The 230,686-nt window shown below is 58.6% G+C and carries 195 protein-coding genes, 3 tRNA genes, 3 rRNA genes and 2 pseudogenes (2 of these 203 running past the window's edge); 113 read left to right on the top strand and 90 right to left on the bottom strand.

Translation table 11 applies throughout. The annotated features are described in order from the left end of the window. Positions 1-546, bottom strand: the 5' portion of a protein-coding gene (gene orn, locus KT71_RS03985) for an oligoribonuclease (protein ID WP_023659934.1). Its footprint begins 9 nt before the window's first position; 546 of the gene's 555 nt are visible here — the first part of the coding sequence; it begins with the start codon at positions 544-546; its stop codon lies off the left edge, out of view. Between the two features lie 77 nt (positions 547-623). On the opposite strand from orn, the gene rsgA reads away from it, so the two are divergent. Then, positions 624-1,640, top strand: a complete 1,017-nt coding sequence (rsgA, locus tag KT71_RS03980) for a small ribosomal subunit biogenesis GTPase RsgA (RefSeq protein WP_008292744.1) — start codon at positions 624-626, stop codon at positions 1,638-1,640. A gap of 18 nt (positions 1,641-1,658) precedes the next feature. Here rsgA and asd read toward each other — a convergent pair whose 3' ends face one another. After that, entirely contained in the window at positions 1,659-2,501 is an 843-nt protein-coding gene (asd, locus tag KT71_RS03975; RefSeq protein WP_023659933.1) for an archaetidylserine decarboxylase, read from the bottom strand. A 47-nt stretch (positions 2,502-2,548) separates the two neighbouring features. Next, positions 2,549-3,982: a PhoH family protein gene (locus KT71_RS03970; RefSeq protein WP_008292746.1), complete on the bottom strand. Its 1,434-nt coding sequence runs from the start codon at positions 3,980-3,982 to the stop codon at positions 2,549-2,551. Between the two features lie 669 nt (positions 3,983-4,651). Between KT71_RS03970 and KT71_RS03965 the strand changes: the two genes are divergently transcribed. Beyond that, on the top strand, positions 4,652-6,655 hold the full coding sequence (locus tag KT71_RS03965) for a VacB/RNase II family 3'-5' exoribonuclease (RefSeq protein WP_008292747.1): 2,004 nt from the start codon (positions 4,652-4,654) through the stop codon (positions 6,653-6,655). Positions 6,656-6,724: 69 nt separating this feature from the next. Here the strand turns inward: KT71_RS03965 and asnS are convergent, their stop codons facing one another. The 4 genes from asnS to KT71_RS03945 all read right to left on the bottom strand — a co-directional run bounded on the left by asnS (position 6,725) and on the right by KT71_RS03945 (position 10,802). After that, positions 6,725-8,122, bottom strand: coding sequence for an asparagine--tRNA ligase (asnS, locus tag KT71_RS03960; RefSeq protein ID WP_008292749.1), 1,398 nt, complete (start codon positions 8,120-8,122; stop codon positions 6,725-6,727). Between the two features lie 69 nt (positions 8,123-8,191). Continuing rightward, on the bottom strand, positions 8,192-9,331 hold the full coding sequence (locus tag KT71_RS03955) for a transglutaminase family protein (protein ID WP_202962388.1): 1,140 nt from the start codon (positions 9,329-9,331) through the stop codon (positions 8,192-8,194). Positions 9,332-9,422: 91 nt separating this feature from the next. Next, positions 9,423-9,926: a GAF domain-containing protein gene (locus tag KT71_RS03950; RefSeq protein WP_008292751.1), complete on the bottom strand. Its 504-nt coding sequence runs from the start codon at positions 9,924-9,926 to the stop codon at positions 9,423-9,425. Between the two features lie 93 nt (positions 9,927-10,019). Continuing rightward, entirely contained in the window at positions 10,020-10,802 is a 783-nt protein-coding gene (locus tag KT71_RS03945) for a ParA family protein (RefSeq protein ID WP_040362762.1), read from the bottom strand. A 161-nt stretch (positions 10,803-10,963) separates the two neighbouring features. Here KT71_RS03945 and KT71_RS03940 point away from each other — a divergent pair, with 161 nt between their 5' ends. Beyond that, positions 10,964-12,247, top strand: a complete 1,284-nt coding sequence (locus KT71_RS03940) for a CinA family nicotinamide mononucleotide deamidase-related protein (RefSeq protein WP_008292753.1) — start codon at positions 10,964-10,966, stop codon at positions 12,245-12,247. A gap of 50 nt (positions 12,248-12,297) precedes the next feature. Here KT71_RS03940 and pdxH read toward each other — a convergent pair whose 3' ends face one another. Genes pdxH through KT71_RS03925 form a run of 3 tightly spaced genes read right to left on the bottom strand, consistent with a single transcriptional unit; the run spans position 12,298 to position 13,913 of the window. Continuing rightward, the gene (gene pdxH / locus KT71_RS03935; protein ID WP_008292754.1) at positions 12,298-12,942 is read right to left on the bottom strand and encodes a pyridoxamine 5'-phosphate oxidase; all 645 of its coding nucleotides are present in this window, start codon (positions 12,940-12,942) and stop codon (positions 12,298-12,300) included. After that, positions 12,932-13,507, bottom strand: a complete 576-nt coding sequence (locus tag KT71_RS03930; RefSeq protein ID WP_008292755.1) for a DUF4136 domain-containing protein — start codon at positions 13,505-13,507, stop codon at positions 12,932-12,934. The genes pdxH and KT71_RS03930 overlap by 11 nt, the downstream gene beginning before the upstream one ends. 49 nt (positions 13,508-13,556) lie before the next feature. Beyond that, on the bottom strand, positions 13,557-13,913 hold the full coding sequence (locus tag KT71_RS03925) for a hypothetical protein (RefSeq protein WP_008292756.1): 357 nt from the start codon (positions 13,911-13,913) through the stop codon (positions 13,557-13,559). A 136-nt stretch (positions 13,914-14,049) separates the two neighbouring features. Here KT71_RS03925 and KT71_RS03920 point away from each other — a divergent pair, with 136 nt between their 5' ends. The 14 genes from KT71_RS03920 to KT71_RS03855 all read left to right on the top strand — a co-directional run bounded on the left by KT71_RS03920 (position 14,050) and on the right by KT71_RS03855 (position 30,851). Beyond that, positions 14,050-15,342, top strand: a complete 1,293-nt coding sequence (locus KT71_RS03920; RefSeq protein ID WP_152025165.1) for a tetratricopeptide repeat protein — start codon at positions 14,050-14,052, stop codon at positions 15,340-15,342. Next, positions 15,323-16,831, top strand: coding sequence for a hypothetical protein (locus tag KT71_RS20405; RefSeq protein ID WP_152025164.1), 1,509 nt, complete (start codon positions 15,323-15,325; stop codon positions 16,829-16,831). Before KT71_RS03920 ends, KT71_RS20405 begins: the two co-directional genes overlap by 20 nt. Continuing rightward, positions 16,828-18,063 (top strand): hypothetical protein, encoded by a 1,236-nt coding sequence (locus KT71_RS03910; protein ID WP_008292759.1) that lies wholly within the window; start codon positions 16,828-16,830, stop codon positions 18,061-18,063. The genes KT71_RS20405 and KT71_RS03910 overlap by 4 nt, the downstream gene beginning before the upstream one ends. 15 nt (positions 18,064-18,078) lie before the next feature. Continuing rightward, the gene (locus KT71_RS03905) at positions 18,079-19,617 is read left to right on the top strand and encodes a tetratricopeptide repeat protein (RefSeq protein ID WP_008292760.1); all 1,539 of its coding nucleotides are present in this window, start codon (positions 18,079-18,081) and stop codon (positions 19,615-19,617) included. Then, positions 19,617-21,677, top strand: coding sequence for a PEGA domain-containing protein (locus KT71_RS03900; RefSeq protein ID WP_008292761.1), 2,061 nt, complete (start codon positions 19,617-19,619; stop codon positions 21,675-21,677). Before KT71_RS03905 ends, KT71_RS03900 begins: the two co-directional genes overlap by 1 nt. A 13-nt stretch (positions 21,678-21,690) precedes the next feature. After that, the gene (locus KT71_RS03895) at positions 21,691-21,948 is read left to right on the top strand and encodes a hypothetical protein (RefSeq protein ID WP_008292762.1); all 258 of its coding nucleotides are present in this window, start codon (positions 21,691-21,693) and stop codon (positions 21,946-21,948) included. An 8-nt stretch (positions 21,949-21,956) separates the two neighbouring features. Beyond that, positions 21,957-22,757: a MotA/TolQ/ExbB proton channel family protein gene (locus KT71_RS03890; RefSeq protein ID WP_008292763.1), complete on the top strand. Its 801-nt coding sequence runs from the start codon at positions 21,957-21,959 to the stop codon at positions 22,755-22,757. Beyond that, positions 22,757-24,064: a hypothetical protein gene (locus KT71_RS03885; RefSeq protein ID WP_008292764.1), complete on the top strand. Its 1,308-nt coding sequence runs from the start codon at positions 22,757-22,759 to the stop codon at positions 24,062-24,064. Before KT71_RS03890 ends, KT71_RS03885 begins: the two co-directional genes overlap by 1 nt. 9 nt (positions 24,065-24,073) lie before the next feature. Further along, positions 24,074-25,168, top strand: coding sequence for a vWA domain-containing protein (locus KT71_RS03880; protein ID WP_008292765.1), 1,095 nt, complete (start codon positions 24,074-24,076; stop codon positions 25,166-25,168). 11 nt (positions 25,169-25,179) lie between these two features. Next, a complete protein-coding gene (locus tag KT71_RS03875; protein WP_008292766.1) occupies positions 25,180-26,175 on the top strand; it encodes a VWA domain-containing protein in 996 nt (331 codons plus the stop codon). A gap of 25 nt (positions 26,176-26,200) precedes the next feature. Beyond that, positions 26,201-26,878 carry a hypothetical protein gene (locus KT71_RS03870; RefSeq protein WP_008292768.1) on the top strand — a complete coding sequence of 226 codons (678 nt, stop codon included), beginning with the start codon at positions 26,201-26,203 and terminating at the stop codon, positions 26,876-26,878. Positions 26,879-26,940: 62 nt separating this feature from the next. Beyond that, complete coding sequence (locus KT71_RS03865) at positions 26,941-27,555, top strand: hypothetical protein (protein ID WP_008292769.1); 615 nt, start codon at positions 26,941-26,943, stop codon at positions 27,553-27,555. Beyond that, positions 27,545-28,990 carry a M48 family metalloprotease gene (locus KT71_RS03860; RefSeq protein ID WP_008292770.1) on the top strand — a complete coding sequence of 482 codons (1,446 nt, stop codon included), beginning with the start codon at positions 27,545-27,547 and terminating at the stop codon, positions 28,988-28,990. Before KT71_RS03865 ends, KT71_RS03860 begins: the two co-directional genes overlap by 11 nt. Before the next feature lie 97 nt (positions 28,991-29,087). Then, positions 29,088-30,851, top strand: a complete 1,764-nt coding sequence (locus KT71_RS03855) for an amidohydrolase (RefSeq protein ID WP_023659925.1) — start codon at positions 29,088-29,090, stop codon at positions 30,849-30,851. A gap of 6 nt (positions 30,852-30,857) precedes the next feature. On the opposite strand, the gene KT71_RS03850 is transcribed toward KT71_RS03855, so the two are convergent. The 5 genes from KT71_RS03850 to KT71_RS03830 all read right to left on the bottom strand — a co-directional run bounded on the left by KT71_RS03850 (position 30,858) and on the right by KT71_RS03830 (position 34,361). Further along, positions 30,858-31,193, bottom strand: coding sequence for a DUF2288 domain-containing protein (locus KT71_RS03850; protein WP_008292772.1), 336 nt, complete (start codon positions 31,191-31,193; stop codon positions 30,858-30,860). Then, positions 31,186-31,836: an MBL fold metallo-hydrolase gene (locus tag KT71_RS03845; RefSeq protein ID WP_008292773.1), complete on the bottom strand. Its 651-nt coding sequence runs from the start codon at positions 31,834-31,836 to the stop codon at positions 31,186-31,188. Before KT71_RS03845 ends, KT71_RS03850 begins: the two co-directional genes overlap by 8 nt. Positions 31,837-31,842: 6 nt before the next feature. Then, complete coding sequence (locus KT71_RS03840; RefSeq protein WP_008292775.1) at positions 31,843-33,162, bottom strand: dicarboxylate/amino acid:cation symporter; 1,320 nt, start codon at positions 33,160-33,162, stop codon at positions 31,843-31,845. Continuing rightward, entirely contained in the window at positions 33,159-33,428 is a 270-nt protein-coding gene (locus tag KT71_RS03835) for a hypothetical protein (RefSeq protein WP_008292776.1), read from the bottom strand. Before KT71_RS03835 ends, KT71_RS03840 begins: the two co-directional genes overlap by 4 nt. A gap of 90 nt (positions 33,429-33,518) precedes the next feature. Beyond that, a complete protein-coding gene (locus tag KT71_RS03830; RefSeq protein ID WP_008292777.1) occupies positions 33,519-34,361 on the bottom strand; it encodes a pirin family protein in 843 nt (280 codons plus the stop codon). 102 nt (positions 34,362-34,463) lie between these two features. Here KT71_RS03830 and KT71_RS03825 point away from each other — a divergent pair, with 102 nt between their 5' ends. After that, positions 34,464-35,357, top strand: a complete 894-nt coding sequence (locus KT71_RS03825) for a LysR family transcriptional regulator (protein WP_008292778.1) — start codon at positions 34,464-34,466, stop codon at positions 35,355-35,357. Positions 35,358-35,462: 105 nt separating this feature from the next. After that, on the top strand, positions 35,463-36,437 hold the full coding sequence (locus tag KT71_RS03820) for a glutathione S-transferase family protein (protein WP_008292779.1): 975 nt from the start codon (positions 35,463-35,465) through the stop codon (positions 36,435-36,437). A 31-nt stretch (positions 36,438-36,468) separates the two neighbouring features. On the opposite strand, the gene KT71_RS03815 is transcribed toward KT71_RS03820, so the two are convergent. Next, positions 36,469-36,966, bottom strand: coding sequence for a SixA phosphatase family protein (locus KT71_RS03815; protein WP_008292780.1), 498 nt, complete (start codon positions 36,964-36,966; stop codon positions 36,469-36,471). Positions 36,967-37,023: 57 nt separating this feature from the next. Further along, positions 37,024-37,686 carry an LOG family protein gene (locus KT71_RS03810; protein ID WP_008292781.1) on the bottom strand — a complete coding sequence of 221 codons (663 nt, stop codon included), beginning with the start codon at positions 37,684-37,686 and terminating at the stop codon, positions 37,024-37,026. A gap of 143 nt (positions 37,687-37,829) precedes the next feature. Between KT71_RS03810 and msrB (KT71_RS03805) the strand changes: the two genes are divergently transcribed. Further along, on the top strand, positions 37,830-38,405 hold the full coding sequence (msrB, locus tag KT71_RS03805) for a peptide-methionine (R)-S-oxide reductase MsrB (protein WP_023659924.1): 576 nt from the start codon (positions 37,830-37,832) through the stop codon (positions 38,403-38,405). Between the two features lie 50 nt (positions 38,406-38,455). Here msrB (KT71_RS03805) and KT71_RS03800 read toward each other — a convergent pair whose 3' ends face one another. After that, a complete protein-coding gene (locus KT71_RS03800) occupies positions 38,456-38,911 on the bottom strand; it encodes a hypothetical protein (RefSeq protein ID WP_023659923.1) in 456 nt (151 codons plus the stop codon). A 133-nt stretch (positions 38,912-39,044) separates the two neighbouring features. Continuing rightward, on the bottom strand, positions 39,045-39,938 hold the full coding sequence (locus KT71_RS03795; RefSeq protein ID WP_023659922.1) for a tetratricopeptide repeat protein: 894 nt from the start codon (positions 39,936-39,938) through the stop codon (positions 39,045-39,047). 155 nt (positions 39,939-40,093) lie between these two features. Between KT71_RS03795 and KT71_RS03790 the strand changes: the two genes are divergently transcribed. After that, entirely contained in the window at positions 40,094-40,678 is a 585-nt protein-coding gene (locus tag KT71_RS03790; protein ID WP_023659921.1) for a thymidine kinase, read from the top strand. Positions 40,679-40,802: 124 nt separating this feature from the next. Here the strand turns inward: KT71_RS03790 and KT71_RS19630 are convergent, their stop codons facing one another. From KT71_RS19630 to KT71_RS21305, 6 genes are all read right to left on the bottom strand, one after another. Beyond that, positions 40,803-41,804: a secreted protein gene (locus KT71_RS19630; protein WP_008292787.1), complete on the bottom strand. Its 1,002-nt coding sequence runs from the start codon at positions 41,802-41,804 to the stop codon at positions 40,803-40,805. Between the two features lie 205 nt (positions 41,805-42,009). Continuing rightward, positions 42,010-42,591 (bottom strand): pilin, encoded by a 582-nt coding sequence (locus tag KT71_RS21205; RefSeq protein ID WP_274518433.1) that lies wholly within the window; start codon positions 42,589-42,591, stop codon positions 42,010-42,012. Between the two features lie 22 nt (positions 42,592-42,613). Beyond that, positions 42,614-43,171: a hypothetical protein gene (locus tag KT71_RS20400; protein ID WP_023659919.1), complete on the bottom strand. Its 558-nt coding sequence runs from the start codon at positions 43,169-43,171 to the stop codon at positions 42,614-42,616. A 197-nt stretch (positions 43,172-43,368) separates the two neighbouring features. Then, positions 43,369-44,991 carry an IS66 family transposase gene (gene tnpC, locus KT71_RS03765; RefSeq protein ID WP_023659918.1) on the bottom strand — a complete coding sequence of 541 codons (1,623 nt, stop codon included), beginning with the start codon at positions 44,989-44,991 and terminating at the stop codon, positions 43,369-43,371. Between the two features lie 79 nt (positions 44,992-45,070). Continuing rightward, positions 45,071-45,454: an IS66 family insertion sequence element accessory protein TnpB gene (gene tnpB / locus KT71_RS03760; protein WP_084566948.1), complete on the bottom strand. Its 384-nt coding sequence runs from the start codon at positions 45,452-45,454 to the stop codon at positions 45,071-45,073. After that, the gene (locus KT71_RS21305) at positions 45,430-45,789 is read right to left on the bottom strand and encodes a transposase (RefSeq protein ID WP_008292793.1); all 360 of its coding nucleotides are present in this window, start codon (positions 45,787-45,789) and stop codon (positions 45,430-45,432) included. Before KT71_RS21305 ends, tnpB begins: the two co-directional genes overlap by 25 nt. A gap of 194 nt (positions 45,790-45,983) precedes the next feature. Here KT71_RS21305 and KT71_RS03755 point away from each other — a divergent pair, with 194 nt between their 5' ends. After that, positions 45,984-47,195, top strand: a complete 1,212-nt coding sequence (locus KT71_RS03755; RefSeq protein ID WP_008294130.1) for an IS256 family transposase — start codon at positions 45,984-45,986, stop codon at positions 47,193-47,195. Positions 47,196-47,453: 258 nt separating this feature from the next. On the opposite strand, the gene rrf is transcribed toward KT71_RS03755, so the two are convergent. The 6 genes from rrf to tyrS all read right to left on the bottom strand — a co-directional run bounded on the left by rrf (position 47,454) and on the right by tyrS (position 54,702). Continuing rightward, positions 47,454-47,569 (bottom strand): 5S ribosomal RNA (gene rrf, locus KT71_RS03750). 224 nt (positions 47,570-47,793) lie between these two features. Further along, a 23S ribosomal RNA gene (locus KT71_RS03745) occupies positions 47,794-50,698 on the bottom strand. Positions 50,699-51,247: 549 nt separating this feature from the next. Next, positions 51,248-51,323 (bottom strand) — tRNA-Ala (locus KT71_RS03740). A 26-nt stretch (positions 51,324-51,349) separates the two neighbouring features. Then, a tRNA-Ile gene (locus KT71_RS03735) sits at positions 51,350-51,426 on the bottom strand. 72 nt (positions 51,427-51,498) lie between these two features. Then, positions 51,499-53,032: ribosomal RNA gene (locus KT71_RS03730) — 16S ribosomal RNA — on the bottom strand. The 16S, 23S and 5S rRNA genes sit together here with 2 tRNA genes alongside, the layout of an rRNA operon. A gap of 365 nt (positions 53,033-53,397) precedes the next feature. Next, entirely contained in the window at positions 53,398-54,702 is a 1,305-nt protein-coding gene (tyrS, locus tag KT71_RS03725) for a tyrosine--tRNA ligase (RefSeq protein WP_152025163.1), read from the bottom strand. A 162-nt stretch (positions 54,703-54,864) separates the two neighbouring features. Here tyrS and KT71_RS03720 point away from each other — a divergent pair, with 162 nt between their 5' ends. Further along, on the top strand, positions 54,865-56,277 hold the full coding sequence (locus tag KT71_RS03720; protein ID WP_008292798.1) for a peptidoglycan DD-metalloendopeptidase family protein: 1,413 nt from the start codon (positions 54,865-54,867) through the stop codon (positions 56,275-56,277). 5 nt (positions 56,278-56,282) lie between these two features. Further along, the gene (locus KT71_RS03715) at positions 56,283-57,398 is read left to right on the top strand and encodes an anhydro-N-acetylmuramic acid kinase (protein WP_008292799.1); all 1,116 of its coding nucleotides are present in this window, start codon (positions 56,283-56,285) and stop codon (positions 57,396-57,398) included. Positions 57,399-57,465: 67 nt separating this feature from the next. Here KT71_RS03715 and erpA read toward each other — a convergent pair whose 3' ends face one another. Both erpA and argC read right to left on the bottom strand, forming a co-directional pair. Then, entirely contained in the window at positions 57,466-57,819 is a 354-nt protein-coding gene (gene erpA, locus KT71_RS03710; protein WP_008292800.1) for an iron-sulfur cluster insertion protein ErpA, read from the bottom strand. 147 nt (positions 57,820-57,966) lie between these two features. Further along, the gene (gene argC / locus KT71_RS03705; protein ID WP_008292801.1) at positions 57,967-59,004 is read right to left on the bottom strand and encodes an N-acetyl-gamma-glutamyl-phosphate reductase; all 1,038 of its coding nucleotides are present in this window, start codon (positions 59,002-59,004) and stop codon (positions 57,967-57,969) included. An 89-nt stretch (positions 59,005-59,093) separates the two neighbouring features. On the opposite strand from argC, the gene KT71_RS03700 reads away from it, so the two are divergent. The 5 genes from KT71_RS03700 to KT71_RS03680 all read left to right on the top strand — a co-directional run bounded on the left by KT71_RS03700 (position 59,094) and on the right by KT71_RS03680 (position 64,350). Beyond that, entirely contained in the window at positions 59,094-60,836 is a 1,743-nt protein-coding gene (locus tag KT71_RS03700; RefSeq protein ID WP_008292802.1) for a chloride channel protein, read from the top strand. A gap of 24 nt (positions 60,837-60,860) precedes the next feature. Beyond that, a complete protein-coding gene (locus KT71_RS03695) occupies positions 60,861-61,280 on the top strand; it encodes a CopD family protein (RefSeq protein ID WP_008292803.1) in 420 nt (139 codons plus the stop codon). A gap of 123 nt (positions 61,281-61,403) precedes the next feature. Then, positions 61,404-62,684, top strand: coding sequence for a glutamate-1-semialdehyde 2,1-aminomutase (gene hemL / locus KT71_RS03690; RefSeq protein WP_023659917.1), 1,281 nt, complete (start codon positions 61,404-61,406; stop codon positions 62,682-62,684). Positions 62,685-62,702: 18 nt separating this feature from the next. Then, entirely contained in the window at positions 62,703-63,710 is a 1,008-nt protein-coding gene (gene hemB / locus KT71_RS03685) for a porphobilinogen synthase (protein ID WP_008292805.1), read from the top strand. Positions 63,711-63,723: 13 nt separating this feature from the next. Continuing rightward, a complete protein-coding gene (locus KT71_RS03680) occupies positions 63,724-64,350 on the top strand; it encodes a hypothetical protein (protein ID WP_023659916.1) in 627 nt (208 codons plus the stop codon). 21 nt (positions 64,351-64,371) lie between these two features. On the opposite strand, the gene KT71_RS03675 is transcribed toward KT71_RS03680, so the two are convergent. Next, positions 64,372-64,989, bottom strand: a complete 618-nt coding sequence (locus KT71_RS03675) for an NUDIX hydrolase (protein ID WP_023659915.1) — start codon at positions 64,987-64,989, stop codon at positions 64,372-64,374. 182 nt (positions 64,990-65,171) lie between these two features. Between KT71_RS03675 and KT71_RS03670 the strand changes: the two genes are divergently transcribed. Beyond that, complete coding sequence (locus tag KT71_RS03670; RefSeq protein WP_008292808.1) at positions 65,172-66,662, top strand: ATP-binding cassette domain-containing protein; 1,491 nt, start codon at positions 65,172-65,174, stop codon at positions 66,660-66,662. 60 nt (positions 66,663-66,722) lie between these two features. Here KT71_RS03670 and KT71_RS19620 read toward each other — a convergent pair whose 3' ends face one another. Next, complete coding sequence (locus tag KT71_RS19620; RefSeq protein WP_023659914.1) at positions 66,723-67,166, bottom strand: tetratricopeptide repeat protein; 444 nt, start codon at positions 67,164-67,166, stop codon at positions 66,723-66,725. Next, the gene (mrcB, locus tag KT71_RS03660) at positions 67,163-69,418 is read right to left on the bottom strand and encodes a penicillin-binding protein 1B (RefSeq protein WP_008292809.1); all 2,256 of its coding nucleotides are present in this window, start codon (positions 69,416-69,418) and stop codon (positions 67,163-67,165) included. Before mrcB ends, KT71_RS19620 begins: the two co-directional genes overlap by 4 nt. 123 nt (positions 69,419-69,541) lie before the next feature. On the opposite strand from mrcB, the gene KT71_RS03655 reads away from it, so the two are divergent. After that, complete coding sequence (locus KT71_RS03655; protein ID WP_008292810.1) at positions 69,542-70,543, top strand: adenosine kinase; 1,002 nt, start codon at positions 69,542-69,544, stop codon at positions 70,541-70,543. A gap of 72 nt (positions 70,544-70,615) precedes the next feature. Continuing rightward, positions 70,616-70,960 (top strand): pentapeptide repeat-containing protein, encoded by a 345-nt coding sequence (locus KT71_RS03650; protein WP_008292811.1) that lies wholly within the window; start codon positions 70,616-70,618, stop codon positions 70,958-70,960. Positions 70,961-70,986: 26 nt separating this feature from the next. Here KT71_RS03650 and KT71_RS03645 read toward each other — a convergent pair whose 3' ends face one another. Further along, positions 70,987-72,102 (bottom strand): DUF2333 family protein, encoded by a 1,116-nt coding sequence (locus KT71_RS03645; RefSeq protein ID WP_008292812.1) that lies wholly within the window; start codon positions 72,100-72,102, stop codon positions 70,987-70,989. An 18-nt stretch (positions 72,103-72,120) separates the two neighbouring features. Beyond that, a complete protein-coding gene (locus tag KT71_RS03640) occupies positions 72,121-72,591 on the bottom strand; it encodes a copper chaperone PCu(A)C (protein WP_023659913.1) in 471 nt (156 codons plus the stop codon). Positions 72,592-72,893: 302 nt separating this feature from the next. On the opposite strand from KT71_RS03640, the gene KT71_RS03635 reads away from it, so the two are divergent. The 10 genes from KT71_RS03635 (at position 72,894) to coq7 (ending at position 83,130) form a co-directional block, all read left to right on the top strand. Continuing rightward, positions 72,894-74,672: a protein-disulfide reductase DsbD family protein gene (locus tag KT71_RS03635; RefSeq protein ID WP_040362137.1), complete on the top strand. Its 1,779-nt coding sequence runs from the start codon at positions 72,894-72,896 to the stop codon at positions 74,670-74,672. A gap of 121 nt (positions 74,673-74,793) precedes the next feature. Next, positions 74,794-75,258, top strand: a complete 465-nt coding sequence (aroQ, locus tag KT71_RS03630; protein ID WP_023659911.1) for a type II 3-dehydroquinate dehydratase — start codon at positions 74,794-74,796, stop codon at positions 75,256-75,258. Positions 75,259-75,261: 3 nt separating this feature from the next. Beyond that, positions 75,262-75,738, top strand: a complete 477-nt coding sequence (accB, locus tag KT71_RS03625; protein ID WP_008292816.1) for an acetyl-CoA carboxylase biotin carboxyl carrier protein — start codon at positions 75,262-75,264, stop codon at positions 75,736-75,738. 19 nt (positions 75,739-75,757) lie between these two features. Further along, positions 75,758-77,101 (top strand): acetyl-CoA carboxylase biotin carboxylase subunit, encoded by a 1,344-nt coding sequence (accC, locus tag KT71_RS03620; RefSeq protein WP_008292817.1) that lies wholly within the window; start codon positions 75,758-75,760, stop codon positions 77,099-77,101. Positions 77,102-77,105: 4 nt separating this feature from the next. After that, positions 77,106-77,990 (top strand): 50S ribosomal protein L11 methyltransferase, encoded by an 885-nt coding sequence (gene prmA / locus KT71_RS03615; RefSeq protein WP_008292818.1) that lies wholly within the window; start codon positions 77,106-77,108, stop codon positions 77,988-77,990. Positions 77,991-78,150: 160 nt separating this feature from the next. Next, positions 78,151-79,134 carry a tRNA dihydrouridine synthase DusB gene (dusB, locus tag KT71_RS03610; protein WP_008292819.1) on the top strand — a complete coding sequence of 328 codons (984 nt, stop codon included), beginning with the start codon at positions 78,151-78,153 and terminating at the stop codon, positions 79,132-79,134. Beyond that, the gene (gene fis / locus KT71_RS03605; RefSeq protein ID WP_008292820.1) at positions 79,131-79,490 is read left to right on the top strand and encodes a DNA-binding transcriptional regulator Fis; all 360 of its coding nucleotides are present in this window, start codon (positions 79,131-79,133) and stop codon (positions 79,488-79,490) included. Before dusB ends, fis begins: the two co-directional genes overlap by 4 nt. After that, positions 79,487-81,079 (top strand): bifunctional phosphoribosylaminoimidazolecarboxamide formyltransferase/IMP cyclohydrolase, encoded by a 1,593-nt coding sequence (gene purH / locus KT71_RS03600; RefSeq protein ID WP_023659910.1) that lies wholly within the window; start codon positions 79,487-79,489, stop codon positions 81,077-81,079. Before fis ends, purH begins: the two co-directional genes overlap by 4 nt. A gap of 92 nt (positions 81,080-81,171) precedes the next feature. After that, positions 81,172-82,473: a phosphoribosylamine--glycine ligase gene (gene purD, locus KT71_RS03595; protein WP_008292822.1), complete on the top strand. Its 1,302-nt coding sequence runs from the start codon at positions 81,172-81,174 to the stop codon at positions 82,471-82,473. A 15-nt stretch (positions 82,474-82,488) separates the two neighbouring features. Continuing rightward, complete coding sequence (gene coq7 / locus KT71_RS03590; protein ID WP_008292823.1) at positions 82,489-83,130, top strand: 2-polyprenyl-3-methyl-6-methoxy-1,4-benzoquinone monooxygenase; 642 nt, start codon at positions 82,489-82,491, stop codon at positions 83,128-83,130. Between the two features lie 49 nt (positions 83,131-83,179). On the opposite strand, the gene KT71_RS03585 is transcribed toward coq7, so the two are convergent. After that, on the bottom strand, positions 83,180-83,608 hold the full coding sequence (locus KT71_RS03585; protein ID WP_008292824.1) for an OsmC family protein: 429 nt from the start codon (positions 83,606-83,608) through the stop codon (positions 83,180-83,182). A 132-nt stretch (positions 83,609-83,740) separates the two neighbouring features. Between KT71_RS03585 and crp the strand changes: the two genes are divergently transcribed. Next, positions 83,741-84,385, top strand: coding sequence for a cAMP-activated global transcriptional regulator CRP (crp, locus tag KT71_RS03580; RefSeq protein WP_023659909.1), 645 nt, complete (start codon positions 83,741-83,743; stop codon positions 84,383-84,385). Between the two features lie 85 nt (positions 84,386-84,470). Here the strand turns inward: crp and trpC are convergent, their stop codons facing one another. From trpC to KT71_RS03545, 7 genes are all read right to left on the bottom strand, one after another. Then, a complete protein-coding gene (gene trpC, locus KT71_RS03575) occupies positions 84,471-85,274 on the bottom strand; it encodes an indole-3-glycerol phosphate synthase TrpC (protein ID WP_008292826.1) in 804 nt (267 codons plus the stop codon). Continuing rightward, positions 85,271-86,329, bottom strand: a complete 1,059-nt coding sequence (gene trpD, locus KT71_RS03570) for an anthranilate phosphoribosyltransferase (RefSeq protein WP_008292827.1) — start codon at positions 86,327-86,329, stop codon at positions 85,271-85,273. The genes trpC and trpD overlap by 4 nt, the downstream gene beginning before the upstream one ends. A gap of 14 nt (positions 86,330-86,343) precedes the next feature. Beyond that, on the bottom strand, positions 86,344-86,955 hold the full coding sequence (locus KT71_RS03565) for an anthranilate synthase component II (protein WP_008292829.1): 612 nt from the start codon (positions 86,953-86,955) through the stop codon (positions 86,344-86,346). Continuing rightward, positions 86,949-88,442 (bottom strand): anthranilate synthase component I, encoded by a 1,494-nt coding sequence (trpE, locus tag KT71_RS03560; protein ID WP_008292830.1) that lies wholly within the window; start codon positions 88,440-88,442, stop codon positions 86,949-86,951. The genes KT71_RS03565 and trpE overlap by 7 nt, the downstream gene beginning before the upstream one ends. Positions 88,443-88,713: 271 nt before the next feature. After that, the gene (gene rpe, locus KT71_RS03555; protein ID WP_008292831.1) at positions 88,714-89,388 is read right to left on the bottom strand and encodes a ribulose-phosphate 3-epimerase; all 675 of its coding nucleotides are present in this window, start codon (positions 89,386-89,388) and stop codon (positions 88,714-88,716) included. Positions 89,389-89,433: 45 nt separating this feature from the next. Further along, a complete protein-coding gene (murU, locus tag KT71_RS03550; RefSeq protein WP_193786133.1) occupies positions 89,434-90,177 on the bottom strand; it encodes an N-acetylmuramate alpha-1-phosphate uridylyltransferase MurU in 744 nt (247 codons plus the stop codon). Further along, a complete protein-coding gene (locus KT71_RS03545) occupies positions 90,164-91,186 on the bottom strand; it encodes an aminoglycoside phosphotransferase family protein (RefSeq protein WP_008292834.1) in 1,023 nt (340 codons plus the stop codon). Before KT71_RS03545 ends, murU begins: the two co-directional genes overlap by 14 nt. Positions 91,187-91,347: 161 nt before the next feature. Between KT71_RS03545 and KT71_RS03540 the strand changes: the two genes are divergently transcribed. Genes KT71_RS03540 through pdxA form a run of 3 tightly spaced genes read left to right on the top strand, consistent with a single transcriptional unit; the run spans position 91,348 to position 96,128 of the window. Further along, positions 91,348-93,834, top strand: a complete 2,487-nt coding sequence (locus KT71_RS03540) for an LPS-assembly protein LptD (protein ID WP_238549454.1) — start codon at positions 91,348-91,350, stop codon at positions 93,832-93,834. After that, complete coding sequence (locus KT71_RS03535; RefSeq protein ID WP_023659908.1) at positions 93,818-95,140, top strand: peptidylprolyl isomerase; 1,323 nt, start codon at positions 93,818-93,820, stop codon at positions 95,138-95,140. Before KT71_RS03540 ends, KT71_RS03535 begins: the two co-directional genes overlap by 17 nt. Further along, a complete protein-coding gene (gene pdxA / locus KT71_RS03530) occupies positions 95,124-96,128 on the top strand; it encodes a 4-hydroxythreonine-4-phosphate dehydrogenase PdxA (protein WP_008292837.1) in 1,005 nt (334 codons plus the stop codon). The genes KT71_RS03535 and pdxA overlap by 17 nt, the downstream gene beginning before the upstream one ends. A 21-nt stretch (positions 96,129-96,149) precedes the next feature. On the opposite strand, the gene KT71_RS03525 is transcribed toward pdxA, so the two are convergent. Then, positions 96,150-96,893: an ABC transporter ATP-binding protein gene (locus KT71_RS03525; RefSeq protein WP_008292838.1), complete on the bottom strand. Its 744-nt coding sequence runs from the start codon at positions 96,891-96,893 to the stop codon at positions 96,150-96,152. Next, complete coding sequence (locus KT71_RS03520) at positions 96,890-97,666, bottom strand: ABC transporter permease (protein WP_008292839.1); 777 nt, start codon at positions 97,664-97,666, stop codon at positions 96,890-96,892. Before KT71_RS03520 ends, KT71_RS03525 begins: the two co-directional genes overlap by 4 nt. 76 nt (positions 97,667-97,742) lie before the next feature. Here KT71_RS03520 and rsmA point away from each other — a divergent pair, with 76 nt between their 5' ends. The 3 genes from rsmA to KT71_RS03505 all read left to right on the top strand — a co-directional run bounded on the left by rsmA (position 97,743) and on the right by KT71_RS03505 (position 99,953). After that, positions 97,743-98,549, top strand: coding sequence for a 16S rRNA (adenine(1518)-N(6)/adenine(1519)-N(6))-dimethyltransferase RsmA (gene rsmA / locus KT71_RS03515; RefSeq protein ID WP_008292840.1), 807 nt, complete (start codon positions 97,743-97,745; stop codon positions 98,547-98,549). Between the two features lie 129 nt (positions 98,550-98,678). Beyond that, positions 98,679-99,098, top strand: a complete 420-nt coding sequence (apaG, locus tag KT71_RS03510; protein ID WP_008292841.1) for a Co2+/Mg2+ efflux protein ApaG — start codon at positions 98,679-98,681, stop codon at positions 99,096-99,098. A 15-nt stretch (positions 99,099-99,113) separates the two neighbouring features. Continuing rightward, complete coding sequence (locus tag KT71_RS03505) at positions 99,114-99,953, top strand: symmetrical bis(5'-nucleosyl)-tetraphosphatase (RefSeq protein WP_008292842.1); 840 nt, start codon at positions 99,114-99,116, stop codon at positions 99,951-99,953. Between the two features lie 79 nt (positions 99,954-100,032). Here KT71_RS03505 and KT71_RS03500 read toward each other — a convergent pair whose 3' ends face one another. Then, complete coding sequence (locus KT71_RS03500) at positions 100,033-100,344, bottom strand: hypothetical protein (protein ID WP_023659906.1); 312 nt, start codon at positions 100,342-100,344, stop codon at positions 100,033-100,035. 222 nt (positions 100,345-100,566) lie between these two features. On the opposite strand from KT71_RS03500, the gene KT71_RS03495 reads away from it, so the two are divergent. Then, positions 100,567-101,898 carry a multifunctional CCA addition/repair protein gene (locus tag KT71_RS03495; RefSeq protein WP_008292844.1) on the top strand — a complete coding sequence of 444 codons (1,332 nt, stop codon included), beginning with the start codon at positions 100,567-100,569 and terminating at the stop codon, positions 101,896-101,898. Here KT71_RS03495 and folK read toward each other — a convergent pair. Genes folK through tsaD form a run of 3 tightly spaced genes read right to left on the bottom strand, consistent with a single transcriptional unit; the run spans position 101,865 to position 103,764 of the window. Continuing rightward, complete coding sequence (gene folK, locus KT71_RS03490; protein WP_008292845.1) at positions 101,865-102,353, bottom strand: 2-amino-4-hydroxy-6-hydroxymethyldihydropteridine diphosphokinase; 489 nt, start codon at positions 102,351-102,353, stop codon at positions 101,865-101,867. The two genes, KT71_RS03495 and folK, sit on opposite strands and share 34 nt — an antisense overlap. Continuing rightward, entirely contained in the window at positions 102,350-102,712 is a 363-nt protein-coding gene (folB, locus tag KT71_RS03485) for a dihydroneopterin aldolase (protein ID WP_008292847.1), read from the bottom strand. Before folB ends, folK begins: the two co-directional genes overlap by 4 nt. Next, positions 102,709-103,764, bottom strand: a complete 1,056-nt coding sequence (gene tsaD, locus KT71_RS03480; RefSeq protein ID WP_008292848.1) for a tRNA (adenosine(37)-N6)-threonylcarbamoyltransferase complex transferase subunit TsaD — start codon at positions 103,762-103,764, stop codon at positions 102,709-102,711. The genes folB and tsaD overlap by 4 nt, the downstream gene beginning before the upstream one ends. Positions 103,765-103,995: 231 nt before the next feature. Between tsaD and rpsU the strand changes: the two genes are divergently transcribed. From rpsU to KT71_RS03455, 5 genes are all read left to right on the top strand, one after another. Next, on the top strand, positions 103,996-104,211 hold the full coding sequence (rpsU, locus tag KT71_RS03475; protein WP_008292850.1) for a 30S ribosomal protein S21: 216 nt from the start codon (positions 103,996-103,998) through the stop codon (positions 104,209-104,211). 44 nt (positions 104,212-104,255) lie between these two features. After that, positions 104,256-104,726 carry a GatB/YqeY domain-containing protein gene (locus KT71_RS03470; RefSeq protein WP_008292851.1) on the top strand — a complete coding sequence of 157 codons (471 nt, stop codon included), beginning with the start codon at positions 104,256-104,258 and terminating at the stop codon, positions 104,724-104,726. 190 nt (positions 104,727-104,916) lie between these two features. Next, a complete protein-coding gene (gene dnaG / locus KT71_RS03465; protein ID WP_008292853.1) occupies positions 104,917-106,926 on the top strand; it encodes a DNA primase in 2,010 nt (669 codons plus the stop codon). Positions 106,927-107,069: 143 nt separating this feature from the next. Beyond that, positions 107,070-108,893: an RNA polymerase sigma factor RpoD gene (gene rpoD / locus KT71_RS03460; RefSeq protein ID WP_008292854.1), complete on the top strand. Its 1,824-nt coding sequence runs from the start codon at positions 107,070-107,072 to the stop codon at positions 108,891-108,893. Positions 108,894-109,042: 149 nt separating this feature from the next. Then, the gene (locus KT71_RS03455; protein ID WP_023659904.1) at positions 109,043-110,608 is read left to right on the top strand and encodes a WS/DGAT/MGAT family O-acyltransferase; all 1,566 of its coding nucleotides are present in this window, start codon (positions 109,043-109,045) and stop codon (positions 110,606-110,608) included. A 40-nt stretch (positions 110,609-110,648) separates the two neighbouring features. Here the strand turns inward: KT71_RS03455 and KT71_RS03450 are convergent, their stop codons facing one another. Then, the gene (locus KT71_RS03450) at positions 110,649-111,398 is read right to left on the bottom strand and encodes a class I SAM-dependent methyltransferase (protein ID WP_023659903.1); all 750 of its coding nucleotides are present in this window, start codon (positions 111,396-111,398) and stop codon (positions 110,649-110,651) included. A gap of 97 nt (positions 111,399-111,495) precedes the next feature. Between KT71_RS03450 and KT71_RS03445 the strand changes: the two genes are divergently transcribed. Beyond that, the gene (locus KT71_RS03445; protein ID WP_008292857.1) at positions 111,496-112,026 is read left to right on the top strand and encodes an MOSC domain-containing protein; all 531 of its coding nucleotides are present in this window, start codon (positions 111,496-111,498) and stop codon (positions 112,024-112,026) included. Between the two features lie 39 nt (positions 112,027-112,065). On the opposite strand, the gene KT71_RS03440 is transcribed toward KT71_RS03445, so the two are convergent. Beyond that, on the bottom strand, positions 112,066-113,565 hold the full coding sequence (locus tag KT71_RS03440) for a M20/M25/M40 family metallo-hydrolase (protein WP_008292858.1): 1,500 nt from the start codon (positions 113,563-113,565) through the stop codon (positions 112,066-112,068). A 155-nt stretch (positions 113,566-113,720) separates the two neighbouring features. Between KT71_RS03440 and KT71_RS03435 the strand changes: the two genes are divergently transcribed. Continuing rightward, positions 113,721-113,797, top strand: a tRNA-Ile gene (locus tag KT71_RS03435). Positions 113,798-113,890: 93 nt separating this feature from the next. Here the strand turns inward: KT71_RS03435 and KT71_RS20395 are convergent. Together KT71_RS20395 and KT71_RS03425 are read right to left on the bottom strand one after the other, a co-directional pair. Beyond that, a pseudogene (locus KT71_RS20395) lies at positions 113,891-114,148 on the bottom strand (transposase); the annotation flags it as partial. 38 nt (positions 114,149-114,186) lie between these two features. Beyond that, positions 114,187-115,377 (bottom strand): ISL3 family transposase, encoded by a 1,191-nt coding sequence (locus tag KT71_RS03425; protein WP_023659513.1) that lies wholly within the window; start codon positions 115,375-115,377, stop codon positions 114,187-114,189. Positions 115,378-115,814: 437 nt separating this feature from the next. On the opposite strand from KT71_RS03425, the gene KT71_RS03420 reads away from it, so the two are divergent. Continuing rightward, a complete protein-coding gene (locus tag KT71_RS03420; protein WP_008292860.1) occupies positions 115,815-118,514 on the top strand; it encodes a TonB-dependent receptor plug domain-containing protein in 2,700 nt (899 codons plus the stop codon). Positions 118,515-118,619: 105 nt separating this feature from the next. Here the strand turns inward: KT71_RS03420 and KT71_RS21015 are convergent. Continuing rightward, positions 118,620-119,576, bottom strand: a pseudogene (locus tag KT71_RS21015) (IS3 family transposase); the annotation flags it as partial. A gap of 338 nt (positions 119,577-119,914) precedes the next feature. Between KT71_RS21015 and KT71_RS03405 the strand changes: the two are divergent. Then, entirely contained in the window at positions 119,915-120,721 is an 807-nt protein-coding gene (locus KT71_RS03405; RefSeq protein ID WP_008292864.1) for a formyl transferase, read from the top strand. 455 nt (positions 120,722-121,176) lie between these two features. Here KT71_RS03405 and KT71_RS03400 read toward each other — a convergent pair whose 3' ends face one another. The 3 genes from KT71_RS03400 to KT71_RS03390 form a co-directional block, all read right to left on the bottom strand. Continuing rightward, positions 121,177-121,464 carry a CopG family antitoxin gene (locus KT71_RS03400; RefSeq protein WP_008292865.1) on the bottom strand — a complete coding sequence of 96 codons (288 nt, stop codon included), beginning with the start codon at positions 121,462-121,464 and terminating at the stop codon, positions 121,177-121,179. Continuing rightward, positions 121,461-121,781 carry a toxin gene (locus KT71_RS03395; protein ID WP_238549453.1) on the bottom strand — a complete coding sequence of 107 codons (321 nt, stop codon included), beginning with the start codon at positions 121,779-121,781 and terminating at the stop codon, positions 121,461-121,463. Before KT71_RS03395 ends, KT71_RS03400 begins: the two co-directional genes overlap by 4 nt. A gap of 236 nt (positions 121,782-122,017) precedes the next feature. Beyond that, positions 122,018-122,956 (bottom strand): LysR substrate-binding domain-containing protein, encoded by a 939-nt coding sequence (locus KT71_RS03390; RefSeq protein ID WP_008292867.1) that lies wholly within the window; start codon positions 122,954-122,956, stop codon positions 122,018-122,020. A gap of 144 nt (positions 122,957-123,100) precedes the next feature. Here KT71_RS03390 and KT71_RS03385 point away from each other — a divergent pair, with 144 nt between their 5' ends. From KT71_RS03385 to KT71_RS20750, 11 genes are all read left to right on the top strand, one after another. Continuing rightward, entirely contained in the window at positions 123,101-124,012 is a 912-nt protein-coding gene (locus KT71_RS03385; protein ID WP_023659898.1) for a pirin family protein, read from the top strand. A gap of 39 nt (positions 124,013-124,051) precedes the next feature. Beyond that, on the top strand, positions 124,052-124,675 hold the full coding sequence (locus tag KT71_RS03380; protein ID WP_023659897.1) for an isochorismatase family protein: 624 nt from the start codon (positions 124,052-124,054) through the stop codon (positions 124,673-124,675). A gap of 35 nt (positions 124,676-124,710) precedes the next feature. Beyond that, entirely contained in the window at positions 124,711-124,938 is a 228-nt protein-coding gene (locus KT71_RS03375) for a putative antibiotic biosynthesis monooxygenase (RefSeq protein ID WP_023659896.1), read from the top strand. Positions 124,939-125,136: 198 nt separating this feature from the next. Next, the gene (locus KT71_RS03370) at positions 125,137-125,643 is read left to right on the top strand and encodes a DoxX family protein (protein ID WP_008292871.1); all 507 of its coding nucleotides are present in this window, start codon (positions 125,137-125,139) and stop codon (positions 125,641-125,643) included. 79 nt (positions 125,644-125,722) lie between these two features. Next, entirely contained in the window at positions 125,723-126,688 is a 966-nt protein-coding gene (locus KT71_RS03365; protein ID WP_008292872.1) for a glutathione S-transferase family protein, read from the top strand. A 125-nt stretch (positions 126,689-126,813) separates the two neighbouring features. Then, positions 126,814-127,827, top strand: a complete 1,014-nt coding sequence (locus KT71_RS03360; RefSeq protein ID WP_008292873.1) for an AraC family transcriptional regulator — start codon at positions 126,814-126,816, stop codon at positions 127,825-127,827. 100 nt (positions 127,828-127,927) lie between these two features. After that, positions 127,928-128,773 carry an NAD(P)H-binding protein gene (locus KT71_RS03355; RefSeq protein ID WP_008292875.1) on the top strand — a complete coding sequence of 282 codons (846 nt, stop codon included), beginning with the start codon at positions 127,928-127,930 and terminating at the stop codon, positions 128,771-128,773. Positions 128,774-128,843: 70 nt separating this feature from the next. Beyond that, a complete protein-coding gene (locus KT71_RS03350; RefSeq protein ID WP_008292876.1) occupies positions 128,844-129,353 on the top strand; it encodes an anthrone oxygenase family protein in 510 nt (169 codons plus the stop codon). Positions 129,354-129,425: 72 nt separating this feature from the next. Continuing rightward, positions 129,426-129,851 (top strand): nuclear transport factor 2 family protein, encoded by a 426-nt coding sequence (locus tag KT71_RS03345; protein ID WP_008292877.1) that lies wholly within the window; start codon positions 129,426-129,428, stop codon positions 129,849-129,851. A gap of 54 nt (positions 129,852-129,905) precedes the next feature. After that, positions 129,906-131,180, top strand: coding sequence for a serine hydrolase domain-containing protein (locus tag KT71_RS03340; protein WP_008292879.1), 1,275 nt, complete (start codon positions 129,906-129,908; stop codon positions 131,178-131,180). Between the two features lie 219 nt (positions 131,181-131,399). Then, entirely contained in the window at positions 131,400-131,537 is a 138-nt protein-coding gene (locus KT71_RS20750; protein ID WP_008292880.1) for a glycine zipper domain-containing protein, read from the top strand. A gap of 141 nt (positions 131,538-131,678) precedes the next feature. Here KT71_RS20750 and KT71_RS03330 read toward each other — a convergent pair whose 3' ends face one another. The 3 genes from KT71_RS03330 to KT71_RS03320 all read right to left on the bottom strand — a co-directional run bounded on the left by KT71_RS03330 (position 131,679) and on the right by KT71_RS03320 (position 136,813). After that, complete coding sequence (locus KT71_RS03330) at positions 131,679-133,343, bottom strand: alkaline phosphatase D family protein (RefSeq protein ID WP_008292881.1); 1,665 nt, start codon at positions 133,341-133,343, stop codon at positions 131,679-131,681. A gap of 73 nt (positions 133,344-133,416) precedes the next feature. Continuing rightward, positions 133,417-135,792 (bottom strand): TonB-dependent receptor domain-containing protein, encoded by a 2,376-nt coding sequence (locus KT71_RS03325; RefSeq protein WP_008292882.1) that lies wholly within the window; start codon positions 135,790-135,792, stop codon positions 133,417-133,419. Positions 135,793-136,111: 319 nt separating this feature from the next. Continuing rightward, entirely contained in the window at positions 136,112-136,813 is a 702-nt protein-coding gene (locus KT71_RS03320) for a class I SAM-dependent methyltransferase (protein WP_238549475.1), read from the bottom strand. A gap of 143 nt (positions 136,814-136,956) precedes the next feature. Here KT71_RS03320 and KT71_RS03315 point away from each other — a divergent pair, with 143 nt between their 5' ends. From KT71_RS03315 to KT71_RS20745, 8 genes are all read left to right on the top strand, one after another. Then, positions 136,957-137,745: a thioesterase family protein gene (locus KT71_RS03315; protein WP_008292884.1), complete on the top strand. Its 789-nt coding sequence runs from the start codon at positions 136,957-136,959 to the stop codon at positions 137,743-137,745. A 181-nt stretch (positions 137,746-137,926) separates the two neighbouring features. Further along, the gene (gene budC / locus KT71_RS03310) at positions 137,927-138,709 is read left to right on the top strand and encodes a meso-2,3-butanediol dehydrogenase (protein WP_008292885.1); all 783 of its coding nucleotides are present in this window, start codon (positions 137,927-137,929) and stop codon (positions 138,707-138,709) included. A gap of 115 nt (positions 138,710-138,824) precedes the next feature. Further along, the gene (gene truC, locus KT71_RS03305; protein WP_008292886.1) at positions 138,825-139,592 is read left to right on the top strand and encodes a tRNA pseudouridine(65) synthase TruC; all 768 of its coding nucleotides are present in this window, start codon (positions 138,825-138,827) and stop codon (positions 139,590-139,592) included. Positions 139,593-139,628: 36 nt separating this feature from the next. After that, positions 139,629-140,501, top strand: coding sequence for a spermidine synthase (locus tag KT71_RS19615; RefSeq protein ID WP_008292887.1), 873 nt, complete (start codon positions 139,629-139,631; stop codon positions 140,499-140,501). A gap of 238 nt (positions 140,502-140,739) precedes the next feature. Beyond that, complete coding sequence (locus tag KT71_RS03295; protein WP_008292888.1) at positions 140,740-144,879, top strand: midcut-by-XrtH protein; 4,140 nt, start codon at positions 140,740-140,742, stop codon at positions 144,877-144,879. 150 nt (positions 144,880-145,029) lie between these two features. After that, positions 145,030-146,049 (top strand): tRNA pseudouridine(13) synthase TruD, encoded by a 1,020-nt coding sequence (truD, locus tag KT71_RS03290; RefSeq protein ID WP_008292889.1) that lies wholly within the window; start codon positions 145,030-145,032, stop codon positions 146,047-146,049. An 85-nt stretch (positions 146,050-146,134) separates the two neighbouring features. Next, complete coding sequence (locus KT71_RS03285) at positions 146,135-147,436, top strand: serine hydrolase domain-containing protein (protein ID WP_008292890.1); 1,302 nt, start codon at positions 146,135-146,137, stop codon at positions 147,434-147,436. A 94-nt stretch (positions 147,437-147,530) separates the two neighbouring features. Further along, entirely contained in the window at positions 147,531-147,674 is a 144-nt protein-coding gene (locus KT71_RS20745; RefSeq protein WP_238549452.1) for a hypothetical protein, read from the top strand. Here the strand turns inward: KT71_RS20745 and KT71_RS03275 are convergent. Both KT71_RS03275 and KT71_RS03270 read right to left on the bottom strand, forming a co-directional pair. Next, complete coding sequence (locus KT71_RS03275; protein WP_008292892.1) at positions 147,665-149,260, bottom strand: cation:proton antiporter family protein; 1,596 nt, start codon at positions 149,258-149,260, stop codon at positions 147,665-147,667. The genes KT71_RS20745 and KT71_RS03275 overlap by 10 nt on opposite strands. A 9-nt stretch (positions 149,261-149,269) precedes the next feature. Continuing rightward, positions 149,270-149,794 carry a hypothetical protein gene (locus tag KT71_RS03270; protein WP_023659894.1) on the bottom strand — a complete coding sequence of 175 codons (525 nt, stop codon included), beginning with the start codon at positions 149,792-149,794 and terminating at the stop codon, positions 149,270-149,272. Positions 149,795-150,016: 222 nt separating this feature from the next. Between KT71_RS03270 and KT71_RS19610 the strand changes: the two genes are divergently transcribed. Beyond that, entirely contained in the window at positions 150,017-152,512 is a 2,496-nt protein-coding gene (locus KT71_RS19610; RefSeq protein ID WP_023659893.1) for an EAL domain-containing protein, read from the top strand. Positions 152,513-152,827: 315 nt separating this feature from the next. Here the strand turns inward: KT71_RS19610 and KT71_RS03260 are convergent, their stop codons facing one another. Together KT71_RS03260 and KT71_RS03255 are read right to left on the bottom strand one after the other, a co-directional pair. Next, positions 152,828-153,796: an alpha/beta fold hydrolase gene (locus KT71_RS03260; protein WP_008292895.1), complete on the bottom strand. Its 969-nt coding sequence runs from the start codon at positions 153,794-153,796 to the stop codon at positions 152,828-152,830. Positions 153,797-153,846: 50 nt separating this feature from the next. Then, positions 153,847-155,070: an alginate export family protein gene (locus tag KT71_RS03255; protein WP_238549474.1), complete on the bottom strand. Its 1,224-nt coding sequence runs from the start codon at positions 155,068-155,070 to the stop codon at positions 153,847-153,849. Positions 155,071-155,352: 282 nt separating this feature from the next. Here KT71_RS03255 and msrB (KT71_RS03250) point away from each other — a divergent pair, with 282 nt between their 5' ends. Then, positions 155,353-155,799 (top strand): peptide-methionine (R)-S-oxide reductase MsrB, encoded by a 447-nt coding sequence (gene msrB, locus KT71_RS03250; protein WP_023659891.1) that lies wholly within the window; start codon positions 155,353-155,355, stop codon positions 155,797-155,799. Between the two features lie 21 nt (positions 155,800-155,820). On the opposite strand, the gene KT71_RS03245 is transcribed toward msrB (KT71_RS03250), so the two are convergent. From KT71_RS03245 to KT71_RS03235, 3 genes are all read right to left on the bottom strand, one after another. Next, positions 155,821-156,426 (bottom strand): 2-hydroxychromene-2-carboxylate isomerase, encoded by a 606-nt coding sequence (locus tag KT71_RS03245; RefSeq protein ID WP_008292898.1) that lies wholly within the window; start codon positions 156,424-156,426, stop codon positions 155,821-155,823. Between the two features lie 9 nt (positions 156,427-156,435). Next, entirely contained in the window at positions 156,436-157,203 is a 768-nt protein-coding gene (locus KT71_RS03240; protein WP_008292899.1) for an SDR family NAD(P)-dependent oxidoreductase, read from the bottom strand. An 80-nt stretch (positions 157,204-157,283) separates the two neighbouring features. Beyond that, positions 157,284-158,027, bottom strand: coding sequence for a class I SAM-dependent methyltransferase (locus KT71_RS03235; RefSeq protein ID WP_008292900.1), 744 nt, complete (start codon positions 158,025-158,027; stop codon positions 157,284-157,286). A 348-nt stretch (positions 158,028-158,375) separates the two neighbouring features. Here KT71_RS03235 and KT71_RS03230 point away from each other — a divergent pair, with 348 nt between their 5' ends. The 5 genes from KT71_RS03230 to KT71_RS03210 all read left to right on the top strand — a co-directional run bounded on the left by KT71_RS03230 (position 158,376) and on the right by KT71_RS03210 (position 165,484). Beyond that, positions 158,376-159,005, top strand: a complete 630-nt coding sequence (locus KT71_RS03230) for a LysE family translocator (protein ID WP_008292901.1) — start codon at positions 158,376-158,378, stop codon at positions 159,003-159,005. Positions 159,006-159,096: 91 nt separating this feature from the next. Continuing rightward, positions 159,097-160,662 carry a PQQ-dependent sugar dehydrogenase gene (locus KT71_RS03225; protein WP_023659890.1) on the top strand — a complete coding sequence of 522 codons (1,566 nt, stop codon included), beginning with the start codon at positions 159,097-159,099 and terminating at the stop codon, positions 160,660-160,662. A gap of 204 nt (positions 160,663-160,866) precedes the next feature. Further along, a complete protein-coding gene (locus tag KT71_RS03220) occupies positions 160,867-163,335 on the top strand; it encodes a zinc-dependent metalloprotease (RefSeq protein WP_023659889.1) in 2,469 nt (822 codons plus the stop codon). A 108-nt stretch (positions 163,336-163,443) separates the two neighbouring features. After that, positions 163,444-164,433 carry a nuclear transport factor 2 family protein gene (locus KT71_RS03215; protein ID WP_008292905.1) on the top strand — a complete coding sequence of 330 codons (990 nt, stop codon included), beginning with the start codon at positions 163,444-163,446 and terminating at the stop codon, positions 164,431-164,433. Between the two features lie 124 nt (positions 164,434-164,557). Next, positions 164,558-165,484, top strand: coding sequence for a glutathione S-transferase family protein (locus tag KT71_RS03210; RefSeq protein ID WP_008292906.1), 927 nt, complete (start codon positions 164,558-164,560; stop codon positions 165,482-165,484). Between the two features lie 15 nt (positions 165,485-165,499). Here the strand turns inward: KT71_RS03210 and KT71_RS03205 are convergent, their stop codons facing one another. After that, a complete protein-coding gene (locus KT71_RS03205; protein ID WP_008292907.1) occupies positions 165,500-166,021 on the bottom strand; it encodes a TlpA family protein disulfide reductase in 522 nt (173 codons plus the stop codon). A 207-nt stretch (positions 166,022-166,228) separates the two neighbouring features. Here KT71_RS03205 and KT71_RS03200 point away from each other — a divergent pair, with 207 nt between their 5' ends. Together KT71_RS03200 and KT71_RS03195 are read left to right on the top strand one after the other, a co-directional pair. Then, positions 166,229-168,823: a flavin-containing monooxygenase gene (locus KT71_RS03200; protein WP_008292908.1), complete on the top strand. Its 2,595-nt coding sequence runs from the start codon at positions 166,229-166,231 to the stop codon at positions 168,821-168,823. A gap of 37 nt (positions 168,824-168,860) precedes the next feature. After that, positions 168,861-171,191, top strand: coding sequence for an SPOR domain-containing protein (locus KT71_RS03195; protein ID WP_023659888.1), 2,331 nt, complete (start codon positions 168,861-168,863; stop codon positions 171,189-171,191). 57 nt (positions 171,192-171,248) lie between these two features. Here the strand turns inward: KT71_RS03195 and KT71_RS03190 are convergent, their stop codons facing one another. Then, a complete protein-coding gene (locus KT71_RS03190) occupies positions 171,249-172,805 on the bottom strand; it encodes an acyl-CoA synthetase (RefSeq protein WP_008292910.1) in 1,557 nt (518 codons plus the stop codon). Positions 172,806-172,954: 149 nt separating this feature from the next. Here KT71_RS03190 and KT71_RS03185 point away from each other — a divergent pair, with 149 nt between their 5' ends. Together KT71_RS03185 and KT71_RS03180 are read left to right on the top strand one after the other, a co-directional pair. After that, positions 172,955-173,575 carry an HAD family hydrolase gene (locus KT71_RS03185; RefSeq protein WP_202962387.1) on the top strand — a complete coding sequence of 207 codons (621 nt, stop codon included), beginning with the start codon at positions 172,955-172,957 and terminating at the stop codon, positions 173,573-173,575. A 55-nt stretch (positions 173,576-173,630) separates the two neighbouring features. Further along, positions 173,631-174,557 carry an ATP-grasp domain-containing protein gene (locus KT71_RS03180; RefSeq protein WP_008292912.1) on the top strand — a complete coding sequence of 309 codons (927 nt, stop codon included), beginning with the start codon at positions 173,631-173,633 and terminating at the stop codon, positions 174,555-174,557. A gap of 55 nt (positions 174,558-174,612) precedes the next feature. Here the strand turns inward: KT71_RS03180 and KT71_RS03175 are convergent, their stop codons facing one another. Continuing rightward, positions 174,613-175,752 (bottom strand): aromatic ring-hydroxylating oxygenase subunit alpha, encoded by a 1,140-nt coding sequence (locus KT71_RS03175; protein ID WP_008292913.1) that lies wholly within the window; start codon positions 175,750-175,752, stop codon positions 174,613-174,615. Between the two features lie 144 nt (positions 175,753-175,896). Between KT71_RS03175 and KT71_RS19600 the strand changes: the two genes are divergently transcribed. After that, positions 175,897-176,502, top strand: a complete 606-nt coding sequence (locus KT71_RS19600) for a TetR/AcrR family transcriptional regulator (protein WP_023659886.1) — start codon at positions 175,897-175,899, stop codon at positions 176,500-176,502. Between the two features lie 116 nt (positions 176,503-176,618). Here the strand turns inward: KT71_RS19600 and KT71_RS03165 are convergent, their stop codons facing one another. Then, on the bottom strand, positions 176,619-177,440 hold the full coding sequence (locus KT71_RS03165; RefSeq protein WP_008292915.1) for a hypothetical protein: 822 nt from the start codon (positions 177,438-177,440) through the stop codon (positions 176,619-176,621). 311 nt (positions 177,441-177,751) lie between these two features. Continuing rightward, the gene (locus tag KT71_RS03160; protein ID WP_008292916.1) at positions 177,752-178,405 is read right to left on the bottom strand and encodes a glutathione S-transferase family protein; all 654 of its coding nucleotides are present in this window, start codon (positions 178,403-178,405) and stop codon (positions 177,752-177,754) included. A gap of 71 nt (positions 178,406-178,476) precedes the next feature. Here KT71_RS03160 and KT71_RS03155 point away from each other — a divergent pair, with 71 nt between their 5' ends. After that, entirely contained in the window at positions 178,477-178,746 is a 270-nt protein-coding gene (locus KT71_RS03155) for a hypothetical protein (RefSeq protein WP_008292917.1), read from the top strand. A gap of 52 nt (positions 178,747-178,798) precedes the next feature. Here KT71_RS03155 and KT71_RS03150 read toward each other — a convergent pair whose 3' ends face one another. Beyond that, complete coding sequence (locus tag KT71_RS03150) at positions 178,799-179,398, bottom strand: DUF998 domain-containing protein (protein ID WP_008292918.1); 600 nt, start codon at positions 179,396-179,398, stop codon at positions 178,799-178,801. Next, on the bottom strand, positions 179,395-179,823 hold the full coding sequence (locus KT71_RS03145) for a nuclear transport factor 2 family protein (protein WP_008292919.1): 429 nt from the start codon (positions 179,821-179,823) through the stop codon (positions 179,395-179,397). The genes KT71_RS03150 and KT71_RS03145 overlap by 4 nt, the downstream gene beginning before the upstream one ends. Positions 179,824-180,064: 241 nt before the next feature. On the opposite strand from KT71_RS03145, the gene KT71_RS19595 reads away from it, so the two are divergent. Further along, positions 180,065-181,099 carry a metallophosphoesterase family protein gene (locus KT71_RS19595; protein WP_008292920.1) on the top strand — a complete coding sequence of 345 codons (1,035 nt, stop codon included), beginning with the start codon at positions 180,065-180,067 and terminating at the stop codon, positions 181,097-181,099. Between the two features lie 20 nt (positions 181,100-181,119). Here the strand turns inward: KT71_RS19595 and KT71_RS03135 are convergent, their stop codons facing one another. Next, the gene (locus tag KT71_RS03135; protein WP_023659884.1) at positions 181,120-181,482 is read right to left on the bottom strand and encodes a rhodanese-like domain-containing protein; all 363 of its coding nucleotides are present in this window, start codon (positions 181,480-181,482) and stop codon (positions 181,120-181,122) included. A gap of 228 nt (positions 181,483-181,710) precedes the next feature. Here KT71_RS03135 and KT71_RS03130 point away from each other — a divergent pair, with 228 nt between their 5' ends. Further along, positions 181,711-182,616, top strand: coding sequence for a hypothetical protein (locus KT71_RS03130; protein WP_008292922.1), 906 nt, complete (start codon positions 181,711-181,713; stop codon positions 182,614-182,616). A gap of 78 nt (positions 182,617-182,694) precedes the next feature. Here the strand turns inward: KT71_RS03130 and KT71_RS03125 are convergent, their stop codons facing one another. From KT71_RS03125 to KT71_RS19590, 3 genes are all read right to left on the bottom strand, one after another. Beyond that, positions 182,695-183,129 (bottom strand): hypothetical protein, encoded by a 435-nt coding sequence (locus tag KT71_RS03125; RefSeq protein WP_008292923.1) that lies wholly within the window; start codon positions 183,127-183,129, stop codon positions 182,695-182,697. A gap of 48 nt (positions 183,130-183,177) precedes the next feature. After that, the gene (locus KT71_RS03120; protein WP_008292925.1) at positions 183,178-183,396 is read right to left on the bottom strand and encodes a hypothetical protein; all 219 of its coding nucleotides are present in this window, start codon (positions 183,394-183,396) and stop codon (positions 183,178-183,180) included. Between the two features lie 84 nt (positions 183,397-183,480). Further along, positions 183,481-185,757, bottom strand: a complete 2,277-nt coding sequence (locus KT71_RS19590) for a membrane protein (protein ID WP_008292926.1) — start codon at positions 185,755-185,757, stop codon at positions 183,481-183,483. A 150-nt stretch (positions 185,758-185,907) separates the two neighbouring features. Between KT71_RS19590 and KT71_RS03110 the strand changes: the two genes are divergently transcribed. The 3 genes from KT71_RS03110 (at position 185,908) to KT71_RS03100 (ending at position 187,665) form a co-directional block, all read left to right on the top strand. Then, positions 185,908-186,120 carry an RNA-binding S4 domain-containing protein gene (locus KT71_RS03110; RefSeq protein ID WP_008292928.1) on the top strand — a complete coding sequence of 71 codons (213 nt, stop codon included), beginning with the start codon at positions 185,908-185,910 and terminating at the stop codon, positions 186,118-186,120. Positions 186,121-186,138: 18 nt separating this feature from the next. Further along, entirely contained in the window at positions 186,139-186,528 is a 390-nt protein-coding gene (locus tag KT71_RS03105; protein WP_008292929.1) for a DoxX family protein, read from the top strand. An 84-nt stretch (positions 186,529-186,612) separates the two neighbouring features. After that, on the top strand, positions 186,613-187,665 hold the full coding sequence (locus KT71_RS03100) for a BtrH N-terminal domain-containing protein (protein WP_008292930.1): 1,053 nt from the start codon (positions 186,613-186,615) through the stop codon (positions 187,663-187,665). A gap of 8 nt (positions 187,666-187,673) precedes the next feature. Here the strand turns inward: KT71_RS03100 and KT71_RS03095 are convergent, their stop codons facing one another. From KT71_RS03095 to KT71_RS03085, 3 genes are all read right to left on the bottom strand, one after another. Next, complete coding sequence (locus tag KT71_RS03095; RefSeq protein ID WP_008292931.1) at positions 187,674-188,123, bottom strand: DUF3237 domain-containing protein; 450 nt, start codon at positions 188,121-188,123, stop codon at positions 187,674-187,676. A 53-nt stretch (positions 188,124-188,176) separates the two neighbouring features. Beyond that, a complete protein-coding gene (locus KT71_RS03090; protein WP_008292932.1) occupies positions 188,177-188,539 on the bottom strand; it encodes a DUF3192 domain-containing protein in 363 nt (120 codons plus the stop codon). A gap of 245 nt (positions 188,540-188,784) precedes the next feature. Next, complete coding sequence (locus tag KT71_RS03085) at positions 188,785-190,980, bottom strand: PQQ-dependent dehydrogenase, methanol/ethanol family (RefSeq protein ID WP_008292933.1); 2,196 nt, start codon at positions 190,978-190,980, stop codon at positions 188,785-188,787. A gap of 141 nt (positions 190,981-191,121) precedes the next feature. Between KT71_RS03085 and KT71_RS03080 the strand changes: the two genes are divergently transcribed. The 3 genes from KT71_RS03080 to KT71_RS03070 all read left to right on the top strand — a co-directional run bounded on the left by KT71_RS03080 (position 191,122) and on the right by KT71_RS03070 (position 195,516). Continuing rightward, complete coding sequence (locus KT71_RS03080; protein WP_023659882.1) at positions 191,122-192,366, top strand: acetamidase/formamidase family protein; 1,245 nt, start codon at positions 191,122-191,124, stop codon at positions 192,364-192,366. Next, positions 192,363-192,998, top strand: coding sequence for a Rossmann-fold NAD(P)-binding domain-containing protein (locus tag KT71_RS03075; protein WP_008292935.1), 636 nt, complete (start codon positions 192,363-192,365; stop codon positions 192,996-192,998). Before KT71_RS03080 ends, KT71_RS03075 begins: the two co-directional genes overlap by 4 nt. 211 nt (positions 192,999-193,209) lie before the next feature. After that, positions 193,210-195,516, top strand: coding sequence for a S9 family peptidase (locus KT71_RS03070; RefSeq protein ID WP_238549451.1), 2,307 nt, complete (start codon positions 193,210-193,212; stop codon positions 195,514-195,516). A gap of 93 nt (positions 195,517-195,609) precedes the next feature. Here the strand turns inward: KT71_RS03070 and KT71_RS03065 are convergent, their stop codons facing one another. Next, entirely contained in the window at positions 195,610-197,355 is a 1,746-nt protein-coding gene (locus KT71_RS03065; protein ID WP_023659881.1) for an amidohydrolase, read from the bottom strand. Positions 197,356-197,479: 124 nt separating this feature from the next. Here KT71_RS03065 and KT71_RS03060 point away from each other — a divergent pair, with 124 nt between their 5' ends. The 3 genes from KT71_RS03060 to KT71_RS03050 are packed head-to-tail and all read left to right on the top strand — an operon-like array spanning position 197,480 to position 200,899. Next, the gene (locus tag KT71_RS03060) at positions 197,480-198,811 is read left to right on the top strand and encodes a spinster family MFS transporter (protein ID WP_008292938.1); all 1,332 of its coding nucleotides are present in this window, start codon (positions 197,480-197,482) and stop codon (positions 198,809-198,811) included. 39 nt (positions 198,812-198,850) lie between these two features. After that, a complete protein-coding gene (locus KT71_RS03055) occupies positions 198,851-199,564 on the top strand; it encodes a DUF4386 domain-containing protein (protein WP_202962386.1) in 714 nt (237 codons plus the stop codon). A gap of 27 nt (positions 199,565-199,591) precedes the next feature. Continuing rightward, positions 199,592-200,899, top strand: a complete 1,308-nt coding sequence (locus tag KT71_RS03050; protein WP_023659879.1) for an MFS transporter — start codon at positions 199,592-199,594, stop codon at positions 200,897-200,899. A gap of 57 nt (positions 200,900-200,956) precedes the next feature. Here the strand turns inward: KT71_RS03050 and proB are convergent, their stop codons facing one another. Continuing rightward, entirely contained in the window at positions 200,957-202,159 is a 1,203-nt protein-coding gene (gene proB / locus KT71_RS03045; protein WP_008292941.1) for a glutamate 5-kinase, read from the bottom strand. Between the two features lie 496 nt (positions 202,160-202,655). On the opposite strand from proB, the gene KT71_RS03040 reads away from it, so the two are divergent. The 3 genes from KT71_RS03040 to putA are packed head-to-tail and all read left to right on the top strand — an operon-like array spanning position 202,656 to position 209,072. Beyond that, positions 202,656-203,981, top strand: a complete 1,326-nt coding sequence (locus tag KT71_RS03040) for a glutamate-5-semialdehyde dehydrogenase (protein ID WP_008292942.1) — start codon at positions 202,656-202,658, stop codon at positions 203,979-203,981. A 4-nt stretch (positions 203,982-203,985) separates the two neighbouring features. Beyond that, the gene (gene putP / locus KT71_RS03035; protein ID WP_023659878.1) at positions 203,986-205,503 is read left to right on the top strand and encodes a sodium/proline symporter PutP; all 1,518 of its coding nucleotides are present in this window, start codon (positions 203,986-203,988) and stop codon (positions 205,501-205,503) included. Between the two features lie 23 nt (positions 205,504-205,526). Further along, positions 205,527-209,072: a bifunctional proline dehydrogenase/L-glutamate gamma-semialdehyde dehydrogenase PutA gene (putA, locus tag KT71_RS03030; protein ID WP_023659877.1), complete on the top strand. Its 3,546-nt coding sequence runs from the start codon at positions 205,527-205,529 to the stop codon at positions 209,070-209,072. Positions 209,073-209,110: 38 nt separating this feature from the next. Here putA and KT71_RS03025 read toward each other — a convergent pair whose 3' ends face one another. Then, on the bottom strand, positions 209,111-209,506 hold the full coding sequence (locus tag KT71_RS03025; protein WP_008292945.1) for a VOC family protein: 396 nt from the start codon (positions 209,504-209,506) through the stop codon (positions 209,111-209,113). A 169-nt stretch (positions 209,507-209,675) separates the two neighbouring features. On the opposite strand from KT71_RS03025, the gene KT71_RS03020 reads away from it, so the two are divergent. Continuing rightward, positions 209,676-213,032 (top strand): VPS10 domain-containing protein, encoded by a 3,357-nt coding sequence (locus KT71_RS03020; protein WP_008292946.1) that lies wholly within the window; start codon positions 209,676-209,678, stop codon positions 213,030-213,032. A gap of 19 nt (positions 213,033-213,051) precedes the next feature. Here the strand turns inward: KT71_RS03020 and KT71_RS03015 are convergent, their stop codons facing one another. Continuing rightward, positions 213,052-216,171, bottom strand: a complete 3,120-nt coding sequence (locus tag KT71_RS03015) for a WD40/YVTN/BNR-like repeat-containing protein (RefSeq protein WP_008292947.1) — start codon at positions 216,169-216,171, stop codon at positions 213,052-213,054. 106 nt (positions 216,172-216,277) lie between these two features. Between KT71_RS03015 and KT71_RS03010 the strand changes: the two genes are divergently transcribed. From KT71_RS03010 to KT71_RS03000, 3 genes are all read left to right on the top strand, one after another. After that, positions 216,278-218,593, top strand: a complete 2,316-nt coding sequence (locus tag KT71_RS03010) for a S9 family peptidase (RefSeq protein ID WP_008292948.1) — start codon at positions 216,278-216,280, stop codon at positions 218,591-218,593. A 144-nt stretch (positions 218,594-218,737) separates the two neighbouring features. Continuing rightward, entirely contained in the window at positions 218,738-220,579 is a 1,842-nt protein-coding gene (locus KT71_RS03005) for a M1 family metallopeptidase (RefSeq protein ID WP_008292949.1), read from the top strand. A gap of 3 nt (positions 220,580-220,582) precedes the next feature. Next, on the top strand, positions 220,583-222,013 hold the full coding sequence (locus KT71_RS03000; RefSeq protein ID WP_008292950.1) for a M24 family metallopeptidase: 1,431 nt from the start codon (positions 220,583-220,585) through the stop codon (positions 222,011-222,013). Between the two features lie 26 nt (positions 222,014-222,039). On the opposite strand, the gene KT71_RS02995 is transcribed toward KT71_RS03000, so the two are convergent. After that, positions 222,040-222,558: a DUF6702 family protein gene (locus KT71_RS02995; RefSeq protein WP_023659876.1), complete on the bottom strand. Its 519-nt coding sequence runs from the start codon at positions 222,556-222,558 to the stop codon at positions 222,040-222,042. Then, on the bottom strand, positions 222,551-224,947 hold the full coding sequence (locus KT71_RS02990; protein ID WP_008292952.1) for a M1 family metallopeptidase: 2,397 nt from the start codon (positions 224,945-224,947) through the stop codon (positions 222,551-222,553). The genes KT71_RS02995 and KT71_RS02990 overlap by 8 nt, the downstream gene beginning before the upstream one ends. Before the next feature lie 94 nt (positions 224,948-225,041). On the opposite strand from KT71_RS02990, the gene KT71_RS02985 reads away from it, so the two are divergent. The 4 genes from KT71_RS02985 to KT71_RS02970 all read left to right on the top strand — a co-directional run. Beyond that, positions 225,042-226,247, top strand: a complete 1,206-nt coding sequence (locus tag KT71_RS02985; RefSeq protein WP_023659875.1) for an ISL3 family transposase — start codon at positions 225,042-225,044, stop codon at positions 226,245-226,247. Between the two features lie 246 nt (positions 226,248-226,493). Next, positions 226,494-229,142 carry a M1 family metallopeptidase gene (locus KT71_RS02980; RefSeq protein ID WP_008292955.1) on the top strand — a complete coding sequence of 883 codons (2,649 nt, stop codon included), beginning with the start codon at positions 226,494-226,496 and terminating at the stop codon, positions 229,140-229,142. Further along, positions 229,139-230,641, top strand: a complete 1,503-nt coding sequence (locus tag KT71_RS02975; RefSeq protein WP_008292956.1) for an APC family permease — start codon at positions 229,139-229,141, stop codon at positions 230,639-230,641. Before KT71_RS02980 ends, KT71_RS02975 begins: the two co-directional genes overlap by 4 nt. A gap of 2 nt (positions 230,642-230,643) precedes the next feature. Further along, positions 230,644-230,686, top strand: partial view of an aldo/keto reductase gene (locus KT71_RS02970; protein WP_008292957.1) — the 5' portion only. Its footprint extends 1,436 nt past the window's final position; the window shows 43 of its 1,479 coding nt (coding positions 1-43); the start codon lies at positions 230,644-230,646; the stop codon falls past the right edge of the window.

Raw genomic sequence — 230,686 nt, 5'->3', positions numbered from 1 at the left:
CGATTCGCAGTTCAAAAAATGCTGCTGATAGTGACGGAGCTCTTCAATGGAGTCCCGAATGTCTTCCAGGGCCAGGTGCACGGCGCGCTTTTGCAGGCCCGCGGCCACATCGGGGCGCCAGCGCTGGGCGAGAATCTTCAGGGTGCTGACATCCAGATTCCGATAGTGAAAATAGCTTTCCAGTTCCGGTAAATGACGGGCCATGAAACGCCGGTCCTGACAGATACTGTTGCCGCACATGGGAGAGGCCCCCGCAGGCACCCAGTTCTCCAGAAACGCGATGGTCAGACGAGTCGCCTCAGCCTCATCAATGACGCTGGCACGTACGCGATCGCAAAGCCCCGAGGCACCGTGATGGCTCGTGTTCCATTCATCCATGGCTTCCAGAACGGCATCTGACTGATGGATAGCAATCACCGGCCCCTCTGCAAGGGGATGCAAATCGCTGTCCGTGACGATGGTGGCAATCTCAATGACACGGTCGCCGTCGGGATCAAGCCCCGTCATTTCCATGTCTACCCAGATCAAATTGCGTTCGTCGACCATCGCTTTTTCCACGGCTAAAGGACGGGACAGTTTAGCATGCGCTCGACAGTCTCCCGGCGCCGCTCAATAATGCAGGGGTGAGCAAACGAAAACTTAACCGTCGCCAGAACTGGCGCATAGAGCGCAAGCAGCAGGAGCGTGCTGACCGTGCGGAGCGATCGGCGACCCTCGGCGACGAAGCGCTGGCGGGAGGACAGCTGGGCGCCGAGCAGCGCGGCCGCGTCATCGCACGCTATGGCACCCAGGCGGACATAGAGGGAGATGACCAGCAAATACACCGCTGCCATCTGCGTATGAACCTGGGCTCCATTGTTGCCGGGGATCAGGTGATTTTTTGTGCCGGGGAAGAGACCGGTGTGATTGTCGCGCGTGAGGATCGCAGTACGGAGCTTCGCCGACCGGATAAATTCGGCAAGCTGCGCAGCGTCGCAGCGAACATCGACCGGGTGATTATTGTAATCGCGCCCTATCCGGAACCCCACGGCGGCCTTATCGATCGCTACCTGGTGGCTACGGAAAACCTCGGGGCAGAAGCCGTCATTCTGCTCAACAAGGCGGATATGCTCGAGGACTCAGCCCTCGCGGAGGCCATGGAAATACTGCTGGAACCCTATGGCCCCCTTGGCTATCAGACCATCCGCGCTCAAGGAAAATTTGGTGCCATCGAAGAACTCACCAGGCTCCTCGCGGGCCACACGAGCATCCTTGTGGGGCAGTCCGGCGTCGGCAAAACCACCCTGATCAACGCCCTGCTCCCCGACGCGCAGCAGCGGGTATCGGAGCTGTCTCCCGACAAACAGAAGGGCCGCCACACCACCACGACGGCACGTCTCTTTGACGTACCGGGCGGCGCCCTCATTGATTCTCCCGGAATTCGGGAGTTTGGCTTGTGGCATATGGATCGGGAAGACATTGAGCAGGGGTTTCGGGAGTTTCGCGAGCGCATCGGTCAATGCCGCTTTCGCGATTGCCAGCATCAGAGTGAGCCCGGCTGCGCCCTGACGGCAGCGATTGGCTCCGGCGCCATTCACCCCGCACGCCTCGATAGCTACCGCCGTATTATTGCGTCGCTGGATCAGCCCCTGCAGGGCTAGCCAGGGCTGGAGTCAGAGCTACGCCGAGAGCTGCTGCCCCATGCGCACCGCTGCTCCCGCGACACAGTCTTCGTTCCAGGCGGCCACGCCCTTTGGAAACAACAAAATCACCGTTGAACCGAGTAAAAAACGCCCCATCTCGCTGCCGCGATCCAGCAACACGGGCATCGGCGTGCCAGCGTGATCCCAACGCTCTACCTGACGCAGTCGCGGCGCCACCTGGCCGTTCCACACCGTCTCGATACCGGCAACGATCATGGCGCCCACCAAGACCATACCCATGGGTCCCCGAGGCGTATCGAAGTAGCTGATATGCCGCTCGTTTCTCGCAAACAGGCCATCGATGGCCGCCGCCGTTGTCCCGTTCACGGAAAACAAATCGCCGGGAACATAGGCACTGGCCTGCAACTGCCCATCCAGAGGCATGTGCACCCGGTGATAGTCCTTCGGGGAGAGGTAGATCGTCGCGAAACTACCCCCGGTAAACTGCCGCACCCGGGCTTCATCGCCAGCCAGGAGGGCCTCCAGGGAATAGCTGCGCCCTTTGGCCTGCAAGATGCGCCGGCCATCGATATCGCCAATTTCGCTGATAGCGCCGTCTGCGGGGCAGGCGATACCGCTGGTGCAGAGGGGGCGCGCCCCGGGCTTCAAAGCGCGGGTAAAAAAGGCGTTAAAACTTTCGTAGGCCTCGGGAAACGGTCGCTCCGCCTCCCCCAGATCTACATCGTAATGGCGAACAAAGGCGCGAATAACGCGATTTTTCAGCCAGCGGGGGCCCGAGGCCGCGGCAAGGCGACCCACAAGTCGGGACAGCGCGTGCTGGGGTAGCAGGCGCTGGAGCAAAATAAAAAGACTATCCACGGTGCCTTACAAATCATTGGGGCCGATCGGAGACCGGCCTCTGCGGTTTAGAGGTTCTCTTCAGCAAAAGCGGCGAGTCGTGAGCGCACTATGCCGTTAACGTGCATGATACCCGCATGATCATACCCTTTGCTGCGCTCCACGAGGTAGGTGAGGCCTGAGGTCAAAGGAGAAATGTACTTATTGTCGATCTGCGCGAGATTGCCAAGAACCACAATTTTAGAGTCCTCACCCACGCGGCTGATGACGGACTTCAGCTGAAACTGCGTCAAACCCTGAGCTTCGTCGATGATGATGTAGGCGTTATTAAATGACCGTCCGCGCATGAAATTCAGAGATTTGAACTGAATGTTCGCACGCTCCTTCACGTAATCGATACTGCCGGTACAGGACTCGTCGGAGCCGTGAAGAATCTCCAGGTTGTCGTCGAAGGCCGCCAGCCAGGGCGCCATCTTTTCTTCTTCGGTGCCCGGCAAAAAGCCAATGTCCTCGGCGATGGGCGGAGTGGATCGCGCCACAATGAGCTTGCTGTAACGCCCCTCTTCCAGGATGGCATGGAGGCCATAGGCAAGGGCGATGAGTGTCTTTCCGGAGCCCGCAGGCCCCGTCATCACCGTCATGTCCACATCGCTGTTGCCGATGAGGGACATCGCCATAGCCTGCTCAAGATTCCTGGGCGAGAGCCCCCAGAAGCGACGATTCATCAGATTGTCGCGGCTGTCACAGCGTAGATAGAGATAATCACCGTCGATGCGATGCACAAAAGCCAGAAAATCGTGATCGTCGTGAAGAAACATATTGGGGTAGGCATCCGCCACGGAGTCCCGGGGAACACGGTGGAGCGTTATGTCATCCTCCCGGATCGTGTCCACTTCACTGATGCCCGCCCAGAAGTCGCCCTCAATGTGTGCATAGCCCTTGCACAGCAGATCAATGTCATCGAGCACCCGGTCCCGGCGGTAATCCTCCACATGGAGGAGACCGGAACCTTTGGCCTTGATACGCATATTGATGTCTTTGGTCACGAGGCAGACAAAGGCACCCTCGTTCTCCGCCTGTAGTTTCAGGGCGACGTTGATAATTCGATTGTCGTTGGCCTGATCCGGCGTGCCGTCAAGATAGGGCACATCGCTGTCGTCATTGATCAACTGGTCGGGGAAAATCGCGAGGGTACCGCGGCTACCCTGGGTGTCCGCGGAGGGAATTCCCACACCCTCCTGTATCGCCTGGGGAGAGGCGGCATCCACGATCTTGTCGATCATATTGATGGCAATCCGGGCCTCCCGGCTCACGGTTTTGTCGCGGCGATCTTTAATGTGATCAAGCTCCTCCAGCACCGTCATGGGTATAACAATGTGGTGCTCGTTGAACGCTGTGACTGCCGTCGGGTCATGTAAAAGTACATTGGTGTCCAGCACGTAGACTTTCTTGGCTGGTTCGACGAGCGGGGTCAGATCGTGCACAACGGAGCTAGATTCCATAAGCGATTCCTCGGGGCGAAGAGCATAAAAACGCCGTATCGATCAACACGACGGGTACAAACAAACGCTGGGCAAACGGGAAAGAGACCGCGACCAGGCGTGTGGCGAAAGAGAGCTGTGCAGAAAAAGAGCGCGGCAAAGTTGCTGCCCTAGGGCGCAGTGCCTGGAAAAAAAGCTCGCGGAAAAATATTTGGAACCGGACGTAAGAGACGTGAGGAGCGTAAGGAAAATAAAGAGAGTGAGGCGAGTAAGGAAAGTAAGAGGCGTATTAACAGCGCTTCTGCTCCCCTGGGTACCTATAGTCTTGCCGGTACCGCCGACACTCAGACCGACGACCCTCGGGGCGCTGTGCCCGGTGCGTCTGGTGCCCTGCTGATCACCCTCGAAGGCTGGAAAGATCGCCGCGTCCACCTGAAGCTGAAAACACCTCGATTATTAGCCCCTGCCGCAAACCCTGTCAACGAACTTTTTACGGGACAGGCTGGCTTCCCACGGTTATCGATGCAACAAGTCACTGGAACACGCTTCTGAGTCTGTAAAGAGGTGATCATCGACCGTTCCGGGCAGTTTCGCCGCCTCATCACTTAAACCGCTCACAAACTGACACCTGCAGGCATTTCCGATAGCATAGCGCCCCTAAAATAGACGTAGGTTATTCACAGCTTTCCGATGTTAGATCGAGATGCCCTTGCCCAGCTAAAAGGGCTGAAAACCCAGATTGAATCCGAGAAAGAGCGCACCGAGGCGGTCCTTCGCGGTACGCCTGCGCGCTACGGATTTGCCCGCACGGACGACGGACGTGAAGTTTTTGTACCCCCGGATGAAATGCTCAAGGCCTTTCCCGGCGATCGCATACGCGTCTGCTTGCGCCCGGGGAAAGACAAGCGACCCATCGCAGAGATTGAAGGCCTCGTGGACTGCCCCATAGGCGAATTCACGGGCCGCTGCGTGAGCAAAGGCAAGGCGATGTTCGTAGAGCCGGACATCCCCGGGGTAAACCGCTGGCTGTTTTTGCCTCCCCAGGCACGCAACGGCGCCAAAGCAGGTGATTTTCTTCGCTGCGCCCTCCAGCGACACCCCATTCGCGACGGCAAACCCCAGGCCAAGGTCCTTGCCACCATTGGCGCGGCCGACGACCCCGGCATCGAGAACAGTTACACCATGGCCAAGTACGGTCTGGAACGGGACTGGCCCGAGGATAAGCAGCAGGAATTGGAAGCGCTGCTCGGATCCCTGGCACCGGAAAACGATGACCACCGGGAGGATTTCTCTGACCTGGCTTTCGTGACCATCGACGCGGCCCGAACCCAGGATATCGACGACGCACTGTATGCCGAGGTGACCAATGACGGTTGGCTGCTGTATGTCGCCATTGCGGACCCAACGGCCTACGTCACGGCGGATTCCCCCTTGCGGGCCACCGTCGCAGCGCGGGCGAGCAGCGCCTATTTCCACGGCGCGGTAGTCCCCATGTTGCCCGAGAGTATTGCCCAGCAGCGCTGCGCACTCACGGAAAATGAGCTTCGCCCCGCGTTGGTCTGCCGCGTTGCGATTGCAGAGGATGGCAGCGTCGGAGAATTCAAGTTTTTTGAGGCAAAAATTCGCTCCCGGGCGAAGCTGTCTTACTTCGCCGTAGACCGCTACCTCAGCGGACAAGACGAAGCCCTCATTTGCCATGCCACCCCCCTGGAGGCGCTCTATCAGGTATCCCGTGCCCTACGCACGCGCCGGGAAGCCGAAGAACTGGTGATGGAAGATCGTCAGGAATTTCGCTGGCTCCTGGATGACCGGGGACATATCGACAGCATCGAGCCCTGCGAAAAACTCAGCTCTCAACGACTTGTCGAGGAATGCATGGTCGCCACGAACCGCTGTGCGGCGATGTTCCTGGCGGATGCCAACGCCAGTGGCCCCTTTGTTGTCCACGATGGATTTCGCCGGGATCGCCTGAAAGACCGGGCAAAATTCCTCGAACTCTATGTGGAGGACGCCGACAAGCTGGATCCTGACTCCCTGGAGGGCTATCGAGACCTGCTACGTCGCCTTGCGGCCAGCGAGCACGAGTTGCCCCTGCGCAGCATGGTCAATCGCCTGCTCACGAGGGCCCGTCTGTCGAAGAACCCGGGCGCTCACATGGGCATGTCGCTGGCGCTTTACACCAATTGCACCTCGCCCCTGCGCAAATACCTGGATTTTCTCGTGCATCTGCAGATCAAGGCGGCGCTACGGGGCGAAAAAGCCACGCTTTGCGAGCAACCGGAGCTCGACGCCCTGACTCAGAAGCTGCAAAAACTTCGCAACATCAGTAACGAGGCCGAGCGCTGGCTGACCCTGGAATACCTCCAGCGCCAGGCCGAAAGCACGCCCGGCCCCTGGCAGGGCGAGGTTTCCCATATGGGTAATCACGGCTTTTATGTTCGTCTGGCTGCAAACGGCCTTGAGGGTTACGTGGACCTCCGCAAGGCTGGAGAAAAGTTTCACTTTGACAAGTGGACGGCGACGCTGAAAAGCAAAACCCGGGAGTTCCGGGTGGGCACGCCGGTCAACGTCACGCTCATCGGTAGCGATGATGAAACCGCCCATCTACCCCTGTTCAAACTCGACGCAAACTCGGGACGCAAACTGGAAGTGATTACCAGGCCCGGCGAGCCCCCAGCCTCCGAATCCGCCTAAAGCCTGTCGCAGCTGCCGCCTGCCCCCCCTTCGGAAGGCAGCTGCAGCGGCTAGTGTGGTTGCGAGTTCCTAGAAGTGTGCGTTACCCGGCGTGCGGGGGAAGGGAATAGCGTCACGAATGTTTTCCATACCCGTGACATAGTTGATAAGGCGCTCGAAGCCCAGACCAAAGCCCGAGTGGGGCACGGTACCGTAACGCCGTAAGTCGCGGTACCACCACAGTTCTTCGCGAAGCTGTGAATCCATCCGTGCATCCAGTACATCCAGTCGCTCCTCGCGCTGGCTGCCACCGATGATTTCCCCGATACCCGGCGCCAACACGTCCATCGCCGCCACGGTTTTTTCATCATCGTTGAGACGCATGTAAAACGCTTTGATTTCCCGGGGATAGTTCATGAGCACGACGGGGCGCCCTACGTGCTCCTCACAAAGAAAGCGCTCATGCTCACTGGCTAAATCAACGCCCCACTCCACGGGAAACTCGAACTGCTTGCCGCTATTTTTGAGGATGGTGATCGCATCGCTGTAGTCCATGCGCTCAAAGTTCTGGTCGACCATGGCGGTGAGACGGTCAATCACCGTGTTGTCGATGCGCTGGTTGAAGAAAGCAAGATCGTCCTCGCACTCATTCAATACGCGGCGGAATACATATTTGAGCAGTGACTCTGCCAGATCTGCATTGTCTGCGAGGTCCGCAAAGGCGACCTCGGGTTCGATCATCCAGAACTCCGCCAGGTGGCGGCTGGTGTTGCTGTTTTCCGCGCGGAAGGTGGGCCCGAAGGTGTACACCTTACTCATGGACAGGCAGTAAGATTCCACGGCCAACTGACCGCTCACGGTGAGAAAGGCATCACCGCCAAAAAAGTCCTGGGTATAGTCCACGGCCCCGTCGGGGGTGCGGGGGATATTGCTCATGTCCAAAGTACTGACGCGAAACAGCTCCCCGGCGCCCTCACAGTCACTGCCGGTAATGATGGGCGTGTTCACCCAATAGAAGCCGTTGTCATGGAAGTAGCTGTGCACGGCGTTGGCCAGGGTGTGTCGCACGCGGGTGATAGCACCAAAGGTATTTGTCCGGGGACGCAGATGAGCCTGGGTTCGGAGGTATTCAAAAGTGTGGCGTTTTTTGGCCACGGGGTAGGTCTCGGGGTCGTCTACCCAACCCAGCACCCGAACCTCACTCGCCTGAATTTCTACGCTCTGGCCCTTGCCCTGAGACGGCACCAGGTTGCCCTTCACTTCAACGGAGCAGCCGGTGTTCAGCGCCAGGATCTCGCTCTCGTAATTCTCGAGCTCCGCAGGCACCACCGCCTGAATCGCATCAAAAGACGACCCATCGTGGATGGCCAGAAAAGAGATACCCGCCTTGGAGTCACGCTTGCTTCTCAGCCAGCCTCGCACCGCCACCTCGCCCCCCTCGTCAGGGGACCTGCGCAATAAATCTAAAACTCGTGAAAACGCTGTCATGCCGGGCCTCCGCAACAAAGGCGCGGAGCATAACCAAAGAATCCCTTAATCGCCATGGCGACGAGGCATTCAGAGTGCTGCAGCCTGCTCCTCGCGGATGATTTTCAACTGCACGCGGTAGCGCTGTTTCTCCACCTGGAACGCGGCTTTCTCGATGGCGCGGGAGATGAGGTGCTCCGCCTCGTCGATCTTACCCAGCTGGTGCGCCGCCAAACCCTTGCTGTAGATCAGGAGCCCGTCGTCGGGCTGCATTTTGGCGGCCTCGGCGTAATGATCGTAAGCGGTTTCCCAGTCCTCCTCCTCCATGGCGACATCGCCAAGACTGGCGTGGTAGTAGGGATTGAGATTGCGGTAGCGCTCGAGACGATCTTCCCAGTAGTGCTGTTCATTGCTGCGACCCTGAAGCTCATAGAGCACCACCAGATTGTTCATTGCCGAACGATCGCTATCATCGATCTCCAGGGCATGAAAATAGGCCTGCTCCGCCTCAGGGTACTGACCTGCGTAGCGATAAATCGCACCCAGATTCACCCAAAGCTGGGAAAGGCCCGGGGCTTGGTGGAGCCCCCGGACAAGCTGCTTCCAGGCAAAGACCGGCCTGTCATCCGCCAGGGCATTCATGGCGAGATTGTTGTAGTAGAGAGCAAAACCCTCCCGATCACTCATGAGTCGCGCGCCGGCCACCTCATTCCGGTTCAGGGGATCGATGTCGACCATGTACTCCGTCGAATCGCGCATTTTCACCTGCACGTTGACGTGCAGTCGCACGGCGACCCGCTCCCCCATGCGATGCCACTCGGGGCGGACCTCAATCCATTGGTACCGGGCATTGAGGCCGGCCTCCCGCGCCAGAGCCGTGAACATGTGGGCATAGCTCAGGCAGTTGGCCGAACCGCGGGCAAAGGCCTGCGCGGCGGTCCCATCGGCGAAGGGGTCGTAGTGCATGGCCAGGGCGCCCTGCCCTTTGATGGCGCGATGGAGGGACATCAATTTGTTATGGGAGTTGTTGGAGTCCCCGGTGTAGGCCTCGACGAATTCCCGCATTTCCGGGGTAACTTGCAGGATACCCGGGTCTTTCAGGTCGGGGCTATCCGGATCATAGCTGTAGAGTTGACCGTCCAGCTTCAGGGGCGGCACGTCCCGCAGATCAAAGGCCCACTGGGGCGCGGTGGTGCAGCCGGCCAGCAGCATCAGCAGGAGCGATGTCACGCAAAGCCGGAAGCTATTCCTGCCCGATGGGAAGGCAACAACCGTAGCAGAAATGAGGGCTCTCCAAGGAGCCCCCGAGACACCCCTGTGCTTAGCCCTGACCAAACTGATGACGGGTAAACACATCGGCAAGAGCCTCGACAAAATCCTGATCTTCCTGGCGGAAGCGGGCAACGGAAGGACTGTCAATATCAAGAACGCCAACGATCCTGCCCTGAGCCTGAATGGGCACCACAAGCTCGGAGCGCGAGCGGATGTCGCAGGCGATATGGCCGGGGAATGCGTGCACATCATCGACGCGCTGGATAACACCCGTGGCCACACAGGTACCGCAAACGCCACGACCGACGGGAATACGGACACAGGCGGGGTTCCCCTGAAAGGGGCCCAGCACCAGTACATCGTCCTTGAGGAAGTAGAACCCCAGCCAGTTGATGTCCGACAGGAGCGTGTTCAAAAACGCCGCCGTGTTGGCGGCATTGGCGATGAGATCGTCTTCCCCCGCCAGGAGTCCCAGCAGTTGCTGACGGGCCTCGGACAAAGACAGTAGCGGCTCTGGGGATTCGGCCGCGCCAAGTGTAGCGACATCGTTCATTTACTGAGTATGGTACAAGCTGCTCGCAATCGCCAAGTGCTTGGCGCTTTTTGTCGCCGCGCCGCGCCGCCACCCGCCGACGCTCACCCAGCCCTACCCCTTATCGAGGGCCGCGTGCAGCTCGAGATATTGCTGGGTCAGTTTGTGCGAGGGCGCAAGATCGATGAGGGGCCGGTGCTGGTAATGGGACTCTTTCATCTTCACGGAACTGTTGAGAAAGGTCGGGATCACCGGGTAACCCTCGTCCTCAAGCTCAGCGACCAGTTCCCCGGGCAATCGCGCCTGGCTATTGAACTGGTTGATCACGATGCCCTCCACTACCAGATCTTCATTGTGATCCTCCTGGAGTTCGGCAATGTTATCCATGAGCGCGTAAAGACTCTGGCGAGCAAAACTATCGCAATCGAAGGGTATTAAGACGCTATTTGCTGCGATCAACGCTGATTTCGAATAGAAATTGAAGTTTGGCGGCGTGTCGATGTACACCCGGTCATATTCGTCCTCAAGCTTGATGAGGGCGTCCCGGAGCTTGTAAATTTTGTAACGGGCCTCAAGCTCGCGCTCAAGCTCCGATAACAGAGGACTGGAGGGCATGAGAAACAGGTTCTCGTAGGGTGTTTCCCAGACAAAGGCGTCGGGATTACGGCTCATGCGCCGGGACCCCACCGTTTGCTTGAAGAGCCCCGACACACCCTGCGCTTCCGCCGGAAAAGCCTCCGCGTCGATTTCGCCAACCAGATAGTGCGTCGTGTTGCCCTGAACATCCAGATCAATCACCAGGGTCTTTCGGCCAAGACTTGCATCGATGGCAGCGAGGTTACAGGTGATGCTGGTTTTACCCACCCCGCCCTTCTGATTGAAAACCACACGCTTCATGATCATTCCCCGTCCGGATAGGCACCGGATAAAAGGCAGGGAGTGTAGCCAAGGCCGGGCAGACTGTCAGCCGTTGAGGCGGCCATATACCGGGAGATTGGCCTGTCAAACCCGAGCCTGTGCTATTTTCCCCATCCACACTATTCCCTCGGGAGAACACCATGGCCCAAACGCCCCGTGTGCAGCTATTGCTCACCGGTGACGAACTCATGAGCGGCGATACCGTGGACTCGAATTCGGCGCTTATTGCCCGCGAACTTTCGGGACTGGGGCTCACCCCCTGCCGTCGGGTAACCCTGGGTGACGACCGCGACGCCCTGGCTCGGGAAATGGCTGCGTTAGCGGATGATGCAGACGTACTGATCGTCAACGGCGGCCTGGGGCCCACCATCGATGACCTCACCGCGGCGGTGCTTGGGGAAGTCGCAGGCCATGGACTGGAGGAACACCCCGACGCTCTCGATCATCTGGAGATATGGTGTAAAAAACGCAACCTGCTGCTCAACGACGCCAACCGCAAGCAGGCGATGCTGCCGGCAGGGTGCACGATCATACCCAACCCCGTGGGCAGCGCCGTGGGCTTTTCCCTGGTCGTCAACAACTGCCTGATTATGTGCACCCCCGGCGTGCCGGGAGAGCTGCGGGCCATGTTGCCCGTCATGGTCCAGCGTCTGCGGGAGGAGTTCGGTATCACCCTGCAAAAGGATGTCCTGCGCCTGCAAACCTTCGGTCTGGGGGAGTCCACGGCGCAGCAGCTCCTTGTGGATAATCATCCGGACTGGCCGCCGGAGGTTGTGCTCAGTTTTCGGGCGGGCGCACCTCAGCTGGAAATAAAGCTCAGCATTACCCGTGCCGAGGATCGCCCCCGGCGTGATCAGTGTTATGAGTGGCTGAAGGCCCTGTTTGGCGATCACATTATTGGCGAGGGCGATACGCGCATTGCCGAGGCCGTGATTGATCAGGCAAGAGACGCCGGCCTCACAATCACCTGCGCGGAGTCCTGCACCGGCGGCATGATCGCCTCAATGCTCACGCAAATCGCCGGCGCCTCGGATGTTTTTCCCGGCGGCTTTGTCACCTATTCCAACGCCTTAAAAGAGTCCATTCTTGGCGTTCCCGCTGAGACCCTCAAATCTGAGGGCGCCGTGAGCGAAGCCACGGTAAAGGCCATGGTTCGCGGTGCGTTGGATGCCTCGGGGGCTGATCTTGCCGTCGCCGTCTCAGGGATTGCGGGGCCCGGCGGGGGCAGTAACGACAAGCCCGTAGGAACCGTATGGCTAGCCTGGGGGGACCGGGATGCGGTGGAAACCGTGTGCCTTTGCTGGCCCGTCGAGCGCGTCTTGTTTCAGACCATGGTCGCAGCGGCGGGTCTCGATGTGCTGCGGCGAAAGCTGGCGGGCATCCAAAATCAATCCCGCTATTTTGACCAGCGACGTCTGCGTTAGCGCTGTCTACGAGCTCAAGGCTGTCTACGAGCTCAAGGCTGTCTACCGGCTCAGGGCTGTAACTGCGTCACCTGCCAGCCACCATCGCCGCCGCGCTCGTAGCGAAAGCGATCGTGGAGGCGATGCTCGCCCCCCTGCCAGAATTCAATGCGTTCGGGCTGGATACGATAGCCACCCCAGAAATCCGGCACAGGCACCTCACCCTCGGCAAACCTGCCTCGCAGCTTGCGCACCTCCGCTTCTAGAAGCGCTCTCTTAGCGATGGGTCGGCTCTGGCGGGAGGCCCAGGCCGCGATCTGGCTCTCCCGGGGCCGGGATAGAAAATAGGTGGCCGATTCAGCCAGGCTCATGCGTTTTGCTGTCCCGCCCACGATCACCTGGCGATCCAGCTCGTTCCAGGGAAACAGCAGAGACACCTTGTCGTTGGCGTCCATAGCCTTCGCTTTGTCACTGCCGAAGTTGGTATAGAACACAAAACCATCATCGGACAGCCCCTTGAGCAGCACGATACGCTGCCAGGGCTGCCCCGCACCGTCGATGGTGGACAGTGCCATGGCGGTGGGATCGGACAGTCCCGCATTCACGGACTGCTCCAGCCAGCGTTCAAACTGGGCGATGGGTGACTCACACAAGTCCTCGGCCGTCAGTCCGCCGGCGGTGTACTCCCGCCGATAACTTTCGAAATTACCGCTCACCCGGAGGGCTCCACTCCGGCGGAAACGGCGCCAGAACGGCCTTTGCCGCAACGGCACGCTTCCGAGCCGCATCATCGGGGTCCGGCTTGCTCTTCAGCGTCGACTGTATCGTTGACCGCCAAACGGAGCGGTTTCGCGCGGGATCGATAAGATCGACAATAAACGTACCCTCGACGTATTGACGGACACTCACATCCGATACCGGGGGACCACAGCGCCAGCAGTTGTAGGCGCTGGCCGCGTTGTAGGCGCGAATATCCGTTTTCTCACGGGTCACCAGGTGCCAGGCCAGGTAAACATCCGCGTCTGCCCGGTTTTCAACCACCTCGTAGCCTCGCGACCGCAGCTCCTCGGTGAGCGCATCGTTGATGCGATCCACCTGCAGATCGCTGATGAGTTTTTCCGCCGCCGATGTCCGATCAATGGGGAGAATCGCAAGGCGCTGCACCTTGTCAAAGGCAAAGCTCGTATCGTAGTCGCTCACCGCCTCCAGATCCGTGCTGGCACAGCCGTTCAGTAAATAGGCCGTGAGCACCATAACGGCCACGCGAAGGGATGCACGCATCTGAATTACTCCTGAATCATAGAATCGTCTGACTGGCCGCGCAGTATAGTCAATCGCTGGTTGAGGGAGATACCGGCGCGCGCTCCATGTACATGGGAATCTGGGGAAAGGGATGCCAGCGCTGCCAGCCCTCACCGAGCCGGGCGTCGAGGGACTCCCCCACAATGTCCTTGTGGAGCGCTGCAATCAGTTCCAGGAGGTCATTCTCCTCGCAGTCTCCGATAAGCACCGCTGCCTCCATGAGCCCCTCAAGACGAAAGCGCGGCCCCGGCGCCACGTCATAACCGTCGGCAATGCGCTGGAACTGCGCCGACAATCGCTGTCTAATCTCTTCACCTAGCGTGCTCATAAGCCCCCCAAACACCGCCGACTTTCGGCCCGATACTGCCATCCTGCCGGTGGTCATCCAAGGGCCCTGAGTTCTGATCGCGGGGAGGCGCTCCCGTGAGCCATAAACGGCTATAGTACGTAAGGTGAGAAGACCTAAGGTGAAAACGCGACCCAGACAGAACGAGCACTGATTAAAACCAGCGAACCGCCCCATGATGAAGTTCACCCATCGACAACCTACATTGTTGAAAGAGAAGCCTCTAAACAAGGCGTTGAAGACGGCGCCTGTCATCGGCGTGGTGCTCCTCATGTTGAACGGCCTTCCCGCAGCGGTGGGCGCTACGGACACGGCGGCAGCAGAGGCGGAGGCCCTTGCCAGTGAGGAAGCGGCCCGGGACGCACTCATGGGCGATGTGCGCGCCTACCTCAAACGCATCGAAGCCCAGGAAAGCAGCGATGGCGCCTTTGCGCCGGGGCTCACGGAAGATCTGCTGGGTCTGGGGTTGGCGCTCCAGCGCAACGGCGACCACGAGCAGGCCGTGAGGATCTTCAAACGGGGAATACATCTTTCGCGTATCAACGAAGGCCTGTACAGCCGTCGCCAGCTGGCCTTGCTTGAGGGAGAAATCGCCAGCCACATTGCCCTTGGCGCGCTTTCCGAAGCCGACGAACGGCAACGCTATCTTTACCGTGTTCAGGCCAAAACACTCTCGGATGTGACCCGGGGCCAGGCGTTGATGGAACACGCGTTGTGGCAGCGCCAGGCCTACGAGGCGGGCATTGGTGAGGATCCCTTCGCGCGCCTCGTCAACATGTGGAGCCTCTACCGCTTTGCACTCAGTGAGTTCGCCAAGGTGGAGGGCGAGACCTCACCCATGTTGCTGCCGCCGCTCTACGGCATGCTCCGGGCCCAGTACATGCTCAGCGGCTTTGTGGGCGAGACCACCAGCGGCCGGTATCGCACAGGCGGGGTTTATGGCGATGAGGAGTCCCGGCAGATTGGCTATCGCAGCCAAAGTTACAAGCATGGCAACGCGGTGATTCGGGCCATCTACGACATCCAGGTCGCCCAAAGTGATGTAACGCTGAAGGATACGGCGGAGGTCCTGTTGCTTCTGGGTGACTGGCAATACTGGCACGGCAAACGCGCCGAAGCCCTGGACACCTACGCCCAACTTTATGGGGAACTTGAAGAGACGGAGGCTGCCCAAGCCTTAAGAGAGCAGCTCTTCGCAAGCCCTCAGCCTCTGCCCGGGCTCGCGGGTGTCCGAGCCCTGCCTCAGCACTCAGGGGAGCAGGAGGGGCGTTTGCTGCTAGAATTCGGGGTTTCCGAGCGCGGACGGGTCATGGATGTCGTTCGTCTCGATGACCACATGCACAACGACGAAAAGGCGGGCGACATTATCAATCGCTTGAGACGAACGCCGTTCCGGCCACGTATAGACGATGGCTTGCCGGTAGAAACAGAGGGACTGCGCTGGGCTTATGATACTTCCGCATGGTGAACAGCAAGGACCGCAGGGACCAAAGGAACTGTGGAAACAGGGGCCGAAAACGGCCTGCTTAACCCTGGTTCGCGCGGGCAGGCTGCCGTTGGCGTCTCTGCTGGCCTGCCTGATGCTCAGCGGCTGTCCCACCGCCAGTAACCCCACTACGCCGCAGACACCTTCCATGCCGACGCCGAGCACGCCGGCACCGCCGCCCAGCAGCTCTTCCTCCAGTTCTTCATCGAGCTCCTCATCCAGCTCGTCGTCATCCAGCAGTTCCTCGTCCAGTTCATCCAGCACTTCTCAGAGCAGTCCGTCTAGTAGTGCTCAGAGTAGCCCCTCGTCCCCGGGCAGTCAGAGCCCCTCAAGCAGCGCGTCATCGCCCGGTAGCCAAAGTAGTAGCCGGGGCGCCCAGGGCAGTGAGGCAGCAGGGGATTCGTCGGCGGAAAGCACGGCGTCCTCGGAGCAAGCCGGCGAGACGGGATCCCCGGAGGGGGACCTCCAGGGCGGCGGTGATGTCTCTCGGGACATGGGGGAATTCCCCGAAGGTCAGGCCCCGGGGGCCGAGGTGGCCGGTAGCGGCGAGACCGGAGAGCAAGCGGGCAGCGCAGGCGACAGCAGCGAAGCGGGCTCCGCCAGAGAGGCCGGCAATGGCGATATGGGAGGCGGTTCCGGCACTGAAAGCACCGCGGGAGCCGGTGACGGCGAGCCCGGATTTGAAGACAGTGCCGGTGGCAGCGACGCGCTGCCCAGCATGGAAGATGAAGAGTCCGTGGCATCCGGTGGTGGCGGCAGGGGCGAGCCCGCGGGATCCCCCGGCAGTAGCGGCGCCAGCGGCAGTAGTGGCGGCGGGATGCAAGGTTCTGTAAATATTCCCGGCATTCCGGGTATTCCCGGGATCCCCGGTATTCCCGGCTCATCCGGCGACACGGGCACGGACGGAAGCGGTGCCCAGGGCGACGGCGAGGTTGCCGGCGGGCCCGCTGGCGGTCGTCAGGGCACAGGCACCTCCGGCGCGGGCGACAGCAGCAGCGGAGAAGGGAGCTACGGACGCTATCCCTCGGGAGGACAGGGGCCCTTAACGCCGGCAGAGCAGGTGGCCATTCTGGACGCTGAACTCGAAAGGGGCATGGGAGAGTTCGATGCCATGATCCTGGAAGAACAGGCCGCGCAGCGCGAGGCAAGCCGCAACCAGCCTGCGGAACCCACGCAAACGGCCTCCGCCGGGGGCGGCAGCGGCAACAGTGAAGCAGAGGGCGGCTACGGCCGTGAGATGGGCGGTGGTGGCTACAGCGTCGGCGGCGGCATGGGTGGCGTGGGTTCCGGCGGCGGAAGCATCCCCCAGAACACCGCGAAGTACCCTCCCCCGGCGGACATTCCCAACGGCAACGATGACGACGTGGTCGCAAGGCAGCTGCGCGAGGCCGCCATGCGCGAGCCCGATCCCCAAGTGCGTGAAAAGCTGTGGGTCGAATATCGTAAGTACAAGGGTATCAAGCAGCCGTGATTTGGAATGCTACTAATGCTACTTTTGGCGCATCCGCGAGCCTGCGCTTTCTGGCGCTGTTCTTTCTTAGCGCAAGCCTCGCAGGCTGCGTCAGCCAAACTGTTAAAAGCACGTCGATCCCGGCACTGCAGGCGCCCGCCGCCATGGTGCCCGAGGACGAACTCCTTGACGTAGCCGTTGCCATCTTTGATCCGGGTATCGATTTTGCCGACGAGGACGAGCGTCTCTACCCGGAGGTGCGTCGGGCCGAGGCACGCTATATTCCCAAGCTCCTGGCAGAGGTGCTGCAAAATTCCGGCGCCTGGGGCGCGGTGAGGGTGGTTCCCAACGAGGAGCGAATCACGGACCTGATGATCAGCGGCACCATACTCCATTCCGATGGTGAGACCCTGGAAATACAGGTGGTTGCCCGGGACTCCAGGGACTATGTTTGGCTTGATCGGGTCTACGAGGGCAATGCCAGCCGCTATGCCTACGACAGTAAAACCCGTTCCAGCTACGATCCCTTTCAGGCGGTCTATCACCAGGTCGCCAACGATCTGGTGCAACGCTTTGACGAGCTTCCCACGGCGCAGCGCAAAGAAATCCGTATGGTGTCGGAACTCCTGTTTGCCCAGAGCTTTTCCACCGAGGCCTTCGCGGGCTATCTCGATAAAACCCGCAAGGGGAAGCAGCTGGTCGTTCGACTCCCAGCGGAAGACGACCCCATGCTTGAGCGAGTGCGTATGCTTCGGGAACGCGACCATGTTTTCGTGGACACGCTGCAGACCTACTACAACGGCTTCTCGGACGATATGTTCGGCCCCTACCAGGAGTGGCGAAAACTCAGCTATCAGGAAGTCGTTGCCTATCAGGAACTCAAGCGGGAGAGCACCCGGCAGCTCATCGCCGGCGGCGCGGCCATTATAGCCGGTATCGCTGCAGCGAGTAGCGGCGACGGCAGTGCCCGCGCTGCCGGCAACGTCGCGATTATCGGCGGCGGGTATCTTCTGAAAAGCGGGCTCGAGAGTCGTGCCGAGGCACAGATTCACGTCGAAGCCCTGGAGGAAATCGGTCAATCCCTGGAAGCAGAAATCACGCCGCAGGTCATCGAGTTGGAAGACCGCACGGTGATGATCAGTGGCAGCGTTGATGATCAGTACGCGCAGTGGCGAGAAGTACTGGCCGAGATCTATCGCAATGAGATCGGAGACCTCGCTCCCCCAGCGTCCGACGATCCCGTCCAGAATTAGTCGGAAACCACCCCAGTGACAGAGCAGTACCAGCGGGTTCAGCCCACACCCTTTGATGCACCGGAATCCACACCGGCAGCCGCCTCCACAGCGCCGGAGGCTCGCCCGCCGTGGCTCCTTCCCGCTTTCGGGGGCCTTGCTGTGCTGGCGCTGGTCGTGATTTTTGTATTGCCCGCCTGGGTGGAGTCCCGGGGCACCAACGTCGATCCGGCGGCCAGGGAAGCAGCCTCGGGATCGACACCCGCCGCGGCCTCGGACAGGGCGCCCTCGCCTCAAGAGGCAGCCCTCGCAGACGGCAACGCAGCCTCTCCCTTTGCCGATGCCCGGGCAGCAAAAGCCCGCGCCGAGGCCCAGGATCTGCTGGCGGAGTTACTGGACGTGCAGGAGAATCTCAAGGAGCGCGGCGCCGAAGAGTGGGCAGCCGATGCAATGACGGGCATCGCCGAGGAGGCCCTTGCCGGTGATGAACTCTACCGCGAGCGGGCCTTTGACGAGGCCATCACCCGCTATCAGGACGCCCTGACGGCGGCCCTGGCCCTCGAGCAGTCTCTGCCGCAACGCTTCGAGGCGCAGATCACCAGCGCCCGGGAAGCCATCGAGACCTTCGACAAAGATGCTGCAGCAACGGCACTGGACCTCGCCGAGAAACTGAAGCCCGGGGCACCGGAGACCGCCTCGCTCCGCAAGAGGTTTGAGGTACTCCCCTCGGTAACGGAAGACTACACTGCGGCCTCGGACGCGGAAGCAACCGGTGACCTCGACAGTGCCGTCACGCGCATGGAAAGCGCTGCGACGAACGACAGCGCCCATGAGCGCGTCGCCAGCGAACTGAACAGACTGAGGGCTGCACTGACGGAGCAACGCTTTAACACCGCCATGTCAGAAGGCTATGCGGCACTGGACGAGGCGGACTTTGAAACGGCACAGGGGCGCTTTGAACGGGCCGGCAAGCTGTACCCGGGCTCCTCCGAAGCCGCAGCGGCATTGCAGGAGCTATCGTCGGCACGCACCGCCGCCACGCTCCAACGACTACAAAACCGCAGCAACAGTCTCCTTGCAGACGAGGACTGGAACGCGGCCATCAAAGTGTTTGAAGAGGCCCTGGCTATTGATCAAAGCTTGCGGTTTGCCCGCGAGGGATTGCTGGTTGCCAGGCCCCGGGCGCAGGCAGAAAAAGAGCTTACGGCAATAGTCGAAAAACCCGAGCGCCTCGTGGATGACGCGATTTTACGGGAAGCCCAAAACGCCGTTACCCGCGCCCGCTCCCTTGACGATCGGGGGCCCCGCCTCAGCGCACAGATCGAAGCCGCTCAGGATGTGCTGGCGGTGGCCAGCACTCCCCTGCCCGTCACCCTGCGCTCCGATGGCCTCACGGAAGTCACGGTGTACAAGGTGGCGCGTCTCGGATTGTTTAACCAGGAGCAACTGAAGCTGCGTCCCGGGCAGTACACCGCCGTAGGCTCACGCCGGGGGTATCGGGATGCGCGCGTGGTGTTTACCGTTGCCCCGGGAAACCTCTCTGAGGTGTATGTTGCCTGTACTGAGGCCATCTGATGAGTGAGGAAAAACCCAGAAGTATTCAGGCTGCGGCTTTTGAACCCCTGGACCCCACTGCCGTCGAGAAAAAAGCCCGAATCCCTGCCTCGCGCTGGCTATTGATCGCGGCTGTGCTGTTGTTCCTGATGGCTCTGTGGTTTTTGCTCACCGCACGCTCCCTGGAAATTTCCGTGGTAGCCGAAGAAGACGCAGACCTCGAACTTGCAGGGCTGGTGCTGCCCTTCGGCGACCGCTTCCTGCTGCGTTCGGGCACCTATGCGCTGACAGTCACGGCACCCGGCTATCATCCCTACGAAAGCGATATCCAGGTCTCAAAAGACGCGACCCAGCGCCAGGAAGTCATACTTCAACCCCTCCCCGGTCGCCTGACCATCGCCACCACGCCGGCGGGCGCAGCGCTTTCTGTGGATGATGAAGCCCTCGGTGTGACACCGCTGACCGATCTCCCCCTGGAAGCCGGAAGCCGTACCTTACGCCTCGAGCTCCCCCGCTATCTCCCCCTGAGCCAGGTTATCGATGTCACGGGCCGCAACGTCCAGCAGCGTCTTGATCTGTCTCTGGATCCCGCCTGGGCCGAGGTCAGCATCGCCAGCGACCCACCCGGGGCTGAACTTCTGGTGGACGGTACCCCCGTGGGCAAGACCCCGGGTACCTTCGAAATCCTCCAGGGAGAGCACGAACTCGCATTGACGCGGCCGGGCTTTGCGCGAGAGGACTTCACCCTCACATCGGAAGCGGGGGTGGCGCAGGATCTCGGCACGGTGGAGCTCACACCGGCTACGGGTGTCCTGACGCTGACTAGCACACCGAATGGGGCCAACGTCAGTGTCGACGGGGAATTCGCCGGGCAGACGCCTCTGGAAATCGAACTCTCACCGAACACAGACCACCGTATCAGTCTCTCCCGGGCGGGTTACCGGCGCGCCAGCGATACGGTGCGCATGGAAGCGGGGGCCCGACGAGCTCGCAGCGTCAGCCTCAAGCCCCTCCTGGGCGATGTTTTAGTCAAGGTCAGCCCCGCGGAGGCCGAGTTACTGGTGAACGGTAAGCCTGTGGGCCGCGGCACTCAGACCCTGTCCCTGCCCGCGGTTGTCCAGCGCATCGAAGCGCGGCTGGATGGCTACGAGAGCAGCAAGCGCAGCGTCACACCCAGACCCGGTCTGGAGCAACTCATTGAGCTCACGCTCCTCACCCCCGAAGCCGCACGCAAGGCGCGCCTGACCCCCACCATCACCACCGCCCTGGGCCAGACCCTGGTGCTCATGAATCCTCTGGACTCTCCGCGCAATGAGTTTTCCATGGGCGCGTCCCGCAGAGATCCGGGACGCAGGGCCAACGAGGTGCTGCATCCTGTGCGCCTGGAGCGACCTTTCTATTTTCAGAACCAGGAAGTCACCAACGCACAGTTCCGACAGTTTCAGGCCTCGCACAACTCTGGTCAGATTGAGGGCAACAGCCTGAACCGTGAACACCAGCCCGTGGCCCAGGTGAGTTGGCAACAGGCGGCGTCATTTTGTAACTGGCTCAGCCGTCGGGAGGGCCTCACGCCCTTTTATCAGGAACAGCAGGGCATCATCATCGGATTCAATCCCGACGCCCTGGGCTACCGCCTGCCCACGGAGGCGGAATGGGCCTGGGTGGCACGCCTCAAGGGCGAGGAACTCCAGCGCTTCACCTGGGGCGAGGAATTCCCGCCCAAGAAAGCTGTCGAAAATGTTGCGGACAATAGCTCCGCCTATGTGACGGGCCGGGTGCTTAACGGTTATGACGACGGCTATGTGGTCGCTGCCCCCGTGGGAAGCTTTGCGGCAAACGAACGCGGTATCTTTGATCTCGGGGGCAATGTCTCGGAGTGGATTCATGACGTGTACACCATCCCCGCATCCAGTGGCGTCGTGACGACGGACCCCCTGGGCGGCCAACGGGGAGACAATTACGTAATCCGCGGTGCAAGCTGGGCCCTGGGAAGACTTCCCGAGCTGCGCCTGTCCTACCGCGATTATGGGCAGGCGGGGCGGGATGACGTAGGATTTCGCATCGCCCGTTACGCGGAGTAAGACAATGCGGCAAATGAGCACAGTAAAGAAACTGTTGGGGGGCGTCGTGCTACTGCTGGCCAGTTCCGCCCTGTTTAATGTCATGGCGGTGGCCCAACCTCCGGCACAGTCCTCCGCCTCGACGCCTGAGGCCGTGGATCCGGTGGACAAAGACGCTGACGCCGAGTCCGAGCCCGTAACCAACCCACCGGTCAACCAACCCTTCGAAGATTACGAGGCATCGGAGCAGATCTCAGAGGATCTCTCCGTCGCCTTTCCCGTCGACATCTAGGAAGCCCCATGAAGAACAGCCTCTCCTCCGAGTTCATGTTCCAGCTCTTCGCCCTGCTCACGGCGATCATTCTGGTGCACGCCATGTACGTCGCCGTGATCCGCCCCAGTGCCGACGATCAGTTAGCCGCCGAAATGGCCGCTCAGGCGGCGGGGGAAGAGGTCGTCCCCAAGCGCAGCCTGGCGGTAGTGATTCGTGACTTCGAGCAGGAGGCCTGTTTCATCCTGTTGATCTGGGCGCTGTCCATTATGGGTTACAAGGGCCGCCAAAATATGAAGGAGCAGCAACTCCTGGAGGAAGAACTGCTATCGATCCCCGAGGGCACGAGCGTGCTCCCGGAAGATGCGCGGCAATACAGCCGCTCCATCGAGGCGCTTCCGGTCACGCAACAGGGATATTTGCTGCCCCGCACCCTGCTCTCGGCCCTGCAGCGCTTCGCCACCACCGGGAGCATTCCCGCGGTATCCGACGCCATCCGGGAACAGTGTGACATCGAATCCGACCGCCTCGATTCCGAGCTCTCCATGGTTCGCTACATCGCCTGGGCCATTCCCTCCATCGGGTTTATCGGTACGGTTCGCGGTATTGGTGACGCCCTGGGACAGGCCTACAAAGCGGTGGAGGGGGACATTTCCGGGGTTACCGTGAGTCTGGGCGTCGCCTTCAACTCAACCTTTGTGGCGCTGGTGCTCTCCATCATCATCATGTTCTGCCTGCATCAGCTTCAGCTGGCTCAGGAACGCCTGGTGCTCAACGGCCAACGCTACGCAGACAGCCGCCTCCTTCGCTTTCTGGTTGCCAGCGACTGATGGCTATTCTGGATTGTCGCGATACGCAGATCAGCCTCTGGCAGGAGGGGTCTGCCCTGCACAGCCCCGGCGTCGTGGTACTGGAGGGCGGTGACTATCACTTCGGACAGGCAGCCCTGGAGCAATCGCGCCTGCGACCCCGGGACAGTAACAGCCGCTTCTGGTGGCAGCTGAGCACGCAGCCCCTGAAGCCTACCCTGGGCGCAGCGCGGCATACGGCCGATCTGGTGCACTCCCACCTCCGTCATATTCACGCGACGGCGGGTGCCCCCGATGCCCTGGTGCTGGCGGTGCCCGACAGCATGCCTCCGGAGCAGCTTTCTTTACTACTGGGTGTGGCGCAGGCCAGTGACTTTACCGTCTCGGGAATAGTAAGCCGCAGCGTGCTCCTGGCGAGCAACCATCCGATGGTGTTGCAGGCGGGTAAAGCCATTCATCTGGAGAGCCAGCTCAACCAGACCATTATCAACGAACTGCTCGTGGAAAACGGCACGATCCGCGTGACACGCAGTACTCCTCTCCCCGCCTGTGGCCTCCTGGCGCTGCAGGAACGCTGCGTCTCCGCCATCGCCAGCGCCTTTATTCAGCAGACCCGCTTTGATCCCACGCGGAGCGCCAGAAGCGAGCAGGATCTTTACAACAAGCTTCCGGACATTCTGGCGACGCTGCGCCAGCGTGGTGAGGCCAGCGTTGATATCGACGGTCATCGCAGCCGTGTTACGGCCAGCGCCCTTGCCGGTGCCAGCGAGCGCCTGATCAAGGGGCTGGAGCAGTCCAAACCAGAGACGGGAGTGCCCATTCTCCTGGACCCGGAGCTACATCTTCTCCCGGGCATAGAGGCCATGGAGGGGCAAACGAGCACCCTTTCTGCGGACACGCTGTGGACTGCTTTTATCGCCAAACGGGTTCACATCGAGCTGCCGGGGGAAGATGTCCATCTGGTAGATCAGCTGCCGCCGGCAGACCCACAGCCCTCGGACAACGACGGGACCGCGTCCCCGGCAGCGCCAGAATCAGCCAAAGCCGAGGCGGAGCCCACCCCCACAAAAATCCCGGAAAACGAGCAGGCCGCGTCGGGTAAGGCCACCCATGTGCTTCTTGGGACCCTGGCGCTGCCTCTTCGGGGTCACGAGGTGGCCCTGGGCGGGGATTTCTCCCTACGCAAGTCAGAGGATCACTGGACCCTCCACGGTGACGGCGCGCTCATCAATGGCATGCCCGGCGCTTCGCAACAGCCCCTGGCCCTGGGCGACACCCTGTCCCTGGGCAGCACCGGCCACGGACGGCTCATCGAAGTGCGAGACTGAGGCCGGCACGTGGCGAGGCGCAATAAGCGAAGCTTCAGCACCTTCAACCTGTCCTTCCTGGACATCATGTCCTGTGGATTCGGCGCCGTAATCCTCGTATTTCTCATCATCGATCACTCCATCGTCGTGGAGTCTAAGGAACTCAACGTCGATCTTCTCTCCGAGGTGAACATGCTCGAGGAAGATATCCGGGAGGGCGAGGAAGGGCTTGTGGTGCTGCGCAACACCCTCAACGAAGTCAACCTGGAAGTTGTTGAAGCCGAGGGCCGGGCGACGCGGGTCATCGACGAGGTAGAAGAGTATGAAGCTCTCATTGCCGCCTTGATCCCCGAGGATGTCAGTGAGGACGAGGCGGTAGAAAAACTCAAGGCCGAAGTGCAGTCTCTCGAGGAAGAGGTGAAGAAGTTGCGCGAAGCCGCCGAAGAAGAAAGCGGCAAAAGCGCCCGAAGCTTTGTGGGTGACGGCAACCGCCAGTATCTGACGGGATTGAACCTCGGCGGTAAAAACATCGCAATCCTCCTGGATATATCGGCCAGCATGCTCGCCGACCGCGTTGTGAACATCATCCGCCTTCGCAATATGGATCCAAAACTCCAGCGCAGCGCCGAGAAATGGACCCGGGCACTCAACACCATGGACTGGCTCACCTCGCAGCTGCCCGTGGGCAGCGAATACCAGGTGATCACTTTCAACACCCAGGCGCAGACCGCCCTGCCCGACACCGCGGGTCAATGGCTGGAAGTTGCGGATCAGGCACAGCTGGAAGACATGTCCCAGGCCCTGAGAGAGATTACTCCCGCCGGCGGTACCAGCCTGGAAAACGTGTTTGATTATTTACAGACGCTGTCACCGATACCCGACAACATTTTTCTTATTACCGACGGACTTCCCACCCAGGGAGCCAACCCTCCCCGCGGGAATACGGTCAGCGGTAATCAGCGACAGCGGCTCTATCGACAGGCCGTACGCAAACTCCCGGCAAACGTGCCCGTGAACATTATTCTTGCGCCCATGGAGGGAGACCCCCTGGCAGCCTCGGAATTCTGGCAGCTGGCCCAAAGCACCCGGGGCTCATTTATGAGTCCCTCCAGTGACTGGCCCTAGGAGCGGAGTGAATGCGTAAACGTCGCGAAATGTCCGAATTCACCCTCTCCTTCCTGGATGTCATCTGCTGCGGTTTTGGCGCGGTGATCCTGCTCCTGATGATCACAAAAACCGTCCAGCCCCAGATCATTGAGGCCTCCACAGTCAACCTTGAGGGTCTGGTGGCGGACCTCCAGGAGCAATTGTTTGAGATCCGTGGCGAGACCCGTTTTCTGAACAGGGATCTCAATGCCCGCCAGGAGCAACTCTCAGAGTACAAGGAGCGCATTGCGATTCTTCGCGGACAGCTGGCCTCAACCAAATCCCGCTACGACAGCCTGCAGGTGGAGAGCAACACCAACTCGGTGATCACCGAACAGCTGGCCATTGCCCGACAGTCATTGACCGCCGAACAAAAGCGTTTACTCGCCGGTCTGGAAGTCACCAGCAACCTCATCGGCGGTATACCGGTAGACAGCGAATACATCATTTTTGTGATTGATACCTCGGGCTCCATGTTCTCCTATGCCTGGGAGCGAATGATGCAGGAGATCGATGCCACCCTGAACATCTATCCCAATGTGAAGGGCATACAGATCATGAATGACATGGGCAACTACATGTTCAGCCGCTACCGCGGGCAGTGGATTCCGGATACCGATGGACGGCGCCGCGTGATCATGCAGAACCTGCGTAACTGGAACGTCTTCAGCAACTCCTCGCCGGTAGAGGGAATCACAGCCGCCATCCGTACTTTTTACGACCCCAACAAAAAGATTAGTATTTATGTTTTCGGCGATGAATTTACCGGGGACTCCATCGGACAAGTCGTGGATACTGTAGAGCGAATCAACCGCGAGGCCGCCGATGGCCAGCGACTGGTGCGAATCCACGCCGTGGGCTTCCCCGTACAATTTATTCGGGCAGCCAACCTGCAAACTACGGGTATCAGGTTTGCGGCGCTCATGCGGGAGCTGACCTATCGCAATGGAGGCACGTTTGTCGGACTTAATGACTTCAGACCCTGACAGGCGCAGAGGCGGGCAAGGACACTTGGACACTGCCACGGCCCGTCGACTCACCACCGCGCAGGCCCGCTCCGTCTGGGGCATGCTTGCCCTGGCGCTGGTGTTTCTCGCCGGCTGTGGCACCAAGGAAGTGATCGTTTCGGGTAACTTTCCTCCGCCCCTGATGGAGCCCCTGCCGGTAAAACTTGGCGTCTGGTACGAGCCGGAGTTCGAAGGCCACGAGTTCTTTGACGAAGCCAAGGGCAGAGCGGAATCATCCTGGATTGTAAAAACCGGCGAGGCCCAGGTCGCCATGTGGGGACAGCTGCTGGACAATATGTTCGCCGGCGTCACCAAAATGGATGGCAAGCCCGCGCCGGAGCAGATGAACCCCGTGGTCGACGCGGTGCTCATCCCCCGGGTCGACGAGCTTCAGTACGCCATCCCCGCACACACCAACGTCAAGGTCTACGAGATCTGGATGCGTTATGCCTTCGAACTGGTAACCACCAACGGCGAGCCCATTGCCGAATGGACCATGACCGCCTACGGCAAAACGCCCACGGCCTTTCTGCAAAGCGATGAAGCGGCGGTCAATCTTGCGGCGGTCGTTGCCTTGCGGGATGCGGGCGCACACTTTATCACCAGCTTCCACAAAGTCCCCGAAGTCGCCCAGTGGCTCGAGCAACTGGAGCAGGAACGCGGGGGGGTAGCGTCACGATGAAGAGCACCGCAAAGATCACAGCTACACGCATTGTAGCGCTTTGCCTCATGAGTCTCACGCTAATGGGTTGCGTGACCTCCACCGTGGACGAGATGGTATTCAACGAGCCCATCGAGGGTATCGGTGACTCCACGGTGGTGATTCTGGGGCGACGCCACGCCAGCGATTACGAAACCGAATTTGATTTTATTGAATGCATCGCCGACCACGTGGTGGCTCGGGATTCGAGCATTGAGATCATTGATGAAATCGAGTTCATCAACACGCTTTATCCCTGGTTTGAACCGAGAACCGCACCCCTGAGACCGGCGGACATTGATCGTCTGGTGCAGCAGGAGCCCGTGGCGCAGCAGCTTGCCAACCTGAAACTCGAGTACATGATCTGGGTGGATGGCAGCACCGTGCAAACCAACTCTGCCGGGTCCATGACCTGCGGTGTGGGGCCCGGCGGTGCGGGATGCTTCGGCTTTGGCACCTGGGGTAATGCATCTGATTACGAGGCCACGATCTGGGACTTCACGGACAAGGCCGAAGTAGGCCGTCTCAACGCCAGCACCAGCGGTCAGTCCTACATGCCCGCCGTGGTGGTACCCATCCCCATCATCGCCCCGGTACAGGGCACGGCCTGCGATGGCCTGGGGGATCAATTGCTGCAGTTTTTGTCCAGTGAACACTAAATTCCAGCGTCTACTTATCGCCACCGTGCTGGGGGTCACCCTCGCCAGCGCCTCAGGTTGTGCCGTCAATCCCGCTACGGGGGGTACCTCCGTGGTACTTTCCGGCGCCAGCGGTGAGCGCGAAACCGGCCAGGAAATGTACGACAAGTTTCTCGCCGAAGGGGCTTTCTACGAGGATCCGGAGCTTCAGGCCTACGTGGAAAAAATCGGTCAACGCCTGGTCGCGCAGAGCGATATGCCCGATCGTGAGTTCACCTTCGCAGTGATAGATGCCCCGGAAATCAACGCCTTCGCCACACCCGGGGGCTTTATCTACGTGAATCGCGGGCTCATCGGCTATCTCAACTCGGAAGCTGAGCTTGCAGGTGTTATCGGTCACGAAATAGCCCATGTCACCGCGCGACATCACGGGCGCAGGAAGACCGCCGGCGTGACCAGCAAGGTATTGTCTACCACCGCCTACGTACTCACGGGCAGCAGCGCCGTCTATGAGGCCTCCAATATGTACGGTGCTGAGGTGATCAGCGGCTATGGCCGGGATATGGAACTGGAAGCCGACGGTCTGGGTGCGGAGTACATGTACAAAGCCGGTTACGAACCCGAGGCACTTCTGGACGTCATCGGCGTTTTAAAGAATCAGGAACAGTTCATGCGCCTGAAAGCAAAGGCCGCTGGCAAAAGCGGCACCACCTACCATGGCCTCTACGCAACGCACCCGCGGAACGACAAGCGTCTGCAAACGGTGATTCGCGCCGCCAACGAATTGGATGACGGCACCTATATCGAAAGTCCCGAGGAGCCCGGAGAGTTTCGCCGCGTCACCGACGGTCTGGTGTGGGGCGAGAGCGTTGAGGGCCAACGGGCGGACGATCGCTATTACCACAACAAGCTGGGATTCACGATTGAGCAGCCCGAGGGCTGGGCCGTGACTACCAGTTCCCGAGCAGTGGTGGTCGCAGCGCCGGACCAGAGCGCAAGCCTGACCATTACCCTGCGCAGGAAAGACCCCTCCGCCACACCTCAGGCGGTGCTGGAATCCTCCGCCAAGGGCACCCTCAGGGACGGCGAAACCCTGCAGCAGAGCGGACTCGACGGCTACACCGCGGTGGCAGCCGCCGCCGGCAAGGACAAGCGTCTTGCGGTGTTTAACCTTGACAATCTCACCTATCTGTTTGAGGGCGACGCCACGGATTTTGCGACGAGCGATAGCCAGTTGCTGGCACTCATCGAGAGCTTCCGGGCCATGCACCCCAAAGAGAAGAGCTCCAACAACGGGCGTTATGTTCGCTATATACAGGTGCCGCGCGGAGCAGATGTACGCTCCCTTGCCGCGAGCGCACGCATACCCGATGCGGAAGCACAGCTCAGGCTCATCAATGATTTTTACCCCCGGGGCGAGCCTCGCACCGGCGACTGGATTAAAGTTATCCAGTAAGGGGCTTTGTAGCGCCGAGGGTCCTCATTACCCCTGAGGCGCACATAGCGACTAGACTCTTCGCTCTATAAAAATTATGCGAAAGGTATCTGTATCTATGCCCGCTCTCATAGCAAAAAGGCAGCTGCTGCCCTTTTTATCAGGATCAGATTCAGGATTTTTCATCGCAGTTTGTCTGGGGCTGGTAGTGAGCCTTGGGACCGCATCACCGCTGGAAGCACAGGTGATTTTCACCGCTGACAGGATCATCACCATGGACCCTGGTTTGCCGGAGGCGACGGCAGTTGCCGTGAAGGACGGCCGCATTGTTGCTGTGGGCAGCCTGAAACAACTTCAGAACACCGCTGCCCTAGCCGACTACAGCGTGGACCGGCAGCTTGAGGACATGATTCTCACGCCGGGATTTATCGACCCCCATGTCCACCCGACGCTACCGGCGGTACTGACGCAGTTCCCATTCCTGGCGCCGGATGACTGGCAGTTGCCCACGGGAAGCTATCCCGGCGCTCTAACGCCCGACAGCTTCGAAGCAAAACTGCGTAGCCTCGTAAACGCTCATGAGGGGAACCATCCTTTCATAGCCTGGGGTTATCACCCGTTGTGGCATGGCGATGTCTATCGAGAACAGCTCAGCGACTGGTTCCCGGATCAATCGGTGATGCTGTGGCATCGCTCTTTTCACGAATTGATTCTTAACGACGCCGCTATCAAAGAACTGAAGCTTAGCGAGGAAGAGGTCCGGGAGCTTCACGAGGCGGACTGGGAGCAGGGACACTTCTGGGAAAACGGACTCAAAGCGCTGATCCCAAAACTCGGTTTTGTTTTTGAGCCGACACGCTTTCTCGGGGGCATGGAGAACTTTTTGGCCATGGCCCACCGCGGAGGTGTCACCACCGCTCTGGATATGGGTACCGGCATTTTTGGCAACCCGGAGCAGGAGCTCGCCCTGATCCGCAAAGCCGTAAAGGACACGGACGCTCCCCTGCGCATCATCATGACACCCATCATCACTGACTTCCTGGCCCGGGGTCGGAGCCCGGAGGAAGCCGAGAAAGACATTGATCGCTGGCGGGAGAGCAATAGCCATCGCGTCATGATCGATCGTCACTTCAAGCTGATGATGGACGGCGCAATTTACAGCGGACTCGCGCAGATGGGTCCACCGGGGTACCTCGACGGGCATGAAGGCCAATGGATGGCCCCTCTGGAGGTCACCACTAGCTGGGCACAGCACTTCTGGCAGGCGGGCTACAAACTCCATGCCCACACCAACGGTGATGCCAGCGCGGCGGCCCTCATTGAGATGCTAAAAGCCCTGCAACTTGCGCATCCCCGCCCCGATCACCGGCTTACTCTGGAGCACTTTGCCTATACGACGGAAGAACAGATCCGGGAATTAGGAGCCCTCGGAGGCGTCATTTCTGCCAATCCCTACTATCACTACATACTCTCGGATCTGTATGGAGAGGCCTGGCTGGGACCGGATCGCAGCGCCCAGATGGTCCCCCTGGGGTCCGTAGAACGAGCGGGCATTCCCCTCGCATTGCACTCCGACGCCCCCATGGCGCCTCTGGAGCCTTTAACCCTGGCGTGGACCGCCACTAACCGGGTCACCATTAACGGCAATGCAACGGGTCAGAATCAGCGCATCAGTCTCGACACAGCGCTGCGGGGAATCACCATTGATGCGGCGTGGATCATGGGATGGGAAGATGAGATCGGATCGATTCGCGCGGGGAAACGCGCGGACTTTACGGTGCTTGAGGAAGACCCCTATACCGTCGGCGTCGAAGGGCTTCGCGATATCTCCATCTGGGGTACGGTATTTGAAGGGCGTCTCGCGAAAATCGACGGGCCCTAGGGCGGCCTAAACGTCCGGGGCCGCAGCGCCCGCGCCGGCGTCCCGCAGCTGTACCAGCACCCAGGGATCAGCCACCACAGCCCAGAGCATACCCTCGTCGACAAGCCAACGCGTTGCCAGTTCATCGCTGACGCCCCCAAGGAGGCCGTCCTGAAGCCACGCTTCGAATTGAGGGGCATTGTCCTCGGACAGTTGAACAGCTACTTCGATGAGATCGAGATCATCGCTCACCAGCACCAGACGCCCGGCGGCAAAGTAGCGCTGCAGTTCGGCAAAAGGAATCCTGGCGGTCTGGGCGAGAAAATCCGCCCGGCGCTGCTCCCGCTCCGGGGAATCAGCCATAACGCTGGTCAGCGACAAAGGGATTACTCTGGCGCTCCTGCCCGAAGGTAGAGGTTGGACCGTGGCCGGGGATAAACGTGATGTCATCACCCAGGGGAAAAAGTGTAGAGCGTATGCTGGCGATGAGTTCGTCGTGGTTGCCCCGGGGAAAGTCCGTGCGACCGATGGAGCCCTGAAAAATCACATCACCCACCCAGGCGAGACGCTGACCATCGTGGAGAAACACCACGTGTCCCGGCGTGTGCCCCGGACAGTGAAAGACCCTCAGGGTCTGCTCTCCCACGGTGACCGTGTCTCCAGCCGCCAACCAACGGTCAGGCTCAAAGGCCTCGGCTACGGGGAAGTTGGCCATCTTGCACCACTCGGGCAGCTTATCAATCCAGAAGCGATCGTCCTCATGGGGGCCTTCAATGGGAACCGACAGCTGCTGCCGGAGCAGATCCGACGCGGCGCAGTGATCCATATGTCCGTGCGTGAGAATGATTTTCTCAACGGACGCACCCAGCTGCTCCACTGCTGCCAGGATGCGGTCCGTATCTCCACCCGGATCCACGATCGCAGCCTTTCCGCTGCTCTCGCACTTCAATATGGAACAGTTTTGCTGGTAGGGCGTGACGGGAACAATGGTGACCTTGATACTCATAGCGACTCACCCCCCCGCAGCGCCGGCGGCGCTAGCGTGATCCCTGGACTCCTTCTGGGAATCGGCATTGGGGTTGAAGAAAACTTCCTCGTCAAACTGCCCCTCACTTTTACCCACCACCACGGATGCCGTGGCATCACCGGTAACATTCACCATGGTGCGGACCATATCCAGAAGACGATCAACACCGATAATCAGCGCAATGCCCTCAACGGGCAGACCTGCCTGCTCGAGCACCATGGCAAGGGTAATCAGGCCGACACCGGGGACCGCGGCGGTCCCCACGGAAGCGAGGGTCGCCGTCAATATCACCGTGATGTACGCCGTCATACTGAGATCAAAACCATAAACCTCGGCAATGAACACCGTCGCCACGCCCTGCATGATCGCGGTGCCGTCCATGTTGATAGTCGCCCCCAGGGGAACGGTGAAACCGGCAACGGAATTGTGGACCCCCAGTTTTTTCTCAACGGTGCGCAGGGTGATGGGAAGGGTCGCGCCCGATGAGGCCGTGGAGAACGCAAAGGCCCAGACGGAGCGCATCTTCTTGAGCATGATCCGCGGTGGCAGACCCGTGAGGGTCTTGAGAATCAATCCGTAGGTCACGGTGCCGTGGAAAACCAGCACACCCAGCACCGTCAGGAAGTAAGCACCCAGGTCCAGGATGGCGCTGAGCCCCATCTCGGCGAACAGCCGGCCCAGCAAGGCAAACACGCCGTAGGGTGCAAAGGCCATGAGCACGCCCACCATTTTCATCACGATGGATTCGAGATCGCTGAAGTACGCGGCCATCCGTTGTCCGGCGTCACCGGCCTGGGACAGGGCGTAGCCAAAGAGCAGGGCAAAGACGATGATTTGCAGCATCTCCCCGTCGGCCATCGCCTTGATGGGGTTTGCGGGGAAGATGTTGACCAGCACTTCCTTCAGGGGCGGCGGTTCCGTAGCAACAAACGCCGCGCTGCTATCGAGTTCCACGGAGCTGCCGGGGCCGATAAAGACAGCAACGAGAAGTGCAACAGACACAGCGATAGCCGTAGTGGCGAGGTAAAAAAGCAGCGTCTTACCGGCAATGGGTCCCATACGCGCGCTATCACCCAGGGAACTGGAACCGCAGACCAGGGAAACAAACACCAGGGGTACAACGAGAAGCTTGAGGGAGGCGACAAAGATACGCCCGATGACGTCGAAGAATCCGCCTACCAGCCAATCATCAATGATGGTTCGCAGGGTGCCATCCACGGCGCTGCCATGACCAATAAGGTTTAACAGAGAGCCGAGAAGGATGCCCGCCAGCATACCCAGAAGGATGCGATTGGTGAGACTCATAAACTGTCTCCCCCTTCCTCGCAGGCACCATCAACATAGGTGAGCACCTGATCGTCGGCGCAGGCATTGCAGCCCGAGGCATGTGTTGCGAGGCCGCCCGAAACGGTGGTGGCACACACCGGTGCGAAGATCATGGTGCAGACCTGAGGCCGGGGCTCTTTGCAAGTCGTAAAGTTGGGGATTTCGGGCTCCACGGGGGTCGCGCAGCCCGATACTGCTCCCACGGCGGCGAGCGTTAATGCACTGATTAACAAGGAAAAACGCATGATTTATCCAAGATGCAAAAGCTCGCAAGGGTAGCACCATTGGGCAACCCTTGCAGCCCCGGGGAACCCCGGGCGGTCATGACAGCGAGGCTAAGCGGCGAAACTCCCCGACTGATAATCGCGAATTGCCTGCTCGATTTCCGCCTCGCTGTTCATGACAAAGGGGCCGTAGTGCACCACCCGCTCTCCGATAGGCTGACCGCGCAGAAGCAGCAGCCCTGCCCCTTCGGCGCCAGCACCTATGCGGAGCTCCCTGCCCTCGCCGAACAACAGCATCTGGCGCTCAGGAAACCTCGTACCCTCATGTTCCAGACTGCCGTCATAGATGTAGGCCATAACAGACTCCCCGGCACCGGTCTCCAGGGTGACCTCCACGCCCGCCTCGACGGTCAGATCCCCCAATGCGGCCTGAGGCGCCAGCTCCCGAAGGGGCCCCTCGATGGGGGACATACCGTTCAGTTGCCAATTCCCGGACACGGCGATAAACCGGGCGCCCTCACCCTGAGCTTCAGTGAGTTCGTCCCCGGGGAGATCCCGATAACGGGGCGCATCCATCTTTTGCGCTGCGGGTAAGTTGAACCACAGCTGGAAGCCGTGCAACCCCATACTGTCCTGCGTGGGCATTTCGGAGTGAATGATGCCGCGACCCGCGCTCATGTACTGCGCGCCGCCGCTGCGAATCTCACCGCGGTTACCCTGGCTATCCTCGTGAATGATGCCCCCGTGCTTCATATAGGTCAGCGTTTGCATGCCGCGATGGGGATGAGGCGGGAAGCCCGCCGCAAAGTCCTCGCGGTGCTCCGACCGCAACTCATCAATCATGAGCACCGGGTCCATCCCCCGTTGCTCAAAGCCGGCCACCCGCTGAATCGCCACACCGGCACCATCCATACTCGGCTGTGCTTTTATCACCTGCTGTACTTGTCGATTCATAGTAGATCCCTCCATTTGCCCCAGATTAGCGCTTGTTAAATCGTAAGAATATTGCTTTATTTGGCGCTTACCTTTCGATTTTTTAGATAAAAGACGTTGAGCATGAATCGCAGCACCCTTGAGCAGTGGCGAATGTTTCGCGCGGTCGTTGAGCATGGTGGTTTTGCTCAGGCCGCCGAGGCGATCCATAAGAGTCAGTCCAGCATCAACCACGCGGTCCACAAGCTGCAAAGCCAGCGGGATCTGCAACTTCTGGAAGTCGTTGGTCGCAAGGCCCAACTCACCGACGCGGGTGAATTGATGCTTCGTCGTGCACAGCAACTTATTGAGCAGGCGGAACAACTGGAAGTGATTGCCGGGGGCCTCTCCCGGGGGAATGAACCCGAACTTCGGGTCGCCATCGATGAGATCTTTCCCCAGCACTGCCTCGCCGAAGCCCTCGCGAATCTGTCGAGAGAGTTTCCCTATACACGCGTCGAACTGGTGGAGAGCGTGCTGTCCGGCGGCTCTGAACAACTGCTCCGGGGTGAGGTGGATCTCCTCGTGACGGGCACGGTACCGCCTGGATTTTTAGGCGAACCCCTTATGGATGTGGAATTCATCGCGGTGTCTCACCCTGATCATGCGCTTCACGGCCTGGGTCGGACACTCAATCTTCAGGATCTCGCGGCGGAGCGGCAAATCGTCGTCCGGGACTCGGCCACGGGGCAACGCGTTGACTCCGGGTGGCTGGGTGCGGAGCAGCGCTGGACCGTAAGCCATGTGGCAACCTCCATTGCAATGATCCGCCGGGGCATGGGCTTCGCCTGGCTCCCCATGACGCGTATTGGCGATGATCTGGCCCAGGGTCATCTCCGGGAGCTTCCCCTGGAGCGGGGCTCCCGGCGCCGCGTCTCCCTGTACCTCACCTATGCGGACTCGGACAAGGCGGGTCCTGCCACCTGTCGTCTGGGCGCGTTGCTCATGGAGCAGGCGGCAGACCTGAAATCGTTCTAATAAATCGAATACTTTATGGGGATTTAACTGATTTTAGTTCTTTTCATTCGAAACTAGGATGACACCCGTTTCAGTCATTCACACATCAACAGAGGAGAGCAGCCCATGGGTTTATTAGTCGATGGAGTCTGGAAGAATCGCTGGTATGACACCAGCGAATCAGGCGGACGCTTTGTTCGTGAGGACGCGCAATTCAGACACAGCATTGGCGGTCCCGATAGTGAATTTCCTGCAGAATCCGGCCGCTACCACCTCTACGTCTCCCTGGCCTGCCCCTGGGCCCACCGCACCTTAATGTTTCGCAGCCTCAAAGATCTGCAATCCCATATAGACGTATCCGTGGTCAGCCCCATCATGCTGGAAAACGGATGGACATTTGCCACCGATGAGGGCAGCTCCGGCGATATCGTCCAGGGACACCGCTACATGCACCAGGTGTACACCACGGCCCGGCGTGACTACAGCGGCCGCGTTACCGTACCGGTGCTTTGGGACAAGAAGACGCAGTCCATCGTTAACAACGAATCAGCAGAAATCATCCGCATGCTGGGGACAGCTTTTGACGATCTCACGGGTAATCGCCTGGATCTTTACCCCAAAGCCCTGCGTCAGCGCATCGACGCATGGAATGCGCGTATTTATCCCGCCATCAACAACGGGGTTTATCGCGCGGGTTTTGCCACCGCCCAGGATGCCTATGAAGAAGCCTACGACGAGGTGTTCGCAGAGCTGGATCGCATTGACGCGCACCTGGCCGACAACCGTTACCTCTGTGGAGACACCCTGACGGAGGCGGATATTCGCCTTTTCACCACCCTCATCCGTTTTGATGCGGTGTATCACGGGCACTTCAAGTGCAATCGAAACCGCCTGGAGGATTTTGACCACATTCCGGGCTATGTACGCGAGATCTATCAGCTGGGAGATCTTGCCGAGACGGTGGATTTTCATCACATCAAAACCCATTACTACGCCTCCCACGGGACCATCAATCCCACGGGCATCGTTCCCGGGGGTCCGGACATCGACTACTCACGCCCCCACGGGCGCGACGTGGTGGGCACAGCATCCGCCGCTTAAAGGCGACTTCCCCCGGGAGCAAAGCAGCGTATCAGGGAAGACCCCGGGGGAATTGCCATTCCGTGAGTACGGCAATTCCATCGGTTACATCACTCCAGTGACCAACGGGAATATCCAGTTGCAGATAGCCGGCCGTCGGTAGATTATCGATGGCCCGCCGCCCCACCAGCTGATTGCAGAAATCCGTGAGCCCGGGATTGTGTCCCAGTAAAAAACAGCTCTCACCGTCGCCCTGATACCCCTGAAGCCAGATCATCAAGTCCTGACAGTCGAAGGTGTAGAGAGCGTCGTCAACTTCATGCTGCTGGACAGCCATGGCGGGCCAGCCGTCACACAGCCCTGCTAGCGTCTGTCGGGCGCGCGTCGCCGAGCTGCAATGTATCGGTTGTGGCGACACAAACTTCGCCAGAGCCTGGCCCATGCGCGGAGCGTCTCTAAAACCCCGTTCATTCAGCTCACGCTCGTGATCACTTAAACCCGCCGCCTGCCAGCTGGACTTGGCATGGCGCATTAGATGCAGCACTTTCATTACTTTTCTCCCCTGAGATCCTTCACTACCTGCACGATTTGCCTGCGGGTCCGGGATCTACCGCCTGATTTTGTCCAGAAGCACTTCGGCGGCCACTTCCTCATCGGGAACCACTTCAAGCAAATCAAGGTCGGCCGGTTCGATGTACCCGCGGGTCACGCATTCCCGGGCAAGCCAGTTGTACAGCCCGCTCCAGTAATCATGGCCGACAAGGACCATAGGACAGGGTTGCAGCTTACCGGTTTGCACCAGGGTAAGGAGCTCAAACAGCTCGTCGATAGTACCCATGCCCCCGGGATAAATAGCAAAACCCATGGCATAGCGAATCAGCATAAATTTTCGGGTAAAAAAGTAGCGGAACGCGATATCCGTATCCACATAGGGGTTGGCAAGCTGCTCGTGGGGAAGCGTAATGTTCAAACCGATAGAGCGCCCCTCACCGGAACGTGCGCCTCGGTTCCCCGCCTCCATGACCCCGGGACCACCCCCGGTGATAACGGAAACCCCCGCCTCGGCCATGAGTTTCCCCAAAGATTGGGCGCTGCGATATTCCCAGCTGTCCTCCGCCACGCGGGCAGAACCGAAGATACTGATCGCCGGCCCCAGGTCCCCGAGCTCCGCCACTCCCGTGCGGAGTTCCCCACTGATGCGTTCTATTCGGTGCTGTTCCTCAAGGCTAATACCACTGCCCGCGGCGGGCGGTATCCGGGCTCCACTCATCTTCGCTCCTGGGCCCTTTCAAAGGGCGGCGGTGTCTCTGCCGGGAAGCTTACAAGCTAACCGGGACCGAGGGCATAGGAGGATCCATCTTTTCCAGAGCAGCGTATAGGGAATTATTCTTAAGCGCGCGTGTCTTACTGACTATGAATAGACGTAATTTTTTATCAGCGACCTGCAAGGTCGCACTGGGGACCACGGCGGCCGCTTTTTCGGCGTCGGTGCCAATGCTCTGGGCGAGGGAAAAGGGAAGCGTGATGCTCGAGGACATACAGTCGCAGTGGCGGAGCTTTCTTCCTGAGGGTTTCGAAACCGTCAACCCCCGGGAGAAGCTTGAACTCAGCAAAGAGGAATGGCGCAAACGCCTTGATCAGCCCCTGGCCTTTGATGTGCTCCGTCGAGAGGCTACGGAGCGTCCCTTCACCAGTCCCCTGAATGATGAAAAGCGCGATGGGGTATTTGCCTGCGCGGGCTGCGACTTACCGGTGTTTACATCGCAAATGAAGTACGACAGTGGCACGGGTTGGCCCAGCTTTTTCACTGCTATTCCTGAGGCCTTCGAGACAAAGAAAGACTTTAAATTAATTTTCCCCCGCACCGAGTACCACTGTGCACGCTGCGGAGGTCATCACGGCCATGTCTTCAGTGACGGCCCGGCGCCCACGGGTGAGCGCTGGTGCAACAACGGGGTTTCCCTACGGTTTATACCGAAAGCAGGCTAGCTGTCTGGGTTCTCACCCCCTCCCCCCAAACAGTGAGGCTGAAGGACGACCTAATAAAGCGGTCGCTTTAGCGCTTTGCCCTCGTAATCATCTCGCAGCATCAGCCAGCGAAAGTGCAGGCTTTCCTTTGCTTCTTCCGTGAGGCGACTCGCAAGGTCCCGGTCGGATCCGGCGGTATTTAAATCGCTCATGGAGTAGCTAAAGCAAAGGTCCGTGTCGGGCACCACGGCGCACTCGTTTTCGTAATCCCTGCAGGCAGCGTAAGCCCCGGGAAAATCCCCCTGTGCGACATGAACGGTGACCACGGCGTTGTAGTCGCGACATTGGCTGGCACCGCTTCCAAAGAGAAAGCCTTCGATGCTGCTGCCTTTCGCCGCCTGAGCAGCGGTCAGGGCGGCGTCGTAATCGCCCTGCTCAGCGTGATAGAAGGTTTGATAGTCGCTGCGCCCGGCGCAGGCGCCCAGGAGACAACCGGCAGCTGCTACCGCAAGAACTTTCTTAAACATGCCTGAATCCTCTCTTTGCATTTTGTGATTATAACCGGCTCTGGCTAGCGCCGCGGATGACGAACAATCGGGCTTTGTTTTTTCTTGCACTGTTCGCCACCTGCATCCTCTTTGCCTCAAAGCTGTTAAAGCTTCAGCTATCTTCCGGCTCTTCCGTCTCGACCTGCAATGACCGGTCATTGAGAGCCTTCTCAATTTCCACCTTGAGACGCTGAGCGATGATGTGCTGCGGATCAAGCCGCAGGGCATCATTGATTGATTCAGAGGCGAGGCGGTAATCCCCCTGCAAGTGAGCGATGAATGCGCCAATGTAGTGAGCCTGCGGCCAGTCGCCCGGGCCCAACTGACGGATAAAGCGCTCTGCCTCCTCTGTCGCCTTGGCAAAGTCGCCGATTTCCGCATAGAACGATGCAGGAAAATAACTCAATCGTGCGCCGTGGGCCGGGTTTGCTGCTTTCATTGCCTCTATGGCGCGAAGCGCTTCGCCCGGCCCCTGTTTTGCGTGAATCCACTCCAGATATTCGATGCGAACCGCCCATTCATCCGGATAGTGCTCAATAAATTTCTGATAGTTGGCAATCGCCAGATTCGTCAGATCCTCGCGAAACCCGGCTCTGAGCGTTGCTCCGCTCTCCCGGGCCGTAATAAGCGTGAGCGTCATGGCGTAGGGATCGAGAATGAGTTGCCCCCTTACATCGACACGCCCTCTGCTTCGGTTAATCTCATGAACCAGGGCCTCTCGCTCCGCGGCATCATCCGTCATGCGTGCCAGCACACTCTTTGCAATCACAAAGTCCGGCGCCAGGACCAGGGCTGCCCGATAGAGTCGCTCAGCCTCAGCCCAACGTCCCCGCTCGAGAATCTCAGACCAGCCTTGCCGATAGAGTGCCAGCGCCTCATCGTTAACCCCGCCGTAGCTGTAGAGCGAGGTATTCGCCGCTGCCGGGGAAACAGAGCTCATAATCAGTGCAGAAAGGGCTAAAACCCTGAGGGAGCGCAAGCTACCCCAGTTCGGAATACGCGTCATTGCTTGTCGCCGGATTTAGAAACCAATAAGTCTTCAGTATGCACCGCGGTGGAGCCCCGTGCCACGGAGACTGTGGCATGCTTACCCCTTAGCTTTGCGTCACTGTATCGCGGGCTAGGGTTCCACAAATACTCAGGCACTACGCAGGAGGCCCCTTGGCTAAGCTGTATTTTCATTACTCATCCATGAACGCCGGTAAATCGACAACGCTACTACAGTCCAGCTACAACTATGTCGAACGAGGCATGCGTACCCTGATCATGGCGCCGGCACTGGACGATCGTTTTGGCAGTGGGCGGGTGACATCGCGCATCGGGATCGGAGCGGATGCCTTTATATTTGATCGCGAGGCGGATGTGTTTGCGATAGTCGCCGAGAAGCATCACGCCGAAAGCCTGGACTGCGTGCTGATCGACGAAGCGCAATTTCTGACTAAAGAGCAGGTTTTCGCGTTGGGAAAAGTCTGTGACGAGCTGAAAATTCCGGTGCTTGCCTACGGGCTACGTACGGATTTTCGCGGCGAACCTTTCGAGGGCAGCAAGTATCTGCTTGCCTGGGCTGACAACCTGAAAGAGATCAAAACCATCTGCCATTGCGGTAAAAAAGCGACCATGGTGGTGCGTCAGGACGCAGACGGAACCACCGTCACCGCGGGCGCCCAGGTAGAGATCGGGGGTAACGACCGCTACGTCTCCCTATGCCGCCGGCACTTTAACGCAAGCTTCCATAAGACGACATAATCTAGCCTGCGCGCCGACGGAGAGCCCTCCCAGGGTGTATTAGAGAGAGCTCTCGGCTTTGTACCCAACTATGTACCCGACTGAGTACCCGACTGAGTACCCAAACAGGCATCCGAGGAAGGATTCATAGAGCTTGCTGGCATGCAGCGGGTGGGGCCAGTCGCAGTAGTGGTGCCTTTTTCCCTTCGCTCGTCACGTAAATTCGTCCCTGACTATCAGCGGCAATACTCTCGGCCTGCTTCAGTTCTGGTCGGGGGACAAAACATAAGCCCTCGTTAAGAGCCTTCAACCAGTTTCTCTCTTTCCCCAGATCGGCGACATAAGTATTACCGTAGGTGAGGAGCGCTACCCGACTACCGGCGGGAATATACGTCATGGCAGTCGGCTGGCTCCGAAATCTTCCATATTTGGGAAATTGACGAAGCTCATCAGCGGAGGGCGCGGGTATGCTACGCACCTCCCCGAAGAATTCCGGCTGCAACTCATAGCGGCCACCTGATTCCAGATCAGGCAACGGCAAACCGTACAGCCGCGGAAATCTGTCGCGTTTGCTCAGGAGGTACAAAATCTCGGTATGGGGATCGACGGCGATACTTTCCGCGTCCCTAGGGCCATCCGGATACGACAATTCGATGGTCGCCCGTATTTTGACCCGCTTCTTATCTTTTGACGGCTCGGGAAGAAAATACAAGCTAACGTGCTTGCGACGGGCCTTGTTATCACCCACATCACCTATGGCAATCCACGGTTTACCCCGATACTCAAAGACCTCCATGTCCTCCCAGTCCCGGTTGGGTGTGTCCAGAATATTAACCCGACGGAAGCCCCCGTCATCAAGGTCCAGTGTCACCAACTCTGAACGACTACCGCTATCGTTGATCAACCAGAAACGCTGGGGATCGATGCCGGAAACTGCGAGGCCGGATGCCTCGGGAAGTAGGTCGTAATCCAGAACCGCGAGCTCCTGAGCCGTGGGACGCCTGGTCGCTGCCGGGGGCGCTTCCAGGGATTCATCGGCGCGCGAACCGGTGGAAACTGTCCGGTTACTGGCTCCGTAATGTTGAAAACTCCAGCCCCCAAGGAGAAGCAGGATTCCCGACAACACCCAAAGATAATTTGCTTTCACAGATGCCCCCGATACCGATGTCGCTCGATTCTAACAATACAGAGGTGACAGAATGCCTGTATTCCGGCAATAAAAAACCCCAACCGGTTATCAGGATGGGGTTTTGGTTTTACCGCCCGGGTATTCTCTATCCGGTCAATATTGTCTTTGTGCGGCGCGGTCCCTGGGTAGGTCGGCCAACGCAGCGCATTCAGCCTTATACAGACTAGCGGCTTCTTTGAATCTGGCGCAATTCTCGACGCACATTCGTGCTCTGACATTCTCTAGGCAGAATCGAGGGCGGAAACGGGTCTGGCCATTGCGCCTGCCCCCAACGGCCACAGACCGTTTGCACTGAATCACCTACCTTAACGGCAGCGACATGCAGCATACAGCGGCCCCTGCACTCCGATACTTTATCGGGATTCAGGCGAAGCACCACGTAGGCCCAATCGCGATTAAGATTGTAGTCATAATAGTACTCATTAATGAGGTCGCTATTGGAGGATATCCTCCAATTTCGCCGAGGTACCCGTGCACCGCCGGACTGACGGGCGGCCACTCGGGACTGAGAACCTACGAGAAACGACGGAAAGTCAGCTCCCCCGGCGGTCTCCACCTGAAGTGCCGTACGAATCTCACCCATGAAACTCGTGACTTCAACGAACTCGGCTCGCTCTACATAGGACTGATAGGCGGGCAAGGCGAGAGAGGCTAGTACTCCCACTATCGCGAGCACCATCATCATCTCAAGGAGCGTAAAACCGCCTACGGATGCAGGACGACACTCATTCACAGGTGAAGTCACCAAACAGCTCTTCATAGCAATCCTACTCCGAGACCGTAATAGTGATGGGATCAAGTTCAATTTCAATCTGACTGAAACCGTACTCAAAACCGTCCGGTGTAGTCACTACGATCATCGATAGGCCACTTTCGACATCGATGGGCGCCGGGCAGGCTCGGGACACATCATCGAGTGTCGGCAATTGCTCGTCTTCAACCATCGCATTCACGACGCTTAAGCAGTAGGTCGCCAAATCCTCGGGAGCATTGGATAGGAGTCGCGGCTCCCACTCAGGTTGGCTATAACGATAAATACCCAGACCGAGCATGACAGCGACGCAGACACCGATTACAGCCCACTCAATGCTCGCCGTGAGTATCGAGGTCTGGGCTTCCGGGGCCTTCGATGAGGGCTTAACATCCTTTGGATGTTGGGGAAGCGGCTCAGGCTCTTTTGCAGGTTGCTCCCCGGAGCACCGATGGCAAATAAACCCCGGTCGAGGATAAAAGCGCTCGCCGACACACTCCTCACAAAAATATTTGGCGCACACTGAGCAAACAAAATTCGCGTCGCGCTCAACGTGATTCAGGCATGTGTTCATCGGGATAATGCTCTTTTCCAACTTTTGAAGAACCGTGCGCTTACGCCCGGTGCCTAGCTGGACAAGAAGAATCCAACACAATCCTGCTTAAGTCAATTTCGGACTCGGGATGGCCTGGCTTTTGTGCACAATTACCCGGGGTTTTGGGGGTCTGGCAATCAGGTAGGGTGGGCTGTGCTGCTGTAACCGTCCGGTAATCACACCTTGATCGACGAACTCCAGTTGTGCGGTAGCAAAGTATCGATGTCGGAGTACATGAGGGTCGGCAACCGCTCAAGCACATCGTGCAGGTAGGCCTGCGGATCGATACCGTTGATCTTCGCCGACTGGATCAGCGACATGACGTTGGCGGCGCGCTGACCACTGCGCAGTGAACCTGCGAACAACCAGTTCTTTCTTCCCAGCGCCCAGGGCCGAACCTGATTCTCAATCCAGTTGTTGTCGATCGGCACCGCGCCATCATCGAGATAGCGCGTGAGCGCCTCCCAGCGTTTCAGGCTGTAGTCCATGGCCTTCGTCGTCCGTGTTCCGTCGGTAAGCCCGCTGCGCTGATGAACCAGCCACTTGCGTAAGTGTTCGATGATCGGCCGTGATAGCGATTCTCGAACGCGCTGTCGCTCATCCGGTGGTTTTTCCTGGATATCTCGCTCGACCTCGTAGAGCTTGCCGATGATAACAAGCGCTTGGTCGGCAATGGGGCTGTTCCCACGCTCGGCAAGCTCAAAGAACTTCCGCCGCGCATGCGCCCAGCAACCCACCTCCGTAAGCCCCTTGGCGAAGCCGGCCTTGTAGCCACTGTAGTCGTCGCAGACCAGCTGGCCCTGCCAGTCTTCCAGGAAGTCGCGGCAGGCTTTGCCGGACCGCGTGGGCTGGAAGTCGTAGACCACCGCCTGTCGCTCATCGGTACGTGGGGTTGCGTAGGCCCAGATATACGCCCGGTGTGTCTTCTTATTGCCCGGCGAGAGCATGGGTACTGGCGTTTCATCAGCGTGGAGAACGGCATGGCCTAACAGACAGCTGCGCAGCCGGTCCACGAGCGGCGTGAGCTCTACCCCGCAGCGCCCCACCCAGTCCGCCAGCGTGGATCGCGGCAGCTCCACGCCCGCCCGGGCATAGATCTGCTCCTGGCGGTATAACGGTAAGTGATCCGCATACTTGCTGATCAGGACCTGAGCTAGCAGGTTGGTCGTGGGGATGCCCTTCTCGATGATGTGCGGCGCTACGGGCGCCTGCACGACCGTCTCACACGCCTTGCACGCCCACTTGCTGCGGATGTGCCGCTCTACCGAGAAGGAGCCGGGTTCGTAATCGAGCTTCTCGCTCACGTCTTCACCGATGCGCGTGAGCTTGCAACCGCAGCCACAGGTCGTGGAGTCGGGGTCGTGGTGGATCTCTGTGCGGGGTAGCTGCGGCGGCAGCGGCTGGCGCCGTGGCTTTGAGCGCTGACGCTCTTTCGCGACGGGTGGTTCAAGCATCTCAAGCTCGTTCTCAATGGCGGCGAGGTCCTCGTCCACCAGGTCGCTCAGTAAACTCTGCTGTGGGCTCTTGCCTTGCTCGCTTCGCTTGCCAAAGCGATGCCGTCGGAGAATGGCGATCTCATGCGTGAGGCGCTCCTTCTCAATGGTCAGTCGCTGGATGGCAGCGTCGCGCTCCTGCAGCTGAGTGTCTCGCTCGACCTCTAGCTGCTGTATCGCGGTGTCGCGCTCGTGCAGCTGAGCGTCCCGCTCAGTCTGTAGTTGCTGGATGGTTGACTGCATCTGCGCCGCGAGCTGGCGCACTTCGGACTCGCTGAGCTTAGTAATATCGACCGCGGAAGGCATGGGGACACTCTGCCATCGGCTTTCGCCGATGGCCAGAAGCACTAATTCCGTAGATCGAAACGCCCGTGTGTGGTGTTATCTACTGCCGGTCGATAACAAAGTCAGCACCGGCATATTGCCAGGGCAATCCCGAGGCCAGCGCCTGCAGTTGCAGCTCATCCAAGGCCACCGGTTCGCCGCTGCGCAGAGCACTCCAGACAAAGCGACCGCGGTGCAACCGACGCGCTAGCAGCCAGACTCCGAAGCCATCACAGATCAGTATCTTCATGCGGTTAGCGCGCTTGTTCGCGAAGACATAGGCGCAGTGCGGCTTCGCCGCACCGAAAGCCTCAACCACCCGGGCCAGGGTAGTCTCGGGACCGCAGCGCATGTCGAGGGGCTCTCGAGAGAGCCAGATCTCGTCGATGCGCAAGAACGGGCCTGTGCTGGCGTGGTGGTTCATCGTGTGAGGGCACGCAGCCATGTGACCGACTGCGGCATCTCCGATAACGGCCAGTGTACGACGAGCGTGCCTTTGGGCGTGGGGACGTCTATCCTGACGATCGTGGGCGATGTCTCAACTACTGGACCCGGTGCCGGCAGTTGCACGAAACCGCTGGGTGCCAATATGTTGTGTGTCCTGCGCCAATTGTGCACCAGGTTAGGGTTGAGGCCGTGGCTGACGGCGACGCCCGCGACTGAGGCTCCGGGTTGCTCACACTCGCGAAGCACCTGTTCCTTGAACTCAGGCGGGTAGCGCCGGCGGCGCTGCTTGATGGGTGCGGAAGTGAGATCAGAGGAAGGTGCTTGCTCGTCCATGCTAAGTGTCCACTAAGAATAGGTGGACACCTAAACTAGTGACTCCCGCGCAGCAGGCAAGATGGGATTACCGGACGTTTACGTGCTGCGATAACGTAAATTATCTTTCGCACTTTTGAAGAGGGGCGGTGATCCCCCGAGTTGATAAGATTGAGTTGCGATGCTTAATCCGACAACAAAGGAAGATCACCACCATGAGCAACAATAGCGAGACAAAGGACTTGGGTAAAGTCGTTCAGATCAATGATGCCAGGATACAGGATCACCTCGGTGAGCTTGTTCGAGGCACCGTTGAGGAGACGCTGAACGCGATGCTGGACGCAGAGGCAGACGCCATGTGCGGAGCGCAGCGTTATGAGCGCAGCCCCGACCGGGTCGATACCCGCGCTGGTCACTACGAGCGCACCTTCCACAGCAAAGCCGGCGAAGTGAAGCTGAAGATGCCGAAGCTGCGCAAGCAGACCTTCGAGACGGCGATCATTGAGCGCTACAAGCGGCGAGAGACTTCTATCGAGGAAGCCCTGATGGAGATGTACCTGGCTGGCGTCTCGGTCCGCCGGGTCGAGGATATCACCGAAGCCCTATGGGGCACCCGCGTCAGCTCCGGCACGGTCAGCAAGCTGAACAAAAAGGTCTACAAACATATTGAGACCTGGCGGAATCGGCCGATTCAGGGTGAATATCCGTACGTCTACCTGGACGGGATCGTATTGAAGCGCAGCTGGGCGGGCGAGGTGCGCAACGTATCTGTACTGGTCGGTATTGGTGTTGACCAGGATGGCTACCGCCATATTCTCGGCGTTCAGGAAGGTCACAAGGAGGATAAATCGGGCTGGGGAAGCTTTCTTGAACACCTGAAGTCCCGCGGCCTGAAGGGAGTGCGTATGATCATCTCCGATGCCTGCATGGGGCTCAGTGAATCAGCCGCAGAGTACTTCCCGGAAGCAGACTGGCAACGCTGCACCGTTCACTTCTATCGAAACGTCTTCAGCCATGTGCCACGGGCGAAGATGCCGCAGGTGTCAGCCATGCTCAAAGCCATTCATGCTCAGGAGAGTCGAGAGGCCGCGCAGGACAAGGCGGTGAAGGTTGTGGAATCACTCAGAGCCATGCGGCTCCAGAAAGCCGCTGACTTGGTGGAGCGCTGTATTGACGAGACGCTGGGCTTCTACAGCTACCCTCAGACTCACTGGCTAAAAATCCGCACCAATAACCCGCTGGAGCGCATCATGCGGGAGATACGGCGCCGCACGCGCGTCGTGGGTGCATTCCCTGACGGAGAGTCAGCAGTGATGCTGGTCGGCGCTAGGCTGCGGCACATCGCCAGCACCAAATGGGGAACCCGCAAGTACATGTCGATGGACTGGTTGCGGCAGCAAGATATGGAAACTCAGCAGTCAGCTTGAGGGGCACCGTCCCAAAGAAAAGTGCGAAAAAATATTTACACTACCCGTGCTGCTGTGAACCGTACTGAGGAACTGAACCCATATCCCGTCCAAAAAAAAACCCCATCCGGGTTCCCGGATGGGGTTTTGGCTTTGGCGCCTGGCGAGGGTCCACCCCTCGTTATGGGTGTGACCGTAGGTCATCGCCAGTGCCAGCATTTTTAGCCGCACCAATAATAAAGCCCTGCCAGCGTGTGCTGACAGGGCTCTACGTTTGGCGCCTGGCGATGACCTACTCTCACATGGGGAAGCCCCACACTACCATCGGCGATGCATCGTTTCACTGCTGAGTTCGGGATGGGGTCAGGTGGTTCCAATGCTCTATGGTCGCCAGGCAAACTGGCATGATTGTTTGGGGTCTTACCAGCGGTTGGCTGTGCCTTACTCAATCAAATTAGGTCGGTAGTTCAAGCTGAGGTCCGGGTGTTCATTCCGGATTTTCTTTGTCTTACTTTGTCTTACCTAAGCGTGTTGCTACACACTCTGACTCAATCACAACATCCGCAGTCTTCTTTCTGTTGCTCGCGATCGCTCGCTTGCAGCAAATAACTTGGATTATATGGTCAAGCCTCACGGGCAATTAGTACTGGTTAGCTCAACGCCTCACAACGCTTCCACACCCAGCCTATCAACGTAGTAGTCTTCTACGGCCCTTCAGGACCCTCAAGGGGTCAGGGAGAACTTATCTTGGGAGGGGCTTCCCGCTTAGATGCTTTCAGCGGTTATCCCTTCCGAACGTAGCTACCCGGCAATGCGTCTGGCGACACAACCGGAACACCAGGGGTTCGTCCACTCCGGTCCTCTCGTACTAGGAGCAGCTTCCCTCAATTCTCCAACGCCCACGGCAGATAGGGACCGAACTGTCTCACGACGTTCTAAACCCAGCTCGCGTACCACTTTAAATGGCGAACAGCCATACCCTTGGGACCGGCTTCAGCCCCAGGATGTGATGAGCCGACATCGAGGTGCCAAACACCGCCGTCGATGTGAACTCTTGGGCGGTATCAGCCTGTTATCCCCGGAGTACCTTTTATCCGTTGAGCGATGGCCCTTCCATTCAGAACCACCGGATCACTAAGACCTACTTTCGTACCTGCTCGACTTGTCAGTCTCGCAGTCAAGCGCGCTTGTGCCTTTACACTAACCTCATGATTTCCGACCATGATTAGCGCACCTTCGTGCTCCTCCGTTACGCTTTGGGAGGAGACCGCCCCAGTCAAACTACCCACCACACACTGTCCTCGATCCCGATCAGGGACCTGAGTTAGAACCTCAACATTACCAGGCTGGTATTTCAAGGACGGCTCCACAATGGCTAGCGCCACTGCTTCAAAGCCTCCCAGCTATCCTACACAAATAAGGTCAAAGTCCCGTGTGAAGCTATAGTAAAGGTTCACGGGGTCTTTCCGTCTAGCCGCGGGTACACTGCATCTTAACAGCGATTTCAATTTCACTGAGTCTCGGGTGGAGACAGTTTGGCCATCGTTACGCCATTCGTGCAGGTCGGAACTTACCCGACAAGGAATTTCGCTACCTTAGGACCGTTATAGTTACGGCCGCCGTTTACCGGGGCTTCAATCAAGAGCTTCTCCGAAGATAACCCCATCATTTAACCTTCCGGCACCGGGCAGGCGTCACACCCTATACGTCCACTTTCGTGTTTGCAGAGTGCTATGTTTTTAATAAACAGTCGCAGCCAACTGGTCACTTCGACTGCCGTCAGCTTAGGGAGCAAGTCCCATCACCAACAGCAGCGTACCTTCTCCCGAAGTTACGGTACCATTTTGCCTAGTTCCTTCACCCGAGTTCTCTCAAGCGCCTGGGTATTCTCTACCTGATCACCTGTGTCGGTTTACAGTACGGTTCCTTCATATCTGAAGCTTAGAGGCTTTTCCTGGAAGCATGGCATCGACCACTTCGCTTGTCGCTCTCGCTCGAAGCTCGTCATCAGCTCTCGGCCTTAAGATCCCGGATTTACCTAAGATCTCAGCCTACAACCTTAAACGCGGACAACCATCGCCGCGCTGGCCTAGCCTTCTCCGTCCCCCCATCGCAATATGAAGAAGTGCAGGAATATTAACCTGCTTCCCATCGACTACGCATCTCTGCCTCGCCTTAGGGGCCGACTCACCCTGTCCCGATTAGCGTTGGACAGGAAACCTTGATCTTCCGGCGGGGAGGTTTTTCACCCCCCTTATCGTTACTCATGTCAGCATTCGCACTTCTGATACCTCCAGCAAACCTCCCGGTTCACCTTCAACGGCTTACAGAACGCTCCTCTACCATGCATGCAAGCATGCATCCGCAGCTTCGGTTACCAGTTTAGCCCCGTTACATCTTCCGCGCAGGCCGACTCGACTAGTGAGCTATTACGCTTTCTTTAAAGGGTGGCTGCTTCTAAGCCAACCTCCTAGCTGTCTAAGCCTTCCCACATCGTTTCCCACTTAACTGGTATTGGGGACCTTAGCTGGCGGTCTGGGTTGTTGCCCTCTCGACAACGGACGTTAGCACCCGCTGTCTGTCTGCCGTGATTGTACTCCTGGGTATTCGGAGTTTGCATGGGGTTGGTAAGTCGGGATGACCCCCTAGCCCAAACAGTGCTCTACCCCCCAGGGTAAGACACGACGCTCTACCTAAATAGATTTCGAGGAGAACCAGCTATCTCCGGGCTTGATTAGCCTTTCACTCCGATCCACAGCTCATCCCCTCATTTTTCAACATAAGTGGGTTCGGCCCTCCAGTTAGTGTTACCCAACCTTCAGCCTGGCCATGGATAGATCGCCCGGTTTCGGGTCTATTGCCTGCAACTAAACGCCCTATTAAGACTCGGTTTCCCTACGCCTCCCCTATACGGTTAAGCTTGCTACAGACAATAAGTCGCTGACCCATTATACAAAAGGTACGCAGTCACAGAACAAGTCTGCTCCCACTGCTTGTACGCACACGGTTTCAGGATCTATTTCACTCCCCTCTCCGGGGTTCTTTTCGCCTTTCCCTCACGGTACTGGTTCACTATCGGTCAGTCAGGAGTATTTAGCCTTGGAGGATGGTCCCCCCGTCTTCAGTCAAGATATCACGTGTCCCGACCTACTTATCGCATGCTCAGTACCACCTACAGATTTTCGTGTACGGGGCTATCACCCTCTATCGCCGGACTTTCCAGACCGTTCCACTAATCCACAAGCTATTACATGCAGGCTCTTCCCCGGTCGCTCGCCGCTACTGGGGGAATCTCAATTGATTTCTTTTCCTACGGGTACTTAGATGTTTCAGTTCCCCGCGTTCGCCTCTATTACCTATGTATTCAGTAATAGATACCCAACTTACATTGGGTGGGTTTCCCCATTCGGACATTCCCGGATCAAAGGTTGGTTGCTACCTCCCCGAGACTTTTCGCAAGCTCCAACGTCCTTCATCGCCTCTGACTGCCAAGGCATCCACCGTGTGCGCTTAGTCACTTGACCATATAATCCAAATCATCTGCGATGACTTCGATTTAGTCCATCGGTAGCGTTCCAGACGCTACTCGATGCACCCCCCATCCCTGGGGGGCGAAGACTCCCGTCCACGCCCTTAAGCAACTGCTTACGTGGCCGGGTTTAGTAAAGATCGTTTAAGACAAACAAGCGGTTAACTCATCTGTCCGACTCCGATCCGCCGGATGTTGTGACGCTTAAGTCACAGTATGTTTTGCAACATATTTTACAACTCGTCGTGATAACGGGGAATTGAATACCCGTTACCACTGAACAATTTATCTAAGAACTGTCTGACTCACACTCAAACGCCTAAGCGTCTTTCCTGTGCTTCAGCTCAGCTCAAAGACTCAGCTTGATCTACCTTGTTAAAGAACATCTGGTGTCGCTTGGACAAACCAGAACCGGTTATAAAAACCAGAGGCAGGCACAGCACGCTGTAACTGCCTCTGATTTCGTTAATGCCATGTTTTTCTATCTATCTATCTATCTGTCTATCTATCTATCTATCTTCTTAATCCCAGGACGCGCTAAGAATGGTGGAGCTACGCGGGATCGAACCGCGGACCTCCTGAATGCAAATCAGGCGCTCTCCCATCTGAGCTATAGCCCCTCGTCCTGCGACACGCCCGAGCTAAGTGGTAGGCCTGGGCAGATTTGAACTGCCGACCTCACCCTTATCAGGGGTGCGCTCTAACCAACTGAGCTACAGGCCTGCTGTTACTTATGGCATTAACCGATTAGATGAAGACAAAAGTGTGAGCACTCGTCAGGTAGTGCTTATCGTTTAAGGAGGTGATCCAGCCCCAGGTTCCCCTAGGGCTACCTTGTTACGACTTCACCCCAGTCATGAATCACTCCGTGGTGATCGCCCTCCCGAAGGTTAGGCTAACCACTTCTGGAGCAACCCACTCCCATGGTGTGACGGGCGGTGTGTACAAGGCCCGGGAACGTATTCACCGTGACATTCTGATTCACGATTACTAGCGATTCCGACTTCACGGAGTCGAGTTGCAGACTCCGATCCGGACTACGAAACGTTTTGTGGGATTCGCTCCCCCTCGCGGGTTTGCTGCCCTCTGTGCGTTCCATTGTAGCACGTGTGTAGCCCAGGCCGTAAGGGCCATGATGACTTGACGTCGTCCCCACCTTCCTCCGGTTTGTCACCGGCAGTCTCCTTAGAGTTCCCGCCATTACGCGCTGGCAACTAAGGACAAGGGTTGCGCTCGTTACGGGACTTAACCCAACATCTCACGACACGAGCTGACGACAGCCATGCAGCACCTGTCACTAGATTCCCGAAGGCACTCCCGTATCTCTACAGGATTCCTAGGATGTCAAGGCCTGGTAAGGTTCTTCGCGTTGCATCGAATTAAACCACATGCTCCACCGCTTGTGCGGGCCCCCGTCAATTCATTTGAGTTTTAACCTTGCGGCCGTACTCCCCAGGCGGTCTACTTATCGCGTTAACTTCGCCACCAAGAAATCAAGTCTCCCAACGGCTAGTAGACATCGTTTACGGCGTGGACTACCAGGGTATCTAATCCTGTTTGCTCCCCACGCTTTCGCACCTCAGCGTCAGTGTCGAGCCAGGAGGCCGCCTTCGCCACCGGTATTCCTCCACATATCTACGCATTTCACCGCTACACGTGGAATTCTACCTCCCTCTCTCGCACTCCAGTCGGCCAGTATCGGGTGCAATTCCCAGGTTGAGCCCGGGGCTTTCACATCCGACTTAACAGACCGCCTACGCGCGCTTTACGCCCAGTAATTCCGATTAACGCTCGCACCCTCCGTATTACCGCGGCTGCTGGCACGGAGTTAGCCGGTGCTTCTTCTAAAGGTAATGTCACAGCTAGCAGTTATTAACTACTAACCTTTCTTCCCAATTGAAAGTGCTTTACAACCCGAAGGCCTTCTTCACACACGCGGCATGGCTGCGTCAGGCTTTCGCCCATTGCGCAATATTCCCCACTGCTGCCTCCCGTAGGAGTCCGGGCCGTGTCTCAGTCCCGGTGTGGCTGATCATCCTCTCAGACCAGCTATGGATCGTCGCCTTGGTAGGCCTTTACCCCACCAACTAGCTAATCCAACGCAGGCTCCTCCAATAGCGCGAGGTCCGAAGATCCCCCGCTTTCTCCCTTAGGACGTATGCGGTATTAGCTCGAGTTTCCCCGAGTTGTCCCCCACTACTGGATAGATTCCTACGCGTTACTCACCCGTCCGCCGCTCTACTCATACCGAAGTACTTTCGCGCTCGACTTGCATGTGTTAGGCCTGCCGCCAGCGTTCAATCTGAGCCATGATCAAACTCTTCAGTTTAATCTTTAACCTCAATCTCTCGATATGAGGGTTGGTTTTCACAGTTACCCGCGCTCACCAACAAATCTCGGCTCAGACACAATTCGAAATCAAAAATTACTGCGCCACCAAATCTCCGAAAAGATCCAATGACTTTGAATTGATGAGTCACTTGTTGTGTCTGAATAGTCGTTAAACAACTATCCCAACAAGTGCCCACACTTCTGTCTTCATCTGTTTGTTAAACATCCAACAAACCGCCTGGGCTCGTTGTTTTCCGCTCACCATCATGATTAGCGGGAGGCGCATTATACTCACTCGGAAAGACCGCGCAAGAGATATTTCCAATTAGTTTTAGACGGCGGCAAAACACCCGCCACCCGCGCTCAGTTTCGGGCGAACAGGTGGTACTTCTTTTTACCTACGCGAACCAGATGGAAGCGCCCGAAGAGCGCCTGCTCCCGCCCGAACACCTCTCCAACCGCGGCATTATCCGCCATGGCAAGGGACTGGCCGTTTACAATCACCGCCGAGCGCTGCAGGGCATCCTTTATCTGCTTGCCTGAGGCTGCGAGACCGGCTTCCGTCAACAGCTGAGTCAGGGTTTCGGGTAACTCACCTTCCTTAATGACACTTGAAGGCAAGCCATCCAGCATCAGCTGCTCCAGGTCCTGCTCCGAAAGGCCTCCGAGCTCGCCGCTGAACAGACTTTCCGTGATCCTTTTAGCGGCTGCCACGCCCTCTTCCCCGTGAACCAGCCTTGTCACTTCTTCCGCCAGGATGCGCTGCGCCTCGGGCCGGCCACTGCGCTGCGCATCGCTGCGCTCAATCTCGGCGATATCAATTACCGGTAAAAACGTAAAATAGCGGAGGAAGCGGTAGACGTCGTCGTCGGCCACGGATAACCAGAACTGATAAAAGCTGTAGGGTGACGTCCGCGCTGCATCCAGCCAGATGGTGCCGGACTCGGTTTTACCAAACTTGCTGCCATCAGACTTGGTGATCAAGGGCATAGTCAAGCCATAGACCTGGCCGCCGTGGAGCCGTCGCGTCAGATCGATACCGCCGGTGATATTGCCCCATTGATCGGAACCCCCGAGCTGCAGGCCGCAATCGTAGCGCTGATATAGCTCGGCGAAGTCATAGGACTGGAGAATCATGTAGGCGAACTCGGTAAAGCTGATGCCACTGCCTTCCCGCTCAATACGCTGCTTCACCGACTCCTTCTGAATCATGGCATTGATCGAAAAATGCTTGCCGACGTCCCGCAAAAACGTGAGCACATCCAGATTCCGCGTCCATTGGAGGTTATTCACCACCACGGCGCTTTGGGGGCCCGCGTCAAAATCCACAAACCGGGACACCTGCTGCGACAGCTTCTCCACCCAAGCCTCTACGATGTCGGGGGTATTCAGCTGGCGCTCCTGGGCTTTGAAGCTGGGGTCGCCAATGAGGCCCGTGGCGCCGCCCACCAGCGCAATGGGCCGGTGCCCCGCGAGCTGAAAGCGCCGCAGCATCAGCAGGGGCACCAGGGATCCGATGTGGAGGCTGTCCGCGGTGGGATCGAAACCGCAGTATAAGGAGCGCGTACCCCCGTCCAGCCACCCGGGCAAATTGTCCTCGCCCGCGATCTGGAAAATCAGCTCCCGTTGCTGTAGCTCTCGTAGCAGTGCACTTGTCATGGTTGTCACTTCATTATCGCCAGCCGCCGTGAGGAGCGGGTAGCGGTTCATCTTGATCGGAAGGCTGGCGACCTTACCTCAGAAAATGGTGAACGCAAGAGGTGAAATCCGCCCCTATCTCTAAAACGTACCTTTTTTATATACTCACACCCCAGCAAACGGGCCAGTGACATGATCACCCATAGAAAAACACCCCGCGGAGCGACTCCCATCGCTGACCGCCAAGGCATCTCTCACCATCACATTCTTGCGGTGGCGGGACTTTCGGTATTGGTCGCCCTCGCTGCGATCATAACCCCGTCGGGCGATGTAAACGCCACGCGGAGTGTCGCCGAGACCGGCCTGACAAGTGACTCCGCATCCCTGCCCGAACAGGACGTCGCACCGATTCTTGAGGCGGCGGAAGCGGTCGCCACCGTCGACAAGCTGACGGAGGCGCCCACGCCTCCCGCTTCTCAGCCCTGGGAAGAGTTTATTGTGCGCAGTGGCGACAATCTGTCATTGCTCTTCAAACGAGCAGGTTTCAGCACCGCAGACGTCTATCAGATTGTGCACACGGCGCCCCAGGGTCGTGATCTTGAGCGCATCTACCCGGGACAAAGCCTGGCCTTTTTGCGAGACGAGAGCGGCGGACTGTCGGCGGTGCGTCACACCATCAACGGGCTTCAGTCCGTGGTTTATCGGCGCATGGATGGCGGCTTTTCCTCCGAGCGCAAGGTGAGAGAGCCGGAGCAGCGCTTGAACTGGGCCACGGTGGAAATCGAGTCGTCCATGTTCCTTGCGGGCAAGGAAGCCGGGCTGTCCAGCAATCTTATTATGGAAGCTGCCATCATCCTGAGCGGCGTGATTGATTTCGTCATGGACCCTCGCAAGGGCGACACCATGGAGATCCTTTATGAGGAGCTCTACCTGGATGGTGAAAAGTATGAAGACGGCAAGGTCGTTGCCGCCTCTTATACCAACCGCGGCGAACGCTTTGACGCCTACCGCTACATCGACAGCAACGGCATGACCAGCTACTACAACGAGGAGGGCGTGAGCATGCGAAAGGCCTTCCTCATGGCCCCAGTAGACTTCACTCGCATCAGCTCGGGCTTTAATCCGCGACGTCGCCACCCTATTTACAAAACCGTGAGACCCCATAACGGTACGGATTACGCCGCCCCCCGGGGCACGCCGGTCTTCTCTGCCGGTGATGGCCGGGTTATCGAGGCGGGCTACACGCGGGCAAACGGCAACTACGTCTTCATCCAGCATGGCGACCGCTACACCACCAAGTATCTGCACCTGAACAAGCGCAAGGTGAAGCGCGGTCAGCGGGTTGTACAAAGCCAGGTCATCGGCACCGTGGGTTCTACGGGCGCGGCGACGGGCCCTCACCTACATTACGAATTTCTTGTCGGCGGCGTGCATCGCAACCCCCGCACCATTCATAAGAGCCTGCCCAAGGCCAAATCACTTCCCAAAGAAGAAATGCCGCGTTTCCGCGTTGCCATTGCCGAGGCTTCAACGCGTCTGGCACAGCTGAGAGAAGAAAGGCGCCTCGCCAAGGCCACGGTCAGCGACGATATCGGCGCACCCTGAACGGCATGACATCCGAGGGCCTGTTTGTCGGGCTGATGTCCGGCACCAGCATGGACGGCATTGATGCTGCCCTCGTAGAAATTACCGACGGCCAGACTCAGTTAAAAGCTGTCTACAGTCAGCCCTATGATCCAGCCCTTCGCGCCAGGCTGGCCGCCCTCGCCAGCGGAGACTCGGAAAGCGTTGATCACCTGGCAACCCTCGATCGCGCCGTAGGACTGGCCTTTGCGCAAGCCAGTGAGAAGCTACTCCAAAAGGCCAAGCAGGCCGCCTCGGATATCACCGCGATCGGCAGCCACGGACAGACCATCAGACATCGACCCTTTGGCCCCCTTGCGGAGCGGTATTCTCTGCAAATCGGCGACCCCGCCAGCATCGCAGAGATCACCGGTATTACTACCGTGGCGGATTTTCGGCGTCGCGACATCGCCGCCGGAGGCCAGGGAGCCCCCCTGGTACCGCTTTTCCACGCCGCTCAGTTCGGTCACGCCGAGCAGTGCCGGGCGGTTGTCAACATTGGCGGCATCTCCAATGCCACCCTGCTGCAGGGTCCCAAGGTCATCGGGGGCTTTGACTGCGGACCGGGGAATACCCTTCTCGACGCCTGGATTCGCAGACACCGCGGCCTTGACTTTGATGCCGACGGCGCCTGGTCAGCGGAGCACACTCCCGACGTTGCGCTCCTTGATCGCTTGAGGGCTGATGCTTATTTTGCGAAATCCGGCCCCCGGAGCACCGGTCCCGAGCTGTTCAATCTGGCCTGGCTCGAAAGCTACCTGAGGGGCAGTGAGTCCGAGGGGGCCGTGCAGGCCACCCTCGCCGAATTGACGGCCTTCGCCATCGTCGACAGCCTTCAGCGTTGCGATGAGACGCCCGATGCACTTTTCGTCTGCGGTGGCGGTGCGCGAAACACGGATCTCATGCGCCGCCTGCATACCCGCCTGGATGAGCTTCACATTCGACTGGGGACCACCGACGAAATCGGCCTTGCTGCTGAATGGGTAGAGGCCTGCGCCTTTGCCTGGTTAGCCCATCGAGCCCTGTCGGGACTGCCGGGCAACGCCGACATAGTTACCGGCGCTGAGGGACCGCGGGTCCTGGGTGCGATTTTTCCAGCTTAGACACGGCTTAAACAAGTCAGACCATAAAAACTCAGACCGAGGCAGATTGAGTCAGACTGAAATCGCGTCAGACTGAAAAAGAAGCCCCGCAGCCACAGGTCGTGGACGCATTCGGATTATTCACGATAAAGCGCGAACCCTCGAGACCTTCGCTGTAGTCAACCTCCGAGCCCGCGAGGTAGGGAAAGCTCATGGGATCTACAAGCACCGTGACGCCTTCGCGCTCGATCGTTGTGTCGTCTTCCGCGGCATCCTCATCGAAGGAGAACCCGTACTGAAACCCGGAGCACCCGCCCCCGGTGATAAACACGCGCAATTTAAGTGCGGTGTTCTCTTCTTCGCTAACGAGCTCCCGCACTTTATTCACCGCGCGGTCAGACAGGGTGATGGCGTTCGGATCAAAAGCTTCAGCAACAGTCATGCAATTCCAATGGTCCAGTGATGGAAGGACTAAGTTTTTTGTGATCTCCCAAGGGTTCCAAGATCAGCGCGCCCTAAGGCTAGTAAAACCCAGCGCGCAACTCAAGTATAGCGAGGGACGCCGGCGACCGCCATGGCTGTCTCGTCATCAGGGCAAAAGGCCGGGCAAGGCAATGCCCGCGCTCTCGTCCTCACCGAACATCAGGTTCATACACTGAATAGCCTGGCCCGCCGCCCCCTTGACCAGGTTGTCCTCCACCACCGTCACCACGACGGTTTCGCGGTTCTGGGGCACGCTCAGTGCCAACTGGCAGGTATTGGCGCCGCGTACGCTTCGGGTCTGGGGGTACTGTCCGGCGGGCAGGACGTCCACAAAGGGCTCATGGGCATAGGCGTCTTCGTAGAGCGCCTGCAGGTCAGCGGCACGCCCCGCAGCATTCAAGGCGCCGTACAGGGTGGCATGAATCCCGCGAATCATAGGTGCGAGGTGCGGAACAAAGGTCAGGGACACCGGCTGAGCCGCCATAGCCGACAATCCCTGCTCTATTTCGGGCAGATGCCGGTGGCCACTCACCCCGTAGGCCTTGAAGCTGTCGCTTACCTCACTCAGAAGGTTGTCGATTTTGGCCTGCCTTCCCGCACCGCTGACACCGGAAACGGCATTGGCGATGAGCGTCTGCGTGTCTATCAACCCCTCCTCCAGTAAAGGCATGAATCCCAATTGCACGGCGGTGGGATAGCATCCGGGACAGGCCAGGAGTCTTGCATCGCGAATCGTCTCACGGTGTCGCTCCGGGAGGCCATAGACAGCCTCCCCAAGGAGTTCGGGACAAAGGTGGGGTTCGCCATACCACTGCTCCCAAAGGCCGGCGTCACGAATACGAAAATCCGCCGAGAGGTCGATGACCCGGGCACCCGCCGCCAGCAAGGCGGGTACGCTGCGCATGGCGACATTGTGAGGGGTCGCAAAAAACACCACATCGCAAGCCGCCAGGGCCTCATCATCGGGATCACTGAAACTCAGTTCGATGCGACCCCGGAGGCTGGGAAAGAGATCCGCCACGGGCCGCCCCGCCTCTGCGCGGGAGGTAATCAGAGCTATATCCACCCGGGGATGGGCGAGCAGCAGCCGGAGAAGCTCCACGCCCGTGTACCCCGTGCCACCCACTATACCGACCTTGATCATGCTGCCTCCACTCTCTGAGGCGCTGGAGTATATCGCCAAAGCGCGACGAAGAATTGCTACCATTAACCCTTTAACGCTGGAATAGCCGCTTGCCCTTCAGCTTCGGATCCTACCGCCGCGCCCTGACGCGCTACGACTCTGTACCGGCCTATGCGCTGCTGGGCATCATCGCTGGCATCTCTTCCGGCGCAGCCGTCATCGCCTTTGAACACGGTATCGACCACCTCGCTTTACTCTGGGGCGTAGGAAATCGCGCAGAAGACTACGAAGGCCTGGACACCCTTTCCCGCTTTTTATTGCCCGTGCTGGGTGGCCTGACCCTGGGTCTGATCTTTACTTTTTTGCGCCCGGAGGATCGGGAAGTGGGCATTGTCCACGTCATCAGTCGCCTCCACAGCAACTACGGCATGCTCCCCTGGCGTAATGCTGTGGTGCAGTTCTGTGCCGGCATTGTGGCCCTCGCTACAGGACAGTCCGGGGGAAGGGAGGGTCCCGGCGTGCATCTCGGCAGCGCCATTAACAGCGTTATCGGCCAAAGGCTCGCCCTGCCGAACAACAGTCTCCGTATTCTTATTGCCTGCGGGTCCGCAGGGGGTATCGCTGCTGCGTTCAATACGCCTCTTGCCGGCGTGATTTTTGCGATGGAGGTCATCATCGCCGAGTACACCGTGGTGGGTTTTATGCCCGTCATGCTGTCGGCGGTAGCCGCTTCCGTGCTGAGTCAGCGCTTTGGTGGAGGCGCCGAAATCTTTGACATGTCCCGGGCGCAGCTGACCACGCTGTGGGAAATACCCTACATTGCGCTCCTGGGCTTTCTCTGTGGCTGTGCTGCCGCCATGCTTATTCGCGTGAGCACCATTGGTGCAAGTTTTGGCAAGTGGCCCGTGATGCTCCGCTTCACCCTGGCGGGGCTTGTCACCGGTGCCCTCGGTATCGCCATTCCCGAAACCCTGGGCATTGGCTACGACACCCTGGGGAATGTGATGTACGGCCAGATTGCCCTCGGCGCTCTACTCTTGATCGCCGGCGCAAAAATCTTCGCCACGGGGATCAGTGTCGGTTTTGGTATGCCCGTGGGAATCATCGGACCTACGCTTCTCATTGGCGCCTGCGTCGGGGGCTTTTTCGGACAACTGGGAAATCAGCTCTACCCCGTGGTTGCTCCGGACCCCACGCTTTACGTGACCATCGGTATGGCGGCGGCCATGGGCGCCGCCTTTGGTGCACCGCTCGCGGCCTGTCTCGCCGCGATTGAACTGACGCAAAGCACCAGCGTCGCCATGCCCGCCATGCTCGCCATCATCGTGGCCAACCTCACCAATCTCAGCGTCTTCCGACAGCGCTCGGCGCACCGCAGCGTGCTCAGCCAACTGCGGCGCCAGCTGCCCGACGACCCCCTGAATCAACTCCTCCACCGCACGGATGTCAACGCGGTAATCGACGGTAGCGTCGTGGTCATTGGTGAGCAGGTCAAACCGGCGGTCTCCGCAACCCTTGCCCTCCAGGTGCCCAACTGGTGTCTCGTCAGTCGCGAGGGGGAAGACCTGTTCCTCGTAAGCGGTCACGAACTTATGGACTGGCTGGAAGAGGCGCCGCCCCCAAACCCGGATGAGCCCTCAATTCGCAGTGTCACGGAATCATCCCTGCGGCGCTGGACCATCGCGGTCGTGCCGGAGCAGGCGACCCTCAGACAGGTGCTGGATATTCTAAAGGCCCGCACCGTCGAGGCCGTCTGTGTGTACACTCGCGGGAGGAAAGGTGAAAGACGTCTCCGCGGCATCGTGACCCGGGACCGCATCGAGCGCTTCACCCTCGATCACTTAAATACCTGACCGCTAACACCAAGGATTAGATACATGCTCTGGTTGCGCGCCCTTCACATCATTTTCGTCGTCTGCTGGTTTGCGGGCCTGTTCTATCTGCCACGACTCTTTGTCAACTACGCCGCTTGCGAGCACCCGGAGACCCGCGCCCAACTGGCCCTCATGTCGCGCAAGCTCTACCGCTTTGTAACCCCCTTTATGGCGCTCACCATCGTGTTTGGTGTGGGCCTTATCAGCGTGAACGCCAGCTATTATCTCGGCGCCACCTGGCTGTGGCTGAAGCTGGCCGGCGTGGCCTTTCTCGTGGTTTACCATTTTCAGTGCGGACGCTACGTGAAGCGTATCAACGCCAACGAGGACGATCACAGCCACGTGTTCTATCGATTCTTTAATGAGATCCCCGTGTTCTTTCTGTTTGCCATCGTATTTCTGGTAGTCCTCAAGCCGTTCTGACACCATTGCGACAAAAGCAGCGATTGCGGGGAGAAAGCGTCATAATTGCTGATTAAATTCGTCCAGCCATCACACTGAACTGCTGTGACAACCCAAGACAACTAAAGAAGGAACGGCAATAACATGAGCCGATCAGCCGAGCTTTTCGAACGTGCATCCCGACACATCCCCGGAGGAGTGAACTCTCCCGTACGAGCCTTCAAGGCCGTCGGCGGCACACCCATATTCATTGATCGGGCCGAGGGCCCCTACATCTTCGATTGCGACGGCAAGCGCTACACGGACTACGTACTATCCTGGGGCCCCATGATCATGGGACACAATCATCCGGAAGTGCGGGAAGCGGTGGTAAAGCAGTCAGAGAAAGGTCTCAGCTTCGGCGCCCCCACGGAACTCGAGATCGAACTAGCGGATACCATTTGCGACATCATGCCGAACATGGACCTGGTGCGCATGGTGAATTCCGGCACCGAGGCCACCATGAGTGCCATACGCCTGGCCCGTGGTTACACCGGCCGCGATATCATTGTGAAGTTTGAGGGCTGCTACCACGGACACTCGGATTCGCTGCTGATCAAAGCGGGCTCTGGCGCGCTCACCCTGGGCGTCCCCAGCTCCCCCGGTGTTCCCGCCGCTCTGGCGGACTACACCATGACCCTCACCTACAACGATCCCGAAGAGTTGCGCAAAGCGTTTGCGGAACACGGCGATCGCATTGCCTGCCTCATCGTTGAGCCCGTGACGGGCAATATGAATTGCGTGCTCCCCACGCCGGAATTCCTCACGGCCATGCGTGAAGTCTGTACTGCCAGCGGCGCGGTCCTGATTCTCGACGAGGTCATGACCGGTTTTCGGTTCGGCACCCACGGCGCCCAGGGTCATCTGGGCATCGAAGCCGACCTCACCTGTCTGGGGAAGATCGTCGGCGGCGGTATGCCCGTCGGCGCCTTTGGCGGCAAACGCGAGATCATGGAGCAGATTGCGCCCCTGGGTCCGGTTTATCAGGCTGGCACCCTGTCGGGCAATCCCATCGCCATGGCTGCGGGACTTGCCACCATGCGTATCATTTCCCGTCCCGGGTTTTATGAGCCCATTTTTGCTCACACCCAGGCGATCTGCGACGGCATGCAGCAGGCTGCGGACAAGGCAGGTGTGCCCTTTACCACCAACCACGCGGGTACCATGTTCGGCGGCTTCTTCACGGACGCCGACAGCGTATCCAATTACGCCGACGTCATGGCCTGCGATACGGACAGCTTTGCTCGCTTCTTTCACCATATGCTGGAGCTGGGCGTGTATCTCGCACCCGCCTCCTACGAAGCGGGTTTTATGTCGGCAGCGCACACGGACGCCGATATCGAAGAAACCGTCGCGGCCGCTGCTACCGCTTTCGCAGCCCTTTAAGTTTCGGAGTACGCATCTATGGCCTTTGCATCAACCCGCGGTCCGTTTCCTGGCACGCGCATGCGCCGCCTTCGTGCGAACGACTTCGCCCGGCGCCTGGTTCGGGAGAACGCCCTGTCACCCAATGACCTCATTTACCCGGTTTTTGTCCTCGAGGGAGAGAATCAGCGGGAAGCTGTGCCTTCCATGCCGGGCGTGGAGCGTCTGAGCATTGATCTCCTGATAGAGCTTGCGGGAGAGATGGTGACGCTGGGTATTCCGGCCATCGCCCTGTTTCCTGTGGTATCCACAGAGAAGAAAAGCCTCGAAGCCGAGGAAGCTTTCAACCCGGACGGCCTCGCCCAGCGTGCCGTGCGTGCTCTGAAAGCGGCGCAACCGGCATTGGGCGTGATGACCGATGTGGCCCTGGATCCCTTCACCACCCATGGTCAGGACGGCATCATCGATGAGCAGGGCTATGTACTGAATGATCGCACTACCGAGGTGCTGGTGCGGCAGGCCGCCAGCCACGCGGCGGCGGGTGCCGATGTCGTGGCTCCCTCAGACATGATGGACGGTCGCATCGGGGCCATTCGCAGGGTTCTCGAGGACGGCGGACACGTCAACACACTCATCATGTCCTACGCGGCCAAGTACGCCTCCAGCTACTACGGGCCCTTTCGCGATGCCGTGGGCTCCGCGGGCAACATCAAGGGCGGCAACAAATTCAGCTACCAGATGGATCCCGCCAACAGCGATGAAGCCCTCCATGAGTGCGCCCTGGATTTAAACGAGGGCGCGGACATGATCATGGTCAAGCCTGGTATGCCCTACCTCGATATCGCCCGGCGCGTCAGCGAGGAGCTCAAGGCGCCCACTTTTGCCTATCAGGTAAGTGGTGAGTACGCCATGCATATGGCGGCCTTTGAACACGGCTGGCTCGATCGCGACGCGGTGATGCTGGAGTCATTGCTGGCCTTCAAGCGCGCCGGATGCGTTGGCATTCTCAGCTACTTTGCCCTGGATGCGGCTCGCGCGCTCCAGTAACAGGGCCGCGGTGATGCGCGGGCTCGCCGGGGCCCTCGCCCTGGCACTCCTCCCTGCCTCCGGCAACCTGCGTGCCGAGTGCGGCTGCTTGTGGGAAGGCTCCTTCAGCGACGTTCAGGCATCCGCGGATCTCGTCGTGGCCGCAGAGGTCCTGCGAATCAAAGGCAACGCCGTGGATATTGCCATAGAGGAACAGCTGCGGGGCGAAGCGTATCTGGACGACATCCGCGTGTGGATGGAGACGCGGGATTACTGCCGGCCACCGGCGGAGGAATTTCCCGTAGGATCCCGCTGGATACTGGCGCTCAAACGCATCACCGACGTGCCCGATGACGGTTTCGATCCCTCGACACCCAACCAGAGTTTTGGCCGTCGCGACGATTACTACCTGTCGAGCTGCGGCGGTTACTGGCTGACCTATAACGGCGAGGTGGTCACGGGTAACCTCGTTAATGCGCCCCGCTGGGCCAGAGATCCGGACATGACGCCGGTGTTTATGGATGTCCTCCGTGCTTTTTTGCGCGGCGAAACTGACAGCGAGGCCCTCCTGGAGGCCAGCCGGGAAGATCCCGCCATGATGGAGCTGTTTCTGGACACCAAGGCATTTCTTCGGGGCGATGAAGACATCGGCCGGCAGTAAGGGCCTCGACGAGGCGAGCGCCTAAAACCTGCGCCAGCGCTTACGCCCGGGAGATTTCCCGGCCACCACGTCCATGAGCTCATCCAGCATGCGCAGGGACAGGCCCCAGATCCGCCGCTCCTCATAGAAATAACAGGGCATGCGCAGCTTGATGCCGTTGCGCTCCCAGACCATTTCTTCGCGGTTATCCGTATCCAGTAAAAACTCCAGAGGCACCCACACCACCTCCGCTACTTCATGGTTGGGGTGGAAGTTCACACTCCGCTCCAGATGGAAGACATAGGGCGATATCACCAGCCCGCGGAATCGGCTATTGATCGCATTAAGCTCAGACAAGGCCCCGATACAGGGCTCCTGCGCCCCCAGATGGAGGCCGATTTCTTCCTCCGTTTCTCGCCGGGCGGTTTCCAGATCACTTTCATCGTCGGGCTCTTTTCGCCCGCCGGGAAAGGCCATCTGCCCCGACCAGGGGTCGCCCTCCCGATCCGACCGGCGGATCATCAATACGCCCAACTCCCCCTCCCTAAGCTGCAATATCAGCGCCACAGCCGCGCGCTTCATGATGCCCTTCAGCCATTTTCGGGAGGGCCGATGGCCCGCCAGCCTGGATTCGGCCATTTGTAGGAGAGCGATGGACACGGTTGTAAGCCTTGATAAGTAACGAAGAAAAACACAGGTGACTTCCATGGTACCGCTTGCTCGCAAGCGCGGCATCCTGCCCGTGGCTCCGGGCAATACCACGGAGCCATAAACTGCCTGCCCCTACGCCCACCGGCGGCGAGTCATTTACACTGCATACCACCACATGCCCGGGTGTCTTTGTGTCAGCCACTAACGAACAACCAAGCAAGCTGTTTTCCCTGGAGAATCTCGCGCTCAGCTATCGTGCCAAACCCGCTTTACAGGGCATCTCCTGGCGCTGGGTGCCGGGGGAGCACTGGGCGATACTCGGCGCCAACGGTGCCGGCAAAACAGCGCTGGCAACGGTCATTGCCGGGGAGCAGACCCGCTTTGCCGGGTCGTTTAATCGCAGCCCGACGTTACGGGATGGCGGCACCGCCTACGTCTGCTTCGAGCGTGGTCGGCGCCTTTGGGAACGGGATCAGAAGCTCGATTGTGCAGAATTTGAAGCAAACGCCCGGGATGAGGGCACCCGGGTAAAAGATCTGTTGCAGACCGAGGACTGGTCACAAACAGAGCGCGATGCGCTTATCGAGCTTCTGGGCATTCGCGATATTCTGGATCGCGGGCTGCGCTACATCAGCACCGGACAGATGCGCAAAGCGCTGCTGGCCAGCGCGCTGTTCGCCAGACCCGCCCTGTTGATTCTTGACAGCCCCCTTGATGGACTGGACCTGGCCACTCAGGAACGACTGCGGGAAGCCCTCGACAGCATCATGGCACGCAGCCCCGCTGTGCTGACGCTGTGCCGGAGTCCTGAGGAAATCCCCGGTGCCTGTAACAGACTCATGCTCCTCGACGGCGGACGAATCATCGCCATGGGCGACCCGCAAACGGTGCTTGATAGTCCCGAGGGACGGCGTTTATTGGAACCGGCCACCGTAGCATTCGGCGCGCTTCCCAAAGCGAAGTCCACCGCTGAGCCCTCTCGCTCCGAACCCACGATAGAACTTCAGGATGTCTCGGTCTCCTTCGGAGATCTCTGCGTTTTTCGAAACCTCGACTGGTCCATGGCGCCAGATCAGCACACACTGATCGTCGGTCCCAACGGCTGTGGCAAAAGTACCTTGCTGGACCTTCTCACCGGGGATAATCACAAGGCCTACGGGCAGCAGGTTTCGCTTTTTGGCCGGCGTCGCGGCAGCGGTGAAAGTGTCTGGGACATCAAAGCCCGCTTCGGCCGGGTGGATGCCCGCATGCAATTCGCTGTGCCCAGCGGCAGCACCGTGGAATCCGTCGTTCTCTCGGGATTTTTTGACAGTGTTGGGCTCCGGGACCGACCCAGCGACCTCCAGCGTTCCAGCGCGCGGGAGTGGCTCAGGGCTCTAGGGTTATCCGCGCAGGTCGACAGGGAATTTCATACTCTGAGTTTCGGTCTCCAGCGCCTGGTGCTTTTGGCGCGGGCCATGGTCAAAGAGCCCGAGATATTACTCCTCGATGAGGCCACCCTGAGCCTCGACCCCCGCCACCGGCAAATGCTTCTGGCAGCTGTGGATCACCTTGTCGATCGGGGGCGATGTCAGCTGTTGTTTGTCAGTCACACCGTGGGGGAACTGCCCCGCTGTATCAATCAGATGCTGCAATTTGAGCCTAGGGAGGATGGCTCGCGGACTCGTGTCAGCGAGCGCTAACGACCGCATCGATCTCCAGATCTCAAAGACCCCTGGCACAGGCTCTTCGTGATCGCCTTGCTAGTCGATAAACTGTCGGAGCTTTGTGCAGGTGGACGCGCCGCAATACAACAAGCCCCGCTCAGCACTGGCGGAGGCCCGCCCGGGTCTTCCCGCGGCCGCATGGCTTCGCGCCAACTCCAGATAAACTTCAGCGCGCTGGGGCGCAATGCGCAGGGCCCGTTCGAGACGGGCAAAGCTCGCCGATAAATCCCCCTGCTCCCGAAAGGCGCGAGCCTCGTCCAGCAAACTATCGACGGGGCTCCTTGCGGGCGGCGAGCTTCTATCGGTGGGCGCGGTCGGCGTCGACGGCGCGGGAATCGTGGGCGTGGGCATGCGCGAAGACCGCTCTCGGGCTTCGGGGGCCTCGGGTGGTACCGGGCTGGGACCGGATGCACAGGCAGCGAGGGCAAGGAGAACAACAACCAGCAGTAAGCTCTGAAAAGCGCTCGGGGAACCCATCATCGGTCACCGCCACCGAACAGCTTCTCGAACCAGCCCCGAATGCCCTCGGACTTAGGCGCACAGCCAGTGCTGCGAACGGGTTGAGACCCGGTGATGAACGGCAGCAGACGCGCATTGGCACAGCCCTCTCCCGTGAGCTCCCCGCTGCGATCATCCACACGATGAAGCTCGACACCCGCGGGCATTCGATAACTGAGAGGGCGGGTCGCGGCCTGGGCCATGAAGTCTGCCCAGATACGCAGTGCTCCGCTCGAGCCTGTCAGGCCCGTCGCATTGTTGTTGTCCCGCCCGATCCACGTCACCGCGAGCAAATCACCCGAGAAGCCCGCGAACCAGGAGTCGCGACCATCGTTGGTGGTCCCGGTTTTTCCCGCCACGTGAAAGTCCTCGGCAAGGCTGCGGTAAACCCCCCGTCCCGTTCCCTCGCGTACCACCTCCCGCAGGGCGTAGTGGAGGAGATGAATGGCACGGGGATCCACAGCGCGCTCGTACTCGGTGATGTTATTGCGCAAAATTTCTCCCCTGCGATTGACGATGGACAGAATGCTACGGAGCGGCGTGCGCGTGCCGTCAACGGCAATCGTCTGGTAAACCCGCGCCATCATCAAGGGGGAATATTCTCCCGCGCCCAATACGAGGGAGGGCACCCTCGGCACGTCCTGGCGCAGACCCAGGCGCTGCAACATATCCACCACCGCCGGCAATCCGATATCCATACCCAGGCGGGCCGTTGCCTGATTGTAGGATTTGGCCAGCGCGCGATGGAGTAAAACATCGCCATGGGATTCCCGGTCAAAGTTACGCGGCGCCCAGACATCGCCGTTAGGTCCCGCCACACGCAAGGTGGAATCATCCAGGGGTGTCGCCAGGGTATAGGCCTCCGGCTGCTCCAGCGCCGCCAGATAGACCGCAGGTTTTAGGAGAGAGCCTGCGGGGCGCCGCGCATCGAGGGCACGGTTAAATCCTGTGGTCCGCGGCTTTCGCCCTCCCACGATTGCTACAACCTCACCATTGACTGTCCGCGTCACGACGCTCGCCGTCTGCAGATCGCCCGCGGGATTGAGGGCGTCCATGATGCGCGTGGTACTCAGCTCAAGCTGCTCCTGAAGCCGCGGGTCAAAAGGCGTGAATATCCGCAGCCCCGCCGTGGCGTAATCCTCTTTGCGGTACTGCTCCGTCAGATGACGTCTCACGAGATCCAGGTAGGCGGGAAAGGTGTCCGAGCGTCGGGAGCCACCCACGGACAGAGGCATGGCCTGCGCGACCACGGCCTGCTCTTCGTTGATTACCCCCTGCTCCGCCATGACCTGCAGCACGAGATCCCGACGCTCCCGGGCCCGCGCGGGGTTGCGCTGGGGATTGTAGAAACTGGGGCCTCGGATCATCCCGATGAGCAGCGCCTGCTGATGCAGTCCCAACTCCTCAAGGGGGCTGTCGAAGTAATGGTGCGCAGCGAGGGCAAAGCCATGGATTGCCCGGGGACCGTCCTGCCCGAGGTACACCTCGTTCATGTAACTCTCGAGGATCTCCGGCTTGTCGTAATGCAGCTCCATAAGCATGGCCATAAACAGCTCAATGAGCTTTCGCCTGAGCGTCCGCTCGGAGCTCAGGTAGTAGTTCTTCACCAGCTGCTGCGTGATGGTGCTGCCGCCGGCAACGACCCGCCCCGAGCGCATATTACCCAGCGCGGCGCGAACAATACCCGTGGGTGAAAAACCCAGGTGCGAATAGAAGTTGCGATCCTCGATGGCGAGCAAACCGCCCTGCAGGGTGTCAGGCACCTCCTCAAGGCGCAGGAGCAGACGATCCTCGCCGTGGGCAGGGTAAATCCCGCCCATCTGCAGGGGTTCAAGACGAAGAATATCCAGCTCCGCCCCGGCGCTGCTTAATCCCTGGAGACTGGCAGAGGAAAACTCCAGCGTCGCCATGCGCGCCGGTTCGCGGCCGTCGGGGAAAACAAAGCCCCGGCTGTGGAGCCGCACACGGTTGCCGACGACTTCGTACTCACCGCGATCGCGCACCCGACTCACCCGGCGATATCCAAGGCGCTCCAGCTCGCCCAGCACCGCCGCCTGGGGCAGGCGAGCACCCACAAACAACTCCAGGGGCCGGGCAAAGACCTGAGCCGGCAGGGCGTAGCGCTTGCTTTCGAAGGTGTCGGTTATGAGCGCGTTGAGATAAAACAGCCCAACGAGGAACACAGCGACCAAAACGAGGGCGAGCTTACGCAAAAAGGAAAGGAGGCGGTTCATGGCCGCGCAGTGTACTTCGCCGCTCAGTCAGCAGCCACAGATAGGATCACATTCAGGAGCTACCCTACACATCACGGGGCAAGATGCGCATAATGCCGCGCTAGAAGAGATGCGGATGACAACATGAAGCAGTTCAAAGTGTACGGACTGGGCGCAGCGCTGGTGGACACGGAGATCCGGGTAGACGACGCGCTCCTCGCGGAGCTCGGCGTCGAGAAGGGCCTGATGACCCTGGTTGACGGCAACCGTCGCGGGGAACTGCTCCGGGCACTGGATGGCCACCTTGTAGAGGCCAGCCACGCCAGCGGCGGTAGTGCAGGGAACTCCGTCATCGCCACGGCGCTGTTTGGCGGCAACTGCTTCATGAGCTGTCGCGTAGCCGATGACGCGGATGGACGCATCTATCTATCGGACCTCCGTGACGCCGGCGTGAGTTTTCCACCACCGGCGAACACCGACGATCCCACGGGCAAGTGCCTGGTGCTTGTCACCCCCGATGCAGAGCGCAGCATGAACAGCTTTCTCGGCGCCTCGGAAGGTCTCAGCATTGATCAGTTGGATCCCGATGCTATAGCAAATTCAGAGTACGTTTACCTTGAGGGCTATCAGGTGAGCTCCGAAACAGGACTCGCCGCGGCGATTCGTGCCCGGGAGATCGCCCGGGAAGCCGGCGTGCCCGTGGCCCTGAGCTTTTCCGATCCGGGCATGGTGGAGTTCTTCCCCGAGCAATTCCGTAAGATGGTGGGCGCTGGGGTCGACTTGGTATTCGCCAACGAAGCGGAGGCCAAAAGCTGGACCGGCATGTCCACATTGGCCGACGCGGTGGAAGCGATGAAAGACACGGCGACGCGTTTTGTGATCACCCGGGGAGGCGATGGTGCGCTGTGCTTTGACGGTGAACAGCTCCATGACATTCCCGTGCATACGGTGGATGCAATAGACAGTAACGGGGCCGGAGACATGTTTGCAGGTGCTTTCCTGTACGCCTTGACGGAAGGCGAGGATTTCCCCACCGCCGGCCGTTTTGCAGCCTATGCCTCGGGTATTGTGGTGTCGCAGTGGGGCCCTCGCCTTGCGCCGGAGCAGTATGGGACACTACGGGATACCTTCTTCGGCAAAAACTGATTCCCCGGGGACTTACGCCGGGACATCAAGCCCGTATAAGAACCCCGTCAACAAGCAGGAAAAACAGCGATCATGGACAAGCCGCATATCAAGACCGACCCGCTCTATCAGCTGTTGCGGCAGGAAGACATCAAGGCGTTCAACGAGCAGCGCGACAGCCTCGATTGCAGCAAGCTGCGCAACGGTGATTATCGCGGTCGGGATTTGAGAAACATGAATGCCCAGGGTCTGGACTTCAGCAACTCCTATTTCCGCAACGCCGACCTTTCGGGCATCGATTTTCGATCCACCAATCTGGAGGGTGCCAGCTTCCTGGATGCAAAGTTATCGGGAGTCTACTTCCCCGAAGAGCTCAGTGCCGAGGAGATCCGTCTATCTCTGGATACGGGCACCCGCCTCCGCTATCGCAAAAATTGAACCGTCTGGCCTCCGGCGCAGCGCTCCTAACCCTGGGCCAGAAGGTCGCGCAGATCAATGATCGCAGCGTTCGCGCGGCTGATATAGGACGCCATAATCAGTGAGTGATTGGCGAGGGGACCGAAGCCAGAGCCGTTGAGGATCATGGGGCTCCAAATCACGCCCTGAGTTCCCTCGAGCTCCCGAATGATCTGACGCAAACTCACCTGGGCATTTTTGTTCTGGAGAATATCCTCGAAGTCTACCTCTATTGCTTTGAGGAAGTGGATCAGGGCCCAGGCAGCACCCCGGGATTCAAAAAACACGTCATCGATCTCGCTCCAGGGCGTACGCACCTCCACCTCGTTGGGTACCGCCGTAGACTGGCTGGCATTACCGTCCCCGGCAAGATCCGTGTTCAAGCGACGATCCGACACGCTGGCAGACAGACGTTGGGACAGGCTGCCCAGGCGGGTATTCACCATCGCCAGCCATTCCCGAAGATTGTCTGCCCGGGCGTAGAACTGAGCGTTCTGGGCATCGGGATCCATAAGGCGACGGAGATAGGACTCCGTGGCGCGCATGGCCTTGCGGTATTCGGTCTCCGTAGCGGGAAGCAGCCAGCTGGTGGACTGAAAATTCAGGAGCGGCTCTGCCTTTGAAAGGTCTTGGTCCTCTTTTGACTGGGACTGGGACCGGGAAAAAAACTCGCGCATGGCCCGCACCAGATCCCGGGACTGAATGAGCACGCCGTACTCCCAGTTAGGGATATTGTCGAGATAGACGCCGGGAGGGAACCGGTCGTTGTGCAGATAACCACCGGGCTTGGACAACATCGTATCGACCACCCCCAAAAGTGCCGAGGTGGTGATCACACCAGTGACCAGGGGCTCGGCGCTAGCTGCGACCACGACGCCATCCGGAGCGGTGTCCGCGCTGAGGCTGCTGTGGTAGCCGCGGGCCCGCTCAACCACATCGAATTGCGCGGGGGTCATGCTCCAATAGAGGCCCAGAATCACTACTATGGCCAGATAAATCGCGGAACCGGCCAGCCCTATGGACAACCAGCGACCCTGGGGCAGATAGTCATCGGCGAAATTACGCAGACGCCGTGCCAGACTCAGTTTGGGCACATCGGACCCCGTGGGCGTATCGTCAGTCATTGCCTTGCTTCCGGTTGCTTAGTGGTGGTCGTGGCTGTTGCCCGCATCGTCGGTATTGGCGCTACCCGGCGCAGATCGGCGTACGGTGGCATCGGCGCAAACATCGCCGTTGCTGGTCTGCAGGCAGATGGGCACCACCTCGCCTTCGGCGGGTGTGCGCTCAAGCCCCATCAACATGATATGCAGGCCTCCGGGCTTCAGCTGAACCATCGTCCCCGCGTCCACGGTGAGGGTATCTACGGCCCTCATCATGGAGCGGCCTTCCTCGACTCTGGTTTCATGGAGGCTGGCGGCTCCAAAGCTGGAGCTGGCACCGAGGACGGACAGGGGGGCTGCATCGGGATTATGAAGCTGCAGGTAAACGGCGGTCATGGTCTGCCCCGGCGGCATCGCGCGAACCCAGGCATCAGAGAGCTGCGGCGTTTCTGCGACAACGAGGCAGCTTACGGCAGAAAAAAGCACAAATAGTGGAACTCTCACATCAATCATGAACCAAAGCATCCTGTTAGGAGTAAACACTCACCATCACCGGTTGTGCTACAAGGTCTCTCACCGGCCTTCTGTCGCCCATCTACCGTTGATCCAGCGGTTATCGTCGCTGCCCCTCGAGCGAGGTGATGGCGATAATCGCGTAGTTTAACAACATGCCTGCGGACGCGGAGAAGCATAAGCCGCATCTGAGCAGCGAGACCACGGTACAATAGACCGCAGGCCAACAAGGTTCGTTCATGTTTTACAAGCCAACAATTGATAATGCGGTAACCTTGTTCCGACGATCCGGGTTCGCCCCAATGGTCCCTGTTGCACTATGCCTGGCACTGAGCGCTCTCATGGTGGTCCCGGCTCTGGGGCAGGCGGACTCTCTGGAAAGCACTGCAGTCCAGACCACCCTGGGCTCGCCACAATTCACCCAGCCGGAGTTTCTCCCCGTAGAAGAGGCCTACCCCCTCGCCGTGGAAGCGACCGGTGCTGACAGCCTTCGTCTTGTGTGGCAGATGCCCCCGGGCTACTACCTCTACCAACATGCTTTTCGCTTTGAGATTGCCAAAGACGGGCTGACGGAAACCCTGGCCCCTGAATTTCCTCCAGCCCTTGAGCGGGAGGACGAATTCTTCGGCCGTGTACAGGTGTATTACGACAGCGTGGATATGGCGCTCAGCCTCCCGGCGGCCATGACCGAGGGACAGCTTCGCGTCACCTCCCAGGGCTGCGCCGATGCGGGACTCTGCTACCCACCGCGCACCCAGCAATTCGCTCTGACCGGTAATCTGGCAGACGGGGATGTCCTCCAGGAGCTGCTCAGCACGCCGGCTGTCCGCCCAACCGCGAGCACCCCGATCACAAACCGCAGCGCCGCTCCGACCCAGGGGCTGCTTTTCATGATGCTCCTCGCCTTCGGGGGCGGCCTCATTCTCAACTTAATGCCCTGTGTACTGCCCATTCTTTCTCTCAAAGTGTTGGGATTTGCTTCAGCGCCCCCCGAGGAACGACGGCATCACGGCTGGCTGTACAGTGCCGGCGTCGTTTTGAGCTTTCTCATCGTTGCGGGAATTCTCCTGGGTCTGAGAGGTGCCGGGCAGGCCATCGGCTGGGGTTTTCAACTCCAGTCACCGGGCTTTGTTATCGCCCTCGCCTATCTCTTCGTGGTTATGGGGCTTGCGCTCAGCGGCCTCATCCAGTTGGGCAATCGTTTTATGAACCTGGGGAGCGATCTCGCAGCCCAGGGCGGCGCCAGCGGCAGCTTCTTCACCGGCGTGCTGGCGGTGGTGGTCGCAAGTCCCTGCACGGCGCCGTTCATGGGAACCGCCCTGGGCTATGCCCTGGTGCAGCCGCCCCTGCCGGGTCTTGCGGTGTTCGCCGCCCTGGGCGCCGGCATGGCCGCCCCCATGCTGATGCTGTCCTACAGCGCGACCGCAAGACGCCTGCTGCCGCGTCCCGGCCCCTGGATGGAAAGACTCAAGGAAGCGCTGGCGTTCCCCCTCTATGCGACGGCACTGTGGCTTTTCTGGGTTGCCGGCCGGCAAACCAGTATTGATGTGATGGCTGCCGCCCTGCTGGGAACCTTGTTCATCGCCCTTGGGCTATGGCTGTGGCGGGGTGCCCTGGTCGCCAAAGGCACCGCCATCGCCTGCATCGCCCTGGCTGTGGTCTTCGCAAGCTGGCGCCCGGCGCAACTCAACGAAAACTCCACATTACCTGCAGGCACCGTGGCCTACAGCCCCGCAGCCTTGAGCGCCCTGATCGCTGAGGGCAAACCCGTGTTTGTGGATGTGACGGCCGACTGGTGCATTACCTGTCTTGCCAATGAGCGCGCAGTGCTGTTGACCACGCGGGTGCAGGACGCTTTCCGGGATTCCGGCGTTACCTACATGATCGCGGACTGGACAGATTATGACCCGGTCATTGCCGACTTTGTGGCCAGTCACGATCGCAGCGGCATCCCCCTCTACGTGCTCTACAACGGAACACAAACCCCGCGGGTGCTCCCGCAGTTATTGCGCACACAGACGGTGCTCTCAGCCCTGGAAGACGTAGCTCAAATGTCAGTGGCTGCAGCGGATGCCCCCTAGGATACAAACCGGCGGCTAATTTCGGTAAAAACGCCGGCAACTTCGACAAAACGCCCGGTTTTCTGGACAAACGCCGCTTTTTACGCAACACTTCGCTCAAATAATAGTGTTTGAGCGATTCATGGCCCGAGTTTTAGTACTGCACGGCCCCAACCTGAACATGTTGGGAGAGCGTGAGCCCGCAATCTACGGCGCCGACACCCTGCAGAGCATCAACGAGGGGCTCCAGGCGCTGGCGGAGGCATCATCCTGCTCTCTCGCCGCCCTGCAAAGCAATGCCGAAGCTGAACTCATTGACGCCGTACAGGCCGCCCGCGGCTCCGGCACCGAGTTCATCATTATTAATCCCGCGGCCTTCACCCATACCAGCATCGCTCTCCGGGACGCCCTCGCCGCCACGCAGCTGCCATTTGTTGAGGTGCATCTTTCCAATGTGCATGCCCGTGAACCCTTCAGACACCACTCGTACTTTTCTGATCTCGCCACGGGCGTGATCTGCGGCCTGGGAGCGCTCGGCTACGAAGCGGCTCTCCATTTCGCGCTGCACTATCTGAAATCCCATTCCCCCGAAGCTGCCAGAGACTGAATCATGGATATTCGCAAGGTTAAAAAGCTGATCGAACTGCTGGAAGAGTCCGGCATTGGTGAGATCGAGATCAAGGAGGGCGAGGAGTCCGTGCGCATCAGCCGCGGTATCAGTGGCGCTCCCGCCCCGGCGCCCCATTACAACTATCCGCCGCCGGCCGCACCGGCCGCCAGCGCGCCCGCCGCAGCCCCGGCGCCCGCGGCCCCGGCCCCGGCACCCGCTGCGGAAGACACCGCCACAACCAACGGCACCGTCGTTAAATCGCCCATGGTGGGCACCTTTTACCGCTCACCATCGCCTTCATCGGCGCCCTTTGTCGAAGTGGGCAAAACCGTGCAGGCCGGTGATGTTCTGTGCATCGTCGAGGCCATGAAAATGATGAACCAGATAGAGGCGGAAGTCTCCGGCACCATCGAAGCGGTATTGGCCAACAGTGGAGAACCGGTGGAGTTTGACCAGCCCCTGTTCTCCATAGTCTGAACAGGCGGGTACTCACAAGATGCTGGAAAAAGTGCTTATCGCTAACCGCGGCGAAATTGCGCTGCGGATTCTGCGCGCCTGCAAGGCCATGGGGATACAAACGGTCGCTGTCTACTCCAAAGCCGACGCCGATCTCATGCACGTTCGCCTCGCCGACGAGGCCATCTGCATCGGTCCTCCGGGAGCGGCGCAGAGCTATCTGCATGCGCCGGCCATCATTTCTGCCGCCGAGGTCAGCAACGCCGACGCCATTCACCCGGGTTACGGCTTCCTTGCGGAGAACGCAGATTTTGCCGAGCAGGTGGAGCAGTCGGGCTTTATTTTTATCGGACCGCGCTCCGAGACCATTCGCCTCATGGGAGACAAGGTGTCCGCCAAGGACGCCATGAAAGCCGCAAACGTTCCCACGGTACCGGGCTCCGACGGCCCCCTTCCGGACGATCCCGAGGAGATGATCGAGATCGGTCGCCAGGTGGGCTACCCGGTCATCATTAAAGCTGCGGCCGGCGGTGGTGGGCGCGGCATGCGCGTGGTGCACAACGAAGCCGCCCTGGTGAACTCGGTGCAAATCACCAAGAGCGAGGCCGCAGCGGCCTTTGGCTCCGACGTGGTTTACATGGAAAAATATCTTCAGCGTCCTCGCCACGTCGAGATACAGGTTATTTCCGATGGCAAAGGCAACACCATTCACCTGGGTGATCGTGACTGCTCTTTGCAGCGTCGCCATCAAAAGGTCATTGAGGAGGCTCCCGCACCGGAAATAGACCCTGTGGCCCGGGAGGAATGCGCGGCGGCCTGCGTGAAGGCCTGCAACGAAATCGGCTACCGCGGCGCAGGCACCTTTGAATTTCTCTATGAGGACGGTGGTTTCTATTTCATCGAAATGAACACGCGGGTGCAGGTAGAGCATCCCGTCAGTGAGCTGATTACCGGGGTAGATATCGTCCGGGAGCAGCTGCGTGTGGCCAGCGACCTGCCCTTGTCCGTGACTCAGGACCAGGTGAGGTTTACGGGCCATGCGATCGAGTGTCGTATCAACGCCGAGGATCCCCAGACCTTCATGCCCTCCCCCGGTCGCATTACCACTTTTCACGCCCCCGGAGGTCCCGGTGTGCGTGTGGATTCGCATATTTATGACGGATACACCGTGCCACCTTTTTACGATTCCCTGATTGCGAAGGTGATCAGCTACGGTGAAGACCGCGACCAGGCCATGGCGCGCATGCGTCAGGCCCTCGATGAGTTGGTCATCGAAGGTATCAGCACCAACACCCAGCTCCACCGGGAGCTGGTGCGGGATGCTTCTTTCATGGCGGGTGGCGTGAGCATTCATTACCTCGAAAGCAAGCTGGAAGACGGCTGACGGTATGAGCTGGCTGCAGCTGCGCCTGGACTGCGGCAAACACAACGCCGAGACACTGGAAGCCGCCCTGCTCACCGCTGGCGCGCTCTCCGTCACCCTGGAGGATCGCGAAGACGAACCTCTCCTGGAGCCCGCCGTCGGGGCCACGCCCCTGTGGCAGGCGATTCGTATTACGGGGCTTTTTGCGGCAGACACGGCGATGGACGGGGTGCTTGCTTCCCTGAAGCATCTGGACGCTGCCGCCAGTGCTCGCGTGGAAATCCTCGAAGACAAGGACTGGGAACGCGAGTGGATGCAGCACTACGAGCCCATGCGCTTTGGGGAACGGGTTTGGATTTGCCCCAGCTGGAAAGAGCCGCCCGAGCGGGACGCCGTGAATCTGCTCCTGGATCCCGGCCTGGCCTTCGGCACGGGCACACACCCCACCACTGCCATGTGTCTTACGGCTCTGGACGGCATGACACTTGACGGCAGCCGCGTCGTCGACTTCGGTTGCGGCTCCGGCATCCTCGGTATCGCGGCTCTGCATCTCGGGGCCACAAGCCTGCTGGCCGTGGATAACGACCCCCAGGCGCTCATCGCTACGGCGGACAACGCCGAGCGCAACGGCATCGACGGCAATCAGCTGAAGATCGCCCTCCCGGGAGACTTTGACCGGGAAGATTGGCAGGGCACCACGGACCTCGTGCTCGCCAACATACTGGCTGGCCCTCTGGCCGGACTGTCGGAGGAGCTTTGCAGCTTTTTGGCGCCGGGTGGGCAACTGGTTCTCGCGGGACTACTCGATACCCAGGCTGACGCCCTCATCAAACACTATGCGCCCCGGCTGGAGCTGTCGGTAGCGAACCAGCAGGCCGAATGGGTTTGTCTCAGCGGTACCTTGACCTGACCTTGACCTGACGTCGATCTGGCCTTGACCTGACCTCGACCTGACCTTGATCAAAAATTGAGCAATTTTTAGCCCTAAAGCCTTTTTTGCCACGCCCCGCTCACGTAGTATTGCGCGTCCTCCAAAACAGCCCCGAAACGGAACCGCGCAAACCACGTCCATGCTCACCATTGGCCCCCACAACACTGCCAACTCCGTGGCCCTCGCGCCCATGGCAGGGGTCACCGATCTCCCTTTCCGGCGCCTCTGCGCCCGCTTTGGTGCGGGATTACTGGTGGGAGAGATGGTACACAGCGATCCGCGCCTCCGAGAGTCCAGAAAAAGCCGGCAGCGCCGTCGCCACGATCTCGAAATTAATCCTCGCTCCGTGCAGATCGTGGGCAACGACCCCCTCCTCATGGCAGAAGCGGCACGTTACAACGTGGCCTGTGGCGCCCAGATCATCGATATCAATATGGGATGCCCGGCAAAAAAAGTCTGCCGCAAGGCGGCGGGCTCGGCGCTTCTGGCCGACGAACCCCTGGTTGCTGCCATCCTGGGGGCGGTAGTCAGCGCGGTGGATGTTCCCGTAACGCTGAAAATTCGCACCGGCGCCGATCCCCTGCACCGAAACGGGACCAGCATCGCCCGCATTGCTGAAGATGCAGGCATTGCCCTCCTTGCAGTCCACGGGCGCACACGCGCCTGTGCTTTTAAAGGAGAGGTGGAGCACGACACCACCGCACGCATCGTAGAAAGCGTGGATATTCCTGTGCTCGCAAATGGCGATATCGCCAGCGCCCGCGACGCTCAGGCGGTGCTTAACCATACGGGCGCTGCGGGCGTGATGGTGGGACGCGCCGCCCAGGGAGCGCCGTGGCTCCCGGGCATGATTGCCGATGCCATTGAGGGGCGTCCCTCGTCGTCACCCGACCTGGCAACCCAGTACGCAGTGATGCGTGAGCACCTCGAAGAACTGCACCGCTTCTACGGTGAGTTTGCGGGCTCACGTATCGCCCGAAAGCACATCGGTTGGTATCTCGACGGGCACCCGCAACTGCAGGCCGAAAAACGCGCGTTCAATCGACTAACGGAAGCCACAGATCAGCTTTCCTTTCTCGACACGCTATTCAATCAGATAGACAAACAGGATCTCGCTGCATGAGTAAGGCCGAGTCTCTGGCTGAAAGCACAGAAGACAACAGTAACGAACTTGAACCTCCGACAATCAGCGGCGCTCTTTTTGAGCTCACCCAGACCAGCGAGGCTGCCACCGTGGCCTCTCTGCGGGAGGCCGTAGACCTTTTCGTCCGCCGCTATCTTGATGAGATGGACGGCGAGATGAGCACCGACTTCTACAATCTGGTGTTGTCAGAGGTGGAAGCGCCTTTGCTCAAAGCGGTGATGGAGTACACCCGACAGAATCAGAGCCGTGCATCAGCGATGCTCGGCCTCAACCGCGGCACCCTACGCAAAAAACTCAAGCAATACGCCATCGACAATCGAGGACCCGCATTGTGAGCGCCAAGCAATCCAATCCAAACACCGACCAATATCCCGTGCGTCGCGCGCTTATCAGCGTTTCAGATAAAACGGGTATCGTGGAGTTTGCCCAGGCGTTGGCAGGCATGGACGTTGCCCTGCTGTCCACGGGCGGCACCTACCGTATGCTCCGTGAAGCGGGGCTGGCCGTCACGGAGGTCGCGGAGCACACGGGCTTTCCCGAAATGATGGACGGGCGGGTCAAAACCCTGCACCCCAAGATACACGGCGGCATTCTGGGGCGTCGCGGAGAAGACGATGCTGCCATGGCGGAGCACGGTATCGACGCCATCGACATGGTTATCGTCAACCTGTATCCCTTCGAAGCCACGGTCGCTGACCCTGACTGCAGCTTCGAAACCGCCATCGAGAACATCGACATTGGTGGCCCCGGCATGCTCCGCGCTGCGGCGAAGAATCACGCCTGGGTGAGCTGCGTTACCCGCGCCGAGGACTACGCAAGAGTCCTTGCTGCCCTGCGCGATAACCAGGGCTGCGTACCCGCCACCCTCCGCCGCGACCTTGCCGTGCGGGCCTTTGAACACACCGCCGCCTATGACGGGGCCATCGCCAATTACCTGGGAGGCCGTCTCGATGAGGAGCCGCAATCCCACGGTCGCACCCTGAATCTCCAATTTCACAAAGTGCAGGACCTGCGCTACGGCGAGAATCCCCACCAGGGCGCTGCCTTTTATCGCGAGCGCAGCGTCAGCGGTCCCTCTCTGGCCACCTCAACGCAGGTGCAGGGCAAGGCGCTTTCCTACAACAATATCGCCGATACGGATGCGGCGCTGGACTGTGTCAGGCAATTTGCCGAGCCTGCCTGTGTCATTGTCAAACATGCCAACCCCTGCGGCGTAGCCACCGGCGAAGACACCCTGAGCGCCTACGAGCGCGCCTATGCGACGGACCCCGAATCCGCTTTCGGGGGCATCATCGCCTTCAATCGGGAGCTTGATCGCGCTACGGCGGCGCTGATCATCGAGCGTCAGTTTGTGGAGGTCATCATTGCACCGTCCATCAGCGATGCCGCAGCCAAGGTACTGACAGACAAAAAGAATGTCCGGGTGCTGACCACGGGCTCTCTCCTGACCCCGGTAGCCGGTCTGGACTACAAAAGAGTCGCCGGCGGCCTGCTGGTGCAGGATCGCGACGAGGTTGTCATCAACCCCGATGATCTCAAAGTCGTGAGCAAGCGCCTCCCCACCGAGGAACAGGCCCGGGACCTGCTGTTCGCCTGGAAAGTCGCCAAGTATGTAAAGTCCAACGCCATCGTCTACGCCAGCGACGAGCAAACCATCGGCGTGGGCGCCGGTCAGATGAGCCGCGTGAACTCGGCGCGTATCGCCGTGATTAAAGCGGAGCATGCGGGACTCAGGGTTGCCGGATCGGTTATGGCATCGGATGCGTTTTTTCCCTTTCGCGATGGCATCGATAATGCCGCCGCCGCAGGGATCAGCGCTGTGATCCAGCCCGGCGGCTCCATGCGTGATGAGGAGGTTATTGCCGCCGCAGACGAGCACGATATGGCCATGGTATTTACCGGTGTGCGGCACTTCCGCCACTGAACGGCACTTTCATCGCTGATCGCGACTGCCTGGCAAGCCTGAAGACGGGCACCGACACCTCCACGTATTTTTTCTAGCAGGGCACAGCCGTTATGAATGTTATGGTTTTAGGCAGCGGAGGCCGGGAACATGCCCTGGCCTGGAAACTGGCACAGTCCACCGGGGTCACTCAGGTATTTGTGGTGCCCGGGAATGCCGGCACCGATGCGGAACCCAAGGTGCAGAACGTCGCCCTTGATCTGGTGAATTTCGCAGCGCTGAGTAACTTTGCCAAAGAACATGCCGTGGGGCTCACCGTGGTCGGTCCGGAAGTTCCGCTTGTGGCGGGTGTTGTCGATCACTTTGAGGAACAGGGCTTACGCTGCTTCGGCCCCCGCGCCGGCGCTGCGCAGCTGGAAGGCTCCAAGGCCTTCAGCAAGGATTTCTTGGCGCGGCACAATATTCCCACAGCCGCCTACGCGACCTTCAACGAAGTGGAAGCTGCTCTCGCGTATCTTCGAAGTCAGGGAGCGCCCATCGTGGTCAAAGCGGACGGCCTTGCCGCGGGCAAGGGCGTGATTGTTGCGGAAACCCTGGAGCAGGCGGAGGCGGCGGTCATCGATATGCTGTCGGGGAATGCCTTCGGCGATGCCGGCTGCCGCGTTGTTATCGAAGAATTTTTAGCTGGGGAAGAAGCGAGCTTCATCGTCATCAGCGACGGCGAAACCGTATTGCCCATGGCGAGCAGCCAGGACCATAAACGTATCGGTGAAGGCGACAGAGGCCTGAATACCGGCGGTATGGGTGCCTACTCTCCGGCGCCGGTGGTCACAGAGGCGGTGCACCAGCGGGTTATGGATGAGGTCATCATGCCCACGGTGCGTGGCATGGCGGCAGAAGGAAATCGCTACGTGGGCTTTTTGTATGCGGGCCTGATGATTGGCGAAGACGGCGCTCCCAAGGTCATCGAATTCAACTGCCGCTTTGGCGATCCGGAAACCCAGCCCATCATGATGCGTTTGCGCAGTGACCTCGATCGTCTCTGTGCGGCGGCTATTGACGGTACGCTGGATCAGGAAGAAGCCCGTTGGGACATCCGTCCTGCCATGGGTGTGGTGCTCGCGGCCGGCGGCTACCCGGGCAGTTATGCCAAAGGCCTGCCCATCGCCGGCTTAAACCGCGCCACGGAGGCAGACTGCAAGGTGTTCCATGCAGGCACAAGCCTGGATTCGAGCACCGGCGAGGTGTGCACCAACGGTGGCCGGGTGCTGTGTGTCACCGCATTGGGAGACAACATCGCTGACGCCCGGGAACGCTGTTACGACGCAGTGGGAAACATCACCTGGGAGGATATGACCTTCCGCCGGGATATTGGTTGGCGCGCCATCGAGCGCTATCATCAGGACGATGGATAAAGAGAGATTCTTCCCGTGACCCGACGTCTGACAACTCTGGATCGGCTGATCAGCGAAGCCGACACGGTTATGCGCACCCTTAGCAGCCGCGGCAACACCGCGGGGCGGCCCTCGCCCGCCCGGGGGCACAGCGAGTCGAAGCTTGACGAACGGAGCCAGAAGCACGTGGCATCACTGATGCGTGTTAACCATACGGGGGAAGTCTGCGCTCAGGCTCTCTACCAGGGCCAGGCCCTCACCGCGAAGCTCCCCACGGTGCGCGATGAAATGCGCGAAGCCGCGGCCGAAGAAGTTGACCATCTCGTTTGGTGCGAAGAACGGCTCAGACAGCTCAACAGTCGCCCCAGTGTCCTCAATCCCGCCTGGTACGGACTGTCCTTTGCCATCGGCGCCCTGGCGGGGGCCGTGGGTGACGCCGTGAGTCTGGGTTTTGTCGCAGCGACGGAAGAACGTGTCTGCGCCCACCTCAAGGATCACCTGCGACAGCTGCCGGAAGACGATCGCCGCTCCCGCCTGATTCTGCAGCAGATGCTGGAAGACGAAGAGCGCCACGGTGAAAATGCCCTGGCTGCAGGAGGGCAGAACTTCCCGCGTCCCGTCAAGAACGCCATGACCGCCCTTTCGCAGGTCATGACACGCAGCAGTTATTACATTTAGGTCAGCGCTACCCGGCGCTAACACCTTCCTTTAAGCGGCTACCAGGGCTCTAGCCAGCCTCGCTATCGACCACTTCGTAGCTGTGGGACATCTCCACACCCGCCGCGCCCAACATAATGGATGCGGAGCAATATTTTTCTGCTGACAGTTCCACTGCGCGTTTGACATGACTCTCCTTAAGGCCGGCGCCACTCACGACAAAGTGCATGTTCAATTTGGTGAATACCGCAGGCACGGCATCGGCGCGTTCCGCCTGCATCTCCACGCGGCAATCGCGCACATCCTGCCGGGACTTCTGAAGCATGCTCATCACGTCATACATCGCGCAACCGCCGGTGCCCAGAAGCAGCATTTCCATGGGTCGCGGCCCCAGATTACGACCCCCAAGGTCCGGGGGGCCGTCCATGACTACAGAATGCCCGGAGCCTGACTCGCCCACAAACATTGCGCCATCCATCCATTTAACCGTGGTTTCCATATCAGCAATTCCTGTGCTTTTTCAAGAGGGCGGGAATGTAGCACAGACTTTCGCCAGCTTCGGTCATCCCGGGATTTGCCTGAGGTGCATCCCGAGGTACACTCTGCCCACAAAAAATGTAAGGGTAACTTCATGCTCCGTCCCCAACTGTTGCAAGCCATACCCAACGTAGAAGACTTCCTGCGCTTTTGTGAAATCAAGGATTACGGCAAGGGCAAAACCATCCTTCGTGAGGGTGAGCAAAGCGCCAAGCTGTATCTCATCCTCGACGGCTCTGTATCGGTCATGGTGGAAGACGAGCAGGATGAGGACCACAAGATGGTCGTTAGTTACCTCAACCTCGGCGACTTCTTTGGCGAGATGGGACTGTTTGGGGAAGAGGATGAAACCAGCAGCGCGGAGGTGGTGACCCGCGAAGCCAGCAAGATCGCTGAAATTTCCTACGAACGCTTTATCAAGATCAAGTCACAGTTTCCGGATATTCTGTTCGGCATTGCCGCGCAGATGTCCAACCGCCTGAGAAAGACCACCTTCAAACTGAAAAACCTGGCTTTTGTCGATGTATCGGGACGCATTGCCCACACGCTCATCGACCTATCCAAGCAGCCGGATGCCATGACGCATCCTGAGGGCATGCAAATCAAGATTACTCGCCAGGAGCTGGGCAAGATCGCCGGCTGTTCCCGGGAGATGGCGGGTCGGGTGTTAAAAACCCTCGAGCAGGAGGGCCTGGTCGCCGTATCCGGCAAGACCATTGTGGTCTACGCCAGTCACTAAACCTTGTAACGGCGCCCGGACGATCAGGTCCCTGGCGTCTGTTTCTCCTTAAGCTTTTCCCTTCAGTCTCTCTTCAGCGTAAAACTCAGTCCGCAAACAGCGCCCTGAGTGCCTGCCCCGGATCGTCGGCGCGCATAAAAGCCTCACCGACAAGGAAACCGGGCACACCCGCTGCGCGCATCGTCATCACATCATCGCGGGTATGAATGGCGCTTTCCGTCACCACCAACTTGCCCTCGGGAATCTGGGGCAGGAGACCCAGGGTTGTATTCAGGCTGGTCTCAAAATTCCGAAGGTCGCGATTATTAATGCCCAGGAGTGGCACATCCAGCTCCAGCGCCAGTTCGAGCTCATCGCGATCATGCACTTCCACCAGCACATCCACACCGTAGTGTCCTGCTGCGGACGCCAGCTCACGAAGCTGGCTTCTATTCAAAGCCGCGACGATGAGCAGTATCGCATCTGCCCCCAGACTGCGCGCCTCGGCAATCTGGTAGGCGTCTATGGTGAAATCCTTCCGCAATACCGGCAAATCACAGGCCGCGCGAGCCGCTTGCAAATAGGCGTCACTGCCCTGAAAAAAATCCTCGTCGGTCAGGACCGACAGACAAGTCGCGCCGCCGGCCTGATACTGCGCCGCAATCACCGCGGGCTCAAAGTCTGCCCGAATCACGCCTTTACTGGGCGACGCCTTTTTTACTTCGGCAATGACCGCAGGAGCACCCTGGTCCGCCCGGCGCTGCATAGCTTCGGTAAAACCCCGCACGGGCCCCTGATCAGCGATAAGGGCTTCAAGATCGTCCAGGGATGTTCGCGCCTGTCGCTCTTTGATTTCTTCTGCCTTGCGGGCAAGAATTTTTTTCAGAACATCGGGCAATGAAGAATTCATACGGTTATCTCCCCGCGCATAAGCTGGGTCAGATCCACGAAGGCCTTTAGTTTTTCTGCGGCCTGACCCGTAGACAGCAGATCTTCCGCCAGCGCCACACCATCGGCCAGGGAGGATGCGATACCCGCGACATAAATCGTCGCACCCGCATTCATGGCGATGATCTGCCGGGCTTTCTCGGGATCCGTTCCGGCGTCGGCACCGCGCCCTCCGGACAGGGTCGCCCGGATCAGGGTGGCAGAGGCTTTTGCGGAATCCACGGTCAGCCCGGACAGGTCCCTCGCACCCAGACCAAAGTCCGTCGCGTTAATGGTGTAGGCGCGCACCTCGCCCTCCTTCAGCTCCGCCACGCTCGTTGGGGCTGCAATAGAAATCTCATCGAGCCCGTCTGCGGCGTGCACCACCATGGCATGCTCGCTGCCCAGGGCGTTCAGCGCATGGGCAAGGGGCTCACAGAGGGCCGCATCATAGACGCCCAATAACTGCCGCTTCACCTGAGCCGGGTTGGTGAGCGGTCCCAGAAGGTTAAACAGGGTCCTCAGACCCAGCTCCCGCCTCGGCCCTATGGCATAGCGCATGGCACTGTGGTGAGCCGGGGCGAACATAAAGCCCAGGCCCACATCCGAGATCGACCGAGCCACCTGATCGGGACTCAGATCCAGGGGCACGCCCAGCGCCTCGAGCACATCGGAACTGCCGCTGGTGCTTGAGACGGAGCGGTTGCCGTGTTTCGCCACCTGCGCCCCTGCCGCCGCCACCACAAAACAGGACGCCGTGGACACGTTAAACAGGTTGGCACCATCACCGCCCGTGCCCACAAGATCTACAAGGTGGTCGCCCTGCACCGCCACGGGTGTGGCCAGATCACGCATCACACTGGCGGCAGCCGCTATTTCGTCAATGGTCTCGCCCTTGATACGCAGGGCCATGAGCAGACCACCGATCTGCGCATCCGTGGCGTCTCCGGACATGATCTGGCGCATCACCGAGGCCATTTCCTCACCACTCAGGTCCTGCTGTTCGACGACGCGTCCCAACGCCTGCTGAATATCCATCGCTTGCTCCTCGGCTAATTCTCGTCAGGGCTCTGATTCAGAGGCCGGGTCTGCTCCAGAAAGTTCTTGAGGAGCGCATGGCCGTGCTCACTGAGCACCGATTCGGGGTGGAACTGTACGCCCTCAGCACCCGTGGGCCGATGACGGAGGCCCATGACCTCATCAACATTTCCCGAGTCGTCCACGGTCCACGCGGTAAGCTCAAAATCCTCAGGCAGACTGTCGCGATCCACCACCAGAGAGTGATACCGGGTGGCGATGAACGGCGACGGGAGACCCCCGAACACACCCGTTCCGTCGTGATGGATCTCGGAAGTTTTGCCGTGCATCACTTTTCGCGCGCGCACCACGTCGCCGCCATAGACCTGCCCCAGACTCTGATGCCCGAGACAGATACCGAGAATCGGCAGGGTGCCCGCAAAGGCCCGGATCGTCTCCATGGAGACACCCGCCTCGTTCGGGGTGCAGGGCCCCGGCGAGATCACGATTCGCTCGGGAGCCAGCCGGGCGATCTCCTCCAGGGTAATTTCATCGTTCCGAAACACCTGCACATCGGCGCCCAGTTCCGCCAGGTATTGGACAACGTTGTAGGTAAAAGAGTCGTAATTATCGATCATCATCAGCATGGGCTTTGCCCTCCGGCATCAACCATAGCTGCCGCCCGCAATATGGCCCGGGCTTTATTCAGGGTTTCCTGCCACTCCGTCGCCGGCACGGAATCCGCGACGACCCCCGCACCTACCTGAATGTGTAACTCCCCGTCTTTGAGTACCGCGGTCCGGATGGCGATGGCGGTATCCATGTCGCCCGCCCAGGACAGGTAGCCCACGGCACCGCCGTAAATGCCGCGTTTCACGGGCTCCAGCTCATCAATGATTTCCATGGCTCGAATTTTTGGCGCGCCGCTCAGGGTGCCTGCGGGCAAGGCCGCTCTCAAGGCATCCATGGAGGACAGGCCCTCATCCAGCTGTCCCTCGACGTTGGACACAATGTGCATTACGTGGGAGTAACGCTCTACCAGCATGTTCTCCGTAAGCTCAACGGTTCCGGTCTGCGCTATGCGCCCCACATCGTTACGCCCCAGATCAATGAGCATCAGATGCTCAGCAATCTCTTTGGGATCGGCGAGAAGCTCGGCTTCCAGGGCGTCATCCTCGGCCTCGGTTTTTCCGCGATGACGGGTGCCCGCAATGGGCCGGACCGTGACCTTGCCCTGCTCCGCCCGCACCAGAATCTCCGGGGAGGAACCCACCACCTGAAACTCATCAAGGTCCAGAAAATACAGATAGGGCGATGGATTGAGGTTTCGCAGGGCGCGGTACAAATTCAGGGGCGGCGCACTGAAGGGCACGCTCATGCGCTGGGAGGGGACCACCTGCATCGCATCGCCCGCCAGAACATACTCTTTAACTCTGTTTACCGCAGCTTCGTACTCGTCCTGGCTGAGACTGTAGCGGGCGTTGGTCTCCAGGGCACTGCCATCCGCTCCTTCAAGAGACACCCGCGGCAGCGGCTCCAGAGGTGCCTCCAGGGCAGCCACCAGACTGTCCAGTCGCGCGTTGGCCGTTTCTAGGGCCTTATCCGTGGACGGATCTACATTCACCACAACACGTAAGGTTCCCGCGAGATTGTCAAAAACCAGTACTTCCTCGGAGAGCATCAGGAGAATATCCGGCGTGTGCAGCTGATCTTCGGGACAGCTGTCCGCCAGACGGGGCTCAACATAGCGCACCGTGTCATAGGCAAAGTAGCCCACCAGTCCGCCGTGGAACACGGGCAGAGCATCCTGCTCCGGGCTCTTGAAACACTGCTGATAGGCCTCGACAAAATCCAGGGGATCGGCGACTTCCTCGGTGCCGATGCACTCGCCATCCACCCAGCTTTCTACCCGATGCCCGAACACTTTGATCAATTCCCGACAGGGCAGGCCAATGATGGAATAGCGCCCCCATTTTTCACCGCCCTCCACGGACTCAAAGAGGTAAGAGTAGGGGCCCTCTGCGAGCTTACGATAGGTGGAGAGCGGCGTATCAAAGTCAGCGAGCACTTCGCGATGCACGGGCACGCGGTTATAGCCCTGAGCCGCCAGTGCGGCAAATTGATTGCTTGTCATGAGGGTGGTCCTGAAAAACGGGTTGTGGATTTACAACAATGCGCGGCTTAGTGAGGGCCAGAAAAGACCCGGAGATTCACCATCGCCAGCGCGTCGTCTCCCGCATGGTCGTCGCTTGCATGTCTGCTTTGAGCGCAGCTGAGCACGGGGCTTCAGGCCCTGTCTCCGCGTGGATCACGCACGCTCTTGCTGATGTCATTCCCGTCATCATGGCGACATTGTAGCCCCGGTCAGGGACTTAGCAAGCGCTGTAGGCCGCCACCTGCAAACCCTAGCTGCCGGCCAGGGCGGAACGCATTTCGGCAATAACCGCCGCATAATCATCTTGACCGAAAATTGCCGAACCGGCGACGAAGGTGTCCGCCCCCGCGGCAGCGATCTCGGCAATATTTGTCGGTGTGACGCCCCCATCCACTTCAAGGCGGATATTCAGCCCCGACGCATCTATCAACGCCCGCGCCTCGCGGAGTTTTGTCAGGGTGGAGGGGATAAATGACTGCCCCCCAAAGCCGGGGTTCACGGACATCAGAAGAATCATGTCCAGCTTGTCCATCACGTAGGTCAGATCATCCAGGCCAACGTGGGGGTTCAATACAAGACCCGCTTTACAGCCCGCATCCCGAATCATCTGCAGGGAGCGGTCAACATGGGTGGAGGCGTCGGGATGGAAGGTGATAAAACTTGCCCCGGCATCGGCAAAGTCACCGATGAGCTGGTCCACGGGCGAGACCATAAGGTGTACGTCGATGGGCGCCGTGACACCATGTTTACGCAGAGCCTTGCACACCATGGGACCGATGGTGAGGTTGGGCACGTAGTGATTATCCATGACATCAAAGTGCACGATGTCAGCACCTGCGGCGAGAACGCTATCCACCTCCTCGCCCAGGCGCGCGAAGTCCGCCGACAGTATTGATGGGGCAATCAGATAATCGCTGTTACTCATTCTCTTCCCTCGTATCACTCGTCATCGGGTCTTGGCTTCATCGGGTCAGGCGTCAGTGCTCGCCGCTTCGGCGAGGTGCTGCTCAAGCGCTGAGCGCCGCTCGGGCGTCCCCACATCGGTCCAGTGTCCCGGGTAATGCTTGCCAAAGAGGCGATTTTCCGCGATCGCGCGTTCCAGAAGCGGTAAGAGCGGACGCTTCCCGGGCGTGCAGCCATGAAAAAAAAGCGGATCATACAGACCTATACCGGCATACGTCAGGGTTTCCTCGCGGCTATCGCCGGGCGCCCCCCGGGCCACGCGCTCTACTGTGTCGCCTTGCAGAGTGAAATCGCCGGCCGTGTTGTGTTGGGGATTGTCGACGAGCACCAACTGGGCTGAGGACTTTTCTATGCTGAGCTTTAACAGGGCCTCAAAAGCAAAGTCCGTCCAGATGTCGGCGTTGACCAGCAAAAAGGGCTGCTCACCCAGTAATGGCAGGGCCTGAATGATGCCCCCGGCGGTTTCCAGGGGTGTGTCTTCCCTGCTGTAGTAGATCGCGCAGCCCCAGCGACGCCCATCCCCGCAGTGATCTTCAATTTGCTGTCCCAGCCAGGAAACATTGATCACGAGCTTAGCCACGCCGGCGGCCACAAGCTTTTCGATGTGATAGTCAATGAGCGGCTTCCCCGCCACGGTAATCAGGGGTTTGGGCGTCTCCAGCGTCAGCGGTCGCATACGCTCGCCCTTCCCTGCCGCGAGGAGCATGGCCGTCCTCACGGATGGCGGACTCCCATGGTCACGGCGACTCATGAAACCAGCTTTGCTCGCGGGCAGCGGGCACCACCTGGTCATCAAACCAGGCGGCAAATGCCGCGACCTCTTCGCTATCGGGATAACCGGCGAGTGCCGCCTGCACATAGGCCATCACCCGGGGTAAATCCCCTAAATACGCAGGCTTGCCGTCGCGGAGATAGAGCCGGGCAAAGATACCCAGGACCTTGATGTGGCGTTGCAGCCCCATAAAATCAAAATCCTTAAGAAATTCATCGGCCTTTTGCACCCCAAGCCCCCGGGACTCCAGGCGGTCGCGATAGGCGAGCACCCAGCCGCGCACCTGATCATCGGGCCAGCGCAGATAGCAATCCTTGAGCAGGGACACGGGGTCATAGGTCAACGGCCCCAGGACGGCGTCCTGAAAATCAATGGTCGCAAGGGCACCGTCATCCAGGCGCATGAGGTTGCGGGCGTGAAAATCCCGGTGAACGACCACCTGCTTCTGGGCGAGAGCCCGGTCGCAGAGCAGTGTTTGGAGGGCGGTGAACAACCCCCGGGCGCTCTGGTCATAGTCCAACCCCAGCAAACCCTCGACAAACCATTCGGGGAAAAGATTCATCTCGCGGGACAACAGCGCGCGATCGTAGGGCGCCAGGGAAAAGTCGCCGGGATCGGCCACTGCAAGGGCTTCCAGCATCCCCAGGGCTTCCTCGTAATAGCCATCCACCGTCCGGGTCGTTAGCAAAGGCAGCAGCGTCTGATCACCCAGATCTTCGAGGACCAGAAACCCCAACTCGAAATCCGCGTGCAGCACCGCCGGGACCCGCAGCCCCGCAGCGGCAAGGCTGCCGGCAAGAGACACAAATTCGCGGTTCTTCTCAGTCTCCGGCGGCGCATCGCAGAGGATGAGGGTCCTGCCCTCTTCTGCCACACGAAAGTACCGACGGAAACTCGCGTCACCGGCGACGGGCTTAAGCGTCGGCCGTACCCCTTTCCAGGTCTCAAACCACTGCGCCAGCTGTTCTGCTCGCTCAGTGACGCTCAAAACGCTCCGGGGCCTGCGCCCCTGGTGAGGACAAACATTCGCATACTGTCAGGATTCTGTAGTTTCTTTTGCGCATAGCTTAACAATCTTGGCCGCAGCGTCTAACGCGACATTCCCCGATGCTTTATTATGCGCCGTCTATTGCATGAAAGCGGCAGCAGATGCTCGCATTTCCACTCAAATCAGCCTCTTTTCTTTCGCCATCACGACGGACACGGGCTCCCTTTCGCGGGCGGAGCCTCGGTATCCCATGGCTTGGGATGCTGTTGCTGGCATCGGCGGCTGCCGCGCAGGACGACAGCGCGGTGACGCCAGCGGACGCAGACAACGCCGCAGCCGTGCTGACAGAGGAAGCCATTGCACCGCGGGTGGGTGCCACCCTGGACTGGGTACCGATTGAAGACGTGCCGGAACCCCTTCGGGATGTCAGCTGCAGGCTCTGTGAGGGGCGCTACATCGACCCCCAGGGCGGACCCAATGCCGGCAAAAACCCCGAGAGCGCCCCGATTAACGCCCGGGCACGAAGCTCGGAACTTGAGGGCAATACCGTGCGCCTTTCCGGCGGTGTGGAAGTGACCCAGGGCTATCGGGAGTTCTCCAGCGACGAAGCCAGCATCGACCGTGAGACCCGGGCAGGTACCCTTGAAGGCAATATCGAGCTTAGGGAACCCGGCGTCTTACTGCGGGGTGAGCGCGGCGAGTTTGACTCCCAGACGGGCGAAGCTCAGATGGAGAACAGTCAATTTGTACTCCATGAGCAACATCTTCGCGGAAGCGCCGCGCTCCTCGCCCGCGAGAGCAACGAACTGCTGCGTATCAAGGATGGGGAGCTGACCTTCTGTGCCCCGGGGGACAACGACTGGCTGCTCCAGACCGGTGAGCTGGAGCTTGATCTCGAGCGGGGTGTGGGCACGGCGAGAGACGCAACGCTGCGCGCAGGGGGCTACCCTATTTTTTACGCGCCCTGGTTGAGCTTTCCTCTGGATGATCGCCGACGCAGTGGCCTGCTATTCCCCGCCGTGGGCTCAGACAGCCGCGGCGGCATTGATATCGCGGTGCCGGCTTACCTGAATCTTGCGCCCAATTACGACCTGCTCTATTCCCCCCGCTACATCGGTCAGCGGGGGCTGAACCACGAGTTCAATGCCCGTTACCTGGATCCCTTTAACGGCAACTGGGAGGTCGGAGGCAGCTATATCGGCAACGATAAACAGTATGCCGATGACTTTCCCGATGAGCCCGATGCTAACCGCTGGCTCGCCGTGGTGAAGCACCAGGGCAACTACGGCGGTCGCTGGCGATCACTGATCAATTACAGCAAGGTCTCTGACGTTGACCTGATCCGCGATCTCGAAACCTCACGCCTCGACTCCCGCCGCGATGTGAACCTCCTGCAGCTAGGCCAGGTGAAGTACCTGGGTGATGACTGGTTGGTGACCTTGCAGGCCCAGCAGTTTCAGCCCCTGGCCGAAGACATTCGCAACGACTACAAAAAGCTGCCACAAATCACCGCCCAGTACCGCAGTCATGGAGAACCCTTCACGCTCAACCCCATTGGCATGGTGCAGTATTCAAACTTCGACACGGATACGGACCTCATCGCGACGGGACAGCGACTTTACGGCGAGGCCGGGGTGACCTACCCCATGAGCTGGCAGTACGGCTTTTTACGATCCACCGCCAAATACCGTGTGCTTGAATACTCCCTGAATCGCCAGATTGGCAGCCTCGACGAAAACCCCGGCGCCCGCTCGGGGCTTGCCAGCATCGACGGAGGCCTGTTCTTTGAACGAAACACCCAGCTGGCGGGGAAAAACGTCGTGCAGACCCTGGAGCCAAGGTTGTTTTATCTCTACAGCCAGTATGACGAGCAAACGGACCAGCCGGATTTTGACAGCGCGGAACTGACTTTTAACTACAACCAGCTGTTTAGAGACACGCGCTTCTCTGGACGAGACCGCCTCGATGACGCAAACCAGGCTGCCATTGGTATCACCACGCGGTTTTTGGATGAAAGCACAGGCGATGAGCTCTTCAACGCCAGCATCGGCCAGATTGTCTACTTCACGAATCGAAGGGTCCGTCTCAACGCCTTTGCCCCGGAGTTGGATCGTTCGAGCTCAGAGCTCGCCGGCGAGTTCAACTTTTACCCCAACGACCGCCTGTCCATGCGCAGTAATCTTCAATATGACCCGTCCACGCGAAAAATGAACGCCGGGAACCTGCTGGCCAGCTACACGCGGGACGACGATACGGTGTTCAATGTCGGCTATACCTTTCGGAGACCGATTTCTCTGGTGAGGAACCAACCCACTACGGATCAGGTCAATCTATCTACCTACTATCCCATCAACAACAATTGGCGTGCCTTTCTGGCCTGGAACTACAGCCTGGAAGCCAATCGAAGCGTGGAAGATATGGTCGGGATCGAATACGATAGCTGCTGCTGGCAAGTTCGCCTGCTCCATCTGCGCTATTTCGACACCGCTCGCGAAGCGATCCCCGACTTTGATTCGCCCAATCTGGATCGCGAGCACGTGACCCAGATTCAGGTCGTGCTCAAAGGTCTGGGAGGATTCGGTGATGGGGTGGAACAACTGATGGGCGACATGATTCAAGGATTTAACCGACTTGCATACCGACGATAGAACATTTTTACAGGGAAACCTTTGGCTATCCCCTCTTCTGGCCCTACTTCTGGCCCTACTTCTGGCGACGGGGCCGACCTCAGTTGCCCAGGCGGCCACTGAGATGCTCGATCAGGTCGTCGCCGTGGTGGACGATGATGTGGTCATGGCGAGTGAGCTGCGAGAGCGCATGGCCGCGGTGAATCAGAATATTGCGGCACAGGGGGCCGAGGCACCCCCGGAAGATGTCCTGATTCGGGAGACTCTGGACCGGCTCATCCTCGAAAACATCCAAATACAGATGGGGCAGCGCTTTGGCGTGCGCATCTCCGACGCGCAGCTTAATCAGGCCATGGGCCGTATTGCCGCCCAGAATGGCCTGACCCAGGAGCAGTTTGCAGTGCTTCTGGAGCAGGAAGGCCGCTCCTACATGGAGATACGGGAGAATATTGAGCGCGAGATGATTATCCAGCGCGTGCAGCAGGGCAACGTCAATCAGCTCATCGAAATCAGTGACCAGGAGATAGAAAATTACCTCTCCACGGAAGAGGGCCAAAAACTGGTTCAGCCCGAATACCGCATCATCCACGCCCTGCTTCCCATCTCATCGGACACGAGCGACGCAGAGATCGAAAAAAACCGAACCTTCTCGGAAGGCCTCGTGGAGCGCATACGCGACGGCGAGTCCTTTGAAGCCGTCATGACATCCGTGCCCCAGGAGTACGCCTTTACCGGCGGTGACCTTGGCTGGCGGAAGCTCGCAGACTTGCCCAGCCTGTTTCAGGAGGTAGCGCCGACTCTTAGCCGCGGCGAGACCGCCGATGTATTCCAAAGCCCCAGCGGACTGCATATTGTCACCATGGCGGACCAACGCGGCGGTGGCGACATGACCATCAATCAGACAAAGGTCCGGCATATCTTGATCGAGCCGTCAGAGATTCTCACCGATGACCAGGCGCGGGATCTCGCAGCGGAACTCCGGGAGCGCGTCGAGGCCGGGGAAGATTTTGGTGATCTGGCCCGGGAATACTCCGAGGACATCGGCTCCGCGGCCGAGGGCGGCGATCTTGGCTGGACCAGTCCCGGCCAGATGGTGCCGGAGTTCGAAAACATGATGGCCAGTACCGAGGTAGGCGTTGTATCTCCCCCGGTCCGTAGCCAGTTTGGCTGGCACATTCTCGAGGTGCTTGAGCGCCGGGAGAAGGACATCACCGAGGACATGCGTAAAGCGCAGGTCCGGGAATTCCTCCACGGCCGCAAGTATCAGGAAGAGCTGGACGCCTGGCTGCGCAAAATTCGTGACGAGGCCTTTGTCGACATCAAATAAGATCCCGAGACTGGCCATCTCGGCGGGAGAGCCCGCCGGGATCGGGCCGGACATTGTTCTGGCTGCAGCCCAGCGGGACTGGCCCGCGGAGCTGGTGGTGATCGCGGATCAAGACATGCTGGCGGCACGTGCCGAGCTGCTGGGGCTTACGGTTAATCTCCGACCCTACGATGCAGCGGCGATACAGACCAGCCGCGGGCATTCGCTCTCTATCATTCACGAGCCATTGGCAGTACCCGCGCAGCCAGCGTTGGCAGACTCGGCGAACGCCGGGAGCGTGCTGGCGGCACTGAAACGCGCAACCCAGGGCTGCATGAGCGGTGAATTCGACGCCATGGTCACTGCCCCCGTTAATAAAGCCGTTATCGCAGACAGCGGCGTGCCTTTCTCGGGCCATACAGAATACCTCGCTGAACTGACAGCTTCAGACCAGGTGGTAATGCTCCTTGCAGCGAAGGAGCTCCGCGTGGCGCTGGCGACTACCCACATTCCCCTATCCCAGGTGCCCGAGTCCATTAATCCGCCCTTGCTGCTGAATGTGCTGCGCGTGATGGATGCTGACCTGAAGTCCAAATTCGGTATTGTGGATCCGCAGATCAGTGTTCTGGGCCTGAATCCTCACGCAGGAGAAGGTGGTCACCTCGGTATGGAAGACATCGAGGTGATCATCCCGGCTTTGAAGCAGGCGAAGAGCGAGGGTATACAGGTGTCAGGACCCTGGCCTGCCGATACGGCCTTCAACCCCCGTTTAAGCCCGCAAACCGACGCCTATCTGGCGATGTACCACGATCAGGGCCTGCCGGTTCTCAAATTCGCGAGCTTTGGTGCCGCGGTAAATATCACCTTGGGACTGCCTATTATCAGGACCAGTGTGGATCATGGGACGGCTTTTGATCTGGCGGGCACGGGGAAGGCTGATCCCGGTAGTTTTTTTGCGGCTGTGGAGTCGGCGATGGAACTGATAAAAACCTTTGCGAAAGCAGAGTAAGCGACGCTCGAGGCAAGACAACTAACTTCGATAAGCCTCCAAAACCTCTCCAACCCGACCATACCCCCGCAATTTTCCGTTATCGATCCACGCGGCTACGTCGCACATCTCTTCGATCTGACTCTCGGCGTGAGACACAATCACCACTGTCTGATCCCCGATAACGCGCTCACGCATAGCCTCCGTCGCCTTTTCACGAAAACTACGGTCCCCGACGCTGAGGACTTCATCAATGAGCAATACTTCCACGCGCGTCTGCAGTGCCGTACTGAATCCAAGACGCGCCCGCATACCCGCGGAGTAAGTGTTTACGGGCTCATCAAAAGACACCCCAAGCTCAGAAAACTCGCGAATAGACTCTAGGCAGGCGTCAGCCTCACCGGCCGTCGAACCTTGCAGAAGCGCAGAGAGCCTTGCGTTGTCCCGCCCCGTCAACTGTGGCTGAAATCCCAGACCCAGGGTGAGGAGGCTGTAGCGCGCTTCCGGCTGCCGAAGAATTTTCCCGCGACTCGGCGCCAGGATTCCTGCCATGAGTCGCAGCATTGTGGTTTTACCGGCACCGTTTCGACCCAGAATACCCAGCGTCTGACCGCGGTGGAGTTTGAGGGATACGCCGTCGAGCACCCGGTGCAGCCCCTTCTCAAAGTTGGACCGACGCGCATGGTAGGAGTGGGAGACATCCACCATCTCCAGCATGACGTCATCAGGCTGCTCGCCACCGTCAGGAGCCACGAGATCGACCCGCCCTGACTCAAGTTTGCTCACGAAGTAATCGCCTTCAGGGCCAGATATTGACTGGAGCTACGGTACAACGACCTTAAACCTCCTATGCAGCCCAGAGCCACAAACGCCACGCCCGCCAAATGCCAGAGATCGGGCCGAACGCCCGCCATCAACACCTGACGGTACGCATCAACGATAAACGCCAGGGGATTGACCAGCAGTACCCATTCCGCCATGCGAGGATCAGGTAATGCTCTCACGTCCCAGAAAATGCCAGAAGTAAACAACAGGAATATCATCGACAGAGCGATGATTACCGTAAAGTCAAAGACGATGCAGACCAGAAATGCGCCCACCAACGATGCGACCACGATCATCAAATAGTTCACTAGGAGCACGGGGGCCAGCCACAGCCAATTCGCGGTAACCGAGTAACCACTAAGCAACAGGAAAACAAACAGCAGGGCAAACACAGCCGCCTGGCGATAAAGGCCCTCCTGGATGGCGACCAGAGGAAACAGCGTTTTGGGAAGATCAATGTTGCCGATAAGCCCTTTGCTGCTGACGATAGTCCGGGATGCGTGAACCACAGACTTGGAAAACCAGACAAAAGTGAGTTTCCCAACCATCAAAAAAACCAGAAAGTTCTCCTGGCGGGTTCCCAGCAAAACATCAAAGACAACGTAAAAAACCGCCACATAGAGCAGTGGTTCAAGAATCCACCAAAAGTAGCCGAAATAAAATCGCGACGCATCCGCCTTGAGCGACATGCGCGCCATTTCATCGACCAACACCCAGAACCGTTGCGTCGTCATAGTTACAATGCGTAGTAAATAAGCGGGCATTCTAGCAGCGCGCACTCTTGAACGGACACCGCGGTAGAATGTTGTAATGAGCAAGCCAAGACCCCCATCACACCAACCCCGCAAGCGCTTCGGACAAAACTTCCTGCGCGACCCGGGAGTCATCGACCGCCTCGAACGTGCCATTGCGCCGGCAGCTTCCCAGCACCTGGTAGAAATTGGCCCTGGCCTGGGCGCCCTCACCGACGCCCTGCTCCAAAGCGGCTGCCAACTGGATGCCATTGAGCTGGATCGGGATCTGGTAACGCCGCTGCTCGCGGCGTTCAGTATTCACCCCAACTTCACCCTGCACAGCGCCGACGCGCTCAAATTCGACTTTTCCAGCGTAGTTAGGGGCGAAGAACAGCTCCGCGTTGTCGGCAATCTCCCCTACAACATCTCGACGCCCCTGATCTTTAGGCTGCTGGAGCAGGCCCCCATCATCAAAGACATGCATTTCATGCTCCAGCTGGAAGTCGTGCAACGCCTGACCGCCACACCCGGGAATAAACATTGGGGCCGTCTGGGCATCATGGCGCAGTATCTTTGCCGTACGGAGCTCCTCTTCGAAGTGCCCCCGGAAGCCTTCGATCCACCACCTAAAGTCCAATCGGCGATCATCCGGCTGACGCCTCATCAGAGCCCGCTGTACCCGGACTGCGACTCAAAAATTTTGGAGAAAGTGGTTAAAGCCGCCTTCGCGCAGCGCCGGAAAACACTGCGTAACAACCTAAAAGGGCTTCTCACGGACGAGGCGATTGAGGCAACCGGCATCGACCCCGGGTGTCGCGCAGAGACCCTTGCCCTTGCCCGGTTTGTCGCGCTGGCAGAGCAGCTGGAGAATAGCCAACCATAGACAAACGCTGCCAACGCGGCAGTTAGCGCCGAGGGCACTTGCGCCTCACAGAAACAGCGCTTATAACGTCACCATCGTGCGAAGCGGTTTTCTCCAAGCCACTATTGGGCCTTCTTTTATGAGTCAGATATGAGTCAGATCAAGACCCTGAATCCGGCCCTCATTGGCATCGCGACGCAAACCACGTATCTGCCCACCCATTCCCGCCCCGAGGACAATCAGTACACCTTCGCCTACACCGTTACGATCAGTAATGCGGGGGACGTATCGGTGCAGCTGCTGTCCCGGTTCTGGCAGATCACCGACGCCGACGGCGATGTGCAGGAGGTGCGTGGCGAGGGTGTGGTCGGTGAGCAACCCATCATCCGGCCCGGGCGCTACTTTCGTTACACCAGCGGTGCCACACTACCGACGCCCGTGGGCTACATGAATGGCGAGTACACAATGATCCTCCATGACGACGATCGACCTCTGGACCTGAAAGACCAGCTCGCCTTTGAGGTACAGATTCCCGCTTTTACCCTTCACACGCCCACCTCCCTAAACTGAACTGGCGCATAGCGGATGGCCACCTGGGTAGTTGGAGACATTCAAGGCTGTAAAAAGCCCCTGAAGCGCCTCCTCAAAAAGGTTGGATTCAGCTGGGATAGAGACATGCTCTGGTGCACCGGCGACCTCGTGAACCGCGGCCCGAAGTGCCTGAAAACTCTACGCTTTTTCTACAAGCATCGAGACAACATACGTGTTGTGCTGGGTAATCACGACCTGCATCTGATGGCTATCGCCGCGGGCGCCAAAAAACTCGGCCGGCTGGACACGCTGGAGCCCATTCTTTTGGCCGAGGATCGCGACGTGCTCATCGGCTGGTTGCACCAACAGCCGCTGCTGTATCAAGAGCACGGGTTTACCCTGGTTCATGCAGGTATCCCGCCCCAGTGGAGCGTGAAAGACGCCGCTGCGCGAGCGCGGGAGGTAGAAAGCGTTCTTCAAAGCCCGAATTGCACGGAGTTTTTCTCGGCCATGTATGGAAACGAGCCGGCTATTTGGTCCGACGACCTGCAAGGCATGGACCGACTGCGGGTGATTACCAACTACCTCACCCGCATGCGTTACTGCTTTGAAGACGGGCGACTGGATCTTGAGAGCAAGGGGCCTTTGGCGAACCCCGGCGGGCCTGCCGCCAACAATGAGGCACTCGACGCCTGGTTTAACTATCCCCACAGGAAGACGACCTACGACAGGATCCTGTTCGGCCACTGGGCTTCGCTGCAGGGCCAGACCAGCACGCCGAACGCCATTGGCCTGGACACGGGGTGTGTCTGGGGGAATTCTCTGACGTTTTATTGCCTTGAGACGGGCGAAAGGGTATCGGAACCCTGCAACGCGAGTGCAGCGCCAAGCTGAACCGACGCTCTCCCGATCTGCGACGGATCAGAAGGCTTTGCCTGATTCGCTCAGCGGAAATAGCCTGGTTGCAAAACCCCTACGGACTCAAGGCCGCAAAAATCGACTGCAAGAACGGAATCACGGTGCTGGCGGTAATAATTGCCAGGAGTACCGAGTGTACCCGTTGAGTTTGCTCCAATCGGGCAAATCGCGGCTCCAACCTCAGATCCTGCGATGCAAATTCAAAGCGCAACCGCTCATCGAGATAATCCCGCGTTACCAGCTGCTCTGCATTGTGAATAAAGGTCTCTGCCATTACCTGTGCCTGCGCGGTGGCGATCTTTTCGTCCATGCCCGCCTCTGTGAGGCGTTGGACACAGCCGAGTGTGTCGAAAGCTATTAAGGCCATTATAGAACTCCGGTTCAGTATGGCCAGTTTCTCCTGCGCGCGGCGATAGCTCCAGATCAATACCGCTCGTTTTTAATCTATTGCGAGCACCCAGATGTCTCGTTGACGACCTAAGCCAAGTAAGCTGAGTAAGCCATCCACGTTTTCATAAACAGCAGTATTTAACCGCATTCAGGCACATTACTAGCCTCCCCCCAAGCCTGCCCCTGCTAAAATCCCTCCATGAAAACCTACCTGGTCGGCGGTGCCGTCCGCGATGAGCTTCTCGATTATCCCGTCAAAGAGCGGGATTGGGTTGTCGTGGGCGCGATGCCCGACGAATTACTCAAGCTGGGTTTTACTCAGGTTGGTAAGGATTTTCCGGTGTTCCTGCACCCACAGACCAAAGAGGAACATGCCCTCGCCCGCACGGAGCGGAAAAAAGGCCACGGCTACACGGGCTTCGAAACCCATTACGACGCGACGGTAACTCTGGAAGAGGACCTGCAACGCCGAGACCTCACCATCAATGCCATCGCTCGCGATGGTGACGGTTCTCTCATCGACCCCTACGGGGGCTCCGCTGACCTAACAAACCGCATCCTGCGCCATGTATCGGATGCATTTATTGAAGATCCTTTACGCGTACTGCGCGTCGCCCGTTTTGCAGCCCGCTATGCGCATTTGGGTTTTACCGTTGCCAAAGAAACCCTGGAGCTCATGAGTGAGATCGTTGCCCAGGGCGAGCTTCAGTACCTCCCTGCGGAGCGCATCTGGGTAGAGACGGAGCGTGCTCTGCGTGAACAGGATCCCCAGGTATTCATAGAGGTGCTACGAGACTGTGGTGCCCTGAAAGCCCTGTTACCGGAAGTGGATGCGCTCTTCGGCATACCGCAGAAAGCGACTTACCATCCCGAGGTCGACACCGGCATTCATGTGCTGATGGTCCTGAAACAGGCTGCGCTGCTCTCTCGAAAAAAAACCCGGCGTGAGCATGTTGAGATTAACTCAGCACACCACACCGAGGGACCGGAATCCGGCAACAGCCAGGTGGTGTTCGCCGCACTCACCCATGATCTCGGAAAAGGCATCACCCCCACGGACGTACTCCCCGGCCATCGAGGCCACGAGCAAGCGGGGCTGCCGCTGGTTGAGGATGTTTGCAAACGTTTCAAGGTGCCCAACGCCCACCGGCAACTGGCGCTCACGGTCTGTGAATATCACCTGCACATGCATCGGGCCCGGGAGCTTCGCGGCGATACTTTGCTCAAGCTGCTGGAGGCTACCGGTGCACTTCGCCAGCCCGAGCGCTTTAACAACTACCTCCTGACCTGTGAAGCCGACTCCCGGGGTCGAAAGGGCATGGAAAACAGAGACTACCCCCAGGCGGACTATCTCAGGCAGGCGCGGGATATCGCAAACGCCGTCACCGTTGCAGAACTCAAAGCGTCCAGCCCCGAAACCCAATCTCTGGAAGGCAAAGCCATTGGCGATGCGCTGAAAAAAGAACGAATCAGACGGCTAGACCAGCTTAGAGAGAGCTACAGGTCCAGGGACACCGCCCTGAGTGGCTGAGACGAGGCATCGTAAGCCGCCCAAAGCTCGCGATAACTTAAGCCAGCGACGGGATGCACATCCTCCGGCGCAAGTTCGGCCAAAGGCCTGAGCACAAAGGCGTTATCGAGGATCTCTCCCCGGGGCAGCTCCACACCGTCGATCACCCCGCAAAGATCACCATAGAGCAGGATATCGATATCCAGACTTCGGGGGCTGCAGCGGGAGGCATTTTCTGGACGGCCATGGGCGTATTCAATGGTGCGCAGGGCCTTCTGCAAATCGCCTACGTCGAGGGTGGTGTTTGCCTCTACCACCAGATTCCAGAATGGCTCACCCTGAAAGCCGATAGCCGCCCCCTCGTACACCGGGGACACCCGCAGCGGGCCCAGCAAAGCCTCTAATTCGGCGAGACCCAGAGGCAGATAGCGCTGAGGTTCAATATTGCTCCCCAGACCCAGAAACAGACGAGTCACGCGGGACGCTCCCCCCGCTCGATGAGCACCCCCACATCCCGTGCTTCCGTCACGGCGCCGGGCTTGCACAGGCGCAGACGCACCCAGGGCACGGAGAACTCACTCATGACCAGACCAGCCAGTTCCGTGGCCATTTTCTCGACGAGCTCAAAACTGGACGCCGCCGCAAAGGCACGCAGGCGGGTCGCCACGGCGGAGTAATCCAGGGCGTCGGCCACATCATCACTTGCGCCCGCGGGGGCGATATCCCAGGCCATCTCCAGGTCCAGTAACAACTCCTGGCGCACCTCCCGCTCCCAGCCATAGACGCCGATGATGGTCGGCAACTGCAGCGCACGTATAAAAACGATGTCACTCACAGGGCGCTCTCCCCGGGCGAATTGGCAGGGATGGGCGGTAACTCGGTCATAGGCCAGCGCGGCCTTACCTGAACATCATCACCATCGACCTGCCCCGCAGCTAAACGCTGAGCCCCCGCATAGGCGATCATCGCGCCATTATCCGTGCAGAATTGCGGTGCGGGATAGAACACCTCGGCCCCTTTTTTACCCAGCGTGGTGGCCAGTTGCTCACGAAGATTCCGGTTGGCACTGACACCTCCAGCCATGACCAGACGATTCAGGCTTTCCTGCTCCAGGGCCCGACGGCACTTGATCACCAGGGTGGATACCACGGCCTCTTCAAAAGCGCGGGCGACATCCGCTTTATCCTGCTCCGTCAGGGGGGACTGCTTCTCCAGGGAGCGCACCGTCGTGAGGGTGTGTGTTTTCAGGCCGCTAAAGGAGAAGTCCAGACCCGGATGCTTGATCATGGGCCGGGGGAAGGTAAATCGATCAGGATTCCCCTCCTGGGCAATGCGGGCGATGTGCGGCCCTCCGGGATAGGGCAATCCGAGCATTTTGGCGGCCTTGTCAAAAGCCTCTCCTGCGGCATCGTCCAGGGATTCTCCCAGCAGCTTGTACTGCCCGATGCCATCCACGCGTACCAGTTGCGTATGTCCTCCGGACACCAGGAGCGCCACAAAGGGAAAGGAAGGACGACTCTCTTCCAGCATCGGTGCCAGGAGATGACCCTCCATATGATGGACACCCAGGGCAGGCACCCCCCAACCCAGTGCCAGGGACCTTGCCGTCGTTGCACCCACCATTAATGCGCCGATGAGACCCGGACCCGCTGTGTAGGCCACGGCATCCACGTCACCATGGGACAGTCCAGCGGCTTCGACCACCTCCCGGACCAGGGGCAGGGTCTTGCGCACGTGATCCCGGGACGCCAATTCGGGCACCACGCCGCCGTATTCACGATGCACCGCGATCTGACTGTACAGGGCGTGCGCCAGGAGGCCGCGCTCGGTGTTATAGAGCGCGACGCCCGTCTCGTCGCAGGATGTTTCGATACCAAGAACGTTCATTTTTTGATCCGGTTCTGCGCCAAAACCACGAGGTCCAGGCGCGAAAGGCGCAAGTCTAATGAATCCCGGCTGTCCGCGACAGCGTTGTGCCGAAGTTCGGCGCCCTGCCCGGGTAAAAAAACGGCAAAACTCACCTTTGCAAATCCCTCAGGCTGCGTATAGAATGCGCGCCCTCGCGCTGGTGGGCGGTGTTTTCTCGTTCCCGGCAAATCAAGACAGGACAGGATTTAGATGCCCCACATCAAGGTAAAAGAGAACGAGCCTTTCGACGTCGCTTTGCGTCGTTTCAAGCGTTCATGCGAGAAAGCCGGTGTTCTTTCTGAAGTACGTCGTCGTGAGCACTACGAGAAGCCGACTACGGTACGTAAGCGCGCGGCTGCGGCTGCGGTAAAGCGTCACCTCAAGAAGATTTCCCGCGAGAACCGTAAGCGCGTTCGCCTCTACTAGTAGGTAGTAGGCGTTAAGACAGGTTTCGACACGAAACAGGCTTTATGAGCGAATCGACCGTTACTCCTTCAGAAACCCAGGCTGCGATCAAAGCCGCCATGAAGGAGGCGATGAAAAGTCGTGATAAAGAGCGACTCTCCACCATTCGTCTCATCCAGGCCGAATTCAAGCGAATAGAAGTCGACGAGCGCATCGTTTTGGACGAAGCGCGGGTTATCGCTGTGCTCGACAAGATGTTGAAGCAACGGCGGGATTCGCAAAAGCAGTACGAAGACGCAGATCGCGAAGATCTCGCCAGCCAGGAAGCTTCAGAAATTGCTGTCATTCAGGAATTTCTTCCCCAGCAGCTCAGCGACGAAGAGCTCGACACCATTATTGATAACGCCATTTCAGCGGCCGACGGCTCAGGAATGCAGGCCATGGGCGCAGTCATGGGACAGCTCAAACCCCAGCTTCAGGGCCGTGCCGACATGGGCGCAGTCAGCCAGAAAGTTAAAGCCCGTCTCGTCGGCTAACGCGGGCTCCGGCACCCGGATCTGCCGCCCGTGGCATAATCCCCCCCCTAGTGAGTGTGGCCCCTGGCCGGGCACATATTGACGTGGCATTGTTTCAACTGGCACCACTTTACCTGGCATCAATTTACCTGGCGCTTCTTTATCTGGCACCTTCTTACCTGGCGCTTTTTTACCTGGCAAAACGCTGATCATGGCCGGACGGATTCCCCAAAGCTTCATCGATGACCTGTTGGATCGCGTCGACATCGTCGACGTCATAGACCGTCGCGTAAAACTCAAAAAAACCGGCAAGAATTTTAGCGCCCGCTGCCCCTTCCACGACGAAAAGTCACCGTCTTTCAGCGTCAATCCCGAAAAACAGTTTTACTACTGTTTCGGCTGCGGGGCGGGCGGTAACGCCCTCGGCTTTATCATGGACTACGAGAATATCGACTTCCCCCAGGCGGTGGAAAACCTCGCCACGGGGGTCGGACTCGAGGTTGTCCGGGAGGAAAGCCGGGGCCAGGGAGCGTCTCCCCAGGGCGAGTCGCCAAACAAACCCCTCTACGAATTGATGGAGCGCTCCGCTGCGTTTTACAAGGATGCCCTGAGAACCCACGAAAACCGCCAGCCTGCCGTTGAATACCTCAAGAATCGCGGTCTTACGGGGGTTGTTGCCCGGGATTTTGGCCTTGGCCTGGCGCCCGCCGGATGGGACAACCTCCTGAAACATCTGGGGGACGACGAACAAACGCTGTCCCGAGCCATCACCGCTGGCATGCTGGTTAAGAATGATAAAGGCCGCGTCTATGACCGCTTCCGGGACCGAATTGTGTTTCCTATCCGGGACCGTCGCGGCCGTGTGATCGCCTTCGGCGGCAGGGTGCTGGGAGACGACAAACCCAAGTATCTGAACTCCCCGGAATCACCCATTTTTCATAAAGGCCGTGAGCTTTACGGCCTTTATGAGGCGCGGCGAGCCAATCGCAAACTCGATCGCATCATCGTGGTAGAGGGCTACATGGACGTGATTGCCCTGGCCCAGGCTGGCATCAGCTATGCCGTGGCGACCCTCGGCACCGCCACGAGCACGGAGCATTTGGAGCGCATCTTCCGCGTCGTGCCCGAGGTGGTGTTTTGCTTTGATGGCGACGAAGCAGGGCGTAAAGCGGCGGAGCGGGCCCTGCACAACACCCTGCCGACCATGGCCGACGGACGCCAGGCCCGATTTTTGTTTCTGCGGGAGGGCGAAGATCCCGACTCCCTGGTGCGCAAAGACGGGACCCAGGCCTTTTTAGATCTGGTGCATGCCGCCGTACCCCTGGAGGAGTTTCTCTTCCAGAGTCAGGCAAACGGGCTGGACATTGGCACCATGGAGGGTCGCGCCAGCCTGTCCAAGCGGGCGCTGCCTCTCATTCGCATACTGCCCGAGGGCGTCTATCGGGAGCTGATGTTCCAGTCTTTGGCAGAGCGCACCGGCTTAGAGCTTGCCAGCCTGATGAAACTCGAACTGCCGCCCCCGGAGCCGCCTCCCGCTCCAGAAAAGGCCCGTCACGGTGGAGCGTCTGACAGCGGCTTCGGCAGCAGCGCAAACAGCTATCCGGATCACCACTTGCCTCAATACTCCGATGAATTCGCCGATAATTACCCAGATATCGACTCAGGTGACTACTACGCCTCAATGGACGGAGGGCCACCCCCGGATGCGGGTGCCTGGGCCCCTTCAGACGATGAACCCACCCCCCGACAACGCGCGCCCCTGGGTCAGGCGCCCCGCGCGCATGCGACGCTGACCCAGGCTGCCATTGCCCTGTTACTGCACAAACCCGCCGTCGCTGCCCTGGCGGACGCCCATGCCCTGTCTGCGCTGGAAGGTCGGGAGGGGGAGTTACTCAAAGCCATTATCGAGTTACTGCAAAAACGCCCCGAGTCCAGCACCGGCATGCTTCTGGGCCATTGGCATGGCAGCAGCGAAGGCGAGCTTCTCGCAGAACTTGCGGGGCAGGAAAGACTGATACCCACAGATGGTATCGAAGCACAGTTTCAGGACATCATCAGACGCCTGACACTGCTGCCCCTCCGCCAGCGGATTATGGAGGAGATCAGCGGCCTGAAGAGTCGCCCCTACGCCCAGCTCACCGCCGATGACAAGGCGCGGCTACCGGAGCTCATCCGTGCCCTGCGCGACCTGGACACCCGAAGTGGTCCCGGCGGCCAGTAAACACACCGCGGCCTCTGCGGCGGTGGCAGGCCCGTTATTTCTGTAAGCAATTTGTCCCACTTTCCGCTATACTGGCGGGCTAACTTTTTCTGTTTTATCACGTCCGCCCCGAAAGGGCCGGCCAAACCCAAGCAAGGTATCGAATGAACGACGCCGTTACACAGCAATCGCGTTTGAAGTCCCTGATTGCCAAAGGAAAAGAGCAGGGTTACCTCACCTACGCCGAGGTCAACGACCACCTCCCCGAGGACATTTCTGATCCGGATCAGGTCGAAGACATCATCCAGATGATCAACGACATGGGAATCCAGGTCTTTGAGCAGGCCCCCGATGCCGATGACCTGATCCTCACCGATGGCGATGGCTCTGCCGACGACATCGCCGCAGCGGAGGCCGCGGCAGCTCTCGCAGCCGTCGAGACCGAAGCCGGCCGGACCACGGACCCCGTGCGCATGTACATGCGCGAAATGGGTACCGTTGAGCTTCTCACCCGCGAAGGCGAGATCGTTATCGCCAAGCGCATCGAAGAAGGCATCCGGGAGCTCATGGCTGCCCTGGCGTTTTACCCCGGCGCCGTGAAGTCCGTACTGGACGATTACGCCCTGGTCGCCAAAGAAGAGAAAAAGCTCGCCGATATCCTGGTGGGCTACCTGAACCCGGCAGACCACGTGCCCTCTGCCCAGCAGATTGCCGAGCAGCAGGCGGCTAAAGCCGCAGGTAACACTGACGACGAAGATGACAACGCTCCCACGGGACCTGATCCCGTAGAGGCGAAGAAGCGCTTTACCGCCCTCAAACGTCAGTTCAACAAAACGGAAAAAGTTCTCGCCGAGAAGGGTCGTCAGGACAAGGCATCCATCAAGGAGATGGAGAAGCTTGGTGAGATCTTTAAGTTCTTCAAGTTCACACCGAAGGTTTTTGACCCCCTGAACGACGAGGCGCGCTCAGCCCTTGCCGGTGTTCGGGAGCAGGAGCGCGAGATCATGCGCATTGTGGTGCGCCGCTGCCAGATGCCCCGCAAGGAATTCATCACGTCCTTTCAGGGCAACGAGTCCAACGCAAAATGGCTGTCACGCCATGCCCGCAAGAAAGACTACGGCCCCAAGCTGAACGCCCACAAAGAAGAAATCCATCGCGCTCAGCGCCAGATCGGTCAGATTGAAGAAGCCACCGGTCTCACGGTTACCGAGATCAAAGAAATCAACCGCCGCATGTCCATGGGCGAGGCCCGGGCGCGGCGCGCCAAGAAGGAAATGGTAGAAGCTAACCTCCGCCTTGTGATTTCTATCGCCAAGAAGTACACCAACCGCGGTCTGCAGTTCCTCGACCTGATTCAGGAGGGCAACATCGGCCTGATGAAGGCGGTCGACAAGTTTGAATACCGTCGCGGATACAAGTTTTCGACCTACGCTACCTGGTGGATTCGTCAGGCCATCACGCGTTCCATTGCAGATCAGGCGCGCACCATTCGTATTCCGGTGCACATGATCGAAACCATCAACAAGCTCAACCGTATTTCCCGGCAGATGCTTCAGGAGATGGGTCGCGAGCCCACCCCCGAAGAGCTTGGCGAGCGCATGGAAATGCCCGAAGACAAAGTGCGCAAGGTGCTCAAGATTGCCAAAGAGCCCATCTCCATGGAGACACCCATCGGCGATGACGAAGACTCCCATCTGGGTGACTTTATCGAGGACCAGACGATCCACTCTCCGATCGATTCAGCGACGGGTCAGGGTCTTCAGGAAGCGACCAAAGACGTCCTGGGCGGTCTGACGGCGCGCGAGGCCAAGGTGCTGCGCATGCGCTTCGGTATTGATATGAACACGGACCACACTCTGGAAGAAGTCGGTAAGCAGTTTGACGTAACGCGGGAGCGTATCCGCCAGATCGAAGCGAAGGCGCTGCGAAAGTTGCGCCATCCGACGCGGTCGGACTATCTCCGCAGCTTCCTGGACGAAAGCTCCTAAATAAGCACCCAAGCGCGACCAAAGCCGCTCCCTGAGCGGCTTTTTGCGTACTGAGCACTGATTAATTTGCCCGTGGCGCCCAGGCATTATGCCGTGCAGAGCGGCTGGCTCGGTGTACACTCATCTAAAACCAATAAGAGATAACGATCATGCAGCAGCTCAGCGGACTCGACGCGTCCTTTTTGTATCTCGAGACACCAAACTCCCCCATGCATATCTCCGGTCTGTACATCTACACCCAGGAGACCGCACCGGAGGGCAAGGTACGTTTCAAGCAGATCCTTGAGGGTACCGCGAATCGCGTCAAGGGCATCCCCAGCCTGACCCGCAGGCTCAAAGAAGTGCCCCTGGGTCTTGATCATCCGTACTGGATCGATGAGGGAGATTTCGACCCGGAGTTTCATATCCGTCATGTCGCCCTACCCGCGCCGGGCGACTGGCGTCAGCTCTGCATTCTCATTTCACGTATTCACGCAAGACCCCTGGATCGGTCGCGCCCCCTTTGGGAGATGTATGTTATCGAGGGTCTCGACAATCTCGAGGGCTATCCCAAAGGCTGCTTTGCTCTGTTCTCCAAGATGCATCATGCGGCGGTTGACGGCGCTTCGGGCATGGAAATTACCGCGGCGATTCATGACTTGAGCGCCGATGCCAAAGTCGAGCCTAAGACCGTCATCACCCGCCCTGATCGCGACCCCAGTACCTTGGGTCTCCTGACCCGTGCGCAGATCAACGGGCTGCGACAGCCTTTGAGATTTATTTCCGTAGCGCGCAACACGGTACCGGGCTTTGCGAAGGTGTTTATGCAGCTGCGCAGAGGCGATCTCCAGCGTGTCGGCACTGTCCCCCGCGTGCGATTCAACGGTACCGTATCGGCCTATCGGGTGTTTAATGCCGTGAGCCTGCCATTGGAGGAGATCAAAGGGATCAAGAACGCTATTCCTGGCGCGACGGTCAATGATGTGGCCCTCACTATTGTCGGTGGTGCCATGCGCAAGTATCTGGAGGCCCATAGCGAATTACCCGACGAATCATTGGTGGCGATGGCGCCGGTCAATGTCCGTGATACCAAGGAAAAAGGCACCGGGGGCAACATCGTATCTACCATGGCCGTACAGATTCGCAGTGATATTGCCAGCGCCCGGGAGCGTCTTATCGCAGTGCATGAAGGCACCCGCACGGCCAAGGAATACACCAATGCCGTCGGTGCAAAAACCATGACCGATTACTCGCAGTTCATTCCCAGCACTCTGACCGCCCAGGCCGCACGACTGGCAAGCCGCTGGGGCCTGGTGAATCAGATCAACCCGATTTACAACTGTGTCATCACCAACGTACCGGGACCCCAGGTGCCTCTCTACAACACCGGAGCCCGCATGCTGTCGAACTTCGGCACGGGTCCCGTTGCAGACGGCGTTGGACTGTTTCATGTGATCAGCAGCTATTGCGGTGAATTCACTATCTCGGCGACGAGCTGCCGGGAGATGATGCCGGACCCTGACTTTTACCGTAAGTGTTTGATGGCAAGCTTCGAAGAGCTTCGCGACGCAACCATAGTCAAGGCAACGCCTAAGCGCCGCTCAAAGGCAAAGGACAAACCCGTCGCGAAACGGAAAACCGCGGCAAAAAGCCGGGCCAAGGCTAAACCTAAGAATCCCGCAAAGACTCTGGCAAAGAATTCTGCAAAGGCGGCGCCGGCTCGCAAACGCGCATAGCTACCTATCAACTCATACCGGCCTAGTGCCTATTGAGGCATCAGCTATTGGTATTGTCAGCCATCGGCTTTTCGAAAATGAGCACATGCTGCTGCGGTAGGTAATCCTCAGTTCTGACCCACTCCAAACCAATGGCCGCCATCTCCCGCCGAGCCTGATCCTCGCTCATTTTGTGCAGGGTCTTTATGGGCACGGATGGATCCTCGCTGCGGTATTCGATGAGCACCAGTTTTCCACCGGCTCGCAGGGCGTCAAACAGTGCCAGGCCCATCTCCCGCGGATAGGAAAACTCGTGATAGGCGTCAACGATGAAGGCGAGATCAATGGCGCCGGACGGTAAGTTAGGAGAGGTTTCGGAGCCGAGCACTGACTCGACATTTGCCAGCTTCATGGCATTTTTACGCTCTTCCAGCATTGCCAACATCTCAGGCTGGATATCAACGGCATAAACACGCCCCTCGGGTACGCGCTTCGCGATGGGGAAGCTGAAGAATCCGGTACCCGCGCCAATATCCGCGACCTTATCGCCTGGACTAATGGGCAGACGGGTTATCAACAAGTCCGTGCGCTCCTGACGCTCCCGCTCAGGACGCTCCAGCCAGCCGGCACCTCGGTGACCCATGACATGGGAGATTTCGCGGCCCATATAGAACTTGCCGATGCCATCACGGCTCGCCGATTTGTACTCGTAAATGCCTTCTTCATCAGCAGATGGCGGTTGATCCGCAGAGCAGGCCGTAGTCGCCGCGAACACCGCCGCGAGTAACATCAGTTGCTTAAGGTACTTCATCAGAGCAGCCTCCTGGATAACAACGTTGATACGCGGATGCCCCGGCGATTGGCTCATCGGTAGAATAGGCAGGTGCCCCTTGGAGTAAGGTCGATTCATGACAAAAAGAACCAACCCGCTGGATCGCTTTGCAAAGGATTTGAAAGCCGGAACCCTTGAATGGATAGGGCTGCGTTCAGCACGCAAAGCGCCACTAACCGAAGTCGAGTCAGTATTGGCCATCGCCGGTCGCGGTCTCGAGGGAGATCACCGCGTGGACAAAACGCCGGGCTCCGGTCGGCAGGTCACCCTCATTTCCCGGGAATTTATCGAGCAGACCGCGCACTTCCTGGACCTCGAGACCATTGCGCCCGCAACGCTGCGTCGCAACTTAGTCGTTTCCGGTATCAACTTGCATGCGTTGCGGCATCAGCGCTTCACCATTGGTGATGCATTGTTTGAGGCCAGCGCCCTGTGCCACCCCTGCTCGCGTATGGAAAGCGCCCTGGGCAAAGGAGGTGTCGCGGCGATGCTCGGTCATGGCGGTCTTTGCTGCCGCATACTCAAGGGTGGCGTTATCACCCTGGGCGATAGCGTCAAGGTAGAAGTGCCCGCGTTGACGCAGGATATGTTTCAGGACCAGGCCTAGGTTTTGGCCTAGGCTTTGACCTGTCTCAATGCCGCTGGCTTAGAGCGGCTCCGTAAGAATACCAAGCATTGTGCGGATGCCATCCCGATAGTTGCCCAATCGCAAATTCTCATTGGGACTGTGCTGGTTGTTGTCGCGATTAACCGTCGGCACCGTTACCGCGGGAATACCCAGGGTGTTTACAAAGGGTGAAATTGGAATCGAGCCACCACTCATGCGAATTTGAATAGGTTCCTCCTCGAACGCTCGCTGCAGTGCGCGACGCAGCCAGCGACCAACCTCAGAGTCGAAGTCCGTGCGGAACGACTGGTAGGAATTTTCGTAGGTAAAAGTAGCGATCTTTTCATGGGCCATGCGCAAGGCTTTATCCGGCACCTGATCAGTCACGAAGAAGCCCTGTCCGCGCACATGTTGTTTTACAAGGTCGATGAGGCGCTCGGGGTCTGACTCGAGCACGAGTCGTATATCAATCTCTGCACGTGCCCAGCCCGGGACGATGGTTCGGACCTTTTCATCAATCCAACCAGATTGCATGCCGCGAATATTCAGCGAAGGGTACTGAATGGCTTCCTGGTAGCTGCGGCCCACCTTGTCCACGGAGCCCAGTTGCAGACGCTCGCGAATCTCCTCTTCGTTATCAGGCACTGCACGCAGTATCTCCTGTGTCGCCTCATCGATACTGATGCCGTCGTAGAACCCCGGAATCGTGACGCGACCCTCGTCGTCTTTCATGGAAGCCAGCAGCTTCGCAAGGCGCAGGGCGGGGTTAGGCGCGTAGTTTCCAAAGTGCCCGCTATGCTGGGGCACCACCGGACCGTAAGTTGTGAGTGTGACCGTGGCAATGCCTCGGGCACCGAAGGTCAGCGTAGGACGATTGGTGATATGTCTGGGACCGTCAAAAATAATCAGCATATCTGCGGATAGGAGCTCGCGATTCTCGGTCACCGCTTTGGGGAGGTTCGGGGAACCCAGCTCTTCTTCGAAGTCCATAATGACTTTGATGTTGAAGTTCGGCGCGATGTTTTTATCTGCAAGCGCATCCAGCGACGCGAGGAACATGGCTACGGGCCCCTTTGCGTCGGAAGCCGAACGCGCAAAAACGCGCATCTCCTCGTCGTAATTCTCGATGGCCGTCCAGGGGATTTGTTCCCACTCACCGGCGGCATTCCGCTGCTTTAGCGCTGGCGTGTAGGGACTCGCCTGAAACCATCGGCTCGGGTCCACGGGCTGTCCATCGATCTGCAGATAAATCAGTACTGTGTTGTCGGCATCGGCGTGCTGACGCGTGGCAAGGAGCAACGGAGCCTCCGCTGTAGCGATGCGCTGTGTGCTAAATCCGCGACGAGCGAAGGCGGACTCGGTCCACACCACGTTCGCCTCAACCTCCTCGGGATGATTCGCGTCGTTGGGAATACTCAGAAGTTCCCGAAGCAAAGGGAATGACGACTGTGCGTAGTCCTTGGCCAGCGCCCCAAGGGAGTCAGCATCAAGTTCTGAGATCTCTGCGGCGCGCAGTACCGGGGCGGAGAGAAGGAACACTGTCAAAAGCCTGCAAAAGATGCGGTGTAAGGGCAATTGCATACGAAAGCTCCGATATTCAAGAGCTGTTGATGGTACAGCAACTCGAACCCTGCGCATCAGCAGAGAATAGCTATGGAGAGATAACCGAAGAGGCCCTATAATCGCTGCCCCTCGGGCCCATAGCTCAGTTGGTTAGAGCAGTCGACTCATAATCGATTGGTCGTAGGTTCAAGTCCTACTGGGCCCACCATCTTCTTGATTTTTAAAGCTTTTTATGCCTTCGACCTATCGACTGCGGGTCGGTGGGGCTCTACCCAGTTAACGGGGGATACACCGGTTTTCATTAAACTCGGTTGATAATGCCATCCCATCCACAGTGGGTTAAGACCCGCAGTCGATAGTTTTCAAAGTTTCTAAATCCATAGGCTCGCCGACTCATCATTTCCATCTTGTTATGGAAGCCCTCGGTGATGCCGTTCGTCTTGGTAAACCGCCACATGCCAACGATGGGTTCCAGCCAAGACTTCAGTGTTCTGGCCAACCGATGAAGCGGGCTAGCCGCCAAGTCCTCGATTAATGAAAGCAGCCGCGGCAGCAGCTGCGGCTCTACCCAGTTAACGGGGGATACACCGGTTTTCATTAAACTCGGTTGATAATGCCATCCCATCCACAGTGGGTTAAGACCCGCAGTCGATAGTTTTCAAAGTTTCTAAATCCATAGGCTCGCCGACTCATCATTTCCATCTTGTTATGGAAGCCCTCGGTGATGCCGTTCGTCTTGGTAAACCGCCACATGCCAACGATGGGTTCCAGCCAAGACTTCAGTGTTCTGGCCAACCGATGAAGCGGGCTAGCCGCCAAGTCCTCGATTAATGAAAGCAGCCGCGGCAGCAGCTGCTTGGCTTTTTTACGATTCAAGGATTTGAGTAGCAGCAGACGATTGAGCTGCTGCTTAGCCGCATACAGCGCCTTGAGCACGGGATAGTCATCCAGATATCGGCCAAGGTTCTCTCTTTGCTCATCCGTAAGACGCCATTGGTGGCGTCGCATCAGGCTGACCAGCCCGCGATGCTTGCGCCCCTCGGGATCGTAGCCCTGCCAGGCTTTGAGCAGATGCTGATTAACCAGTCGAATGACGTGGAATCGATCGGCAACAATCGTGGCGTTAGGAAAGTACCGGCGCACAATGCTGCGGTAGGTTTCCGACAAGTCCATGACGACAACCTGGACGTTCTCTTTACCCGGTAATGCCCTTAAATAACGTCTCAAACTCAGTTCTGAGCGTCCCAGCACCACATCGAAGACCTTGTGGTTCTTCAGATCCACCATCGTGGTGGCGTAGCCGCGCTTGCGGCTAAAGAAGTGCTCGTCGATACCCAGCACACGGGGGCAGGGCCGATTAGACATCTCCGATAGTCGCAGTCGGCACTGACCTTGATACCAGCGCTCGACGGTTGCCGGGCTCATGTCGTGTGTTCTCGCGAGCTTACGCTGCGTCACGCCGCCGTCATGGGCCTCGAATACTTCAAGACGGAAGGCGTCCGACGATCGATAGCGGGGCCTGACGCCCTGAAACCGGTGACGAAAGTAGCGACCACATTGTGGGCAGTGATACTTGGGCGTCTTCAGGTGCAGCGTCATCACCTGGTTGCCCTGGCGTGTGTGTTTTAACGTGCGCTCGTGGGTCGCTTTAATCCTGACTTTGGGATGCTGGCAGTGGATGCACGATGGGCGGCGCTTTGGCCTGGCATAGACCTCGATCGAATCATTGCGATCAACACGTTCGACCTCCAGCTCGGGAAGGCCTAATATATTTCCTGCGTGGGACATCGGGGGTTTCCTCATTAAACGGACTTCGCAAATTCAGTTTAATGATCCCCGGTGTCCCCCGTTAATGATGAAGAGCCGTCGGTGGTCGTGCATGCGTGGGATAACCTGGATTCGACCTTAAATGATTCCGCAAAATCAGATTAATGAACCCCGTTGCACCCCTTTAATGATGAAGAGCCGCTCATCCCCTCGAAAGCCCGATAGGCCGGTAGCGACGACGGACCAACAGACCCGTTAAGCGAACCCGGGTAAAGCGAAAAATCATGCAAAAAAGGCACAAATCAGGCTTTGCTGCTAGCGTCAGGTTATCAAATGTGGTATTCCTGGCCGCGATCGCCCCAAGTGGTGAGGTCTTTCGACACCCGCCACTATCAAAGGCTGCGAAAATTGAATGAAAAACAGCCGGTTTTTAAACCAAGCCAGACGAGGAACCCCCGATGAGACAGCTAACACAACGCCCCCCTCTCAAAATCGCAACACTCGCGCTTGCCGTGTCGATGGCGCAGTCGGCTATCGCCCAGCAAGACACGCTTCTTGAAGAAGTGATCATTACGGGTACCCGTCTGGCCGATCGGTCTGCTGCCGATTCCCCTGTACCGGTAGACGTAATCAGCGGAAGCGACTTCCGGGTCAACGGTTCAACGGATCTTCAGGACATGCTGCGTACGCAGGTGCCCTCTTTTAATGTCAACTCACAGCCGATTAGTGACGCCGCGACGATTACGCGCCCCCCCAATCTGCGGGGTCTATCGCCGGATAATGTGCTGGTGCTCGTCAACGGCAAGCGTCGCCACCGCGGCTCCATTATTTCGTTCCTTGGCGGTGGTATTTCAGACGGCGCCCAGGGTGTCGATATGGCAGCCATCCCGTCCCTTGCCATAAAACAGGTCGAAGTGCTCCGAGACGGCGCTTCTTCACAGTATGGATCCGACGCGATTGCCGGGGTTCTCAACTTCCGACTCCGCGATGCCGCCGAAGGCTTTGAGATGGTGGCGCGCACCGCCTCCACCTTCGAGGGAGATGGCGACAACTACATGGTGTCAGCGAACCTTGGTCTCCCCCTGGGCGACAACGGCTTCGTGAACATCACCGGCGAGATGCGCGATGTCGAAGGCACGGTCCGCTCGGTCATTCGTGACGACGTCGCCTTTGCCGCAGCAAATGGCTACGCACCGGTTTCTGACTTTCAGACCATCAACACCTACACAGGCGATGTCCCCCAGTATTGGGGTACACCGGATGTCAGTGATGATATCAAGCTGTTTATTAACTCGGCCTACGAAATCAATGACAACATGGAGGTTTACGCCTTCGGTAACTATGCCGAGCGTGAAGTCGAGGGCGGCTTCTTCTATCGCAACGTGGTCGGTGGCGCGAATAATCTTACGGGCGGCTCCACAGGGCAGCGCGGCGGCGTTTACGCAGGCCCAACGGTTGATCCGCTAACCGGTCTTAGCAGCGCTACCGGCGTTCCCTCAGTACTCGTAGGTGACCTCGATGGTGGCAGCAGCTGCATCGACGGCATCCCTCTGGGCGGCTCCGGCGGCGTTATTCCTGATCCGACGTTTCTTTCACAGGTATCGGCAAGCGAGAACTGCTTCTCCTTCATCGAAACCATTCCCGGCGGATTTGTGCCCCGCTTTGGTGGTACCAACGAGGACATGGCACTGGCGGTGGGCGTCCGCGGTGACATCAACGTTGGCACAGGCCTTGACTACGACCTGAGCGTACAGCGTGGTTCAAACCGTACCGATTTCTTCATTCGCAACACCATTAACGCCTCTCTCGGCCCCGCCACCCCGCGTGATTTCGTTCCCGGTGGGCAGGAGCAGACTGAGACGGTATATAACGCCAACTTTGTCTACGGCATTGATGTTGGCTTTGCGTCTGACCTAAGCATCGCCTTTGGTGCTGAGTTCCGAGAGGAGGAATTCGATCTGTTTGCCGGCGACCCGGCGTCCTTCGCATTGGGACCTTTGGCGTCTCAGGGCTTTTCATCAAGCTCTAACGGCTTCGGCGGCTTCCCCAACGACACCTCAGCCGAACAGGACAACACCTCTTTTTACATTGATCTCGAAGCGGATATTACCGATGAGCTGACGCTTCAGGCAGCGGCCCGCCACGAAGAGTTCAGTAACTTTGACGGAACCATTACCTACAAGCTCGCAGGTATGTATCGTGTGACGGACAGCTTCCGCATCCGCGGTGCCTTTTCGACCGGCTTCCACGCGCCAACCGCCGGTCAGGCGAACATCACTAACGTCACCACGCAAAACGTGCAGGGCGTACTGGTTGACCAGGGAACGCTGCCACTGTCATCCGCAGCGGGCCAATTGGGCGCTGATTTCGTCGAGAGCTTTGGAAATGGGCGACCAGAGCTCGATACCGAGGAAGCAGAAAACTACTCCATCGGCGTCGTGTTTGACATTGGCAACTCCACCTGGACAGTCGACTATTACAACATCGATGTGACTGACCGCATAGCCTTGGGTGCTAACGTTGACTTCCTGGATGCACTGAACTTTGCCGGCGGAGGTTCAGATTATGGTTCGATTTCTGAGGCACTCACCGGGCTCGACGCGGATGGCATCATCAACCGTCAGGACTTCCTCGGCCTCGATGATCTGGCGGAGTTCCGCTTCTTCAGCAACAGCTTCGATACCAACACTGAGGGCGTCGACGTCGTTGGTAACACCTACTTCGACTTCCTCAGTGGCAGCTCTACGGTGACTGTGGCGCTTAACTACAATAAAACCGAAGTCACCGATCGCGGAACGGTCAATCCGATCAGCGATGGGCGTGTAGAGGCTCTTGAACTGCAACTGCCGGAATTCAAAGGCAACATCACCTGGTCGCATGTGCAGGGTAAGTTCCGCACGCTGCTCCGTGCCAACTACTTCGGGGACTGGAGATCGACAAGCAACGGGTATGATGTAGGCGCATCGACTCTGATCGACGCCCAGGTAGCCTACCAGTTCACGGACTCGCTGGAAGTTGTTCTGGGTGTTGAAAACCTGTTTGACGAATTCCCGGACGAAAACCCCGGCCAAGGTAGTGTAGGGCAGCTGTACCCCGAGGACAGCCCCTTTGGTTTCAACGGCGGTACCTGGTATCTGCAGGGTCGTTTCGTCTTTTAGGGGGACACAGCTCCAGGCAAAGTTTCGCTAGCTGTCCCTTATCGGGCAAGCAAAAAAAAAGAAGCGCTAAAGGCCGCAAGCACGTCAGTGTGCTGCGGCCTTTTTTTGTTTTTTTTTGAAGCTGTAAAAGAATGATTCGGCAACGGCATTATCCCAACAATTACCGCGACGACTCATGCTAGGAACCAGCCCGTTATCAGTGTAGAGGCGCACCCAGTCATCGCTACCGAACGGCGTGCCTTGATCAGAATGCACAATCACCTTTTGCGAGGGACGACGTCGAGTGACCGCCATCAGCAAAGCATCCAGGACAACCTCCCGACTCAGCGAAGGCTTCATGGACCAGCCAACGACTTTGCGCGAGAACAGGTCTACCACGACGGATAAGTACAGCCAGCCTTGTCAGGTTCGGATGAATGTAATGTCAGTCACCCGGTCAATGTCAGGAAAGTCCACGGTGAATTCGTGTTGCAATCGATTGGAAGCGATCAACGAAGGGCGACCAGCGATGTGGCGTGGGGCCTTGTAATCGCGTAGCGACTTGATTTTATGGGTTCACATGATTCTCGCCACACGGTGTTTGTCACAGGTCTCCCCGGCTTCACGAAGATCGAGAAAGACCCGCGGCGATCCATAAACGCCGCTCCTGGCGGCGTAGGAATCTTTAATGAGGCCCAGCAATCGTTGATCTTCTATTGCTCGCTCAGACATAGGCGTGTGGAGCCAGGCATAAATTCCACTCCGTGCAATCTGGAGCATTCGGCACATCAACTGGATACTCCAGCGATCTCGGTGTGCAAGTACAAACTGGTACTTCACTCGGGTTCCTGCGCAAAGTACCTTGTCACCTTTTTTAGGACATCACGCTCCTCCTGTGCGCGCCTAAGTTCTGCTCGCAGCTTGAGCTCTTCCTGTTTAGCGAGCAGGAGTTCGTTGGCTTGGGCTTCGCTTTTATCGGGTTTTACAGCGTTGATCCCTCGGAAAAAAACTTCGTGCTGAAACGCCAAGACGTTCGGCAACCGTGGGTAGGGAATGGTTTTGCTAAGGTACCTGGCGCACCACCCTCCCCTTGAAATCGGGGTATAACGTTGGTTACTCATGGGTTTCCTCCTTTGGGCTTATCATAGCCCGGAGGTATCTACCGCACCGTGGGAAGTCTAAGGATCTTTAGAAACTGTCCACTGAGCGGGGGCAAAACCACCCAGGCGAAGGCGGTCTTTGGCAATGGCCCAGGACACCTCATTTGCGACATTGACGGTTTGTCAAAAATCCTTCTGCTATAAAACTAGATTTGATGATCTGCAGGACTTGTGGTGCTCAAAATTCAGTGATCTCACGACTATTCGAGAATCGTGCCAGCAGTTAGGCTAGACGCTTTATCACTTGGGACCTAATGAACAGTGAAAGTGCTCATCCTGGCCAATCAAGACCTCGCCAGTAATTACGCTCTAAATCTGCTTTTACCCAAGCTGCGTGGTCACAGCCTGTACCTGATGCTGTCTTCGGCCGTCGGGGGCGGCAAGCGAAGAGCACCGCAGCTAGAAATGCTCAAGTTCTTTGAACAAAGCCTATTCAATGACATAGTATTTCCTTTACTGGACTATGGCGCGCAAGCCCAGATGCGAAGCTTTCACGGCCTTTCGTCGATGCTTCGATCAGCTCCAGTAATAGAGAACCATATTAATAGTGAAGATGGGATCGCAAAGGTGAGCACGATCTCTCCCGATCTTATTCTTTCTATTCGCTATGGCGGTATTTTGCGAGACGCGGTGATCTCCCTGCCTCCTCTCGGCGTGATCAACCTGCACTCTGGTTTGCTACCCAGTTATCGCGGAGTAATGGCCAGTTTCTGGGCCATGCTCGCCGGCGACCAAGAGCTAGGAACAACCCTCCATTTCATAGAAGACTCCAGCATTGATACGGGCGGGGTTATTAGTCAGACACTGAACCCTTTGGTACCTGGTAAATCTTACTTGTGGCAGGTAATCAACTTGTATGCTGATGGCGTCGCCGAGATGGCGGCCGCAGTAGAGACACTTGCTTCCGGAGGGTCACTCAATGCAACTGTGCAATCCTCTGGCGGCCACTATTACTCGTTTCCCGGCCCCGAGGAACTGGACTGCTTCACAATATCCGGTCACGCGCTCTTTGATCCATCCGAAGTGACAGAGCTGATCCAAATGTACTACCTCGAACCCAGCATTTAGCGATTTTCGACGCTTTTTCTGGACCAGTTGGTTGGTAGTTCTGAAGGGAGTACGACGCCTGGTTCTAGGCGACAGCGGTCGTTCGTGACGAGATTACAGGGTCGGGTGATGACCAGTTTCTGGCGCTCGAAGGCAGCAGATCGGGGCCTGCTGAACGTCCGCTTCTGCGTCCACGCACAAGATACGCACTGACAAAACCGACACAGCCCTACCCGTTCGGGAATCGTTCGGTGTTCGGTGCAGCGAAATCCCTTACGTTTCTTCGACTTGAGGAGTTGATCCCCTCCCCCACTGGCACATCGCGTTCGGGATAAGTTCGGCTTCGGCAGATCAGGTGTTTTGGCATCGAGAAAAAGGCTTAGCTTTCTTCCGCTTATTCCGAGGATTCCGCCCGTCTCCGAGCTCCTCATAATCGATTGGTCGTAGGTTCAAGTCCTACTGGGCCCACCAATTCTCTATTTTTTTTCTTCTGTTACATCCTTCAGCGAGCCGCTAACGTATTTGTGGATAATGCTGGAGACGAGCGTCTGATAGGGAATACCCTCTTGCGACGCTTTCGACTGCACAGCCAGTAGGTCTCGGTTGGATATACGGATGTTGATGCGCTTGTCCTTCTTGAAAGTATTTGTAGCGATCGCTTCCAACTGTTCACGCCGGTTTTTAGTAAGGACAGAAATGAACTCCCCCTTCTCAACCGCTTCAAGAAGCTCCTGCTCCTCTTCTGTCAGCTTCGCGTTAGTCATCTAGCACCTCCCAGATACAGCTTTGTGAACTTCCTACTAGGAATAATGGTCTTCAGAAAAATTCGCTCCTCATCTTCGACATAAGGCACGAGGTAAACGTAGTCCCCAATGAGCACCACGAACAATCGCTGGTTGGGATAGCTTGACGTATTGGGGTGTGCGATGTCGTCCAGCAGCCCGCCCGCCTGGATGTAGAAGGCAGCCTCCTCAAATGCAAGGCCTCGTTCCTCCACAAACAGTCGGTTCTTCTCGGCGCTCCAATCAAAGACCTTCATGCTAAAGTGAATAGCACGCCTTGTGTGTGTGCATATTGTCATTATATGCGGCCGCGCCAGGCGCAAATGATGGATCGTAGCTTTGAGGTCCCAGGGGCCCAATAGATTATTGCCGACACTGATTCGGGCAACAAAACGAAGCCTTTCAAGACCAAAACAGGGGCAGCCCCCCACGGTTACTCTGATTCCAGGGCATCGGTCGCGCCCGCCAAGGACAACAGCTATTCGACCTCAAGCATTTCCGCAAATTCAGTTTAAGGAATGCCGGTGTCCCACGTTTATGATGAAGAGCCCGCATCATCGCCAGGACTCCTCACAAAGTCCGCAAGCTCCGCCGTTAGAAAAGCGTTAAGCGCCTCCACCGGTGGTGACATACCCGTTCGGCTGGGCTTCAAGAGGGTCAATTGCGCTACGCCTGCATGCCAGTCAGTCAGCACTCTTTCCAGGTGTCCACCATTTAGCTCCTGCCGACAGGTATACGCCGGTAATGCAACGACCCCCAGGCCCTGAATTGCGGCCTCTTTGAGAGTGGACATGTCTTCACTTTTGAGGCGCGGAATAATGGCCACCTCAACGCTTTCTCCCGAGTAATTCTGTAAAGACCATTTGCCCCTCGGAGACTGCCATCCCAGAGATAGGGCATCGTGATTTAGCAAATCCTCCGGACTATCAATGAGGCCATGCTGTTCCTGATAACCGGCTGCGCAGAAAAGGTTCCACTCCACTGTCGCGAGCTTCTGCTGAATGAGCGAGGAGTCCGGTAAGGGACCGACGTGTCCGCGAATAGACAGGTCAACACCTGCCGCGACAAGATCAATGTTTTGATTGGTGACCTGCTGGGCAACCGTAACGAGCGGATTGTCGACGAGAAAGCGCGCCAGAATTTCCTTCACTGCAAACTGCGCAACACCGACGGAACAACTCAAAACAACGTTCCCCGACAACGAGTTCTTGCTCCGTTTTATCGCCGCTTCAGCGGCCTCCATCTCATCGATCAATGCGCGAGCATGCCGATAAAACAGCTCACCGCTCTCGGTGACGTTGAACTGCCTAGTTGTTCGCTGAATGAGACGCGTGTCCAGACGCCTCTCTAGGGCGCTGATATGTCGACTCAATCTCGACTTGGGCATCCCCAACGCCTGAGCGGCCGATGAAAAACCCCGCTTCTCCACAACATGTACGAAGTAGAAATAGTCGTTCAGATCAATGGCATTCATCGTTAAAGGCGGTTCATCAGCAGCAGTGTTGCCTCAATAGTTTCATAAATGGAACAGTAAATTCAATTTATAGCTCTTCTTATCAAAATTGTTCCATATATGTTTAAAGGGCGTAGCAACAACGGTCCAACGGAGAGCACCAACATGAATACCAACAGCACAGCAATCGATTACCGCCACCCACACACTGGCCCTGTGGCCCCCCTCGTGAGTCCACCATTATCCGGTGCAGCGCTTTCCATTGGTGACGGCTTTGAAGCTAGAAGCTTTCGCGCCATGGACCTCGAGGTCGCCATGGATCCCCTCGTCATGGTGGATCACTACGTCATGACAGAACCGACGTTTGGCGTACATCCTCACGCAGGTCTATCGGCAGTCTCACTCCTTTTTGAGGACAGCGCAGGGCGCTTTCATAACAGGGACACACTGGGTAACGACTTCGATCTGCAGCCAGGAGACCTCTACTGGCTAAAAGCCGGAAGCGGCGCGCTCCACGACGAGGCACCGCGACCAGGGTCCCGTATCCATGGCCTGCAGGTATTCGTAAACCTGCCCCAGCGGCAACGGTATGACACGCCGACCTCTTTACTTGTACGCGGCAGCGAGATGCCGGTGATTTCCAGCGAGAGCCACCGCGTTCGCGTGGCGCTTGGGCGCTCAAATGACGTGCTTGGTTTTCGCGCTCCCGATTCCTCCATGACGATCCTAGATGGTTACGTCATGGGAGCGAGAGGCTTTGAACATCTTCTTAAGCAGCAACGAAATGCGTGGGTACATGCCGTTGAGGGTGAGCTGAGCGTGTCGGTGGCTGGCCAACTGCTCACTATTCCACAGGGTGACGCCATAAGCATAAGCATAAGCAATCCTTCCACAGGACATCCGGTGCACATTCGATTAGCGAGCCGCAAGAACGCGACCAGCCATTTCGCGCTTTTTGATGCAGAGCCACTGCGAGAAGCCTTCGTCCAGCGCGGCCCCTTCGTCATGGACTCGGAAGAAAAAATCGACGAGGCCCAGGCGGCCTATGCGGCCGGCCAGTTTGGTCGAATCGCCTGAAGTACCCCCACACCTAAAACGCAAATCAGGAGAAATGATATGAACCAATCGATAACAAATCCTTCCCCGCTCACGGCCGAGAACGCGGCCCTAGTGCTTGTCGATCATCAGGTGGGATTAATGACCGGCGTGCGCGACTACTCCATCGCCGAACTGAAACACAATGTAGTCGGACTGGCTTCTGCGGCGCACATTCTAAATCTACCAATTGTCACGACGACGACCTCGGCCAATACGCTATGGGGGCCGGCCTTTCCTGAACTGCAGAAAGCTCTGCCGAACCATACGTTCATTGACCGCACATCAGTCAATGCCTGGGACGACCCCCGTGTCGAAAAGGCAATTCGTGCCACCGGCCGAAGCAAACTCATATTTGCCGGCGTATCCCTCGAAGTATGTGCCGCCTTCCCTGCGATGCGTGCCGCTCGCGAAGGCTTCGAAGCTTACGTCGCCGTAGATGCAAGCGGGACCTTCGACCGCACGAAGCGCGAAACCGGGCTGCTCAGGCTTGCTCAGAGCGGTGTCGTCGTTGCCGATGGAGCAAGCCTTATGGTCGAAATACTTGCGGACAATGCATCTGAGAAAGCGGCGGATGTTTACAGTGCACTCAGTATGGATTGGGCCACCCTCGTTGGCCAGGTGCGGTCGAGTGTTGCTGCATAAGCACAATGTGCGTTCGGTATAAGGAGGCTAATAGCATGAGCAAGACGACGGCGTGTGATCCACCAAAGCGTCACAAAATGGCATTGCTAACCTTCTTGGGCCTCCTCTTTCCCGTGCACATTATCCCGCCTTCACTTCAGGCCGTGCTGCCCGACTCTCCCCTGATCCACGTCTCGTTATCGGTGGTGATCATGGTTGGACTGATGTCCTATCTCATCATGCCACTGCTGACACGTGTGGCGGGTGACTGGCTGTATCGGTAGCCGAAGAACTACTACATGCAAGCCCCGAGATCTGGAGAGACGCAGACCACGCCCCATCGATTCGGCTTTGGTGCAGGGCGGAGCGCAGCGGCAGCTGAGGATTGTCGCGATCGGTTAACAGTCTGGCACGAGAAGACAATAACTGGAGCCTTGCGGGCTATACCTTGTGACCTCCAACAACGAATAAGGAGCAAGAAAATGAACGTGGTTAAAACAGCAACAGACCTCGCCCTCGGACCGGGAAGCACAGGAAACCCCGAGAGACGCAGCGACTATGCGGGACTGATCCTGCGGGTACCGGTGGGGCTTATTCTAGCGGCCCACGGTGCTCAGAAACTCTTTGGTTGGTTCGGCGGCTATGGCTTGGCAGGGACCGGGAAGTGGCTGGCCAGCATCGGCCTGGAGCCCGGCTTGCTGATGGCTTTGCTCGCCGGAGGCGCCGAATTCGTTGGCGGCCTTTTGCTGATAGTGGGCCTGCTGACACGTCCCGCGGCTATCGCTATAGCGATCACGATGCTGGTGGCCACAATCTCAGTTCATATGGGTAATGGTTTGTTCATCGCCAACAATGGTTACGAGTACGCCCTGACGCTACTTGTGGTCGCGGTGGCGATAGCTGTTCAGGGCGCCGGACGGTTTGCACTGGACAGGGTTTTGGCGAAGCGTCTTGGTGGTATTGGACACGAGTCGCGTGTCCGCACGTAGCGTTTATGAACTGGATTCAGTCTTTTAACTCATAGCGCTCCCCAGGAGCGGGGCACCCTTCCCGGCAGGAGAATAGAACATGTTGATTAACGGTAAATGGCAGGAAAACTGGCAGCCGGTGCAGGCGAAAGACGATCAGGGACGCTTCATCCGGCAGACCTCGTCATTTCGGAACTGGGTTACGCAGGATGGTTCCCCTGGCCCGACCGGCTCTGGAGGTTTCCAAGCGGAGATTGGGCGCTACCATCTGTACGTTGCCTACATTTGTCCGTGGGCGTCGCGAACGCTGATGGCTCGCGAACTCAAGGGATTGCAGAACGTTATTGGCGTCACAGTTGTCGATCCGCGGCTGACCGATCAGGGTTGGCAGTTCGGAGTTTACCCGGGTGCTGATGAGGACCCGCTTAATAGCGCACGCTATTTGCACGAGCTGTACACTCTGGCTGATGCAGCGATTTCCGGACGTGCCACCGTACCGATTCTGTGGGACAAGAATACTGCAACCATAGTCAATAATGAGTCTGCGGATATTCTCAGGATGCTCAATAGCGCATTCTCAGGAATAGTGAACCAGGGCCCGAATCTTTACCCTGACGACCTTGCTAAAGATATCGATACCCTGAACACCAATCTATACATGGACTTGAACAACGGCGTGTATCAAGCGGGTTTCGCTTCTAGCCAGGAGGCCTATGAAGAGGCCTATGGCAAAGTGTTTGCTGCGTTGGACAAAATGGAGTCCCGGCTGGCGGATGGTCGCACCTATCTGTTTGACGACCGCTTAACGGAAACCGACGTACGTCTGTTTGTCACCTTGGTGCGCTTTGATGCCGCTTACCATGGGCTGTTCAAATGTAACCGTAATACCTTGAGAGACATGCCATACCTGCGCGCCTACATGCGACGAACTCTCGCACTTGAGGGTATCGCAGATACGGTAAACCTCGATCACATCAAAGCAGGCTACTACTCCATCAAGGCATTAAACCCTACCGGAATCGTGCCGACGGGACCCATCAGTGATCTGGATGCGCAAGGAGTATGATAATGAAACCAATACTCGACTCTTTCGCTGTTAGCGCACTCTGGTCGCTTCATGCGGTTGCTCCACCCACTTGATATCATATTGATCTTAAATGCGGGACATTAGCCGATCCAAAGAGATTCACGATGAGCCAGATCACCTCTTTGTATGTCCACAAGATTCTTAGCCAGGTCAGCGCAGGCGTTGAGACCGCCGATCTTTTGGAAGACCTCGGTTTCATAGCCGGGGCCGCCGTTGATCCGAAACGGATGGTAGCGTCGACACAGTTTTATGATTTCTTCGCAAGCCTGGTAGCCCGTGATCCCCATGGTCTGTCGCTGCCACTGCGCATCGGTGCCACCATGCGCAGCGACGAGTACGGTGCCTTCGGACTGGCCTGGAAAACCGCGCCCAATCTGCGCGGTTCCTATGGCCGGTCCCAACGCTACGGCCACGTTCTGGGCAGCGCCGAAATCTATACTCCCGAGCAGAGTAACGACGGCTGGTTTTTCAGCTTGGACAAGGCCGGCGACGGCCGCCTGGGCATGCTGCTTTCCAACGAGGCCAGTATGGCGGCCGTCGATGTCATCAGCAGGGAAGTCACGACCGCAAACTTCGCGCCTCTCGCCGTGTACTTCAAACACGCCGCACGGGGTGATGTCTCTGTCTACGAAACGCACTTTGGCTGTCCCGTTCATTTCGAGTCCCCTCGGGATGCGCTTCTCGTCGGCGAGGACACACTGGATGCGCCCAACAGGCTGGGCGACGAGACGGTTGTGAGCTTCTTCGATCGACACCTCGAGGAAGAGCTGGCATCTAGTAGCAACGATCACGGTCTGGAGCAACGGGTTCGACGGGCAGTAGCTCGCACGCTCAGTGAGGGGGTACCAACGCTGTCATCGATCGCATCGGAATTGGGGATCGGGAGTCGTACGCTGCAAAGACGCCTGTCCGACAGCGGCCACTCATTCCAAAGCGTGGTGGACATGGCGCGCCGGGATCTCGCCCGACGGCTGCTGCGGGAAACGGACTACAGCCTGGCCGAGATCGGATTCCTGACAGGCTTCTCAGAGCAAAGCGCCTTCACCCGCGCCTTCAAGCGCTGGGCGGGTCAGACTCCTCGCTCCTATCGCCTGGGGCCGACGTCCCAGGAAAACTGACGATTGTCGTGCTCGGTCAATAGTCTGGCATCAGCGGGCAAGAGTTGATGCCCTGTTGACCCTACATTGTGAGCTCCAGCAACGAACCAGGAGCAAGTCAATGAACAACTCACACAGTAAAGAAGATCTCACTCTCGTTTTGGGAGGCACCGGAAAGACGGGCCGCCGCGTCGCTGAGCGGATGATGGCGAAAGCTTGCAACATCCGCGTCGGGTCGCGCTCTGCGGTCCCATCCTTCGACTGGAATAACGAGGCCGGCTGGGACGCCTGTCTCGAGGGTGTGACAGCGGTGTACATCAACTATGCGCCGGACCTGGCAATGCCCGGGGCAACGGACGCGATCCGGGCCTTCGTGGAACGGGCCAGACGTCGCGGCATCAAGCGCGCGGTCCTGTTGTCGGGTCGTGGCGAAGAAGAGGCCCAGGCCTGCGAAACGATCGTGCAGGAGTCGGGCATCCCATGGACGATTGTCCGCGCCAGCTGGTTCAATCAGAACTTCTCCGAAGGCGCGTTCATCGACATGGTGCTGGGCGGCGCTATCACACTGCCCGCCGGCAAGCAGGTCGAACCGTTCGTGGATGTGGATGACGTCGCCGATGTTATCGTCGCCGCGCTCACGGAAGATCGCCACGATGGGCAGATTTACGAAGTGACCGGCCCACGGCTGATGTCAATCGCTGACGTGGCCGCTGACCTGTCTCGTGTGGTCGGACGCGAGATCGCCTACGTGGATGTCCCGCACGACGCCTTCGTGTCGGAGGTGGCAAGCTCAGGCGCGCCCGACGACGTGGTCTGGATACTGGATTACCTGTTTGCAACGGTCCTCGATGGTCGTAACGCCTATCTGACAGACGGGGTCCAGCGCGCGCTCGGCCGCTCGCCCCGGGACTTTTCGGATTACGCGCGCGAAGTCGCTGCGACAGGTTTATGGAGCAAGGCCGCATGAACGCCGGCTTCACTAGGACCGCCCCGGGACTCCCCGGGGCTTTCGATCCACGGCGGCGGGGTTTTTACAGATGACTTACGACTGGACGCTTTACTTCTGCCTGTTTCTGGCGCTCTGGAGCGCCGTGATCGGCGGGGTCTTCTCGGCTTTTTCAGAGTTCCTCATGGCGGCGTTACTTCGGGCGTCGCCAGGAGGGGGTATGGAGGTTATGCAGCACACTAATCGAACGGTGCTACGAACACAGTTTGTGGCTGGTATTCTCTCGATCGCCCCGTTCTCAGTTCTCTTTGCGCTCTACGGTCTTGTGATGTTCGAGGGAGCAGCCCTGGTCGCCTTGATCCTTGCCCCGCTGGTGTATTTGCCAAGCGTCTTTCTGATGACGATGTTTGGCAACGTGCCCATGAACAACAAACTCGAAGGGCTCGATCACAACAGCACGCTGGGCCAGGCTTACTGGCTGCAATACGGCCGCAAGTGGACGCGACTCAATCACGTCCGGTGCATCGGCAGCGTGCTGACTGCAGGCCTCTACTTCATCGCGGCCATCACACTTATTACGAGCGGGCAGGTACACAAATGACGCGCGTCGCACTCAGGCAGAGGCTGCTGCCAATAAACCGTAGCGGACAAAACAAACTCAAGGGTAGTAAAGATGAACAACGTTGATATTTTCAAGGCCTACTTCGATGCGTTCGAAGAAACCTACAGGGACGACGATTGGAACCGGATCACGCCGTATTTCGCATCCGATATGCGCTACAACAACGCTGAGGGTGAAACGCTGACCAGCGGTGCGGCCGCAATTCAATACCTGCGCAAGGCTGTCGATTCTCTGGACCGCCGCTTCGACAATCGGGCTTTCGAGGGTGAACCCGAAATTACTGGTGAGGGCGACACGGTCACTCTGGTATTCGCTGTGCGGTACACCATCGATGGCACGCCTGACCTGGTCATCAGCGGCAAAGAAGTAGCTACCTTTCGAGAAGGAAAGATTCAGCAGCTGGACGACCGGTTCGACGACAGTTCACTCGCCGAGTTTTCAAGCTGGATGGCGCAGCACGCGGATTTGCTCGAATAGGTCAACACGGGGAGTTGGCAACACGAGTACCCGCTCAGAAATGGAGGAAAAACCATGAAGTACGTAAAGCTCGCTTTGGCAGTCATAGCGTCGCTTTTGCTATGGGCCGGTCTCGTGTTCGCTGCCTTGGATCAGGGGTGGGGGCACAGTCCATTGGCAAGAAACGACGACATCGCGGAATTTGCAATCGCAGCACAAGAGATCGCTCAAAAAAACAATGCGGGCAACCTCAGCTTCACCCTGCTCGAGCACGGGATGAAAGTGGCTGAATTTCACCTATCGAAAGACAGGATCGTCGATGGACAGTCGGTTTTTCAGGTCGCATCTCTGGGCAAATGGTTAACGGCATGGGGCATCATGACGCTTGTCGAAGAAGGAGAGATCGATCTTGATGCGCCGGTTTCCAAATACCTCTCCCGCTGGCAAATCCCCGCCTCGCAGTTCGACGCTTCAGGAGTGACCGTACGACGATTGCTCAGCCACACCGCGGGGCTCACCGATAACCTTGGCTATGACGGATTCGATACGGCAGGGGACCGGCAGACGCTCGAAGCCTCACTGACGAAGGCGGCGGACGCGTCACCAGGTAAGGATGGTCAGACCCTTTTGGGCCGTGAGCCAGGATCTGCGTGGCAATATTCAGGCGCCAGCTACACGTTGCTACAACTACTCATCGAAGAGGTATCGGGGAAAGACTTTCCAGAGTTCATGCACCACCGCGTCTTTGCTCCCATGGATATGAACAGGTCCACATTTGATCACTCAGAAGCCATCGAGCTCGGACTCGTGCAGAACTTCACGCCAGACGGAAAAACAGAGCCATTTCGTTGGTACACCGCGCTCGCGGCTACATCTTTGTTCACGACGTCCGAAGATCTAGCCAGGTTCATTGCCAGGCAGGGACCGGGCTCAACGAACCCGGTTCTAACCAGAGAAGCGATTGCTTTGACGAGAACGCCTCACGCCTCCGATATGGGCGCAGAGATATGGGGTCTCGGCGCGATGCTCTACGCCCCTAACAATTCCGGTGACTTTATCATTGGTCACGACGGCAGCAACGAACCTGCGATTAACACATCGGCGCGGCTCGATCCAGCGACTGGCGATGGGATTGTGATCCTCTCGACTGGCACCCCGATGCTGGCGACGCAGTTGGCAGGCGAGTGGGTATTCTGGAAGACCGGCAATGTCGACAGTCTGAGCTTCGCCTCTCGTCTTCCGACCGCACTGGCAGTGTTCGCGGGCGGAACCCTGGTGATCTTGATTGGCGTGCCCCTGGCCATCTGGCTTCGCACCCGCAGCTCAAAACGACCGCGACGGGGCGATTAATGCCATGCAGCTTATCGCCCCGCGTGCGGATGCCATCCGCAACTCCCAGGTGATTCGCGAAACACCAGGGAACCAGTATTCAGACGTGAGTTCGTTACGCTTGTCTCAGCCGCCATCGCGCAGACTGAAGAGATACCTGACGAGAATTATCGCGAACAGACCCACTGGGAGCACAAATGTATCGTCTCGGCCAACATCGACCCGAAGGAGCACTAAAAAATGAATAATGTGGGCGCAGGAATAGCAATTGGCGCGGGCATAGGCGCCGCGATTGGCGTGGCTTTGGGCAACATAGCCGTGGGCGTCGGCGTCGGGATAGCTGTTGGTGCCGCCATCGGCGCAACGATGCAGAAGTAAGGTTCGAACCTGGTCCCACGGTGATGCGACGACTCCCTAAAGCCGCTTCCCAAAGGTCCGATCCGAACCTGGCGATTGACCACGCTCGGCGATGTGAAACTGCAAACCCATCTGTACGACGCCGGCTTGGCGTTCTCCAGGTCAGAGGGAGACGAGGTCACCCGCCTCGTGCGAAATACGCTCGGTACGCAAGGTCTCCATCGCATAGGAAGGCCTTGTAACCTGATCGACAGCCAGAAACTCCGCCGTCGCCGCGTCTGGTGTGAGAGACAGGCGCAGGTAGCCGTTGTGGCGTCCGTCGGTCCAGGCGATTTCGTCGTTGGTAGCGGCAAGGGCTTCGTCGACGAGCTCCGAGGCGCGCGATCCAAAGGCCTTGAAGTCACCCGGTGAGGTAATGCCGGTGGTACCGAGTTCGATTCCCATAGACTTTCCGGCGTCATCGAAGAGACGATTGCTCCAGAAGCTGTGCGAATCGCCGGTAAGTACGAGAAGGTCCCGAACGCCGCATTCCGCGCTCAAGGAGTACAGCTTCTGCCGGGCTACGGGGTAACCATCCCAAGGATCCAGATACAGGGGCAGACCCAGGTTCCCCGCACCCACGAATGCTTCCAGGCGAGCTGCGCTATCGCCCTCGACCATATCCTGCAGCTCAGCGAGAACATCAGCAGAAAAACGCGGATGATGGGTCCGGGCCATGGGTATCTGATTGCCCAGCAACTTCCAGGGTCGGCCAAGCTCTGCGGATTCGGTCAAAGCGTCCCGCAAAAAGTTCTCCATCGCCGGAGAGAGCATGGGGCGGTCCGGTGCGCCCACCACGTCCCGCAAAAAGCCTTCCACACTGTCAGCGTCGGTCAGGGTCGCGCGGTAGTCGGCGTACTCGATCTGCTCGGCGCGCCCTGAATGGCGCGTCTCCAGAGTGATCAGACTGGCCAGGGAACCGAAGCGCCAGTGGCGCCAGTAATCTGCCAGGGAATGACCGGGAGCCGGATCACGCACGGGCATCCACTCGAAGTAGGCCCGCAGTGCGGCCTCGCGTCGCGCTGCCCAGGGCCCTTCTTCCTCAGGCTGATGATTTTCAGCACCATCGGTCCAGGGATTGTTGGTTACCTCGTGGTCATCCCATATCGCCAGGAGCGAATGCGCCGCATGCATACGCTGGGATTGGGGATCACTCTTGTACTGCGCATGGCGCTCTCGATAATCCCCAAGCGTAACGATCTCATGCCGTGGCTCGTGCTCTCGACCTATTGCGGCCCCGCTCGCCGCGCCGTAGCCATCGACGCCGTACTCGTAAATGTAATCGCCCAGATGCAGCACCCAGTCGATCTGCTCATCTTCCGCTATGGCGTCGTAAGCGTTGAAGTGACCAAAGGGGTAATTTGAACAGGACGCTACAGCCAAGGTCAGTGAAGAGAGCTCGCCCAAGGGCAGCGTGCGCGCCCGCCCTATTGCCGATGCCTCGCTCCCATGGTGAAACCGATAGTAGTAACGCATCCCCGGGCGCAGCCCGGCTACGAGCACCTTCACCGTGTAATCCCGGCGCGGTGACGCGACGCTGCGACCGCTGCTGACGACCGTGCGGAAGGCTGAATCCGTCGCCACCTCCCAATCTACGCTGCCCTCTGCAGCCAGCCTACTGATGCGCGTCCAGATGACAAAGGACTGCTCGTCGGGATCGCCACTGGCAACGCCGTGCCCAAACACGGACGACGACCTGGAATCCGGCTGAGCTTGAATCGAACCACCGAGGGGCAGTAGCAGGGCCCCCGTGGCGCTGCGTAGGGCATTGCGACGCGTGAGCTTCATAGGCTGTTCTCGCTATTTATTAAAAAAGCCGGCGCCCGAAGGCGCCAGCAGTTACGCTACCGCATACCCGACTTTAGAAGTCGACGGTGAAGGATGCTGACACCGTTCGCGGTGCGCCGATCCAGGCGCCCTGCCCCGAAATGCCTCCGAGATAATCCTCATCGAAAGCATTATTCACGAGAAGCGAGATGTTCCAGCCCTGAAGGAAGTCCCCCCGGGAACCACCCGTGACCGTAAGGTAGGCATCCGCCGTCGTGTAGGAGTCGGCAATCCAGCTGTTATCCAGACGCACCGGGCGCTCTCCCGTGTACTTGGCGCTGATACCTGCGGAAAACCGCTCCCAGGACCAATCAAGGGACATGACCAGTTGTTGGTCCGGAATGCCCGTGACATCGTTCCCGGGAACAACACCCAAGCCGGCGTCAACAAGAGGGTCTCCGGTACCGATATAGGTTGAATCACTCAGGCTGTAGGCCGAATAGAGAGACAGGGAATCGGTGAGGCGCAGATCGGCGGTTACCTCGAAACCTGTGGAGTCGATGCCTCCAGCGTTGAAATAGGTACCCGTATCACCAATGAGATAATTGGGCCCTGCAACGCTCTCAGCTCCCAGGAATATAATCCTGTTGCTGAAGTCGATCTGGTAGTAGGTCGCCGTCAGGAAGAGACGGTCACCGCGGTAGCGAAGCCCGAGCTCCTGATTTTCGGCGGTCTCCGGCTCAAGCACGCTGAGATCCGAATCGGGCCGCTCCAGAATGTTGTCGGATACCGCTTTAAAGTTTTCAGAGTAGCCGGCAAAAACCTCAAGACCATCGATAGGCGTCTGCCAGACGACACCGGCAGACAGGAGCACGTCGGAGTCCGAATCGATAGAAACATCCGTCGTCTCCTGGAAATTGTCCTCCCGCGCCACGTCGACGAGGAACTGCTTGACGCCAGCCGTCAGGGAGAACGCACCGATGTCGACGGTATCCTCCACATACCATTTGAATACCTCCTGGGGATAGCTACGGTTGTACTGTGTCCAGTAGGGCTCTGGATCGGCGGCGAACTCAACGCGACTGTCGGTGATTTTGTGCCAGGTGCGGGTTTCGTCCCGAGTCTGATCCTCGTACCAAATGCCTCCACGAAGGGTGTTCGTAAAACCAGCAAGATCCGCCGTCCAGTCGCCGTCGACCATCAAGCCCGCACGCTCCTTCTCGTAATTCGTGTTACGGAAGGAACCCACGGGAATCGCGCCATCGGCGTAGCACGCGGGGTCATACTGTGGACCGGCGCCACCGTAGGGGAAGGTGATGGAAGATACGCAACCATCCGCTGGACTCAGGGTTGCGCCGTTCGCATCCACGAAGAAGATTTGCCCCAGGAACGGGCCACCGTTGGTGCCGGCATTACCGGTGAACTCTGATTCAGGGCCGCCCATATCGTCAACCACATTCACAAGATAGGGTGGAAGCCAGTCACCTCGACCCTCGTTGTCGTGATAGTAGGCACCGACTTTGAGATTGAGTGTTTCGGTGAAAGCCAGGTCCGCCGTGACATAGCCCAGAAGATTCTCGCGCAGTGTCGACCAGCCTCTACGATAAACCTGGTCCTGGTAGGGAATACCGGTCCAGGTCTCTGTCAGGCGATCGGATTCCGCATTAGCAACGAATTCTTCGGGTGAAAACAGTCGCTGGTAATTATCTTCATGAGTATCGTCGTAGGAGATATAAGCCTTGATCTCGGCAATTCCCACCTGAGACACAAGCTTGGCGGCAATGTGATCGCGCTCGTTCTCTGCCGCGCCGTTGACCCAGTCACTGGCTTCTTGCTGCGAGACACTGACCCACGCGCGAGTGCTCTCGCCGAGCATGCCCGTATCGTAGCGAAGATAGTACCGTCGGGCATCGAACTCGCCGACGGATCCCTGGGCACGGAAGCGGGACTCTTCCGTAGGGTCGGAGGTGACGTAGTCAATCGTGCCACCGAGGGCTTCCAGGGATCGCGATGCGATATCCGCCGTACCCTGAGAAACAGACACCGTTTCGATGTTAGCGGAGTCAATGTAGCGGTTTGCCTTGGCGCCACCACCATAGTTCGAGTTGCCGTTGGGCATCCCATCAATGGTCGAGCCGATCTGCTGCGTATCGAGAGTGTTCTGAAAACCGCGCACAGAGATCGTCGTGGACCAATCGTCAAACCCGTAGGTATCACCTTCCTGTATCGATACGCCCGGCAAATTGTCGATAAGCGCATTAACGCTGGTGATCGGCGACTGCTGTGCCTTCATTGAATCGGTGACGGTGTTGTTGCCGAAGGACACGCTCTTGGCGGTAACAAACACCTCTTCCAGACTGGCTTCCGATCCCGCGTCTTGTTGCGCGGAGACACCGGCGCTGGCCATGGCGATTGACACTAAGCTTACGGCTACGACGAGATCGCGGCGTGAAGTCCGATGGATTTTCATGATTTGTACCCTGCGAAGTTTTAAAACCCGTGAAATGACCGCGGGGGATCTACCACCACAGGTAGGAGCCACCACGGAACGACATCAAACACTCGGGAATGGTCCGAGTGCCAACGCCGGGTATTAGACGTCCGCGGTGTTACCGTTCAGTGAAGCTTCGATTACGGTTTCGTGACGAATCGGGGGACTTCGATAAAAGAAACCTCAGAAAGCCTAAGCAGGATTCTTCTCTATAATGTGGCAAGCTTTGTTTATTGCGCCGGTGATGATCCGTGCTGCCTCACCTGAGACCCTTATTCCCAGTCTGAATGTGCCTCAGTTAGGGCAGACTACCCGTACCGTCATCGGGTAGTCGGAAACACAGGGTTTCCCAGCTGACCCCGTCCCGTCCCAGCGCGTCCGCGCTGCGTTGGCGTACAGTGAGCACCAACGCACGCTGTTTCGCAAAAGTGAGTAACTCCTCCGAGGAGACCTCGTAAAAACTTCGGGCTTCGCGCACCCCGGCATCTGGCTCATGCCGTAGACTTATCACCAGCAGACCACCCGGGGCCAGGAGGTTGCTCAGAACCCTGAAGGCGATTTCGCGTTGCCGGGGCGACAAATGCATCCATACAGCACTGACGAGAATCAGGTTAAAGCGCGTGTCCGAATCCCTGAGACGATGGAGCTTGGGCAGCTTGTCATCCAGCCAACTTACCTGGGGATGACTCTCGCTCATTGCGCGCTGCCGGAACGCAACTTCGGGCTCTACTGCCACCACGTCCCAACCCAGGCTCGCCAGCCAGTTGGCGTCGCGGCCACTTCCGGCACCTATATCGGCGGCTAGACCCGGCTCCCTAGGTAGCAGGTGCTTCCAAGCAGCGTGCACAACGCCCGGGGAGAGACTGTTGTACTGCTCCGTGAGCATCTGCGCGTGTTGCCGGTAATAATCCATGACGCCATTAGAGCAGATGCCGGCGACAAAGCGGAGACGTTCATCATCATCCGGCAGGATTGCGAGCAACAGCGCCAACGAGGTCATAGCCAAACAAAGGCTGGCCTCGCGGTTCATAACACCCAAGGCACTCAGCCCCGTTCCTCATAATCGCTCCGCCTGTGGCGCTTCTCATCTGCGGGAGCTTTGTCTGCGTAGAGTAGACACCCGATCTTGTTGGAGTTTTCTCTGTGCTTTTCACCGACCTCCTCGCGGCAACTACCCGCGATTCAGACGCCCTGCGCCTGAACGCCCCTGACAGCTGGAAACAAGACCGAACGCTTTATGGCGGCCTCACTAGCAGTGTCGCGCTGCACGCCGCCCGAGAACTCACGGGTGAGTCGAGGAAGCTTCGCTCGGCGTTGATATCTTTCGTAGGGCCCAGCGCCGATGAAATCCTCGCTACGGCACAGCTGCTCAGATCTGGCCGCACCGCGGCGACGGTGCGCGCATCCCTCAGTAGCGGTGGAACATCAGCAACCGAGGCGTTGCTGACTTTTTCGGATACGCGCGATTCCGCCGTACTCTGCGAGCCTTCACCGGCAAACGCGGTTACGGCCCCGGACCTCGCGAACGCCCTTGATCTTGCGGCGAAGGGCGGCCCTGTGTTCATCAGAAACTTTGACATCGTGCCTGCGGGTGGAAGTATTCCCATGTCCGGTGCGTCAGTGCCAGAAATGACCTGGTGGGCACGGCACAAAGATCCCTCGGCACGAGGGTCTGACCTCGGGCTGCTTTGCATCGGCGATGTTCTTCCACCGGCGGCCCTCACTATGGCCACGAAGCCCGTAGCGGTGAGCAGCGTGACCTGGATGATTGATATCGTCGCCGACGACCTTTCGACCGAGGACGGCTGGTATCTTTTCCGTTCCAGCGCCGAATGCGTTCGCGGCGGGTTTTCGACCCAGGACATGTCTATCTGGAACAGCGAGGGCGAATTGGTGGCGAAGGGGCGACAAACGGTAACGATGTTTGGATAAAAAAGTAGATCATAGAGCCGACAGGGATCGTCACAGGCTTAAACAGGACAGGATCATAGAACAAATAAGGCATGGGCTCTTCGTCAGACCGCGCCATCCTACGGCGTGATAAACGATCGGCGTCCGGTCATACTGTGCGGGTCTTTCCACCCCCACTAGCTCCCAAACGAAAAGGCTCACCATGACTCAATCAACACGCTTTGCTGGCAAAACCGTTATTGTGACGGGCTCGTCCACCGGTATTGGCGCGGGTATCGCCAAACGCGTCCATGACGAGGGAGCCAACGTCATCATCAATGCGCGCAATGCCCAAAAGTGCGAGGAACTCGCGGCAACACTTGAAGCCGAGCGTACCCTTGTCGTTCCCGGTGATGTCAGCAAAAGCGCTTTTGCCGACGAGATTGTCGCCGCGGCTGTCGAAAAGTTTGGTGGACTGGACGTGCTGGTAAACAATGCCGGTGTCGGCGGTTCCTCCATGCTCCATAAAACCAGCGACGATGAGATTGACCGCATTATTGATATCAATGTGAAGGGCGTTATCTACCTTTGCCGCGCTGCGATCCCCCATCTGCAGAAAAACTCGGGATCCATCGTTAACATTTCCAGCGTTTCGGGTATCGGCGGAGATTCCCTGCTCCCGGTTTACAACGCATCCAAAGGTGCGGTGACCAACCTCACAAGAGGACTCGCGCTCCAGGTTGGGGGCATGGGCATCCGGGTCAACGCGATCAACCCGTCGATCACCCGCTCTGACATGGTCGAGGACATCACTGGCAACGACGCCTTGATGCAGGGCTTCATGCAGCGCGTGGCCCTCGGTCGCATTGGCGAACCCGAAGATATCGCGGCGGCGGCTGCGTTTCTTGCCAGCGAAGACGCCAGCTTTATCACAGGGGTCAACCTGCCCGTTGATGGTGGTGTGAGTGCATCCAACGGGCAGCCGAATTTTATGGCGCTTTTGTAAGCATCAAAGCTTCGGTAACGCTGCCATGGGCCCTCGCGCCAAAGCACCTGCCGGCCAATCGGGGTCAGGAGAGACCCAACGCCCCCAAAGCAGCGGCGCAATTTGTCCGCCGGAAATGCATCCCGACGCGGAGCGGCTAGAGATCATCTATCGCGACAGCGACCTGGTGGTGATCAACAAACCACCCGGGCTTTTGGTGCACCGAAGCAAGATTGATCGCCAGGAGACGCGTTTTGCTCTGCAATTGCTCCGCGATCAGATCGGGCAGCATGTGTTTCCCGTTCACAGGCTTGATAAACCGACATCGGGTTTGCTCGTTTTTGCGTTGAACCCAGAAATGGCGAAACGTTTGGCTGATCAGTTCGCACGCCGGGAAGTGTCAAAGCAGTACCTGGCGGTAGTGCGCGGCTACGCCCCGGGCCATGGCACGATCGACCATGCGCTAACCGAGAAGCGCGATCCCATTGCAGATAAACGGGCCAATACCAGCAAAGCGCCCCAGGAGGCGCTCACCCATTATCGACGGCTCGCGCAAATTGAGTGGCCCGTGGCGGTGGATCGCTATCCCCAGGCACGCTACTCCCTGGTGGAGTTGCGCCCCCACACGGGCCGCAAACATCAGCTGCGGCGGCATATGAAGCACATTGGCCATCCCATCATCGGCGATGCCAATCATGGCAAGGGCGTTCACAATCGGTTCTTTGCCGAAACGCTCAATTGCCCTCGCTTACTGCTGGCCTGCACCGGCCTGAGCTTTGACCACCGTGCCTCGGGAGGATCTCTGAGCCTGCGGGCTCGGCCTGGTGTTGCCTTCGAGGGCCTATTGGCCACCTTCGGCTGGCTAAAGGAATCAGGTTTTAATGACGGCGGCGCTTTACCGTGATGATGGCGCGCACCTCACCCTACTTGCGAGGAATCCATGCCTCATAGCTCCAGCACAAGAAAAGCGCTGCTCATTCTTGGCATGATCGGCGCGCTCCTGGGTTTTGTGGATGTAAGCCAGGAAGACGTCACTCCCACCGCCGCCTCTTCGGCAACACGCGAGCTGGTCTTTGAGGCCTCCAGCACCTTCAACCGCAGAGTGTTTGTGGTCGATGAGGGTGGCTATCGCTCCCTCCGCTTCGGCGATATCAATGATCGCGATCAGACCCGTATAAGACCCGGGCACCCTAAACAGTTGCCCATGCCCTACCTGCGCAGCGCCGCCATCGGCTTGGCGGTGCCAAAAAAGGTGGATCGCTTATTAATGATCGGCCTGGGCGGCGGCGCTTTTGCCACTTTTATCCAGGCTCGGTTTCCTGACATCTATATCGATGCTCTGGAGATCGATCCCGTCGTCGCCCGGGCAGCTACCGATTTTTTTGGCCTGAATGAAGACCCGAAGCTTCAGATCCACGTGGTGGACGCTGTCGATTTTGTACAGACAAAGCGCGCGGCTTATGACTTTATTTTTCTAGATGCCTACGACGCCGATCAACTTCCTGATGCCTTGACCACGCATCGTTTTTTCAGCGACGTGAAAGCGAATCTCGCCAAGGGCGGCGTTGTTGTAGCGAACATAGCGATCAAGAGCGACTTTGCAGCAAGGGCCGTGGCAGAACGACTGATGGGCTTTTACGATTTCTGTTTGCATTTACGCAGCAGGCCCAGCCTGAATGACGTACTCCTTCTGGCTGACCAACCGCTGCCTCGACGAAAAGACCTCCTGCAGTGGGTCCAGAACGCCGTCGGTGAGGGAGCAACATTAGAAGGAATGAAAGAGCATATCCGCAGAGCGGACAACTGTCGTTGAACAGGCCCTGCATGGGCGCAGAGATAGTGTTGCCCCCTGGCTTTGCCGCCGGCGCTCAATCGTAAGTACCGGAGCCATGCTGCCCCTCGCGCTGCCCCTCCCGCTTACCCTCCCGCTCATGACTGCGATCCAACGCACAAAAAATGCATCACTGATTGCACCCTCCCCCTTGCCTTTGTAGCATCTCGACCGTGGCGGGTTGAGGCTCGCATCCGATAAGCCTGCTGAGACCTTTTTTATGCCCGCATTCATTGTCAGGACCGCCGTCTTGTTCATTGAGAGGACCCGTGATTGTCTCCGCGCAGCGGTGCTTTGGCTGCTGTGCCTGCCGGCCTACGGTCAGATCGTAACCGCGCCAGCCCCCCTTCCACCCGCTTCCGTGCCGGGTCTCAATGCCTGGGCGACGGGACTTCTCGCGCTATTGCTTATCGTAATTACCGGAATCACCCTGCGACGGCGCCCGCAACTTCGCGGGGCCTTTGCGGGATTGTTTTCACTGGGCCTACTCGTCACTGGTGCGACGCAGTTTTCCGAGGTAAGGGCGGCGGTGCAACTTGCCTTTTCAAATCCCGAGGGCGAGGAAGTAGAAATCGCCGTATTCCCACTGATCGAGCGGGGCGAGGTAGTGTCCTTTGAGGTAGCGACGTTCGCCAACAACGCCAATGTGCGACTACGATTAGAGTCGGTGACCCTGCCTCAATACGATCAGTGTTTTCCTTCGGGCCTGGAGTCTCCTCTGGGCGCGCCTATTGAGGCGATGGGCAGTGACCCTCTGTGCGCGACAGGACTGGAGCTCAACCCCGGTGAACAGTGTGCCCTGAATGTCCACGAAGTCTGTGCCGAAGTTGCCGAGGAGAGCCAGGCGACTCTGCTCATCGAGCCCCGGGAGATTGTCCTCGAGGCACCCGGTGACAGCCTCGATGTCACCATCACAAACTCGTCCTCATCGCCTGTCCCCGCGCAGGATGTGAGCCTGGATCTTGGGCCGGAGTTTAGCGTGGCGGGGAACTGCCCGAGCGAACTCCAGCCCGGCGAGTCCTGCACTCTGCAGGTCACCGCCGAGTCCAACGAGCTGTCGGCCAATATTGTTGCCCGAGGTTCCAATACCTTTGCTACCGAGGCCCCTGTCAATCCTCCGCCCCCGCCACCGCCGGCGCCGCCCACCACCGAAGACGGACAACGTATTCTGTTGGGCGGCGCGCCTGCGCCGGAGCCTCCGCCAGCCCCCGGGGAGCCAGCGCCCGTGCTATCCGACGGCCTGATCCCCACAGAGATGTCTGGAGGTGATGATCTTTTTACCGGCGGCAGCTTCGAAGCCTATGACGGCTTCATGCGTTTTTATCTGATCAACTACCTAGAGGATGAGAACTTTGTCGACCTGTCCACCGAGGGCTTGTCCATTACCCATTCCCCGGAGCTGAATGTCATCACCGACTGTCCGGCAGAGCTGGCACCTTTCGAGGACTGTGAATTGCTCGTGACGGCCAGTGAGCCAGGGAACTACAGCATCAACTTTGCCGCGCTCAATGCAAAGCCCACGTCGGTTCCCGTCGAGGTGACTGAGTGGATCCCTGATGCAAACCTGACGGAAGATCAATTGGCGAGCATTGGCGCACCAAGCACCTGTAGTCCGTTTAACTTCTCCTTTGGACAGGGCATCGTCGATTTTCTGCCACGCCCGCAGCTCGACGTCCTGAATCAGCAGTCCCAACAGACGTTTACGGAAAATGGCTGGACGGTGCGCTCCTGCGGCTCGTCCTACCTCTTTCTTCAGTTTGTTACCGGCAATTCCATCCCCGTTCGCGTTCTGGGTCTCATCGAGGGTGACTTTGAACCCACCCCATCGGGCGTTTGGTCCCAGTTGGACTCCATCGACCCCGCAAGAAAGACAACCCTGACGGACACCATCGTGTATTCGGTGCAGACCGGCTACGAAGCCGATGCACTGCTTCCGGAGGACGTTCCCAGCGCACTCGCCGATGCACTCAACAGATCCTATAGCGGAACCCTTCGACTTAAGGCCGGCTACCACGCCACCGCGGAAATCACCCTGGGAGGCTTGCTGGCAGATGTAGTTGGCGCAATGCACTACCCGACAAGCAATATCGTCATGACCACAGGTCGGGAGCTACCCCCGGAGCAGCTGGAAGGGCCAACGCTGGAACCCCGGGGCGGCAACTGGCAACAGGCACCGGGTGAGGAGGAAGAGGAAGAAGAAGAGCCGGTCAATTACATCGAGCTGGCCCACGCGGACTTATGGAGCGACAGCGCGGGCATTCAGGGTTTGACCCTGCTGGATACCACCGTCTACTACGATTCAGAAAATACCTTCGGATTCTGGGGCGTAGGCTCCTTCGAGAGCAATCCCGTGTCCCTGTTCTATCGGGGCCCCCTCAAGGTATCCCGAAACCCTCGAACCTACCGGGAAGCACAAATCGGCTTTGGTGCGCGGGATATCACCATGGATGCCTACCTCAGGTTTATAGCGGCCTACGAGGCCCGCTATCCCCGTCTTGCTGCCGGCGCCGTGGGTGCTTTTGATACCGTCGATGACTTCTTTACGACGGCAATATCACCGATGAACGCACTACCTCTGGATGTTGTCGCTATTCGCAATGATGCCCTCGCCAGTTTCGTGGGTAGCTTTAAATCCGGAGATCCATTCCCCGATTTCAGCGTCTTTAACATGGTCATACTGGGCCCGGATGCCGAATCCAGAGACGGCGTGCAGGGTCCGCATGTCGAGCTACGGGGCACAGCAGAGCTATTCAACCAGGAGATGGGATCTCTGGAATTCGTAGCGTCGGAAAGCGGCGCCAGCGGCAAGGTGACGGGTAATCCCGCTCTCGACCTTGGAGCTGTTGCAGGAATAAGTCTCGGCGCCCTGAGTCCGACGGCAGAACTCGAATTCTTTGGCTCACCCTCGGGCGCGGGTATGGTCCTGGAGGGAGAGTTTGCCGGCGGATCACTACCTGGAACCAACATCACGCTCAACTTCAGCGCGAACTCTGTGAACTTTGCCCTGCCCGGAGACTGCGCGAAACCTCTGGCGATCGCAGCCTCGGCCTCTTTGCCCCCCGGGTCACGCCAAAGCTTTTCGCCAGGTAATGTCGTCTTCATACCGACGGCATCGCTACCTGATCCTGCGGACTTTCTCGCCTGCGCCGAGGACATCTATTTTCTCGTGCGCGATGGCGTCGTCTACGCGTTTAATGGCGCAGTTGAACTCCTGGAATTCGGCAACAGCCTGCTGCCCGAGAACGAAGTGACTCGCCTGGGTATCGACGGGGTCAAATTTGCAGGGGGCGCGATTATTGATGCGCCGGAAGACATCCTCAACGTTGGCCGGGATTTGCCGGGCGTCGGTACCGCCATCCAGACGGCTATCGATCTGGCGGACGCACAGGCCCGGGCCGAAGCCGCGGCCCAGGAAGCGCAAAGGGCAGCAGAAGAAGCTGCCCAAGCGGCTCAAGCTGCCGCGGAACAGGCCGCAGCAGCAGTCGCACAGGCGGTACAGCTGGTGAGTGATTTCATCAGTAACCCGTCAGGAGCGCTTAGCAACGCCCTCAACAACGTCTCGAACGAGTTTAGAAGCCTTATCGGCGGGAGTAGTGGCCCATCAACGCGGACTCTCAGTGTATTAAGTGGCCAGGGATTGCCCTTTGATGTCCTCGACGTGTCCGTCGGGCACAACCCGATATCAAACAACCGCTGGGTTCTGGACACCGATGGCACTCCCTGGAAAGAAATCAATAGCGGAAACTCCAGGTTCTATCGTGGCGTGCGCGCAGGTTTACCACCCGGTGTCGTCGGGCGTCGCATAGACGCCGACCCCAACGGCGGCGCGTACATGGTAACGAACACCGGTGAACTCTATGCCATCATGGATACCGCCAGCACCTGGAAGAAGTCAAACATTCTTGCCACGGACGTTGGCGTGGGGGGCGGGAACATCTGGGTGACCAGCACGGAGCCCCTCTATGGCAGCTACAGAATCTACCGGGCACCCTATGCGGGCCGCGGGCAGGTAAGCTTTAACTGGCGGCCCATCAACGGTGCGGCGCAGCGTATCGACGTCGGTGGCAACGGCCGCGCCTGGGTGATCAATAACTCCTTTGAAGTCTGGGAATACACCGCGGGCGGCACTTTCCAATTCCGGAGCTTCCTGGCTGCCGATATTACGGTAAACGCCAACAGCCGCGCCTTCGTGGCGAGCCTGGATGACAAGGGCTATGGGGGTGGCCAGCTCTACTTCCGCGAAAACGGTATCTGGAATCCCATGAATGCCAGCGGAGTGGCCATCGGTGCAGGCAGTACCAGTAGCTTTTTTTGGGCGAACAACGCCGGCGATCTCTATCGGGGATGCTGCCTCTTCTGAGACTTACAGGAACTTTTGACGGATATTCCGGAACGGGGGTGCGTCACCTGCGCGACGTCACCCCACGCTCTGGGAGAGCCCTGGGAAAGGTTCTAGCCCCGCAAGGGCGAGACGAATTACCGTTGCTGTAGATTCAGACCAGCTTATAGAATGGCCGCTCTCTCCGCGACAACAAAGGCAGCCCCCATCACCCTACCGGACTGGCCCCGTGCCCACGGATCCCCCCTGTTTTCTGCTCAGCTGCGCTCGATTCCCCAGGACTTCGAGGTCACCGAGCACCTCGGCTGGGAATTCAGTGATGATGGCGAACACGACTATCTCTGGATTGAAAAAATCGGAGTAAATACTGAATGGGTGGCTCGCCAGCTGGCCCTGTACGCCGAGGTCCCGGCAAAAGACGTGGGTTACGCGGGCTTGAAGGACCGCCACGCCGTGACCCGACAATGGTTTAGTGTCCCCCGATGGAACACACCGACCTGGGAGAGCCTCGATATTCCGGGGGCACGTCTTATCGATTGTCAGCGGCACCGACGAAAACTTCGCCGCGGCGCCCACCGCGGCAACAACTTTCGCATCGTATTGCGCCTGACGACCACAATCGACCGCGATGCCGTTGAACGTCGTCTGGCGACGATTCGAGATTCCGGAGTGCCCAACTATTTCGGCGAGCAGCGCTTCGGGCACAAGGTCGGCAATCTGCAGCTTGCCAACGATTGGGCCAGGGGCAAGCGCCTGCCTCGTCACAAGCGAAGCCTCGCAATATCCACTGTCCGCTCCTTTGTGTTCAATGAAGTCCTGGCGGCGCGCGTTGAAGCGGGAACCTGGAACCACCTCGTGGCCGGCGACCAGGCCAAGCTCGACGGCACCGAGAGTGTTTTTGAGGTTTCGGAAATCGACGAAGACTTGCGACACCGCTGCGATACCATGGATGTGCATCCGGCGGGGCGTTTACCCGGTGAAGGCTCAAACATCGAACCGGAACTCTGGCAGACTGCACTTACCAAGCGACGGGTTGAAGAGGGCACCCGAAGTCTGCGCCTCCCCATAAGAGACCTGCGTCAGGAATTCAACGAGGACAGCCTTATTCTGTCCTTTACCCTGGATAGAGGCGCTTTTGCCACCGCCGTTATTCGTGAAGTATGTGACGTTGTGACAGCGCCAGATAGCTAAATGACGGCGACCCTGCCGGCCGCATTAAAACGACACAATAGATGGGCAAGCGGCACATGCCAGCCAAACGCAACAGGAAAAGATAGTGAATCAAACACAGCAATCCTTCGGCGCTGTAAAGGGTACGACGGCTTCAGGCTTTGAATCCCTGGGCCATCTTTTTGAACAGCAGATGCGAACCCTGGCGGAGGAAAACGCCCAGCTCTGCGTCTATCACCGGGGAAAAAAGGTCGTTGACCTGTGGGCCTCAAAAAACGCAGACCCCGACTTCAACGCGGACTCCCTGGTCAACATTTTTAGCAGCGGTAAAAGCCTCGAGGCGATTGCCATCGCATCTCTGGTGAGCAAGGGACTCCTTCGCTACGACGCCCGGGTGAGTGATCACTGGCCGGAGTTCAAAGGCGGCGGTAAAGACCAGGTTACCGTCGCTGATGTGATGCGTCACGAAGCGGGCCTGGCGGGCTTTGACAGATCCGTTGACCTTGACGATCTGCTTCCCGATAACATCAAGGCCAATAGTCTTGGCGGCACTATTGAAAAACAGGTCCAGCGATTCCGCTCCCCTGCCACGGGAAAACGCGAGTACCATGCGGTCACCCGAGGCTGGATAGCCAATGAGCTATTTAGAAGAGTCGATCCTCAGGGCCGCACCATTGGCGAGTTTGTAAAAGAAGAAATCAGTGCCCCCCTTAATGCCGATGTTGCCGTGGGGCTGAACGACAGACAGCTTGAGCGCGTTGCGGATATTAAGCTGCTGAGCTTCGGCGCCCATTTGCGCGCGAGTCTGCGACCCAGGATTTTCGGTCGCAAAGTCTTTCACAATTTTGTCCAACTCATGGCACGCCTGCTGAAAGTGTTGCCCTCCTTGCGAAAAGGCAACGCATCAGAGGCTCCGCCCCCCATTCGCGGCATGACTGGCATCAGTTTCTTCAACGATATCCGCATGCGACGGGGAGAGACACCATCCGCTAACGCTCACAGTTCTGCCCGCGGTCTGGCGCGCGTTGCCGCCATGATGGCCGCCGGTGGCAAGCTCGATACCGTCGAATGCCTTAATGAGGACGGCTGGCAGGCGCTACACCAGGCCCCTCTGCCCGCAAAAATGGGCGGTGTCATCCTCACGCGTTTCACCCAGGGAGGGGTGGATCAGTTTCTTCCTATCACCAAAGACAGCACGCTCCTGGAAAAAGCCTTTAATGACGGGCGCGAGGGTTTTTATGGCTGGATGGGTCTCGGGGGTTCCATTTTTCAGTGGCATCCGGAGGCGGAGATCGGCTTTGCCTTTGTACCTACCTCTCTGCACATGCTCGACTTTCTTAACGAGCGGGGAAAGCTGTACCAGGCCGAAGTACTGAAGTGTGTCGCAAACATCGAAGCAAACCAATGACCCTTCTTTTACCGTAAAACCAATAAAGATTCAGCGCGCTGGGAGGCGGCTTGTGGTCAGGCGCACCTACGAAGCAGATGCAGAATACATAGAGATGGCGAAGGATCTTGACGATCTGGTTAAGGACAAACGCAGGGGTTGGCGAGCCAACCCCGCCAAGGCGCGCAGGCGGCAGCGTCGATACAAAAAGCGTCTCACCCATGAATTGCTGCGAAGAAATCCCCTGGATCAGAACTGAAGTTCTGTCGGCGGTGTCATAGCCGCCCGGACCATGGACTGCTGCGCGAGCGCGGGACCGACGTCTCTATTAACGTTAAACACCAGGTCCGCACCGCGCTCCTTCAACGCTGCCACCTCATCGTCGAAGTGAGCCGTCGATGCAACCTGCCCCGTAAAGCCCTCCAAACGTAACTGCTCCGTGGCGATCAGATTTTCCTCGTGGCTGTGCATCGCCAGGATCACCAGACGTACCTGTTCGCGGTCTACGCCCAGGCGTTCCCAGAAATCCGCATCCGTCGCGCTCTCCTCAAACACCCGTCGACCCAGGGCCTGCTGCTCTGCGACCACCTGATTATCCACGTCAAAGGCCACCACCGTGTCGCCAACGACAGCGCGTATCGCCTCGTAGGCGTTGCGCCCCACCCGCCCCATACCGAAAACCAGCGCCGTAGCATCAGAGACAGGAACCGTACGCTCGGGGGGAATAAGCCTGCGACGCTCCCACCGTGTAAGGCCTGCCCGGAGCCTGCGATACAAACCTAAAGCCCGCCCATTAACCACCGACAGAGGAATAAAACTAAGACCCATGGCCACAGCCAGGGTCACGATCCAGGAAGGGTCCAAGTAACCTTTGGAAACGGCCATGGCGGCAATAATGAGTCCGAACTCGCTATAGGGCGTGAGCCCCAGAGACGCAAGCAGGGCACTGCGTCCCCGCAGGCCAAAGGCCATCAATAGCGCAAGAAAGAGAAGCGCCTTGATAGGCAACAGGAAAAGCAGGCCCACGGCGACCGCGACACCGTCGATAGTCGGTAGCCCGGTAAGCCCGATAGTCAGGAAGAAGCCAACGAGCAAGAGATCCTTGAGGCCCAGCAAGACGTTGCTGAGTTCCTTGGCCTTTGGTGCTTTGCTCACCAGCGCTCCGGCCACCAAGGCACCCAGATCTGCTTTGAGACCCACGAGGTCAAAAAGCGCCGCCCCACCCAGGGTCAGAGAAAGTCCTGCCAGAACAAGAAGCTCCCTATGACCGCACCAGTCCAGCAGACGACCGAGAACGTGACGCAGAGGAATAAGCGCAAAGAGTGCGAAGGCCCAGGGACTGGGTATGATGCCTTTGGACGCCGCGAGAAGACCCACGGCAACAAGATCCTGCATCACCAGAAAACCGATGATGACGCGTCCGTAGAGCGCATTCATATTCTCGCGCTCTTCCAGCACTTTGACCACAAAGAGCGTGCTGGAGAAGGCGGTAAACAGGCCAAGGAGCGCCAATGCCGTGAGCGACAGACCGGCGAAAGGCCCCAGATTCAGGGCGACGGGAACATAGAGAAGTGCCATGGCAATCAGCAGCATCGATCCCGTGTGGAGTAAAGATGCTGCAAAGATATGGGGCTGCACCAGCGAGGGCAGGTCAAGCTTCAGGCCGATGGCGAAAAGCAGAAGGAGTACCCCCACGTTGGCGAGGTCATCAAGGGCAGGCCCCGGATCCACTCCCAGGGCCGCCAAGGCAAACCCGGCGGCTAAAAACCCCAGCAGGGGCGCCTGCCCTACTTTTTTGGCGATGATCCCAAATACCAGGGCCACGCCTATCCATGACAGTTCCATGGAGCGCTTCTAGAAATCCTCCCCCACGCCGTAGCAATACGCGGGCGCGGCGAACTCATCCAACTTCAGCTTTTGCACAAAACTTGAATTTGAAACGGCGCGACATTTGCGCGGTAACAGGCACTGACCGCTCTGTGCTGTGAGCACGCATTCCTTGCCGCGCGCAATGCGCCAACCCTCTTTGGAATACACGCTGTTGGCGACGAAGCCCGCCACCTTGCCACCCTCGTAACCCTTGCCCCCGGTGATGCGGTAGATGGCGAAAATGTTGTCATCGGCATTGTGATAACTGTGAAGCGTGTAATTACTGCGGGAGCGCACTTTGTAGCGACCGCACCGCTCTCCGAAGCCTTTCAGAAACTTGTAGTCATCACCCTCGCTGAAACCCTTCATACGTTCGACTTTAGATAGTGCCTCCTTCAGGTCGGCTATCTTCTCGCATTGAGGCAGACGCACCTTGTCGACATTAGGGTTACTCTGGGCCGAAACGACCCCCGAAAAAAACAGCATCAATAAAACAGTAACAATTCTCATGGAGACTCCCGCCGATGGTTAATGACAAAACAAGTTTACTCTGATGCGCCAACGCTGCGGCAGCTGACGCAAAGAAACCATCAGCGACGCCAGACAGCAAGGTCGCGAGGGCTCAGGAGCAGCCTTAAGCCCGGGGTATAGAGCTTAAAAAACCTACATTTAATAGGGCTCAAGCACTATTATTAGCGCGTGCGGTACACCTTCTAAACGATGGAGCCCATCTTGGCGGTACATCAATCATCAGCCGAATCGTCTATCTCTGCACAATCTGCACAGACCGCAGAGTTTGCGAGGGGTAATTTTGACGCCAGCGTTGACCGGGCCTTCGAATTACTCAACCCGGACACGCCCGCAGCGTACCAGTTGGCATCCGACGTTCTCAAAGCCGCGGAGCCCGACAGTAGCATCGCCGGACGGGCACATCACGCGCTGGGCATGTCTGCCTGCCTGCTCAGCAAAGTCGATGAAGGCTCAAAGCAGCTTCAACGAGCCGCAGAGATTCTCGATCAGGAGGGTCCAACACCCTCAGCCTGCAGAGCGTGGCGGGATTACGGCACCGTGCTCGCCTATCTGGTGGGAGACCTGCAGACAGGCCTCGAGGCCCTGGAACGGGCCCTTGCTATTGTAGAAACCCTCGGCGACGCCAGCGAAGAGGCCGCGCTGCTCTCCCGTTTTGGCGCAGTCTTAAGCCACGCGGGCCGCCTCGATGAAGGCCGGGACCTCCTGGAGCGCGCTCGGGACCTCCTCGAAAACATCCCCCACGGCGAGGCCTACGCGGTTGTTCTGAGCAATCTGGGGCATAACCGGCTTCTTCGAAAAGACTACGCCGAGGCCGTAGCATTTTTTCGTTCCGAGCAGGCACTTCACGATCCCCAGACAGCGCGCCTCCGCGTGGCTAACTGCGATGCCAATCTGGCTATGGCTTTGGCCGGCGTGGGAGAACTCGATGAGGCGCGTTCGCTTCTTGCCCGCGCCAGAGACGCTTTAAATCCTGAAACGGATGGCAACCAGTGGATCGATTATCTGCTGACCGTCGGCCGCGTAGAGATGCTTAGCGGCTCTCCTCACAAGGCCTACGAACCCCTTGAGCAAGCCATGGAGGCCGCGCATGCGCAGGGATTACATCGCATAGAGATTGAACTCTGGTCGGCCCTCGCAGAAGCGCAGGAGGCGAATGGTGACCTCGGTGCTGCCTTAAAAAGTGAACGGGCGTTGCGCTTATCAGAACGCCACTGGCTTGATGAGCAGGCGGCGTCCAGACTGCGCAACCTTGAGTCCAAAGCCGAACTCATGCGTGAGCGGGCGGCCAGTGAGTTACTCGAGCAATCGCGCGCAGAGCTGGAAGAGCGGGTACAGCAACGCACCGCGGAGTTACAGGACCAGGTGCTTGAGCGCGAGGCCGCGCAGGAAAAGGCGCAGTACTGGGCCAACCATGACTGGTTAACCCGACTGCCCAATCGGCGAACCATCAAGACGGCGCTGGAGAAAGGTCTCGAGCATGCGTCCATCGCGGGCAGCCATCTGGGCGTACTCTTTATCGACCTGGATGAGTTTAAAGAAGTGAATGACTCCTACGGGCATCTCGCGGGCGATCACCTCCTGGTGGCCACGGCACGGCGCCTGGAGCAACATGCACCACCGGGGGCCACCGTCACGCGTTTTGGCGGTGACGAGTTTCTCGTGCTTCTCCCGGACCTCCTCACGCCCGATGAGGTTATGGCCACGGCCCGGGAGTTAAATGATTCGGTCGTAGAGCCGCTGGTTATCGATGGTTTTCCCCTGCACTTGAGTTGCAGCATTGGCGTTGCCATCGGTCCCCGGGACGCGGGCACAGCAGAGGAACTTCTCCGGCGGGCGGACCAGGCGCTCCTCGAAGCCAAGGCCGCGGGCAAAAACCACGTTCTTGCCCTGGATGAGAGTGGTCAGCAACGGCGGGATCGACGGAGCAAGATTCGTCGGGAACTGGAGGCATCGATCACCGACGGCAGATTGTTTCCCGCCTTCCAGCCCCAATGGGACCTTCAGCGTAACCGTCTTCACGGCATCGAATTGCTTGCTCGTATGAGCGACCCCGAACTGGGCGCCGTATCACCCGCAGAGTTTATCCCCCTCGCTGAAGAATCAGGGCTTATCGTCAAACTGGGGCTATGGGCGGTGGTTGAGGCAACCCAGGCGGCAAAGGCGCTCCGGGCGCGTATGCCGAGCTGGGTGCGTGAGGATCTGCGAATCTCCGTCAATCTGTCATCGGTACAATTGGGGAGTCCCACTCTGGTCGACGACCTGAACTCGGCGGTACGCACCGCTGGCGGCAAACCGGAATGGCTTCGACTGGAGCTGACGGAGTCACGGCAATTGGCCGAAGCCTCGGTGATCCGCCAGCGGCTGCTGAATCTTCGCGCCCTGGGGTTCACCCTGGCGATCGATGACTTTGGCGTGGGCTACTCCAGTTTCAGCTATCTCAGCAGCGACTTCTTCGACGAGCTGAAGATTGATCGCAGCTTGTTGCTTGCAGCGATGGGCTCGCCCACGCGGGCGGTGGTGATCGGCTCTATTGTTGCCATGGCCCATCGTCTGGGTCTGGATGTTGTCGGCGAGGGTGCCGAGTCTGAAGAGCAGGAAGACCTGTACATCGCTCAGGGTTGCAGTGTGATTCAGGGTTTTCATATTGCCAGACCCATGCCCCTGGACAGTCTCCTGGATTGGCAGGGACCCAAATAACTGCCTCCCCGGTAATTTTGCCCACGGGTCCTAGATCTCGACTTTCGCGAGCCTTACATTGCCCTCTTCTCCCTGGAGCGGGCAGGAGAAACCCTCGAGTTCACGGGCGACCCTTATTCCCAGCTGCGGGTTGTCTTCCGTGGTGCTGAGATTGTCGCTGCCGCGGGCGCGCAATGATCTGTGCCTACTTGCGCCTAGCCGTGATCGGCGCGGAATAGCTGTTACCGCGATAAACATCTTACCCGGGCACGGTGACCCCCCGGGTAAAATGGCGTATCTCGGGCAGGTCCAGGTGGGTCAGGGTGACTGAGTCCCTCAGGACTCGTCGGCACCCCACTGCGCCAGGATCGATCTCAGCACGCTGACAAATGCAATGGGTTCGTCCAGCATGAGGTGGTGACGGGCGCCGGGAATACCCACAATAGGCACATCAGTGGCACCGCATTCGTGAACGTAGGCGGCAGAGTCGTCATCAAAAAGAAGGCTATCCTGACCATAGACGATGGCTTTGCGCCCCGGTGTTTCAGCAATGATATGACCCTGGCGCAACATGCGCTCCTGGCGCCCGAAATCACTTTGAAACACGCTCGTATCAAACTTCCAGGTCCAGCCTCCCTCAACTTCCTTAAGGGAATGAAACGCCATGTAGTCAAAGAGACTGGGGACATTCACGGGCTGGGGCGGCGACAGGACAAAGCGACTCTTGGCCGTCGCGTAATCCGGATAAACACGATTGGGGCGACTGGGGTCTGAACGAAGGGGTTTTTCAGAATCAAAGTAGGCTTTGAGACGCTCGGGGCGCAGCACCATCAGGTCGCAGATAATCATGCCGCCAAACAATGCATGCTGATCCTGCATCGCAGTCAATGCCACGTGCCCTCCGTAGGAATGGGCGATGACAATGGGCTTTTTTTCATGCTCGAACAATCCCGTGGCTCGGGCAACGTCCGCCACTTCGGCGGCGCGAACATCCTCCGGATAGCTCTCTCGCATGCCGGAATCACCCATGCCCGATAAATCAAAGGCCACGACGTGATAATTCTCCGCCAGATAAGGGGCGATAAAACCAAAGCAGCGGGAATGAGCCAGAAATCCGTGCATCAGTAACAGACCGGGATTCTTGGGGTTGCCCCAGCGGAAATAGCGGATATCGCAGCCGTTGGATTGCACCCAGCCTTCCTCACGGGGCACCGACAGCGCGTCTTCCAGCCAGGCCGGAATGTCACCGGCATCCGGCGGCAGCTCGCGAGCAAGATCGGGTTTTGTAGTAACAGCGGTATTCATAATACTCCCATAAAAAGATCGTCGTTTTGAGGAATGAATCGGGTCGTGCTTTACAGGCGCAGCTGCAGCATCAGCCAGGCTTTGCGCGTATCGGGGTAGCGGTCGGGAGCCTCCGTGTCAAAAACAGCGGCTTTTGCCGTTGCCGTTAACCATGCGTTGATTTCCCACTGCAATTGGAGATCAAGCTCCCGACCAAAGTTCACGCTGGAGGACTCCGCGCTGAAATCGTGATATCGGGCGGTTAAAGCCACGGAGCCGACTTTGCCGTTAACAGAGACCCATGCATCCTTGATGCCGTCACCGGGCGTTGAGAGAAACTTATCGGCCCAGCCCTGGTGGCCATGACCGTTCGCCAGGGGAGTTCCAAATCCTACACCGTCATCCGCGCCCAGAACTTCATAGGCGGCCCGCAGCCGCATCTTGCCCAGGGGAGCACCCGCCTCGACGAGATAATAAGCTGCGCGATACTCAAGCTCACTGCTGCCTGCCGATTTCTGGGTTGCCAGACGGGCACGCAGGTCGATGCCAGAGAAGACACCGTGATAGGCAATCCCCAGGGTATCGCTGGAATTGTTGATTGTTTTGCCCGGGGCGAAACCTCGCTGCTCGTCGACATCCACCAGGTAGGCGAAGCCCGTCAGTACCTGTCCCGGTGCGAGGTCATGATTCAGGCGCAGCAGCGCCGTGTCTCCGTACCAATCTGCCGGATTAGCCCCATCCGAGGGACCAAAAACACGATTGACCTGATTCACGTAACTGGCGTCCAGGGCAAAGTCCGGCGCGGCCTTCCACTGCACCCGGACTGCATCATAGGTCTGCTCGTTTTGTCGCCAGGGCTTGGCACCAATAAAGCGTCCTCGATCGAGCACAATGCGCTGCCGGCCGACCGTCGCATCAGTATCCGTGCTGGAATAACGTAACCACGCCTGATTAAACTCTGTGCCCTGGGGATCCGCGATGGTGGGAAACTGGACCTGACCGTTTTCCGTCGAATTGTAATCGTCGGTGCCAGGGGTCGACACATGGTCTAGCTCAAGAAGACCCGACAAGGGACCCAGGGGGCCGGACTGTGCGGTCAGTCTGCTGCGCAGCAGGGACGCTCTAGCCGAAGCATCAAAGCCCTCTTCGTCAACGTATTCATAGCGATAGCGTAAATCCAGCTTCAGGGAACCCCGGGCGAAGAACTGCGGAGGGCTGTTGTCATCACCTTCTCTACTCTCATCGCCCTCCTGCCCGTAAGCTACCGGGCCGTTAGCGATGAGCACGGCAAACACTGCCAACGCACGCGCTGCTTTTTGCTGTTCACGAGCCGGTATCATGGATAAAAAGTAGGGAGCTCCCACCAAAAGGCGACCACTATAGGGGACATGCCCCTGCGACATCCACCCAAAACTATTGTCGGAGATTGTCAGAAACCGTCGGGACTTGATGTATTCGCAGCGCGCTATGACTATCCTTTCTGCGTATTGCCTAGCACTCGTCACCACGACATCCATCTCCGCAAGGGAATTAATGCCGGGCGGTAACGATCGATGACAAAACCACAGGAGCCCTCCATGGCGCATTACAAGAAAACCGCAGCGGCGATCGAAGCACTGGACGCAGAGCAGTATCGCGTCACTCAGGAAAATGGCACCGAGCGACCGGGAACCGGCGAGTATCTGAACAATCACGAGCCGGGTATCTACGTAGACATCGTGTCCGGCGAACCCTTGTTTGCCTCAAGCCACAAGTACGAATCCGGTTGCGGCTGGCCAAGCTTTACGAAACCCATCGAGCCCGCTCACGTCAACGAGCTCAAGGATTCCAGTCACGGCATGATTCGCACGGAGGTGCGCAGTCACCACGGTGACAGCCATCTGGGACATGTCTTCCCCGATGGTCCCGCAGAACACGGCGGTTTACGCTATTGCATCAACTCCGCTTCCCTGCGTTTTGTGCATCGCGACGCCATGGATGCCGAGGGCTATGGCGACTACCTTGACCAGGTTGATCAGGACTGAATAGCGGTGGGCAGCTCTGCTTTAGGCGCGGAGCAGCTCTTCCTCTATCTGCGCTAAACGCTCCTTACCAAAGAACATCTCTGTACCCACGTAGAACGTGGGTATACCAAAGCAGCCCCGCTCCACTGCCGCACTCGTGTTCTCCACCAGCCTGGCCTTGACCAGGGGATCTGCTGTTTTCTCTAGCAGTGCCTCTCCGTCCAAACCTGCCTCGGTCATCGCCGTGACAAAGGTCTGTGGATCATCCATCTTCAAACCTTGCTCCCACATGGAGCTCATGCCCGCATCCAGGTAGGCCTCCAGCTTGCCGTCGTTCTCAGCAGCAATTGCGCCGCGCATCAGTAGAAGGGTATTGACCGGAAAGTGGGGATTGAAACTGAAGTCCCGCAGCTGGTGCTTATCGATAAATCGTTGTATCTCCAGCTGGTCGTACTCGATTTTTCCTTTAATCCCCTGAAAAGCCAGCATGGGAGCCTGATTGCCCGTGGCCTTGAATATACCTCCCAAAAGACAGGGAACCACGGTGAGTGTTGCTCCGGTGCGCTGGAGTAAAGGCGGTAGTGCTTTGTAACAAAGGTAGGCATTGGGACTGCCAAAATCGAAAATAAACTCAAGCTCTTTGTTCATGGGTGTTCCTTATCGATGATTCCACCAGGCAAGATCGGAATGAGCACGGAGATCCAGCTCGTGGGTCCACGCGGACCGGTGCTGGTGGGCAATGTGAAAATACGTCTCTGCCATGTGCTCCGGCACCAGCAAGCCATCATGCGCCTCGCCCCTGGCCGCCCGCAGCTTGGCAAAGTTCTCAGGGCCGAGCATCTTGCCAAGGGTATCGGGAGCGTCCACAGCGCCATCAATGAGGATATGGGCCACATGCACGCCTCGGGGGGCATACTCCGCATTCAGGGTCTGGCACAGCATCCGCCGCCCTCCCATGGCAGCCGCGTGGGAGTGCTGGCCCTCATTCCCGCGAACGGCAGCTGTCGCCGACGTCACCAGCAAGGTCCCCCTGCCCCGTGTCTCCATAGCCGGAAGCACCGAGCTTGCCACCCGGAAAAGCGCAAAAGTCGCCAGACGCCAACCGGTCTCAAAGGCTTTGTAGCTGGTGTCCTCAAGAGAGCGGTTACCGATCTGCGCGCCGAGGTTAAAGAGAACCACCTCGATGGGCCCGATATTGGCTTCCGTGTTCGCCACGAGGTCTTCGATGGCGCCCTCTTCAATAGCGTTCACCAGGCAACCCGTCGCCGATCCCCCGGCATCCTCGATATCCGTAACCAAACGCTGCAAACCTGCTTCGTCGCTGCGCCGGGCAAGTACGGCGTGATAACCGTCTGCCGCAAAGCGCTTACCGACGGTGCCGCCGATGCCGGCACCCGCGCCGATAACCAAACAGACTTTTTTCATGGATAAGCCTCCTGCGACGCAAGGGAGCTACCCGAGCGCTGAGTCAAAGCCCTGAGAGAGCAGCTACCGCGCAGCCTTGCCTAGGGCTTGCGAAACAGAAAAGTGAAGCGATCGGTGTTACCGGTCACGGACTTGCGTCCCACTTCGTACTCAAGCTCGTCGTCTGCGCGGTAATGCAGCGTTGAATAATCAACGAACTCAAAGCCCGCCGCCTGGATTTCTTTAATCGCCTGCACAGGGTCAACGCGACGTCGATTTTCGGGCGTTTCGGACTCCATGTGACGCCTGGTGTGATCAACCACACCATACACACCACCCGACTTCAGCGCGTCAAAAGCAGCGGCGTGCATTCCCGCGCGACCCGCGGCGTCGAAGTTGTGCACGTTTCGAAAGGTCAGCACCATGTCCAGATCGTCTACACCAAGGTCAACGGCATCCATGGTGTAAAAACGGGCGCCTGATTCCCGACGCATGTTCGCGTCATCATCAATGGCGGTAACGTCCTCAAAACCAGGTTCCGTCAGCAAGCCGGACTTCACACGACCTGCGCCCAGGGCAACGTAGAGTTTGCCGTTCTCAGCGAGGACCGGGGCGAGCACCCGCGTATACCAACCACCGCCGGGAATGAGCTCGAGCACCTGCATATCGTCTTTGAGACCAAAGAACTTGAGGGTTTCGAGCGGCTTGCGGTTACGGTCCCGGGCACGATCAGCCTCGGGACGACTCTCGGCGGCGAGAGCTGCGGCCACCTTGTCGTCAATGTCGGCAGCGTATACGGGTGTTATCGCGACGAGGGCCGCGGCGGCCAGAAACAGTAATTTCATTATTGTGATCCTTGGAAGTCCTTAGGACTTAAGTAGTTTTTGGGTGGTTGATAGGCGGTTAGAGGATAGTGAACAGATAATTAAATCGTTAGATAAACGGTAGTCCGGTGAGCGGCTATCGATGTGCCACCTGTCTCACGATAATAAGCACGCAGCCAGAGCCGGGCAACCGCTCCTTTTTAGCGCTCCCTTTTAGCGCTGATTTGCAGCCTACGCGCTTCCCGCCTTGAGGTCTCATCCCGACAAAGCTGCATTCAATGCGATACTGCGAGGCTACAAAACAATGCAGCGAAGCTGTCCAAGGTCAAGAGGCCCCGTTTCCCCATCAAAACATGATCCGTCCCGCAAATGATTGATGTCACCAAGCTACTCCTTTTCATCCCGACGATGCTGCTCATTTCGGCGACACCGGGTATGTGTATGACCCTGGCCATGACCCTTGGCATGACCGTGGGTTTGCGACGCACGGCCTGGATGATGGCCGGCGAGGTAACGGGGGTTGCCCTGGTCTCGACACTCAGCGGGCTGGGGGTGGCCAGCCTGATGCTGAGATACCCCGCGGCATTTACGGTATTCAAACTCGCCGGCGGAGCCTATATGGTCTGGCTCGGGATACAGCTTTGGCGCTCCCGGGGAGCGATGGCCATCTCAGCTGACGATATGGACAGCACAGCGGTACCGCCGGGTCGGATGCTCGCGCTCCAGGGATTTGTGACGGCCATTGCCAACCCCAAGGGTTGGGCGTTCTTCATGGCGCTGTTACCCCCATTTATGTTGACCACTCACGGTGCGATCAATGCGCACAACGGCGCCATACTCCTCATCATCCTGCTCTCGGAGCTCCTGTGCATGACGCTCTACGCGACGGGCGGCAAAGCCCTGCGCAGGCTGTTGAAACAGCGCAGCAATGTCGCGGTGCTCAATCGCATTGCAGGCACACTGATGATCGTCGTGGGCTTATGGCTGGCGATCTCCTGAACGCAACAACCCCGCAGGCGCATTTTCCCGCAGGCTAAAGACAGGTTAATCTGCAGGGAACTTTCGCCCATGTCGCGACACCGGAGATTTCATGCCTCGTATCCCACGGTCCCCTCTGGCTACCACCCTGGCGACTATGACGGCGGCGTGCGCTATGGCTGCGGCGGCATTTGCCAGCCCTGACGCCTCCGTCGCCTCCGTCGCTAAAACCGTGGAAACACCGGGAGTCACGGCGCCGCTCACCGCCGCGCAAATCGCCCGGGCCTATCCCAAAGACGCCCTCAGTGGCGCAGCGGTAGACGAGCCCCGGCTCCTGAAAAGCAGGGGCGGTATGTCTATCCGCGTGGTAAAAATCGCCGATGGCCTTTCTCACCCCGATGGACTGGTGTTTTTACCCAACGAAGGGACCATGCTCATTACCGAGCGCCCGGGAAGACTGCGCCGGGTCAAGGATGGCGTACTGGATCCCAGGCCGATTGCCGGTTTACCCAAGATCAACAACGTGGGCCTCGGCGGCCTCCACGATATCGTTCTCCATCCCGAGTTTAAGAAAAACCGGCTTCTTTACATTTCTTACACCAAAGACCGGGAACCCGAAAAGGGAACCACCCTGGCGATTCTGCGCGCCCGCTTGAGTGAGGGCCGCCTGCAGGACACCGAGGACATACTGATCACCGATGCCTGGGAAAGCCCCCTGGGCACCTACGGCGGACGCATGGTGTTTGGACCCGATGGCATGCTGTACATCAGCGTGGGGGACCGCGATGGCACCACCTCCAGTGACCAATCCAGCGCTCGCCCCGAGGCACAAAACCTCCGGAACCACATCGGCTCCATCCTTCGCGTCCGCGATGATGGCACCGTGCCCCGCGACAACCCCTTCGTAGGCTCCCCGGACGCCAAGGCTGAGATCTATAGCTACGGTCATCGCAACGTGTATGGCATGGACTGGGACCCAAGTACCGGCGAGATGTGGGCGTCGGAGTTTGGTCCCGCCGGTGGTGATGAAATCAACCGCATCATCCCGGGACATAATTACGGCTGGCCCCTGGTATCCCTGGGTCGGCACTATTCTGGCAGTCCGGTTTCAGATCAGCCCTGGTACCGGGAAGGTATGGACAATCCCCTGTTTTTCTGGAATCCGCCCTTCAACCCCGAAAACATGTTTTTTTATACGGGGGACAAGTTTCCCCGCCTGAAGGGCAGCCTGATGGTCGCGGGCGCGGGGTCCAAGAAAATCGCACAGATGAGCATCCGCGGCGACTTTATTAAACAGGGCGACACCATGCTCAACGAGCTTGATGTGCGCTTTCGGGATATCCGCCAGGGACCAGACGGTTACATCTATGTGCTCACCGAGGGCAGGCTGCGGGGGCCCCGCGATACCGACGGTATGCTCCTGCGTCTTGAGCCCCCCTCTGCCGAAGCCGCAATGGCCGCCGCGGCAGCTGCCACGCTCCCCGAGGGCAAAGGAAAACAACAGCTGGAGCGGGCCTGTGGCAACTGTCACGGTGTCGATATGGTGTTGGCAACAAAGCGCCCCGCCGATGAATGGCAGGCGGTTATGAACAGCATGATCGGCAAGGGCATGAAACTCACCGATAGCGACTACGAGCAGATTCTGGCTTATCTCTCAGAGCACTGGAGTAATCCCTGATCGCTGATTGATCAAGCTCCCGGTATTTGTCTTCACTGCTTTTGAGAAGACTATCCGCCTGCTGCTGCACCGAATCGAGGGTGCTCCACTGAATGGACGCCGTTCAATAGTATAGGATGGAGAATCACAGAGAACGCTCCTTAGGTACCCATACACAGCTCGCTGACCCACAACTCCTTCAATTTCGCTTTGAGGCCCACATCAATGACCTTTTGGAATATCCCGAAATCTTCCCGTCGCCGGCACCTTAGCAACACAACACCCTGGCCCCCCATAGCCTCCCTGCTCTTCGCTGTATTCACCGCCCTGGCTACATCTGCCGCCCAATCCGCCGAGCTTCCGCCCCTGTCCGAAAAGGTCGCCATGGCGCAGCACATGCCGGGATATTTTGATCTGTACTGGGATGACGCCACGGGCTCCCTGTACTGGGAAATCGACAAGCTCGATACGGAATTTCTCTATCAGGTATCCATGGGCTCCGGACTCGGCTCCAATCCCATTGGTATAGACCGGGGACAAACGCGAGGGACCTTCGTACTTGAGGCCAAACGCGTAGGCCCCCGGGTGCTGCTCATGGAGCCCAACTACCGCTATCGCGCCACCAGTGACAATGAATTGGAAAGAACCGCAGTGAAGGATGCCTTTGCGCCTTCCGTGCACTGGGGCTTTGACATCGTTGCCGAAAGTAATGGCAGCGTTCTCGTTGACGCCACGGACTTTTTTCTTCGGGACGCGCGAAACGTTGTTGGCCAGATCAAGCGGCGCAAACAGGGCGATTTCAAGCTGGAAAAATCCCGCAGTGCCATCTACCTCGACAACACGGCGGCGTTCCCGGAGAACATCGAGATCGAAGCCATGCTTACCTTTGTCAGCGATAACCCCGGCGATCTCGTCAATAAGGTCGCGGCAACGGGATCAGCCATCACCCTCAGGCAGCATCACTCCATCGTAAAACTGCCGGAGGAAGGATTTAAAACCCGCCTATCGGACCCTCGCATCGGCACCAACGGCCCGACGATCCAGGACTACGGTACGGCAATTGGCGAAGACCTGGTGGTGCGCCTTGTTGCCCGGCATCGCCTTGAGAAAAAGAATCCCGAGGCAGAAAAATCCGAAGCCATCGAGCCGATTATTTATTACCTCGATCCCGGAGTTCCCGAGCCGATCAAGAGCGCCCTCATGGAAGGGGGGCGTTGGTGGAACCAGGCCTTCGAGGCGGCCGGCTTTATCGATGCCTTTCAGGTTCGGGAGCTGCCGCCGGGTGCCGACGCCCAGGATATTCGCTACAACATGATTCATTGGACCCACCGACGCACCCGGGGTTATTCCTACGGGTACTCCGTGGTGGATCCACGCACCGGCGAAATCATAAAAGGCAACGTGAATCTTGGCAGCCTGCGCCTGCGCCAGGACTATCTCCACGGACAGGGACTCATGCCCGCCTTTGATTATCTTGCAACGGCTGCGGGCGACAATTCAGCTTCCGTAGAGATGGCTTTGGATCGGGTGCGACAACTCTCGGCCCATGAGATAGGTCACACCCTGGGGTTCCCCCACAACTATCTCGCCAGCAGCTATGGCCGCGAGAGCGTAATGGATTACCCGGCGCCCCTGGTAGAGATCACCGACGATGGGCAGCTGGATTTCTCCAACGCCTACCTGCAACGCATTGGCGACTACGACAAACTGGCCGTGCGTTACTCCTACACGCAGTTTGCCGACGATGCTGATGAAGCCGCCGAGCTCGACAAAATCGTGCAGGAAAGCCTGGATACGGGCCTGCTGTTCATGGCGCACAACAACAATAACTTCCGCGGTGCGGGACATCCCTACGCGAGTGTCTGGGACAACGGCGATAATCTTGTGGACCATCTAAAACATGAGATTGCCGTACGGGAGATCGGCTTACAGCGCTTTTCCGAAGCAACGATCCGCAGGGGGGAGCCTCTTTCAACACTGGAGTACGTACTCCTGCCTCTTTATATGCATCATCGCTTTCAGATGAACGCCGCTGCACAGAGTATTGGCGGAGCTGACTATCGCAATGCAATGCGCGGTGACGGTCAGACACCGCTGAAGATCATTGATGCCGACGAGCAGCGGGATGCGCTGGCTACGGTGCTGTCTACTCTCGAAGTGGATTTTCTGGCCCTCCCCGATGACATCCTCGCCCTGCTGCCACCACCGGCCCAACGCTACGATCAGGGCGAAGCCTTTCCTGCACGCACGGGTCTCTACTTTGATTCCCTGGGTGCCGTAGAAGCGGCAGCAAGCCTGACGGTCCAGACGCTCCTCCATCCCGCCCGCCTGGAGCGACTTCTCGCTTTTGGCAGCATGGGGGACTACCCGACGCTCGAAGAGGTGGTGGACGCACTCCTGGACACCAGCTGGTCTGCAAAAACACCGGATAGTGACTACCGCCAGAAGGTACTTCAGGTCATTCAATACACAAGCGCCCGGGAGCTGATGGCGAGCGCCAGTAACCCCGCAAGCAGCGACGGAGTTCGCGCGGTTCTGGCGGAACGCCTCAACCGCCTGCGGATTGATCTGGAGAAAAGAGCGAAGCGCGATCCCCATCGCTACGCCGTTGCCGCGGATATCCGTCGCTGGCAAGAGGGGGGTGAAGTACCAAACGCTGCGTTACTGAAGATGCCACCGGGAGATCCGATCTGAAGCCGCGTAGTGCATCTTCACCAGGAAAAAGCCTCGATGTTGCGGAAACCCAGGCCTGGACTATGCTGAGCGTTATCGTCGCGATTTTTTTGGCATAGGGTGGGCACAATGACACAGCAGCTTCGATCATGGTCCGTTGTCATTGCGTCCGCGCTCTTTTCGACGCCTATAGCCTTGGCTCAGGGCCTGGGCTCCCCGCAGGCCATGGATGCAGAAACCTTTCTCGCCATGGACCGCGAAGTCATCGAGGCATTCCTGGCAGGCGATGCTGACACTTATGCAGCGGCCATGAGTGATGACTTTTTTCTGTTCCAAAAGGGGTTTCGCGCCACGCGGGATTACGCGGTGGCGATGGTCAGCGAAATAGACTGCGATGTTCGTGAGCCCCTGCGTTTGACGGCGCCGCACCTGTTAGCTGTGGGCAACGATGCCTATGTGCTCAGTTATCGCATGGACATAGGTGCTACCTGTGCCAGTGGCAACGTCGCGATCACCCTACCCACACCGGTTCGAGCATCGACACTCTGGGTCAAAAAGGGGAACGACTGGGAGATTGCCTACCACGGGGAAAACGCCATTGAGACACCCAAGCCCACTCCGGAAAATCTACCCGATACCAGGAGTGATGTATCCGAGGCGGTCGCGGCGCAAAACGTCACGAACTCTGATGATGGTTCTGGTGACGGCTTTGATGATGGCTTTGATGTAAACAAGTTCCCCCCCGAGGGCTCACTGCTTGGCACCTTAATGGCGCGGGAGTCGGCGGTTTGGGAGACCTGGCGAGCCCACGACGCCGACGCCCTCGTCAAACTGACCGCCGATGACATCGCTTTTGTAAACATCTATGGCGATTTTTTTCCGGATAAGAAGACAACTATCGACAACTGGACGGGGCCTTTTTGTAATGTGGATAGAATTTCTCTAGGCCAGGCTACCGCAACGCAGTTTCTACCCGCCGTGGCCGTGTTAACGCTGACGGGTATCGTGAGTGGCAGCTGCGGCGATCAGGCCTTCGACGATCTACCGGTATATGCGACGACGGTTTACACACTTAAGGCTGGCGAGTGGAGGTGGGCCTTTGGCTTTAACGCGCCCTGAGCCATAGCAAAGGGCCTGGCAGACGCGTCTGTTTTCTCCCACCCGTACATCTGTTTCATAAGCTGCTACCTACTACTCACTATTCACTACTCACTACTCACTACTCACATTTAAGGGTCCTCAAATGAGCGACACAATGATTCTCCACCACTATGAAAACTCTCCCTACGCCGAAAAGATTCGCCTGATGTTCGGCTATACCCAGAGCCATTGGTGCTCCCTGCTGTCTCCGGCCTGGCCGCCGCGACCTAATGTCGATCCCCTGTCCGGCGGCTACCGTCGGATTCCCATCGCGCAGCGGGGCGCCGATATCTTCTGCGACTCCTCACTGATCGCGGCAGAAATCGCGGTGGCCAGCAACACACCCGGCCTCAACCCCTACAATGCCAGCGGCGCGCCTCGGGAGCTGATGCAGCAGGCCGAGAGTGAAGGCTTCTTCGCCGCCATCACATCGATACCGGCACCGAAATTACTGGGAACCATGCTCCGGAATTTCGGACCCCTGGGCACCTATCGATTTATCAAAGATCGCAGCGGACTGTTGTCCGGCGGAACCAGCAAACCCAAAGCCGCCGCGGATGCACGTCAGGTCATGGAAAGTCTGTTTTCAGACACGGACGACCTTCTCGCGAACCAGGCCTGGATCAGTGGTGACACTCCGGGGGCTGCCGATTTTGCCGTGTATCACCCCTTGTGGTTACACCTGAGTTGCAAGGGTCAGCTACCTTCGTCGGCCGAGAACCTCAGGCGCTGGTATGACAGCGTGGGTGAATTTGGCCACGGAAAGCGACAAGAGATCTCGAAGGAGGAGGCCTTTGATCGCGCAAAGTCCTCAAAGCCCCGCCCCCTCCCCGACAGCGAGGATCTGGAGGGCTTCGCTGTCGGTCAGGCCATCGAAGTTTCCCCCTCCGACTATGGTCTTGTGCCCGTTGTCGGGACGCTCGCGGCAATGACACCCGAACGCATTATCCTCGCTCGGGAAACAGACGCCTTCGGCACTCTCCATGTGCACTTTCCCAGGCTGGGGTACTCTGTAAAAGCCAGGGCTTGAGCCGGTAAGGGAGCCTTACTTCTCGAACCCCAGCAAGCTGTCTAATACCTCACGCACCTCACCCGCCCAGATCTGCGATACCTTGGAACCGGCGGGCAAGTTGGTGCTCCTCCGTCGATAAACAATGTTGCCTTCTCCATCGACCACCAGCAGGCCGGGGATAAAGTCGATGCTCCAGGCATCGCCTATGGCATCTGCATCAGCAATGGCGATCATGGGAAAACCGAGGGACTTCGCGTAGGCGGCGGGGTCCCCATAGCCACGCTCCTTGTGGTTCAAGCCGATGATTTGCACACCCGCATCGCCGTACTCCGCCTGGATCTCTGCCGCGCGTGGCATAAACGCTTTGCAATAGGGGCACCAGGTGGCCCAGAACAAAATCACCGCGGGCTTACCGTCCAACACCTCCGGAAATGAAACGGTTTTTTCGGTTATCAGATCCATGCCGGACCAGGGCGGGGCGACATCCCCCCGGGTGACGGCCAGGCTCTGGCTACAGAGGAGGAGAAAAAGTAAGCTGGTAGCAAGCTGCTTCATAAAGAAACTCCGCGCAAAAGATCGCTATCCTAAACCATCTAAAGCGCGCCTACGTTTTCGCCACGATAGAGACATCCTTTATTAAACCAGTGACGGGAACGCTCTGTGATAGGCCAATGGATGCCTGCCGGTTAACTTACCGCAGGCTGCGGGGTTTTTACTAAGGGTATCTCGCAAACACATCACAACAATAAAAAGGACACCACGATGGAAGAACAGATCAGCGATTCGGTTGAAGAACTGGACGCCGTCATTGTCGGCGCCGGCTTTGCCGGTATGTACCAGCTGTATCGCCTCCGTGAGGCAGGCTTTAAGACAAGGGTTATTGAGGCTGCCGATGACGTCGGTGGCACCTGGTATTGGAATCGCTACCCCGGAGCCCGCTGTGACATCCTGACCGTGGACTATTCCTATAGCTGGGATCCTGAACTGGAGAAGGAGTGGACCTGGAGCGAGCGCTACGCGACACAACCCGAGATACTCCGTTACGCTCAGCACGTTGCCGACAAACACGATCTGCGCCGGGATATTCAGTTTCAAACCCGTATCAAGCGCGCAAAATGGGATGAAGACGCAAAGCGCTGGAATCTACTGACCGATCAAGGCCAAAAAATCGCCGCCCGGTTTTACATCATGGCGACGGGTTGCCTCTCCATGCCGAAGGTGCCCGATGTCCCCGGTGCCGATCAGTTTGAGGGCGCAAGCTACTTCACCAGCGGCTGGCCTCATGAGGGCGTGGACTTCAGCGGTAAACGCGTCGCCGTGATTGGCACGGGCTCCTCGGGTATCCAGTCGATTCCGCTGATTGCCGAGGACGCGGCGCAGCTCACGGTGTTCCAACGGACACCGAACTTTTCCTTCCCCGCGCACAACGGGCCCGTCGCCGAGGCACGTCTTGCAGAGTACCAGCGCGATGTAAACGCCTACCGGCAGGCCGCGCGGGAATCGCTGATTGGCGTGCCTGCAGACAAACCCAGCGTCAGCGCTCTGGAGGTTTCCGAGGAGGAGCGAGCGGCGGTTTACGAAAAAGTATGGGAGACGGGGGAGCTCGCTCAGCAAATCAAATTCAACGATATCCAGCTGAACCCCGAGGCCAACGAAACCCAGCGACAGTTTATGCACAACAAGGTTCGGCAGATTGTCGAGGACCCCAAGATCGCCGATCTCCTCTGCCCTACGAATCACTATATTTTCACCAAGCGCCCCTGCCTCGACACGAATTACTACCAGACCTTTAACAAGCCTCACGTGCGCCTGGTGGATCTGCATACGCAACCCATCGTAAGCATCACCCGTGCCGGCATCGACCTTGGCGGCGACGAGCCCGAGGAACTGGAATTTGATGCCATTGTTTTCGCCACGGGCTTTGACGCCATGACCGGCGCCATTGTGAGTGTCGACATCGCGGGGCGTGACGGCCTTGCGCTTCGGGACGCATGGAGCGACGGCCCCCAAACCTATCTTGGGTTGATGAGCGCGGGTTTTCCCAATCTTTTTATGATCACGGGCCCAGGCAGTCCCTCGGTGCTCTCGAACATGATGGTGTCTATCGAGCAGCACGTAGAATTCATCACCGACACGCTGAAACACTTGCGAGACCACGGGTATGACAGCATAGAACCCACGGCTCTTGCCCAGGATCGCTGGGTCCAGCATGGCAATGAGTTCGCCGACCTCACCCTGCTTCCCACGGCAAACAGTTGGTACATGGGTAGAAACGTACCCGGCAAACCCCAGGTATTCCTTCCCTATGTCGGCGGCGTCGGCAGGTATCGGGAGATCTGCGACGAAATAGTGGATCGCGACTTCCTCGGTTTTACTCTGGATGGCCCCGAAGGTCGCCAAAGCAACGATGGCGTGATCCGACCCGTCAAGCCCGACATGATGGTGACCCTTGAACTGATTGAGGAGGCGGGAGCGCCCCCCTTCGAATCGGTTCCCGTGGCGGAAGCACGGGCTATGGCCGAAGGGATGGGCGAGATGTTTCCCCCGGGCCCCGAGGTCGGCGAGATAGTTGATGGCACCCTCCCCGGTGCCGACGGAAGTGAGCTGGAGTACCGCCTTTACCGTCCCGCTTCCCCGGGCCCCCACCCCATCGTGGCCTACTTCCATGGGGGCGGCTGGGTGTTAGGCAGTCACAGCTCCGACGATCCTCTGTGTCGTGACCTGTGCAAGCAGTCCAATGCAATTTTTGTTTCCATTAATTATCGCCATGCACCGGAGCATCGTTTCCCTGCCGCGGCGGACGATGGCCTCGCCGCAGCGCGCTGGATTGCAGCGCATGCCGAAGAGCTTGGTGGGATCCCCGGGCAGTTGGCCCTCGCCGGTTGGAGCGCCGGCGCCAATATCGCCGCCGTTACGGCACAGCAAGCCAAACTCGCAGGAGGTCCCGACATTCTCGGACAGGTCCTGCTGAATCCCTCGGTGGACGGCGCCATGGACACCCGGTCGATCAGAGACAATGCCGAGGGCTACACCCTGACCACGCCTCTTATGACCTGGTTCTGGGATCACTATTGCGACCCCTCGGACCGGAGCAACCCGAAAGCCTCTCCCCTGCGCGCGGAGGATTTATCGGGTTTGCCGCCTGCCATGGTCATTACCTGCGAATTTGACCCGCTGCGTGATGAAGGGGACGCCTACGCCGCAGCACTCTCGAACGCTGGCGTGCCCGTAAGGCATTTGCAGGTAGAGGGTCACACGCACATGTCCGTAAGCTGGGTAGACGTTATAGTGAGCGCCGCTTTTGTGCGCACGGAGATGGCCGAAGCGACCAAGGATTTTTTTGCTCCCAGGCATTAACGCCCGGAGCTGACCGCCCGGAGACCTCCCCGTCATCATGACTCTTTTTCCCTTGCCAAAGTCTGGTATCGCTAGCGGCAACGGCATCACCCGCAACTGCCTATCAGCTTTGCGGTCAGTGACCGTGCTATTTCTGGGCTCAGGGCTGCTTCTGCGCTCAGGGCTGTTTATTGGCTCAGGACTGTTTATCGGCTCAGGGCTGTTTATCGGCTCAGGGCTGTTTATCGGCTCAGGGCTGTTTATCGGCTCAGGGCTGTTCGCCCAGGCGGCCGCAGCTAACACCGACATGCGGAGCTCGACGCCCGGGGAGTCCCCGACGCCCTCCGAGATTCTGGAGGTGAAGGTCCCCCTGCATATTGATTACCCTCTCCTTGAACAGCAGTTGACCACCCAGATGTTTACGGGCCCGGGCCAAAGCCGCGATGTTCTGGACGATCCCAGTGGTTGCAGCGAGATTCGGCTCCGTGAACCCGCTCTTCGCCCGACTCAGTCACAGCTGGAGCTGCTGGCCGACGTCGATGCCCGCATCGGCTTTGGCAGCGCGGGAAACTGCGCAACGATGCTGTCCTGGAAAGGCAAAATCGGCATCCGCGGCACCCCGGAAAGCCGCGAAGATGGCAACGCCCTGGGGTTTGCACCAGAAAAAGTGTGGCTCATGGATCCCGCAGGTCAGACTGTAACCAATCCCCAGATACAGTCCCTTGCCGAGGCGAGCGTGCGCGGCGTTTTCCGCCGTTTCACCGTCGACCTCCTGCCACAGATTCAATCCATGGAAGCGTTTTTGCCGGATGTGCTACCGCAACACTCCAAAGCCCAGATCACGGCATTGCTCTCCACCCTTCGCGTTACGGATCTTCAGGCCACGGACGAGACCTTGAACGCAGAGCTGAGCTTTTCTGTGGAGGCTCTCAGTGCACCCCTAAAACCTGAGCGGGCCCTCAACGAAGATGAATTGCAGCAATGGGAGGAGCGCTGGCAGCTGATGGATTCTCTTCTGGTGCTTGCGGTAAAGCATTACGCCGCCGCAACCCAGCTTCAGGAGTTACGCACTGCGTTGCTGGAGGTGCTCATCGAGAGTCGCTACCGCCTTCGCGACGCCCTCGGGCAAGATCCCAGCACCGGGGAAGATGTCGACCTCGTTCGCGAATGGTTCCTCCAAAGCTGGCAGGCTCTGGTGCCGGTTATTCAGCGCATTGCCATGGATCAGCCCGGTCAGGAGCATCTGCTCCTGGTCAGCGTTCTCGCCGCCAGCGATGCCCTCGAGGCGCTGGATCAACTGGGGCCCAGCGTGGGACTCGATATCTCGGCGAACGGGCTGCGCCGCCTCGCGCGGATGATTAATGGCAGTGCCGGGGACGAGCTTCTCATTTACTCCGAGGCCCTGGACCCGCAACTTCGTCAGTTGTTTGAGGAGAGTTTTGATTCAGTGTCACCCCCTGTGAGCTGGCACTGGGACTTTTCTCTTATTCCAAAAGCGATGGCTGCTGACGGTGACCGTCTCAACAGCTGGGCCCCTAAACGACAGGATATGCCTGAATATCTGCCCCTCGTTGCCCAGCTTATGGAAAGCTCCATCAATGACGCCATTGCCAGCCGACGACTAGATCCTGCCTATCGCGATCTTTTTCGAAAACTGGTCCTCACCACCGCATGGCAGGAAAGCTGCTGGAAACACTACACCGTGAGTAAGGATCGAAAGCTGGTGCCCGTAAGGTCAGGCACCGGTGATGTGGGTCTGATGCAAATCAACGAGCGGGTTTGGCGGGGATTCTACGACCAGCAGCGCCTGCGCTGGGACATTGCCTATAACAGTGACGCCGGTGCTGAGGTACTCATCGATTACCTCACCAAATACGCCCTTCGCAAAGGCGAACACAAGCAACCCGGAGGACTCTCAAATCTCGCGCGCTCCGCCTACTCCACCTACAACGGGGGGCCCAGTAAGGTAGCGCGCTACCGTAGCAGCACCGCCTCCGCTTACGGTAAAAAAGTAGACGCAGCGTTTTGGGAGAAGTATCAGCAGGTCGCAGCGGGCAACGAGCTCGCCGTCTCTTCCTGCCATGGAGTCAACTTAAGCGGTCCCGCCATCAGGAAAGGGAATAGAAACGGCGCCACCTCCAACGCGGGGAGCTCATCATCGACCGGCTTCACCCTGCAGCTTGGGGCCTTCAGCACCGCTGATGCCGCCCGGAGCTTTATCAAACAACAGGGGCTCGATGGCCCCGCAAAAGTCCACCAGCGCAGCAAAGGCAGCAGCGCACGGTATCTGGTGGTTTACGGCAGCTATGCCTCTCGCGCAGAAGCCGAAAAGGCAAAAAAACCCCTCGCCCGCCTCCAGCCGTGGATCCGGCCCTTCGCCGATTTGTGAGTCGCTGCCACCCTGGCTCAGACCTGGCTCAGACCTGCCTCACGCAAAGTCTCGGATTTAACTGACGCCACGATCCTGATTGTCCCAGAAGGGTTTGCGCAATTCGGTTTTTAATATCTTCCCTGCGCCGGACAATGGAAACGGCTCGTCACGGAAACTAATGCTGCGGGGGCGCTTGTAGTTGGCAATAGTGTGCGTGTGCTCGATTAACTCTTCGACGGTCACGCTCTGACCCTCCTGAAGGATCACAATGGCGTGGACGGCCTCGCCCCAGCGCTCGTCAGGAATGCCAATCACGGACACCGCAGCAACGGCGGGATGCGTGGACACGGCATTCTCCACCTCGGCGGAGAACACGTTCTCACCGCCTGTGACAATCATGTCCTTGAGACGATCTACGATGAAGATAAAGCCGTCATCGTCGCGATAAGCGCCATCACCGGTTTTCACCCAGCCACCGCTCAGGGTCGCCTCCGTCTGCTCCGGACGATTCCAGTAACCGGACATGGAACCCGGCGCCCGGGCGACGATTTCGCCTACTTCGCCATTGGGCAAATCCTTGCCGTCTTCGTCACAAATACGCACTTCGACGCCCGGTGCGGCGCGACCCGCAGAGCGCATCTTCCCGGCGTTGGGGCCCTCCAGCGTGTGATTCTCCGCCGGCAGCAAGGTGATGATGGGCGCCATTTCGGTCTGTCCATAGCCCTGCATCCAGCCAATATTCGGCAGCCGCTCCAACAGGGTGTGCATGAGTCCTTCGGGCATGGGGGAGGCGCCGTAGGCAACGGAGCGCAGCGCAGACAGCCGCCCGGGGTCAAAATCCGGGTGATTCACCAACATGCCGAGCATCGTGGGCACCATGAGGGTATGAGTGACTTTTTCCGCCTCCAGCAAATCCATAACCTTGGACAGATCGAAACTCGGTAGAAAGGTATGGCACAGTCCATTGGTACAAGCCGCTCCCGAAAATGCGCCATCGGCGAGATGGAACATGGGGCCGGCGTGGAGGTACACATCACCCATCTGGTAGCTGGAGCCGCTGCTGACACTCAGGTTGTTAAACCACAGGGCTTGCTGGGACAGCATGACGCCCTTCGGAAAGCCCGTCGTACCACCGGTGTAATAAAGACCGGCAAGATCATCGCCACCACGCTCAGCATCCTCGCAGGGCTCGTTAGCGGCAATCAGGGATTCATAATCAAGACAGCCTTCAGGCGTCGCATCCTCACCCGTGAATACGATATGCGTTAGGGACAGCTCCGCCGTCATCTCTTTTAGCATGGGCGCAAAGGCATCATCGATAAACAGAACCTTTGCACCGGCATCTCCCAGGGCATAGGCGTTCTCTTCTGCAGACCAACGCGTGTTCATGGGCACCACTGCTGCGCCGGCCCACCAGACCGCAAAGTAATACTCGAGATAACGGTCGCTGTTAAGCGCGAGAATGGCCACGCGGTCACCGCTGGCAACGCCCATGGCACGAATTGCCGATGCCAGGCGCGCCACTCGGTCCTGCATCTCAGTCCAACTGCGATTCCTGCCCAGATGCCTTGTAGCCGGCGCACCGGGCGTCGCCCGGGCATTGGACTTGAGAAACTCCGTCACTGAATACATCGTCTTATCCTTATTAGTATGGGTGTTAGCTGGCTAGTTTAATCCAGCAAAGAAACTTAGCTAGTTATAATCACCCGCTGATTGAGCACCGGATGGAAGTCAGCGCTACCCCATGTGCTCGTACCCGCCAAGCCTATGGATCACTGCACTTGAACCCCCGACTAAAAGCTCTGATTTTTGACCTCGACGGTACCCTTGTGGACTCTCGTCTCGATTTCGCCGCGATGCGCCACGAGCTTAGGGCCCCCGCCGGCATCGGGCTTTTGGAGTACGTCGAAACCCTTGCCACGGAAGAGGCCCAACAATCCGCCATGGACGTCATCCACAAACATGAAGTCGCGGGCGCCATGGCGGCAACCTGGACCGCGACCGCCGAAGAGGCCATTCATTCCCTCCATGCGCAGGGCACACCCATCGCCATTGTCACCCGCAATAACCGCCACGCCGCGACGTTGACCATGGAGCGACTGAATATGCCCCCTATTCCTCTGAAGGCAAGAGAGGATGCGGCTCCCAAGCCTGACCCCGAAGCGCTGTTGGCCATCGCCGGGGAGTGGCGAATTCACCCAAAACACTGCGCCTATATCGGTGACTTTCGTTACGACATCGAGGCCGCGGAGCGTGCGGGCATGCTACCCGTTCTCTACCATCCCATGGGCGAGCGCCCCCCGGTGTTCGACGGAGCTCCCGGAGCATTGAGAACCTTGAGCGACTTTCGCGAGCTGACGGGCTGGTGTACCGGGCAATCTGATCAGCGCGGAGAGTCGTAAGCTCCCCGTTACCGCTATCCACTTCCTCCCCGGCATCCCTAACAAAGGAATCCCCATGCACAAAGTCCATATCATCCACGAAAATCGCGAGTGGAGCGCACCACTCCTGGAAGCACTGGATGCCCTGGGCGTAGCCTACGAGGACTGGTTTTTGGACGAGGGATCTTTAGATCTTTCCAAAGCGCCACCAGAGGGTGTGTTTTACAACCGCATGAGCGCCTCATCCCACACGCGGGATCACCGCTTCGCGCCGGAGTACGCGGCCGCGGTACTGGCCTGGCTTGAGCGTCACGAGCGCCGGGTACTGAATCCCGGCCGGGCGCTGCAGCTGGAGCTAAGTAAAGTCGCGCAGTATGCCGCCCTGGAAGCCGAAGGTATCCTCACCCCTCGCACGATCGCCGTCGTCGGCAAAGGGGGACTCACCAAAGCGGCCAAGGAGATGGGCGCGCCCTTCATCACAAAACACAATCGCGCGGGCAAGGGGCTGGGCGTGCGCCTCTTCCAGACGGTTGAAGAGCTGGAGAGTTACGTGGCCAGCGACACCTTCGAAGAACCCATTGATGGCATCACCCTGATCCAGCAATACATCGCCGCGCCGGAACCCTTTATCACGCGCTGTGAATTTGTGGGGCAGGAGTTTGTCTATGCCGTGCGCGTAGATACTTCTGACGGCTTTCTTTTGTGCCCTGCGGACGAGTGCCAGGATGAAGACGCCACCGTTTGCCCGGCAACGTCGGCGGCCAAATTCGAGATCATTGAGGATTTCGACGACGCTATCATCGAGGATTACCGGCGCATGCTCATCGCCAACAACATCCACGTTGCAGGTATCGAGAACATCATTTCCGCCGACGGTAAGCGCTACACCTATGACATCAACACCAACACCAACTACAACCCGAGGGCGGAGCACAAAGCAGGCAAGTCCGGGATGGAGGCCATCGCCCGACTGCTTCAGGCAGAGCTGTCCGCAATAGCCTGAGTGCCCGCTGCCGCCCGTCAGTTTGTTATCAAGTACAGTTACCTCTTCGACGTACTCAACTAGCCAGGCGCCGGGATACGGTAGTGTTAAAGGCCCCAAGGCCGCTCTCAAAGCGTCCGAATATCATTGACTGATCCAGACCCGCCTGCACCGAGCGCTGAATCCCCTCAGCGATGGCAAAGTCCTCCCTAAGCGTCGCGCAGGTGATGGCATGGTTCTTCTTCCAATACTCCCGCAGTTCGTCTTGCCCCAGGGATTCTGCCGGCGCGAGAGTTCTCAAACGCAGCTCCGTGCAGTCCGTAGCCAGAGGGTTCGCCTGGATCCAGATCAGATGATCCTGCTGAACTAGAAACTGCGTGTTGGGAAACATGAGATACAGAAGGTTTGCATGGTCCAGAAGCCGGAAGTCAGGACTTGAGGTATCGCTATCGGCGAGGGAGGTGCGGGGTAGCACAGACCGAAGATGATCTCCCAAGACCTGGTAGGTCGACAGGTTGTTCTCAAAAAAGGGGCCAATAGTGTTCTTGTGAGCCACCTTAAAGTGATAGGCCTCTAACCCACCCTCGACCAGCAACTTCCAATTGGCTTTGAGGTTCAGCACCGTCTCTTCGGCCACCCCGAGTTCGGCAATGTTCAATGCCTCAAAATCCGCGGCAATAGGCGCAAAGTAGTCATCGAACTGAATCTCGTCGGATGCATCGATGGTTACCCAGATAAAACCGAAGCGTTCGACACAGGCCAGCCGGTGGAGTCCGAGCTCGGCTTTATCGAGCTCTCCAAAGCCTTGCTCAAAATGCGGAGCAGCCAGAAGTTCACCGTCGGACCCATAGGTCCATGCGTGATAGGGACAGGTAAAGCGCCTCGCGCAACCGGCCTCTTCCGCAACGAGTTCCATGCCCCGATGACGACAGGCGTTAACAAAAGCCTGCGCCTGCCCTCGGTCATCCCTGGTGAGCAGTAGGGGAACGCCGGCGTACTCTGCACGCAAAAACGCATGGGAACCGGCAAGGGCCGCGCTGTGAGCAACGGCATGGGGCAGACGTCGAAACAGTTTCTGACGCTCGTCCTCAAAACGCTTTTCACCGCGGTAATGATCGTAGCCCTGCTGCGTTACACCCGCACCGAGAAAAGCAGAATTTGCCTCTTTTAACTGGAGCACCTCTTCTGTGAGCTTAAGCTCTTCTTCTTTTTGCATTAGTGGACACTCCGGCTATCTACTGTCGATTCACGGTCGACAAACAACCTACCGACCGGTAAGCATTGTACTTACCGGTCGGTAGGTGTCAAACTCCCGGCTGAAGAAGTGCACAACGACAAGCCTGACGGGATCAGCCAAGCCATGAGCGCTAAAGACGGTTTCTCAACACGGGATCGGACCCTTGCGGTAGCGACGAACCTATTCGCGGAGCGAGGTTTGCACGGCGTCAGTCTGGCGGACGTGGCCCGGGAGATCGGCCTCACCAAGCAGGCCGTGCTCCATCATTTTGCCTCCAAGGAAAAGCTTTATGGCGAGGTCCTTACCTCCATCGCGAAGGAATTGGAAACGATTGTCAGTCAATCGCAGAAGACAGAGTGCGCGCCGGAAGCACGGCTGGCGCAGATCTTTGACGCCTTGCACCAGCCCTCCGCCCACGCAAGACTGCGAACAAGGCTTCTTGTCCGGGAGTTAATGGATGTGGGGAGCCGTCACGGGACGGTAAAGACATGGCACCTGAAAGCTTTTCTTGACCAGCTGGTGGGGATCGGCCGCTCCGTCGACGCCTGGTCCGGCAAACCCGATGCGGAGATTTTTGCTGCCCTTTATCAACTCATTGGCGCGGTGAGCTATTTCGCTATCTCAGAAACAACTTTAAAAGGCATGTACGGCGCGGCGGAGACCCGCGCCATTGAGCGTGCCTTTAACAGGGAGTTGCATCTGCTGATCCAGACCCAGACATCTGCCTGACGCGCGACCCTTTACATATTCTTCCCTTTCACTGCTCGGTTCTCTATATGCCGAAGCCTTGATACGCCGGGCTAAAGGCCAGGAACGGGACTTTTTAATCCGTGAGCACGGCGGGACTAGCGACGACGTTTGCGAAGGAGCAGACTCAGTCCCAGGAGTAGCAAAGCAGCAGGGGCGGGCGCCGGGACATCAACCGGGTCGACAAGAAGATCCTGGCCACCGTCGATTTGAAGCCATTTCACACGACTGGCAGCGACTGCCGTCGGCGGTACCTCAGCACCCATGAGCGCGAAGGAATCCGTCAGAAACTGATTCCCCTCAGTACCAATTGAGGTAGCCGTGAACCATCCTTCTCCAACATTGAGAGCCTGGCCACTTTCTTCATAAAGGCTCTCCCAGATCCCTACCTGAAAGGCTGCTGACATCCAGCTGGCAGAGGGGTTCAGCCAGTTCTGATCCCCTTCGGTAATGGCAAAGTCCCTGCGAGCCACCTCGTTAGCGGCGCCCAGGAACAGCAGAGTTCGACCAAAGTCCCGCCGCACACCGTCCAGATCAACCACCAGGTCCTGAGCGACATCGTTTACATTGTAGGTGTTTGATTGGCGCAACAGTCTCTCAACGATATCAACGCAATACGCCAGCACATTATCTTCGTTGCGATAAAGGGTAGATGTCTCGAAATTCACGCCGTTCGTCGCCTGCCCGCCGAACATGCCGGCAGCCACGTGCATACTGCCCGTATCAAAATCGGCGTTGTCGAATCTGATGTGGGTGTTCCTTGAGCCCGCTGGAAACAATCCCCTGCCCTCGAAACTCAAATCAACGGTAATTGGCGTCGCCTGCACATTACCTGCAAGGCTCATAACGCCCGCGATGAAGGCTGCGCCCAAAAGGCGGTTTTTAACTGGCAGCGCTCTGCGATTACTTTGGTTTTTCACTTTTTACTGACTCACTTACGACATAGTTGGACGACTACCTCGCAAGAAGCATGCGCATTTAGCTGTAGAGAGCGTTTCCCCAGCTTCAAGACCCCGACACTGTGATGCTGTGCACAAAAGCGTCATGGGTGTGCCTGAAAACTGATGACCGGATACCCGCAAATTCTCAGTAAGGCGATGGAATCCAGAGTGAAAGCAGAGTGAAAGAAGCGTCACTGTAAAAAAGCTGACGCACAGATTGGTAAAAAGGTGTGCGCCAGGTCACAAAAGTCCCGGGCGGTCCAGGTGATTCAGCACGCTTCAGAGCGGGCTTACTTGCGCACCACATCATCAAAGGCTTTTTGAAACGCCGGCCGCGCCCCAAGCCGCGATGCGTAAGCCTTGAACACGTCCTCCTGACACAGCCCGTAAGCTCGCGCCCAGTTAAGGCAGTGACCAATCACGATGTCCGCAGCGGAAAAATCCGCGCCGCAGATATACTCGGAGCTCGCCAGGCGACCGTGAAGCTGAGGCGCCACTTCCTTTGATATCTTTTCCATCGCACGATCGACGCTTTTTGGGTCAGAGTCCGCCTCCGGCAGGAGATCCCGATGCACGCGAATCTGCCACAGCATGGCGTCCATCCAGTTGCCCCCGAACTGCAGCATCTGGAGATAGTCGGCGCGCTCTCGTGACAGCCCCGGCTGCGGCGCAAGCTGCTTTTCAGGGAAGGCATCTGCCAGCCACTCCACCATCGCAGTGCTCTCCAACATGGTCTGCACACTACCGTCACTCCAGGTGATCTCCAGTACCGGTACCGCGTGATTGGGGTTCATCTCAAGAAAATCGGCGGCATATTGCTCCCCCTGGAGAAGCTTCAGGGTCAGCAGCTCAAAGTCATCACCAAAGGTTTCCAGCAGCGCCCAGCGAACACGCGCGCTCCGACTTCCGGGAAAATGAAAAAGCCTCAGGGACTCAATTTTCATGAAGATCTACTCTCTATCAGGATGCAAACAACGCTACCATAGTTCCACGGTTTCCAAATGATAAAAGCACCATGGACGAAGCAACACAAGATAGCGGTCTTGCTCAGTCAAGCGGCGAAGCGATAGGTGGTTTTCTATCAGGTATTCCCGGGGCGCTGAGTGATTTCTTTGCGGGCGTCGGCAGGGGAGCCGGTGTCAACGGCATGTTTGACTGGGTAGCCCTGGTCATTGGCATCGCCCTGTTAATCGGCGCCGCACGCGGTCTTCGCCGCGGCCGCATTGTCGGCCCCCTTTTCAGCGGATTTATTGCGGTCGCGCTGATGGGATGGGCCGTTTCCTAGGGATAGCGGTCTAAGCTCCTGAGGCTCTTTAGGCAGCTCTTTAGGCAGCTCTCTAGGCTCTGGTGGCGCTCGAGCCGTCGGGACACAGGAGCGCCAGCATTGCCAGCCACGCAAGCAAGATAGCGCCTACAGTCCGTTCATAGGCACCCAGCCAGGCGCCATCGATAAACGGTATGACAGGAATCAGCGCCAACCACAGCACAAAAAACACAGCGTTGTAACGTGCACAGCGGGGTGCGATTTGGCGCAGGTCCTTTTGGAGCAAGCCCATTATCACACCGACGCTGCTCGCCAGGACCGCCAGGGGGTCATTGGCATCGGGGCCAAAAAGCAGGGACGCGGGTGCCCGTAAAAAATACATGGCAATGAACAGCAGGCAGGCACCGTTGAAAACCGTCAGCCACACCGCCGCCGTCCACAGACGGGACCGGCACCCCGTGCGGGACAGCAAGACTGCAACCGCCAGCTGCACCAACGCCAGCAGAATCAAGCCGCCCGTATGTATACCACCGCTGCCCGAGGCTCTGCTCAGCTGACTGATGGGCGTACTCATGGCGCTTTGCCCGGAGAGTAGCAGGGCAAGCAGGTGTGCACCGAACATCAGCAGAACACCGGTGAGCACAAGACGTCGGAGAGTAAAGCTGCTGATCATCGATCCGACTCGCAGCACGACGGCGTGGCGATAAAGACCTTGTCGATAATCTTCCATTGCCCCTTGAGCTTTGCGAGGGTCAGAAAGTCGGTGTAGGCGCCATCAAAATCAAAGACAACCCTCGCTATGGGATAGCCCGACAGATCGACGGACACAATGCTGCCCCGTCGCTGCTTTGCGGTCCCCGCCAGCCAACGACCGATGGCGGCCGAGATGGGTTCCACGCGGAGGTCTCCCTTTTCGCCGACGCTTTTCAGTGCCGCGGTATCGGCGAAAGCCCGTTTCAAACGAACTTCGCTGACCTCATTGATCCCCTCAAAGTAATCGAAGACGGCTGCGCGCACCCCGTCAATGTCGTCAGCAGAGCTGATGCTACTGAACATCAAGACGAGCACCGTCAGCAGGGTGGACAGGACCGCTTTCAACGGCCTCCCAAGAGTTGAGATTCTCGCTTTCTGCTCTTTTTGCACGAATAGCTCCTGCTCTATGAGGAAAAGTTTGATTGTAAAACGTGGGGCCCGGCAATGTCCGTAGCAAAAGCCCCGGTCGCTCGCCACCAGAAGGGAGCGTGCAGAAACCCCGGGGAATGCAGTGGTCTCAAAAACGCCGGGGCGCTAAGCTTCCCCGATAGATTCTGTTCAGGAAACCGCATTAGCGAGCGTCACGATGAAAAATTTTGCTCTTGTTAAAAAATTACCGGTCATCATTATGGTGCTTTTGCTGACGGCCTGTGGGAGCACGGTCAAAGAACCCGGGGGCTCCTTTGAGCACGCCATAAACACGGGCCCCTATCCCTGGACAAAGTCGACCCCGAGTTACGACGACGACACCCTGCGCTTCGCGGTGTTCTCAGACCTGACCGGTGGAGAACGTGAGGACGTTTTCAATGTCGCCGTCGCACAGATGAACCTCCTGCGCCCGGAGCTCATTGTCAATGTGGGGGATTTAATCGAAGGCAGCGAAAACAGAGGGGAAATCGACCGGCAGTGGCAGTCCTTTGACGAGCGCGCAGGCAAAGCAGACGCTCCCGTGCTCTACACCGGTGGGAACCACGATCTGTTGGATGGGGTGCTTCGTGAGGCCTGGGAGGAGCGGAACGGACCCCGCTATTACCATGTGCGCTATCGCGATGTACTGTTTCTGATCTTTGATACAGAAGACCACTCCCTGGAACGCCTTGAGGAGATCGCGCAGCTTCGCCTTGATGCCATCGAGGTTGCCAACAGCTCAGGCTGGGATGCTTTTGCGAAGACCGAGTATGCCAATCTACCGGAGGACGAAACCGGGATGATATCCACGGCGCAGGCTGATTACATGCGCAATGCCATTGCCAACCACGAGGATGTCCGCTGGACCTTTTTGCTCATGCACAAGGCCCCCTGGGCCAACGATGACATGGCGAGTTGGCAGTCCGTCGAAGACGCCCTGAAGGATCGACCCTACACGGTCTTTCACGGCCATCGACACAATTACCAGCTTGAGACGCGTCAGGGTCGGGACTACATCCGCCTTGCCACGACGGGCGGCGTATTCCTCCCCGATGCAGGCCTCTCCATGGATCAGGTGGTCTGGGTAACCGTGGACGACGCCGGCGCACATATCGCCAATTTAAAGATGTCGGGCATTCTCGATAAAACCGGCAAGCGACCCCTCAACGGTGAAAGTCTCTGCCTGGATCCCAAAGATTGCCCCGCCGAATAAGACAAGGCTCGCTCCACCGATCAGGATCCTGCCGCATCCCAGACGGGCTTCAGCGCCGGGTAAGCACCGGCATTCATCGCCTTGGAGAATCCGGCCTCTGTCAGACTTTTTGTCGCGATGCCTGAGCGATTCCCGCTGCGGCAATACAGTACTACCCTGGCAGATTTGGGTGTCTGGAGCGCGGCAAGCCCCTCAACGATTTCCCCGTGGGGAATGTTGATTGCCCCAGGCAAATGACCGCTCGCAAACTCCTCTGCCGTTCGCACATCCACCAGCAGGGCGCCCTGCTCGACCGCCGCAAACGCCAGCTTTTCTGCGTCCTGCCCCTTGCCGCAGGCAACAAGCATTACGGCCATGACAGCGGCTCCAATGAATTTATACACGCTGAATACTCCTTTAAGATGGTGAGGTAATTATGCCTTGTTACCCTGCCCCTGAGGGAGACAATGGCCGAAGCAAGGGGTTGAAATAACAGGTCCCCACGGTTTTCGTTTGCATAATCAGCAAGTATCATCAGTCAGGCTTTGAAAAAGTGCCGCGGCAAAACGAATATTCCGGTTAACGATTCATCCCGTGGCTGATAACACAGCATCCGAATCCTGAGGTTACCTATGAACGCCAATACGATCTCTCTCTCCCTGCTTCTCAGTGTCTCTCCATTGCTGGTTATGGAAGCCTCCGCCGGCTCGGCGACCATCACCGCCAAAGATGGCTCCTCCTCTACCTTTGAATACACCGACAAGTATCTGCGCGTCGGCATTCCCGGCCAGGAAGGCTACGCGGTGGTCCGCGACGGCTCCATCTACACGGTCATGGAGCAGGATGGACGCACCCTCGTGATTGACGCCGGCTCAGCCATGAAGGGCATGGGGGCAGGCGTGACAACGGCGGTCCCGGCGCAGTTCAACTCAGAAATCGGGTCCCTGGACAAAACCGGACGTACCGAGGTTGTTGCGGGAATCAAGGGCGAGGTTTACGAGCTTAGCTTTATCGATGAAAACGGCAACGAGCAAACGGAAGAACTGGTGCTTTCTGATGATCCCCGTGCGCTGGAGTTTCGTGACGGGATGTTTTTAATGATCGGCGTTGCTTCAAAGCTGACCTCCGAGGGCACAGCGGACAGCACTGCGTCCATGCAGAAGGCCCTGACGGATATCGATTCGGGACTTTTACGCTACGGTCAGGAAATGACCGTCACGAACATCAACAGCGACAGCATTGATCCCTCGCGCTTCGAGCTTCCCGCAGAGCCTCTCAACCTCCAGGGGATAGGCGCCATGTTGGGCAGCATGTCGCAGGGAGCCCCCGCGGACACCGACGCCAGCGGCACGGCGGACAGCAGTGGCGAGGAACCCAAGAAAGGCCTCTTTGGCAGCGTTATGGGCGCCATCGGTGACAAGGTTAATCGCCAAAGCGACCGTTTGGGCGATAGTGCCGAGCAGGAGATAGATGCCGAAACGGACGAAAAGGTCGACAGCGCGCTGGATAAGGCCTTCGGCAAGCTATTCGGTCGATAGATCGTTAGCTTGTTAGCTTCCGGGGCCGAGGGCTGTTACTCAGCCCTTGGCTACCTATGCAGCCCGCGACTCAGCCGACTACTCAGCCCATAACAGCGCCGAGCAATAGTTTGCATCCAGATCATTGAAATCTGCGAGCTTTGCTCGGGCACTATTTTGCAGCGCCTGAAAATCCGCCGGGGACATGTCCATGGCCTTACCCCGCATGGCTGCGAGTTCATCCAGAGTCCGTGCCTCGTCATCACTGTAATCTGAGAATGAGCGGTAGTAGGCCTCAAACTCCGCCTCGTCCAAACGCGCCGCTTTTCGGCCTCCATCACAGGCACAGAAACGCCCATCACCCGTGGCGCGGGTACAGCCGGCAATATATTGCTCCAGAGCAGGAAATGACGCCGAGGGCTGCAAGCTGGGTTTAGGCGCGCCGGCAATGACACAGTCCTTTTCGTAATCAGTGACGTTCTCGGGGCGACCACCGAGGGACTCGTAAGCCATCATGATACCCATGGCGCTCATGGGATCTTTGAAGGCAGGCTCCAGGCTGGCCTCGTAGCTGTTTTCTTTTCAGAGTGCATACAAATACCCCTGATCAATGACCGCCACCGCCGCTGCGTTAGGTGACAGCTCGTTGTAGGCTGCGATCCGTTGGGCCACACAGGCACAATCGATGTTGGGCCGCTGCAGGGACGCGCAGGCCTCCTCGCCATTGATTGCTTGGGCGTAGGTGATGTTGCAAAGGGCAACACCCGCCAGAAAAGTCACCGCTAAAAGCGCATCCCGCATGGTCTTCTCCCAAAGGTACTGAATAAGGACTTAATGGCTGCACGGTGACAGCACCGCTGAGGAATCACCCTGCGAAGGAGCCGCTCAACCATTCGTGCAGCTGGACTCCAGGGGTCGCCAGTGGTCGGGCACCGGGTTGTTCTCGCAAATGAGGGTCACTACTTTTTCGCGGTTCTCCACCGCGCGAGAAGCGACGTTCTGGCGAACGATTTCGAAAACCGGTTCATCGCGGATCGTGTTCAGTATGGGCTCATTCAGGGCATCCACATCCGCGAGGCCCTCTTCATCCGCTCGCTGCAGGGCCTTGAGTGCAGCGTCTCGGTCGCCCGCAAGCAGGGCCATATTTGCCTCACCAAGAAACCAATAGCGGGCTTGCACGCTCTCTTCGCCGAAGCTTGCTCTGAACGCACGAAGCACCTCCAACTGCTTGGCCGCCTGATCATCTTCACCCATTTGCTGAAGCGCATGAACCAATCTCGCGGTGTTCTCCAAGCCGCCATTTGCGTACACCGCCTCGCCAAACTTCGAGGGCACGAGGGCCCGCTGCCAAAGCTCGACCGCCTCGCCATAGCGACCCTGAAAATAGATGCTGGCGGCCAGACTCGTAACAATCTCCAGGGAATCGGCATCGGCCCGCAAGGCCTCGCGAAGCGCCTCCTCCGCCTCCTCAAAGCGATTAGCGTCCAACAACACCCAGGGGCGCACGGTGCGGTCGATGCGCAAGGCCTCATCAATCAGACCGCTGTCCACCAACAGATCAGACATTAGAAAATTTACCAACAAGTCACTGGCATCAAGAGCGTAGGCAAGGAGCAGTTGTTCCAGCTGTCGGTCATCACGCTGCTCCGCACGATACACCCTCGCCTGTGCCACGTGGCTGGCCCATTGGGACTGGGGTGCGATGGATCGCGCAATGGCCATGGCCCGCTCCGGCTGTCCCTCACCGGCAATAAAACCTACGGCGTTCAGGCGCCCCACCACGCTTAAGGGATCGAGTTGCAACAAAGCCTCTCGAGCCTCGGAGGCTTCCGCCCACATGCCCAGGCTGTTAAGACCGTTGACACGCCAGTTTAATGCATCGGAATAGTTAGGCCGGATGGCAAGGGCCCGCTCGCTGTTTTCCAGGTAGCCCCGATTGTCGAAGTTAATCCTCGAAAGCATCGCCCGCGCCGCCCAGAGCTCCGCAAAATCATTGTCCAGAGCCTCCGCTGCTGCTATCTGCTCGCCGGCACGTTCATTAACTTCCTCTACGCTGAGATCGCCGTAGGTGCCGGATGAGTTAGCCAGCAGGGCAATGCCGATGGCCAGTTGGGCGCGCGCCGGCGCGTAGCCAGGATCCAGGCGCACCGATCGCTCCAGCTGCTCTACCCCTTCGCTGATGGCTTGCTGACCGCGCTGGTTGATCAGCGCACGACCCTTCAAGAACGCCTCGTAGGCGGGGGTGTTGGCGGCCACGCGACTGGCGCCGGGCTTCATCGCCTCATCCAGGGCCAGCTCGGCCCGCAGCGCATCGGCAATGGCGGCGGAGATCTCATCCTGAATCGCAAAGATGTCCTCAAGCTCGCGATCGTAGGTCTCGGACCACAGGTGATACCCGCCCTCGGCCTCTATGAGCTGCGCAGTGATTCGCAGGCGAGTGCCGGCCTTGCGCACAGAGCCTTCGAGAACATGGCCAACCTTGAGCAAGGCCGCAATCTCACTGATATCCCGGTTGTCACCCTTAAACTGAAACGAGGAGGTTCGCGCGGCAACGCGGAGCGCGGGAATCTGGGCAAGAACATTGAGGAGCTCTTCCGAAATCCCATCGGAGAAATACTCCTGCTCGGGATCCGAAGACAAGTTTACAAAGGGAAGTACCGCAATGGACGTTTCGTCCGAGGACGCAGGTGATGCTTTGGCTGCCGCATCGGCGTCAAGCTGCTGGCGCAGGGCATCCATACCTGTTTGCGCCGCAATTTGCGCTTTTGTCGGAATCGAGGACGTTTCCTGAGCGACCGCGGGTGTATCGGACGACGGATCTCTCAGTCGACCCTCCCAAAAGAGATAGACCACCGCCACGGCCAGGGTGGCAATGATGAGGGTGTCGAGCTTGCGACGGGTTTGGTGCACGACAGAGACCCCTTCTTCGATCTCTGACTCGCGCTTGATTCCGTCGGGGGTGAGCTCAAAAACCCAGGCAAAAATCAGCGCCGGCAACAAACCGAGGATTAAAAGAAACAAGAGCGCCTGCATGACCCAGGCGGGGGCGCCGATGTTCTCCATGACCACATCGGCCACCTGCAGAATCAACCAGGCCACAACGGCGTAGGCGACGCCAACACGGACTACGTTCCTGCGATGTAACTCGCTGAATAAACTCATGGGGTCGCTCGATAGATTCTGAGCCTAACTTAGCAAAAGGCCCGTCGCGCCACCAGACATACTCAACGGCTGCCCCGGGAGAATACCGTGTCTTCCCCGTCGGTGATGGGTACACTCTGGCAAAGATTCTTTCACCATCTCAGGACTGCCATGCGCATCATCGAAATTACCCGCGAACCCGTAGAGTTGTACAAGATCCTCAAGTTCGAGGGACTGGTGGCTACGGGCGGCGAAGCCAAGTTACTTATCGGTGACGGACAGGTATCGGTGAATGGTGAGGTGGAAACGCGCAAGGGGCGCAAAATGCATAACGGCGATGTCATCGAGTTCCGCGCCGAAACCCATCAACTCCAGCTGGTTTAGGGACACATGAACACTTCCATGGATGTAGTGCAACGAACGCTCCTGCTATCAGGACGGGCCCTTCTCGGACTGTATTTCATCATACCGGGGATTACCAAAATCACGGGTTTCTCGGGCATGGTGCAGTACATGACGGAGCACAACGTGCCCCTGGTGCAACCGCTGCTGGTGCTGACCATCGTATTGCAGCTCGGCTGTGGCGCCAGCCTTGTTGCGGGGTGGCGTACCCAGATCATGGCTTTTGTTCTGGCAGGACTTACATTGGTGATCAGCCTCTACATGCACAACTTTTGGGCCATGGAAGAAGGCCTGCAGCGAGCCCATGAGATGCAGAACTTCATCAAGAACATGGCCATCATGGCGGGGCTGCTGTATGTCGCCGGCGTGACGCCTCAGAAAGAAGCCTAGACGCATGATCCCGGACCCCGGGCAAAAAGGGCAAAAAGGGCAAAAAGGGCAAAAAGGGCAAAAAGGGCAAATGGAGAGGCCTTGATGCGGGTACTTATTGAGAACTATCGAAACCTCACCGCCGGTCACTGTGGCAGCGGCTCCATGCGCAATCTCATCTACCACTACACCGGTTTGGCGCTCGACGAAGGCGTCGTATTCGGCCTTGGCTCGGGACTGGACGCCGTGTACTTTGATTATGCCCATGCGGACCCGCCCTACATGTGTTTTGGCCGGGGCTCCTCCTTCGAGACCGATGTTACGGATGCCCTGGGGATCGACTATCGGGAAACCGCCAATCCCGACAATGATCAGGCCTGGGAGGATGTTCGCCAGGAAGTCATCGCCGGGCGCCCCACCATGCTCTCCGGCGACATCTACTACCTGGACTACCGCAAGTTCAAAGTGCACTTTCCCGGCCACCGCTATGTATTGCTGGGTTTTGATGATGAGCGAGACGAGGTCTATGTCGCCGACCGTACGGACGAAGCGACCCAGACCTGCTCCACGGAGGGCGTGCGCCTGAGTCGTAACCCGCCGGGCGGTCTCTCCACCTACAACACCTGGGGAAAATTCCACTCTGGCGATGTGCGTCACAGTCTGCCCGAGGCCTGTGGGATTGCCCTTCGCAAAACCGCGGAACGCATGCTCAACCTCGACACCAGCCAGCGCGACCTCATGGCAGCACTCCGCGGCAATAGTGAGGGCAAGCTGTCCGTCGGACTCGAGGGGCTTCAAACACTGGTGACGATATTCCCGGCCTGGGCATCGCTTCAGGATCCGGAGGCGCACCTACAGTATCTGGACAACGCCATCGTAAAGTTCGGCACCGGCGGCGGGTTTTTCCGCGATCATTACGCCGCGTTTATGCGCTGGGCCGCTATGCAGCGACCGGACCTTGTCGACGCCACCCTGGTAGCGCTTGCAGAGGACGCAGCGCGGGAGTGGAACGCGCTGTCACCGACACTGCAGCACATTGCCGCCGCGCCGGGAGATACATCAGCCTGGAAGCAGGCTCAGAGCGCATTGGAGACAATCTACGATCTGGAGAGCTCCCTTTTCGGGCGCCTGGGCGATAGGGTGTTGAAAAGCGTCTAGGCAAACAATCAGGCGGGCCGCCACACGCGGTACTCAACACCCGCTTCGGGGAGTAAGCGTCCCTCGCCGATAAAAAATGTTGAGTTGACCCAGGCATAGCGATCATCGCCGGTTTCGAGGCGCGGATTCGTGTAAAAGTCCTGGTCACCGAACTCCGTGCCCAGACCCTTTGCCAGCGCGTTCTGCACGGTCTCGTTTAAACCCAGCAAGCCCGTGTACTGCACGTAGATATGGGCGTCGTCATGGGTCTTCACCTGCAAGCGAACGTCGACTCTCAGGCAACCCGCCGCGTCGATGAGCGCCCATTCGCCGCCGCACAGTATCTCGCCCCTTAAGCGCTCACCCTCAACGACTCCCTCGGCGATGGCGTAATGCATGCGGGTCCCGATGGGACCGGCACCGACAGGATTGGGTTCCTGAAGTTTTGCGCGGATCGTAAATTCGTGGATTAATTCCATGGAGCCTGGCCTCGTGCTTCTTTAAGCGTTATCGAGGCCGAACCCTAGCAGGCTTAGAAGCGATAGTCGCTATAGACACTCTCGCCCCAGCCTATGAGCTGGTCGTTCTTAAACACCAGGGGCGTGGTTTCGTCGCGGGTAGTCTCACCATCGGAATGCTTGCGCTGCGTGCGGTAGAACAGCACCCGCACTTCCTCACCATCGTGGGTGAAGGCCTCGGAGTCCGCCGGAGTGCCCAGGCTGTCAACCACCCCATCGCGGGACGCACCGATTTCCAGCTTGCTGATCATGGCGCGATTGTCGCGCTGATCGTCACGCCAATCATTGTGGTCAACATATTTGCCGTCAATAAAAACACAGCCGCTGGCAGCAAAGGACAGCAGGGTAATGGCACAGATTCGGGACAGAGTTTTCACGGTTTTTCCTCGGTAAATGGTATCTGACGGGCGCGGCTGCGAGGGTTCTCTGCACTGCAGCCGGCTATGAGTCCATCATTCGATGAATGCCCGGGGAGTTCAATCGCTGGAGGATGCGATCCGTCGCGCTCATTGCTCAGCTCGCCGCATCCCCCTGTGTAGTGTCTCTATTACAGAGGATTTATCAGTGATCGAGCTGCGCGCGCACTACCAATTGCTGGGTCTCAGGCCGCTCGTTTCGGTCCTCAGGGCGCCCGCACCAAACGGCGCTCGCCTCGCTTGGCCCCCAGAACCGCCTCATGCTTGACGTATTCCTTAATGAGATCCGCTTCATCCGCGGTCAGATACTCTTTCCAGGCTGGCATGCCGTTGGCAGCCAAAGCACCTTCCAGAACGATAGCCTGCCACGCGGGCTCCACGTCTTTGATGCGATAACGAAGGTCCGGAATCAAACCCGCGCTGATCGCATTCCCGCCGTGGCATACGGCGCAGTAGAGATTAAACAGCTCTCGTCCACTCTCGACGTACTCGCTGCTGGCAAGCTCGATGCCCTCGGCGTTCAGCTGCTGCTCCATCACGGGGATCTTCGGGAGTTCTCCCGAAGCCCCAAGCTTAAATACCATTAAACGGCTGATGTTGATCATGTTCTGAGGGCCACTCACAGAGCCGAAGGGCAGGCCGGTCTCGCCGCCCCATCCCTGAGCCACCGCGACGTACTGCTCGCCATCAATGGTGTAGGTGATGGGTGACGCCATGACACCGCCCTGCACCGGGTAACTCCAGAGCTCTTCTCCCGAGTCAGCGGCGAAGGCGCTGAAAGTGCCCGTAAGATCTCCCTGAAACAGCAGGTTACCGTGCGTAGACAGGAGACCGGAGCCTGAGTAAAAGCCCCGGGGTATGGTCCAGACTTTCTCACCTTTTATGGGGTCCCAGGCAATGAGTTCCGCCGCCAGGGCCTCTTTACCGACCGCCGCCCGGGCATCCGCAGGCACCTCATCGGGCATACCCACCATGAGACCGGCATTAAAGTTGATGTGCCACACCGCGTCACGCTCGAGGGTGTGAAAATCATCTGCGTAGATAGACGCGTGGGACTTTGCGGGGATGTAGACCAGACCCGTGTCGGGGCTGTAGGTCATGGGATGCCAGTTGTGGGCACCCGAGGGCCCCGGTGACACCAGGGTGTCGGCGGTCCCGTCACGCATACCGGGCGCCTCAACGGGACGGCCCGTTTCCATATCCACATGAGTGGCCCAGGTGACCGGCATGTATTTTTCTGCCGAAAGCAGCTCGCCATCTTCACGATCAAGGACATAGAAGAAACCATTCTTGGGTGCCTGCATCAGCACCTTGCGCTTTTCACCATCAATGGGCAGCTCTGCAAGGATCATATGTTGCGTGGCCGTGTAGTCCCAGTTATCGCCGGGGGTCGTCTGGTAATGCCAGGCGTACTCGCCCGTATCGGCATCCACAGCAACGATAGAAGATATAAACAGATTGTCACCACCGTCGGGGCTGCGGATTTTCTGGTTCCAGCTCGCGCCATTACCGACGCCGATGTACAGAAGATTCAGCTCGGGGTCGAAGGCGAACGCATCCCAGGCGGTACCGCCGCCTTTGCCGTTTTCCCACCACTTACCGGTCCAGGTCTTGGCGATGCGCTCCTGGGTTTCGTCCTCAAAGCCATCCGCCGGATTGCCGGGCACGGTGTAAAAACGCCAGGCCTGCTCACCGGTCACCGCATCGTAGGCGGTCACGTAGCCGCGTACGGACATTTCGGCGCCGCCATTACCAATGACGACTTTTCCGTTCACGATGCGAGGCGCGCCGGTAATCGTGTAGGAATCCGTGGTGTTGATGCGCGTATCCACTTCCCAGACCAGCTCGCCGCTATCGCGATCCAGAGCAAACAAACGTCCATCGAGACTCGCGGCATATACATTATTGCCCCACAACGCGGCACCTCGATTCACAACGTCACAGCAGGCGTGGACGCCGTAGTCTTTGGGCACCTTCGGGTCGTGGTGCCAAAGTTCTTCACCGGTTTTGGCGTCATAGGCCAGCACATGTCCCCAGGAGGCGGTGACAAAGAGCTTGCCATCCGCCATCAGAGGTGTGGTCTCTATACCCCTATCCGTCGGCAGATCCGCGTACCAGGCAAGACCCAGTTCCTCTACGTTGTTTTCGTTGATGGCATCGAGGGGGCTAAAACGCTGCTCGCCATAGGTTCTGCCGTGGGTAAGCCATTCACCGGGCGCCGCGTCCGCCGCGATAATGCGCTCGGCGGTTACCGCACCCGTCGCCGGTGCTGCGGTTTCCTCGGCGACCTGAACCACCTGCACGTCCTGTTGATCACTACTGCAGGCAACGCTGAGCAAGCACGCTGCAGACACTGCAGCGGAGACCAGAGCTTTACCAAAAAACGCGGGGGAAAGATTCATTATTATCGACCATGCTTATTTTTATGAGGGTTGAAAGCTTAGCAAAGTTTGAGGGTCAAAAAATCCACGGATAAACCCCTACCCTTGTTACGCCCTGCGGGCAGTGGGACACTCATCGGCGATTCCTCCAGAGGCGCAATCATGTCCTACAGACCCAGTCTTTCGTCGGCTGCTCTTTTCAGCCTGCTTAGCGCCGCAGCGTTTCATTCAGCCGGCGCCGACGAGCTTGTGGTGGGCGGCCAGGGACGCAATTGCATCGAGGACCCGCAGTGCATCAATCGCCTGCACCCGGACCTCCCCATGACGGCGCGCGCAAAGCCAGGACAAACCATTGTGCTCCACACCCGCAACGCCGGGGATTTTGATCTGGACCCTAACAGTCGCTATGAAGATCCCCGACGTGCCACGGGCAACACCGGTCACGCGTTGACAGGACCCGTGCATATCGAAGGTGCCAGGGCCGGGGACACCCTGGCGGTGACCCTCCTCGAGGTGGCACCCGGGCCCTGGGGCAAGACCTGGGTTGGTGCCGGCGGCTTTCTCGCTGATCACTATCCCACGGGGTTCTCCGCCACCTGGAAACTCGGGGCAGACTATGCGCGCTCCGCAGATATCCCCGGCGTGCGCATCCCCATCAGTGCATTCCCCGGGGTAATCACCACCCTTCCCGACGATGCCATGGTCCGCAAGGCCATGGCACGGGAAAGCGCTATTGATGCCCTGGGTGCCCGGGTTTTTCTTCCCAACCCCACAAACGCCACCCCCGAGGCATTCTGCGGCCCCACGGGCAGCGTAAAAGAGGAATGCCTGCGCACTATTCCGCCGCGGGAGCACGGCGGGAACATGGATATTCGCTACATGCGTGCGGGAGTCACCATTCACCTTCCCTGCCTCGTTGACGGCTGTGGTCTGGCGATCGGCGACGTCCATTACGCCCAGGGTGACGGCGAGGTCAGCGGCACAGCCATCGAGATGGATGCGACGGTCACTCTCCGCACGGAAATTCTCAAAGAGGCTCCGGCAAAAGGGGTGAGCTTTACGGGACCGGTGTCGACGTTGGGCATACCCAGCAAACGCTACTTCGCGACCACGGGGCTTCCGTTCAAGAAAGCGGGAGAGATTCCCAGCGACATGGCCTACCTTGATTCTGTGCGCCTCGCAGCCCTGGAAAGCCTGCCCGACGATATTGCTCTCGCCGCCCGCAACGCGCTGCTTGCGATGATCGACCACCTGGTCACGCACTATGGCTACAGCGTCGATCAAGCCTACGTGATCTGCTCCGTGGCCGTGGATCTTCGCATAGGCCAGCTTGTGGATGCGCCCAATGCCGGCGCAGTCGCCCTTCTACCTTTAGATATTTTTGTCGAGGAGGAGCCGGGAAAATGAAGCCTGTGCTGCTTGCGGGTGCCACGGGCCTTGTGGGACAGGCGGTGCTGGCTGCGCACGATCCTGAAAAGCTCCAGATCACTACCGTAGGACGGCGTAAAACCGGACAGCTGTCCCGAGAGATCGTTGCAGATTTTCAGACAGTCATGGATCTACCCGGGGCTGAGGTGGCCGTCTGTGCCCTTGGCACAACCATCGCCCGGGCGGGCTCAAGAGACGCCTTCCGCAGCGTCGACTATGATGCCGTCCTCCGCTTTGCCGAGGCCGCACAGACTGCAGGCGTAACGCATTTCATTGTCGTCAGCGCTGTGGGCGCCAATAGCAAAGCCGCCGTTTTTTATGCCCGGGTAAAAGGTGAGGTGGAGCGCGAACTCGAATCTCTGGGCTTTAAGCGTCTCGACATCCTGCAGCCGGGACTGCTCCTCGGGGATCGACAGGAGAGCAGGCCTGTCGAGACCTTCCTTCGACGCACCGATCCCCTGACACGCCTGTTCCTTCAGGGACCGTTGGACCGCTATGCCGGCATTACCGTTGAGGTTATGGCTGGGGCCATCATTGCCCTGTGCGAGGCGCCCGAAGCGGGCGTTTACCGCCATGAAAACCGGGCGCTGCACCAGCTGGCGGGTTCCTGAAAAGGCGTTTTGAAGGACTAAAAACCGAGCTTAGGCCCCTGCGACAGCGTTGGCCCCCAACAGCTGGCGCAGACTGATTTGCAGTAAGGCGCGAAATGGCGACACAATCTCTGTTTTCTCCCGGCACAATCACACTATGTTGTCTACAGAGTTCTTTACAGATTCTCAGTCTCTGCGTCTTTTGGGCGCAGCTATTTTTGGAGCACTTCTGGTGGCTTGTACAAATATCGACTCTCCGGCGCAGGCTCGGGAGTCTTCTCCGGCGGCGCAGGAATCTGCGCTTACCCTTGAGGCTATTTACAAAGAGGATGCCTACAAATCCGAGGCCCCCGGCAGGCTGCAGTGGCTGAGTGATAAAAGCGGCTACACGATGCTAGAGACGCCCGCCGACTCTGAGCAAAACGACCTGATGAACGGCGACAAGGGCACTGACGGGGCCAATGCCGAGGGTGGTGAAGAGGCCCCCGACGCGAAGGAAATCGTCTTTTACGATCCCCGCAGCGACGAGCGGCGGGTGCTGGTGGACGTCGCCATGCTTACCCCCGACGGCGCCGAGGCGCCCCTCGTCATTGATGATTATCATTGGTCCAAAGACCAGAGCAAGCTGCTGGTTTACACCAATAGCAAGAAAGTCTGGCGGGTAAAGAGCCGCGGCGACTACTGGGTCCTGGATCTCGAAAGCGGGGAACTGCGTCAGCTCGGCGGCGATGCCAAGGCATCGACGCTGCAGTTTGCCAAGTTTTCCCCGGATGCTGACAAAGTAGCCTACGTCAAAGAAGCCGACGTCTTTGTCGAAGACCTCGCATCAGGGGCGATCACGCAGCTCAGCGAGCGCGCCGGCAATCACATCATCAACGGCATCATGAGCTGGGCCTACGAAGAAGAGTTTTCCATTCGCGACGGCTTTCGATGGAGTCCGGATGGTCAGCGGATTGCCTACTGGCAGTTTGACACCTCCGGCGTGCGCAACTTCACCCTCATCAATAACACCGATGCGCTATACCCCGAAGTCGTGGAACTGCCCTACCCCAAGGTGGGTGAGACCATCTCCGCCGCCCGGGTGGGAACCGTTGATGTATCCGGTGGCGCAACCGTGTGGGCGGATCTACCCGGCGATCCGCGACAAATGTACGTGCCACGCATGGATTGGGCCCCGTCCTCGGACAAAATCATCGTCCAACACCTGAACCGTCGACAGGACACCAACACCGTGTTCTACGCCGATGCCGGGAGCGGAGAAGCGACGGAGATCTTTGTGGAACAGGCACCCAAATATCTCTTCGACGTCGAGGACGTGCATTGGCTGGAGGACAGCGGCGACTTTCTCTGGCTCAGCGAGCGCGACGGCTGGTGGCACATCTACCGCGCCACCGCTGATGGCAAGACCTTTAGGGACCTCACGCCCGGCGATTTCGATATAACGGAGGTCGCCCACGTCGACGAGACATCAGGCTGGGTCTACTTTATGGCGTCTCCCGAAGCGATGGAGTCCCGCTTCCTGTTCCGCTCCCGGCTTGATGGCAGCGGCGATATGGAAAAAATTACCCCCGAAGATTTTCCAGGGACAAACAGCTATCACGTCTCCGAGGGCGGGCAGTGGGCCGTACACACCCACCAGAGTTTTATGCAGCCCCCGCAGTATCGTCTGATCTCTCTGCCTGAGCACGAAGAAATCGCAATGCTTGAGGACAACGCGGCCCTGCTGGAGAAACTTGCGAAGCTTGATCTGGGTGAGCACGAGTTTTTTCGTGTAGAGGCGCGGGACGGCTTACCCCTGGACGGTTATCTCATGAGGCCCCCACAGTTTGACGCGGATAAAAAGTACCCCATCGTTTTTTACGTCTACAGCGAAGTCGCGGGGCAAACGGTGCGGGATGCCTGGGGCGGTAAACGGCATCTCTGGCATCTGTACATGGCTCAGCAGGGTTACCTGATTGCCTCCGTAGACAGTCGCGGTGCCCGTGCCCCCCGCGGTAGAGACTGGCGCCAGTCGGTCTACGGCGGCATTGGTATTCTCGCCTCCCGGGATCAATCCGACGCCCTCACCGCGATGGCCCGGCGCTGGTCCTACATTGACGAAGAGAACGTGGGCATCTGGGGCCACTCCGGCGGTGGGTCCATGACCCTCAATATGCTGTTCCGCTATCCCGGGCAGTACAAGGCCGGCGTCTCCCAGGCACCGGTAACGGACCAGCGGCTTTACGATGCTATCTATCAGGAACGCTACTCGGGCTTGCTGGAAGAATACGCCGACGCCTACATCGAAGCCTCTCCCATTACCCATGCGAAAAATCTCGAGGGTGAACTCCTCCTGGTCCACGGTACGGGCGATGACAATGTGCACTATCAGAGCAGCGAGCGACTCATCAATGAGCTGGTCAGACTGAACAAGCCCTTCCGGTTTATGGCCTATCCCAACCGGACCCACGCGGTGGTGGACAGCGAGGGAGAAGGCACGGAGCTGCATCTGAATACCATGCGGGCGCGCTTCTTCGACGAGCACCTGCGCTCAGAGTAAAACCCCCAGCCTCAGGGTGGCGGGAAAAATTCCTGGCCGCTCTCCGAAGAGGCGTGTGGTACAGGAAGTGTCCGCTGCTACCCGGACCCTGGGTCAAAGGCCTGCGGGCGTCCGGAGTCTTGCGTAAACCTCACGCCCGGCGAAATAGGTGTGGTCCACCACAAGGGCCCGGAAGCTCTCGTCCATGGGCTCCGGCACCTGTCCGCTTAACACTACAAAGTCTGCCCACTTGCCGACGCTGATAGAGCCAATATCGTCTTTCCAGGGAGTGATGTCGGCGCCGGCCTGCGTGTAGGCATGCAAAGCGTCGTCAAAGTTCACGGACTCTTCGGGATGCCAGGGCCTACCGTTGTTGAAACCAAAGGGGCTCTCCCGGAATACCGCATCGCTCAGTTGTGTCAGGGGGCTCAAAGGCGAGGTGGGGTAATCGGCACCAAACACCAGGTGGGCACCCCCATCGAGGAGAGTCTGCCAGACATAGGCGCGATCCTCCCGCTCCTCGCCTACACGGGCAGGCACATAGCCAATGGCATTGGTGCAATGATTCGGCTGCATGGAAGCCACCACACCCAGTTCCCGAAACCGCGGCACGTCATCCGGGTGCAGCAGTTCAATATGCTCGATGCGGTTGGGCAGTCCAACAGTATTGTCTTGGGAGGCTTCGATAGCATCGAGGGCGGCGCTGACGGCCGCATCGCCGATGGAATGTATCGCCACGGGCAAACCCCGCGCCGTGGTCCGGTAAACAAGGTCGGTCAGATCATCGGGCTCTGTAATGTACTCCCCTCTCCAGTTAGGTCGATCGTGATAATCCTCCATGAGCACCGCGGTGTGTGCCGACAGCACGCCGTCATTAATCAACTTTACGAAGCCCGCCTGGAGCAGCGGTCCCGTGCGATCTTCTTTCTTCGTCGCCGCAACCCGTTCCTCCGTGTCCTCGGAGACCTGCAACACCGTATCCAGGGTTTCATCCCAGGTCTCTGGATTCATATCCAGACCGAAGTGCCCGTACCAGACGCGGAGCGATGGATCGCCTGTCTCAACGATATGCAGATAGTCATCCAGGCCCCGCATTTGATGGAGACCGGTGATACCAAAGCTATTGGCATAGCGCTGCATTTGCTCGAGCCCCTCTCGACGCCGGGCATCACTGCGCGGGGGAATGTGATCCCGCACCACGCTCATCGCGCCTTCAAGGAGAATGCCCGTAGGCGCCCTGGACACGGGATCGACAATAATTTCGCCGCCCGCGGGCACCGGGGTGTCAGCGGTCACAGCGGTCATCTCCAATGCCAGGGAATTCACCCAGGCATAATGACCGTCGATATGCGTGAGGAAAATCGGTCGGTCCGGGACCACGGCGTCCAGCATCTGGCGGGTGGGGTATTCACCGTCAGAAAGGGTGTGATCCCAGTAGCCTCCCGTGAGCCACTCGCCCTCGGGGAGACGTTCATCTGCCTCGCGGATCAGACGCAGCCACTGTGCTTTATCTTCTACATAGGCCAGATCGACACCGGCTACCACAGGGGCATTGCCGTCCATGTGCGAGTGACTATCGATGAATCCGGGGGTCACCGTTCTCCCAGCGGCATCGATAATCTGTGTGCTGCTATCGGCTAGCGCGCGAATCTCTGCAGTGCTACCCACGGCGCTAAAGCGGCGACCCTCTACGGCGAAGGCTTCGACCCGCGGCGCCTGGGGATCCACCGTACGAACATCAGCGTTGATGACTATGAGCTCTGGCGCAGCAAATACCGGAGAAACAGCCCCAATAACCGCGGAAAAAACCACCGCTGATATCCCTCTTATACCTGGCAACACAGTGCGTGGATGACTCATAGGGCTCTCTCCTGTTCTGCAGCTTTAGCCCGGGATAATGACACATCGCCCGGGAAACAAAAGATCGTGAGCGCAGGAGGTAAATTGTGTAACCTCGGGGCACTCCTAAAAACGATAACAGGGTATGCATGTGAACGACGCTGAAACCACTGAATCCGAAGCCGGCCAACCACAGAATCACCCGGACAATCCCTATAGCACCAAGGCCGCCAGCTGGTACGCCCTGTGTCTCCTGACGATCGTTTATAGCTTCAACTTTATTGACCGTCAGCTCCTGGCGATTCTGCAGGAGTCCATCAAAGCGGACCTCAGCCTGTCGGACAGCCAGCTGGGTCTCCTCACGGGTTTCGCTTTTGCGATTTTCTACGTTACCGCCGGCATACCCATCGCGCGCTGGGCCGACCGTGGCAACCGCCGCAACATCGTGGCGCTCTCTCTGTTTATCTGGAGTTTCATGACCGCCCTCAGCGGTTTTGTACAGAACTACGCCCATCTTCTCCTGGCGCGCATCGGGGTAGGCGTAGGCGAGGCAGGCGGCAGCCCCCCTTCCCACTCCATCATCTCGGACATTTTCCCCGCTGAGAGTCGCGCCACGGCCATCGGCTTCTATTCCATGGGTGTGAGTATCGGCATTCTTTTTGGCTTTTTGGCCGGGGGTTGGCTGAATGAATTCTTTGGCTGGCGCACGGCCTTTATGGTGGTGGGGATACCCGGTGTCATCCTGGCTATCGTGCTCCGCTTCACTCTGAAGGAACCTATTCGCGGCCTCCATGACGGCGCCCCGAGTTCCACAGATGCGGTTCCCTTTGGTGAGGTGCTGCGTGTGCTGTGGAGTCGACCCACCTTCAAGCACATTGCCCTCGGTGCCGGACTGAATGCTTTTTGCGGCTACGCGACAGCGAACTGGACAGCCTCTTTTATGATTCGCACCCACGCCATGTCCACCGGCGAACTGGGTACCTGGCTGTCCATGATTATTGGTGTGGGCGGTGCCATCGGCGTGTTCTTTGGCGGCTTCCTTGCGGATCGCATGGCAAAAACTGACAAGCGCTGGTATGCCTGGCTACCCAGCATCTGTGGCTTTCTCATTGTGCCTTTTATGATCAGCATCTACCTGGTGGACAACGCCTATCTTGCCTTGTCCCTGTCGATCATACCGGGACTGCTTTTTCAGGTGTATCTGGGCAATACCATCGCCACGACCCATGCCATCGTCGGTCCGCGCATGCGCGCTACCGCGTCGGCGGTGCTCTTCCTCATCCTCAACATCATCGGTCTCGGCGCAGGCCCCTGGGTGGTGGGTGTACTCAGTGATTACCTCGCGCCAAGCCTGGGTAGCGAGTCCCTGCGCTACGCCATGCTATATGCCCTTCCTCCGGTAATGACCTGGTCGGCGATACATTACTGGCTTGCAGGAAAAACGATACGCCAGGATATTGAAAACGCGCCCCGATGAACCGCCTGAGGCCCGGCCCTGACCAGAGAGAAGACCTCCTTGAACCCTGAGTCATCACCGCAGATGTCCCTCGCCCGTACCGTGGGCTGGTCGCAACTGGCACTCATGGCCCTGGGCATCCTGACCTCAGTGCTCGTTGCCAGGGGCATCGATATCAACCTGTCTGCCGATGTGGAAAGCACCGCACGCAATATGCTCGATGCAGAGCTTCGTCTTCGTGCCAAAGCCTATCTCGCCTGCCTGGGTTTCGCCCTGACGACCGTGGTTAACATCGGACTTTTCATGCTCCTTCGGCGCCACGGGCAATTGCTTGCCGCCGCCTGTCTGACCCTGAGCCTCACGGGCGCCATGCTATCCCTCCTCGGCGCGGTGTTTGCTATGAATGTGGCGGAAATCACCAGCGCGCCTGCGTACCAGGCCATTACCGATAGTGCCCAGCGTCTGATGCTCGCCGGCATGCAGGCCACCTCTGACTACACGTCGTTTCACCTGAGTCTTGTGATCTCCTGCGTCGCTCAGGGCGGTTTCTTTTTCCTGTTTTACCGCTCGGACCTGATTCCCCGGATCATCTCTGCCTGGGGCGTGTTTGCATCTCTGCTGGTCTCAACGATCATCGTTGCAAGAGACTTTATCCCGGCCCTGGGCCACAGCAGCGTTACCATCAGCTTCATGCTCGGCAATCTCATCGCCTTGCTGTCCCTGAGCCTTTATCTTGGCATTAAAGGTGTGCGAGGAGACCCCGCGCCCCTATAATCTGCAGGCTTTGCATGAGCCTTCCCCGTGATACCTGTTACCTGGCCCTTTGACCCTCGGCGCTCGCCTGTTTTTTATGGCTGGGTGGTCTGGGCGTTTTCCACGGCGGGCTTCTTGTTCAGCATTCCCGGCCAGACCATGGGCATGGCGGTGTTTACCGACACCTTTATTGAGGTGCTGAACCTCAGCCGGACCCAGGTCTCCATGGCCTACCTCATCGGCACCGTCGCCTCGTCCCTGTTTCTGACCCGCGCAGGCCGCTGGTACGACCTCTACGGTGGCCGCATCATGATTGCCGGCTCTGCCGCAGCCCTGGGCCTGATGGTCCTGGTCATCAGCGCCGTCGATGTCCTCAGCCGTTGGCTCGGAGGCAGCACCGCCGTGACCTTCTGCCTGCTGCTGTCTGCCTTCTTCGGTGTGCGCTTTTTTGGGCAGGGGGTGCTGACCAGCTGCTCCAGAAATGTATTGCTTCTGTGGTTTGTCCGGCGTCGCGGACTCGTGAGCGGCATCCGCAGCGTCTTTGTATCCTTCGGCTTTGCCATCGCTCCCTTGGCCATCGCTTTCCTCATCAGCAGCTTTGGTTGGCGCGGCGCGCTCTGGTTCATGGGCCTTACCGTTGGCCTGGTCTTCGCAGTGTTAGCCCTTGTATTTATTCGGGATAACCCTGCGTCCTGTGGACTCCAGGCGGATGGGGGTAAGCCCGACGATCAGGGGGCTGCCCCCCTGGAGGCACCCTCGAAGACCATTGACGAGGCACGGCGGAGTCCCGTTTTCTGGATCTACTCCCTCAGTCTTGGCATGCATGCACTGTTTGGCACGGCGCTCACCTTTCACGTGGTGGCCGTGTTTGCCGAAAGCGGATTCTCCGCGGAGATCGCTTTTGGCTATTTTCTGCCAGCGGCCGTGTTCTCTACGGCGAGCAATCTCATTGCCAGCAGCATCGTTGATCGTCACCGCCTGAAACCCTTTCTCCTTGTCATGCTGGGAGCCTTGAGTATCGGGGCTGTGGGACTGATCAATCTGGCGCAGCCATGGGGTTATTGGGTGCTGGCCGTGGGCTTTGGCGTCGGGGGAGGCCTGTGGGGAGTGGTATCGAATCTCGCGTTCATTCGCTTTTTCGGCCCCCTGCATCTGGGGGCAGTGAGCGGCTTTAACGCATCCATATCCGTATTTGCCAGCGCCGTCGGACCGGCCGCCTTCAGCCTGGGGGTAGACCACCTGGGTAGCTACAACGCCGCCGCGCAGATTTGCTTCGTCATGCTGGTGTTGTTGTTACTTGCTGCACTCGTCATCAAGCAGCAGGAGGTTGTGCACCCCGCCAAAGCGGCGGGGTGAGCAAAGGAGATCAACAAGAACCGTTGATGATCCTCACGGGGTGCGTCGAAAAGCCTGTCAGGCCGCGATGACCCGAAGCTTTTCGTCCGGCTCATCCCAGGGCAGGTGATGATCTTCAAGGATCACCAGGTTCTTGCGATTTACGAGGGTCTTCTCGGCCTTGTATCCCAGCAGGTCCCGAATCTCACGATCGGGATTGAGTGCTATGAGCGCCGCCTCGTCGGAGGAGAAGTTCGACAGGCCTCGCGCCCGCTCTACCCCGCGCTCGTCGTAAATGTGCAGCACGTCAGCTTTTTGGAATGCTGTGTGAATAGACACGACGTCGGTGCAGGCGATTCCTTCACTACCGCCTTCGAGGGCATCGGCCGCCTCCTGCGTAAGAACAAGGCTTCCGGCCATCTGCAAGCGATCCGTAAGCCATACGGCCCAGGCAGACTGGGGCGTTGATTTCGCGACACACCGCGTATGGGGGCGTCGATTCTCCAGCGCGGCGGAGATCGGCTCGTCGATGATGCCGCGGGAGATAATCGTCTCGCAGCCGGCATTCTGCGCCATGTTGGCCGCCTGCATTTTTGTGAACATGCCGCCGGTTCCCAGGCTGTTGGTGCCGCTGGTCACCGCAAGGTACTCGCTGACATCATCGACAGTTGCGATGAGCTCGGCCCCTTCCTCGTCGGGATTGCGATCGTAAAGACCATCGACGCTGGTGAGAATGACCAGGTCCTGGGCCTGAATCATCTGCGCCACTTTTGCCGCCAGCCTATCGTTATCACCCACACGAATTTCCTCCGTGGTAATGGTGTCGTTTTCATTCACGACAGGCAGCACACCCAACTCCAGGAGCTTGTGCACAGTGTTTTTGGTATTAAGGAAGCGGCGGCTGTCCTCGAGATCTTCCAGGGTGACCAACACCTGCGCAATGTCAAAACCATGTTCCTGGGCAATTTGCTTGTAGGCGTTTAATAGCACCGGTTGCCCGCAGGCGGCGGCCGCCTGCTTCTCCTGCACACCCGCCTCCTCACCATCGGTGTTGAGGACATTGAGACCCAGAGCGACGGAACCTGAGGAGGCCAGAACAACTTCGTAGCCCTTGTCGCGCAAAGTTGCGATGTCGCTGAGTAATCCATGCATGAATGCATAACGTGGTCGTAAGTCAGGCGTGTTGGCCAGTAGGCTCGAACCTACCTTTACTACGATTCGCGGCTTATCACCCGTCATTACCTGGCCGAAGCCTGCGGCGTCGGTCTCTGTGGCATTCATGCTGTTGATCCTCTCAGTTGGTGTTAGTTCGTAGTGAATGGTGGAAACAAAACTTCACGCTGCTTCGCTCTGCTTACGGGAGCCTTTAAAAGGGCAGCCTGTAAAAGGAATGCCCATAAAAAAGCAGCGGGAGCTCGCCCACGCCGCCTCGTGAATTGCTTAGAGTATAAAGTAATTTTAGCCTTCAACCTAGCGGCAAAATTGCCAAAAGCTCAAAACATCGTCATAAAAATGTCATTAAATTGATAATTTTCAGTGTTTTAGCTTGGACACGGCTTTGGCAAAAATAAACGAAGATTGATTGTTTACCCTAAAAATATTTATACTACGAAGCATTCACTCCTTTTAAGTCAGCAGCACGCCGTCCATTGCACCGTCGTGTGATTGTCGACGTTTGTGCGCTGCAGCTTGTTTCACCGGGGATGATCTGCGGTTGTCGTTACGACCGATTGCAGTAAAGAAGTATCCACAAGCATTCACTACAGGAAGTTAAAACGTGACCACGGATATCAGCAGCACGATTGATAACAGCACGACAGACAGTGCCTTAGAGCAGGCCGACCCAGCTGCGAAGGACCCTCAGCAGTACATCGCTGATCTGGGGGCCCGGGCAAGCAGGGCTGCACACCTGTTGGCTCAGGCCACTACGGACAAGAAAAATGCCGCGCTGCAGACTGCAGCCATCGCTCTTCGCGAGGCATCAGCGGCTCTTATCGCTGCCAATGAGATAGATGTGAAGATGGCGCAGGGGGCCGAACGTCCTGACTCCTTCATCGATCGTCTGCGGCTCAACGAAGAGCGCATCGAAGGCATGGCCGCAGCGCTGGAGCAAATCGCTGAACTGCCGGATCCCGTGGGCCGTGAACTGATGGACACGACACGCCCCAATGGTCTCAGCATCAAGCGGGTGGCAACACCCATCGGCGTCATCGGCATGATCTACGAATCGCGCCCCAATGTGGGTGCCGACGCCGGCGCCCTCTGCCTCAAATCAGGAAACGCCGTCATTCTTCGCGGCGGTTCCGAAAGCCTGAATTCGACACGCATCATTGTTGAAGCCATGCGTCATGGACTCGAGGCGGCCGGCCTCCCCGCCGATGCCGTGCAACTCGTCGACAGCCCGGATCGGGCGGCCGTGGGCGCACTTCTGGGCTGCGCGGAACACGTGGACCTGGTAATACCCCGCGGCGGGCGAAGCCTGGTGGAGCGGGTACGCGACGAAGCGCGGGTCCCCACCCTCCTTCACCTCGATGGCAACTGCCATAGCTACGTACACAGCGGCGCCGACCTTGAGAAAGCCGTGAGCGTTATACGCAACGCCAAACTTCGGCGCACCGGCATCTGCGGTGCCACCGAAAGCCTTGTTGTGGATGAGGCCGTGGCAAAGCAATTCATCCCGCTCCTGGCCGACGGCCTGGAGAACTGCGAACTTCGCGGCGATGAAACGGCGCAGGCCTGTGACGCTCGTGTGAATCCGGCGAGTGCCTCCGACTGGGACGAGGAATACCTGGACGCCGTGCTGTCCATCAGGGTCGTCGCCGAGCTGAAAGAGGCCTGCGACTTCATCAATCAGCATTCGTCAGGTCATACGGAAGCAATCCTCACCGAGGAAGCAACCGCGGCGGAGTATTTTCTTAACGCCATTGATTCAGCGGTGGTGATGCACAACGCATCAACGCAGTTTTCTGATGGCGGAGAATTTGGCATGGGCGCTGAAATAGGTATCGCTACGGGCAAGATGCACGCTCGCGGCCCCGTGGGACTCGAGCAACTCACCAGCTTCAAATACCAGGTCCGGGGCAACGGTCAGACACGGAGTTAATACTATGTCCGTCTACACCTTAGTATCACTACTTGGCTACTTTGCGCTGATGATGGGTATCGGCGTGTACGCCTACCGCAACTCCACCAGTGATGTATCAGAATACATGCTGGGAGGGCGGCAGCTTCACCCCGCTGTGGGCGCGCTCTCGGCGGGCGCGTCGGACATGAGCGGCTGGATGCTCATGGGGCTGCCCGGCGCGATTTACCTGTCAGGTTTTTCCGCGGTGTGGATCGCTGTGGGTCTGGTGGCAGGTGCCTACCTTAATTATCTCCTCGTGGCACCGCGGCTGCGCGTGTACACCGAGGTGGCGGACGACGCCATCACCATTCCCGACTTTTTCGAAAAACGTTTTGACGACCGCTCCCATGCCCTGCGCGTGATCTCCTCCGTGGTCATTGTTATCTTCTTTACCCTCTACACCTCTTCCGGCGTCGTAGCCGGTGGCAAGCTCTTCGAGTCCTCCTTCGGCCTCAGCTACGAGTTGGGGCTGTTTCTCACCGCGGGCGTGGTGGTCGCCTACACCCTGTTCGGCGGATTTCTCGCCGTCAGTCTCACGGACTTTGTGCAGGGCGCCATTATGTTCGTCGCCCTGATCATGGTGCCGGTCGTCGCGATCTTTCAGCTCGGTGGCATCGAGGCAACCGCCAGCGAGGTGCGAGGCGTCAATCCCGACCTGCTCACCTGGTTCACCGGGGTTTCCGGGCTTGCACTGATTTCGAGCCTGTCCTGGGGACTGGGTTACTTCGGCCAGCCCCATATCATTGTGCGCTTTATGGCGATTCGGACCCTCAAGGACGTCGCCACGGCGAGACATATCGGCATGAGCTGGATGCTGGTGACGGTGCTGGGTGCCGTCGGTACGGGCATTGCCGGCATCGCCTACGTCGCAGGTACTAAAACCGTTCTTGAGGACCCGGAGACGGTGTTCATCCTCCTGTCTCAGGTGCTGTTCCACCCCCTGGTGGGCGGCTTCCTTCTGGCGGCGATTCTGGCCGCCATCATGAGCACTATTTCTTCCCAGCTCCTGGTCTCATCGAGCTCTCTCACGGAAGATTTTTACAAGACCTTCGTGCGCCGGGATGCCAGCCAGAAAGAGTTGGTGCTCATCGGCCGGATCTCCGTCTTCGCGGTGTCCATCATCGCCATCCTCCTCGCCTTCGATCGATCGGCGTCTATTCTTTCCCTGGTAAGTAACGCCTGGGCAGGCTTTGGTGCCGCCTTTGGTCCTATCATCCTCCTCAGCCTGTTCTGGAAGCGTCTAACCCGCAACGGCGCACTGGCGGGAATGATTGTCGGCGCCGTGACGGTGCTCTTCTGGATCTATGCCCCCATCGAGATTGACGGCCGGACGCTGTCTGAACATCTCTACGAAATTGTGCCGGGATTCGTCCTCAGCATGGGCGCAGCCACCAGCGTGAGCCTGCTGGACGAACGGCCCAAACGCGCTATCGGTCGACGCCATGACAGTATCGACCTGACCATGGCGGGACGCGACGCCCCCGCCCCCGGTAGCGCTTGATTCACCGAAATAAGGAACCGAGAATGAACCAGGTTTTTACGCCAGAGAGTCCTGCGATGTCTGCAAGGGATCAACACGAACTTGAGTCCATCCGGGCGCTGCATGTCGCCGACGAGCGGGAGGTCCTCGCCGCCCTCGTAGGAGGCGTTGCCATTGACCTGGATCTGCGCCAGCGGGCTCAGGCCCGAGCGGTGGATCTTATCGAGCGCATTCGCAGCGCGGGTCAGCCGGGGCTCATGGAAATGTTCCTGGCGGAGTACGGTCTTTCCACCAATGAGGGCATCGCCCTCATGTGCCTGGCGGAAGCCCTTCTGCGAGTGCCCGATCCCGGCACCATCGACACGCTCATTGAAGACAAGATCACCCCCTATGACTGGAGTGAGCACAGCGGCAAATCGGGTTCTGCGGTAGTCAACGCCTCCACCGTGGCCTTGATGATGACGGGCCGGGTGCTGGACGATGACAACTCAGCCAGCGTCTCGGGTCTCCTCAACCGCACGGTCAAACGACTGGGCGAGCCCGTCGTACGCATGGCCGTAAAACGTGCCATGAGGGAGATGGGTAATCAGTTCGTTCTCGGACAAACCATTGAGGAAGCGATCAAGCGCGCCGAAGGCGAGACCCGCCGCGGCTTCCGCTATTCCTTTGACATGCTGGGCGAGGCGGCGCTCACTCAGGCCGATGCCGACGCCTACTTTGAAGCCTACTCCGATGCCATACGCGCCATCGGCAAGTCTGCCAAAGGCGGCGCCATGCACGAGCGTCCGGGTATCTCGGTCAAGCTCTCGGCACTCCATCCGCGCTTCGAATATGCCAAGAGCGCTCGCCTGGAAACGGAGCTGGCGCCACGACTCAATGCCCTCGCTCGCCTGGCAAAAGAGGTCAATCTCGGACTAAACGTCGACGCTGAGGAATCCCAGCGCCTTGAGCCCTTCCTCCACGTCGTCAAGGCCGCCTTGTCTGATGAGGAGCTTGCGGGCTGGGACGGTTTTGGCGTGGTCGTGCAGGCTTATCAGAAGCGCGCCGGCGCGGTCATCGACTGGCTGCACCAGCTTGCCACGGCCCTGGACAGAAAAATCATGGTGCGTCTGGTGAAGGGCGCCTACTGGGATTCGGAGATTAAGCAAGCCCAGGTGGAGGGCGTGACGGACTATCCCGTGTTTACCCGACGCACGGCCACGGACGTGTCCTACATTTGCTGTGCCTCGAAGCTGCTCAGCATGACGGACCGTATCTACCCCCAGTTCGCCACCCACAACGCACAAACCGCCGCAACAATCATAGAGCTGGCGGGAGAGCGCAAAGACTACGAATTCCAACGCCTCCATGGCATGGGCGAAACGCTGTTCAACCAGCTCATTAAAGATGGCGCCAACTGCCGCATCTACGCGCCCGTGGGTCCCCACAAAGACCTTCTGGCCTATCTCGTGCGGCGACTCCTGGAAAACGGCGCCAATTCATCCTTTGTACATAAGGTAGTGGATCCCGCCTACACGCCCCTGTCCCTGGCCTCAGACCCTTTCTCCAATCTGGACAGACTCCATGCGGCGCGCCCCGCGGCGCTGTGCGACCCCGCCGATATATACGCGCCGGAGCGGAAAGCCGCCCGAGGCTGGGATCTCACCAACGACCTTGTGGTGCAGGAATTGGACCTGGCCAGGGAGCGTTTTCTGAATCACCGCTGGCAGGCTGCACCGATACTGGCTCGAGACATCGCGCCGTCGGATACGCGCGTGGGGAGAGATATCACCAACCCCGGTAATCCTCAGGAGGTGGTGGGCGAGTGTTTTGACGCCTCCGTCAGTGATTGCGAAAGCGCCCTGGCCTCTGCCCAGGACTGGCACAACGCCGGGGCACAGCAGCGCGCCTTTGCCCTGCGTCGAGCGGCCGATTTGTTTGAGCTGAACGCCGGTGAACTCATGGCACTGTTGGCGAGAGAGGCGGGCAAGTGCGCCCCGGATGCCGTCGCGGAGCTTCGGGAGGCCGTCGATTTTCTTCGCTATTACGCCAACCGCGGTGAGGAGCTTTCCCAGCAGCCTGCCCGGGGCATTATTACCTGTATCTCACCCTGGAATTTCCCCCTGGCGATTTTCACGGGTCAGATCGCCGCGGCCCTGGTGGCCGGTAATGCCGTGCTCGCAAAGTCTGCGGAATCCACACCTCTCATTGCCGCCGCGGCGGTGCGACTGATGCACGCCGCCGGAGTACCCCGTGACGTGTTGCAATACCTGCCGGGAGACGGCGCTACCGCCGGCACGGCGCTTACATCCTCACCGGAGGTAGCCGGGGTGTGCTTCACCGGATCAACGGCGACCGCCAAATCCATCAATCGGACCATGGCTGCCAAACTTTCTCCATCGGCACCGCTGATTGCAGAGACCGGCGGCATCAATGCGGGCATTGTCGATTCCACCGCGCTCCCCGAGCAGGCAATCCGCGACGCTCTCGCCTCGTCGTTCCAGTCCGCAGGCCAGCGCTGCTCCGCATTGCGTGTCCTCTACATCCAGGAAGATGTGGCCGATGTGCTTCTCGACATGCTCTTTGGCGCCATGGACGAACTGGACCTGGGTACCCCCTGGTCCCTGGCAACGGATATCGGACCGGTCATCAATCCCCAGGCCCAGGCCTCCATCCAGGCCTACGTCGATAAGGCGAAGGACGAAGGGCGACTTCTCAAACAGCTAAAAGCACCGGGTACGGGCTATTTTGTCGGGCCCGCGGTGGTAGAGGTATCGGGCATCGCTGATATCGAAAACGAAATATTCGGCCCCGTGCTCCATATCGCCAGGTTTGCCGCCGATGACTTCGACAAGATCATCGATGACATCAACAACAGCGGCTACGGTTTAACCTTTGGTTTGCACACCCGCATTGATGAGCGCGTGAAAGAGGTCTCCTCCGCCGTTCACGCCGGCAACCTTTACGTCAATCGCAACCAGATCGGCGCCGTGGTGGAGTCCCAACCCTTTGGTGGCGAGGGCCTGTCCGGCACGGGACCCAAGGCGGGAGGACCCCGCTACGTGCAACGTTTTCAGCAGCCCCTGGGCGCTCCGGACCTGGCGCTTGAAGACAGCGATACGGCGATGGCCGACGCCCAGGCGGTACAGTCCGCTATCGATGCCCTCGACTGGCACGAGGCCCAGCCCCTGGAGGTGCGGGACATGCCCGGGCCCACGGGAGAGGCGAACCGGCTGGCACTGTGGCCGCGAGGTCTGGTGCTCTGCCTGGGTCCCACGGCTCAGGAAGCGGCCATGCAGGCGGGAACCGCTCGCCGTATGGGTTGCCCCGCGCTGATGGTCGCACCGGGTGTGGATAGCAGCCAGGGTATTGATGGCAAGCTAGCCCGCGAGGCCCTGACCACCCTGAGCAACATCGCCGTCGTTGCCCTGTGGAGCGATGACAAGGACCTGCGGGAAGCACGGCGGGCATTGGCAGCCCGCGACGGTGCGCTTATCCCCCTCGTGACGGAAGACGATCTCGATAGTTATTGCGTGCACGAGCGTCACACCTGCATCGACACCACCGCCGCTGGCGGCAACGCCAGCCTCCTGGCTGCTGATAGCGATTAGCGCAGCATTGCCTCAGCTGAGCGGTGGTGGATGTTTGCTTACTCGGACTTTTGAGTCACCACGCTCCAGACGTGGCCAAAGGGATCCCGGAGTTTGCCGTGGCGCCCGAAGAACTCATCCGTAACGGGCCTGATAGCGGTTGCCCCGGCGGCAATCGCGCGATCAAACCAGGCGTCGGCGTCGTCAACCTCCAGGTTGATGGTAAAGGTCGTGCGGCCGCCGAGGGTTTCCGGGGCGACATTCCCGACCACCGCCTCTAAATCGGGAAACTCATCTGCCAGCATCAGCATGTGGTCGTTGATGCGCAGCGTCGCATGGCCCAGCTTGCCTTCGTGTTCGTAGCGTGCCACCTCCTCTGCCGCAAAGGCTTTTTTATAGAACGCTATGGCAGCAGCGCCATCGCGAACACAGAGGTAGGGGGCAACGGTTTTCATAACAAGCGGGTCTCCGCAATGTTGGAGAGCGTTTCAGGCCACCAGGGCCCGTCCCGAGTGCTGCCGCCTCTTATCCGAGGTTTTGCCAGGGTTGGCCCCCGTGACGGGACACAGTACAGTCAAGCGCTAAACCTGCTCTCCGTCAATTTTTATCAAGGTACCTTCAGTCATGGTTAAAACCCGACCTGTCACGGAACAAGCCCGACGCTGCTCTTTCGGAAATTTTTGCGCCCGCATTCCCGCCGCCATGCTACCCATCCTGCTGCTAAGCGCCGGACCGGCGACCCTGGCGGCGGAAGAAATAGCGCCCGTTGACACGGTAATAGAGGGCCTGACCCTGCGGGCCATCGGCCCCGCAATAATGGGCGGTCGTATCGCAGATATCGAAGTGAATCCAAAATCGCCCAGCACCTGGTACATCGCCGTGGGCTCCGGCGGCGTGTGGAAGACCGACAATGCCGGCATCACCTGGAGCCCTGTCTTTGATGAGCAAAAGTCCTACTCCATCGGCGAAGTCACGCTGGACCCACAGAACCCCAACACCGTCTGGGTGGGCACCGGCGAAAACGTCAGTGGCCGCCACGTGGGCTGGGGCGACGGGGTCTATCGCAGCCTGGACGGTGGCACGACCTGGACATCCATGGGGCTTGAGAATTCCGAGCACATCGGTCGCATTCTGGTAGATCCCGACAACTCCGATCACATACTCGTCGCGGCGGAGGGCCCTCTGTGGTCTTCCGGGGGACAGCGAGGTGTCTATCGCAGCACCGACGGCGGCGAAACCTGGGCGGCGGTGCTCAGCGTAGATGACAAAACCGGCGCCACGGACCTGGAGTTTCATCCCGACGATCCATCCATCGTCTACGCCGCCACCTATGAGCGCCGACGCACCGTGTGGTCCTTTCTCGCCGGCGGCCCCGGCTCCGGATTCTGGAAGTCCACGGACGGTGGCGCCACCTGGCGGGAGATCACCCGTGGACTGCCTAGCGCCAACGATACCCTGGAGGTCGGTAAGATCGGCCTCGCCGTCACACCGGCAGCGCCGGACCGCGTCTATGCAACCATCGAAGCGAATGACGGCGAACAGGGATTTTTTGTAAGCCATGATCGCGGCGAGAGCTGGGAGCGCCGAAGCGACTACATTTCCGGAGGTACGGGACCTCATTACTATCAGGAGATAGAGGCCTCACCGGTCGACGCCGATCGCGTTTATCAGATGGACGTTTTCCTCCACGCCACGACCGATGGCGGGAACACTTTCACGGTTTTGGGAACGGGGCGCGCCAAGCACAGTGACAATCACGCCCTCTGGATTGATCCAACGGCGCCCACCCATCTTCTTGCGGGCACCGATGGGGGGCTCTATGAGAGCTTTGATGACGGCGCCACCTGGCGACACTTTCCCAATCTCCCCATCAGTCAGTTCTACAAAGTCGCGGTCAGCGATCACAGCCCATACTACAACGTACTGGTAGGCGCTCAGGATCTTGGCACCCTCCACGGTCCGTCACGCACCACCAATGTCGAAGGCATTCGAAATCAGGACTGGTACGTTCCCTACGGTGCTGACGGTTACGGCGTGGCCTTTGATCTCTTTGATAACGACGTGTTTTATCAGATGAGCCAGAAAGGCAACCTCATCAGACATCACTCGCCCAGCAAGGAAAACACCAGCATCCGCCCGCAACCCGCTGCTGGCGAAGCGCCCGAGCGCTGGAACTGGGACTCGCCCCTGGAAGTCAGCCCGCATAAGGCGGGTCGGATCTTCTTCGGTTCCCAGCGGCTGTGGCAAAGTGATGACCGCGGCAACTCCTGGACGGCGATCAGCGGCGATCTCACCTCGGGGACAAACCGCTTCACCTTGCCCGTGGATGGACGGGTGCGCAGTACCGACGCACTCTGGGATCTCGGCGCCATGTCCGGTTATGCCACGCTCACGGCGATCTCTCAGTCGCCCCTGCAGGAAACGAACCTCTGGACCGGAAGCGATGACGGATTGGTGCACAGCACCAGCGATGGCGGCAGAAATTGGAATCGGGTCACGCCACCGGCGCTCCCCGACGGCGCCTTTATCAACGACATAGAAGCCTCCCAGCACAATGACAACGGCGCTTTCGTAGTCGCGGACAATCACAAGACCGGCGACTACAGGCCCCTGCTCTTTAGCACCAACAATGGCGGAAAGAGCTGGCGCGATATCAGCGGCGACCTGCCGGAGGACATCATTGTCTGGGCCATCCAGCAGGATCACATCGAACCGGAGCTATTGTTTCTCGCCGCAGAAAACGGGCTCTATGTGACCCTCGATGGTGGTGAGCAGTGGCACATTCTCGGTGCCGGCGTTCCTACGGTGCCCTTCCGGGATCTCAAGCTCCAGCGTCGCGACAACGATCTCGTAGGGGCAAGCTTCGGACGGGGTGTTTACATCCTCGACGACTATCGCCCCCTGCGCGCCCTGGCAGCCAAAGTGAGAACCGGGGGCGATGCGGCTCCCGGCGATGATATTGCCTTGTTCCCCGTGCGGGACGCCTGGTGGTATCTCCCTTCGAAGCCCGGTCAGGCAGCGGGCATTCCCAGCCAGGGAAGCACCGCCTACAAGACTCCCAATCCCGAGCCCGGGCCTTTGTTCAGCGTCTATCTCCCAGCCCTTGATCAAACGCCGAAGGAACAACGCCGGGAGCGGGAACAAGAGCTGGCCGCCGCCGGGAAGGATGCTCCCTTCCCCGGTTGGGATGCGCTTAAGAATGAGGCCACAGCGGGGAAAACCCGTTACTTCCTTGAGATCCGGGATGGCGACGACAGTCCCGTGCGCCGCATCGGCCTTGAAGACACCGAGGGGCTCCAACGCCTGACTTGGGACATGCGCGGCGATGCCCCCGATCCCATCAGTTTTCCCGACGGCAGCTTCCGGGCACCCTGGATGAGCGATCCCCAGGGACCGCTTCTGGCGCCCGGTGCTTACAGCGCCCAATTGCTGAAGGTCGGCCCCCGGGCTGTGGAACGGCTGGGAAGCACGCAAAGCTTTGAGTTGAGGGCGCTGCCGACCCTGCCCGAGGGCACGGACTACCTTGCAACGGTAGCGTTCCAGAAGGAGCTGAGCGACGCCCAGCGGCAGCTCCATGCAGTGGACGAGGCTCTCAAGGAAGTCGCCCGGGAGTCCGCCTATCTTCGCGCCGCGGTAAATGCCTCGCCCCAAAGCGATCCCGCGCTGCACCAGTCTATTGATGCCTTGGAAGCCGAGATTGCCGATCTCAAGACCCTGTTACGCGGTAATCCTGCACGCAACCGACTGAGCGAAGCCCTGACGCACAGCGCTGCCCGACGCATCAGCTCTGCGGCTCAGGCCATGAATACGCGCATGCCCCCCACGGCAACCCAACGGGAGGATTTGCGCCTGGGCAAGCTGTGGATGAGCGACATCACTCGAAGAGCGACGGCCTTACGGAATGATCGCCTCGCCGGTATCAAGGCCGCCCTGCGAGATGCCGGGGCGCCCTATGTGCCAGGTCAGGCGCTGAGCTGGTAAGCAAGCGAGGCGGGCACGATTAATCCCAGTCGGGTGCCGCCACGGCGGGGCCCGCCACGGCGTTAAAGGCTGCGACATCCTCGCTCACCAGGGTTTCCCATGCGGACATGGCTTCCTGCCATTGCGGTCGAAGATCATTCAGACGATCCCGCTGACCACGGGTGAGCCCCAGCACCGCTCTGTCGGCCTGCTGATAGACGTCGATGAGAAAGGCATCAATGCGCGGATGAAAGTTCAAGACATCCTGAAAAGTCTCCCGCTGGGGTGTTGTCACTGATTTTTGCCAGGCCTCGAGCTTGTCGAGCAGGTCCTCAGCCGCTTCTGCCACCGCATCGTCACCGGCGTTTTTCGCCAGGGAATGACGCAGGGTTACCTGCTCCTGAATGCTTTGCAGACTGCTCACCCGCGTGTAGATCGCGTCGATCATGGCAAAGACCTCGTCCACAAAGACCTGCTGCTCTGCAATGGCATCGCCATCGTAGCTGTTGATGGGATCCCAGCTCACCTCAACGGTCTGTTCCTGAACCTCGTCCCCAAGGGTTAGACGCACGATGTAGGTCCCCGGTGCTACCGCATAGCCGGCAATGGACTTGTCGGCGCGGGCGCCATACACCACGTCGTAGTTCAGGGTCTCAGTGGAATCCGTGCGCAGGTCCCAGATAAAGCGGTTCAGCCCCTGCTCCGCGGGGATCACGCCTCGTCCCCCTTCGATACCCTTTTCCGCATCGGTCTCAAAGCTGCGAATGAGCTCACCCTCTTCGTTGAGCACCTCCAGGGTCAACGTCTGCTCCTCAAGATCAAGGGCGTCGCTCAATGCGTAGTAGAGCACGGCACCATCGGGCGCACTCGGCGCAACGCTCTCTCCGCCACCGGCGCGTCCCTCGGTAGGTGTCAGGCGAACCGCTGGCATGGGCGCATACAGATGCACCGCAGCCGATGCCTGAGCCTCGTCAAACTGTCGCAGGGGTGAAATGTCATCGATAACCCAGAAGGCCCGACCCTGGGTCGCCAGCACCAGATCATTCCGGCGCACCATGAGATCCGTGATGGGCACAATGGGTAGCGTGCCCTGAAACGCCTGCCAGTCTTTTCCGTTGTTAAAGGAGATAAAGAGACCGCGCTCCATACCGGCATACAAAAGACCCGCCCGTTTCGGATCCTCACGTACTACTCGTACAAAGTGCTCATCGGGCAGTCCGTCCATAATAGACGACCAGCTGCGACCGTAGTTGGACGTGCGGTAAACGTAGGGTTTGTTGTCGCCCTCCTTGTACTTCATCACGACAACATAGGCCACGGAAGGATCGTGAGGAGACACCTCAATGGCGTTGATGAGACCCCGACCGGCGTTTTTAGGCGTTACATTCTTCCAGTTCTCGCCGCCATCCCGAGTGACGTGTACCAGGCCGTCATCGCTCCCCACCCACAGGGTATCGGGGTCATGTGGGCTCTCCGCAAGGGAGAAGATGGTGTTGTACTGCTCGATGTTCTCATTGGTGTAAGGGCCCATACCCTCGCCCTGCTTGTCCGCTTCATCGCGGGTCAGATCGGGGCTGACTTCCATCCAGTCATAGCCGCGATTTTCCGACTTCAGGAGTACATTGCTACCGTGGTAGACCACTTTGGGATCGTGCAGAGACACATGGATCGGCGAGTTCCAGTTAAAGCGATATCTGGAATCCGTGGCCAGCTGGCCGAGACCGGTTTCGGAGTAGGCTTTTACGGAACGGCTTGTGCGCGTCTCCGTATCGAACTCATCGATAAGCCCGAGATAACAGCCGGCATAGGTGTAACGGGGATTATTGGGATCCATGGCCACATAGGCACTTTCGCAACCACCGTGCACCTCCCAGTCGTCACGGCCAATCTCGCCATCCCGGGAGCGGCTGCGAATGGCGACCGTGGAGTTATCCTGCTGCCCGCCATAAATCCGGTACTCAAAGGCATTGTCGGTGTTAACGCGATAAAACTGCGCCGTGGGTTGATTGTCCTGGCGAGACCAGCTCTCGGCGCCATCAAAGGAGACGTTGGCGCCGCCGTCATTGGCGTTCACCATCCAGTCTGAGTTATCGGGATTGATCCATAGGTAGTGGTTATCGCCATGGGGCGTCTGCACCTGGTTAAAGGTCTTGCCGCCATCGATGGACTTCATGAACGGTGCGTTGAGCACGTACACGGTGTTCTCATCATTGGGGTCCGCAAAAATGTGCATGTAGTACCAGGAACGTGCCCGCAGGATGCGTTCACTGTTCAGCTGGCTCCAGCTATCACCGCCGTCATCAGAACGGTAGAGTCCCCCCTCGTCGCCCTCAGCTTCGATAATCGCCCAGACGCGACCGGATTTTGCACCGGATACGGCGACACCGAGCTTGCCCATGCCCTCGGGCAGATCGTCAACCAGGCGCTCCCAGCTCTCACCGCCGTCCGTGGAGCGCCAGAGGCCACTGCCCTCGCCGCCGGAGCGAAGCTTCCAGGGCGTGCGCTGGTTATCCCACATGGCGGCAAAAAGGATACGCGGATTGCCGGGGTCAATAGCCAGATCCACCGCGCCGGTGCTTTCGTTGAGAGGGGTCAGAACGCGGCGCCAGGTCGCGCCGCCATCGGTGGTTTTGAACACGCCCCCATCATCGGCGGGGGCGTAGGTGTTGCCCTGGGCAGCGACCCAGATGGTGTCAGGATCCTGGGGGTGAATGCGAATCTCACCAATCTGGCGGACATTCTCGAAGCCGATGTGCGTCCAGCTTTTGCCGGCATCGGTAGATTTATACACGCCGTCGCCCTGGGAAGAGGCGATATTCCGAAAAGGTGATTCCCCCATACCGACGACAACAACATTGGGGTCAGAGGCGGCTACCGCGATAGCGCCCACAGCGGAAGAGCCAATATCGTCATCGGAGACGGGATGCCAGCTGGCCCCGGCGTTTTCGGTTTTCCACACCCCACCGGTGGTGCCCATGTAATAGACGTGGGGGTTCTGCCGAACACCTACGGCGACCGTAGCCCGTCCGCCACGGAAGGGGCCGACGTTGCGCGCCTCAATCCCATCAAAGAAATCGCGATCGTCCTCTGCACTCATGGCAGCCGGAACAATGGCGGTAAAAATCATGCTCAAACAGGCGAAAAACAGCGCTGGCTTCATATCTGGCCCTTCAAAAGATGTGTGTTGATAACGCAATTCCGTAACCCCGAAAGTATATGTCAGAATCCACGGCAACAAACCCCGTGTCACCCAAGGCTGATAATCCATGTTTTCAGGCGCGCTCTTTAAACTCCCCCCAAAATCGTCACAGCAGAGCAAGGCCGGCAAACTCCGGGGGATCCTTGGGTGGGCGTCACTCGTACTGCTCACGCCCACACTCCTCGGCGCGCAGGCCGAGGCCATCACCCTGGACGATGTTTTTGCCTCCCCCAATATGTTTGGCACCCCGCCGTCGGCCCCGAAGTGGGCGCCGGACAGCCAGCATTTCGCTTTTAGCTGGAATGACGAAGGGCTGCCCGAGCGGGGACTGTGGTTGGCATCGGCAGACGGCGAAGAGCTGGAGGAGCTGCAGCTTCCCGAAGCATCGGACGCTCTTTCGGACTTCATCTGGCACGGCGACAGCCAGGCCCTCCTCGTGGTTTTGGGCAGTGAGTTGTGGCAACTGAGTATCAGCGATCGGTCATCGCAGCGATTAGGGGTGCTCGGCAAGGGCGCATCCAACCTTGGCCTCGCCCCCGACGGCAGCAAAGTGGCCTTTCTCAAAGAGGGCGATCTATGGATCTTTGATCTTGAGAGCAAGACCTCACAGGCGCTGAGCAATGTGGGTATCGCGGGCTTGTCGGCATTATCGATCGGTCGCTATAACCGGCCGGAGCGGGAAATCGGCCCGGGCATCTGGGGTGGCCCCACCTATGCGTGGTCACCGGACAGCGGCACCATCGCCGTGCACCTGGTCGATCGCCGGCATCTGCCCAAGGTGCCTTTCCCTGACTACCTATCGCCCGAGACCAGCCCCAATGAGATTCGCAGAGCCTATCCCGGAGACGCCAACGAGTCCCGCCAGGTAGGCCTGATCAATGTGAGCAGCGGAAAGATGCAGCTGTTGCCCCTAGAGAGCCCCAAAGCCCGCCAGGTGATTGGTTTTTCCTGGTCTGTCGATGGAGTGCTCCTCGTGGATATCGCCTCGGATACGGCAGAGGATCGCTGGCTGTACCGGGTCGACGACATGCAACTGGAGACGATCTGGCATAGCCACCGCGAGAGCCGCATCTACACCGGCTTCGCCTCGGCATGGGACGCCGACGGGCAAAATATTGTGTTCCTCAGTGACCTTGATGATCGCTACGGGCTGTATCGCATCAACGCCCTGTCGATGGAAGAGTCGTCGAAAGAGGCGTTGGAAGATGCGTCGGAGGAGTCGTTGGGAGAGTCGCTGGAAAAGTCACCCAGGCTACTCAGCGATCCGCGCATGGATGTGCTCTCTGCCCCGCAGATCACCGCCTCGGGACAGATCATCTATGCCGCCAATGCCCCCTCGGCCGCCGAAAGCCAGGTGTTCCGCGTGGGTCCGGATGATGGAACGCCAGAGCGACTCACACAACCCACACAGATTACACAACTACCCGGATACAACACGCCCTACCCCTCCCCCGATGGCAAGCACCTCGCATTTCTCCACAGCGAGGCTGCCCGGCCGCCGGAGCTTTATAGCGTTGCCACCGCAGGCGGAGACGCGCAGCGCGTCACGCACTCCCAGGGAGCGGCCTTCAGTGAGCAGACCTGGGCTCGCACACGCTATGTCAGCTTTCCCAGTCTGATTGATGACTACACACTCCATGCACGCATCCTGGAACCGCCGGTTCTCGAGCCCGGCAAACAATACCCCGTGCTCTTCGGCCCCATGTACTCCAATACGGTGCGTAACCGCTGGAGTGGTCGATATAGCCGCATCCAGCAGCTGTTGGTGCAGAAGGGCTACATCGTTGTGCAGGTGGATATGCGCGGCAGTACCGGTTACGGGCGGGATTTTCGCGAGGAGTTTCTCGTGGATTTTGCCGGCGATGATATTGAGGACATCGTCAGTACCGTTGAGTATCTGAAATCCGAAGCCCACATGGACACTGATCGCATGGGCATCTGGGGAAGCAGCTACGGCGGCACCCTATCTATCTACACACTATTGAAAAAACCCGGGCTTTTCCGTGCGGGCGTGGCTGCGGCAGCGGCGGTGGATCCGCACTTCTTCGGTACCGATGACGTGGCTATTGTCCGTCGCCCGGATACGCACCCCGGGATATTCCTCAACAGCGCCGCGCGCTATGCCAAAAATCTCGAGGACCATCTCCTGATCATCCACGGCATGCAGGATCAGGTCGTACCCTTCAAAACCACCGCCGCCCTTGCCGATGTCCTCATCAGAGAAGGAAAAGACTTCGACTTTGCTTTTGCCCCCGGGGCCACCCACAGCTGGAGCCGCGAAGCGCATTATTCGCGCTATCTGTTTGGAAAGATGCTGCAGCACTTTGATCGCTATCTGCAGCCCCGGGAAGGCATGCCGCAGCGAGGCAAAAATCAGCGCTGAAGGTTACACTGAAGCCCGAAATGACCCGGGCCCTTTAACTCAAGCTGGCGTTTAAACGGCAGCCCTCAGACGCACAGAGGTTCTGCTTGTCCACTTGAGCCCTGTCGCCTCCGTTCAGATTCTAATTTTTGGGAGTGATACTGCGTGACCCTAGCGACCTTTACCTCGGCCACCACCCGCTTTTTGGGACTTGGCTCAATCCTTTCCCTGGCCGTCAGCGGCTGCAGCAACCAGCTGGCGGACAACAGCGAGATGGCACCCGCAGCCGTGATCGCCGCTCTGGAAGCCGCCGCCCGGGGCGAGCCGCACCCCGATGATCTTCATCCGGACACTGCCAGATCCGGAAAAGCCATGACGCCGACGCAAGCTGCCTTTGACGTGCAGCACTACACGCTCAGCCTCAAGGTGATGCCCGAGACCCGCTCCATCGACGGGCGCGTGGATGTTCGCTTTGATGCTCTCGAAGCCCTGGATACAGTGCAACTGGATCTCGACCCACGGCTATCGATTAAAGAAGTCACCCTTGGGGACACCGCCCTGAGCGTCCGTCGCGAGGCGGGCTCCTTTTTTGTCACCCTGCCCTCAACGCTCGCTGCGGGCGCCAGCGCCACAATCTCTGTGGCTTACGGTGGCAAGCCCCATGTGGCCCTGGCCCCCCCCTGGTTTGGGGGCTTTGTCTGGTCCGAGGTAGACGGCACACCCTGGTTTGCCACCGCCGTACAGGGCGACGGCTGCGATCTGTGGTGGCCCTGCAAGGACAACTTCGCGGATAAGCCCGATGAGGGCATTGATCTCGCCATCTCGGCACCCAGGGGCGTCAAGATTGCCTCCGTGGGTGTATTGCGCTCCGTTGACGAAGGTGATGATGGCTTTGATACCTGGCACTGGAGCTCCCGACATCCCTATTCAGGTTATGCCGTAGCGATTAACGGCGGCCCCTATGAACTGGTGGAGGATGAGTACACCGGCGTCAGCGGTAGCCGCTATCCCATTCAGTTCTGGGCCCTGAAAGAAAACGCTGACAAAGCCCGCGACCTTGTAAACTCTGACGTCATCCCCGACCTCGAATTCTTCGAGCGACTCCTGGGACCCTACCCCTGGGGGGATGAAAAAGCCGGTTTTGTGGAAACGCCCCACCTGGGCATGGAGCACCAGACCATCAATGGCTATGGCGAGCAGTACAAGCGTGGTCGCTATGGCTATGACTGGCTCCTCCATCACGAGCTCGCCCACGAATGGTTTGGCAATGTTATGACCCACGCCCGCCCGGAGGACGCCTGGCTGCATGAGGGTTATGGGGCCTACATGCAGGCGGTCTACGCCGAAGAGACCGTCGGAGCCATGGGCTACTTTGACCACATGTACGGTGCCTACACCAACAACGAGCACTGTCTGCCTGTGGCCAATCCCGAGGTGATGGATGCCGGAGAGGCTTTTGACAACCGGGATATCTATACGAAGGGCTCCTGGATGCTTCACAGCCTCCGCCGCTACATTGGCGAAGACGCTTTCTGGGCCGGTACCCGACGTCTGATCTATGACACGGCGGAACCCTGGTCTCTCAGTTACCCCATTCAATTCCGCTATCGCTCCACGGAAGACTTTATCGCCATCATGTCCGACGAGGCGGGCGAGGATGTGAGCTGGATCGTCGAAACTTATCTTCGTGAAGCGGGGATGCCGGAGCTGATCACAAGCCGGGACGAGGGCAAACTCAGCCTCGCCTGGGAGGTGCCAGGGGATCGTGACTTCCCCATGCCCGTGGAGGTGAGTATTGACGGCGAGCGGGTTATTACAGATATGTCGTCGGGCCCCCAAAGCCTCGCAGTGCCCGAGGGGGCCCGCGTGCTCATCGACCCCGACAGCAAGATTCTTCGCACTCTGCCGATTATCGGCGATTGCTCAGAGCAGACCGAACAACAGATTCAGGACAACATCGAGCGCTTCACGCGCATGGCAAAAGACTACGGCTGGCAAAGAGACTAAAGCATGAAAACCCTCGAACACCTTTCAGGAAAGAACCCTACACCTCTCCATACCCCCCTCCGTGCACCCCTGCGCAGATCCCTGGGCGCCCTGGCGCTGGCCCTTACTTTTGGGAGCAGCCTGAGTGGGCTGACCCAGGCTCAGGAACTCACGGACCCGACGATGCCGCAAATCCTGGATCTTGATGATCGCGCCGCGACCATCGATCGCTGGCTGAGAGAGCGCCTGGACACCCTGATAGCGCCCCTTATGCGGCGCGAGGGTGTGGATATGTGGATCCTCGTTGCCGGTGAATACGACGAGGACCCGGTGGTCAAAACCATGCTGCCCGCCACCTGGCTGGCCGCACGGCGCACGACCATCATGATTTTTCATGACCGCGGCGAGGAAGCCGGCGTAGAACGCATGGCCGTGGCCCGCTATCCGGTGGCGGATCTGTTTCCCGCTGCCTGGAATCCCGAAGAGCAGCCCGACCAGTGGGAACGTGTGGCCGAGATCATCCGTGAGCGCAATCCCAAGGCCGTCGCCATCAACACCTCCGAAGACTTCCCCCTCGCTGACGGACTGAGCGCCGGCATGCGGCGCAAGCTTGAACGGGCCCTGGGCTCCCTCACGGAAAGAGTCGTTGAGAACCATAATCTGGCCATCGGCTGGCTTGAGACGCGCACGGAATCCGAGATGGCCGCCTACCCCCAGCTTGTGCGCATTGCCCACGCGATCATTGCCCAGATGTTTTCCGAAGCCACCATCACTCCCGGCATCACCACCACGGAAGATCTGCGCTGGCACCTGAGACAGCATGTGTCTGACCTGGGGCTGGATACCTGGTTTCATCCCTCGGTCCATGTCCAGCGAGCCTCCCAGTCGGCCTTCTCCATTGCCAACATGAGCCTCGATGAAGGCGATGTGGTGATGCCCGGCGATTTTCTCCATGTGGACTTCGGGATCACCTATCTCCGGCTGAATACCGATACCCAGCACCACGCCTACATTTTACGTCCCGGCGAGACCGAAGCGCCCAAGGGTCTGAGGGATGGCTTGGCGGCAGCCAACAAGGTTCAGGATGCCCTCCTGGCGACCTTCAAGAGTGGCCGCTCCGGCAATGAGATGCTCGCCGAGGCGCGTAGAACCATCGAGGCTCAGGGCATCAAAGGGACGATCTACACCCATCCCCTGGGTCTCCACGGCCATGGCGCCGGGCCGGGCATCGGCATGTGGGATAACCAGGGGCCCATGAAGGGCGCGCGAGGTGTCTACCCCCTGCGACCGAATACCGCCTGGTCCATTGAACTCAATGCCGAGGCTCCGGTACCCGAATGGGGCGATCAACAGGTGCGTTTTATGACCGAGGAAGACGCGTTTTTTGACGGTGAGACCGTACGCTATCTGGATGGACGGCAAACGGAAATCACCCTTATTCCTAGACAGCAGTAAGCCGCGTCCAGGAGACGGGAGCGCGCCTAGCGTTCCCGCTCTTCGTCCAGTCCGGGACCTTTGATCTTAATAAAGGCCTGGGATTCGGGTTCCACATCCTGCAACACGAAATTATCGATAACGGGGAAACGCTCGGGCAGAGGCGTCACCCACTCCTGATACACAAGCAGGAAGTCGTCCTCAATTTCGGCGCCGATGGTGAGAAGCTCAATGTCGCCCCCGGACCCCGCTGTGTCACCCTGATCATTGGCAGGCAACCCTGAGAGCAGCTTGAAACGTTCGTCTACATATAAAGCGACGAGGGCCAGACTGCGAAGCTCTTCGATGGGCAGGGTGCCACCCATGTAGCGATTGACGACAATGGCATCCGCCAGATGCATACGGTGCACGATCTCAAAGCTCTCACCGGCCCAGGTGATATCGGTCCACACTGCATGACCCCGGTGCGCATTTGCGGGAGCCAGGCAGACGAGCAGTATTGCACTGGTGACCCAGCGCAATACTGTCGACGTGGCTGCGTGAGAGAAGTCTCCCGTCTTAGCCACCGTTCGCAGGTTTCAGCGGCGCTGCCTTGCCATTCTCGGTATCAGTTTTGGCGCTGTCTTTCAGCTCATGGAGCATATCGGCCATGAGATTGCGCTTCTTGGGCTTTGACTTGTAAGCCGCGAGGCGTGATTGATGAATCACCGACGGGAAGCGGTTGTTACTGTAGTCTGCATCCGCCGTCTGGTGCCGTCTATCCACTTCAATGTAGGCAATGGGCTTTTCTTCTATCAGCCGATGGGTCACCTTCACGGCATTCTTTCGCCAGATTTCCGCTGCCAGTTCCAGCTCCCGGCTGGAGCCGTCCTCGTACTGAATATGCAGCATCAGAGGCGAGGGCACTCCACCGAGATTTTCAAAATCAAGGAAGTAGAAGATATCGTCGTCTTCAATCGCCTGATTAAACGCCCGCTGCTCCCAGGGCTCGAGCTTTTTGAACTTGTCCGCCGCATCGTTGCGATCCTTGTTCGTCACCGTATAGCGATCGTTGTCACTGTACAGGTCCTTGAGATCTTCAAATCGCTCTTCCCGGGGCACGATGCCTGCAGCCTGGTTGCGCTCAATGTTCACGGGTACGGGGTTGTCGCGGTTATGCTCCTCCCGATCCAGGGGGTAATCCACGTCGGGATCACCGGTCTTGAGACGGTAGGCACGAACATCTGTGATCGCCATATCCACATAGTCCGTGGTGTAAAACCACGCGCGCCAGAACCAGTCCAGATCGACGCCGGATGCATCTTCCATGGTGCGGAAAAAGTCCGCCGGGGTCGGGCGCTTGAACTTCCAGCGCCGGGCATATTCCCGGAAGGCAAAATCAAAAAGCTCGCGTCCCATGACAGTCTCTCGGAGCACCGTCAGCGCCGCGGCAGGCTTGCTGTAAGCATTGGGGCCCAGTCGCAGTACAGAATCTGACTGGGTCATAACCGGCACCTGATTCGGCGACATCATGTACTCGGGGATCATATCGAGGACGTTGGTCTCGTTGATGAGCGAGTTGGAGATGCGACGGAAAGCGGGGAAATCTTCTTCCCACTCCAGCTCCGCCACGTATTCCAGGAAGGTATTGAGCCCCTCATCCATCCACGTCCACTGACGCTCGTCGGAATTCACCACCATGGGGAAGTAGATGTGTCCCACCTCATGAATCACAACGCCGATAAGGCCGTACTTGATGCGACGGGAATAGGCCAGCTCCGCAGCCGCCCGGGACTCGGCAGAGTCGGGATCGTCTGGCTTGGCGCGGGGCGGGTCAGGACGATAGCCGTTAAAGGTGATCATGGGGTATTCCATGCCGCCGCCTTCCCAGGTGTTCACCGACTGCGCCGTGGGATAGGGATAATCAAAGGAGAAGCGGCTGTACACGTCCATGGTGTGCACGACGGCCTGGGTCGAGTACTTGGACCACACGGGCTCGGCTTCGTTGGGGTAAAAAGACATGGCGAGAACGCGCTCGTGCTCGGCACCCGGCTGCTCGTGGACCATGGCATCCCAGATAAATTTGCTGGAGCTGGCCCAGGCAAAATCGCGCACGTTTTCGGCTTCAAAACGCCAGGTTCGGGTACCGGAAGGCTCAGACTTTTCGTTCTCCAGGGCTTCTTCGGGGGTGACAATAAAACGCGGCTTGTCAGAACCCGCGCTGGCCAGGCGTTTCTGCTGCTCACTGCTGAGCACGTCACTGGCGTTTGCCAGGGCACCGGTAGACGACACCACGTGATTGTCCGGCACGGTGAGAGACACATCGTAGTCGCCGAACTCCAGGGTGAACTCACCGCTGCCTAAAAAGGCCTTGTTGTGCCAGCCGTCATAGTCGCTGTAGGCCGCAAGGCGCGGGAACCACTGGGATAAAAAGAAGATCTGGGTGTCGGACTCGTAAAACTGCTCGTAGCCACCGCGGCTGCGAACCGTGTCGCGCTCGATAATGTCAAAGGTCCATTCCACGTTGAAGCTGACGTACTCGCCGGACGCCAGGGGCTCGGGTAAATCCACCCGCACCATGGTGTCGACCACGGTAAAGGGCAGATCCTTGCCGGAATCCCCGGTAAAACTCAGATTGCGGTAGCCGTAGTCGCCAATGGACACCGCCTGATGGTCGCGCAGATTGCGGTAGGACACGCGATCGGAGCTGACGGTGCGGGAGCGCCGATCCAGGGAGTCTCTCTTGAAGCGGTTTTGGTCCAGTTGCAGCCACAGGTAGCGCAGAGCATCCGGCGAATTATTGGTGTACACAATCCGGGCAGTGGCATCGATGCGTCGCGCGTCAGCGTCGAGACGCGCATCAATATCGTAATCCGCCTGTTGCTGCCAATAGGCGTGGCCCGGAGCGCCGGACGCCGTGCGATAGACATTGGGCGATGGCAGTTCCTGCCCAAGCTGGGCAAAAGCCTGGTTCATCGCGTATTAGCGGGATATAGCAAGTAGTAGAGGCGGACAGCCAATCGGTTTAGGTTGTAAGTGCAACCAAACAGCCGACCGAAGGACCGCCGCCATGCTTGATGCTACGTTTCCTGGCCTCGCCTGGGAAGGGTTTGTTCCTATCTCCTCGAAGACTCTGGGCTCCAGCACTTGTGTTATCCATCTCGCTCCCGATCCAGCGCAAGCTCCGGCGTGCGCGCAGTGCGGGGCCTTGTGTCCAAAGGTTCACGATACGCAGTATCGACGGGTGAGAGACCGCGATCTGTTCGACTATCGCGTATGGTTAGATGTGCCTGTCAGGCGCGTGCGCTGCCGGCGCTGTGGTGTGGGCCGCGAACGGCTTTCCTGGTTAGCGCCCCGTGCTCGCATGACGGAGCGCATGCGTCTTCACGCGGAGGTGCTGCTACGACTGCTGCCGATCAAGCATGTCACCGAGCTCACAGGTCTGCATTGGCATACGCTTAAGGCGATTGATAAAGCACGACTGGGACGCGAGTTGACGGCCCCAGACCTGAGCCGTGTGCGTTATCTGGTGATGGACGAGTTCGCGTTATTCAAGGGGCATCGTTACGCCAGTGTTGTGATGGACGCCGAACGGCGGCAAGTACTGTGGGTCGGCGAAGGCCATTCTCGCGAAGCGGTCAGGCCCTTCTTTGTCTGGCTGGGTGAGCATTGCCAGCACATCGAAGCCGTTGCGATGGACCAAAATACCGCCATGGATCTAGAAGTGCAGGCGCACTGTCCGCAGGCGCGCGTGGTCTACGACCTCTTCCACGTGATGGCCAAGTTCGGCCGTGAAGTCATTGATCGTGTGCGAGTCGATCAGGCGAATGCGTTACGGCAGGACAAGCCGGCTCGTCGAGCGGTGAAGCAATCTAGATGGCTACTACTGCGCAACCCGGAGAATCTAGATGAACGGCAGGCGGCGGATCTCAACGAGCTCCTGGCGATTAACCGACCCTTGATGATCACATATTTGATGAAGAGCCAGCTAAAGCAGCTTTGGTATGCCAAGAACGAAAGAGCCGCTCGGTGGCGTTGGACGCATTGGTACAACCAGGCTCTGGCAAGTGGGATTGAGCCGCTCAGGCGCTTTGCAAAGAACCTGAAACCGTATGCCGAGGGCATTATTGCCAGTGCTGTTTACCCGCTAAATACGAGCGTGCTGGAAGGTGTGAATAACCGCATCAAGGTCATCAAACGAATGGCCTACGGATATCGTGATAGTGATTATTTCTTCCTCAAGATTAAATCCGCTTTTCCCGGAAAGGCGCGATGAACCAAAAGCCTTGGCACCGGAGCCTATGACCTCCTGGGCATTGGCGGTGGAAGACAGCGGTGCGAGGCCCGCCATGAGGATTCCCAGAGACAGTAGCAATGAGCGATAACGCATAATCAGAACAGTAGCCGTAGATAAAATTAGCCGCGAAGATTAGCAGATGCTGCGGGGTTTTGGGGAGTGCCGCAGGCTGGCGCGCCATCGCGTCGCCAATCAGGTATCGTCCCCCTTTTATGAGCATGGGGCATGAGCGTGACAAGACTCCTCCTCGCGGCCACGGTAATGTTGTGCTGCACGCTGGCGGCCTGCGACCGAAGCAGTCAAGGCAGTCAAGGCAGTCAAGGCAAAGAGTCCATCAGCGAGGGAGGCACGGCTACACAGGCTTTGCACGATGGTGAACTGATGGCTTTTTCTGTGGAAGCGGGCGTCTCCGCGTCCCTGGCAAAGGACCGCGCAGAGCGCATTTCCAGGCTGAGCTACGAGCTGCAGTTTTCCGTGCCGGGTGATCGCACACGGCCCCTCGCAGGCCGCGCTATCCTTCGCTTTAATCTCGCCGGAAATGACAGCCCCCTGGCGATCGACTTTGCCCAGGGTGCGGACAGCGTATTGTCCGTCAGCAGCTCTGGCGCCCCGGTTGCCTATGATTTCGACAAGGAACACCTGATTATCCCGACCGCCGCGCTGCGAGAGGGAGACAACGTGCTGACCCTGGACTTCATCGCTCCCCAGGACGCCGTCAACCGTAACCCGGATTATCTCTTCACCTTGTTTGTACCCGACCGCGCCCGCACAGTGTTTCCCCTGTTCGACCAGCCAGACCTCAAAGCACGCTATAGCCTGACCCTGGAGGTACCCAAATCCTGGACAGCCCTTGGCAATGGGCGACTGGCAGGTGTTGAAGAGCGTAATGGACGCCGGATGTTCCGCTTCAGAGAAACCCGGGCCATTCCCTCCTATCTGTTCGCCTTTGTGGCCGGTGAGTTTGAAGTCGTCAGCCAGTCGGTCCGCGGTCGGGAGATGACACTCCTCCATCGGGAAACCGATGGTGAGAAGCTCGCGCGAAACCTCGACAGCATCTTTGAGACTCATGCTGACGCCCTCGACTGGCTGGAAGAGTACACGGCCATCGACTACCCCTTTGATAAGTTTGCCTTTGCGCTCATACCGGATTTTCCCTACGGCGGCATGGAACATGTCGGTGCCATCGCCTATCGCGCATCGTCTCTATTGTTGGAGGAATCGCCTTCGGAGAATCAACTCCTCAACCGCGCGCAGCTTATTGCCCATGAAACGGCGCATATGTGGTTTGGCAACCTGGTGACCATGCGCTGGTTCAACGATGTCTGGACCAAGGAGGTCTTTGCCAACTTCATGGCGGACAAGGTCGTGAACCCACAGTTTCCTGATACGGATCACGCACTCAATTTTCTTGTCAGCCACTACCCTCAGGCCTATGGCGTGGATCGCAGCGAGGGCGCCAATCCCATCCGGCAACAGCTCGACAATCTGAACCTGGCGGGGCAAATGTACGGCCCCATCATTTATCACAAGGCGCCCATCATGATGCGCCAGCTGGAACTTCTGCTGGGTAAGACCGCCTTTCGGGATGGCCTGCGTACGTATCTGACCCGTTTCAGCTATGGCAACGCCACCTGGCCCGCCCTCATTGAGATTCTCGATGAAAAAACCCCCATCGATCTCGGCAGCTGGAGTGAGGTTTGGGTCAACACACCGGGCATGCCGGACTTCGCGCTACGTAAAGCAGGGGTAGAGGAGTCATCGTGGTTACTGGAGCAGACGGATCCCCGGGGTGAGGATCGCGAATGGCCCCAGCAGTTTTCCGTGCTGTCCCTGAGAGGAGCATCCGAAACCGACATGCTCGCTGCCCGGAGCGCCCCACTCCCGGAATCCGTGCAAGGAGCGCCTCAGGCGGATTTGCTCCTGAATGCCAATGGCCTGGGTTATGGCCGGTTCCCGGTCAGTGATGCGCTCTTTGACGCGTGGCAATCTCTGACGCCGCTGCAACGCGGTGTGCTGTTGGTGTCGGCCTATGAGGACCTCCTGGCCCGCCGCGAAAAAGATGCGCTGGCCTACTTCGGCAGGCTCGTAGAGATAGTCACGACGGAGAGTAATGAGCTGCTCATCGAACTGGCCGCCAGCCAGTTGTATCACGTGTACTTCAGCCTGCTCACGGAGGAGGAGCGCGACGCACGCAGCACGGACCTGGAGGATAAGCTCTGGAAAACCCTGGCCTCCCAGGACAGTCCCAGCAAAGCCAAACTTTTCTTCGAGATTTACAGCGCGGTGGCGTTATCGTCATCTGCCCTCGAGCAAGTACGCTTGCTTTGGAGTGGCGAGGAGAGCATTGCTACGCTCAGCCTGCAGGAAGCTGAGAAAATTCGCCTCGCCGAAATACTCGCCGTGCGCCTGCCGGATCAGGCTGAGGCCATCATCGCCGCGCAGCGCGAGGAGACACAGAATCCCGATCGCCTGCGGCGTTTCGACTATCTGGCGCCGGCGCTGTCCCCGGACGTGGATACTCGCGACGCGTTTTTTAATGCCCTGAAGGAGCCTGCCAATCGGGCGACGGAGGTCTGGGTGAGTGATGCCCTCAGACGATTGCACGATCCCACACGTCTCGAGCATTCGGCCCGCTATGTGCTTCCCAGCCTGGAGCTTCTTGAGGAGATTCAGGTGACGGGGGATATCTTTTTCCCCAGTGCCTGGCTCAATCGTACCCTTGGAACACATAGCACCACGGAAGTCGCGGGGATCGTGCGGGATTTCCTGGAAGACCGGCCCGACTACAACCCACAGCTGCGCATGAAGATACTCCAGGCTGCGGACCCCCTGTTTCGCGCCAGTCATCGCAAAAGCAAACCGCCCGCGCAATGACCGAAGAACATACGAAGAACACCGCCGAGGGTGCGCTGAAACGCGAGCTCGGTCTTGGAGCCCTGGCGGCCACGGGCATCTGTTCCATGCTCGGGGCTTCGGTATATGTGGTGCCCTTCATGATTCAGCGCAATGTACCGGGCATCGGTGCCTGGGTGCTCCCCGCCTTTTTGTTCGCGGCACTCCCGGCAATCCTTGCCGCGCTGGCCTATGCCATGTTGGCGTCGGCGATGCCCCGCGCCGGCGGCAGCTATCTCTACGCCAGCCGGGGGCTCAGCCCCTATCTTGGCTTTGTTGCGAGCTTTTCCCAGTGGTTTGGCCTGTCCATCGTCATCGGCGTCATCGCCTACATCATCGTCCCCTTCCTTCGGGACGTTGCCCTGGCGCTGCAATGGACGGAAACCGCCGCGCTGCTGGAAAACGGGGCGGTGCGTGTGGGACTCGCCCTGCTGATGCTCTGGACCTTTGTCGGCACCAACCTCCTCGGTTCACGGTTTTATGCCCGCACGCTGATCCCCCTGATGCTCCTGATGTTCAGCCTGGGCGCCATCGTGGTATTTGCCGGCTTCTCCCACGATCCGGGCGACTTTGTGGCAGGCTTGATGATGCGGGATGAACGGGCCCTGGTGATCACGGCAAATCCGGAATTTGATCTGGGTACTTTTTTAGCCGCGGCGGCCATCCTGTTCTCCAGCTTTATCGGCTTTGACTCCATCGCCCAGGCGGGAGGTGAGGCGCGAAAACCCCGACGTAACCTCCCCCTGGCGATAGCCATCGCCATGCTCAGCGTGGGCTCTTTTTACTTTTTGTTTACCGCGGCGGTGTATCACACGGTCCCCTGGCAGATCGTGGCGCAAGAGTCCTTACAGCGGGACGTGACCGCGCCGGGCTTACTCAGCTACGTTCTACCTGAGGTCTGGGCCGTGGCGATTATCGCCGGCGCGGCAATTGCGCTGCTCAACGACCTGCCCGCCATGCTCCTGGCGGTCTCACGCCTGATGTTTGCCTGGGCTAAAGACGGCATCTTTCCCAAAGCTCTCAAGGAGGTGCACCCCCGTCGCCACACCCCGCAAACCGCGATTATTGCGAGCGGCGTCATGGCTACCTTCGGCATATTGGGCAGTCACTTCGCCAGCGATTTTTTCCTGGGCATCGACATCATGGTGACCTCTATGCTCGTGAACTTCATGCTCATGTGTCTGACGGTGATCACCCTTCCGCGGATTAATCCGGCCCTGGCCAACAAAGTATCCGTACTCAGTCATCGACCCAGCCAGCTGATTCTGGCCTGGCTGGGCCTGATAATGCTTGCGGGGTTTCTGCTGATTCACCTGCGCAAGGACCTCAGCTCGGAACTGTCGGCCTGGTACTTTCACTCCACCCCGATTTGGCTCATCGTTATGGCCCTGGGGAGTAGCATTTACTTTTGGGAGCGAAACAAGCTTCAGAAAAGCGGCACCGAGCTCAACAAACTTTTCAGACAACTACCCCCGGAGTAACCATGAACTCGCGAGAACGCTATACGGAGCTCGCCGCGGATCTGC

The sequence above is a fragment of the Congregibacter litoralis KT71 genome (assembly GCF_000153125.2).
Classification (GTDB): domain Bacteria; phylum Pseudomonadota; class Gammaproteobacteria; order Pseudomonadales; family Halieaceae; genus Congregibacter; species Congregibacter litoralis.
This window is presented reverse-complemented; position numbering and strand designations above follow the sequence as displayed.

What these genes read in the sequence shown, in the direction of transcription:
- KT71_RS03365 (WP_008292872.1), top strand. Translation starts at nt 125,723, where the DNA reads ATGTTGATTAACGGTAAATGGCAGGAAAACTGGCAGCCGGTGCAGGCG.
- crp (WP_023659909.1), top strand. Translation starts at nt 83,741, where the DNA reads ATGCTCCGTCCCCAACTGTTGCAAGCCATACCCAACGTAGAAGACTTC.
- KT71_RS20400 (WP_023659919.1), bottom strand. Translation starts at nt 43,171, where the DNA reads ATGAACACATGCCTGAATCACGTTGAGCGCGACGCGAATTTTGTTTGC.
- KT71_RS03130 (WP_008292922.1), top strand. Translation starts at nt 181,711, where the DNA reads ATGAACGCCAATACGATCTCTCTCTCCCTGCTTCTCAGTGTCTCTCCA.
- KT71_RS03010 (WP_008292948.1), top strand. Translation starts at nt 216,278, where the DNA reads ATGTTTTCAGGCGCGCTCTTTAAACTCCCCCCAAAATCGTCACAGCAG.
- KT71_RS03330 (WP_008292881.1), bottom strand. Translation starts at nt 133,343, where the DNA reads ATGAAGCTCACGCGTCGCAATGCCCTACGCAGCGCCACGGGGGCCCTG.
- KT71_RS03350 (WP_008292876.1), top strand. Translation starts at nt 128,844, where the DNA reads ATGACTTACGACTGGACGCTTTACTTCTGCCTGTTTCTGGCGCTCTGG.
- KT71_RS03830 (WP_008292777.1), bottom strand. Translation starts at nt 34,361, where the DNA reads ATGAATCGACAAGTACAGCAGGTGATAAAAGCACAGCCGAGTATGGAT.
- KT71_RS03110 (WP_008292928.1), top strand. Translation starts at nt 185,908, where the DNA reads ATGCGCATCATCGAAATTACCCGCGAACCCGTAGAGTTGTACAAGATC.
- KT71_RS03925 (WP_008292756.1), bottom strand. Translation starts at nt 13,913, where the DNA reads ATGACCACCGGCAGGATGGCAGTATCGGGCCGAAAGTCGGCGGTGTTT.
- msrB (WP_023659891.1), top strand. Translation starts at nt 155,353, where the DNA reads ATGGCGCATTACAAGAAAACCGCAGCGGCGATCGAAGCACTGGACGCA.
- KT71_RS03355 (WP_008292875.1), top strand. Translation starts at nt 127,928, where the DNA reads ATGAACAACTCACACAGTAAAGAAGATCTCACTCTCGTTTTGGGAGGC.
- budC (WP_008292885.1), top strand. Translation starts at nt 137,927, where the DNA reads ATGACTCAATCAACACGCTTTGCTGGCAAAACCGTTATTGTGACGGGC.
- KT71_RS03075 (WP_008292935.1), top strand. Translation starts at nt 192,363, where the DNA reads ATGAAGCCTGTGCTGCTTGCGGGTGCCACGGGCCTTGTGGGACAGGCG.
- KT71_RS03160 (WP_008292916.1), bottom strand. Translation starts at nt 178,405, where the DNA reads ATGAAAATTGAGTCCCTGAGGCTTTTTCATTTTCCCGGAAGTCGGAGC.
- rpsU (WP_008292850.1), top strand. Translation starts at nt 103,996, where the DNA reads ATGCCCCACATCAAGGTAAAAGAGAACGAGCCTTTCGACGTCGCTTTG.
- apaG (WP_008292841.1), top strand. Translation starts at nt 98,679, where the DNA reads ATGAGTCAGATCAAGACCCTGAATCCGGCCCTCATTGGCATCGCGACG.
- truC (WP_008292886.1), top strand. Translation starts at nt 138,825, where the DNA reads ATGCATCCCGACGCGGAGCGGCTAGAGATCATCTATCGCGACAGCGAC.
- KT71_RS03125 (WP_008292923.1), bottom strand. Translation starts at nt 183,129, where the DNA reads ATGAGCGCCATGGGTATCATGATGGCTTACGAGTCCCTCGGTGGTCGC.
- KT71_RS03635 (WP_040362137.1), top strand. Translation starts at nt 72,894, where the DNA reads ATGGTCCCTGTTGCACTATGCCTGGCACTGAGCGCTCTCATGGTGGTC.
- KT71_RS03810 (WP_008292781.1), bottom strand. Translation starts at nt 37,686, where the DNA reads ATGAGTGGAGCCCGGATACCGCCCGCCGCGGGCAGTGGTATTAGCCTT.
- argC (WP_008292801.1), bottom strand. Translation starts at nt 59,004, where the DNA reads ATGATCAAGGTCGGTATAGTGGGTGGCACGGGGTACACGGGCGTGGAG.
- KT71_RS03085 (WP_008292933.1), bottom strand. Translation starts at nt 190,980, where the DNA reads ATGAATCTTTCCCCCGCGTTTTTTGGTAAAGCTCTGGTCTCCGCTGCA.
- KT71_RS03650 (WP_008292811.1), top strand. Translation starts at nt 70,616, where the DNA reads ATGGACAAGCCGCATATCAAGACCGACCCGCTCTATCAGCTGTTGCGG.
- KT71_RS03260 (WP_008292895.1), bottom strand. Translation starts at nt 153,796, where the DNA reads ATGAATACCGCTGTTACTACAAAACCCGATCTTGCTCGCGAGCTGCCG.
- KT71_RS03755 (WP_008294130.1), top strand. Translation starts at nt 45,984, where the DNA reads ATGAGCAACAATAGCGAGACAAAGGACTTGGGTAAAGTCGTTCAGATC.
- KT71_RS03425 (WP_023659513.1), bottom strand. Translation starts at nt 115,377, where the DNA reads ATGTCCCACGCAGGAAATATATTAGGCCTTCCCGAGCTGGAGGTCGAA.
- KT71_RS03720 (WP_008292798.1), top strand. Translation starts at nt 54,865, where the DNA reads ATGATCACCCATAGAAAAACACCCCGCGGAGCGACTCCCATCGCTGAC.
- KT71_RS03540 (WP_238549454.1), top strand. Translation starts at nt 91,348, where the DNA reads ATGCTCGCATTTCCACTCAAATCAGCCTCTTTTCTTTCGCCATCACGA.
- KT71_RS03445 (WP_008292857.1), top strand. Translation starts at nt 111,496, where the DNA reads ATGACAAAAAGAACCAACCCGCTGGATCGCTTTGCAAAGGATTTGAAA.
- KT71_RS03400 (WP_008292865.1), bottom strand. Translation starts at nt 121,464, where the DNA reads ATGACTAACGCGAAGCTGACAGAAGAGGAGCAGGAGCTTCTTGAAGCG.
- KT71_RS03375 (WP_023659896.1), top strand. Translation starts at nt 124,711, where the DNA reads ATGAGCAAGACGACGGCGTGTGATCCACCAAAGCGTCACAAAATGGCA.
- KT71_RS03325 (WP_008292882.1), bottom strand. Translation starts at nt 135,792, where the DNA reads ATGAAAATCCATCGGACTTCACGCCGCGATCTCGTCGTAGCCGTAAGC.
- KT71_RS03900 (WP_008292761.1), top strand. Translation starts at nt 19,617, where the DNA reads ATGAGTGAGGAAAAACCCAGAAGTATTCAGGCTGCGGCTTTTGAACCC.
- KT71_RS03295 (WP_008292888.1), top strand. Translation starts at nt 140,740, where the DNA reads ATGCCCGCATTCATTGTCAGGACCGCCGTCTTGTTCATTGAGAGGACC.
- KT71_RS03945 (WP_040362762.1), bottom strand. Translation starts at nt 10,802, where the DNA reads ATGAAGCGTGTGGTTTTCAATCAGAAGGGCGGGGTGGGTAAAACCAGC.
- KT71_RS03095 (WP_008292931.1), bottom strand. Translation starts at nt 188,123, where the DNA reads ATGGAATTAATCCACGAATTTACGATCCGCGCAAAACTTCAGGAACCC.
- aroQ (WP_023659911.1), top strand. Translation starts at nt 74,794, where the DNA reads ATGGCCCGAGTTTTAGTACTGCACGGCCCCAACCTGAACATGTTGGGA.
- KT71_RS03275 (WP_008292892.1), bottom strand. Translation starts at nt 149,260, where the DNA reads ATGGAACTGTCATGGATAGGCGTGGCCCTGGTATTTGGGATCATCGCC.
- KT71_RS03150 (WP_008292918.1), bottom strand. Translation starts at nt 179,398, where the DNA reads ATGATCAGCAGCTTTACTCTCCGACGTCTTGTGCTCACCGGTGTTCTG.
- KT71_RS03200 (WP_008292908.1), top strand. Translation starts at nt 166,229, where the DNA reads ATGGAAGAACAGATCAGCGATTCGGTTGAAGAACTGGACGCCGTCATT.
- KT71_RS20745 (WP_238549452.1), top strand. Translation starts at nt 147,531, where the DNA reads ATGGCGAAGGATCTTGACGATCTGGTTAAGGACAAACGCAGGGGTTGG.
- KT71_RS03695 (WP_008292803.1), top strand. Translation starts at nt 60,861, where the DNA reads ATGCTCTGGTTGCGCGCCCTTCACATCATTTTCGTCGTCTGCTGGTTT.
- KT71_RS03225 (WP_023659890.1), top strand. Translation starts at nt 159,097, where the DNA reads ATGCCTCGTATCCCACGGTCCCCTCTGGCTACCACCCTGGCGACTATG.
- KT71_RS03680 (WP_023659916.1), top strand. Translation starts at nt 63,724, where the DNA reads ATGCGCGGGCTCGCCGGGGCCCTCGCCCTGGCACTCCTCCCTGCCTCC.
- KT71_RS03210 (WP_008292906.1), top strand. Translation starts at nt 164,558, where the DNA reads ATGAGCGACACAATGATTCTCCACCACTATGAAAACTCTCCCTACGCC.
- KT71_RS03240 (WP_008292899.1), bottom strand. Translation starts at nt 157,203, where the DNA reads ATGAAAAAAGTCTGTTTGGTTATCGGCGCGGGTGCCGGCATCGGCGGC.
- proB (WP_008292941.1), bottom strand. Translation starts at nt 202,159, where the DNA reads ATGAATGCCACAGAGACCGACGCCGCAGGCTTCGGCCAGGTAATGACG.
- KT71_RS03930 (WP_008292755.1), bottom strand. Translation starts at nt 13,507, where the DNA reads ATGCGTGCATCCCTTCGCGTGGCCGTTATGGTGCTCACGGCCTATTTA.
- KT71_RS19590 (WP_008292926.1), bottom strand. Translation starts at nt 185,757, where the DNA reads ATGAGTTTATTCAGCGAGTTACATCGCAGGAACGTAGTCCGTGTTGGC.
- KT71_RS02985 (WP_023659875.1), top strand. Translation starts at nt 225,042, where the DNA reads ATGCTTGATGCTACGTTTCCTGGCCTCGCCTGGGAAGGGTTTGTTCCT.
- rsmA (WP_008292840.1), top strand. Translation starts at nt 97,743, where the DNA reads ATGAGCAAGCCAAGACCCCCATCACACCAACCCCGCAAGCGCTTCGGA.
- KT71_RS03080 (WP_023659882.1), top strand. Translation starts at nt 191,122, where the DNA reads ATGTCCTACAGACCCAGTCTTTCGTCGGCTGCTCTTTTCAGCCTGCTT.
- KT71_RS03380 (WP_023659897.1), top strand. Translation starts at nt 124,052, where the DNA reads ATGAACCAATCGATAACAAATCCTTCCCCGCTCACGGCCGAGAACGCG.
- purD (WP_008292822.1), top strand. Translation starts at nt 81,172, where the DNA reads ATGAATGTTATGGTTTTAGGCAGCGGAGGCCGGGAACATGCCCTGGCC.
- KT71_RS03205 (WP_008292907.1), bottom strand. Translation starts at nt 166,021, where the DNA reads ATGAAGCAGCTTGCTACCAGCTTACTTTTTCTCCTCCTCTGTAGCCAG.
- KT71_RS03455 (WP_023659904.1), top strand. Translation starts at nt 109,043, where the DNA reads ATGCAGCAGCTCAGCGGACTCGACGCGTCCTTTTTGTATCTCGAGACA.
- KT71_RS03885 (WP_008292764.1), top strand. Translation starts at nt 22,757, where the DNA reads ATGGCTATTCTGGATTGTCGCGATACGCAGATCAGCCTCTGGCAGGAG.
- KT71_RS03965 (WP_008292747.1), top strand. Translation starts at nt 4,652, where the DNA reads ATGTTAGATCGAGATGCCCTTGCCCAGCTAAAAGGGCTGAAAACCCAG.
- KT71_RS03450 (WP_023659903.1), bottom strand. Translation starts at nt 111,398, where the DNA reads ATGAAGTACCTTAAGCAACTGATGTTACTCGCGGCGGTGTTCGCGGCG.
- erpA (WP_008292800.1), bottom strand. Translation starts at nt 57,819, where the DNA reads ATGACTGTTGCTGAAGCTTTTGATCCGAACGCCATCACCCTGTCTGAC.
- KT71_RS03835 (WP_008292776.1), bottom strand. Translation starts at nt 33,428, where the DNA reads ATGCGTTTTTCCTTGTTAATCAGTGCATTAACGCTCGCCGCCGTGGGA.
- KT71_RS02980 (WP_008292955.1), top strand. Translation starts at nt 226,494, where the DNA reads ATGAGCGTGACAAGACTCCTCCTCGCGGCCACGGTAATGTTGTGCTGC.
- KT71_RS03180 (WP_008292912.1), top strand. Translation starts at nt 173,631, where the DNA reads ATGCACAAAGTCCATATCATCCACGAAAATCGCGAGTGGAGCGCACCA.
- KT71_RS21305 (WP_008292793.1), bottom strand. Translation starts at nt 45,789, where the DNA reads ATGGACGAGCAAGCACCTTCCTCTGATCTCACTTCCGCACCCATCAAG.
- KT71_RS03270 (WP_023659894.1), bottom strand. Translation starts at nt 149,794, where the DNA reads ATGAGAATTGTTACTGTTTTATTGATGCTGTTTTTTTCGGGGGTCGTT.
- dnaG (WP_008292853.1), top strand. Translation starts at nt 104,917, where the DNA reads ATGGCCGGACGGATTCCCCAAAGCTTCATCGATGACCTGTTGGATCGC.
- KT71_RS03385 (WP_023659898.1), top strand. Translation starts at nt 123,101, where the DNA reads ATGAATACCAACAGCACAGCAATCGATTACCGCCACCCACACACTGGC.
- KT71_RS03950 (WP_008292751.1), bottom strand. Translation starts at nt 9,926, where the DNA reads ATGAACGATGTCGCTACACTTGGCGCGGCCGAATCCCCAGAGCCGCTA.
- KT71_RS03715 (WP_008292799.1), top strand. Translation starts at nt 56,283, where the DNA reads ATGACATCCGAGGGCCTGTTTGTCGGGCTGATGTCCGGCACCAGCATG.
- KT71_RS03220 (WP_023659889.1), top strand. Translation starts at nt 160,867, where the DNA reads ATGACCTTTTGGAATATCCCGAAATCTTCCCGTCGCCGGCACCTTAGC.
- hemB (WP_008292805.1), top strand. Translation starts at nt 62,703, where the DNA reads ATGGCCTTTGCATCAACCCGCGGTCCGTTTCCTGGCACGCGCATGCGC.
- KT71_RS03155 (WP_008292917.1), top strand. Translation starts at nt 178,477, where the DNA reads ATGGACGAAGCAACACAAGATAGCGGTCTTGCTCAGTCAAGCGGCGAA.
- KT71_RS03815 (WP_008292780.1), bottom strand. Translation starts at nt 36,966, where the DNA reads ATGAAAGTGCTGCATCTAATGCGCCATGCCAAGTCCAGCTGGCAGGCG.
- KT71_RS03175 (WP_008292913.1), bottom strand. Translation starts at nt 175,752, where the DNA reads ATGCAAAAAGAAGAAGAGCTTAAGCTCACAGAAGAGGTGCTCCAGTTA.
- KT71_RS03970 (WP_008292746.1), bottom strand. Translation starts at nt 3,982, where the DNA reads ATGGAATCTAGCTCCGTTGTGCACGATCTGACCCCGCTCGTCGAACCA.
- putA (WP_023659877.1), top strand. Translation starts at nt 205,527, where the DNA reads ATGAACCAGGTTTTTACGCCAGAGAGTCCTGCGATGTCTGCAAGGGAT.
- KT71_RS03015 (WP_008292947.1), bottom strand. Translation starts at nt 216,171, where the DNA reads ATGAAGCCAGCGCTGTTTTTCGCCTGTTTGAGCATGATTTTTACCGCC.
- KT71_RS03520 (WP_008292839.1), bottom strand. Translation starts at nt 97,666, where the DNA reads ATGACGACGCAACGGTTCTGGGTGTTGGTCGATGAAATGGCGCGCATG.
- KT71_RS03895 (WP_008292762.1), top strand. Translation starts at nt 21,691, where the DNA reads ATGAGCACAGTAAAGAAACTGTTGGGGGGCGTCGTGCTACTGCTGGCC.
- KT71_RS03850 (WP_008292772.1), bottom strand. Translation starts at nt 31,193, where the DNA reads ATGGCTGATTCCCCGGAGCGGGAGCAGCGCCGGGCGGATTTTCTCGCC.
- accB (WP_008292816.1), top strand. Translation starts at nt 75,262, where the DNA reads ATGGATATTCGCAAGGTTAAAAAGCTGATCGAACTGCTGGAAGAGTCC.
- KT71_RS03800 (WP_023659923.1), bottom strand. Translation starts at nt 38,911, where the DNA reads ATGTTTAAGAAAGTTCTTGCGGTAGCAGCTGCCGGTTGTCTCCTGGGC.
- KT71_RS03795 (WP_023659922.1), bottom strand. Translation starts at nt 39,938, where the DNA reads ATGACGCGTATTCCGAACTGGGGTAGCTTGCGCTCCCTCAGGGTTTTA.
- KT71_RS03000 (WP_008292950.1), top strand. Translation starts at nt 220,583, where the DNA reads ATGAAAACCCTCGAACACCTTTCAGGAAAGAACCCTACACCTCTCCAT.
- KT71_RS03190 (WP_008292910.1), bottom strand. Translation starts at nt 172,805, where the DNA reads ATGTATTCAGTGACGGAGTTTCTCAAGTCCAATGCCCGGGCGACGCCC.
- trpD (WP_008292827.1), bottom strand. Translation starts at nt 86,329, where the DNA reads ATGGATATTCAGCAGGCGTTGGGACGCGTCGTCGAACAGCAGGACCTG.
- KT71_RS03065 (WP_023659881.1), bottom strand. Translation starts at nt 197,355, where the DNA reads ATGAGTCATCCACGCACTGTGTTGCCAGGTATAAGAGGGATATCAGCG.
- KT71_RS03245 (WP_008292898.1), bottom strand. Translation starts at nt 156,426, where the DNA reads ATGAACAAAGAGCTTGAGTTTATTTTCGATTTTGGCAGTCCCAATGCC.
- asnS (WP_008292749.1), bottom strand. Translation starts at nt 8,122, where the DNA reads ATGACAGCGTTTTCACGAGTTTTAGATTTATTGCGCAGGTCCCCTGAC.
- tnpB (WP_084566948.1), bottom strand. Translation starts at nt 45,454, where the DNA reads ATGGCTGCGTGCCCTCACACGATGAACCACCACGCCAGCACAGGCCCG.
- murU (WP_193786133.1), bottom strand. Translation starts at nt 90,177, where the DNA reads ATGAGTCGCCGTGACCATGGGAGTCCGCCATCCGTGAGGACGGCCATG.
- KT71_RS03390 (WP_008292867.1), bottom strand. Translation starts at nt 122,956, where the DNA reads ATGAATGCCATTGATCTGAACGACTATTTCTACTTCGTACATGTTGTG.
- KT71_RS20405 (WP_152025164.1), top strand. Translation starts at nt 15,323, where the DNA reads ATGATACTTCCGCATGGTGAACAGCAAGGACCGCAGGGACCAAAGGAA.
- KT71_RS19615 (WP_008292887.1), top strand. Translation starts at nt 139,629, where the DNA reads ATGCCTCATAGCTCCAGCACAAGAAAAGCGCTGCTCATTCTTGGCATG.
- KT71_RS20750 (WP_008292880.1), top strand. Translation starts at nt 131,400, where the DNA reads ATGAATAATGTGGGCGCAGGAATAGCAATTGGCGCGGGCATAGGCGCC.
- KT71_RS03360 (WP_008292873.1), top strand. Translation starts at nt 126,814, where the DNA reads ATGAGCCAGATCACCTCTTTGTATGTCCACAAGATTCTTAGCCAGGTC.
- KT71_RS19600 (WP_023659886.1), top strand. Translation starts at nt 175,897, where the DNA reads ATGAGCGCTAAAGACGGTTTCTCAACACGGGATCGGACCCTTGCGGTA.
- KT71_RS03340 (WP_008292879.1), top strand. Translation starts at nt 129,906, where the DNA reads ATGAAGTACGTAAAGCTCGCTTTGGCAGTCATAGCGTCGCTTTTGCTA.
- KT71_RS03215 (WP_008292905.1), top strand. Translation starts at nt 163,444, where the DNA reads ATGACACAGCAGCTTCGATCATGGTCCGTTGTCATTGCGTCCGCGCTC.
- KT71_RS03395 (WP_238549453.1), bottom strand. Translation starts at nt 121,781, where the DNA reads ATGACAATATGCACACACACAAGGCGTGCTATTCACTTTAGCATGAAG.
- KT71_RS03495 (WP_008292844.1), top strand. Translation starts at nt 100,567, where the DNA reads ATGAAAACCTACCTGGTCGGCGGTGCCGTCCGCGATGAGCTTCTCGAT.
- KT71_RS03500 (WP_023659906.1), bottom strand. Translation starts at nt 100,344, where the DNA reads ATGGCCTTAATAGCTTTCGACACACTCGGCTGTGTCCAACGCCTCACA.
- KT71_RS03025 (WP_008292945.1), bottom strand. Translation starts at nt 209,506, where the DNA reads ATGAAAACCGTTGCCCCCTACCTCTGTGTTCGCGATGGCGCTGCTGCC.
- KT71_RS03565 (WP_008292829.1), bottom strand. Translation starts at nt 86,955, where the DNA reads ATGCTGATGATGATCGATAATTACGACTCTTTTACCTACAACGTTGTC.
- KT71_RS03505 (WP_008292842.1), top strand. Translation starts at nt 99,114, where the DNA reads ATGGCCACCTGGGTAGTTGGAGACATTCAAGGCTGTAAAAAGCCCCTG.
- KT71_RS03585 (WP_008292824.1), bottom strand. Translation starts at nt 83,608, where the DNA reads ATGGAAACCACGGTTAAATGGATGGATGGCGCAATGTTTGTGGGCGAG.
- KT71_RS03195 (WP_023659888.1), top strand. Translation starts at nt 168,861, where the DNA reads ATGACTCTTTTTCCCTTGCCAAAGTCTGGTATCGCTAGCGGCAACGGC.
- KT71_RS03020 (WP_008292946.1), top strand. Translation starts at nt 209,676, where the DNA reads ATGGTTAAAACCCGACCTGTCACGGAACAAGCCCGACGCTGCTCTTTC.
- KT71_RS03420 (WP_008292860.1), top strand. Translation starts at nt 115,815, where the DNA reads ATGAGACAGCTAACACAACGCCCCCCTCTCAAAATCGCAACACTCGCG.
- KT71_RS03100 (WP_008292930.1), top strand. Translation starts at nt 186,613, where the DNA reads ATGCGGGTACTTATTGAGAACTATCGAAACCTCACCGCCGGTCACTGT.
- KT71_RS03120 (WP_008292925.1), bottom strand. Translation starts at nt 183,396, where the DNA reads ATGCGGGATGCGCTTTTAGCGGTGACTTTTCTGGCGGGTGTTGCCCTT.
- rpe (WP_008292831.1), bottom strand. Translation starts at nt 89,388, where the DNA reads ATGAGTAACAGCGATTATCTGATTGCCCCATCAATACTGTCGGCGGAC.
- KT71_RS03865 (WP_008292769.1), top strand. Translation starts at nt 26,941, where the DNA reads ATGGGTTGCGTGACCTCCACCGTGGACGAGATGGTATTCAACGAGCCC.
- KT71_RS03470 (WP_008292851.1), top strand. Translation starts at nt 104,256, where the DNA reads ATGAGCGAATCGACCGTTACTCCTTCAGAAACCCAGGCTGCGATCAAA.
- KT71_RS03345 (WP_008292877.1), top strand. Translation starts at nt 129,426, where the DNA reads ATGAACAACGTTGATATTTTCAAGGCCTACTTCGATGCGTTCGAAGAA.
- dusB (WP_008292819.1), top strand. Translation starts at nt 78,151, where the DNA reads ATGCTCACCATTGGCCCCCACAACACTGCCAACTCCGTGGCCCTCGCG.
- trpE (WP_008292830.1), bottom strand. Translation starts at nt 88,442, where the DNA reads ATGACAAGCAATCAATTTGCCGCACTGGCGGCTCAGGGCTATAACCGC.
- trpC (WP_008292826.1), bottom strand. Translation starts at nt 85,274, where the DNA reads ATGAATTCTTCATTGCCCGATGTTCTGAAAAAAATTCTTGCCCGCAAG.
- KT71_RS03940 (WP_008292753.1), top strand. Translation starts at nt 10,964, where the DNA reads ATGGCCCAAACGCCCCGTGTGCAGCTATTGCTCACCGGTGACGAACTC.
- accC (WP_008292817.1), top strand. Translation starts at nt 75,758, where the DNA reads ATGCTGGAAAAAGTGCTTATCGCTAACCGCGGCGAAATTGCGCTGCGG.
- truD (WP_008292889.1), top strand. Translation starts at nt 145,030, where the DNA reads ATGGCCGCTCTCTCCGCGACAACAAAGGCAGCCCCCATCACCCTACCG.
- tnpC (WP_023659918.1), bottom strand. Translation starts at nt 44,991, where the DNA reads ATGCCTTCCGCGGTCGATATTACTAAGCTCAGCGAGTCCGAAGTGCGC.
- KT71_RS02990 (WP_008292952.1), bottom strand. Translation starts at nt 224,947, where the DNA reads ATGAACCAGGCTTTTGCCCAGCTTGGGCAGGAACTGCCATCGCCCAAT.
- KT71_RS03840 (WP_008292775.1), bottom strand. Translation starts at nt 33,162, where the DNA reads ATGAGTCTCACCAATCGCATCCTTCTGGGTATGCTGGCGGGCATCCTT.
- KT71_RS03230 (WP_008292901.1), top strand. Translation starts at nt 158,376, where the DNA reads ATGATTGATGTCACCAAGCTACTCCTTTTCATCCCGACGATGCTGCTC.
- KT71_RS03235 (WP_008292900.1), bottom strand. Translation starts at nt 158,027, where the DNA reads ATGAAATTACTGTTTCTGGCCGCCGCGGCCCTCGTCGCGATAACACCC.
- prmA (WP_008292818.1), top strand. Translation starts at nt 77,106, where the DNA reads ATGAGCTGGCTGCAGCTGCGCCTGGACTGCGGCAAACACAACGCCGAG.
- KT71_RS03320 (WP_238549475.1), bottom strand. Translation starts at nt 136,813, where the DNA reads ATGACCTCGTTGGCGCTGTTGCTCGCAATCCTGCCGGATGATGATGAA.
- KT71_RS03820 (WP_008292779.1), top strand. Translation starts at nt 35,463, where the DNA reads ATGGGTTTATTAGTCGATGGAGTCTGGAAGAATCGCTGGTATGACACC.
- tsaD (WP_008292848.1), bottom strand. Translation starts at nt 103,764, where the DNA reads ATGAACGTTCTTGGTATCGAAACATCCTGCGACGAGACGGGCGTCGCG.
- KT71_RS03645 (WP_008292812.1), bottom strand. Translation starts at nt 72,102, where the DNA reads ATGACTGACGATACGCCCACGGGGTCCGATGTGCCCAAACTGAGTCTG.
- KT71_RS03640 (WP_023659913.1), bottom strand. Translation starts at nt 72,591, where the DNA reads ATGATTGATGTGAGAGTTCCACTATTTGTGCTTTTTTCTGCCGTAAGC.
- KT71_RS19595 (WP_008292920.1), top strand. Translation starts at nt 180,065, where the DNA reads ATGAAAAATTTTGCTCTTGTTAAAAAATTACCGGTCATCATTATGGTG.
- KT71_RS03890 (WP_008292763.1), top strand. Translation starts at nt 21,957, where the DNA reads ATGAAGAACAGCCTCTCCTCCGAGTTCATGTTCCAGCTCTTCGCCCTG.
- fis (WP_008292820.1), top strand. Translation starts at nt 79,131, where the DNA reads ATGAGTAAGGCCGAGTCTCTGGCTGAAAGCACAGAAGACAACAGTAAC.
- KT71_RS19620 (WP_023659914.1), bottom strand. Translation starts at nt 67,166, where the DNA reads ATGATGGGTTCCCCGAGCGCTTTTCAGAGCTTACTGCTGGTTGTTGTT.
- mrcB (WP_008292809.1), bottom strand. Translation starts at nt 69,418, where the DNA reads ATGAACCGCCTCCTTTCCTTTTTGCGTAAGCTCGCCCTCGTTTTGGTC.
- KT71_RS03370 (WP_008292871.1), top strand. Translation starts at nt 125,137, where the DNA reads ATGAACGTGGTTAAAACAGCAACAGACCTCGCCCTCGGACCGGGAAGC.
- KT71_RS03060 (WP_008292938.1), top strand. Translation starts at nt 197,480, where the DNA reads ATGCATGTGAACGACGCTGAAACCACTGAATCCGAAGCCGGCCAACCA.
- KT71_RS03875 (WP_008292766.1), top strand. Translation starts at nt 25,180, where the DNA reads ATGCGTAAACGTCGCGAAATGTCCGAATTCACCCTCTCCTTCCTGGAT.
- KT71_RS03655 (WP_008292810.1), top strand. Translation starts at nt 69,542, where the DNA reads ATGAAGCAGTTCAAAGTGTACGGACTGGGCGCAGCGCTGGTGGACACG.
- KT71_RS03855 (WP_023659925.1), top strand. Translation starts at nt 29,088, where the DNA reads ATGCCCGCTCTCATAGCAAAAAGGCAGCTGCTGCCCTTTTTATCAGGA.
- KT71_RS02975 (WP_008292956.1), top strand. Translation starts at nt 229,139, where the DNA reads ATGACCGAAGAACATACGAAGAACACCGCCGAGGGTGCGCTGAAACGC.
- KT71_RS03845 (WP_008292773.1), bottom strand. Translation starts at nt 31,836, where the DNA reads ATGAGTATCAAGGTCACCATTGTTCCCGTCACGCCCTACCAGCAAAAC.
- KT71_RS03920 (WP_152025165.1), top strand. Translation starts at nt 14,050, where the DNA reads ATGATGAAGTTCACCCATCGACAACCTACATTGTTGAAAGAGAAGCCT.
- putP (WP_023659878.1), top strand. Translation starts at nt 203,986, where the DNA reads ATGTCCGTCTACACCTTAGTATCACTACTTGGCTACTTTGCGCTGATG.
- KT71_RS03825 (WP_008292778.1), top strand. Translation starts at nt 34,464, where the DNA reads ATGAATCGCAGCACCCTTGAGCAGTGGCGAATGTTTCGCGCGGTCGTT.
- rpoD (WP_008292854.1), top strand. Translation starts at nt 107,070, where the DNA reads ATGAACGACGCCGTTACACAGCAATCGCGTTTGAAGTCCCTGATTGCC.
- msrB (WP_023659924.1), top strand. Translation starts at nt 37,830, where the DNA reads ATGAATAGACGTAATTTTTTATCAGCGACCTGCAAGGTCGCACTGGGG.
- hemL (WP_023659917.1), top strand. Translation starts at nt 61,404, where the DNA reads ATGAGCCGATCAGCCGAGCTTTTCGAACGTGCATCCCGACACATCCCC.
- KT71_RS03105 (WP_008292929.1), top strand. Translation starts at nt 186,139, where the DNA reads ATGGATGTAGTGCAACGAACGCTCCTGCTATCAGGACGGGCCCTTCTC.